This is a genomic window from Paraburkholderia sediminicola (assembly GCF_046027355.1).
Taxonomy (GTDB): domain Bacteria; phylum Pseudomonadota; class Gammaproteobacteria; order Burkholderiales; family Burkholderiaceae; genus Paraburkholderia; species Paraburkholderia sediminicola_B.
The window spans coordinates 1-230686 of sequence record NZ_JAQQEK010000006.1 but is presented as its reverse complement, the minus strand read 5'-3'; the positions used below and the strand labels follow the sequence as shown (position 1 = coordinate 230686).

Here is a 230686-nt window from a genome sequence, read left to right as displayed (position 1 = left end):
CGGTCATATTGACCGCGTGGTGACCGCGCAGCAGGCCGGCGCATACAAGCCCGCACGACGCTTGTTCGAGTACGCACACGAACTGCTCGATGTATCGAAGGACGATGTCGTGCATATCTGCGCCAGCCCGCATCTTGACCACGCCGCAGCACGAGACATTGGATTTCGGTGTGTCTGGATAGATCGCGGAACAGGTCGGAAGCTATTGCCGGATTACACGCCTGACGCCACGCTGAAGACGCTGGACGAAGTGCCAGCGCTTTTCGCGACGCTTGGCTGGTAATTGTTTCGCTGAATTCGTCTGCGGCGGCGCCCCGATCCAGGGGCCCGCCGGAGTCGGCATTTGCTCTTCGCAGTCGAGTGCGGGTTCTCCGCGAGCCGTTCACTCTTGCTCGTGATCTCCGGCAACACCTTCGACGTGCGCTCCCATTCCGCGACGATCCGCTCGAACACATGCTCGCGCAGTTTCTTGCCGGGTACGAGCGCAGCGTAACGCAAGGCCACCGCGAGGTTGGTCTTCGCGAGCACCCTGTCCATGTTCGACAGCACGTTCGAGAAGAACGGCCACGTCTTTCTTGTGCATTTTCTCCAGCAGCGCGAGACGGCGCCTAACGAGCCGCCTTAGTCAAGAGACCGTACCTCTTCGGCTCGCCTTGCTTCCTGCTCAACTGTTATGCGCAACATCGGTGGTTCGTGCGTCGCTACGAGGACTCACCCAAATAAGCCGCCCGCATCTTCGGATCATCCAGCATCTGCTTCGCGTCACCCGACATCGTGACCAGACCCGAGTCCATCACGTAGCCGCGATTCGCCGCCTGCAACGCCAGACGCGCGTTCTGCTCGACCAGCAGCACGGTCATGCCTTCGGCCGAAATCGCCCGCACCACTTCGAAGATCTTCTCGACCATGATCGGCGACAGACCCATCGACGGCTCGTCCAGCAGCAACAGCTTCGGACGCGAGATGATCGCGCGCGCCATCGCCAGCATCTGCTGTTCGCCGCCCGAGAGCGTGCCCGCGTATTGCGTCGCGCGCTCCTTCAGACGCGGGAAGAAGCCGAACATGCGATCGACATGCGCGCGAAGATGCCACGGCCTTCCGGCACCATCGCCAGACCACGCTTGAGCAACAGGTGCGGCGGCACGCCCTTGATCGACTCGCCCATCGTGTAGCCCAGTGCGATGATCGCGTACACGCTCCCAAGCACCAGACCATTCATGATTTGTTGGACGAGAATGTCCATGTCTCTCCCATGTATTGACTGCATCGACCTGTACACACGAAACGAGCGGCTTCTCGCCGCTCGTTCGCTGTTTTTGAGGTTTTTGCGCAGCTTTAGCGGATCGGATTGAGGGCGTCGCCTGACACCTTGTAGACCGTCACCGGCGCGTCGATCCACTCACCGGTCTTGTCGAAAGTCACTTTTCCGACCAGGGTCGAGAATTGCGTTTGTTTAAGCATCGGCACGAACTTCTCAGGGTCGGTTGAATTCGCGGCTTTAATGGCTTGTGCCACAACCATGGTTGCCGAGTAGAAAGCCGGTGAATAGATATCGTTCTTCGCGCCGAACTTCTCTTCATATCGGGTTGAAAAATCAGTACCGCCCTGCAATGTGGCCAGCGGCGCGCCACCCTGAGCGCAGTACCCCCGGCCATCCAGCGATCCTGCAGCGAGCTTCGGCATGTCGACGGAGCAGATGCCGTCGCCGCCGAGAATCGGAATCTCGAGGCCTAACTGTCTGGTCTGTCGTCCGATCGAAGCAGCCTGCGCGTAGTAGCCGCCATAGAAGATGACGTCCGGACGTTCGGCTTTGATGTGAGTCAGGATCGCGTTGAAATCGGTGGCCTTGTCGTTCGAATACTCTCGCCCGACAATCTCGACACCGTGCTTCTTCGCCGTGGCGACGAATACATCAGCGACTCCCGAGCCGTATGCGGTGCGATCGTCGATCACCGCCGCGCGCCTGGCGTGAAGCACGTTCGCGGCGTATTCGGCCATGCGTGCGCCCATCACATTGTCGCTGGCGGCAAGACGAAACACATACGGAAAGTTCTGCTGGGTAATGGCCGGGTTCGATGCCGCGCCTGTGATCATCGGGATGTGCGCATTGTTATAGATGCGCGACGCGGGAATCGTCACCCCGGAGTTGTAGTGGCCTATGACAGCTTTCACTCCCGAATCAACCAACTTCTGGGCGACGGATACGCCGGTCTTCGGATCCGCTGCGTCGTCCTCCGACACGACGGCGAACGTGACAGCTTGGCCGTTGATGATCATCGGCTTGCGGTTCAGGTCTTCGACCGCGAGTCGGACACCTCGCTCATCGTCCTTGCCGAAATTCGACTGCCCTCCCGTCAAGGGACCCGCAACGCCCACCTTGACGACTTCCGCTTGCGCAGTCACGCAGATAATGGATAGCAATGCAGCGAACAAGGCCGAAGTCTTAATACCGTCCATGAATCTTTCTCCTCGCAGTGATCGATTGGTTACCGGTTCTCGCATCATGTGATCCGATATCCGCCTTCAGTTCTCCGGAACGCATGGGCTCCCAGAAGTCTGCGTATTCTTTTTGTTCAAATTTCCACGCGACATGCACACTGCCCGACACGCCTCCCTACCTGTGCAGTCGGCAAGACCTGCACAGTTGCTCCGGTGTTTTACTGGAACAGGATTGCGCCGACGGGATAGAGGCGGTGGCGGGTTTCGCAGACGGGCAACATCGCCGCAACCGAAAACAGGAACGTGACGATGAGAAGGGTTCAGCCGAATTGGCCGGCGCGCGCATAGGGACACGTATGCGCTATCGAGATGATCTGGAGGGCAGGAGAAGCAAACACGGCAATGGCTGACAACCAATACCGTTCCGCAGGACGCGACTGTGAAGCGGAAACGTTAACGTGCAACGGATTCCGCTAAAAAAGAAAAAAGCCGGTCGAAGTTGCTATGTGCCACGTTGAATCGCAACCAGCCAGTCTTTACGTGTCCGCCGTAAAACAGATGTCCCGGGGCAAGCAGGATGCGCTTGTCCAAGGCACGCTCGGCCAGTTCCGCCGAATCCAGTTCGACGCCTGCCGCCCTCGCCCATACGAACATGCCGGCGCGAGGCTCGCAAAAGATCTCAAACCCGATTGCTTCGAGCCGGCGACAGACCCGCTCCTGAGCGGTTGCGAGACGCTCTCTCAACTGTTCCGTCTGCTTGCGAAAATGCCCTTCTGCCAGTATCGCGCTCACTAACCGTTCAGTGACGGTTGGCGTCGACATACCCGACACCAGCTTCTGATAGAGCAGACCCTCGAGTATTCCAGCCTCTGCGACCACGAAACCGACGCGCAAACCCGCACCTATTGTTTTGGAGAAGCTGCCGATGTAGATGACGTGTTTCAGTTGATCCATCGATGCCAGCGTCACGTGCGAACCCTGGACCAGCCCGGCGGAGACATCGTCCTCCACGATCAGGCAGTTGTGGCGTTCCGCGGCTTTCAGCAATTTGAAGGCCGCCGCGGAGCTGTAACTCGCGCCAGTGGGATTATGAAGCCGGCTATTCGTGAAGTAGACTTTTGGACGGTGCGTTTCGAGAACCGTCTCCGTGACGGCAATATCGGGTCCGGTAGGTGTCATCGGTATCCCGATGCTTTCGACCTCACGCAACCGCAAGGCAACGAGCAGATCGCTATAGCACGGCTCATCGACCATGACCGTGTCGCCCGGTTGAGTGAATTGGCGTATGACAAGGTCTAGCGATTGATTCGCGCCAAGGGTCGTCATCACCCCGCCGGCATCCACCTCTATTTCATAGTCCGACAACTGTCGGGCTATCTGTTCTCGCAATGGTTCGTAACCCCTTGCGTGTCCATAACCCAGCAGACTTTCCGGCTGCAATGCGAGTTGTCTGAGCGCCCGCGCGAGACCATCGCTGTCGAACCATGGCTCCGGAAGCCAACCGGCTCCTGCGTAAATCGCTCCTTCATTCGCGCCGAGAAAGTTTCGCAATAGCCAGCCATTGGTCACGCTCTCATCGAGCTTTTCGGCGATCTTCCGCGGTGCGTTATGGCTCCGGTCGGAGACGTAAAAGCCCGAGCCACGCCGCGCTTCCAGTACGCCCTGCGCTACCAGCCGATCGTAGGCCTCGACAACCGTGAAGGTCGACACGCCGTGCGCTCCGGCGAATGCGCGGATGCTCGGCACGCGCGCGCCAGGCCTCCAGCGCTTTTCAGCAACTTCATTCATCACCCCGGCCACGATCTGTACGGTAAGCGGCGTATCCGATTGGGAATCCAGCGTCAAAACGGGTTTCATCGTGATCACACAAGGCGGAAGAACTCGGACGGACAACTGAAAAGGTGTAGCGGTGCCAAGCCCTCTACAGCTATCTCGCGATCCCGCCAAGTGTACATGTATCTGTGCAGGTCGTTTGCCTAAATTGATAGCCATCCCGCCCGACTCTCCCTGTGGCGATAACGCTCACCGTCCTTCCTCAGCATGAACAAGATACGAAATGCAAACGCGATCCTCTCGCAAGGTGACTCGTCCTCCAGACGAGTCGTGCTCGAGATTGCCGACCGGACACTCGAGAGATTGGACAGCTACCGGCGGATCAGAAACATCATGCGCATGGAGGGCAACGTGTTGCATGTTGGAACCCGCTCATGGGATCTATCGCTGAAGCGCAATGTGTACCTGATCGGCGCCGGCAAGGCCTGCAATCACATGGCCATGGCGGTGGATCATGTGTTGGGAGACTTCCTGACGCAAGGGATCGCCATCGTAAAGATCCTGGAGGAAACGGATCGATTCAACAGGACCGAAGTCTTCGTTGGCGGACACCCGCTACCCAACGAAGAAGGCTACCGCGCATCCAGGAAAATTATCGAACTCGTCGATCAGGCTGGACCCGAAGACCTCTTCATTGCGGTGATCAGCGGCGGCAGTTCAGCGCTCATGTCATGTCCGATCGAGGGTATTACCTTGCAGGATGAGATCGCTACCACCGACGTGCTGTTGAAATCCGGTGCGGGCATTTACGAAATCAACGCCGTGCGTCGTCACATTTCGGCCTTGAACGGCGGGATGCTGGCGAAGCGCATTCAGGATGCAGGCGCCGAACTGATTGGTCTCGGTATCAGTGACGCGGTCGGCTCACCCGCCACGGGCGATATCGCCGTGCCCTATTCGGCCTACAAAAGTACGCCAATCGGCCCCGACATGACGACGCTGGACGATGCACGCGCGACGATCATCAATCGTAATGTCGCCGACCGGCTGCCTGAAAGCGTTGTCGATTATCTGATGAGCGCAGGCCCTGAAGCGGAAACGCCCAAGGCGTTTCCCGACAACACCTACTTCCTGCTCAACACGCTGCCGGATTCCTGCATCTACGCCAAGGAAATCTGCGAGGAGATGGGTCTTCCGGCCATGATCGTGTCGTCCTTTCTCGAAGGCGAAAGCCGCGACGCCGGTACTTTCCTCGCTTCGATGGCGCGCGAAATCCAGACATATGGCAACCCGGTCAAGCCTCCTTGTGTGCTTCTCAGCTCCGGCGAAGTAACGACGCTGATCGACGACAACAGCGTGATCAAGGGCCACGGTGGCCCAGGCCAGGAAATGGCCGTGAGTTTTGCCATCACGGCCGCGAGGACAAAGGGCGCCTGCTTGCTATCGATCGATAGCGAAGGCACGGATGGCACAGCGAACGTCGCCGGCGGCATTACCGATTCCACCAGTTTCAACGCCGCGGCCGACAAAGGAATCAGTCTGTATCAGGCACTTCGTGAGCACAGTTGCTTCGAGGCACTCGACTCGATTAGCTCGACTGTTTTTACCGGTAACACGGGCACCAACCTGTGCGACCTGAACATCCTTTACATTCCTGAGCCGAAAGGGGGCGAATAACATGAAAGACAGGATCGCATCCGTCCGGGCACAGCAGATCATCGACTGCAAATGCCGCCCCGCCGTCGAAGTCGAGATACGCACCGAAAGTGGTGCCATCGGTCTGGGCGCCGCGCCCACTGGCACCTCGGTTGGCATGCACGAGTCATTTGTCCTGCGGGACAACGACCCGTCGACCTACAAGGGCCTCAGCGTTCATCAAGCCGTCGACAATGCGGCGAACGTCATCGGCCCGGCGCTCTTCGGCATGAACGTGTTCGACCAACGCGCCATCGACGAAAAAATGATCTCCCTCGATGGCACGCCTAACAAAAGGCGTTTGGGCGGCAATACGATCTACTCGGTTTCCGTTGCGGCTTTCCGCGCCGCGGCCGCCGCGCTCTCGACGCCTCTTTACAAGCACATCGCGGGTGGCGACATCCGGACCGTGCCCGTTCCCTGCTTCAACGTGATCAACGGCGGGCGATACGATGGACTCACGCAGGCTTTCAACGAGTTCCTGATTGTTCCCTACGGCACTGATCGCGTCGATTCTTCCATCGAGATGGCAGTAGCCGTGTTCCAGAAACTCGCCGACGTGCTCACGGACTACCTGGGACATAAGCCACTGGTTGCCAGTTCCTACGGTTACGCCGCGCCGTCGGATGACCCCGAAACGATCCTGGCACTGATGCAAAAAGCCGTTGACGAGTGCGGCTATACAGGCCGAATCGCCTTCGCGCTCGATTGCGCCTCGAGCGAGATGTACGACAAGGAGACCAATACCTATCTGCTGAAAGGCAAATGGGTATCGTCCGACGAACTCATCGCCTATGCCAGGTTCCTGACCGAAATGTTCCCTCTGGTTTTTATCGAAGATCTGCTCGACGAGAACGATTGGACTGGATACATCAAAGCGGCTCGCGAACTCGACCGCACGATCGTTCTTGGCGACGACCTGACGGTGACCAACCCGGCCTTGCTCAAGAAAGCTTACGAACTCCGCGCCGTGGGTGGTTTCGTACTCAAGCCCAATCAGGTCGGCACGATCACTGAGGCGCTGGATGCTTATCGATTTGCAGAAGAACACGGAATGATCGCGGTGCCATCAGGCCGCTCCGGTGGCGTCGTGGATGACGTCGTGATGGACTTCTCGGTCGGTCTCCAGGTTCCATTTCAGAAGAACGGCGCGCCGCGCTCCGGAGAACGAATCGAAAAGCTGAACTTCCTGATGCGTGCCAATGCACGCAGCCCTGGTTGCCGCCTCTATGACATCTCGCCACTTCTTCGGTTTTGACGCGCGTGTCTGATGTTTGAAACCCGCCGATATGCCACCCAACTCACTTCAAAAAGGTGAACTCAAATGTATCCGAACATCGACTTTCTCTATCTCTCAGAGCCGGACATGATCACAGCCGGCGTACTGGATGCAGCGCATTGTGTTTCCGTCTGCGAGGAGACTTTCAGCCTTCTTGGTAAGGGCGATTACCTCATGGGTGGCGCCAATCACAACAATCACGGTATGAACATCGTCTTCCCGAAAGAGACGAAGTTTCCCAACATGCCGGTGGCGGGACCGGACCGGCGATTCGCTGCGATGCCCGGCTACCTGGGTGGACGCTTCGATGTCTGTGGCAATAAATGGTATGGGTCGAACCATGCCAATGCGGAGAAGGGATTGCCGCGCTCGATTCTGACCATGATGCTCAATGACAAGGACACAGGGGCGCCACTGGCCCTTATGTCGGCGAACCTTCTGAGTGCGGCACGAACCGGGGCCGTGCCGGGCGTCGCTGCCAGGCATCTGACCAATAAGGATTCGAAGACTGTATCGGTTATCGGTTGTGGCCCGATCAACAAGGCCTGCTTCACCGCAATCATGACGCAACTCGACGGGATCGAGAAGGTCATCTGCTTTGATGTCTTCCTCGACAAGGCGAACGAGTTTGCCGGCTGGGTGGAGGAAAAATATCGTATCGGCGCCATCGGCGTCGACCAGGCTGAACAAGGCTTCCGTGATGCCGATGTCATCACGGTCGCGGCCTCGCGCCTGAAGCCGCTCTACTTCAAGGATGAGTGGATCAAGGAAGGGGCAACCATCCTGGTGTCGGGGCCATTCAATACGGACGACTCTTTCCTGACCAATTGCAAGATCGTCTTCGATCACACGCCCCTGCAAGAGGCGTATGTCGAGGATGCGATCGCGTCGGGGAACAAGGACGCCTACTACAGCGGTGTGATCGGCGGCCCGTTCTATCGATTGATCGATGCCGGAATACTGCCCGCGTTGGCGGATTCGACAGGTCTGGGTGACGTCGTCAATGGCAATAAGCCCGGCCGGGAAACCGCTAAGGAACGGGTGATTTTCATTGCCTGCGGCATGGCTGTTTTCGACATCAGCTGGGGCTTTGAAATGTACAAGAATGCACTGCGCGAGGGAATTGGCCAATCGCTGAATCTTTGGGAGAAGCCCAGCGCATTGTGATTTAGTCAAAAAACGTAAGCGCAGCTTCAAAGGGGGCTACCAGCCCCCTGCGGAATGCGCTGTGACACCGCGCCGGCACCTGCAGAAACCGATCATCACAATGGCGGCGCCAAATAGTGTGCCGTTGAACCGCCATAGCGTGCGCGACAAAAGATTGAATGAGAGAGCGCTTTCTCGTAACGCCCTCCTTCTTCAGGAAGCGAGGAAACTTCCGTTGAAGAGAACCTTGCGTCGTTAATTGTCGCCTTGACAGATTTCTGGCCGTCTCGTGAAAGTCTTCAAAGAACTGCCTGACGAGTCGGCCGCAACGGCACTTTGGATGAGCCGGCATTCATCGCCCGATATACGGTTGAAAGTCCGCGGAGCAAAGAGTGACGCCCGTTTAGACCAGTCGCTTTTCAAACCAGTGATGGGCATAGGGTTCCGCGCTGAACGCATCGACTTCGACGTATCCAGATTGCCGGTATAGCGAAATCGCCTCGCCCAGAGTTCGATTTGTCTCCAGGCGAATAATGCGCACTTTGGCCTGCCGAGCACGTTTCTCCGCCTCGACAATCAACCGGCGGCCTACACCCATACCGCGAGCGGCAGGGCTCACCCACATTCTTTTGAGCTCGGCCGGTGACCTCTTATGAAACTTCAGCGCGACGCAGCCGATCGGGCTTCCATGGAGTCTCGCGACGATCAACGCGCCCTCCGGTGCCTTCAGTTCATGCGCATCCGCCGACAGGCTCATGGACGGGTCGAATCCTGCGTCAAAGCGCTCATCGAGTTCGCCGAAATACTGTTCGAAGCACCACCGCGCGTCATCGCTATCCGGCTCCTCAAGCGCGAAATTCACAAGAGATGCCTGCAGCAAGCGCTCAACTTCAGCCATTGCCGCGACCAGTCTGCGACGCTGCTCATCGCCTAAAGGTTCGAGCGCGCGTAAAGCGACCTCGTTAGAGAGCCGTTCGAGTTCGGCCCTTTCCATGAGGCCCTCCTGAGTCAGGCAAGCCCGACGTACCCGGCGGTCGCCCGAATGCGTTAGGACAGCGACAAGTTTTTGCCGTTCAAGAGACGCCAACGTACGGCTGACATAGCCTGAATCAAGATTCAGCCGCGCGCGAAGAGTACGAATATCCGCACCTTCGACACCGATCTCCCATAGCAGGCGTGATTCACCCATCGGGCGGCCCCGTCCGAGAAAATGATCATCGATAGCGCCAATGCTTTCGGCGACTATGCGGTTAAAGCTACGGATCTGGAGAATGTCGGATTCCATATCTCTGACTTTAGTCAGAGATATGGAATCCGTCAACATGAAGTCGAGGAATGCTTTGCCTTCCCTTACTGCGAATCATCACCCTGGTAGAAACGCCGGCCCGACCCGGAGCTTGTCGAACCCGTGGCGAAGCCACCGTAGGCACCATTCGTCTTGAGCGTATCGAGACGCATCTGCGCGGCCTGGATGTTCTCGGGATACGCGGTCGAATCCGACGTCGACGGGTTATAGCCCGCATTTTCCATGTCTATGACTTGCTGCCGGACCTGTGCGCGTGTGAGCGGCGCACTCGATTGCGCAAAGGCGGCAAACGGTAGCAACAAAGCTGCTGAAAGCGCCGCGGCATTCGTGATAAGTCTCATGGTGGTCTCCGATAGGGTTTAAGCGTAAACCCTATCTTACCCCCAGAAACCGGCACGCGACGACACCGGCGTCGCAACCGCGAAACTCCGCTCGTTACAGTCGATGACAGCGACCTGCCGCGTCTCACGCTCCGTTCATGCTCGCTTCTCCGTGACGCTCCTTTCAGAGGACATGCAGAAAAACAGGTTCACCTGTCAGGGCGCAATCTCTTCCAGGCTTCGCTCGCGCGTCTCGGTCATTTTCATCGCACAGAGCGCACCGAACACGGCCACCATGGCGAACATCACGAACACGGACCCGATGCCGCGCTTGTGCAACAGCAAGCCCGCAAGCGACGGCCCGACGGCGGACGCCAGGCGCAGCCACGACGTCGCGAGCCCTGTGCTGGTCGCGCGCATTCGCGTCGGATAGACCTCAGGGGTGTACAGATACAGCACGGCCGCAACCGAGCCGACCAGCCCGTAGCCGAGCGTTCCGAGCACCATCGCGCTCCACACGTCATGCGCGCCGAAGAGGCCAAGGCATGCGAACAAAACTGCGGCGAGACAGAATGCGGACACGGTCCAGTTCCGGCGCCCGACGCGATCGATGACATACGCGCAGACGAGCAGCAACGCGACCTGCGCGACATTCGTCATCGACGCGGCACGGAGCGCCGTCTGCAACGGCAGGTGATAGAGGGACCGGTACAGCGTGGGCAACCAGTTGTTGAGGCTATTCGCGATGAAAAACGCGCTCGCCCACAGCGCCCACACGACGAGCGTGCGGCCGCGATAGAACGGCGACAGCAGTTCACGCCAGCCCGCGCGTGCATTGACCATGACATTGTTCTGCTGTTTCCTTTGAGTGGGCGCGATGCGGCGGTCGGTACTCGCCTCCATGTCCCTGACCACGACTTCCGCTTCGGCGAGGCGTCCTTTTGAAATCAGCCACCGCGGCGATTCCGGCAACCGGCAGACAAGCAGCGCGACAAGCAGGCCCGGCACCGCGCCGATCCAGAACATGATCTTCCATCCGACGACGGGTACGAGCCACGCGCCGAGTTGGCCCGTCGCCATCAATCCGACGGGGAAAATCAGTTCATACAGCAGAAAGTACTTGCCGCGGCCGTGCGCGTTCGACAATTCGCTGATATAGGTCGCGGCGACGGGCATCTCGCCACCTACACCGATTCCCTGAATGAACCGGCACGCCAGCAGCATCGCGAAACTGCCGCTCATCGCGCAGCCCATGCTCATCACCGACATGATCGAGATCGCAATGGCCGCACTGCGAATGCGCCCCCGGCGTTCGGCATACCAACCGAATATCAAGGCGCCGACGAACTGCCCGATATAGCTTGCGCCGATCAGCACACCTATCTCGAGCGGCTCGATATGCCACAGGCCGATCAGCACGGGAAGCACGAACGCGATCGACAGCGCGTCGAATGCGTCGAAGAACGTCGCGCTGCCGATGATGATGCGCGCCTTCGTATGCCATCGTGAGAACGGTACGCTCTCGATACGCCGGATCAATGCCGCGCTCGCTTCGTCCGCTGCATTCACGGTGGCCTGCACGGCCGCGGTCTGCGTGGCCTCCTGACTCACTGCGCCATGCAGCGCATTGCTGTCGTGCATCGTCGTCTCCCGTCCCCGTCGTTGTTGTTGTGGTTAGTGCAATGCATACACGGCGATCGATGCAACGACGATCACGAGGCCCGCGGCCCAGGTCCAGGCCCGGATCTTGAAACCGGCGTCAGTCGGCGTTTGCGCGGACGAATGCTGTTGCACGTGAGCGGCTGATTGCGTCGAGGCCGCACCGGCTGTGGCATTCGCGGACATCGGCTCGTCGTCGCCCGCAGTCTGCTCGTGCGGTCCGACAACGGCCACCGTGAAGCGACCGAAGAAGTCTTCAGCCATTTTTCGCGCCACGCCGTCGATCAGGCGCGCGCCGACCTGTGCCAGACGTCCGCCCACCTGCGCATGTGAGCGGTACACGAGGCGCGTGCCGCCGGCACTGTCGGCCAGAAGATCGACATGCGCTCCGCCCTTCCCGAAACCGGCCGCGCCACCCGATCCTTCAAAGGTCATCGAATACGACTGCGGTGGCTGCAAATCGGTCAGCACCATCTTGCCCTTGAAGCGTGCCTTGATCGGGCCGACGGTCGTGGCCATCACCATCTGAAACTGATTGTCGTCGACGCGTTCGAACGACTCGCATCCCGGCACCGATGCCTTGAGAATTTCCGGGTCGTTCAATGCCGCCCATACGCGTTCGCGCGGCAGCGGCAGAATCTGTTCGCCTGTCAGTTCCATGTGTAATTCTCCTTGTCGGCCGCTGTCACTGACGCGCTTTCCTGCGCGCGAGAAAACTTCGCAGCTTGCATGATGTGTATGGGGTCGGGCGCCGGGTCGCGTCGTGGCGTGTCAGCCGAGAATGTGTTCCCACTTTGCACGGGTCTTCTCCTGCAATTCCTTGCTGGCTTCCGCGACTTGCGGAAACTCGTGAAGAAAATCGAAGGGACGGCATGCGTCGATGATCGCTTTCGAGTTGAACGGCGCCTTGTAGGGATTCGCAATCGACATCGGGTCATTCTTCGAACCCATTCCGCGTTTGACGATGTCGATATCGATGTCGGGATCGGTGCGCGTGGCGACCGCCCACATCACTTCCTGCAGATTGGCGGGATCGATATCGTCGTCGACCACGATCGAATAACGCGACATGTAAGCGCCGACGCCGCACTGACTCAGAATGTGGCCCGCCTGCCGCGCGTGGCCCGCGTAGCGCTGACGGATCGCCACGACGTTGAACATGCGCGCACCGCCGATTTCATGCGCCCACACGCCGGCGACATCCGGCACGCCCGCCGCCTGCAGCGCATCGACCAGCAGCGCCGAGCGCATCACGGCCTTCGAATACGAATAGTCGTTGGGCGGTTTCGCGGGCGGGCTGCCCATGATGATCGGGTTGTTACGGTAATAGATGCGTTCGATCGTCACGACTGGCGCGGTTTCCGCTTTGCCCGGATAGTAGCCGTGAAACTCGCCGAACGGTCCCTCGATCCTGACGTCGCCGGGATGCGCATAACCCTCGATCACGATCTCCGCTGCGGCCGGAAACGGCAACTCCGTCAACTGCCCTTTCACCACCGAAACGGGCGTCTTCAATATCGCGCCGATATAGTTGTACTCGCACATTCCGAACGGCACTTCGATACCCGAAATCAGATAGCCGAGCGGGTCGCAGCCAATCACGATCGCAACCGGGAACGGCTTGCCCGCTTTCATGTGCTTGTCGTACTGGATTGCGCCGTGCTTGCCCGGAATCATGTCGAGGCCAACGTGATTCCGGTCATGGATCATCACACGGTAGGTCCCAACGTTTATCCAGTCCGAGTCGAGGTCTTTCGTGACGACCATGCATCCCGTTCCGATATAGCGCCCACCGTCCTTCTCGTGCCACAGCGGCGCGGGAAACGAGAACAGGTCCACGTCGTCGCCGGACTGGATGTGGTCGAACACAGGGCCGCTTGCGACTGTCACGGGCTCGTATTCGGGCGCCTGTGCCTGCCATTGCTTCGGCTTGCCGCGCAGCGTCTCCACGAGCTCGCGATGCGTGCCCTGATGCCCGACACGCAAGATCGAAGAGAGTCGCGCCGGGCTTGCAGTGCTGCACGTCAACACGCGATGTCCGTTCGGATACCCGGGAATGTCGTCGAAGAGCAGCGCGGCAGGCCGCGCCTTCTTCACGTTCAGCTCGCTGATCGCGCCCAGCTCCAGGTTCCAGTCGGCGCCCGAAACGTCGGTCAGCTCGCCGAGCGCGCGCGCCTCGTCGAGCCATGCACGCAGATCCAGCGAATGAGTGGTCGAACTCTCTGTCACGTAGTGTGTCTCCTGTGGCTTTTGCTATTCGCGTACGGTGGCGCGGGCGTATAGGGTGACGCACGAGCGCTGCTTTACCGAAACATTGAAGCAACGCGATACGCCGCGCAAACGACCATCGTTCATGTCAGGGATGAGAACGATTCATGCGATGTCGCGTCTCAGTCGAGTTCGCTGCCAGACGGACCCGACTGCTCGCGCCGGCCGTAACCGCCTGCGTATTTGAAGGTGCCTTGCGCCGTGGCGATCAGCGTCTTCGAATCGATCCACGCTTCGCCGCGCGCAAAGAAAATCGACCGGCCCTTGCGTTCGAGAAAGCCTTTGCCGATCAAGGTCTCGCCGACACCCTTGTCGAGGAAGTTCAGCGTCAGCGACAACGTGACGCCGTGGATCGGCCGTTGCGGATCGGCGCTATACAGGCCCGCGTACCCACACGCGGCATCGAGCAGCGTGGCCACCACGCCGCCCTGCAGTACGCGCTGGCGATTCAGCAATTCCGGCTGCAGATGCAGCCGAAACTCCGCGTAGCCTTCGCGCCAACCGGTGCGCGTCATGCCGAGGCTGGCGAGAAACGGATTTTCCAGCACATCGATGTCCATCTTTTTTCTCCCCTTCCGCGAGTGAGCGGCGCGTCCCGCTCATCGCTTCTTGTTGTCCTTGCGCCGCGCACGTCGCAAGCGCCCTACGTGCCGCATCTCGCCTTGCATTGCCGCCACAAGGGAACGTTCAACCGACGCACCCGCGCATCGCACGCGCGGCCCGCCGCACGAATTCCTCCGCGCTGACATAGGGTTGGTGCGGGCCGATCAACCGCGCAAGGTCACGCGTCATCATGCCGGCTTCGATCAGGTCGATACAGGTTCGCTCGAGCCGCGCCGCGAATTGCTGGATATCGGGCGTTCCGTCGAACCGGCCGCGTTGTCCCAATGCGCGGCTCCACGCGGCGATCGTCGCAAGGGGATTGCTCGATGTGGGCTCGCCCTTGCGAAACTGCCGGTAGTGCCGCACGGCTGTGCCATGTGCGGTTTCTGTCAGAACACAACGGCCGTCCGGTGACATCAGCACCGACGTCATCAGTCCCGGCGACCCGTATCCCTGCGCGAGATAGTCCGATTGCACGTCGCCGTCGTAGTTTTTGCAGGCCCACAGGTAACCGCCAGTCGATTTCAGGCTGAATGCAACCATGTCGTCGATCAGCCGTGCTTCGTAGACGAGCCCCGCCGCGCGATACGCGTCGTCGAACGCTTCGAACTCTTCGGCGAAGATCTCCCTGAAGCGCCCGTCATATTGCTTGAGCACCGTCGCCTTGTGCGAGAAGTAGACGGGGTATCCGCGTTGCAGGCCGAAATTCAGACACGCGCGGGCGAAGCCCCGGATCGAATCATCGGTGTTGAAAATGCCGAGCGCGACCCCGTTGCCCGAGAACGCGTGGACGGTCTGCACGATGGGTTCGCTGCCGTCTTCAGGCTCGAAGACGAGCTTCACGGTGCCCGGCGCATTCACGACGATCTCCTTCGCGCGATACTGCTCGCCGAATGCGTGACGCGCAATCACCACCGGCCGGTCCCAATGCGCGACGGCCCTCGGCACGTTGGCGCAGATGAGCGGCTCGCGGAACAGCGTGCCGTCGAGCGCATTGCGGATGGTCCCGTTCGGCGACGGATAGAGGCGCGTCAGATCGAATTCCTGCTGGCGCGCGCGGTCGGGCGTGATGGTCGAGCACTTCAGCGCGACGCCATACGCTTTGGCGGCTTCTGCTGCCTGCTGCGTGACCTGATCGTCGGTGCGCTCGCGGTTCACGATGCCAAGATCGAACTGCACGAGTTGCACATCGACAAATGGCAGGATCAGTTGATCACGCACCCACTCCCACATGACCTGGGCCATCTCGTCGCCCTGGATTTCCACGAGCGGAGTGCTGACCTTTATCTTGCCGTTGGACATTGGATGTTCCGGGTTTATAACAATTGATTCATCGGCGCCGATAGAGGACGCTTCGTTTGACTGGACCAAGAGTGCATGAGCGGTTTCGCCCCGCGCAAACTAACTTTTCTCATATCGGACATGAAAAAGTTTCATTTCCGCGGGGACTACAAGGAGCCGATCATCCGAGCATCCGTGCAGCTATCGGCCTGGGCCGCGACGGACCCCGCATGGCCGCGCAGAGCATGGGAACGCGTCGATGAAACCCGCTACAATCCGTTACCAAGTGACCTTGCGTTGCGCCGATATCTAGATGAGACCCTACATACCCTCTCTGCAGAGCTTGCTAGCGTTCGAGGCGGCTTCGCGGCACCTGAGCTTCACCCGCGCGGCACAGGAACTCGAACTGACGCAGACTGCGATTAGTCATCAGATCAAGACGCTCGAAGAACGGCTCGAAATCAAGCTGTTCGTGCGGCGCCGCAATGTCCTGACGCTGACCCCCGCCGCACGCGAGTATCTGGATTCCGTGCACGAGGCGATCAATCTGCTGTCCATCGCAACCGCTCATGCGCGCAAGAAGAAGCCGAGCACGGTGCTCACGGTCACGTGCCTGCCAACTTACGCGGTCAAGTGCCTGATTCCCGCGCTGCCCGAATTCCAGCGCGCCCACCCCGAGATTACCGTGCACGTCGCGACCAGTTCGACGTTCAATGAGTTCGATCGCAACAGCTACGACGTGGCGATCCGTTACGGTTCGGGTCGATGGGCGTCGGCGCGTTCCGACCGGCTGCATGGCGAGGAGTTCTTTCCCGTGTGTTCGCCCGGCGTCCTGGAAGAAGCGGGCAAGTTCGGCTCCGTGGCGCAAGGCCTCGCGCGCATGCGCCAGATTCGCACCTACTTCTATTCGATGTATCAGGACGACTGGCCCGCGTGGCTGGAAGCGGCTGTGCGCGAGCCCGTGGAATTCGCGAGCGAGTCCGTGTTCCACCTGCAATTGACGTCTCTCGCAGCAGCCGTCGATGGTGTCGGCATCGCGATCGGCCGCACGCCGCTCGTGGACGGCGATCTGGCAAGCGGCAAGCTGGTTGCGCCGTTCGACGTCCGCGTGCCGTCCAGCTCCGCGTATTTCGTGTCGTCGCCCAACGACAAGGCACGCACGAAGAAGGTCGAGTTGTTCCGCGAATGGGCGCTCGCGCGGCTGGGCGAAAACCGTGATCAGGACAACGGCGTCACGCGGCGCCACGCGACGGCGCCATCGGTGCCGGAGCCTTGCTGAGTTCATGTCGAGCGCCCGTCAACCTGTAGCCGACCCGGCCTGGCGCACCGCTTCGGCTCTGCTCGAACAGCACCGGCGGGAAACACCCGACAAGCCTGCGATCGTGGACGTCGATCGACAGGTCAGCATGACATTCGAACAACTTGCGCAAGCCGTCGACGCAATCGCCCGCCAGTTCCTGCGGCACGGCGTGACCCGCGGGACGCGCGTCGTGCTCGCCAACTGTGAAGCGCCCGACAAGCTGTTGCTGTGGCTCGGCGCATGGCGTATCGGCGCAATCGTGTGCCCGCTCGATGTGCCCTTCGTTGGCCACGAAACGGCGCGCAAGCTGCTCGACACGATCCGCCCAAAGCTCGTCGTGCTTCCGGCCGATGCGTCCACCACAGTCGCGGCGGACGCGAATGTCCCCGTCGTGCGCTTTGCTTCATGGACCTCGCCGGATCACGCGCCCGCCAATCCGGGCGACGATACCATCACCCTCGCCGGACATTCTCACGATACCCAGCCGCACGACATGCCGCCGTTGCCCGACGGCGCAACCATATCCGAGGCCGGCGATATGGCGTCGATGTGCTGCACGTCGGGCACGACAGGCATTCCGAAGATCGTCGTCTACGACCACGCGTGCTACTGGCTCAACGGGCTCGACAGTATCGACCTGCTCGGCCTCAGGCGCGACGATCGCATGCTCGAATACCGTTCGTTCGACTGGTACTCGGCGCAGATACTCAGCTTCATCCCCTTCCTGCAACTCGGCTCGACACTCTGCGTCGCCCGGCGGTTCTCGCGCAGCCGGTTTGCCGGCTGGATTCGCGACCAGCGCATCACGGTGTGCGCGGGCGTGCCGACGGTGCTCAACATGCTGATCGAAGCCCCCCTCGACGCGCCTGCCGATTCCTTCGCGTCGTTGCGCGCGATGACCTGCAGCACGGCGCCGCTCTCGCCCGTTCAATGGCGGCGATTCGAAAAACTGTACGGCATCCGTATCCTGAATCTGTATGGATCGTCGGAGGCAGGATGGATGTGCGGCAACCGGCTACAGCGGCGCAAGATAGGCACGGTCGGCTATCCGGCCGCGCACGTCGCGTTCGACATCGTCGATTCCGAAGGCGTGCCGTGCGGCCCCGATGTCGAAGGCCAGGTCGTGGTCGACGGCGCGAAGCTCGCGCTGGGCGTGCTGCAACGGGACGGCTCGCTGCTGCCGATTCGCGGCAAGCCTCTGTTCACCCGCGATATCGCCGCGCGCGACGCGGAAGGCTTCGTGCGCATGGCAGCCCGCATGGACGACCTGATCATTCGCGGCGGCGTCAAGATCGTGCCGCAAGAAATCGAGGACGTCATGCGCGCGCACCCACAGGTCCAGGATGTCGCGGCGCTGGGCGTGCCGGACCCCTTGTACGGGCAGGAAACGGTATGCTTCGTGGTCGCGCAAGCGGGCACCGCGCCGGATAGAAAAGCCTTGCGCGCGCATTGCCGCGAGCATCTGCCGCGCGAGAAAACACCCAGGGAAGTCTATGTGATCGCCGCACTGCCGCGCAGCGCGCGCGGCAAGATCTTGCGCGACGCGCTGCGTCAACAGTGGTGGCAAATCGTCAATGCGCGGCCCGATCTGTCCGAGCCCGAGTGCGACTAGGCGTTCGCTGTCCGCGGTTTCAACCCGCTTCGGCGAACGCAGGGCACGTCTCGTCTTTAACCGGCGCGTTTATGCGGCCCGGTAAGCCACCATCTGCAACTCGACGAGAAAACCGTGATGCAGTTCAGGAACGGGCACGACCGCGCGTGCCGGTTTGTGCGCGCCGAAATGCTCTGCATAGAGACGGTTGAATTCCGGCCAGTTCTTCACACCGACGATATACGCGGTGCATTGCACGACGTCCGTCAACTCGCAGCCCGCTTGCGCGAGCACGTTTTCGCAGTGCGCGAGTGTCGCGCGCACCTGGCGCTCGAAGTTATCGGGACCGTCGGTGGCGACGCCCGGTCCGGGCAGCATGCCGGAGACGAACGTGAAGCCGTTTGTCTGCACAGCCTGTGAATAGTGGCCGCCCGGAGCGGGCGCTTTCTCGGTGAAAATGAAGTTCATCAATCGTGACCTATTCAGGTAGGGATTGGCCGCGCGTTTCCGGCAGCCATGGCGCGAGTACGAGACCCACGAGATAAATAAAGCCGACTATGACGGCTGCGTGACCGTAACCGCCAAAGCGGGTGATCAACGTGCCCGCGACGAGCGGCCCCGTCCACGCAAGAAAACGCGGAACGTTGAAACACAGTGCGATCGCGGTGCCGCGCACACGGGTCGGATACAGCTCCGGCAACCAGGTCGGCATCCACGTGTACTGTCCAAGGCTGAAGAAGCCGGACACGCAGGCAACCGCAAGCAGCAAGACGATATCGTGCGTCCACATGAAGAGCACGGGCGTCAGGATGAACGCCATCGCGAAGAACAGAAAGGTGACGCGCTTGCGCCCATATGCATCGGCGAGAAAACCGAGACCGATGTAGCCCGTGATCGCGCCAACGTTGTACGCCATGCCCGCGAAGCTGGCCCACGCGGCCGCGGACAGCCCGGCGCGCGCCGCCACCGCGCCGATGTAGGGCGGCACCCAGGTCGAGATGCCCCACCAGCCGAGCGTGGTGCTGAGCGACATCAGCACCGCGATCCACGTGCGGCGGCGCAGCTTCGGGTCCGCGAGCAGGTCGAATAGCGTAAAGCGCGCGAGCGCCTGCTCGCGGCTGTCGAGTGCCGCGCCCACCCGCTTGCGCTCGAGCGTAGCCTTGCGCTGCGCATTGATGCGCTGCCACTGCTCCGATTCTGGAATGCCGGCGCGCATCCACAGCGTCGCGAGACCCGGCAGTACGCCGATCAGATACATGTAGCGCCACGCATGCTCACCCATGCCGCTCATGAAAAGCCAGATCAGCGACGCGACGAAAAATCCCATGCCGAGACCGCATTGCATGAGTCCCGCCCCTTTGCCGCGATGACGGTCGGGCCAGATCTCGGCCGTCATCGCCGTGCCCGTCGCCCACTCGGAACCCATCGCCAGACCGACGACGAAGCGCAGCGCCGCAAACGATGTCCAGTCCCACGATAACGCGCTCAGGCCCGTCGTGAGCGAGTACGCGAGAATCGCGAGCATCATCATCCGCTTGCGGCCGATGTAGTCGGTCAGGATGCCGCCTATCAATCCGCCGATGCCCCAGCCAAGCAGCGTCAGCGCGATCACGAGCCCCGCATAGAAAGGAATCTGCGCATGGGCTGACGGTTCGAGCAACTGACCGAGCGCGACGCCTACGGTGAGCACCAGTGCATACGTCTCATAGCCGTCAAAAAACCAGCCGAGATTGGACGCGGCGAGTGCACTCCATTGTTGCCGGTTGATCGAGCGATACCAGGCGACTTTCCCATCGGCGCAATCCGTTTCGCTCTCGCCGCGAGCCTGCACGCGCATGCGGCCAGCAGAGCTCTCATCCACAGGTTGATGCATCGACTGTCTCCATGTCGTCGTTGCGCGCGACCTGCCATCTGTTGTCGTTGCGATGCGCGCATGTTGTAGTAGAGACTTTACGCGAGAACGCTCCTGGCCGAATTGCGCATCCGCGCGGCAAGCTTCACGGCCTCGATGATCTCGGGGTACGCCGCGCAACGGCAGAGATTGCCCGCAAGGAAGTGTTTGATCTCCGCTTCCGTCGGGTCTGGATTGCGATCGAGCAGCTGCCGGCTCATCAGAATGAAGCCGGACGTGCAAAAGCCGCACTGAAACGCGCCGCACTCGATAAAGGCCTGCTGCACAATGTCGAGTTCGCCGTCGGCGTCGAGATTTTCGATCGTGCTGACTTCGCCGCCGTCGGCCATCGCCGCGAGGAAGAGACAGCCCGACACGCTTTCGCCGTTGACGATCACCGTGCAGCATCCGCACAGCCCCTGTCCGCAGCTTTCGCGCGCGCCGTATAAGGCGAACTGCTGGCGCAGCACATCGAGAATCGTGTGATGCGGCTCGATCTCCGCGCTCACGCGTTCGCCGTTCAGCGTGAAATGAATCGTGATGGATGTGGCACTCATGAGTTAGTCCTCGGATAGCGGTTCGTTGCGCGCGGCGCACAGCGCGCGATAGACGCGCTCAGGCGTCAACGGCAGAGACATGAGCCGCACGCCGACGGCATCTTCGATCGCCTCGGCAATCGCCGACGCAACGCCGAACGTCGCGCTTTCACCGACGCCCTTCGCGCCGAACGGGCCGTTGTTCTGCACCGAATCGACGGTTTCGCGGCCGATCTTCGACGGAATGTCGTGGATGCCCGGAATCTTGTACTCGGCAAACGACGCGTTGCGCAGTTGCCCGACTTCGTCGAACTCCATGCGCTCGAACAGCGAGATGCCGAGCTGCATGATGGCCGCGCCCGAAATCTGCGTATCGACGACCTTTGGATTGATCGGCGTGCCGCAATCGACAACGTTCTCGAAACGCAGCAGCCTGAAGTGGCCCGTCTCCGTATCGACTTCGACTTCGACGCCGCAGCCGCCCACCATCCAGTTCGGCGTGATGTTTTCCGACTGGCCCGTCTCGTATGCCGGCGACTTATAACTGGGAATGAAGCTGCCGATGCCGACGATATTGCCGGCCTGCATCCCATACTTGCGACGCAGCAACTCGCCGGCGCGAATCGCGGGCACGGGCGGCAAACCCAGTTCGTCCGCGAGTTCGGCGAGCTTGCGGTTGGCGTCCTCGGCCGCGAGGCGCACGGCGTGGCCCATATGGAACGTCGAGCGCGAGCCGAGGGTCGCCATATCGTACGGCGTCACGTCCGTGTCGGGGCGCATCACCTTGATACGTTCGGCGGGAATGCCCAGCACGTCGCCCGCCATCAGCGCAATCGCGGTTTCCGATGCCTGGCCCATGTCGACCGTGCTCGAATACACCGTGCAACTGCCGTCGCCCGCGAGGCTCACCATCGCGACCGATGTGGTGGGCGCAACCAGCGCCTTGAAGCCGATGCCGATGCCGCGCCCACGCCGCAGCGTGCCGGTGCCGCGCTCGAACGGCGCCGTCCAGTTCATCCGCTGCGCGACGCGTTCGAGCACGAGGTCGATGGCGGCGTCGTGCATCGGCGTGCCGGTCGCGTGCGGGCGGCCCTCGCGAAGAATATTGCGGCGGCGGAACTCGAGAGGATCGATGCCGAGCGCCCGCGAAATCATGTCGGCATGGCTTTCGTACGCCCACACCATCTGCGGAATGCCGAAGCCGCGAAACGCGCCCGCCGGCGGCAGATTCGTGTACACCTGATACGAATCGATCCACACGTTCTCGATGTCGTAAGGACCGGAGGCCGTGAAGCCGGACTTCTGCGTGACGCGCGGCCCGATATCCGCATAGGCGCCACCGTTCCACCACACCTCGCACTTGCGCGCGCTGATGCGGCCTTCGTCGTTCACGGCCGTCTTCATGCGGAATGTCGTGGCGTGCTTGGTGATCGTAAAGAACTGTTCTTCCATCGTCAGCGACACTTTGACGGCGCGCCGCGACAGCAATGCGAGCGCGACGACGAGCGCTTCGAGTTTGATGTACAGCTTCGCGCCGAAGCCGCCGCCCAGCAGCGCCGACTTCACCCGCACGCGGTTTTCGTCCCAGCCGAGCAGGCGCGCGATCTCGATGCGCACGAACGACGGACTTTGCGAGGCCGTATGCACCGTCAGCATTCCCGTGCCCAGATCGGGTTCCGCCAGCGACACCATCGGTTCGAGCGGCGTGTGCATGACCTGCTGCGTCGTGAACGTGTCCTCGAACACATGCGCCGCGCTCGCGAAGGCCGCGTCGACGTCGCCGCGCCGCAGCTGGAAATCGAGCGCGACGTTCGTGCCCTTGCGTCCGGCCAGATGTTTGAGGTCGGGAAACGTGCCGGCGGGACGCAGGAACTCATGCACCAGCACATCCGATTGCGCCGCCTCGACCTCGTTGAATACCGCGGGCAGTTCCTCGTACTCGGTAATGATCAGATGCGTCGCCTCTTCGGCGATGTGCGGGTCCGAAGCCAGCACGACCGCGACGGGTTCGCCGATATAGCGCACCTTTTCCAGCGCGAGAATCGGCTGGTCGTGAAACGCCGGGCCGTAATACGGCTCGGGAATCACCTTCCTGACGTCTTCGCCCGTGTAAACGGCAAATACGCCCTCCAGCTCGCGAGCGGCACTCGTGTCGATGCTGACGATCTTCCCGTGCGCAACCGTGCTGCGAAAGATCTTGCCGTAGAGCATGCGCGGCAGCACGAGATTGTGGATGTACTCCGCGCGTCCCGTGACTTTCGAGCGCGCTTCGAGCCGGTTCAATGCGCGGCCCACCTGCTTTTGTGCTGGCTGTTCTTCCAGCGTCGTTTCGACCTTCATTACGCATGACCCTCGAATGGCGCGGCACTGCCGTTCGCTGCGGCGAGCGCCGTACGTACCGCGCGGCCCAGATAGACCTTCAGAAGTTGTTTCTTGTAGCTGGCCGAACCGTGAGGGTCGCCGACGATATCGAGCTGCGCCGCGCCCGCTTCTCCTGCATCGCGCAGCATCGCGGCGTCGTCGGGCGATGCGCCGCGTAGCAGCGCTTCGGCTTGCGTGAGCCGCGTCGGACGGTCCGTTGCCGCGCCGACGATCACGCTCGCACGGTCGATTCGCGGCCCCTTCATGTCGAGCACGACGGCGACGCCGAGCGCGGGCCAGTCGTGCGCCGCGCGCGTCGTTACCTTCATGTACGCAGCGGGACGTCCTGCCTGCGGCGGCACGATCACCTCGGAAATCAGTTCGTCCCGGGCCAGCACCGTTTCGTAGTAGCCCGTGCACAAGTCTTCGACGGGCACGGTCCGCTCGCCGCAGGGTCCCGAAATCGTCACGCTCGCACCGAGCGACGTCAGCACGGGCGGCATGTCCATGTGCGGATCGGCGTGGCCGAGATTGCCGCCAATCGTCGCGACGTTGCGCACGCGCACATTCGACAGCGTGCGCAACGTGCGCGCGAGCAGTGGCCAGCCTTCCTTCACTAGCGGCGAGTGTTCGAGCGTCGCGAGACGCGTCAGCCCGCCGATGCGCAGTTCGCCATTTGAGCCGACGCGAATCTGCGCATACCGCGGTTCGATATCACGCAGGCTCACGAGGCGCGTCGGCCGCAGCACGCCCGCCTTCATCATCAACATCACCGCCGTGCCGCCGCCCAGCGGGCGGATATCCGGGTCTTCCGGATCCAGCAGCGCGATCGCTTCCCTGAGCGAGCGGGGCCTGGCGAGCTCAAACGGAATCATCTAATGCACTCCTTGTTTCTGAATGGGGCTAGCGTGCGCAGCCGGCGCGATCGAGCAGCGTGTGCAGTTCGCGCGCCACGATATCCGGCGTCTCGAGCGGCGTGAGATGTCGCGCCTGAGGAATCTCTGTGAAGGTCGAACCGTCGATGCCCGCATGCAGCGCCCGCGCCATCGCCGGCGTCGCCGCGTAGTCTTCCTCGCCGACGATCACGCACGCCGGCACCTTGACGCCGCGCATCAGCGCGCGTCCATCGAACGAACCGAGCATGCGGCCCGTCGCGGCAAAGGCGGCGACCTCATTGCGCAGGAACGTATCCACGCAGCGCTGCACGACGTCCGGCCGTTCCGCGCGGAACGCATCGCTAAACCAGCGTGTCGTCTGAAACTCGACGAGCGGCGCCAGGCCGCCCGTCTCCGCCTTTTCGGCGCGTGCGTTCCAGTCCTGCGGTGCCGTCTCGCCGTACCACGCGGTGGTATCGATCAGGCCGGCCGCGATCGCATCGGGATATGCCGCCGCGAACTCCAGCGCGACGCAGCCGCCCATCGACGCTCCTGCGATCAACACGTTGCGAAAGTCCGTCGCGCGCATCACGTCGTACACGTCCTGCGCGAACAGCGACACCGTGTACGGACCGGCCGGCTTGTCCGATGCGCCGTGGCCGCGCGCATCGATGGCGAGCACGGCAGCGCGCGGCATCAGCCGTTCGATAACGGGCGCCCAGAAGTGACGGTCCATCGCGAGCGAATGCACGAGGACGACGCGCACCGTGTTCTCTTTTCCGCCGTAGAGGTTGTAGCCGATGCGCGTGCCGTCCCGTACGGTGACGTGGGACGAAACGACATCGGGACTGATCGGTTGATTCATTGCGTGCTCCGCTGCTGTCGGATGGGTTCGAGTTCGGGTCTTTCGAGCCCGCAGCCGGATAGTGCTGGCAAGCCGGAGTCGCGGCAAACGACGATCTTTCATGTAACGCATGAAAACTATTCATTGGCTGCGAACGGGCGTTCCAAGTCTTACGTGACTGTCTGCGCGCGTGCCTCGCCTGCGGCTGCGGATGAATTTCTCTCATATGCGGCATGAACAATTAGCGTTTGCCCGTCGCCGGGCTCACCTTCACTCTTGCTGCCAGAGCGTGCCGGTCCATGTCCACGCGATACGGGTACCGCGCCGCCACCCTTCCCGCTTGCACGAGCTGCCGCGGCATGCGAGGCCCCTCGCCGAACGAGCAGTCCCGCGGTCCCGCGGTCCTTATGCCGCTTCTCAACCAGAAAGGTCGAATGCCGTGAAATTCACCAGGAAAGTCCTGAACTCGCAGTGGGTCCGTCCGCTGCTGCTCATCGTGGTCATGCTCGCCGCGTGGGATCTCGTGATCCGCATCTTCAAGATTCCGCCCTACCTCGTGCCGACGCCCGAAGCAATCATGCGGCAGATCGCGGCACAGTGGCCGATGCTGTTGCAGGAGTCGCTGCCCACGCTGTACGCGACGCTGGGCGGCTTCGCGTTGTCGGTGCTGATCGGTGTGCCGATCGCGATGCTGGTCGCCGCATCGCCGCTGATCGAAAGCTATCTGTATCCGCTCGTGGTGTTCTCGCAGAGCATTCCGAAAGTGGCGATTGCGCCACTATTCGTCGTCTGGTTTGGCTTCGGCCTGTTTCCGCGCATGCTCGTCGCGTTCCTGCTCGGCTTCTTTCCCGTCGTCGTATCGACGGTGATGGGGTTCAAGTCGGTCGAGAAAGACCTGATCGATCTCGCGAAGTCGATGGGCAGCTCACCCGTCAAGACGTTCTTCAAGATCAGCCTGCCGCATGCGCTGCCGTCGATCTTTTCGAGCATGAAGGTGTCGATCACGCTGGCCGTGGTCGGCGCGGTGGTCGGCGAATTCGTCGGCGCGAATTCAGGGCTCGGCTTCGTGCTGCAGCGCGCGAACGGCAACTTCGACCAGCCGCTGATCTTTTCAGCGCTCGTGGTTCTGTCGGTGATCGGCGCGCTGCTGTTCGTCGCGATCGACATGCTGGAACGCATCGCCATTCCGTGGCATGCGTCGCACCGTTCACGTGCGCTCGGCCGCGCGTGAAATGCCCGTTGAACCGCCGCGCCGCGCGCCGCACGCTTCGAATACCCACATCAAAGATCAGACAGGAGACGACATGAAGTCCAGAAGGCTATCGCGCATCGCAGCCGCGGTGAGCATCGCCGCGATCGGTTGCGCCGCCACCGCGGCGTACGCGAAAGATTCGCTGACGATGATGCTCAACTACACGGTCAACGGCGCCGTGGCTCCGTTCTACCTCGGCAAGGTGAAGGGCTACTACGACGCCGAAGGCATCGATCTGAAGCTGCTGGAAGGACACGGTTCGGGGCCAACCGTGCAGGCCGTGGCGACGCATAACGTCGACATCGGCTACGCCGATTTCAGCACGATGGTGAAGGTGGCCGCGATGGGCGCGCCCGTCAAGGCGATCGGCGTGCTGATGCAGGAGAATCCGACTTCCGTGGTCGGCCTTGCGGAGAAGAACATCAAGACCCCGCAGGACATCAAGGGCAAGACCGTGGCCGTCGCGCCGGGCGATGCCTCGTCGCAGTTGTGGACCATGTTCATGAACAAGGTCGGCCTCAAGGACTCCGACTTCAAGACCATCGCGGGCAACCCGCAAACTACCATCAACGCCGTCATCACCGGGCAGGCCGATCTGCTCGTCGGCTTTGCAACGATCCCGCTCATTTCCGTCGAGCAGGCCACGAAGAAGCCCGCGCGCGCGATTCTGTTCGCCGATTACAACGTGAACGTCGCGACCCTCAGCATCATTGCCCGCGACGACATGATCAAGGACAACGCCGATCTGCTCAAGCGGTTCATGCGCGCGACATCGAAAGCAGTGGACGATAGCGAAAAAGACCCGGCCGCCGCCGTCGATGCCCTGCTCAAGACGCTGCCCGCAGCCGGTTCCCGCGACACGATGATCCGCACGCTCAAGGCCACGATTCCCTTCTACCGCACGCCCGAAACCGAACACGCGCCGATCTTTCACGTCAGCACGAAGAACATCAACGATTCCGTCGCCGCCATCGTGCAGTACAGCAAGCTCGATCCGTCCGCCAACGTGCCGACGAAGTACTACACGGGTGCTTTCGTTCCATGAGCCGCGCTGCACACGCTGCGTCCCTTTCAATCGTTCATCTGATACTGGCCCTGCTATGACCACCGTACTGAAGCTCGACGAGAAACATTACCGATCGCCCGCACGCACGGCATCGAAACCGCTGATCGAACTGCGCGGCGTCACCAAGAGCTATCGCAGCGCACAGGGCGCGATGCAGGCGCTCATGCCGCTCGACTTCGAGATCCGTGAACAGGAGTTCGTCTCGATCGTGGGACCGTCAGGTTGCGGCAAGAGCACACTTCTGAAAATGGTCGCGGGCCTCGAAGCGATATCGGCGGGAACGATGACCCTGTCGGGCCAGCCGATTCGCGGGCCGCAGAAGAATGTCGGCATCGTGTTTCAGAGCGCGGTCCTGCTCGCGTGGCGCAATGTGCTCGGCAACATCCTGCTGCAGGCCGAGATGCGGCGTATGCCGAAGCATGAGGCGCGCGAGAAGGCGATGCAGCTGATCGAGATGGCCGGGCTCAAGGGTTTCGAGGAGAAGTATCCCTGGCAGCTTTCGGGCGGCATGCAGCAGCGGGTTTCGATCTGCCGTGCGCTGTTGCACGAACCGTCCGTACTGTTGATGGACGAGCCATTCGGCGCGCTCGACGCGATGACCCGTGAAAGCATGAACATGGAATTGCAGCGCATCTGGCTCGAATCGAAGAAGACCGTGCTGCTGATTACCCATAGCATTCCCGAAGCCGTGTTTCTGTCGGACAGGGTACTCGTGATGTCGGAGCGGCCGGGGTCGATTGCTGCGATCTACGATATCGACCTGCCGCGTCCCAGGCCGCTCGAGGTGATGGCGACGCCGGCTTTTCTGCATTACACGAAGACGATTCGCGCGCACTTCAATGCGCAGGGGTCGCTCGACGATCATTGAGCGCTGACGTCTGCGATGCAAAAACGCGTCGCGGACATTCAAAACTCAAGCCGATTGGAATGCTCAAGGGCTCCAATCGGCTTTATTTCGTGCCAGCGCAAATCCTAGAACCAGTGATTGATACCAAACGAGATACCTGTCTGCTTCTCATGCCCTGACGCATTCAGCGTTGCATTCGTCACATAGACGCCCGTGAAATGCGTGTAGTCGACGTCCGCATAGAGTTCCGTCCGCTTGGACAGCAGATAAACGACGCCAAGAATCGCCACGTCCTTTCTTCCGTCCAGGCCGTTCGTCTTGTTCTTGTTGTCATAGTACGCAGCCGTTACGTTGAAGAAGGACGTCACCTGATACCGCACACCGCCCCACAGGTACTGATTGCGCGTCATGCTGTGCACGGAGGCCGGCACGTCCTGCAGATCGAGCGAATATCCCGCCATCACGTCGACGGGGCCCACCGTCACCGTGCCGCCCGCCGTGTACTGATCGTTGCTGAAGTACTGGCTCGATGTGGCCGACAGCGGGTTGGATCTGTGCGTGTAGCCCGCGCCGAGCTTGATCGTCTCGCTGCGATAGTTCACACCGCCCGCCAGCGTCGAGCCATTCGCGACACTGCCCGCCACGCCGCCGGGGGCATACGTGCCGCGAATCACCCAAGGCCCGAAAATGCCGCGGTAGTTGATGCCATTGCTGTCGCGTCCCGTGTCGCCGCCTGAGACTGCCGTAGACTCCGTGATGCTCAGGTAATGAAAGTCGAACGGCTCGAAGTCCTTGATCAGGTAGTGCTGCAACGTGAACTGACGGCCCATGTCGATTCGGCCGAACGGCCCGCCGAATCCGACCGTCGACGTACGCTGGAAGATCTGATTATTCGTATTGTTGTTCGCGCCCGTCGAGAGCACGTAGCCGGCTTCCAGATTGAAGCGCACATAATATCCGCCGCCGATGTCCTCCTTGCCTTCAAAACCCCAGCGGTTCGAGTTGTAGACGCCGTTCGATGCCATCGACAGCGCCGCGCCGCCCGCCTTGGTTCCGTTCACCAGATTGCGCAAACCACCATCGAGAGAACCATACAACGTGACGCTGCTCTGCGCGTGAACTGCGCCGCCGGAAAGGCCCAGCAGAGTCAATGCCGCCAGCGAGCGCGTCAGACGCCTTGTGCTCACGGCGGGAACTGCTCCTCCTTTTTCGTCCATATCTCCTCCATCAATGTCGTTCTATTCGTGTGGCGGGATGTGCGGGATGTGACGCTCCCCCGCGCCATCCACCATGGATATGCATGAACGTCCCGCTTGAAAATCCGTTCGACTTCTGCCGGTTCCAGACGGCAATCCATCGACACTCGCGCGAGACGCTCCGCTACTGCTGCGTTGGCAGGGCCGCTTTCAATACGCGGTCACATGTCCTTCTTCTCGGCGAAGTACCAGTCCGAGTCCTTGTTGATCCATTCGGGACCGACACGTTGACGCGTCTGTTCTTCGCCCGTCTTGAAGTACTCGCTCCTCACCGCGCGCTGCGCCATCGCTTCGTTGCGTTCGTCCCAGTCGCCCATCGAGACGCCGTACCACGGCCATTCGGGGCGCAGCGCCGGCAGGCCCAGTTCTTCCCAGATCGCCTTTGCGTTTTCCATGTACTGCCGGGTCGGCAGCGACAGCGGCGGCAGTTTTTCCTTGCGCGTCGCGTTCATCAGGATCACGCCGTCCACCGCGTCGTCGCCGCGCTGTGCGCCCGACGTGCGCGGACCATGTCCCGTATCGCGGCCGTGCAAAATTTGCACGTCCTTGATCGCATTCATCCGGTAGCTCATCGACCAGAAGATGGCATCGCTGTTCTCCGGGTTGATGTCGTTGCTGACGGCCACGACCAGCTTGCCGACGGCCGGCTGCAGCGATGCCGCGCCCATCAGCGCGCGCCAGATTTCCGTCTCAGTTGCCTTCTCGCTGAAGACGACAATCACGAGCTTGCGCAGATTCGTGAGCGGCTCGTGCATCACGACCTTTTCCACGCTGGAGATACGCAGCGAATTCCTCAGGTGATCGAGGAACAGCGGCTCGAATGCAACCTTCTTGACCAGCGAGCTCTCGCTCGGTGTGACCTGGCTGATGATCGACACGAGGTGTGCATTCTTGCGGCGCGTGATCGCCGTGACGTTCATGTACGGATTGAATTCCTGCAGGTTCACGTGACCGTGCGATTCGCCGAATGGGCCTTCCGGCTCGAGCGTATCGGTCGGCACGAAGCCTTCGATCACGATCTCCGCGTCGGCGGGCACGAGCAGATCGTTCGTCCTGCACTTCACCACGCGCAGCGGCTCGCCCAGAATCGCGCCGGCGACACCGAGTTCGTCGACGTCGATCGGCAGCTTCTGCACCGAACAGAACGACACCGCCGGATGTCCGCCAATCACGAGCGCGGCGGGCATCGGCTTGCCCATGGCCTTGTACTTTAGCCAATGCTGATAAATGCCCTGCCCCATTTCGATTGACGGATTGCAGCCGACGCGGCGTTTGCCCTTGATCTGCCCGCGATACGTGCCCATGTTCTGAACGCCATTTTCCGGATCGACGGAAATGTACTGCGAACAGGTCGTGTACGGCGCGTTGTCGAAGCCCGGCGTCGAGATGGGAATCGGCAGATGTTCGAGACCCTGGCCATCGACGTCGAGATCGTCGCCTATGAAACACACCTCCTGGCACGGCGCGTCATCCACGACGACGGGATCGATCGGGTGACCCTTCGCGTGCTGCCACTTCTTGCCGATCTCATCGACAGGTACGCCCATGCCGATCGAGTACACCTCCCGGTTGATCGACAGCGCGCCGACGACGACGGGCAATTCATAACGGCGCCCTTTGCTGTCGACGACGTTATGAAACACGAACGCCTTACGGTCCGATTCGGGAATGCCGCCGCGCAACTGCCAGCGCACCAGCGGATGCAACTCGGTGTCCTTGTTGATTTCTCGGTGTACGTGGACGACGAGGCCTCTATCTTCCAAGGCCTGCAAGTGTGTCTGGAAAGAAGGGAAATTTTTCATGGTTGTCCGGTTAATGATCAGGGGGAATGCATCGCAAACCGGCCAGCCGCACGGATTCGCCTGTCGGATTGCATGAGTGCGAGTCGAGCAGCGGTCGCCGTGCCATGACGTGCCGGGGAAGCACGGCGGCAGACAAGTGCCGTGCGTCGACAGATGCTGCTTGACGAGTCACGCAGCTTTAGTTGCGGGACTGTGACCGCAGACTGAGGCAGAACACATCCCCTCGCAAACGGTGATTTCTCATGTACGCCATGAACGGATTTCATCTTTGTCACGACGCCGTGGCGTGCGCGACACGCCTACACCGACGATGAAAAGGCTTCATGCCACGCATGAACAGATTTCGTTTGAAGCGAACACTCCACGTCATGCAACCTTCATGTGGCGGCATGCCGCCTGCGCGGACGAGGCCTTTTGCAGACGGACGCACGGCATATGAATCATCGCGGCGCGGCACTTGAATGCCCGGCGCCGCGGGTCAACGAGAGACGACGGACATGGAACGACGCAAACGTATCGTGGTGGGAATCAGCGGCGCTTCGGGCGTCATCTATGGCATCCGGCTGCTGGAAATGCTCCGCGAGCTGAACGTCGAATCGCATCTGGTCATGAGCCGGTCGGCCCAGGTGACGCTGGCCTATGAAACGGATTTACGCACAGCGGATGTGCAGGCACTTGCACACGAACACTATCCGAACGCCGATATCGGCGCAGCCATTTCGAGCGGCTCATTTCGTGTGGACGGCATGATCGTCGCGCCGTGTTCGATGAAAACCCTTGCGGAGATCGCGACGGGCAACACAGGCTCATTGTTGTCGCGCGCCGCGGACGTGATGCTCAAAGAGCGCAAGCGAGTCGTTCTGATGGTCCGCGAAACGCCGCTGCATCTTGGGCATTTGCGCAACATGACGGCTGCAACGGAGACGGGCGCGATCATCTATCCTCCCGTGCCTGCGTTTTACGCGCGGCCCGACAACCTCGAATCGATGATCGATCACACGCTCGGACGTGTGCTCGATCTGTTCGATATCGATACGGGCACGGTCAAGCGCTGGGGCGGCGAATCGGGCCGGCGACTGGTCAGCGTTGCCAATAGCTGAGGCGCGTCGCCGCGTGGCCGACGAAACCGGGTGGGAGTCGGCCAGCGGCAAACACGAGTTCAGGGCGCGCTTTCGTATGTGTCAGAAGAAGTGATGCAGACCGATCCGGAACGCTGTCTGATTGGGACTGTCCGGCGGCGCGAGCAACGGCATCGCTGCATTGCCGACACCATCGGCGTGCTGGCAGGTCACCTGCGCATACACCACGGTCCGCTTGGACAGCACGTAAACATCGCCAACCCCCAGCTCGGCATCGCGCGTGCCCGATAGCCACGAAAGATAGCCGCCCAGCGTTACGGTATTGGCCGCAGTCACGTGATAGTCCGCGCCGAGTTCTGCCGTCCGCATCGTCGCCGACTGTGTCTGCGTCGAAAGAATCACTTGCGTCAGCACGCCGTGCAGGTCGAGATGCGGTGTCGCCCTGTAAAGCGCCGACAGGCCGAAGATGTCCTGCGTTCGCGCGACGAAGGTCTGGCCGCCCGCCAGCGATTGCCCGAGAAACGGGCTCAGGCCGAGCCCTGACACGAGCGCAATCGCGTGATTGCGCCAACTGCTGTACACGAACGATGCCCGCAATGGTCCTTGCGAGTACACGATATCCGCACTCACGACCCGTCCCGGTTGCGTATTCGAATGCTAAACCTAATGGTTGGCGCTCTCCTCTAAGTGAACATCAATCGGCATGATCACCCATCTCGTGACGGCGCCGCCCGCGAGATAGATCACGTAACTGGCGATCAACATTGCCATGCCGACTAGCCATGCAGGAGTCGCCGTCGTACCGTTGATCAGTAGAAACACCGCCCTGTTGACCGCCTCAAGTGTATTCATCGCCACGACGTCATTGATAGGAATCCATCAGGCACGGGGTATCGCTGGCCGGGGCGCAAAACAGCACAGCAGCAGCGGCAAGATGACCAGCGCTGCGCCCGCGAGAAAAGTTGCCGGAGCGCCATAGCGATCCCATAGCCAGCCGGCCAGCGCGCTCGCGAGTAACATACATACGCCGCAGGCCAGGTTGAAAACGCCGAAGGCAGTGCCGCGCAGCGTCGAGGGCGCGGTTTCGGACACCATTGCAGCGAGGATGCCCTGCGTAAAACCCATGTGCAGGCCCCACACAGCGACGCCGACGAATACCAGCACAACCGACTGTCCCATGCCGAGCAGCAGGTCAGCCGCGATCAGCAGCGCCATGCCTAGCGCCAGCAGAAGTCTGCGATCCAGCCGGTCCGACAGCACCCCGACCGGATACGCCGACAGCGAATACGCCAGACTCATCACGACCATCACGCCGGGGATCCACGCGAGATCCAGTCCAGTCTGCTGTGCGCGCAACACAAGGAATGCTTCGCTGAAGCGCGCGAGCGTGAATGTCGCACCGATGATGACGATATACCAGTAGTGCGCTGAGAACTCGCGCAGCACGCCCCATTGCAATGGCGAGCGGAAGTCATGCCGTACCGGCGCATGGCCCGATTCGTCGATACCGAACGCGATGAGGCCGATCGCAATGAAGGCAGGCACGACGGCAAACCACAACACGGTACGAATGTGGTCGGCAAACCAGAACATCAGCGCAATGGCGAGTGCGGGGCCGAGGAACGCTCCAATCGTATCCATCGACTGACGCAATCCAAAACACGCACCGCGGATCTCCGGCGGTGCCACGTCGGCGACCAACGCATCGCGTGGAGCGCCTCGAATGCCCTTACCGACGCGATCAAGCAGCCGGGCAGTGATGACCCATGCGGGTGAAGTCGCGAGCGGGAACAGCGGCTTTGTGAGCGCCGCCAGTCCGTAGCCAAGCAGCAGCAGGCCCTTGCGCCGCCCGAGCCAGTCGCTGAGCGGGCCGGAGAATACCTTCACGATGAGGGCGGTTGCTTCGGCTGCGCCCTCAAGCACACCGATTGCGGTCACGCTCATGCCCATGGTGGTCACGAGGAACACCGGCAGCAGTGCATGCACCAGTTCTGACGACAGGTCCATGAAGAGGCTGACGAAGCCGAGCGCCCAGACCGTGCCAGGAATAGAGGTTCTGGGGGAGGAAGGCACGTCAGGGGTCATGGCGCGAAATGGGTAAAAAGAGTTCGCTCGGCACACTACATTGCCGGGCTCCTTGTAGGTGCCTCAGTACCTCTTGTTGATCGGTCCGCGCGGTGTGGTTTTAGCCGTCCCATGGATCCGGTTTCTTTCAGCGCCGGCGCCATCTAACCATCATTTTCTTAAGACAATCTTACGGCGTCGAGGAGCGTAAAACTCGATTGAAACGAACCGCTCTGTCGATGTTCTGATTGAAGATCCAGGAAGCGGTGGCTGTTGATCGGTCAATGGCCGCTTTTGCAAAAATCGGTGGACGAGCCGCCGATATGAACACTGAGCCATCCTGCAGTCGGGCACGACGGTTGCTGCAGTATCTCTTTTTGCAGCCAGACCATACCGGCACGTCCACAGACTCGGCGCATAACAATGAACCATCGATACATCGAAGGCGAACTTTCACACCTCGAGCAGGTGTTCCCTTACATTGCGAACGGCCCCCTTCCCATTTCCTACTGGATCGCCCGACTTGAGGTGCTTACGCTACTCCCAGCGATGCGCGATCAGCGTCGGAGATTGGCGCTGCTGCAAGATCGGTTGGAAACCATTGCAAGATTTGCTACAGCTGCACAAGCGCCCCAGTCGCACGGCACTCTCTAACGGTCAAATGCAGCTGCATTGGACGCCCGCCTTTTTCCCGTCGAAAGCGATGCACTCCTGGCGGGTTTCAACGCGGCAAGGGCTAGTCGATGACACGGTGGTGCGGTGGACAGGCACGAAGGATTCTCGGCCGAAGTTCGATTGGGTCACCCAAGGACTGCGGGCGACATGTCCGCCGCGGCTATCGACGCGCGATTGACGGGTATCGAGCAGGTGTCGCCGGCGACCCGAGATTTTCCGACGAACTTGGCCAACGCGGTGTTCCTTGGCATACGCCATCCGAAGAGGACACTCGCGCAATAAACCGCCAGTGAAAGTAAGCGCCAAAAAATGCGGCGCGTTCAGTCGGCTATGCTAACCTCGGACGATTAGCTCAAATTTATTACAAAATGATGAATAGCTTTGATTTGTCTATCGAAACATATCTGTCCAACGTACACTTCGGTCATTTCGCGACCCGATCCATTGAAGATATCGCCGACCTCTACACGTTCAAAGGCCTCGTACTCATTCCCGTGCTCTGGTGGATGTGGTTTCAGCAAGACGAGCGCCGCGAATGGCGGCGAGAAATGGTTCTCGCAACGCTTCTCAGTGGCCTCGTGGCGCTCTTCGTCGGAAGACTGCTGACTCACTGGTTGCCGTTCAGGGTGCGCCCCGTCTATAGCGCCGAACTGCATCTGCACTTTGCAGGTAGCGATATCAAGGACGCACTGCTGACAAATTGGAGTTCCTTCCCAAGCGATCACGCGATGCTATGGATGGCGGTCGCCACCGGCATCTACCTCGTGAGGCGTAGCATCGGCGTGCTGGCGATTCTCTATACGGTGCTGTTCATTTGCATTCCGCGCGCCTATCTCGGCTTTCACTACCCAACCGATTTGCTGGTGGGCGCCGCTGTGGGAATCGGAATTACCTATGTCATGACGCGAGATGCCATCCGCGTGCGCTACGCGACTCCCGCGCTGCGATGGATCGAACGCTATCCGGGGCCGTCAGGGATGCTGGCCTTTCTTCTGTGCCTCGAACTCGTTACGCAGTTCGACGAACTGCGCACGCTGGCGAGCAGTGTGCTCAGAAATTTATGAACCACGCGTGGCGATGTGGCGCTGGAAGCGTGTCAGTGGTGGCGCCGCCCGAGCGAGTCATTTTGTCGAAGCCAGGTTCCTCGACGCGACACGCGTCTTTGTGATTGAAACGGCCGCTCAGAAGGTGAACGGACATCATCGATCTCTCTATGTCGATGAAAACCGCATAGTTACAACAGTCCAAGCCCACTGAGCTCAAGTTGCAGGTGATTCAGTCGTCGCGTAGGTGACAGTCCTGTCCTTGCAAGTTGGCGAAAGCGCCGACTGTCTCACGCGAATTTTGGCTCTGCCTGTACGAGTTCTCCGCGGCTAGTGCTGAATGATCTTGCTCAGAAAATCCTTTGTGCGCGGCTGCCGGGCCGTCGGATTGCCGAAGAACTCGTCGCGCGTGCAGTCCTCGAGAATGCGCCCGCCGACATCCATGAAGACGATGCGACTGCCGACGCGTGAAGCAAATCCCATCTCATGCGTCACACACATCATGGTCATGCCGTCCTCCGCGAGCGCGGTCATCACGTCGAGCACTTCGCCGACCATTTCCGGATCGAGCGCAGATGTAGGTTCGTCGAACAACATGACGACGGGATCCATCGATAACGCACGCGCAATCGCAACGCGCTGTTGCTGCCCGCCCGACAACGTGCCCGGATATTTGTCCTTGTGCGCCAGGAGGCCGACGCGAGCGAGCATTTTGAGGCCACGTGTTCGTGCCTCGTCGAAGCTGCGTCCGAGCACCTTCGTCTGCGCGAGCGTGAGGTTGTCGGTGACGCTCAGATGCGGGAACAGCTCGAAATGCTGAAAGACCATACCGACACGGCTACGCAGCTTCGGCAGGTCCGTGCGTGGCGAATTGACGTGCGTGCCATCGATATGGATAGCACCTTTCTGGATTGCCTCGAGCGCATTGATGGTCTTGATCAGCGTCGATTTGCCTGACCCCGAAGGCCCGCATACGACAACAACTTCGCCCTTCGCGATCGACAAGGAGCATCCGTCCAGCACCTGGACCGTGCCGTACCACTTCGAGACATCGCGCAGTTCGATCATGGGCTTCATCTGGCTCATGGATATCCTTCAACGAATAATCTGGACTCGCTTCTGCACGAGCCGCACGGTTGCGGACAAAGTCATGCAAACGAGGAAATACACCACCGCCGCAAGCAGGTAGGCTTCCACCGGCCGGCCGACATTCTTTCCAGCGGTTTCGAATCCCTTTAGCAGGTCGTACGCGCCGATGGCATAGACGAGCGAGGTGTCCTGAAACAAAATGACGACTTGCGTCAGAAACACCGGCAGCATGTTGCGGAACGCCTGCGGCAGCACGACGAATCGCATGTTTTGCCCGTACGTCATCCCGAGCGCAAAGCCCGCATTGAACTGCCCTCGTGCAATAGCCTGAATCCCCGCGCGAACGATCTCAGAGAAGTACGCCGCTTCGAAGGCGACGAACGTCACGATCGCCGACATTTCCGCGCCGACGGGTCTGCCCGTCGCGAACGGAATGATGAGGAAGAACCACAGCAGCACCATGACCAGCGGAACGGAGCGCATGATGTTTACGTAAATGGCGACCGGCCGTTCGAGAGCCGGTTTGCCGAGCAACCGCACAAGTGCCAGTACCGTACCGAAGCAGATTCCGCCGAGCGTCGCGACGATGGTCAGCCACACGCTGTAGCCCAGACCTTTCACGACGAATGGCGCGACGACATCCCTGCGGAAGAAATCGAGGTCGAGAGTGCCTGGCATCGCTTCGACTCCTCAATGAACGGCGGCGGCGCCAACGGACCCGAATCCAGGAATCCGCGCCCTGCGCTCGATGACATGCATCAGGCGGTTCACGCCGAAGGCCGTCAATCCATACAAGACAGTGGCCGCGAGATACATCTGAATGGGTGCGGCGGTTTCCTCTCCCGCCTGCCGGGCGAAGAACGTCAACTCGGTGATAGAGACGGCAAAGGCGACAGACGAATTCTTCACGACGTTCATCGCCTCCGACGTGAGCGGCGGAATGATGATGCGCAAGGCGATCGGCAAAAGCACATGGCGATAGGTTTGCGCTGTGGTCAGCCCGAGCGCGAGTGCCGCATTACGCTGACCACGCGAAAGCGAGCGGATGCCAGCGCGTACCTGCTCCGCGATGCGTGCCGACGTGAACAACCCGATCGCAACGATGACGAGCAACGCGGGCGAGCACTTCTTGAGCGGCGGAAAGGCATCGGGAATGACGAAGTACCAAAGAAAGATCTGAACGAGCAACGGAATGTCGCGGAACAGTTCGACCCATGCCGCGCCGAGCGACGCGAGCCACGGCCTGTCGGGCAAGGTACGCAACGTTCCCACAGCCACGCCGACGATCAACGCGACCAGCAGCGCGCCGAGCGAGACCGTCAACGTCCAGCTCCATGCCGAAAGAATCCAGTTCAGATAGGTCTGGTCGCCATGGCTGCCGAAGCAGCTTGCGATTACATCGCCCGTCGTCGTTTCCTTGCAGAACACGCTCCAGTCCAGCGCCATCTTCTCTCTCCGTGTGTCGATACCACTTCGTTACCGCGCCGCGTAGCTTTCCATCGGCAGATCGTTTGGCTGCGCCCATAGCTTGACCAGGGCTTCGGGCGGCTCCATGTTCATCCGGATTCCGCGTGGGGGAATCGGCTGAACAAACCATTTGCTCCACAGCGTTTTCATCTCGCCGCTGGCGTCCATCTTTCGGATCGTGCCGTCAACGACCTTCTTGAAGTCGGGATCGTCCTTGCGGAACATGACGGCAATCGGTTCCGTGTTGAACGGCTCGCCCGTGACCGTATAAGCGGCCGGGTTACGCGAGATCGCGATGGTCGCGCGCAGCACGCCCTGATCGAGGACCCACGCATCGGCGCGGCCCGATTCAAGCATCAGGAAGCTATCGGCGTGATCCTTGCCGTAGAGGTCCGTCCAGTTCAGGCCCGCCGCGCGTTCATGCTGGCGCAGGTGCTGGATCGCGGTCGTTCCCGTCGTCGCCACCACCGTTTTGCCGGAGAGGTCGCGCAGGTTGCGAATGCCTGAATCCGCCCGTACGGCCATGCGATCTTCTTCGATATAGGTCGTGACCGAGAACGCGACGTCCCGCGCACGCGCCTGGTTGTTCGTCGTCGAACCGCATTCGAGATCCACCGTACCGTTCTGCACGAGCACGACACGATTCTGCGAATTGACGGTCTGATACTTCACATCGAGCTTAGGCAAGCCGAGCCGCGCTTGAATGGCGGAGACAATCTGTTTGCAGATGTCCATCTGAAAGCCGATGGGCTGGCCGTCGCCGCCCGTGTACGACAGCGGAATCGAACTGTCCCGCACACCAAGCGTGATCGACTGCGACGCCTTGATTTTCGCGAGCGTGGATTCTTCCGCTGCGGCGATCTGGGTCGTTACGCAGCAGGCCATTGCGACAAGCATCCTTGTTTTCATCGTCATCCTCCGATTCTTGCTAGTCCGCGAATTGCAGTTTGTGGACACATGCTCGGATGCGCAAAAAACCACGTCTATTCCGATTTCAGGAAGAGTTCGATACGCCGAGCCTATTGAAACGGCGATAAAAAAACGGCGATGCCAATCGACATCGCCGCCAGGTGTTACGGGAGGGAAGTTTCGAAAAATCGATGCCGATGTGCTATTCGCTCAGCCCATGCGCTGCCAGCACCTTATGAAGCCATGCCTGATCGCGAGCGCCCGTCGCGATCTCATCCTTGATGCGAGACTCGTTCGCAGCAATCTTCGCGACTGCATCGAGGATTCTTCGTGCGTCGCTCGCCGGAAAGGACACGACGCCGTCTTCGTCTCCGACAACCAGATCGCCCGGCGCAACGACTTGTCCGCCGACAGAAACGGGCACATTGATCGCGCCTGGTCCGACTTTATAAGGCCCACGATGACTCGAACCACGCGCATAGCAAGGGAAATCGGCCTCGAAAAACGCGGCGCTGTCCCGGATAGCGGCGTCCAGCACGAAGCCTGCGCATCCGCGCTGTTGCGCGTAAAGCATGATGAGTTCGCCGACCAGTGCGTTGGTCGTGTCCGCGCCGCCGTCCACGACGAGGACGTGACCGGGCGACATATCCATCAACGCCTTGTAGATCAGAAGATTGTCGCCAGGGCGCGTCTTGACGGTAAACGCGGTGCCGACCAGCTTCCGACTGCGGTGATATCGCGTCAGGCCGACCACACCTGAAACGCGCTGAAGGCTGTCGCTGATATGCGGCGTCACGATCCGCCGTAGCGCCTCGACGACCGCGGACGGCGCCAGCGCGGGCGGCGGATGAATATTGAACTCGGAACTCGACACGGCAACGCTCCTCTTCGGTGGCGGATCAACTTCCCGCAAACGCGCGGGAGAGCGCGGCCAATATCGGGTATCGTGTCTATTCTGTAAATTCCGAAGATCGGAACGAATCGTTCTGCCGGGCGTATCGAATATGCTGGGTTCTAAGCTCGATCCGTCCGCCTCTTGCGCGCCGCAGGTGCCTTCCCGACCTGAACCATTCTGCTCTGGGATAGCGCCTCAACGGCTGTGTCGACGATCGGATTCGCCCTCTCGGTGGACCATGCGACGGCCGTAGTGACGACAGTGACCGCCTCTTTCAGCGGCCGGAATACAACGTTATCCGCCGCCATCTTTTTCAGCGAATCGGGCACGAGCGCGATGCCCTGTCCACATCCGACGAAAGCAATTTGCGACGCCACAGAGCGCACTTCGTGCAACACGCGTGGCGAAAACCCTGCGCCGCGGCACGTCGCGATGATGCTGTCGTAGTAATTCGGACTGAAGTGCCGCGAGAACATGACGAACGCTTCGTCCGCAAGCGATGCAAGCCGCACACGCGGCAATTCTGCAAAGCGGTGCGTCTTCGGCAAGGCCACAGCAAGGCGGTCCTGCTTGAGCGCCAACGATTGAATCGACGGCCCCTGCTCTCCCTCGAGACGCGCGAATGCAAGATCGATTCGCCGCGCTCGAGTGCTGGCACCGCCTCGACACTGTCGATCTCTTTGACCGAGACGGTTAGCTGGGGAAACTGCGCCTTCAGATGCTCGATGAAAGGCGGGAGCGTATCGATCATCGCGGACGCGATGGCGCCGATCGTCAATACACCGCTATTTCCCTGCGTCGCTTCCTGTACTGCCAGTTCCAGACGTTCGAGTTGCTCGGCGAATTTTCGAACTGCCGGCAGGATTGCAGCGCCGACCTGCGTCAGCTTCGCGCCATGCCGTCCGCGCTCGAACAACTTGACCTTCAGCGCCTGTTCAAGCACCTGGATCTGTTCGGTCAAAGGCGGCTGGGACATCCCGAGCCGCTGGGCGGCACGGCCGAAATGCTTTTCTTCGGCGACGGCGAGGAACAACCATAAATGGCGAACGAGTCGAAAGTTGATCATGGCATTGATAGCTTCGGCGTATGAAAGGGTTCCGTTCTTCGGAATTTACATATGCGACTCTAACGCCGAGACTACAAGCTCTGCAATGCATCTAGCCAAAAACCATGACGCCCCCTTCCCTGCTCGACCGGCTTGCCTCGCTGGATTCCAACACGGTTTCCGATGCGCTCGATTTTCTTGGTCTTCCCGGCGCCACCTTCGGCATCCGGCCGCTTTGGGACTGCCCGCGCGTCGTCGGACGCACGAGCACGATTCAGCTCGGACCCAAGACGGATGCGACGCCTACTGTTCATCTCATCACCCCCGTGATCGACGAAATTCGCACGGACGACCGCGTTCTCGTCATTGCGGGCGGCCTCGAAGGCATTTCGTGCTGGGGCGACATCATCGCCAACGCGGCGACGGCAAAAAAGATTCGCGGCTCGGTAATCGACGGATGTAGCCGCGATATCGAAGGCAGCGAGTCAATCGGCTATCCCGTGTTCGGGCGCGGCATCACGATGATAAGCGCACGCAATCGCGTCGCGCAGATCAGTTCCGGCAAGCCCGTGACGTTCGCGGGCGCCGTCGTGCATGAAGACGATTATGTCGTCGCGGATCGCTGCGGCACGGTGTTCGTGCCCGCCGCACGTATCGAAGAAGTCGTCGATCTTGGTGAACGCATAGCAAAACGTCAGGACGGCATGGTGAAGGCCGTTCGCGCGGGCCGCTCCGTTGCGGAAGTCATGCACGACAAGGAATTCGAAGCCATCTACGTCAAGGAAGCCAAATGAGCGCTGAAGACAAGGAACTCGTCGCCCTTTTTGAAGGACTGGACACGCCCGGCGTCTCTGATGCGATGGACAAGCTCGGCCTGCCGGGCCAATGTCTCGGGATCGCTGCACTGGAGGACTATCGGAAAACCGTTGTCGGTCCGGCCTTCACGGTCAAGTATGTGAGCGCGAGCACGCCGCCGGGCAGCGTCGGCGATTTCATCGACGATGTCGCAGAAGGCGATGTAATCGTCATCGACAACGATGCCCGAACGGACTGCACTGTCTGGGGCGACATCATGACCCAGTATGCAGGCGCACGCAAAATCGCGGCGACCGTGATCGACGGCGTATGCCGCGATGTGGCCAAAGCGCTCGACGACGGCTACCCCATGTTCAGTCGCGGACGCTTCATGCGAACCGGCAAGGATCGCGTGCAAGTGGAGTCGATCAATGCGCCAGTTTCGATCGGCACGGCGCGCGTGACCTCGCGCGACATCGTCGTCGCGGATGCGAACGGCGTCGTCGTCGTGCCGCGCAAGCGCGCACGCGAAGTTGCCGCGCTCGCGCGCAAGATCGAGGAAACGGAATCGCAGATCCGCGCGCGTATTGCGGATGGCATGACGCTAGGCGAAGCGCGTGCGGCGCTCGGCTATCACATGTTGCAGAGGAAGTCGTGATGGATCAATCTGCTCATCGGCTCAATGTGAATCTCGCGCGTGCGCAGCCTTCGGCAACCTATCGGATGATGGATCGCGCCGCAGCGCGGCGCGCGAGCGGTGCAAGCGTCATCTCGTTGAGCGCAGGCGAACCGGACTTCGATACGCCCGAGCACGTTCGGGAAGCTGCAATCGAAGCAATCCGCGCCGGGCATACGCGCTACACGCAAGTCGTCGGCATGCGCAGCCTGCGCGAAGCTGTTGCTGCGAAGTTCCAGCGCGAGAATGGATTAGACGTCGGCTGGCAGGACACCATCGTGTGCAGCGGCGGCAAACAGGTCATCTACAACGCGCTGGCCGCAACGCTCAACAAGGGCGACGAAGTCATCGTGCCGGCGCCGTACTGGGTGAGTTATCCGGAGATGGTCGCTCTTTGCGGCGCACGCGCTGTCGTCGTGCCGTGCGGCATCGAAAGCGGATTCAAACTGACACCGCACGCGCTTTTGAAAGTGATCGGCCCACGCACGCGATGGGTCATCCTCAATTCGCCCTCGAATCCGACCGGCGCCGTCTATACGCGCGACGAACTGGCCGCCCTGGCAGATGTATTACTCGCGCATCCGAATGTCCTCGTGCTTTCGGACGATATCTATGAACATCTGATTTTCGATGGCGCGCCTTTCTTCACGATCGCTCAAGTCGAGCCTCGGCTAGCGGCGCGCACGCTGACGATGAACGGCGTCTCCAAAGCCTACGCGATGACAGGCTGGCGCATCGGCTACGGAACAGGTCCGCGCTGGCTGCTCGATGCGATGGAAAAGCTGCAGGGTCAGCAGACCTCGGGCGCGAGTTCGATCTCACAATACGCCGCGCTTGCTGCGCTGACCGGTCCGCAGGACTTCATCACCGAATCGTGCATGGCGTTCGAACGCCGACGCAACCTCGTGGTCGACCTGATCAATGCCGCGCCAGGATTGACGTGCACTATACCAGGCGGCGCTTTCTACGCATTTGCGTCATGTTCAGCCCTGATCGGCCTGAGCACTGCAGGCGGCACGACGCTTCGCAGCGATGAGGATGTTGCGGCAGCCCTACTCGACGAAGTAGGCGTAGCGACGGTTCATGGCAGCGCGTTCGGGCTCGGTCCGTACATCCGGATCGCGTATGCGCTCGACGACGTGGCGCTGACGGGTGCATGTCGCGCTATCGAAACGTTCTGCTCATCGCTTTCAGGGGGAGGCCTCGTCGGACATGGCTGAACTCGACAAGGAAAACGTAACGCTCGTGGTGGAAGGCGTTACGCTCGATCTTGCAGTCATGCGGCGCGCGGGGAACCGCGCGCCAATACTCTTTCTGCATGGATTCGGGTCGACGAAGGAAGACTACGCCGATATCGTGCGTTATCCAGCGTTCGACGGCCATCCTGTCATCGCTTATGATGCGCCCGGCTGTGGCGCAACACACTGCGCTGATCTGTCGAAGATATCGGTGCCCTTTCTTGTTTCGACCGCAAAGGCCGTACTCGTGCACTACGGAGTTGAGCACTTCCATCTGGTAGGCCATTCGATGGGCGGTCTGACCGCCCTCATGCTTGCCGACGAAATACTCTCGCGCGTACTCAGCTTCGTCGATATCGAAGGCAATGTCGCTCCGGAAGACTGCTTCCTGAGCCGGCAGGTGAACGACTATCCTGCGGCAGACTCGCAATCCTTCTTCGACCAGTTCATAGAACGCACATGGCATTCGCCATTTTTCTCGTGTCCGCTCTATGCCGCGAGTTTGCGACATAAGGTGCGTGCTGACGCGGTGCGACACATTTTCCGCTCGATGGTGGAACTCTCGGATAATGCGTGCCTCATGGACCGCTTCCTCGAGCTGCCATTTCCCCGGATGTTCATGTATGGTGAGCAGAACGCATCGCTTTCCTATTTGCCAACGCTTCGCGAGCACGGAGTGCAACTGGCTGAAGTGAGTCACAGCGGACACTTTCCGATGTACTCGAATCCAGTAGAGATGTGGCAACGGATCGCGCAGATCATCGGACCGGTGCCACGCTGACGGGAGAGCGGCGCCGCACGAACGATCGTGGAGGTCTATATCGATCGCATATAGCGGTCCGATTCGTCGCAGGCATGTTGTCTTGTGGCGCATGCGCAAATCGACCGGCTACGCTCAAGCCCCGACATTACGAGACCCTCGTCAGCGGGGTAGCGCCGCAACGAGATTCGCCCACAGACAAGCTTTTGTACGCAGTCACCCAAGTGTATCTATTCTGTCGCTCGTACGATGTGTCATCGGTCGCGTTGCACCGATCGCACACTCTTACGGAGCTTTAGAAAGCATGCTTCACGACCTGCCAGCTATCCAGAAAAATGTTCACTGGGGATATTTTGACGCGGCGCTAGCGCCCGCACTGATCGTCGAGAGCGGTGACTTTGTTCGTACCGAAGCGATCACGCATCATGCAGGCGACGCCCCCGAGCTCATGATGGATGACAAGGTGCGCGCGCTCTACGACACGATTCCCGAATCCGATCGCCAACCCGGCGTGCATCTGATGACGGGACCGATCTTCGTGAAGGACGCGAAGCCCGGCGACCTGCTTGAGGTACGTTATCTGCAAATGATTCCGCGCTTCAACTACGGCTCGAATCTCGCGGCGCATTGGGGTCATCTGTTCACCGACTTCGAGAAGGAACGCGTCACTATCTACGAACTCGATCACGCATCGAACACCGCTCATGCGCTGTATGGGTACGACTATCCCGGCAAATATCTCGTGCCGGGCAAGCGCTCGGAGGTTCGCGACTGCTGCCGCGAACCCGCGCTCGAAGGCATTCGCGTGCCGGTGCGCCCTCATCTGGGCACGGCCGGCGTCGCGCCCGATGTGGAGGGCCGCGTGAGCACCGTGCCGCCGGGCGCGCATGGCGGCAATATCGATAACTGGCGCATCGGCGCGGGCGCCACCATGTACTACCCGGTCGCCGTGGACGGCGGATTGTTCTCGATCGGCGACCCGCATGTGTCGCAAGGAGATGGCGAAATCAGCGGCACCGCGATTGAGGCGTCGCTCAATGTGATGTTCCAGATCGTGCTGCGGCGCGACTTCAGATTTCCCTCGCCGTTGCTGGAAACGCCGGACTATTGGATCGTCCATGGCTTCGATGAAGACCTCGACATCGCGACAAAAAACGCTTCACGCGATATGTTGTTGCTGCTCACCGAACAGCAAGGCCTGTCGCGCGACGACGCATATTCGCTAATGAGCGTCGCGGCGGATTTCTCCGTGACCCAGGTCGTCGATGGCCGTCAGGGCATTCACTGCAAGATCCCCCGCAGCATTTTTCCTCCGAAGAAAAAGCCTCGCGCGTGAGTTGTGCGCATGCGCTACAACGGTGCGTTCGCGCACGGTTGTAGCGCAGCGCGCTAGCGGTGCGCCTACGCACCGTCGTGGCGCAGCGCCACAGCGCTAACAGCGTTGCTGTCGATGGCACGGACATTGCCTTTGAATGACTCAACTGACGTTCGTCAGGGTCCGGGAGCCTGGGTTGGACTTACTGCGTTTCACCACCGAGTCGTACGCCGAAGTAGATCGCCTGCGAGCATGGAACGAGGCGCTCGACGGGCTTGGCCTGCGCTGCGGCACGCCTCAGGCAGCCGCGCGCCACTTGCATGGAACCATCAAGTCGCGCAAGTCGAGCAATGGCTTTGAACTGATCGCGCTGGCTGCGTTCGCGCAAACCATCGAGCTCAAGGTCGACGGCGCCGACAGTCTCGTGATCGTGCTGCATCTCGACGGCGTAGTGACGCTCGTCGCCGACGGCGTGCGCGCGCGAGTTGCTACCGGCGATATTGTTTATGCGTCGTCGCGCGAGGAAGCGTTCCTGTCGTTCACCTCCGACTTCCGTGCGTTCGTGATCCGCGTGCCCCGTGCTGCCATCAACGCACGCCTTCTTACACCGTTCTCACTGCGTGCCGGGCGTTTGCCCGCAGACGCGGGTATCGGTCACGTCTTCTCCGGCTTTCTGCGCTCGATTGCTGAAAGCGTGGAGACATTGTCACTCGAAGAGCTGCGTCCCCTCGAACTCGCGCTTGCGGAGTTCCTGGTCGCAAGTCTCGTCGGTCACGATAAGGAAGGCAGCTTCAGTGGCCTCACGCCGTCTCAGGCCGCGCTGTTTTCCCGCATATGTCGAACCATCGAAAGCAATCTCGCCGACCCCGATCTCGCGCTGACATCGATCGCGAAAGAAGAGCGCGTCTCGCCGCGTTATCTGCAGAAGCTGTTTGAAGCGGTTGGACAGAATTTTTCGACCTACTTGCGCTCACGCAGGCTGGAGCGCTGCCGCGCGGATCTGGTCAATCCCCTGTATGAAAAGCTCTCGATTGCCGATGTCTGCTTCCGCTGGGGTTTCAACGATCCCGCGTATTTCAGCCGTACGTTTCGCGAGCAATATGGCGCGTCGCCGCGCACTTTCCGGCATGAAGCGGGTCTTGAATTAGCGCGCCATCTCGTGCGGCGAATCTCGCGCGGTTTGCCTGTCAATGCCGGGAGTCTGCTCGTGCATGCACAGCTCGCCGAGCACGGCGCGATCCATGAAGTTGCGGACGAGACCGGCTCTGTAGAGCAGCCTGAAGCGCCTTCGGCATCACCGTCCCGCGAGTCCGGCAAGCCGCGTCATCATCTGTTGCGCGCGACGGCCAACACGATTCACTGGGGTTACTTCAGTCACGATCTCAAGCCCGTGCTCGAACTGAACAGCGGCGACACGGTGACTATCGAAACACTCACGCAACACGCGGCGGATGACTGGGAGCGCATGGTGCAAGGCGATCCCGGCGCCGAAAGCGTGTTCCACTGGACCGCCGGGCGCAAGAACGTCAACCGCCGCGGCGCGGGCCCCATGGACGCGTCCATCTATGGACGTGGCGCGGGAGAAGGCTTCGGCGTGCATATCTGTACCGGACCGATTGCCGTGCGCGGCGCGGAACCCGGCGATGTGCTGGAAGTGCGCATCCTCGACATTCACCCGCGCCGTTGCGCCAATCCGAAATTTACCGGCCGCGCGTTCGGCAGCAACGCCGCTGCGTGGTGGGGCTTCCACTATCGCGAGTTATTGACCGAACCGAAACCGCGCGAGGTCGTCACCATCTATGAACTCGATGCCGACGCCACCGCGGGCGAAACCGCCTGCGCGCGCGCCGTCTATAACTTCCGCTGGACGCCTCAGCGCGATCCCTTTGGGGTGATGCATCCGACGATCGACTATCCTGGCGTGCCAGTCGATCATTCGACGGTAGTCGAGAATCACGACATCCTGAAAAATGTCCAGATCCCGGTGCGTCCGCACTTCGGCGTGATCACCGTCGCGCCGCAGCAGGACGGTCTGATCGATTCGATTCCGCCGTCCACCTTCGGCGGAAATCTCGACAACTGGCGCGTCACGCGCGGAGCGAGCGTGTTCTTGCCAGTCGGGGTGCCCGGCGCTCTGCTCTCCGTCGGCGACCCGCATGCATCGCAAGGAGACTCGGAACTGTGCGGCACCGCGATCGAGTGTTCGCTCACCGGCGACTTCCAGCTGGTGCTTCACAAGAAAGAGACGCTCGGCAGGCAGGTGTTCGCGGACCTCACCTACCCGCTAGTCGAAACCGCCGACGAATGGGTTCTTCACGGCTTCAGCTATCCGAACTATCTGGCCGAGTTCGGCACGAGCGCGCAAAGCGCTGTGTACGAAAAATCCACCCTCGATCTCGCGATGCGCGACGCGTTCATCAAAACACGGCGTTTCCTCATGACGACCAAGGGACTTTCCGAAGATGAGGCGATCTCGCTGATCTCAGTCGCAGTCGACTTCGGCGTGACGCAGGTGGTAGACGGTAACTGGGGGGTGCACGCGATCATCCGGAAGTCGCTTTTCACCGCGTGAAGTAGCGAGTAGTGAGCTTCAATACGCGTGCGTACAAGAGTTTGTTCGCAGCAAGCTCGATGCCGCGATTTTGGCTTCCCTACCATGGGTTCTGACTTGAACACAGGCGTACGCGCCGTTCGACAGGACTCACTGGAATATGGATTCTCCCGCACATCGCACCCTGCCCGGCCACGGGCGCTTTCAATATTTGCCGATCAACGGCCGCCCTGTTTATCGCTGGCCCGACGGTTCCCGGTTAGCGGTCTATATCGGCTTCAACATCGAGCATTTCACGTTCGGTGAAGGACTGGGGCCGACTATCGGTCTGGTGATGCCCGAACCCGATGTGCTGAATCACGCGTGGCGTGAGTACGCATTGCGGGTGGGCGCATGGCGCTGCCTCGATCTCTTCGATGAACTTGCACTGCCGGCCGCTGCCATCATCAACACGGCGCTCTACGATCACTGCCCTGAACTGGTCGCCGCATTCGCTCAGCGTGGCGATGAACTCGTCGCGCACGGCCATACGAATTCGGAACGACAAGGAACGCTGACTGAAGACAACGAACGCGCGCTGATCGTGGCATGTCGCGAGCGAATCGCGGTGGAGAGCGCGCAACAGCCAGCCGGCTGGTTATCGCCGTGGCTCTCGGAGAGTCATGTCACCAGCGATCTGGTGGCCGAAGCGGGTTACCAGTACACGCTCAACTGGTGTCACGACGATCAGCCCACGCGCCTGCTTACGCGCAACGGTCACCCGCTGTGGGCGATTCCGTATCCGGAAGAAGTCAACGATATCCCGATGATCCTTGCGCGCCAGATGGACGCGAAATCGTTCGCCGATCTAGTGATTGATCACTTCGAGGAAATGCTGCGGCAATCCGCGCGAGAGCCGCTGGTGATGGGCATTGCGTTGCATGCGTACCTGATGGGGCAGCCGCATCGTTTGTGTCACTTGCGGCGGGCGCTCGAACATATTGCCCGCGCGCGCGACGAAGGCCGGATCTGCATCACCACGCCTGGTTCGATTGCAAACCACATGGACTTCCTCGCGCATTAGATCACTTCATTCTCGCTTCGCTATGCCGCCTCTTCCGCCCATATTTCCTTCAACCCCAATAGGATTCGCCATGTTCATGTCAAAGGCAATCAAGCTGCTGCTATGCGCTCTCACCGGTCTTCTCCTCGCACAAGGCGCATCAGCGCAATCGTGCGAACCGTCCAAGGTGGCCCAGAAATATCCATCGCTTGCGGGCAAGACCATCAAGATCGGCGTGGACCCCGAGTCGCCGCCGTATGCGTTTCGTGACAGCAAGGATTTCAACAAGATCATCGGTGCCGATGCCGACATGGCCCGGACCGTGTTCGACTGCGCTGGCGTGAAGACGGAATTCTTCACTGCCGGCTGGCCGGGGCTGCTGCCCGCACTGCGTGCCGGACAGATCGATGTGATGTGGGACTTGCTGTACTACACGCCGGAACGCGCGAAGGAAACGACCTTCGTCACGTATATGCAGGCCGGCACGGGCGGTCTGGTGGCGGCTGGCAACCCCAGGAAGATCGATGACATCTCCAAGCTCTGCGGCCTCACGGTCACGGCAGGCATTGGCACCGTCGAACTGACGATGGCGCAAGCGCAAGCCGCCAAATGCAAAGCCGAAGGCAAGCCTGATGTGACCATCATGACGTCCGCCGATATCGCGTCGGGCGCGCGCCTCGTGGCAAGCCATCGCGCCGACGTCATGATGTACGACCTGGCGCTCGTCGACGGTCTCGCGAAACAGAACCCCCAGCTCTACATGCGCGGCTTCATGGTGACGAGCGGCATGAAGATCGGCGTGGGCGTGAAGAAAGGCAACGCCGATATGATCGCCGCCGTGTCCGATGGACTCAAGATCATGCAGGCCAATCAGACGCAGAAGAAGACCTTTCAGCAGTACGGCGTAGATCCGTCGCTGGAAACGCCGACCACACTGCTTACTCAATAAAGGCTGCCTGCGCGGCACACCGTGTCGTGTGCCGGCAGCGTCATGGATCAGGTTCGGAAATGAAGGCACTGCGTATCAAACACAATATAGTCGGCGCTCTCGGCATGGTTGCCATGTTCGTATTGCAGCCGGCGATGGCCGCCGGTCTCGATGGCGCTCAGGTGTTCGACGGCTTCAAGGAACTGGCCGGTTATGTCGGCTCGCCGTTCCTGCTCGGCGGCGCGTGGATCGCGGTGAAGATTACGCTGATAGCGATGTCAATCGGGCTGCTGCTCGGGCTCGGTCTCGCGCTGATGCGGCTGTCGCGGTTCAAGGCCTTGAACTCAGCGGCGTGGGGTTATATCTGGTTCGTGCGCGGCACACCGCAATTGCTGCAACTCGTGTTCATCTTCGACGCGCTGCCGCTGATCGGTTTGCGTTTCGATGAAGTCACGACCGCGGTTATCGGCTTTGCATTGAACGAGGCGGCGTTCAGCGCTGAACTGTTTCGTGCCGGCATCCTGTCAGTGAACCGTTCGCAATCGACCGCCGCCGCCGCACTCGGCATGGGACCGTTGCTGACGTTACGCCGCATTATCCTGCCGCAATCGATGCGCGCGGTGATCCCGGGTCTCGCCAACGACACCATCGGCATGTTGAAGCTTACGTCGATCGCGTCGGTGATCTTCGTCAACGAGCTAACGTTTCGCTCGCAACAGGTCGTCGGCCAGAACTTCAAGTTCTTTACCGTGTTCGGTGCGGCGGCGGTGATTTATCTGGTCCTGACGAGCGGGATCTCCTTGCTTCAGGTGTGGCTCGAACGCATCTTCGATCACGAGCGCGACCGAAAGGTCACGTTATCGTGGTTCGGACTGCGCCCTTCGACGCGTGACGTGAAACCGCTCGACGCACCGATTGTCTTTCCGGTCGCCGCGAAGGAGTTGGAGGCGAACGATCACGCATGGATCGGGACGCTGCTGCCCGCCGAAAGTCGCACGCCGCGGCATCGCGATGAGCCGTTCGTCGCGTGCAGGAACGTCTGGAAATCGTATGACAAGCGCGAGATTTTGCGCGGCGTCGACCTGTCGATCGGGCATGGCGAAGTGGTCGTCATCCTCGGCCCGAGCGGTTCCGGCAAAAGCACACTGCTCAAGCTCATTAACCATCTCGAACCGCTTGACTGGGGAACGATCAAGGTCGATTCGCAGTATGTGGGTTACCGGGAAGTACCGGGTGGCGGCGGCACGGTGCGGCCCCTGCACAACCTCGCACGTGCACGCGCCGAAGCGCGCGTGGGCATGGTGTTCCAGCATTTCAATCTCTTCAGTCATTTGAGTGCGCTGGACAATATCGTTGAAGCACAGCGGCAGGTCTATGACGTGCCGCTCGCCGAAGCGCAAGCACTCGGCCGGGACCTGTTGAAGAGCGTAGGCCTCGCCGCGCATGCGGATTATCTGCCGCATCGGCTATCGGGCGGGCAGCAGCAGCGGGTGGCGATCGCGCGTGCGCTCGCGATCAAGCCCAAGTTGATGCTCTTCGACGAACCGACTTCGGCGCTCGATCCAGAACTCGTCGGTGAAGTGCTCGGCGTGATGCGCGGGCTGGCTGATGCCGGCATGACGATGGTTGTGGTCACGCACGAAATCCGCTTTGCTCGCGATGTCGCCGACCGCGTTGTCTTCATGGACGGCGGCGAAGTTATCGAGCAAGGGACACCGCAGCAGGTCATCGACAATCCGGCTCACGAGCGCACCCAAAAATTCCTTAACGTCGTCGCCAATTGAATATGAGGCTCACATGACGGACTTCGAAACTTTCAACCTTGGCCGCGTCGTCCTGCAGTCCGGCGCGACGCTCCCTGACATGCTGCTCAGCTACAAGACGTATGGCCGGCTGAATGCAGCGCGCGACAACGCGATTGTCTATCCGACGTTTTATAGCGGCAGCCATGTCGACAATGAGTGGCTGATTGGAGAGCACATGGGGCTCGATCCGCGGGAGTATTTCATCATTGTGCCGAATATGTTTGGCAACGGCGTATCGAGTTCGCCGAGCAACAATCCGCCCCCTTATGATCGCGGCCGCTTTCCGCATGTGACGCTCTACGACAACGTTGCGATGCAGTATCGCCTTGTGACCGAGAAGTTTGGCATCGAGTCGCTCAGGCTCGTCACCGGCTGGTCGATGGGCGCGATGCAGGCGTTCCACTGGGCCGCGATGTATCCGCAGATGGTGGAGCGCATTCTGCCGTTCTGCGGGGCGGCGCGGTGCTCGCGGCACAATTTTGTGTTTATCGAAGGGCTTAAGGCGCCATTACTGTTGGACCCGGAATTCAAGGACGGTTTCTACGACGCACCGCCAACACGTGGAATGCGCGCTGCTGCGCGGGTGTTTGCCGGGTGGGGATTTTCGCAGGCGTTTCTGCGTCAACGACTCGACATGGAAGCGATGGGCTATGGCTCTCTTGAGGACTTTATTACCCAGTTCTGGGAGGGCGACTTCTTGAAGAAGGACGCGAACAATATCTTGTCGATGATGTGGAGTTGGCAGTACGGCGATATTTCCGCGAATTCTCTATATAAGGGAGATTTTGATCGAGCGTTGGCCAGTATCACTGCAAAGGCTATTGTGATGCCCGGGCGCACGGATCTGTATTTCCCCCCGGAAGATAGCGAGTATGAGGTTTCGAAGATGCCCAATGCGCAGTTGCGGCCTATCGAATCGGTTTGGGGGCATTTTGCGGGCGGTCCAGCAGCGAATGCTGTCGATGTCAAATTCATCGATAGTGCGGTGAAGGAAATTCTGGCTGCGTAGTGTTCGGTTTTTTTGCGCTCGGTCCAAACCGCGCTCGCCGGCGAGGCCCTGATCGGTCAGGTATTTGCATGCTACGATTCCTTGGGAAGTCGAAGGGAGATCGCCGTGGAAGATGAGATCTACGCAACTCACACGCATGTGGCCCGGGTTCGCGTGATGCAGGCTGTGACAGGCTCTTATCGGGGAATCGTGCATCTGCGGCGAGTGGGAGCTGAACCCGAGTCGGACGATCCGCACGAAACTGAACAGGAATTCGCGCGCGAGGATCAGGCGCGAGACGCAGCGCGCGCTCTTGCCAGCAAGTTGCTTAAAGAGCACGAGTTCTGAATCACCGCGTCGCCTGTGCGAACCTGGACAACCGGCGAAGCGTCAAAACGGCGATGGAGACAGCTATGTGGACTTGCCGAAATTGCAATGCGCGGTTCGCCTTCGATGAGGTCGAGCCGCAAATCGACGAGGAAGGATTTTTTTTCATCTGTCTTGGCTGCGACTACCGGAACAAGCTGGCGGACATAGGTCGAGACCCAGCAGGGCGCCCGCAGTTGGTCCAGCGCGACGACGAGTAGAGCGCCCTTGCGGGGACGCCCATGAAGTTCGACTACAGAGAGCTCCGCAACGACGCGTCGCCCCCGATGCGCGCATCTAAGAGCACCGCACTTGCGGGCGCTGCTACGGCTAATTTGCGCGCATTCTAACCCGGTCCGCCGGCACGGCGGATCTGGATGCTTCCTGAACGCGGGGCAGCGCGGATTCACCTGCGCCGAAGCGCCGACTTACGGATAGCTCCTTCATGCTAGGATTCCTCAAAAACCGCGAGAGAAACCTTCATGGCCAGCCACAATTTCTCGTACAACGAGGTCAACTACAGCGTTTACGTGACCCAACAAAAGGACGGCAGGTGGGACTGGGCATACACGTTGACCAAACCGCCCATCTACTGGAAAAACCCGGAGACACCTGCGGGAACTCCGGAGCAGGCAATCGAACAGGCTCGTTTCGACGCGGAGCGCCGCATCGACGCGATGAAATAGTCAGTCGAAAATGGCCCGTACCATCGGGCATGGCTTCAATCCGGCCCTTCTGGATATCCCTTCGCCGTACGGCACGAACTACGAAGATTTGAAGTTCCGCGGATGGAGCGGCCAGCCGGTCCGGCTACGGTGGTCACTCCATCGACGGCGGTTCCATCGGTCCTGCAAACAATGCGCGGTCGAAGAACGAATCGTCCAGTTCCAATATTTCATCGTCACCCAGAAGGATCACGACTAACTGCCGTGAACCGTTCCCAGGCACTTCCGCGACTTCCCCGATGGTCTGCTTCGGCGTCCGGTCGTCCGTAAATCGCACCCAGTAGTAGCCCGGCACTACGGGTCGCGCGTCCATCCACTCCATGACTAATACTCCCTTGATCTGGCGAAATCGATCGCCCTCCCCGTCTGTCCGACACCGATATTCGTGGTCCCCTTCACGACGTCGCCATAATCCCACAACGTTACGCAGTGCCGGAGTGCGTCGCAGCTGCGCCTGAGGTTGTGAAAGCCGAATGCCGTGCGCTTATCCGGGTCCGATCCGGTCGCAGTCGGGAACCCCCAGCGTACAGCTTTCGTGCACGCGCTCGATGGAAAACTGTCCGGACAGTTTTGTCATAGTTCCTGCCATCCTTCATGACCCGTCGCAATTTGCATCGGTGCGAGCCGATGCGAATGGACGGATCAATCCATGCGCAGACCGATAGTTGAGGCTCGCTGGCTACAACAGGGCTACACTCAAAACAGGATAAATTCCGGAGCAATACCATGACCGACGCTACCCCCCAAAGCACATTTCGCGGTCTTCCCCTGACGCCGGAGCAGGACGCAGAAGTCAGGCACTACATAAAGAAGAAAGAGCAGCATGGCGCGCCATGGAACACGCCGGAGTTGGCGGCCATGCTTCGAGACATGCTGGAGCCCCCGAGCGATGACGACGGAGGACTCGGTTCCGCCGTCGACGAAACGAAGGCGGCCACAGAACGCGCGACAGCTTCGATCGACGAGACCATGGAACCCATTGAAGCCTGCGAAGAGCGGAATGCCGCGATGGAAAACGAGGGTATGAGGGGACCGAAGCGTTGAATCCCAGGCAGCGTTCGCGACTGATGCTGAAATTCACCCTACCCGTTCGGACCGTGGCATGAGCCTGTTGGGAAGCCCACGGCCCGCGTCGTGCCACCCTTTTCGTGGAACTGTGCAAAAGCGCAAAGAGCCGTGCAGCACGCCACACCCGACATGATTACGCGGACCCTGTACCCGCGGCGCCGTTTCGAGGTATGTCCTATCTGCGACAGGAGGGATCGTGAAACGCGATATGAATCTGGCATTCGCAATACTGAAGACTCTCGAGGAAAACAAATCCCCGCACCTCAGCGAATTTGACATTGAAAGCGCGCTCAAGGATGCGTTCGATGTTTCAAACCGGGGTGTGTGGTATCAGTTGAACCTGCTGGCCGACGCAAATCTTGTTCGCTCGACGGGTAGCGACTGGCGGCTAAGCTGGGATGGTCACGAGTTTTTGAAGTCGGCGGTCCCGAAAACCTCCGAAGGCGCCTGAAAGGTGACCTAAGCACTCGAAACATTTCCCGGCTTTCGTGAAGATAACTTGATTGCAGGGGCATCGCACGGGAGGCGCCGAACGCAATAGCAGTTTGCCGAAGCGCGTTCGATTCCACGACTTGCTGACGACCGCGCCCGAACGTCCAGCCAGCCGGCTTTGTACAGCCGCATGTGCGGACATTCCTGGTCTGAGGGGAATATGGACCGGTTAAAGCATGCGATGCTTGAGTATCACGAGCGCAGCAAGCATCGCGTCAGCGGCTATGCCCCCGGCCCCGGGAAACTCGACTGGGCAACCCAACCGGATCCGTTCCGGGTGTTTGCCGGCGCACCGCGCATTGGTCTGCCGCTAGCCGCGGATAGCCTGACTACACGCTACAACGAACTGCGCTGCGGCGCTTTGCCGCCCGCGCGCAGATTCGATCTTTCCAGTCTGGCAATCCTGTTCGAACTTTCCCTCGGCCTGTCGGCGTGGAAATCCTACGGCACCCAGCGGTGGGCACTGCGCTGTAACCCTTCGAGCGGAAATCTGCATCCGACCGAGGGCTATCTTCTGTGTCCGGCTCTGCCCGGCTTGTCCGCTGGGGTCTACCATTACCTGAGCCGGGACCATTCCCTTGAATGTCGCGCTGCCGTGGATGACGAACGATGGAGCGAGGCGTTCCCGCCAGGCGGCGTCCTGGTCGGCATAAGCTCGATCCCCTGGCGCGAGTCGTGGAAATACGGCATGCGCGCCTGGCGCTACTGCCAGCACGATTGCGGCCATGTCATCGCCGCGGTGAGTTACGCAGCGGCAGCGCTTGGCTGGCAGACGCGGCTGATGGAGGCGGCTGCGGACGACGCAGTGGCCAACCTGCTCGGACTGAACCGCGGAGAAGATTTCGGGAAGGCAGAAGCAGAGGCGCCGGATGTCTTGCTCTGGATCGGCACCCCCGAATTGCGGCCTGATCTTGAGCGCATGCTCATCGCCCTGGATAGCGCACAGTGGCACGGACGCGCGAATCAGCTGAGTCCGGGACATGTGAAGTGGCCGGATATCGATTCGATCCATCGCGCCACGCATAAGGCCTCTACTCGCGAACCGACCTTGCCGAATCTGGAGGAGCACCCGTCGCCCGCATCGCCCGCCCTTGATCTCAGCTTTGCCCGGATCGCGCGGCAGCGCCGCAGCGCGGTGAATTTCGACGGTACGACGTGCCTCGCCAAGGCGGCATTTTTCAGCATGCTGGCGTGCCTGTTGCCACGTCATGTCACGCCGCCGTGGAATGCGCTGATGTCTCCTGCAGCAGTGCATGCAGCGCTCATGGTGCACCGCGTGGGCGACCTGGAGCCGGGCCTGTATATGTTCGTGAGAGATCCGGGCGCGCTGCCGGATCTCAAGCGGTCTCTACGTCCAGAATGGCTGTGGCAAAAGACCGGCCCCGATCATCTGCCGCTCTATCTCCTGTTGCCTTACGATTTGCGCGCCACGGCAAAGTTGATCTGCTGTCACCAGGACATCGGCGCCGATTCCTGCTTTGCGTTGGGGATGATCGCGGGATTCGGAATCGCGTTGAAGCAGCCATGGCGTTATCGCCATCTGTTCTGGGAATGCGGCATGCTTGGCCACGCGCTCTATCTCGAAGCCGAAGCCGCCGGCGTGCGCGCGACAGGGATTGGCTGCTTTTTCGATGATGAAATGCACGCACTGCTCGGCGTGGAGGATCACACCTGGCAAAGCCTGTATCACTTCACCGTCGGCGGTGCGGTAGACGATCAGCGCCTGTCCACATGTCCACCGTATGAGGTTCAGCCTTGAACCGTTTGAACTCCTGGAATGTCATGGCTGTCTCCCAGCGGATGCACAGCCCTCGGCAGGAAAAGTGCCTAGAGCTCGTCGGATACTTCCTCGCCGAATTTGTCTGCGACGTAGGCACGCATGGCTGCGATCAGCGGAGTGTTTCCGTAGAAGCAAAAGCCGGCCGGCGTGGATGCTGCGTAACCGCCATGGTGTAGCGCGCCAGCATTCGTGTTGACCCGGGGCAGACAGTAGTCTTCGCGTTCGATGATCGGCCCGGCCTGAGCCCAGTCCGTCGACGGCGAAAAGGCGGCGTCAATCTCGGCGGACTTCCCGTGTTGGTTGTCGCAATCAACATACGCCACCCGGCACAGGCCATCCTCCACCCTTGGGTTTGATAGGCCTTCCGCTCTGGCAACCCAGTAATCGAGTTGCGCACCTTCCAGGTCACTTGTCTTCACAGGCGCTCTCCATCGGGCACTTCCTCGCCGAACTTGCTGGCGACATAACAACGCATAGCCGCTGCCAGATCATCATCTCCGAGCCACCAACCACTCCCCGACCGTGCCTGGGCGGCGATCCCCGCCGGTCGTCCGACCTGCAATCGACTGTTCTTCGAGAACCTAATCCACGATGGAACTGATCTCGTTTTGCTCGTGCTCGATGATCGGTCACGCCTGCTCTGGGTCGGTCTCCCTGGCAAACGTGGGCTGATCGTCGGGCCTAGCGAATTTCCCTGGCCACGGTCTGCAACTGCCTGAAGGCGCGAAACCGCGCCTCGTGCAGTGCCGCAATGTCACCCGTGTCCGACTCGTAGATCCTACAGATCCGCGACATTCTGGCCATCGCCGAGCGCACGTCGTCGAACAGGCCGCCAGCCACGCCGCCCAGGATCGCCGCACCCAGCAACACGGGCTCTTCCGCCTGCGTCGCAAGCACGGGCTTGCCCGTCGCATCGGCGAGCAGTTGCCGAACGAGATCGAGTCGCCCCGCGCCGCCGCTGATCACCACCCGCTCGATCGGTGCACCGGCCATCGCCTGCGCTTCGATGATCTGGCGAAGGCCGTAACCGATACTGCAAATGCCGGCAATGTAGAGGGCGACCAGACTGTTCAGATCATCCTCCATTCCAAGGCCCGCAATCACGGCTCTTGCGTGGGGGTCGGCCAGCGGGGCCCGGTTACCCAGGAACTCCGGAACGACATGCAGGCCGTTGGCCAGCAACGCCGCCCCCGACAGGCTGTCCGCAGCCTGCACCGCGAGACCGGCGAGCATCACCGGCAGCGGGTGGCCCTCGTGCTCTGCGCGACGTCGGGCGTCTGGGGCTGCGGGGTGCATCGAAAGCAGTCGTTCGATCGCCGCGCCCGCTACCGATTGACCGCCCTCGTTGAGCCATGCATCGGGCACCATCGCCGAAAAATAAGGCCCCCACACGCCGGGCACGAAGACCGGACTGCGGGTCGTGGTCATCGTGCACGATGAGGTGCCGAAGACGTAGGCGAGGCAGGACTCGGGCTCGCCGTCGGCGCCGACCGTGCCGATCCCCCCGGCATGGGCATCGATCACGCCTGTGGCGACCGGCGTTCCGGTTCGCAGGCCGAGCTGCGCGGCGGCGTCCGCGGTCAATCCGCTGCCCAACGGCGTTCCCGGGTCGACGACGGTCTGGCCGATGCGCGCAAAGGCCTCGTCCGCCAGCACGCCGAGGCCGACGCTCCGAAAGTAACTCTCGTCCCAGCGCCGCTCGTGCGCCAGATAAGTCCATTTGCAGGTGACCGTGCAGGTGGATCTCGACAGATCCCCGGTCGCGCGCCAGGTCAGGAAGTCGGTCAGGTCGAAAAACTGCCACGCCGCCTCGAACACGTCCGGCCTGTTCTCGAGGAGCCACAGCAGCTTGGGTGTTTCCATTTCCGGCGAGATCTTGCCGCCGACAAACTTCAGCACCTCGTGGCCCGTCGAATTGATGCGCTCCGCCTGTGCCACGGCGCGGTGGTCCATCCAGACGATGATGTCGCGCTCTGCTTGCTCGGAAGGGCCCACGGGCAGCGGCTGGCCGCCCTCGCCCAGCACGACGAGCGAGCAGGTGGCGTCGAAGCCGATGCCGGCGACCTGATCGGGCGAAACGGCGGCCTGCGACAGCGCATCCTTCACGGAATCGCAGACGGCGTTCCAGATTTCGCCGCTCGACTGTTCGACGATGGAGCCGCTTGCGTGGAACAGCGTGATGTCACGCCTGGCCGAGGCCACCATGCGACCGGCAAGGTCGAAGATTCCGGCCCGGGCGCTGCCCGTGCCCACGTCCACGCCGATGACATGGCGCGCATCGCGCGTGCTGTCTGTCGAGCCGGCGGTCGGGTTTTCTGAGGTCATGACTCGCTGCCTGTTCACTGTCTGCTCATTGCCTTTCCGGGGAGGCGTTTCATGTCGACGGCGACCCACACCACCGCGCCCGTGTCTGGCACACGTTTCAGAGATCGACGTTGTTTGGAAGAATGACGAGATCGCGAATGGTCACGTTGCGCGGCCGCGTCAGCATGAAGAGCACCGCATCGGCGACCTCCCTGGCCTGCATCAGGCTGCCCGAAGCGAGCGCTTCGTCCATCTTCGCCTTTGGCCAGTCGTCGAGCAGCGCCGTGACGACCGGGCCCGGAGCCACCGCGCCGACCCGCACACCATGCTTGGCGAGCTGGCGCCGGGTCGTGTGGACAAAGGCCTGCACCGCGAATTTGGATGCGGTGTAGATCGGCTCCCACACGACCGGGACGATGCCCGCGATGGAACTGGTGAAGATGATGTCACCCGATTTCTGCGCGACCATGTGCGGCAGCACGGCGTGGACCGATCGGAACGCGGCATTGACGTTCAGGTTCAGTACGCGATCCCACTCGTCCGGATTGCCGTCCACCACATCGCCGCCGACGTAGGCGCCGGCGTTGGCATGGAAGATGTCGAGGCCACCGGCCAGCTCGAGGATTCTCGGCAGCATCGCGGATACCTCCGACGGCTGCAACAGATCCACGGCCAGCGGCAGTGCGTTCGGCCCCAGTTCCGCGCACAGTTGCGCGAGCCGGTCTTTCGCACGGTCGATCAGAACGACCTTTGCGCCTTCCGCGATCAGGGTGCGCGCGCACTCCAGGCCGATGCCCGACGCCGCGCCCGTGATGGCGGCAACTTTTCCCTTCATGGATTCACTCATTAACGGCTCTCCTGTCCCATGCAACTGCGATCCCACACAAGATGATTGCTGGATTGCTCGAATTACGCGCGACCGTGCGAGACGCGGGACTGCCGGGCGAGCGAGTCGACGATCACCGCGATCGCCAGCACCGCGCCGGTGATCATGAAGCGCAGCGAGGACGACAGGTTCAGCAGCGTCAGACCGCTGGCAATAGACTGGATCACGATAATGCCCAGCACCGCCGAATACGCACTGCCTCGGCCGCCGAACAGGCTGGTGCCGCCGATCACGGCCGCTGCAATGGCGTTCAGGTTCACGTCGCCGGTGCCGGCCTGCTGACTGGCCGAGGCGAGCCGTGCCGCGGTCAGCACGCCGCCGAGTGCGGCGAGACTGGCGCACAGTACGAAGGCGCTGGTGTAGATGGCGCCGACATTGATACCTGCCCGTCTCGCGGCCTCGTGATTGCCGCCGACCGCGTTCATCGACCGGCCCCAGCGCGTCCTTGTTAGTGCATAGTCCATCGCGACCGAGAGGCCGAGGAAGATACCGAACATCAGTGGAACGCCACGTCCCTGGTTGAGGTAGGCGACCACAGCCTCCAAAAGTACGGTGATGGCCAGGGCGCGCGCACAAAGACTGCCCACCGAGGGCGCAGAGAGATTGGATGCACGGCGGCGCTCACGCGTGCGCAACCCGATCACCAGCATCACGACACCGGGCACCAGCGCAACGAGGTACGAAACGACAGCCGGGATGATGATGAGTTGGCCGAGGTTCACCATCGTCGAATCATAGGGAAGGTTGATCGACCCAGTGGCGCCAAGCACATACAGCTGCATCCCGAGGATCGCGAGCAACCCGGCCAGCGTCGCGACGAAGCTCGGCATGCCGAGCCGGTTGAGCAGAAACGCGTACAGGGCGCCGACCACCGCACCGACGACGACCGCGGCGACGATGGCCAGCAGCACCGGCCAGCCGTGGTTGACCCAGAGCATCCCGACGAGGGCCGAAGCAAAGCCGCTCATCGAACCCACCGACAGGTCGATCTGCCCCACCATCAGCACGCAGACGATCCCCAGCGAGATCACGCCGACCGTCGAGCAGTCGAACAGCAGGTTGACCAGGTTGTCGGCCGAGAGGAACACCGGGTTCAGGCTGGTGAACACGGTCCAGATGATGATCAGGCCCGCGACGACCGGCAGCGATCCCAGATCGCCCGAGCGCACCCGCTCGACGAAGGCGGCCACGGTCCCGCCGACTCCGGTGGCATGTTTGACGCGGACATCGCTGCGGTCGAGCAGCGTGGACGGCTGTGGCGCACCCTGCGGTTCAGGCTGCGAGCCGCCTTGAATATCGTTGCTCATGACGGTTCCTTAGTCTAGGTACCCTGTTCGGCCTGGCGTCGGCCGGCGCGACGCGACACGGCGTTCTCGGTGGCGCCGGTGATCGCGGCCACCAGTTCCTGATTCGAGGAGTCGGGATAGAAGACGCCATTGTTGCGGCCCAGCCGCAGCACCACGATCCGGTCCGCCACGGCGCGAACGTCCTCCATGTTGTGGCTGATCATGATCACCGCGTGACCGCGGTCGCGCACCCGCTCGATCAGATTCAGCACCTCGGCGGTCTGGGCCACGCCCAGCGCCGCTGTCGGCTCATCGAGCATGATCAGCTTCGGGTCCAGCAGCAGCGAGCGCGCAATTGCGACGGTCTGGCGCTGGCCGCCCGAGAGCGACGCGACCACATCGCGCACGCTCGGAATGCGCGCCGACAGCTCGTTCAGCAGCGTCCAGGCCCTCACTTCCATCGCGACCTCGTCGAGGCGCAGCGGATTCAGCTCACGCCCGAGGTAGATGTTCGCGACGACGTCAAGGTTTTCGCACAACGCCAGGTCCTGGAACACCGTGGCGATGCCGAGATCGAGCGCCGCGCCCGGATTGGACAGCGTGACCTCCTTGCCGCCGAAGGTAATGGTACCGGTGCTGGGTTGATGGACCCCGGCTAGAACTTTCACCAGCGTCGATTTGCCGGCCCCGTTGTCGCCCACCAGTGCGACCACTTCGCCGGCATGCACGTCGAGCTCGATGTCCGTCAAAGCCGAGACCGCTCCGAAGTGCTTCGAGACGCCGCGCAGGCTCAGCACCAGGTCGCCGCGCCTGGATCGTGTCGTGGAGTTGTCAGTCATGGGACGGATACCTCATTGAGAGTAGAGGACCCGGCACGAGTCGGGTCCGCCCGGCGTTTGGGTCGCAATTGCGTCGGGTATGCGACGGATCAGTAAGTGATTCCCAGCTTCTTGCACCCTTCGGCATACCGGTCGGTACACAGATCCTTGCCGCTCGCGAACCCCTTGTCGACAACTTCCGCCTTGAGGTTCTTCGCCGTGATGACTGCCGGCTTGAAGAGCTGGGACGGCGTATTGAAGAGCGTCGTTTCAGCCTTCGGCGTCTGGCCGGACAGGAAGCCGACTGCCACCTTCGCCGCTGCGGCGGCGACGATCTCGCTCGGCTTCAGGATCGTGTTGTACTCGTCGCCCGCGATGATCAACTGCAATCCCGCGAGCGTCGCGTCGTTGCCGGTCACGGGGGGCACTGGGTTGACGCCGGCTGCCTTGAAGGCCGCGACGGCCCCGCCGCCCGTGCCGTCGTTAGCGGCCACGACACCGACAATCTGCGAGCCGAAGCGCGTGATCTGCCCGCTGACCCACTGCTGGGCCTTCGGCGGCGCCCAGTCCGGCGTGTCGTACTCGGCCAGCGTCTTGTAGCCGCTCCCCTCCAGTCCGGCGTGGATACCCTTCTTGATCAGTCCCGCGGCCGCGTCGGTCGGCGACCCGTTGACCTCGAGCACGCCACCCTTGGTGGTCGGCACGCCCGTTTCCTTCAGGTGCTGGACGAGTGACTGCGCGATGGCCTTGCCGATGCCTTCGTTGTCGAACGAGACGTAGTAGTTGGCCGGCGTCGAGGGCACGGGCCGGTCATAGGCGATAACCTTGATACCCTTGCCCTGTGCCATGTGGACCAACGACGCGGCGGCCGTCGAGTCGACCGGGTCGAGGACGATCACCTTGGCGCCTTGCGCGATCACCGAGTTGAACTGCTGCTGCTGCGTCGAGACATCGGCATTGGCATTCTGGTAGAGAACCTTGCAGTCGGGGCAGAGCTTGCTCATTTCGGTTTTGAAGCCGGGGAAGTCATGCTGTTCGTAGCGGGTCGACGCCTGGTCGGGCATCAGAAAGGCGACCGTGCCACTGGGGGCGGCCAGTGCCGCCGTGTTGCTCAACAAGCTCAGGCTCAGGGCGCTGGCGCCGATTAGTTGGTTCGAAAGTCGGGTCATCGAATGTCTCCATTATTAGAAAAATTCCGGCGTAGCTGCTGTCGTGTCTGTGTCGCGAGTGAGCTCCTTTGTAGTTTTTCGTCTTTGCTAGCGGCTTCCGGATTAATGCCCATTTCTTGCCTCACTTGCGTTGGCCCGAATAGGGGAAAGTTGCCGCGTCGTGTTTCATATCCTACGTACTGCGTGTTATCTCCATTCCACGTGCTGAAAGTGTTGCGCCTTTATTTATCGCGTACTCATCGCCAGTCTTGCACAACGTCTCCAGAGTAGGCGCTAGCCGGACACTTCCGAGGCACGCGCGGCATCAGGCGGTTCAGTAGCACTGGCCGCGTTGAGTTGTTGGTATGCGCGCCATCGCGAAGGCGACATGTCCTTCAGGGAAAGGAACTGGCGGTTAAAATTCGAGAGGTTATTAAAGCCGACCTGATAGCAGATATCGGTGATGTTCAGTTCACCCGACATCAGTAATTGACACGCGAGATTAATGCGCAGCCGGTTTACATACTGCACGAAAGGCACGCCGGTGTGCCGACGGAAGTATCGCGAGAAGGCACTGACGCTCTGTCCCACGAGTTCGGCCAACTCCGTTTCGCGCAACTCTTGCGACAGGTTCTTGCCAATGTAGGAAAGCACGTGATTGATGCGCGTCTGCGCATAGCGCGCCGGGTCCGCACAATAAGCAGCACTCGCCAGTTTCACCGGCGCGACGCTTTGCACGAGCAAGTCAAGCAAAGCAAGAAACAACGTGATGCGCCGCATGCCTTTCGCGCCCAGCATCTCGCGCATGATCGGTTCAGCCGCCGCGCCCGTTTCCGGTGTGAACAGTACACCCCAACGCGATGCATCGAGTAACAACTCGACGCGCTTTAACTCCGGGAAGAGCTTGATTGCGCGCGTGACGAACTCTGCATCGAATTGCAGAATAAGACAGCGTTCATCCACACGGTCGCCCTGCGGCACATTGCTGACCCAGTTGTGCGGCAGATTCGATCCCACCATCACGAGATTGCCAGGCGCGAAATTGCCGATGTAATCGCCTACGAAGTATTTGCCCGTCGTCGACGTAATCAGCTGAATTTCGTATTCAGGATGGAAATGCCAGCGCACCGTGCGATAGGGATACCCATGGGACCAGATCTTGAACGACTCGTCGCGCGGCACGGCGACCAGCTCCAGATCCGGCTGGGCGATTTTGGCGTGGCCGGCATCGGTACCCGCCGTGACACCCAGCGTGGTGTGCATCTGTCTTCCTCCTGAGCCCATTCTGCTTTTGACAGTCGCATACGTCTTATTGCGTCTGCTATAAGAGAAAGTTAGCCCTGCCGCGGACATCTCGCCACTGAAAATAAGACCGCGAACTGATACTTTATTGCATTCGGGTAAGTCCGTACGGCATCAAGGCGCATTTTTTGTGGAATGAGCACTTCGCGCGTTTGACAGCGGCGATAGCTCACACAGCCACCGTAAAGCGAACGCTCCCGTAGCCGGTTGGATTATTCGATATTTAGACAGCGCGTGGTCCAATAAGCCCAACGCAATTCAGATGCCTGGCTAGGGCTGCGGTTTGCAATTGATAAGTTGGGAGACGATTGAGACAACCTTAAAATGGTGCGAATTTACGATAATTTAACTTCAACAGCCGGACTTTAGATTGTGAAGTTGGCGCGAACCCGCGGCTTCATCCCTTGCCCGGTTCGGAGACGGTTAGAGGGCGGCGAGTTACACTCTCTCCGTCCGCTGGTTGAGGCAATGCGAAGGTATGAGGTACACGGCGTTAAGCGGCCTGCCTTGTGTCATGCCACCTTTCGCGCGGCTGCCAATCCGGCTCCGGCAATCGTCTGGCATCGATCTCAGCCATCCCGTGAGCAATCGCAAACCTGCACGCCTCCAAAGCACTAGAGAACCGCCCTAATTCCTTCGTTGCGCGCTGGGTGCCATCAGGCTTCCGAACTATGAGGAGAGCCGCGTACATGCCCTCGTCGTATGCCGCTAGCGGCGTCAGGATGAAAGTCTTATGGGTTACCTCGGCGTTTTGCATCAACTTCCTCCGTGCAAAGAATCGACGCGCGGGGCAGCGGACGATCTAACAGTTCAATTATTACTGATTGTAAGGATAACCGTTAGGCCCGTCTCTCGGTAATAGTCCGGATTCTTCAGAAGTATGCGTGCGCAACACGCGGAATCGGCCAGCGCGCTGCATTCATAATGATTATCGCCAAGCGCCGCGGCAATTCATCCCTGGAGGTTTAGCGAATACAGCCTGAGCAATCCATGCTTTGTCTGTTCGGATCGCGCTTTCCACATAGCTGTCTTTTAACGCTGCGACAATTTTTGGCAGTAGCGAGCGTAAATAGCCGTCCGACGATTCTTTTGCCGTGAACTCCAGACCTATCGACTAAACCTGCTCGTTGATGGCAGCCAGGAACTCGATCGCCTTCGTCCATACCTAGATGAACTGTTGAGACCGGGTCGAAAATGTTTGAGGCCTGATACAGGCAAACCTAATCCGAGTGCTCGGGGTGCAGCGGATTGAGTTCGAACAACAAGTTGGCGTTGTACATGCGGCAACAGTAACGTTGCGAGCGAAAGGAACGACGGCCGAGCGGGCGCAGCCGCGTCGGCCCGTGGACAATCCGTAGCCCTTCGTATGCCTTGACTGTCTCTTCGAGTTGCGTACTTTCGCAGAAATGGATGTCAAAGTGGCGCCGGAAGGAGAACCGACTATAGCACCGCGTTCGGCGACGTATAGCGAGTCAGTAGTCGAAGAAAAGACCCGCATGGCGTCGAGCTAAATCCATATCGAAAGGAGACATGGGGAGACAGGACTCGATATAAACCCTTAGGCCTGCGATGTAAGGTGATGGACACGCATCGCCTAATTCAGGTGTTTCAACCAAAATTCACCACAATTACATTAACAACTCCTACCACACCGCCGATAGTATTGTGGAAATCACTACTCGTAGCCGGATATAGCACCTACGTCACGCTCGATTTCCGCATGCATCCCGCTCCGATGCTACCCGTCACAAGCTGATACTGGCCAAGCGCCCGGCGATGGCGTCGCCAACAGGTGAAATCGGCTAGACCGTGGCGATGGTTTCTTGCGATCCTGCCGCCTGCGTGCGTTAGCGTCGTCGACGCCTCCCTCGTCAACGCTCGCCGCTCGTGCTGGGCGTTTGAGGAATCAGATCATTTCGCGGCAGACCGGCAGTCCCATACAGGAGGCAATATGCACATAGGCGTTCCGAAGGAGATCAAGAACCACGAGTATCGTGTCGGTCTCACGCCGTCTTCCGTGCGCGAGATCGTCGCGCATGGACACAGCGTGGACGTCGAGACAGGCGCCGGCGCAGGCATCGGCGCAACGGACGACGCGTACCGGGCCGCGGGCGCGCAGGTTGCGCCCAGCGCAGAAGCGGTGTTTGCCGCTGCCGACATGATCGTCAAGGTGAAAGAGCCTCAGGCGCCCGAGCGTGCGATGCTGCGCCGAGGACAGATTCTTTTCACCTACTTGCACCTCGCGCCGGACCCCGAGCAGTGCGCCGATCTCGTCCGAAGCAACGCGGTTTGCATCGCCTATGAGACCGTCACGCAACGCGGCGGCGGACTGCCTCTGCTCGCGCCCATGTCCGAGGTTGCGGGCCGCATGTCGATTCAGGCGGGCGCGTTCAGCCTGGAACGCGCGCACGGTGGCAAGGGCATCCTGCTTGGCGGCGTGGCGGGCGTGCCCTCCGCGAAGATTGCGATCCTCGGCGCTGGCGTGGTCGGCACCAATGCCGCGCAGATGGCTGTCGGCACGGGTGCGCAGGTCGTCGTAATCGATCGCAATGTCGATGCGCTGCGACGCATGGACCGGCTGCTGGGCGCACGCGTGATCACCGTGTATTCGAATCAGGACAACATCGAACGACACGTGCTCGATGCCGACCTCGTGATCGGCGGCGTGCTCGTGCCCGGCGCCGCTGCGCCCAAACTCGTCACGCGCAAGATGGTTGATGCGATGAGCCCCGGCTCCGTCATCGTCGATGTCGCGATCGACCAGGGAGGATGCTGCGAAACCGCGAGGCCTACGACTCACGCGGACCCCACGTACAAAGTTGGCGAAGTCGTACACTACTGTGTCGCAAACATGCCTGGCGGTGTGCCGCGCACGTCCACTTATGCGTTGAATAACGCGACGCTTCCCTTTGTCCTGCAAATCGCCGACCAGGGCTGGCGCAAGGCGCTTACCGATGACGAACATCTGCGTCGTGGCCTGAATGTCGCGTTCGGCAAAGTGACCTGTCCCGAGGTCGCCGAAGCACTGGGCTACCCCTGCGAGGATGCAGGTGCCATCGCGGCTGAATAGCAGAAACATCGAGACGAAACGCGGGCGGCTTATCCGGTCGCGCTCTCGAGCCAACGTGGTGGTGAGATTCGCCCCCTGTCAGACTTGGTCAAGTTCCCACTGCGAACAGCTGTATTCCACGAAATTCCGTTCTGCCGAACTGTATTTGGCTGATCGGCGGATTCAACCGGTGGATGCAACACACTAAAGACTGCGCAAGCAGTGGGAGTGTTGCAGATGAAACAGCGACGCCGGATTTATTACAGCGAGAAGCAGAAAGCGCTGATGTGGGAACGTTGGCGGAAGGGAGAATCTCTCCAGAAGATCGCCCAGCTTTTTGATCGGAACCACTCGTCGGTACAAGGGATTCTGGCTGAGACCGGCGGAATCCAGCCACCGCAAAGGCATCGATCGAGATTGGCGTTGACGCTGGCTGAGCGCGAGGAGATATCACGGGGGCTCGTTGCTGGCGATTCAATCGAGCAGTTCGTCATGGAGCCGGGCGAGTGCGTATGCCGATGGCTTGGCGCGATTTCTCCGGGCAGGATCAATTGACCTCCTGAAGCGGCAGCCGCTACGTTTGCCACGCTCAAGAGAATTTTTTCGTTTCTTTTTTGAATGTTTTCGCAGGCTTCGAATCCTTCTTCATTGGTGCGATCACTGGATTCACTTCCGCATTTGCTTCACATATTGATTCGACATCCTATGCAATCTTCGCCTAGAGGAAACGAACCAGCGAGATGGCGCCATCGATGCCTTGGCGCGCAGAGATGCTCGCGGTCCAGTCGGACTTCGATACGGCCGGGTCCCGCGTCCGACGGGTCATTCACGCCGTCGAGGGCGGCCCTGCTCCGCGTGGAGGCGTCTCGATATTAACGTTGTGAATGGCGATAGTGGGAATCAGCTGGGGACGAGCTGTGTTGCGAACGGCGTAAGGAGAAGCAAATCATGGAGATTTGGCTTGTTGCCGTCATATCCGGACTGTAAGCTTTCAGCAACGCGGACATATCCCCGCGTTTTGTGTGCTAAGTAGCCGTAGGCAAGTCCTGCGGCTTCTTTTTATGCGAACGCCGGAAAGAATCCGCAGAACCTAAATCAAGAAATGTTCTCGCGCGGCGTTCGATGTCGTCGAGATTTCAAGCGACGCGGACAAGTGCTTCCTGCTGGCGTCGGTCGGCCCCTGGCCTCAAAGTCGTCCAGTTGAAGCAGCAAACTATCCAGCGCGCAGAGTTGGACGCGCGTCAGGTGAGTGCCATCCAGAAGCTCGTGGAGCCGTTTGCGCCAGTATTCAGCCGGCAGAATTGGCCCGCCGGGATCTCCTATCAACGATGGCACCATCACGCGTGCAATATGCGCGATGTCCTGGTCAAAGAACATACCCATGTGCGCCCCCTTATGTGGTTTGGCCTGCGCCCTATTGTTTTACGTCTGATAAATACTGTAGGCCAGTTTTCGCAGCATGCCAAATATTGGGATCTATGGCGGTACTTCTCAGACAACCGTCTCGCGAGCCTTATTGGCAGTCTGGGAGCGTTGGTCGCCCCTTCAGCGGCCGGGATATTCGCCGTCCACGCTCATTGCCATCACCTAACATATAGATATGATCGCGACGAGCAAGGAGACGACCATGGTCGAGTCAATTTCGGTAATGTTGCTTGGGGTAATCGTCCTGATCATGGCTGCCATCCTGGTTGCGGAGCGCTACAGACGCGAACGTCACAGGAATCGGCAACTTCGCTGGCTGGACACGCACCCTATGCGCGACTGGTTACACCGTAGGCCGTGACGCAGGCAGGAACGAAAAGCCCCGCGCAAAGCGGGGCAGATCAGGCGAAACCGGTTATTGGCAGCGATTTTGCCAGTGGCCGTGTACCTTCACTTTGTGGCAAACGCGATGATGTTGGTGATCGTCGGCGTGTGCAGGTGCGACTGCGCTGAGGGTTACAACTACTGCTGCGAGCGCGGAAATCCGTTCTTCATCGTGCAACCTTCGAGTGGAACGGCGGATGGGCATCCTATCAAGGCCGCATTACGATGTACTGAAAGGACGGTTTCGCAGCTTGCCGCAATCCGTCACGTGAAGTCGTGATGAAGATCGTCGCGGTCACCACCCAGTGCCCGTAGCACGTCGCGCGCGAAGTCTTCGTCCACCTCCAGCCAATGAGAGGGTCGTGGCGCCGTTGCTTATGTTGGCGAATGAGGCAAGCCGAGATGATTGCCGGTGTAGCGCGAGCGTTGGATGGTTCGACGTTTGCGCTCGCTGCAAAGGCGCGCGCTGACTCGCATCACACAAATCATGCGACTACAGGGAACACGCCGGACATTCGTGTCCGTTCATATTGCGTGCCAATCAGTTCTTGTCCGGTGTTTTCAGCTCGATCAGCATCCGCTCACAACCGCCTTGATCCGGCACCATGCAGCCGAGCAAATGTTCACTGTTCGGCATCAGTATCTCGCCGCCCGTCTGAATCGCCAAAGTCATGCCGGGATTCTTCTGCCATACGACGAGGCCGAAACATGCAAGCGCCAACAGCACGACGAGGGAGAACGCGATCCTCTCCAGCTTCCAATAGATTCTCGGCATACCGACACCTTCAGCATGGCACAGGGTTTGTGATGAGCGCTCGCGCGCGGCCCACGAGTAACGGCTGAGGTATTGTCAACTTAAGCAAATCGACCTGACTAATAGCCCACTTCAATAGCATTTTTGGCTTACTGACGCCGGCCACCGATTCCGTTAAGTTGACAGTGCCGGAGTGACTGCAAGCGGAATTCGCCCGATGATAAATCCATGAGGCGACGAAGACTTCGATGCTGTCGATTGCTTGCCGACTCCCGCTTCGCCCACTACGCCCGTATGTGTCGACTGCCGGACCACCAGAACAGGGATAGCGCTATGAGTCAGTACCTTCTGTGTCTCGCTGCCGATCAACAGGCCACGCACACCGCTGCGACCGTGGGACGCCATGACAATCAGATCACAATTTCGCTCGATGGCGGTGCTGATGATCGCTTCATAAGGATGAGCGCGGGTGGTGGCAACCGTGTCGCATGTCACGCCCGCTCGGCTTGCGGCCTTCGTGACAGCCACGAGAAACGCCTCTGCACGCTCCTTGTTGACCTGAACGAATTTCTCCTCGGTATCCATGAGCATTTCGGTTCCATATGCCAAAACATGGAACTCCGGCATGACATGAAGTCCCGTAACCGAGGCGTCATTTTCGGCGGCGAGTGTCACCGCCATCTGGACTGCGACTTCGGAAAGTGCCGAGCCGTCGGTCGGCACCAGCAGATGCTTGAACATGACACCTCCCCTCGCTCGACGTGCGGGCTGTATCCGACGCGCACGTAGCCACTCGCGACATCGATGCCGTGATAAATTACACTTTACTTTCAGTATAGACACTGCCGTCATTTGCGAAATATTTTCTGCTCGCTGTTCGCTGTTCGTTTATCAAACCTTCCCACGAAAACCTGTCGTGACGCCCTTCAAGTTTGTTCTCCGTTACACGACCGTGCCGCGGCACCGTCAACCTAACGGAACCCACGAGATTTTTTTCGTTTAATGTGGGTGCGATTGCCAATCTGAGCGATCTATCGCACTGCGGATCGGCGTCAGTGACGCCAAAAATGCTCTCGAAGTGGGACTTTAGTCAGGTTGATTTGCTTAAGTTGACAGTGCCGTCCGCTTTCTTGAACTGAGTCGCTCGCACTTACGAGCAATCGCATCATCACGCAGACAACGCATCGTCCAGCAACGCGGGGCTTCCAGCCCTCATCTAGACAATCCCCCTCGATAATCTTCTTTAGAAACACCCGCCTGCACGTCAACCACTTAAACCGGCCCGGCTTGGGCAGGCTCACTCCGCAAGCAGTCGTTAACGTACCTCGTGCATCACAACTGCCCGTGCCTTCGATGTCCCAGGGAAAATCCCTTGCCCGCCGGTAGCACAGATGCGTTGTTGCCTGGCGTTTCTCTTGAAGACCACCCTAGGCATGTCGCTCGCACCGCAGTGGCAAATCTAGAACCGGTGCGATATGGCGATGGCGCATGCAAACTGGCTGCGACTCGACGACGGCGCCGCGTTGAAGCCGTCGCCGATCGTCGCGGTCGCATTGATGACGTTGCCGGCGCCGGCGGTGCCCAGTGTCTGGCCATACGCACGCTGGAAGCCCTGCAGCGCATACAGCATCGTGCGCGCCGACAGGTTGTACGACTCCGCCAGATTGAACTGCTCGTACCGTGCTGCGCTGGCGATGCTGTTCGCTTTGGTCGCGCGCGTGATGCTATAGCCCGCCGCCAGGTTGGCTGCCACGGTCGCGCGAAAATGCAGCACGGCGCCGACCGTGTTGAAGATCGCCTCATCCCCGAACGCCGAGCCCACGCCAGGAATGTATTGAACGTTCGAATAGGATACCGACACATCCCACGCCGCCGATAACGCGTAGGAGCCTGCGACCGCGACGCGCTGCTGGGCGGCCGCCGTCTGATAGCCATTGGTGAGGGCCGACACGCCAGGCTGGCCGCCCGAGTTCAAGGTCGAGTTTGCCCCCCACGCACCGCCTCCCAGCGTCGAGTTGTTGAATCGCTCGACGCCTGCGGCGACGCCTAGCGGTCCACTCGAATACCGCAGCGCCGCGCTCCAGCTCGAACCCCGGCTGAAACTGCCCGGCACCGCGCCGGGTGAGTAGGAGCCGCTGACGGTGATGCCGTAAAACGCAGGCGACTTGTAGACGAGCGAGTTATTGACGCGGTATATGACGTCCAGATTGTCGATGTCACCGGCGTGCGCTCCGAAATAACCGGTCACCCAGGTCGTGGGGCCATACGGACCCACCAGGGAGTAGTACGAGGAGTACTGACGGCCTGCGGTAAGCGTACCGTAGCTCGCATTGGTCAGGCCCACGAACGCCTGTCTGCTGAACCCGGCATTCGCGAACTGCTGGGTGCCGCTAAGGAGGTTAAAGCCGGACTCAAGCGTGAACACGGCCAGTGTGCCGCCCCCCAGATCCTCCTGCCCCTTGAATCCAAGGCGATTGCCATTCCAGATATTCTGACCAAGCTTGACGTTGGAATGACCGTTGACCGTCGAGCCGAGCGACGTCTGGCTGCTCTGGTAAACGAGCCCGGCATCGACAATCCCGTACATCGTGACACTGCTCTGCGCGAACGCGGGTGCGGCGACGCATGCGGTGCCGACGATAAAAAGCGCGCTGGCGTAGGGACCGTTGCTTTTCATTCAGATCCTGTTCTGGCAGAGGCATGCGTCTACGCGCGCTACTGCAGGTCTGCGTCAGACCAGGAAGGGCGCACTGCATGATAGGCAAGTTATGCAACGGGTGCTACCCGCGAAACAGGCGAATGTCACCAAATTGGGGTATGAAACGAGCTGCACGAGGCGCGCCAGTTGCCAGGGCGACATTCCAACATGCGCTGCGCTGCCGATCACCCCTTTAGCCTGGCCGCAGTCAGTTTGGAGAAGTGGATCGAACAATCGCGCGGCTCAACCGCCAAGTCGCCGAATTATGGAGCGGCCGTTAACTCAACGATCGCCAGCCGTTCGCGAAAACCAATTGACTGTCTCTTCGTGGCCGGACGCAGCCAGATGATGAGCGCCGCAGGTCGCCCCCCCAGCGGCCGTTTGATTTTCCCCAACGTAGCCGTTCACCCGTAAATATGCTCTGCAGAGCGGAAACGGTCATAACAAGCCTCTCTCACGAACGAAGCGCGCAATCAGGGCGTCCAGCGATAAACGGTAATGCTGGAACCTTTGACGTTGTTCTTCGTGACCACGTACTCGCCCGTCGATCGACGGTATGCCCTGACGCCGTACATCGAATCGATGGCGCTGCTGGCGTCCACGGTACCGGTACTGGTGTTGACCAGCGTGGTGTCGAGGTTGCCTGTAGCGAGATTGATGGCGTCGATGTTCGGCAGAGCTTGCCCGCTGCCGAACCAGTAGCCGACAAATAGATAGCTGCCGGCCGCGTCAATCGACTTGGCGCCAGCGTGGGTAAGGTTGATCACCGGATTGGGTGTCGTGGTGTTCCCCGCGCTCCAGCCGTGATACACCTCGATCCGCGTACCTATCGACGTCCAGTCCGTACTCCCAACAATGCCCTGCCCGAGAATCATCGTGTCGCTGTCCGCGAGGTAGACGATGCGCGTCAACGGCTTGATGCTCTCGGGAATGCGAATGGGGACACCGGGCCCCCATGCTGGCTTGCCGCTGGCGTCGAAGCCGATCAGCGGATAGTGGTAGATGTAACCGGTCTTGTCCAGGCCGGCCCACACGCCTCCTTTGCTGTCGATGCAAAATCCGTCCCTGACCGCTGCGGTCGTCTTGAACGCCCCACCGGGAAGCGTGGCGTCCGGTATTGCGATGTAGCCATTCGCAGCATTGAAGTGAAAGAAGTAGTAGGTATCGGGATTCTGGCCGGATGCCACGAGGATGCGGTTTGCGCCGATGGTGGCAAGCTGACCGAAATGCTCGTCCCGTGAGCGATCGTTGATGTTGATGCGTGGATCGGATGGATAGTCGAACGGATCGACAGTGTTCGCTACGAAGGTTCCCCCTGCGGTGCCGGTGTAGATGTTGGTGCCTCCATAGAAGTAGACGCCGTCGGTACCCGGGTCCGCAGCGGCGATCCCCTCAAAGTTGAGAGACTGAAGCTTCCATTGCAGCCGACCAGAACTGTTGTAAGAGTGAATGTCGGTGCCGCCGTCGCGGCCGAGATCCCAGCTTCCGCCCCACGGATTGTTGAGCACATAAAGGTTGCCTGCGGTGTCCTTGCCGATGCCAGTGACGCGGGTGAAACGCTTGTCGCCAACCTGCCCTTTGATTCCCGTCGTGGTATCGAGATAACCGCCCTGAATGCCGAATGTACTGGCCAGCACCGGCGTGCCCGAGAGCTTGTAGCGCTTGATGTTCATGTCGGGGCCTTCGTCCCCAACCATGAGCTGCCCCGATGACGCATCGAAATAGAGCGCCGATGGCCGCGCCCCACCCGGCATCTGGATGGTGTTCAACAGGGCGCCGGTTGGACTGAACTCGACGACAGAGCCCTCACCCTTCTGTGCGACCCAGACGTTGCCCGCGCCATCCACTGCGAGGGCACCCGGGCCCGTGACGTTGATGTCCCGCTTCCAGATACCGTCGGTGGTGAATATCCGGACGCGGTTGCCATAGAAGTCGCTCGCATACAGTAGCGAGGCCGCCGTGGCCAGTCCAGTGACGACGTCGACTCGGGGCAGGTTGTTAAATGCACTGACCTGAATCAAAAGATCGCGAGTCCTGGTGGTGCGGTTGTATCGGCCCACTGCACCACTTCCGTATGTCCCGCCGGGCTGCAGTGCCACGAAGATCGACGTCGCGCTGCCCGTGATCGCGCCGCCCTGAAACTCTCCGTGCGCCCCAATCGAGCCGAGGCTCTTGCCGGCCTGGTAGACAGCGACACCACCCTCGTACTCGTCCCACATTGAGGCCGTGTAGATGACGCCTTCGGGCGCGACCCACATGGAACGCGCGGTGTTACCCACGTGGGCGGCGAGGGTGCCATAGGTGTTCGCCAGCCAGTCGGTGGTATTTTCCGCCTGACACGTCGGCGCGATCGTGGCGATCACCGCGGCGAGGATCGCAGCATGAATCCGCTTTTGCTCGACCATGACCGATGCTCTCCAGATGTAGTGATCATTCACGTGAAAGGTCGGCCCGCGAGATTCCAAATTCGTGATCGGAGGCTTACGTATGAACATATGCAACTCCTTGCGCCTTTGCAAGCAGCAACGCGACTTTGCATATGGACACGAATTGCGATCTTGAACGAAGCTTGACCTCCTCCTGTTGGCCGCTTGCTGTCTCATGCATGGGGCATTCTTTCTTGTTGGGCGTGAGGCGGCGATCGGCAGCAAGCGCCCCTTCTCCGTCATACGAGGTCAATCAAGATCTCCGGCCGCTTTTCGAATTGCAACGGCCGTTAATCAATACAGTTGAATCGTGCTGGAGGTTCAATCTCCCGAAGTGGGTTGCCGCGATAGCCCGCCCGCGGCCTCGACTCACATCATTTCGGGGCTGCTCAGTTTCGTTCCGTCGGAAAAGCGGGCCAGTCTGTAGGGTTTAATGTCGAACTGCGGTGCCTCGTCCATTACCAGCCGGCTCACGAGAACGCCTGCGCCTGGCCCTAGTCCAAAGCCGTGTCCGCTGAAGCCGGATGCGATCACGAGACCGGGTTTCGCATTAACCTTCGAGATGACGGGAACGAGGTCCGGCGTCGTGTCGATCGCGCCCGCCCATGCGTGAGCGATCCGCAGGCCCGCCAGCTCGGGAAACACGCTGGACACATTTTGCAGGGCACGTTCGAGCCATTCGGTATCAGGCCGGGGATCCAGCACCCGCGTTTCTTCGAACGGCGAGACGTCATCGTCGCGCCAGGTTGCGCTTGCCTCCGGTCCGTGGAAGAAGCTGGCACCGACGCGAATCTTCAGTTTTTTCTTCAGCTTGCTGCGGAACATGGTGCGGAACTTCACCGAATGCCGCAGGTTTTGCGGCGCGAGTTCCACGCGTCCGTAGCCGGGAACAGCGATGGTGTAGCCGCCGTCCAACCGCCTCCTCAGCGCGAAGTTAGGCCCGGAGAAACAGCCTTCGATGACCCCCGGCGCCTCAGCGGTTCGCAACGCCGTTCCCATCACGTTGATGGAGGGCAGATCGATGCCGTGATGCTGGCAGAACAACGCGCTCCATGCGCCTCCCGCGAGAACGACGGTGTCGGCTGCGAGCCGGCCGCGCTCCGTCCAGATGCCAGAGACACGCCCAGCACTCGTGTCGAGACTTCGTACCGCGCAGTTCTGATACACCATCGCGCCGAGACCTTGCGCGCCGCGAGCAATCGCAGGTGCGGCTTTCGACGGCTCGGCGCGGCCGTCCGTGACAGACCACAGCCCTCCAGCCCACTTCGCACGTCCGGACGGAATGCGCGCTGCCAGTTCGCGCGCACTGAGGATCTCGCTGTGAAAGCCGACTTCCCGGGCGCGGGCAAGCCACGATTCCCACTGCGCGATGTCCGATTGATGCTCCGTGCCGTAAAGGATGCCCGCCTTACGAAACCCAATGTCCTCGCCCAGTTCTTCGCTTAGTTCGCTCCAGCGCTTGAGGCTCTGCATCGCGAGCGGCAACTCATAGAGGTCGCGGTTCTGCTGACGCACCCAGCCCCAATTGCGCCCCGACTGCTCGCAGCCGATGACGCCCTTTTCGAGCAGAGCCACCTGGACGCCGCGTCGCGCCAGTTCATACGCGGTGCTGACGCCAATAATGCCGCCGCCAATTACCGCGACATCGCATCGCTCGGGGAAACCTTCGCTATCCGTGACTTCGTCGATCCTTAGCATTTCATAGCCGTTGGTTGCCGCTTCTTAGTAAGTTACTGCAGTCAAGACCGTCGGAAATGCGCACCTAAAGCGCGATTTCGCCATCCGCAGATAGTGGCTACGATTTTGGTATGTTCCACCGCTTCGCTGATAGGACGATCCTGTTGTATCCGAAAGGGATACAACGATGATCCACCAAGCGCTGAGGCAAATCTTGAATTGCTATCTTGCAGACTGTTGCCGAGACTAGGTTTCTGCTTAGCCACATTCTCACACTCTTGCTTCCTGGTTAGCAGACGTGCAAGCCAGGATGTGCGAACGGCGGCAAAGACCGATCATGGGGCGCTCGTCGTTAACAAGCGGATGGCTGGTTATGGGGCGAAGCCGACGCCCGAACGTCCGACCGGCGACGCATGTGAACGACGGGTTGTGGCCGCCGGCAAGCGTCCGTTCACTTGCCGGCGCTGGCCTGCACTTCAGTCTGCTCAGCCATTTCAAGCGCGTCGTCAACCTCAATGCCTAGGTAACGGACTGTGCATTCCAGCTTGGTGTGGCCGAGAAGCAATTGCACTGCCCTGAGATTCTTAGTGCGTCGGTAGATAAGCGATACCTTCGTGCGACGCATGGTGTGCGTTCCGTATGCTGCATCGTCAAGACCGATTGATGCAATCCAGCGATGCACGACACGTGCATATTGCAGTGTTGAAATATGCGGTGACCCGTGAATCCGGCTGGGGAAAAGAAAATCCGAGCCCGTAAGCTTAGCTGCCTTGATCCAGGCGTCTACGCTTTCGCGCGTTTGCTCCGTGATCTCGAACTGGACTGGTCGCTGCGTTTTCTGCTGAATAACTATAGCCCGCGGCGAAACATGTTGACCATGGCACACATCTAACACGCGCAGCTTGGTCATGTCGCAAGCTCTCAACTTGCTATCGATCGCCAAATTAAACATCGCAAGGTCACGAGAGCGCCCGGACGATTGACGCCGAACACGGATCGCCCAGATTTCCGGCAGCTTGAGTGGCGGCTTCTGTGCTGTCAGTTTGCCCTTGTTCCACGGGACCCGCGCGGGATGAGTGGGTTTTGCGGTTTCCATGACCCTCTCCTTTCAACTGAAGGGGTATCAGTCTGCGCTTGTCGCCAACGGTCGCTGCCCGACCCTGACCGGTCATTCGAGCGAATGTTTCAAATGCCGCCTTCGTCCTGGATAGCGGTCGTCCGGCCATTGCCGCACGGTCGCGCCTAACCGAAGCCCACCGATCCGTTCAAAAGATGACTGCTGCCATCTCGCTCACTTTTCTGCCTGCAGGACGGATTTCATTCGACGTCAAACTGCCGCAGCAATGACGCGCTCAGGCACGCCGCACGAAGGCCCCCCTCACGGGTTCAAGAGTGAGGAGCGTGCAGGATTGCGTGAGTCAAGTGCAGAGGAAAACTGATTGGGCGCTTCGTGCGCTGTCGCCGTGGTTGCCGACGGGCTCTGTGAACGTGCAGCGACGACGATGGATGCACTCCGCGATGGCCCAAAATCCAGCGTGATTTTCACTTGCTGGAACGGCCACGGGAATTGGCTACCGCCTGACCAGCGTCATGAAGTTAGCCCTTATCCCGGGTTTCGATCAGTACCGCACAGGGCGACCGTTCGATGACTTCTCCGCTGGTCGAAGGGTTGGCCCAGCGGCGTAGCCGTGACAAATGGTGATGTCCCATCACAATGACCTCCGCAGCCAGCAGTCGGGCTTGTTCGATGACGACGTCGGCCGGACGATTTCCCGCGCACAGGTGCTGTTCCACCCTGAGATTCCGGTCGGCAAGCTGTGCGCCTGCGGCAGTCAGGACGGATTGTGCGAAAGATGTCTGCGCGTATGCGGGCGGATAGACCAGGCCATCGGGCGCGACACCGCTTTTGCTACCGGGAGGCAACAAATAGGATGGGTCGACAACGCACAGAAGGTGTACGGTTGCGGTACCTGGCGCCGCGACGCGGCTGACCAGGTCGATGACGTGGACACTCTGGGGCGAGCCGTCCAGCGGAACGAGGAGGATATTGAACATGGCTGGAGATAAAGTCAGAAATGGTGATGCGACACGTGTCGCCGTCAGCCGCGCGCATAGCCTACCTAACAGTAGTCGAAAAGCCTCAAACTTTGAATGGATAAGTGACGATTAAGCGAATACGTAGCTCGATGCTCGGCGTCGGCCCCCTCCAAATTTCGCAGGGCCTGGCTCGTATATGAAGCGGTCGTTCGAGATGACCTGGCGGATGACTCTTGATGGCCGATTTGCCGCCACCGTCCGTGACATAGGGGCCCTGCGTGTACTATTCGTGTTGAACACAGCGGACGACTGCTACGGATGTAGCATCATCAGCTGTGTCATTGCAGCTCGCTTCGAAAGCGGTCCTGGGAGACGATGAGATGCGCGTACTGATCGTCGATGATCACGAGCTGTTCAGAGCCGGATTGGCGCTGCTGCTGAGAGAGTTCCTTCCGAACATCGAGTTGCTGCACGCGAGTACGTTGTCTCAAGGCGTGAAGCATGCGCTTGGCGAGCTCCTGAACATCGTATTTCTCGATCTCGATCTTCCCGACGGCCACGGTTGCGGCGCGCTTGCCAAACTGAAGGAGTCGCGCCCGTCGTTACCGGTGATCGTGATATCGGCCGATGAGAGCGTGGAAACCATCAGTCGGTGCATCGAACTTCGCGCGATGGGATACGTCCCCAAGTCGTCACCCCCTGAAGCACTTCATGCGGCGATAAGCGCGGTGCTTGCCGGGGGCGTGTTCCTGCCCGCCGCCAGCATCGCGAGGCTCAGGCGTGACATGGGCACGGACGAGGCTCCGGTAAGTGGGCCTGGGAACGCACCGCCGAGCGGCAATTCGGAAATGAGCAGCGCATCCGGGCTGGGACTCACTCCGAGAGAGTTCGAAACGTTGGCGTGGCTGGTGCGCGGGCTTCCGTCCAAGGCGATTGCGCTGAGAATGGGGCTCGAAGACATTACGGTACGAAAATACGTCAGTCATTTGCTCGCGCATTTCAATCTGCGGCGCCGTACGGAACTCATCGTCATGCTGGCGGATAAAGGCATCAAACTCGGCGTCCCGCCAGTCACGGATCCCGCCCATGATCGAAGCCCGTCGGCCGTTGGGCAGCAACGAACCGACTGACTTCAGCGAGCGTGCTTTCCGGCGCGGAAGACTTCCGCAACAGCACGAACGGCTCGGTGAAATCGCGAAGCGCGTGCGGAGACACCAGTTCACCAGTGATGAATGCGACGGGAAGCACGCCCGCCCAGGCGAAATGCTGCCTGATCCGTTCGGCAACCTCAATGCCAGTCGGCCCGTCGCGCAGCCGGATATCGGTGACAATGATGTCGGGTACGCGGCCATCGTCGGCGAGAATCGCTTCGAATCCCGCCATTGACCCGGCGGTATCCACCAGCGCGCCAGCACTGACGAATAATCGGCGCAGACCCTCGAGAACAGTCGGTTCGTCGTCGCAAAGCAGGATATATCTGCCGTTAAGGACGGACGTGCATGCGGCGTTCGCTTGATCTTCCGTCACGACGACGGGTGCTAGTTGCGATATCGGAGCGTACAGGGAGAAGCGTGACCCGCGCCCTTCGACCGACCAGAAACGCATGCTGTGCTTCGGCAGAATTCCGACAACCCGATTGACGATGGACAACCCAAGTCCAAGGCCTTTCGACCGGTCGCGGCCAGGGTTGTTAATCTGATAGTACTCGGCGAATATCGCATCCCGATGCGCGGGCGAGATGCCGATACCCGTGTCCCATACGTCAATGCGAAGCCGTTCCCCAATCAGCACCCAGCCGATTACGACTCCCCCCGCGGAGGTGTTCTTGATCGCATTCGATACAAGATTGGACAATGCTCGTTTGAACAGGGAGCGGTCGCTTTCAATGGGCGGAGGGCGGCGCCGACGCTCGCTGATTCTGAATTCGATCTCTCGCGATCTCGCCGGTTCAAGGTATTGCTCGAAGACCTCCATAAGCACGGTCTGCGTATCCAGTGGCGCCAGGTGCGGAACGTATGAACCCAGTTCGCTATAGTCCTGAATGTCCTTGAACATATCGAGAAGGTCGCACGCGGTCTCCTCGATGACATCCAGTTCGCGACCCACCGCGTATCCGTCCCTGGTCCTCGTCCGGGCGCTTCGAATAAAGAGGTTGATTGCGGCGAGAGGTTGCTGGATGTCGTGATACGCAGATGAGAAGAACCGCTCTTTCTCCCTGACGAGGTCCTGCATGCGTAGGTTCTGTTCGTTGACTGCGCGTGACGCCGCTTCGACGCGCGCCTTGGCCGCGCGCAAGGTGCGCCGATACATGAATTCGCGCCTCGCGGCACGTTCCAGCGGAATGCTGACTAGCAAACCGACGATATACATCATCGGCACCATCGTGGCATGCGCAATCACCGACTCCACCCGCGCGTCGACGCTCTGGCCACTGGGCTTGAGATAGAGCATGACAAGGTAACTGACGATGCATAGCCCGATCAGCCACGCCGCCGTGATTACTCGAAGCCGGAAGGCCATGAATATCATGAAAAGGGCAAACGTCAGGATCGGATAAGCTTCCCGCCAGGCCAGGTCGCCCGGATAGATCTGTACCATTCTCAGGACCGCGAACCAGCAACCGATCGTCCAGACACTGAGCAGCCCGACGGCCCAGCGCTCGTCGAGTGCGCGTGGGCTCCACAACAGCACGGGCACCGTCATGCCGATCGTCCCGGCGATTCTCAGGAAAATGAGTTCCTTGTGGTGCAGATGGGAGGGATCGAGTACGCCTAACCGCCCGAAGTCGTGGATGGAAAACACGACCCACAACGCGGTGAAGATCGTGATGGCGAGCCTCCGCTGTCCGAAGAAGCGCCGCGCGTAGTCCATCCGGAACGCGTGTTCCTGAGCCGCCGATCTGAACCTGCGTACTACGAAGCCTGACAATCTCATAAGGCCGCTTGATCAGGAAAGCCGCCGCGGGCGGATAGTGCGCGACGTCGAGAGGCTGTATCGGCGCACCACGGGTTAGACAGGTTCCCACCGAACGTGTCTAACGATGGGCGCACAACACCATCGTGCGTAACCACATAAAAACAGAATAACAGGTCGCCATTTCTACCATCAGCCACAAATGTATCAACTACGGGATGTGTCCTTGCCTGCACTGGAAGGTTCAGCAAGGCGCTCCACCATCATTGAAGGCGACTAGCTGATACGTCACCGGGATGGGCCAGCGGGAGTGCATACATCTTTCGTCTGCGTTGCGGGTCCGTCGCCTACGCATGTGCGTTGTGACGGCGTTTCGCCTGACCAACAATAAATACGACAGCAACGCTGGAAAGGCATTCGTCGAGTGCATCCAGATCGGTTGATCGTTGCAACGAGCCGAACCTGTCTCTGTTCGTGCGAAAACTGCTGTCGGTCGGCGAAAGATGCACAGGCTGATCTCTTAAACTCCGAGGGAGTACTCCCATGAAACTTTATCAATCGATCACCGTCTGTCTAGCCCTGATAGCTGGAGTCACAGCAGACGGATGCTTCGCCCAAACGGCGATCAACCAGCAGGGGGCGGTAACGGATGGCAACGCCCCGCAGGTTTCAGAGGTCGCGGTTCCGGCCGTCACACCGCCACCGGCCGTGCCCGTTGGAAAAACACGCGCGCAAGTGATGCGTGAGCTGGAAGATTTTCAGAAAAATGGCGGCCCGGCACTGATGCTTGATATTTACCGAGGCGGCGGCTAATGAAGCGTCGTGAGCCGGCTAATGACCGGCGCAGACCGCCCCATACTCGCCCTTCGGGTCAACGCGCCTTCGCCCGGCAAGTTCTGATGCACAACGGCCATTCGAGTCAGTTTGATGGGCGACAGGCACATCGGTCATTGCCCGGCACACCCGTCACTTCGGTGTCAACGTGAGGCAAGCTCCTCACTAACCGCGGAATCAGTTCCATGACGGGCAGCCGCAACCATGCTGCCAGTTCGTCGATCGTTATCGTCTGGTCGCCGTCCTGTCCCAGCAACGTCACGACACTTCCGGTCCGGGCCTGCGCAATCTCCGTGATGTCGATCACGGTATGCTGAAAAGAGCGGCGTCCAAGAATGCGCCCCGCCTGTCCGTGCACCAGCACGCGGCCCAGCGGCGGCACGTGATTCAGACCGTCCCAGAAACCGATCGGCACGACGCCGATGCGCACAGCGCGTTCGAGCCGGATCGGTTCCGCATAGCCGATCCCGAGCATCGACCCGGCCGGATGCTCCTGCACGTGGATAATGCGCCCGCGCACGGCCCGCAGCATCGGCCGCAGCGGTGCGCGGGCCATCCAGTCCGCGTCGAGCGCACCGTATAGAAGCCGCCCGGGGTCAACCGCCTGATACGCCAGATGCGGATGCGCGAGCATCACCCGCGAACTCGCCAGCATCGTCGTCACGTTATCGAATCCCGCGGCGCGTGCGTCGGCCAGCGCGGCATCGAACACGCCGGCCTGAGTGCGCGTCACGTCATCGCTCTCCGGCGAACTCAGATGCGTGTACACGCCTTTGAGCCGCACGGTCGACTGGTCGCGCAGTGCCTCGAACGCGGCTTGCCATTGCGACGGCAGAAAGCCGAAGCGCCCGAAGCCCGGATCGATCTCGAGGAACGCATCGACCGCCACGCCGGCATCGATAAACGCACGCAGACTTTCCTGACTCTGGATCGTCACCGTCAGTCCCAACGCGGCGACCTGCGCCGCATCCTCCGGCAAGGTCGAGGCAAACAGCAGAATGTCGCGATCGATGCCCGCGTTGCGAATCGCGACGCCCTCTTCCGGACTGCCGACGCAAAAGCCATCGACACCCGCTTGCACCGCCAGCCGCGCAACCTTCGCGGCACCGAACCCGAATCCGTCGCCCTTGCAAACGAAGTAGATTTTCGTGGCTCGTCCCACCTGTTCACGCGCGACCGCCAGATTCGCCGCGATGGCGCCATAGTCGAGTTCCGCCCAACTGGGACGCAGCAAGCGCACACGTTGAGTATCAGGGACTGGCTCGAGGATTGAAACGGACATAGTCAAAGCACCCTGTCGTTGTCAGAGTTTGCCGATAGCCGCAGCATCGGCGCCGGTCGATTCCAGAAACAGCGCCTCCTGCCTCGCGACGCGCTCCTGCCCGGAAAGCGTCTGGAGAAGCCGACGCATCTCGGCGGTGCGCTGCGCGTCGATGTCGCGCCCCGCGCCTTCGAGCGCGACGCCATAAACTTCACACGCCATCTGCTCGGTGATGCGGTCGTCCAGCACGTCCTCGCGTACGGCTTCCGGCGAGCGCGTCAACGGATCGCCATGGCCTGCGCCGCCCGCCGCGATATGGCAGAAGCGATCGCCCTTGCGAAGCGCGGTCACGGTGCTCGGCATGGTCGGCAGCAACGTGCTTTGACCGTCGCGGGTCAGCAGATTGAGCGACGGCGATCCGCTCAGCCCGCCATGCGAGCCCGACGGCCGATGCGCGCGCCGGTCCGAGCGCAGTCCGAGCAACGCGTGGTCGCTGCGCAATTCATAAGCGCGGCGCATCGCGAGACCGCCGCGATGCCGGCCCGCGCCGCCGGAGTTGGTGACGAATCCGTACTCGGTGATCTTGAGCGGCAGACGTGCCTCGATCAGTTCGACCGGTTGGTTCGACAGATTGCCGAGCGGATTCGCAATGCCCTCGCAGCCGTCGTGGCGACCACCGCCCCAACTGCCGAGCACGCCGTCGGTAATCAGCCAGTTGCCGCCAGGCGCGCCGCCCTCGCCATCCGGGCTACGCCCGGAAATCGACACGACCGACGGACCGCCTTCGCCTAGCGCCGGAATCGTATCCGGCACGATCTGCGCGAATGCGCCTTGCAACACGTCGAACATCCGGTAAGCGATGATCCCGCGCGCCGCGCAGGCCGCCGGTTCGACCGGATTCACAATCGAGCCGCTTGCCGCGTAGACCTGCACGGGTCGCGAAAAACCTTCGCAATTCGGCACATCGACGCCAATCGCGCAGCGCACCGCCGCATACGCGACCGATTGCGTGGTCGCGAATGGACCGTTGATCGCGCCCTGCACCTGCGCATCGGTCCCGGTCCAGTCGATGCTGACCATGTCGTCCGCCACCGTCACCTTGACGCGAAACGCGATCGGCACGGGTGTATCGCCCAAGCCGTCGATGAAATCCTCGTAACGATATTCACCATTCGGCATCGTGCTGATGGCCTGGCGCGTCAGGCGCTCCGCGTAATCGTGCAACGCTTCGACCAACCTTTCGAAACCATCCGCGCCGTATTTGTCGAGCAACTGCACGAGCCCCCGCTCACCCGCTTTGCACGACGCCACTTGCGCGCGCAGATCGCCACGCAACTGGCCCGGCATGCGCGAGTTTGTCTCCAGCAGCGTGACGAGCGCGTCGTTGAAATCGCCGGCATCGCACAGCTTCATCAACGGAATCCGCAGACCTTCCTGATAGATTTCCGTCGCGCCGATCGCCATGCTGCCCGGCGCCATGCCGCCAATATCGGCGTGGTGGACGATGGTCGCAACATAGCCTTCGATACGTGACTCGTAAAACACCGGCTGAATCAGATACACGTCCGGCAGATGCATGCCACCTGACGTGTAGGGGTCGTTCATGATGTAGATATCGCCGGACTTGCCGGCCGTGCCGAAACGGCGCACCACGTTATCCATCGCGGCTGGAAACGCGCCGAGGTGAATCGGCAAGGTCAGGCCCTGCGCGATCACACGGCCGGCGCGGTCGAACACCGCGGTGGAGAAGTCCATCGAATCGCGCACGATCGGCGAATACGCGGTGCGCAGCACGACAAGCGCCATTTCGTCGGCGATCGAGCCGAGCGCGTTCTTGACGATTTCAAGCGTGATGGCGTCGGTGCCCGCCGAAGCGGCCTGCTGGGTAGTCATACGGATTGCTCCAGAAACGTGATGACAATGTTTTCGTGGGCATCGACGCGCGCGCCGGCATTCGGCGGCACGACGCAGGTCGAGTCGTACTCTTCGACGATCAACGGGCCGCTCATCGGCGCGGCGCGCAGATCGGCACGCGAGATCACCGGAGTATCGATAAAGCCGTGGGTCTTGCCGAAATACGCCCGGCGCCGCACCGGCACGCGCGCACCCGACGAACTCGCCCGGCTGCCGCCGGCGCGTTGCGCGTCGTAGGCGCGGTCTTTCTGCGAGCACAGCGAACCGACCGCGCGCAGATTGACGAGCTCGATCACCTCGTCCGCGGATGCATGCCCGTAGGTGCGTTCGTGTTCCGCATGAAACGCGGCAGCGATCGGCGTAATATCGAACGGCTGACCGGCACGCCATTCGATCGGCACAGTCAACTCGTAGGCCTGACCCGTGTAGCGCAAATCCAGCGCGCAAGTCACGGCGATATCGTCGAACGCGTTACCCTCGGCCGTCATATCCGCAGTGGCCCGCGCCACCAGATCTTCGAGCGTGTTGCCCAATTCCACTGCGGCCAGGTGATCGAGGCGGCAGAACATCGTTTGCATGAACTCGTGTTGTGTCGACGAGAACAGCAGGCCGAGCGCGCTGAACACACCGGGGCTCGGCGGCACGATGACCGTCTTCATGTCGAGCAATTCGGCGATCGCATGAACGATGACCGGCCCATTGCCGCCGAAAGCGAACAACGCAAATTCGCGCGGATCACGGCCGCGATATGTCGACACGGCTTTCACCGCGCGCGTCATCGTGGAGGCCGCGATCGAGAAAACGCCATAGGCGGCTTCGTACAGATCCGTGTGCGTAGGCTCGGCGATCTGCGTGCGCATTGCCTCGAGCGACTTCTGCTGGTTGATGCGCAACTCGCCGCCGGCAAGGAACGCCGGATTCAGATAGCCGAGCGTCAGCACGGCGTCGGTGAGCGTCGGAATCGTGCCGCCCGCGTCGTAGCACACGGGCCCGGGCACCGAGCCCGCCGAATCCGGGCCGACCTTGACCAGCCCGCCCGCGTCGATACGCACCAGACTGCCGCCGCCCGCGCCGATCTCCGAGACGTCGATGAACGGCAGCTTGACCGCGTGGCCGCCGCCCTTGACCAGCTTGCTGCTGACGTTGATGCCCGCACCGACCTCGTATTCGGTCGTGCGCGCCGGCTCGCCCTTCTCGATGATGGCCGCCTTCGCCGTGGTTCCCCCCATGTCCACCGTAATGCAATCGGCGTAACCCGACGCGGCGGCGACCGAGGCGCCCGCGATCACACCGGCCGCGGGCCCGGACTCGATTATCGTGGCCGGTTTCTGCATGACCATGGCCGCGCTCATCACGCCGCCGTTCGAATGCATGATCTGCACAGGACCGGTCATGCCGATGCCACGCAGCTTGTCGATCAGCGAATGCAGATAGCTGACCACCACCGGCCCGAGATACGCGTTGACGACGGTCGTGCTGGTGCGTTCGTATTCGCGGATCTCCGGCAGGATTTCGTGCGAGCAGGTCAGATAGACGGTGTCACCCAACACGCCGCGCAGCAGATCGCGAATGCGGATCTCGTGCTCGGGATTCGCATACGCATGAATCAGGCTGATCGCTACCGCTTCGATTTTTTCGTCGGCAATGCGTTGCGCGATGTCCAGCACCTGCGCATCGTCGAGCGGCGTGTCGACCGAACCGTCGGCGAGCAGCCGTTCGTCGACCTCGTAGCGGTGCCGGCGTTTCGCGAGCGGCTCCGGCTTCTGATACGCGAGGTTGTAGAGCATCGGCACACGCAGGCGGCCAATTTCGACCACGTCGCGAAAACCGCGCGTGGTGATCAGCGCCGTGCGCGCGCCTTTGCCTTCGAGCACGGTATTCGTGGCGATGGTGGTTGCATGAACCAGCTCGGTTATCTGGCGCGGTTGCGCGTCGAGCGAGGCCAGCAATGCCTGCAAGCCCGCGACGATCGCAATGCCATAGTCCTGGGGCGTGGACGAAACCTTTCTGGTATGAATCACGCCGTCATCGCCGATCACGACGATATCGGTGAAGGTCCCGCCGATATCAACACCGGCCCGGTAAAGTCTTTCAGTCATTACACACCTTGCTTGTTAGTCGATGCGGCGCAAACGCGTTGCCGGTTTGCGCCGGTCAATGCAGCGCTGCTAGAACTTGTGCACGAGTCCGACACTGACCACGGCCTGGTTCTGTTCCGAAGACGGCAACATGGTCTGAATCTGCGAGGCCAGCAAGCCGTTCGACGTCGCCGGCAACGGTCCGCCCGTAGGTCGCGGAAAGCCGCCACCGGCTGCGCGCAGATAGATCACCTCGGTATAGATGGAGGTTCGCTTGGAGAGGAACTTGTCGACCAGCAGGTTGACCTGATGCCAGTGCACCTGCGTGGGTCCGCCCGGACCGCCGGTGATGTTGTCGCTCGTGTAGGTGTAGGCCATGCCGAAGAACAGCGTCGGATCGAGCGTGAAGCGCGCATTCGCTTCATAGTTGTTGAAGCGGTAGTTGATGCCGCTCGCGAGCGTCGTGCCCACGTTGTTGTAGATCGCGTTGCTGTACATCAGGCTCAGCTTGGCCGGTCCGATCACATACGACGCACCGATGCCCGCAATCTGTTCGCGTTTGGACGTGATCGGCGCATCGCAGCAGGTGATCGCACCGTTGGTGTTCACGTTCGCCGTGGTGTTCACGCCCGGTTCGTCATAGAGCGAATACGCCGCCGCAATCGAAAAGGCGCCCTGCGAATAGATGCCGCCTACCGACCACATGCGATTGTTCGCAAACGCGCCGGGCGCGTTGCTGAACGCGTACATCGCCGTGCCGGTGAAGCCCTTCAGATTCGGCGAGACATATTTGATCGAGTTATTGACGCGCAAATAGTCGTCAGTGTTGTCGTTGTCGTACGGATGCGAAAACATCACACCGCCCCACGCACCGTTGGACGTCATCGTCTGCAAGGTGCCGACAATCGCGTCGTACTGGCGGCCGAACGTCAGCGTGCCGTAGTCCGGATTCGAAAAACCCACGAACGCCTGGCGGCCGAACATGCGGTTGTTCTGACCAAGCGCGCCGTTGACCGGGTTGAAGCCGTTCTCGAGCGTGAAGATCGCCTTGGTGCCGCCGCCAAGGTCCTCGGCGCCTCGCAGTCCCCAACGGCTGCCGTACTCGCCGTTGCCGGTCAACTGCACCGCGCTGTGGCCGCCCTGGTTCGACGAGTAGGTGATGGCCTCGTTGATGATCCCGTACAGCGTGACTGAACTTTGCGCATGAACGAGACCGCTCCCGCCCAGCAGAGCCGCCATGATGAATAACTTTTCCTTCACCGCTCTTCTCCAAACAAGGAATCGCGACACCCCGGTCGGCTAGCGATCGATTGATGATAGCAAATGAATCGATTCACCAAAGGTTTAAAAAAATATCCCAAGGTGGGCCGGCTCACTGCTTGACCCGGATCTTCTTCTCTACTGCTCGGACCGCCTCTCCTGTGTCGACCAGAGTTAGTGCTTTAGCACTTACTCTGGTCCCACCCCTATGGGGTGCCGGCCGATGCCTTTCGGGATCGCCGCCAGCAACTCCATCGTGTAGCGCTCGCGTGGTTCGAACAGCACCTGATCCACAGCGCCCGCTTCCACGAGACGCCCTTCGCGCATGACCACCACCCGCTGGCACAACTCACCGACCAGCGCCAGATCGTGGCTGATCACGACCAGCGAGACACCGGCGCTTTGGTGGAGATCGCGCAGTAGTCGGATGATCTCCGCCTGGATCGATACGTCGAGCGCGGAAGTCGGTTCATCGGCAACGACCAGTTCGGGACGGCGCGCGAGCGCCCGTGCGATACCCACGCGTTGCCGCTGACCGCCCGACAGCTGATGCGGATAGCGCGCCAGCACGAATGCCGGCAGCCGCACCATGTCGAGCAATTGACGCACCGGCACGCCGTCGTTGCCGATCGCTTCCGCAAGCGTCGTGGCAATCGTCTTGCGCGGATTCAGCGAATTCGTCGTGCTCTGGAACACCATCTGTACACGCTGACGAAACGTCGCGTTCTGCGCGCGCGTCATCGTGTTCAACGCGTCGCCTCTGAAACAGATCGAGCCGGTGGTCGGCGCAGTGAGGCCGACCATCATGCGCGCGACAGTCGATTTGCCGCTGCCGCTTTCGCCGACGATAGCGAGCGCGTCGCCCTTCGCCACCTCGAGACTCACGCCCGACACGGCATGAAAGCGGCGCCGGTTGAACATGCGCTCGAGTGGGGAACGCGCCAGCGCGTAGGACTTGCCGACCTCCTGCAGCGCGAAGATCGGCTGCGTGGCCACGGCGGCGTTCGGCATGTTAGCGGACATTGCGCGGCTCCTCAGGTTGATGTCGGCCCGCAGCACGCGTAACCGGCAAACGCGGAATGCTCGCGATCAGATGCCGCGTATAGTCGTGCGAAGGCCGCAGGAAGATATCCTCCACCGGACCGGCCTCGACCACGTATCCCTGTTTCAGCACGACGGCGCGCGAACACAGTTCCGCCATCAGGTCGAGGTTGTGCGTGATGAATACGAGGCCGAGATCCATCTCGTCCACCAGCGTTCGCAGCAGCTCGACGATCTGCGCCTGCACGGTCACGTCGAGCGCGGTGGTGGGCTCGTCCGCGAGCAGCAGCGCCGGTTCACAGACAATCGCGGCGGCAATCATCGCGCGTTGCTTCATGCCGCCGCTCAGTTCGTGCGGATATGCGCGCGCCGTGATGCGCGGGTCTTTGAAGCCGACGCGCTCGAGCACGGCATGCACTTCGCCGCGTATCGCGCGGCCGCGCAGCGGACGGTGGGCGCGGATCACGTCGGCAAGTTGCGCGCCGATAGTGAAGGCGGGGTTGAGCGCCGTTGCCGGATCCTGAAAGATCATGGAGATGCGCCGTCCGCGCAATGCCCGCATGCGCGCCTCGCACGCACGGCCCAGATCTTCGCCATCGAGCACGATCCGGCCGCCGCTGATGCGCCCCGCGTTGCCAAGCAATCCGAGTACCGCCAGCGAGGCGACGCTCTTGCCCGAACCCGATTCGCCCACGAGACCGACCGCCTCGCCGCGTCTCACTTGCAAATCGAGCCCATGCAAGACTTCGGTCTGCGTCTTGCCCGAACCGAAGGTGACGCGCAGGTTTTCAATCGACAGCAGCGCTTCGTTCATAGCGACGCTCCCGGCACATTGGCCGCCTGCGCATTGCGCCGCCGCGGGTCGAGAATCGTGCGCATCGAGTCGCCGAACAGATTGAAGGCGAGCACGCTGACGAACACCGCCGCGCCCGGGAACACCGATACCCACCAGTTGTCGGTGAAAATCAGTGCGCGCGCGTCGGAGAGCATCGCGCCCCAACTCGGTGTAGGCGGTTGCACGCCGAGTCCGATGAAACTGAGCGACGCTTCCACGATGATCGTCACGCCGAGCAGTAGCGACGCCTGGATCAACACCGGTGAGATGATGTTGGGCAGAACGTCGGAGAACATGATGCGCGCCCCGCTCGCGCCTTGCAGAACCCGTGCGGCGACATACTCCGCCTGCGACTCGGCCTTCGCGAGACTATGGGTGAGCCGCGCAAGACCCGGCGCGTACAGCACGCCGATCAGCAGCACGAGCTTGGTTTCATTCGAAATGGCGAGCATGCCGACATGCAGCGTATCAGTGCCTGTAATACCGACGAGTGCGATCGCCCAGATCAACAGCGGAATCGACGCGAGCACTTCCATCACTTTCATCAGCGTTTCGTCGAGCCACGAGCCGGCCTTGTAGCCTGCCACGAGGCCAATGCCCGTACCGAGCACGAGGCCGATCGCGACCGCGCACAGTCCGATGGACAGCGACGCGCGAGCGCCCCAGATCGTGCGGCTCAGAATGTCACGGCCCACCTGATCGGTACCGAGCCAGAACGCCGCGCTCGGCGCTTCCAGGCGATGTTCGATGTAGAGCTGCAGCGGATCTTTCAAAGGCAGCCACGGTGCGCACAATGCAATCACGCCCAGCAGCAACATCGTTACGAGACCGATCGCACCGGCCGGTTCGTGCATCAGCGCGCGCAGCAACCGGCCGGCCGATGCGAGCCACGTGCCGAGCACATGCGGCTTGCGTTGCACGTTGGGTAGAGATGAATCAGCCATCATGTTCTGTTCGCCTTCGGGTCGAGATAGCCATGCAGTACGTCGGCGCACGTGTTCGACGCGATGAAGATCGTCGTGATCACGAGCACGATGGCCTGCACCGTTGGATAGTCGCGCTGGAAAATCGCCGTGAGCAACGCACGCGAGACGCCCGGCAAATTGAAAATCTGCTCCACGATCAACGCCCAGCCGAACATGTAGCCGTAACTCATCGCGGCCGTGCTCACGAGCGACGGCAACGCGTTCTTCAGTGCATAAAGGCGAACACGCGACGGCGACAAACCGAGCGCTCGGGCGGTTCGCACATAGTCCTGCGAAAGTGCGTCGACCATGTTCGCCCGCACCAGACGGCTCAGCACGGAGACGTAGTACACCGACATCGTCAGCACGGGCAACACTAGCGCGAGCAGATGCGACGCCGAGCCGTCCGACCAGGGCGTGAGGCCACCCACCGGAAACCACCCTGTCTTGAGCGCAACATAGCGGATCAACAGCAACCCCAGCCAGAACGACGGCACGGATAAGCCGACGATCGCCACGGCTCGCAGCAGATGGTCCGTGCCGCTGTTCTCTTTCAGTGCCGCCACGGTGCCGAGCACGATCGACACGACGATCGTAAACACGAACGATAGCGTGACGAGCTCGACGGTATTCGGCAACGTATCGGCGATCTGCGGGCCGATTGGGTTGCCGGTCGCGTATGACTTGCCGAAGTCGAGCGCGAGCGCACCACTCAGCCACCTGCCGTATTGCGCGGCGACAGGCCGGTCGAGTCCGTATTGGTGATTGAATGCGGCAATCTGTTCGACGCTTGCGTCGCTGCCCAACGTCAGACGCGCGGGCGACACGGGCGTCGCACGGCACATCGCGAACAGCAGGGCGCTCACCACCAGTAGCACGAGCACAGACGAAAACAGCCTCGAAACGGCTTTCATATCGACCTCATGCCTTCGCGAGATAAACGCTGTCGAGCTTCAGCGAGAAGCCGGTGTTCACCTGGAAATCCTTGACGTTGCTGCGCCACAGGTTCTGCACCTCCAGCGCGCCGATCCAGACGGCCGGACAGTCGCGCGCCAGCACCTGCTGAATTTTCGCGAGGATCGGCTTGAGCGCAGCCGGATCGTCGACCAGATAACTGTCGTCGATCAGCTTCAGCAGTTCAGCACTCTCGTAGCCGCTCGCTTTCCAGAGACTTTCGCTTGGCCGGAACAGCGCGTTGAGCAGATACGTCGGCTCCGGCGGCGCAATGAAGCCGGTCAACGCCGCAGCGTGGTTTCCGACCAGCACCTGCGAAATCATCTGCCCGAAATCGAGCGGACGCAAATTGACGCGCACGCCCAGCGAAGCCAGTTGCGCCTGAATGAAAAGCGCCGTCGACGATGTATCGATCAGATACGCAGGCTGCACATACAGCAGATCGAACGATGCGCCGCTCGCGTACTTCGAGCTTTTCAACGCCGCTCGCGCATGGTCCAGATTGAACGCCAGGCTTCCGGCCGAGCCCGTGTCGTACCACGAGGACTCCGGCGCAAACGGCATGCTGCTCGCTTTGACCGCGCCGTAGCACAGATCGCGACAGATCTTGGCCCGATCCAGCACGAGCGATACCGCGCGGCGAAACGCCGGATCGTCGAACGGCGCCTTGCGATTGTTCAGACACATCATCAGCGGGCTGGTCGGCGATGGACGGCTGTCGCCCGCGAGGCCCGCCGACGTACGGATCTGCGCGAACGTCTGGGCCGGGGGCGCACTGATGATCTGCGTCTGGTCCGACATCAGCGAGGCAAGCCGCGACGACTCCTCAGGGATGATGCGGAACACGATTTTGTCCCAATGCGGCTCGCCCTTGCCCCAGTAAGCCGGATTGCGTTTCAGCTCGACAAAGTCGTTCGCCTTCGACTGCACGAAAATCGCCGGACCGGTGCCGACACCGATCGGCGTCTGCTTGAAGTAGTCGGCCGGGTGCTGCTCGCGGCTGCCTACCGGAAAAATACCCATGTACTTCGACATGTAGTCGAGCAACGGCCGGTAAGGACGCTTGAGGCGGATCACGGCGGTGTGCGCATCCGGTGCGCTGACCGACTCGATCACCGTCCAGAACGGCCGGCGGAACGCCTTGTTCGCGGGATTCAGCACGTAATCGAAGCTGTATTTCACGTCGGCGGAGGTGAACGGCTGCCCGTTCTGAAAGTTCACGCCGCGCTGCAGATCGAACGTGTACGTCAGTTTGTCCGGCGAAATCGTCCACGCGCGCGCCAGTTGCGGCACCCGCTGGCCGCGCGCGTCGATGCCGACCAGATTCTCGAAGATCAACTGGTTGATCGCCATCACGTCGTGATTCGGCTGATTGATCGGATCGAGCGTTTGCGGATTGCTCGGAATGGCGACCGCTAGCACCCCTGCGTCCGCGGCGAAGACGCGGCCTTCGAATGCGAACGGCAGGGAAAGCCCCGCGATGCCCGCGGCGCCCGCGCGGAGCAGTTGTCGTCGCCTGCTGCTGAAAGTCATGAAATCCTCTGCTTTTTTCAATGCCGCACAGTTCAATATCTTTTGGTGAATCGATTCACAAACAATAGTGAGGTTGGCGCATCGAGTCAACTCTTCAAAAATATCGGAAACCCTGGCTGGCGGGTTAAGCGCGCTTTGCGGCGGCTCTAGGCGAGCAGCAACGAGGCATCGGCGAGCGACAGCACCGTAGTGCGCGAATCGAATGCCGTGGAAAAAAGATGATCATGCACGACCTGGTCCGGGTCGTAACAGCAATCCTTGACGGTGTACAAGCGGAAGTCCGCGTCGCTCGCATAGGCTACCGACGACAGCACGACACCCGTCGACGCAATGCCGGCCATGATCAGCGTATCGATACCCTGCGCGGAAAGCCGCGCCTGCAGATCGGTGCCGAAAAATACGCTCACACGATGCCCGATGATGAGCGGTTCGTTGGCCCGCTGGCCGAGTTCCGGCGCGACTTTGTCGTTGATGAAAAGGCCGAGTTGCTTGAGTCCTTGCCCGTTCTTGTTCAACGGGCTGACTTCCGGATAACCCGGACTGAACTGGATCTTGGCGAAATAGAGGCTGACGCCTTTGGCCCGCGCGGCATCGCACAACTTGCGCGTGTTGGCGAGCAGAGTAGGCGCGACAGCGGGAAAGAGTCCCAGAATGTCGGTCTGATAATGCATGACCACAAGCGCTGTTTGCGCCGGCACGATCGCCGGAACCTGCGCACCCGCGCTCTGCGCGGACGCGGCGCTGATCCCGCCCTCTCCGCAGCCATCAAGACCGAGCCCGCTCGCCACCGCGCCGGCCAGCGCGCCGGCCGTTTTCATAAACCGCCGACGGCCTGCATGGGCGCCTTCCTCGTTGTTGTCTTGCCTCGCCTGTAAGCCGTTTTTCCCGTCGCTCATATCGCTCCTTGAATTTTGGTGAATCGATTCATTCACGGCATGTGCGCAATGTCGGTGGCGAAAAATCCGCTGTCAAGAACTTCGCGATCGGACAAACCCTGGGAATCGAACCCGGCTAGCGCTTTTTGCGGCGTGCCAGGCTGGGGGGCGCGCCGCACGACTCGCGCACGATCATCCGCATGGGATGTTTCGAGCGGCGGATGCCGGACGGCGCGGTGCCGTCGATCAGTTGCAACATCATGTCCGCTGCTTCACGGCCGACGTCGCGCGGGTTTTGCGTCACCACGGTCAATGCCGGCGACGCGATTCCCGAATATTCGTGCTCGCCGATGGAAATCACCGACAGGTCGGCCGGAATCGACAGCCCGGTTTCCCGCACGACTTCGAGCACGATAGCCACGTCGTTCAGCGTGGCGATGATGGCGGAAGGCGGCTGCGCAGCGCTGAGCAGCGCGCGGCAGACGTCCTTGTTAAACGCGCTGGTACGCAGCACGAGCGCCGGATCGAGCGCGATGCCGGCGGCCTCGCACGCGGCCTGATAGCCACGCACCATCTCGCGGCCCACCCAGGTGTTTTCGTGACCAGCCACGAGCGCAATGGAGCGATGACCGAGCGACGCGAGATAGCGCACGGCCTGACGGCAGCCGTCTGCGTGATCGGTCAGCACCGAATTGAATTCGCCTTGGGCATCGCGCTCCCACAGCACGACCGGCATATTCAGGGTGTGCAGGAAGTTGAAATACGAAGGCGTCTCGTCGTCGGAAATCGCGCCGATGAATCCGTCGATGCGGCGCTGCTTGAGGCTCGACAAAATGGCTCGTTCGCGCTCGAGATCGTAGTGGGAATTGGCGATCAGAATCTCGAAACCCTTGGCCCGCAGGCGTTCTTCGGCCGCGCTCACCATCTGTGCGGCAGTGTGCTGGGTGATGTCGGAAATCAGACAGCCAATCGCGCTGGAGCTGCCTTTGCGCATGCTTCGCGCCACCACGTTCGGCACGAAATTCAACTCGGCCACCGCGGCGCGCACCGCCTCCTGAATGGCCGGCGCCACATTCTCGCGGCCGTTCAGCACACGCGACACCGAGCCGACTGACACCTTCGCGAGACGCGCGACGTCCTGCACGGTGGGCGAGCCCTGCGGGGATTTGCGGCTGCGCAACGCAGGCTGAACGGGTTTGCTGGCTCTCTGTTTAGGCATGACGGAAGGCGGAAGGGTCGTCGACCGATTCTCGATGAATCGATGCATCGAGCCGATTATAGTGCGTCCCGGCTCTGACCCATGTCAGCGCGGCTTTGCAGCGCGAGCCGGCCGCCGTCCGTGCAGAGGAAAAACAATCGCGTGGGTATGCGAAAAACAGATACGGGAGGATCGCCATAATCAGTTCGGGTAATGCACCGCAATTTTCATCAGGCAGATCACGCCACCGCCTTCAACTCCCGCATGCATGAATGAGGAACTGCTGAAACGCCACTGCCGGCGTATCCAGTGTTGCGCCTTTGCGCCATAACATGCCCGCATCCATCTGCGGAATCGCGTTGAGAATCGGCCGCGCGTCGATCCGCTTGCCTTCCAGCGACCACGGGCGAAACACCATGTCGGACAGAATCGTCACGCCGAAACCATGCGCGACCAGACCACGCAGCGCTTCCATTGAACTCGTGCGAAACGCGATATTCGGCTCGACATCGTTCTGCTTCCAGTAACGCAGCGTGGACTGCTCGCCTTCGTCTACCGTAATCAGAATATATGGATAATCGACGATGTCCGCGAGCGAAGGCGCATTGAGTTGCGCAAGCGGATGGGTGGGCGAAGTCCACAACTGCCGACGCGAGCGGATCAGCACATGGTGGTGGAAACGCCTGATATTTTCGACATTCGATAGCAGCACTATCCCGAGATCGACGTCGCCGGCGAGCACGGCCTGTTCGATCGACTCGCGGTCCAGATCGTGCAGATCGATCACGACGTCGGGGTACGTCGCGCGAAACCGCGCCATCAACTCGGGCAGGAAATAGCCCAGCACCGTATACGAAGCCGCAATGCGCACGACTCCTTTCAGATCGTGCGAGCGGAACGGCGCCTTATAGACCGCGTCGCGCACCGAATCGAGGATGTGTCTCGCGTGGTTCAGAAAATCGTGCCCGTCCGGCGTCAACGTGACGCCTTGGGGCAGGCGTTCGAAGAGCCGCGTACCCAGGGTTTCCTCCAATGCGAGCACGGCATTGGTAATCGCCGATTGCGACACATGCTCGGCCGTCGCGGCCATCGAAAACTGCCCGCTCTGGGCTGCCGCCACGAAGTAACGCATCTGCCGCAAGGTAACGTCTTTTGACATGTGTTTTTCGAATAGCAGGATTCGGTATTCGTGATTTTACGTTGGAAATTCCGCTTCCTATACTCCGCTTCCAATAAAGCCGCCGGAGACTGCACCATGAATGCCCCGCTAACGCCCCCGCTACGTGACGCGCTTGCCGACGTATCGCTCGACGACAAATACACGCTCGAAAAGGGCCGCGTCTATATGAGCGGTACGCAGGCGCTGGTGCGGCTGCCTATGCTGCAGAAGGCGCGCGACCGCCGCGCCGGCCTCAACACCGCGGGTTATGTGTCCGGCTATCGCGGCTCGCCGCTCGGCGCACTCGATCAGGGTTTATGGAAGGCGAAGAAGCATTTGAAGGAACACGACGTCGTGTTTCAGCCGGGGGTGAATGAGGACCTCGCGGCGACCGCCGTGTGGGGCGCGCAGCAGATCAACCTCTGGCCGGGCGCGAAGGTCGACGGTGTATTCGGCATGTGGTACGGCAAGGGGCCGGGTGTGGATCGCACCGGCGACGTCTTCAAGCACGCGAATGCGGCCGGCACCGATCCGCACGGCGGCGTGCTGGTACTGGCGGGCGACGACCATGCGGCGAAGTCGTCGTCGGTCGCGCATCAATCCGAGCACATGTTCGTGGCAAGCGGCATTCCGGTGCTGTATCCGGCAAGCGTGCAGGAGTATCTCGACTACGGTCTGCACGGCTGGGCCATGAGCCGCTACGCGGGTCTGTGGGTCGCGATGAAGTGCGTGACGGACGTGGTCGAATCGAGCGCGTCGATCGACATCGATCCGGACCGATTGCAGATCGTCCTGCCCGACGACTTCGACATGCCCGAAGGTGGCCTGAATATCCGCTGGCCCGACCCGCCGCTGACACAGGAGGCGCGTCTGCTCAACTACAAGTGGTACGCGGCGCTCGCCTACATTCGCGCGAACAAGCTGAACCGCGTGGTGATCGACAGCCCCACTCCGCGCCTTGGCATCATGACCGCAGGCAAGGCGTATCTCGACGTGCGGCAGGCGCTCGCCGATCTGTCGCTCGACGACGAAACCTGCGCGCGCATCGGCATACGCGTGCTGAAAGTGGGTTGCGTATGGCCGCTCGATGCACAGAACGCGCGCGACTTCGCAACCGGGCTCGACGAGATTCTGGTGGTTGAGGAAAAACGCCAGATTCTCGAATATGCGCTCAAAGAGGAACTCTATAACTGGCGCGACGACGTGCGCCCAAAGGTGTTCGGCAAGTTCGATCAGCGCGACGACGAAGGCGGCGAATGGTCCGTGCCGCGCGGACAGACTCTACTGCCCGCGCACTACGAGCTGTCACCCGCCTTGATCGCGAAAGCGATCGCCCGGCGCCTCGCCAAAGCCGATCTGCCCGCCGATCTGCGGGCGCGGATCGATGCCCGCGTTGCCGTGATCGAAGCCAAGGAGCGCGAGGCGGCCACGCCGCGTTCCGTGACGGAGCGGCAACCGTGGTTCTGTTCGGGCTGCCCGCACAACACGTCGACACGCGTGCCGGAAGGCTCGCGCGCACTGGCCGGCATTGGCTGCCATTACATGTCGATGTGGATGGATCGCAAGACGGAGACCTTCAGCCAGATGGGCGGCGAAGGCGTCGCGTGGACCGGCCAGATGCATTTCACGAACGAGCGGCACGTGTTCGTCAATCTGGGCGATGGCACCTATTTCCATTCGGGTCTGCTCGCGATTCGCGCTTCCATTGCGGCTGGCGCGAACGTCACCTATAAGGTGCTCTACAACGACGCGGTCGCGATGACCGGCGGCCAACCGGTGGACGGTGTGCTCACCGTCCCGCAGATCGCGTTTCAGGTCGTTGCCGAAGGCGCGAAGCACGTGCTGATCGTGACCGACGAGCCGGAGAAATACGACGCGAACATTCGCCTCCCCGATGGGGTGAAGGTCTATCACCGCGACGAACTCGACCGCTTGCAGCGCGAGTTGCGCGAGATGGCCGGTACCTCGATTCTGATCTACGACCAGACCTGTGCGACCGAAAAACGCCGGCGCCGCAAACGCGGCGCGTATCCCGATCCGGCGAAGCGCGCCTTTATCAACGACGCAGTGTGCGAAGGTTGCGGCGACTGCTCGGTGCAGTCGAACTGCCTGTCGGTCGAGCCGCTGCAAACGTCGCTCGGCACCAAGAGAAAGATCAACCAGTCCTCGTGCAATAAAGATTTTTCGTGCGTGAAAGGCTTTTGCCCGAGTTTCGTCACGGCGGAAGGCGCACAGGTGAAAAAGCCCGCCAAACAAGCATCCGCACCTGCGTTGCCCGATTTCGCGGCGCTGCCCCGCCCCGCGATTGCTTCACTAACCAAGCCGTACGGCGTGCTGGTGACCGGTGTCGGTGGAACCGGCGTCGTAACGATCGGCGGCTTGCTGGGCATGGCGGCTCACCTCGAAAACAAGGGCGTCACCGTGCTCGATATGGCCGGGCTCGCACAGAAAGGCGGCGCCGTGCTCAGTCATGTGCAGATCGCCGCGGCACCCGACCAATTGCACGCCACGCGGATTGCGGCCGGTGAAGCGCGCCTGATTCTCGGCTGCGATGCGATCGTCTCCGCTTCCGCTGAAGTGCTGGCACGCACGCAACGCGACGTGACGAAAGCGGCGATCAACAGCGGCGCCACGCCGACCGCGCAGTTCGTGCGGGACCCGCACTGGAGCTTTCCGGCCGAGCAGACGCGACAGGATCTGCGCGCGAGCATCGGCGACGACTGCGACTTCATCGACGCCAATCGTCTCGCGCTCGCGCTATTAGGCGACACGCTCTATGCCAATCCCCTGTTGCTCGGCTTCGCCTGGCAACGCGGCTGGCTGCCGCTCGGCTACGAAAGTCTCGATCGTGCAATCGAATTGAATGGCGTAGCCGTCGAAAAGAATCGTCTGGCGTTCGAATGGGGCCGCTACGTCGCGCAGCACGGTGAAGCCGCCGCGGATGCTTTTACGCCGCTCGCCGGCAAGCAGCAGGCCATCGTCGTGCAGATGCCCGAATCGCTGGACCAGCTGATCGAGCGCAACGTCGAGCGGCTGAGCGTCTATCAGAACCCGCGTTATGCGGCGCGCTATGTTGCAGCCGTCGAACGGCTACGCGAGAAGGAAGCGGCTGTTGTGCCCCGGTCGAAGCCTCGCCTCACGCCGGTGGTCGCGCGCAATCTCGCGAAACTGATGACCTATAAGGACGAGTACGAAGTGGCCCGCCTCTATGCGGACCCGACCTACATGGACAAGCTGCGCGCTCAGTTCGAAGGCGAGCCGGGTCGCGATTACAAGCTCGCTTTCCATCTCGCGCCGCCATTGCTCGCCAAACGCGACGAACACGGCCACCTGAAAAAGCAACGATTCGGGCAATGGACGCTCACGCTGTTCCGCGTGCTCGAAAAATTCCGGTTCTTGCGCGGCACAGCGTTCGACGTATTCGGCAAGACGGAAGAACGGCGCAATGAACGTGAACTGATCGAGCAGTACTTCGCGCTGGTCGACGAATTCTGCGCAACGCTCCACACCGCCCGATTCGATGCGGCGATGAAACTCGCCAATCTGCCGGACGAGATTCGCGGCTTCGGTCACGTCAAGGAGCGCAACGTGCTCGCCGCGGCAACGAAGCGCGAACGCTGGCTTGCCGAATACCGGGCCGATGCGGCCGGCACGCCGCCCGTTTCATCTCCTCAATCTTTCGAAAAAGCGTTATGAAAACGACAATGCATGACCGTGATGGCGTGATCTGGCTAGATGGCGAACTGGTGCAGTGGCGCGATGCGCAACTCCACTTTCTGACTCATTCGCTCCACTATGGCATGGCGGTATTCGAAGGCGTCAGGGCATACGAGACCGCTGCGGGTCCGGCGATCTTCCGGCTCGACGACCACACGAAAAGACTCTTCAATTCCGCGAAGATCTTCGAAATGGCTGTGCCCTTCAGCGCGGAGACGATTCGCGAGGCGCAACTGGAAGTGGTGCGCCGCAATCAGCTGACCGCGTGCTATCTGCGGCCTCTCGTATGGCTCGGCAGCGAACAGATGGGCCTCGGTGCGCGCGGCAACAAGGTTCACGTCGGGATCGCCGCGTGGCCTTGGGGCAGCTATCTCGGCGAGGAGGGACTCGCGCGCGGTATTCGCGTCAAGACATCGTCGCTATCGCGTCACCATGTGAATGTGTCGCTGGTTCGCGCCAAGGCAAGCGGCTACTACATCAACTCGATTCTGGCCAATCGCGAAGTCACCCGTAACGGTTACGACGAGGCCTTGCTGCTTGACACGGAAGGCTATGTGTCCGAGGGTGCGGGCGAAAACGTTTTCATCGTGCGAAATGGTGTGGTGTATACGCCGGACCTTGCCTCGTGCCTCGACGGCATCACACGCGCGTCGGTCATTGAAATCGCGCGGGATCAGGGCCTTCAGGTCGTCGAAAAACGCATTACGCGCGACGAAATGTACTGCGCCGACGAAGCCTTTTTTACGGGCACGGCAGCCGAGGTCACGCCCATTCGTGAACTCGACGATCGCGTGATCGGCAACGGAGAGCGTGGACCGGTCACCGCATCGTTGCAGGAAACGTTCTTCGCCGCAGTCGCCGGCAAATCGGAACGCTACGCGCACTGGCTGACGCGCGTGGTCCGCTGAACTCGATATTTGCCGGGAGCCGGGCACGATCGTGCCGCTCCCGCCTTACCTACGACACGAGACCGCCATGCCCGCCGCCTCATCTTCAGAGCGCCTTCCCGCCAACACGATGCCCGTGCTGCGCGTCGTGCCTCAACCGTCAAGCGCCAACGTGCACGGCGATGTCTTCGGCGGCTGGATCATGTCACATGTCGACATCGCCGGATCGATTCCCGCCAGCGAGCGCGCGAACGGCCGTGTCGTCACCATCGCCGTCAATTCGTTCACGTTCAGACAGCCCGTTTTTATCGGTGACCTGTTGAGCTTCTACGCAGATATCGTCCGCGAGGGACGTACGTCGATCACCGTCAACGTGGAAGTCTTCGCTCAACGCATGGGCATGGCGGCCGACGTCGTCAAGGTGACGGAAGCCACCCTTACCTTTGTAGCCACCGACTCAGCGCGAATGCCACGCCCTTTGCCACCCATCGACACCGTTTCCATATCAACGCTGAACTACTCGTAACGGACATTTTCCTGGCGGATCTGCCCTTGCTCGGTCAGACAGATTTCAGCTCTTTCTCGACGTTTTCGCGACAAATGGCGTGGGTATGTGCTGAACCTTTTCGCTTCCGCACTTCGGACAAGCCGGATGAGCGGCTTCATGTTCAGCAAGATGCTCGGCATGTTCGAACATTTCACCGCACTTCTCGCACCTGTACTTGTAAGTCGGCATGGTTCCTCCAACGAGAATCCCGCACGTCGTGCTGGTCAGATACGGCCAGCGACGCCCGGCAATGTAGTAATAATCCATTCTAGTGCAGGACAGTGCAGGAAACACCCGCGTATGTGTCTAGCGCAGCGCTCATCGTTTGCGCCACAGACAACACCGGTATGCCCGTCCACGGCCAGGTGATTGCACGTACCAGCCGCCCCACATTGGTCGGGGGCTGCTCGTCGTGACGGGCCGCACCCTTTCAGGGTTGTTCGGGCGAGCCCGACCCACAAGGCGCAGTCAGCCGTCCTGGTAACGGACAGTCGCACGTGTTGACGAGAAACGGTTCATAGTCTTAATTCGTCGTAAGACTGATTTCAGCGGAAGTAGGCTCATACTTTTGCGGTCTGGGATGCCTCTGATTTCGTTTGCCATCGTTTCTCTCCAGTCGGGCCACCACGTCCTTATGTCGAGAATGACCACACATGCGATGAGCCGCCGGCACCTGCTGACGCTGATCGGCAAGAACCTCGGCGCGGCCGCCATGATGCAAGGCATGGGCACGCTTGGGTTCGCCGCTACCTCGACCTATGCCAGACCGATCGGACTCGATGGCGCGCCCAAAGGAACGCGAATTCTCGTGGTCGGCGCGGGCATGGCCGGCCTCGTCGCGGCCTTTGAGTTGAGGAACGCGGGGTACCGCGTGCAGGTGCTCGAGTACAACGACCGCGCGGGTGGTCGGGCCTGGACTGTCAGGGGCGGTGATCGCTATACAGAACTCGGCGGTGCCACCCAGGACTGTGATTTCGCTGACGGGCTTTATCTGAACCCAGGGCCGTGGCGCATTCCGTATCACCACCAGGGCGTACTCGACTATGCAAAACGCCTGAAAGTGCCGCTCGAGCCTTTCATCCAGGTCAATTACAACGCATACCTGCATTCGACGGAGGCGTTCGATGGCAAGCCGCAACGATTCCGGGCGGTGCAGACCGACTATCAAGGCTATATCGCCGAACTGCTTTCCAAAGCAATCCGCAAGGACGCGCTTGATGATGCGTTGTCAGTCGAAGATGCGCATCTGCTACTCGAATCCCTGCGCCAATGGGGTGCGCTCGGTCCGGATGGTGCCTATCAGGCGGGGCGGCGAAGCAGTGAGCGCCGCGGATTCGCGACCCCGCATGGCGGTGGGCTGATGCCCAAGGCCGTGCCGTCAGATCTGCTCCCGCGCGACCCCTTGCTTGCATCGAGTTTGTGGCAATGGCTCTCGTCTGGAAACGAGCAGGACTATCAGAGCACCATTTTCCAGCCCGTCGGCGGCATGGACAGGATTGCCCATGCGCTTTATTCGCAGGTCGCAAGCGCTGTAGTGTTCAACGCCAGAGTCACGGCCATCTTGCAGGACGAGCAAGGCGTCACAGTGCGCTATACCGATACGACCACCCGGACCGAACGGAACGCGCACGCGGATTGGCTGGTGTGCACCATCCCGCTCTCGATTCTGAGTCAGATCGACATTGCGGTCGGCCCGGCCATGCGCGCCGCGATCGATGCGGTGCCCTACGAGACATCAGTGAAAATCGGCTTGCAATTCGGCCGGCGATTCTGGGAAGAAGACGAGCAGATCTACGGCGGCATCACGCATACTGACCTGCCGATCTCGACGATCGGCTATCCGGCAACAGGTTACGGATCGATCGGTCCCGCGGTGCTGCTCGGCGCCTACATGTGGGGGCCAGCCAGCTATGAGATGGGTGCGCTGCCCCCTGCCGAACGGATCGCGGTGGCATTGAGCCAGGGCAGCCAGATTCATCCGCAGTACGCGCGTGAGTACCAGAACGGCTTCGCGATGAGCTGGAGCCGATCACCGTTCACGAATGGCTGCTTCGCCGCATGGACGGATGCGTTGAGAGAAGCGCATTACGCGAACCTCTGTCAGATCGACGGACGGGTCGTCCTTGCCGGAGAGCACGCTTCGCATATCCCGGCATGGCAGGAAGGCGCCGTGCTGTCGTCACTGGATGCGATCACCCGGTTGCATCGGAGGATCGTCAATGGATAGGCCGACGCTGATTCTCGGCGTGATGCTGATGGCCTTGCTGATAGGAGGCGCGACGGTGTCGGCTCAGGCCGTGGCACAGGACGCACCACGAACCTTCACGATTTCGCCGGGCTACGGCTTCACCGAAAAAAGCGGCGAAGCGCTTTACAACGCCACCTGCGCGGGATGCCATATGCCGGATGGAAAAGGCGCACAGGGCGCGGGTCACTACCCGGCGCTCGCGGACAACCCGGCAGTCGAGGCAGCACCCTACGTCATCCTCAACGTACTTCACGGCCGAAAGGCGATGCCATCGTTTGGCGACGCGATGGATGACGATCAGGTCGCTGCTGTCGTCAATTACACGAGAACCCATTTCGGCAATCGATTTGCCGGAAGTGTCACGCCGAGCCAGGTTAGAAGTTTGCGCTGAGTTTAGGTGGAGCGGCTTATCGATGCGAGCTTCAACGTCGATACTCTGACGCTGCTTTCGTGACGTGAGTATGGCGCTTTCAACCGGTTGTTAGGCGTCATTCTGCCCCTGGCGCCGGAGTACAACATGGGTGGCTTTCTCCGACGCAACGAACTGAACACATTCGTATCCCAGAGCGCGTACGTCAATCCCCTCGAACAGTCGCTCTCCCCCGCCCAGCAGGACCGGCGAGATAGCGACGTGCAGCTCGTCGATGAGGCCCGTACGAAGATATTGCCGGATAGTGTCAGGTCCGCCGCCAATGCGCACATCCATTCCGTTGGCTGCGTCGCGCGCCCGGTCAAGCGCCTCGTGAATACCGCCCGTGACGAAGTAGAAAGTCGTTCCGCCTTCCATCTGGATGGGCGGGCGCGCGTGATGAGTCAAGATGAAAGTTGGAACGTGATAGGGTGGGTTGTCCCCCCACCAGCCTTTCCAGTTCATGTCGGGCCAGGGACCGCGAATCGGTCCGAACATGTTTCTTCCGAGAATCCAGGCGCCAACATTCTTGAAGCCCCGCGCAGCGAAGTCGTCATCGATCCCCGTTGTGCCACCGTCGGCGCCAAATAGGGTCCGTTGGAACGTGCGTGTCGGGATTAACCACTGGTGCAAATCTGTCCCGCCCACGCCGAGCGGATTCCCGATGTCCTGATTCGGACCAGCTCCGTATCCGTCAAGCGAGATGGTAAAGCCCTCAACTCGGACGCGTGTCATTTTCATGCCTTCCTTTCGATTGACGCCTAACGTAATCTCAACCACAAGACCTGCGGCTTATATCGGTCAGCGCGGTATACATTGGCCATAAGAATCTTAAAAAAATGCCTTACCAGCTTGTTCTTGAGCGCTCACCGAAAAAATTCAGCTAAATAAAACGCCCGTGAACCCCGCACGCAACAACGCGCAATCCGGCAGTAGTATTGCAATGAAATATACCGCCTGCCAATCAAAAGTTGCGATACGGCATCGAATAGGTCCGACGCGGGAATGTCGCAAAATGGCCGTGCAAACAGATCTTGAGAACGTGCCGGAAATGGCGCGCGGAATGGCGGGCACTACTTCTAGAATCGATTGTCAACAGCGTTGACGGAGAACGTGGATACGTGCCGGACCTGTAAGTTCGAGGGAGGACCGAGTCTGTTAAGCGTTGTTCGATGCCTGCCCTTGTCCGCTGCCCCATGAATGCACGGCGACGCGTGCGGGCAGGCGTTGGACAACGCTTAACAGGTCCCGACCGTCGCAAATGGATCCGGTGTGGACTGTCACCGCCACAAAAAAGCGGACGCATGACGCGCGTGATCAAATGGAAGCGGCTCCATTGCCGCTATCCGCGTGCGGATTCAAGTACCTGCACCATGATTGCACGCTCGGCCTGTTAGCGTACCGGGTTCGCTCGCCTGGCGGCGTGGCGAAGCTTCAACCGCGGATCGTCGCAGTAACCACAATGAGAGCCGAAAAGACCAGCGCCGGGACGAGATGCCGGAACGGTTCCCGGTTTCGTAGCAATGTGAAGAGCGCGGCGATCATGATCGCACCGGCCAGCGCTAGACCAAAGACCCTGGTTTGTTGTCCAAAAAGAAGTGCCGCACTGAACAGCTCGAGCGTGCCACAGAACAAATGAAACCATGCCGGGTAACGCCAGCGTGCGAAGTCGCGCTTCACCGCGTCGCGCCCCGCAAGGTTGATCACCCCACCAACCGCGAACAAGACCGCGAGGACAGTCGCGAGAATCGATTCGAGAGATACACTGTTCCACTCCATCGTCATGCTCCGTTGATTTGTTGAAAGCGCCCTTGTGCAGAAAGGTCTGCGATCAGGCCGGAGCCATGAGGTTTCCAGGCGAGAACCCGTCGGGCATGCTGGCCGCTTACTGCCTGGTCGAGCGCCAACGCGTCGGCAAACGATCCAAGCGATTGGCGGGCGTCATCGAGCGGCCAAGGTACGACCCGATCGGCGCCGACCGACGCCCGTGTCGCTTCGCCTATTTCGGCAACGGCAACGGCTTCTTCCGCTACCACATTGAAGATCTGTCCCGCGACTCGACTGTCCCCGCCGGCCGCCCGCTCCACCGCGCTCAGGTAGGCCGTGGCGAGATCATCGACGTGCACGGCAGGCCAGTGATTGCGACCGTCGCCGACGATCCGCACACTGCCGCTCTGACGGGCCATGCCGGCTAGCATGCCGAAGATGCCACCTGCGTAGCCGTGCACCATCGCCGGCCTGAGGATCACTGCGCCAATCGAGCGCCGTGCGGCAAGCGCCAGTACATGTTGCTCTACCGCGGGTCGCCATGCGATGAGTGGTGTCGGGTTGAGCGCCGACGTTTCAGTCACGGGCAGCCCCTCCGTGTTGCCATAGACCCAGGCGCCCGACGTATAGACAAAGGCCGCGCCCGGCTGCAATTGGGTAAGCATCGCTACAACCGCGGCCTCATCGACAGCAGCGGCGGAGGCGTCGTTGGTCGACGCGGTGTGCATCACGCCATCGGCGGCCGCGGCAACCGCCGCGAAAGACTGTGGCTCACGCAGGTCGCCCGAATGCAGGTTCACACCGAGGTGTGCCAGCGCACTGGCGGACGCCGATCCGCCTGGGCGCACCAGCGCCGTCACCCGATGGCCCAGGCTGATTGCCTTGCGCGCCACCGCTTGCCCGATGAAGCCAGTACCACCTGTAAGAAATAGCCTCAAAGCGTTCTCCCAAATGATTGCCTGCGAATTTGATCAACCCCACAAACGAGACTCATCAGTCTCGTTTCGTCAAAGTTAAACGAGACCGCCCAGTCTTGTCAAGCGCGTAGCGATCTGCTATTTAACTCGTATGAATGCCTCCTCTCTTCCCGACCTGAGCCCGCTGCAACGCCGCAAGCGGTCTGCCATCCTCGACGGCGCTAGAACCGTTTTTTTACGCCAGGGTTTCGGTCTGGCAACAATGGACGATGTCGCCTCGGTCGCCGGCGTCGGCAAACAGACGGTCTACCGTCATTTCAAGTCGAAGGAGGCGCTCTTTATTGGTCTGGTGATCTCCATGTGCGCCGAGGTGGGCGCGCTTGCCAGCGCTCAGGCCGAGCAAACCGGTGGCTCGCCCGAAGTCGAGTTACGCGAGTTGGGATGGTTGCTGGCGCAAAACCTTATCGCGCCGGATAGTCTTCGGCTTTACCGGACCATCGTTGCCGAGGCCGAACGTCTTCCGGAACTCGGTCACGTGTTTTACGAAAATGGTCCAAAGCTCGCGCGTGCCTTCGCCGCAAACATTCTGCGAAAGCGATTTGACGAACCGACTGCTACATTGCGGGCAGCGACATTCGTTCAGCTGGTGCTAGGGGACGCGCATCTGGAACTGACACTTGGCTACACGGTGCCCAATGTTGAAGCGCGCTTTGGACAGCAGATTGGCGAAGCAGTAGCGGCTGCACTCCGCTAAGGGCAGCCATGGCAGCGATGTGAGCTTCCGTATTGTTCGGATACCTACCGACGAAATTCGCGAACCACATTTCGCTGCGCTTTGACCGGTTCAGGTGGGATGCGAATGGAGACCAGGGGCGCTTCGACCGCTGTACCGTCTTGCTGCCTGATGTATGGGTGCCGGATGGCGCAGGCAGAGCGTCTGGAGGTGTATAGGGCGGCGCTGTTATTCAGCGGTGGCATAAGAAAGATACCGGTTACGATTGGCAAATCAACGAAAAGAGGCCAGAAAAAAGGCCTGTTCGTGACGCAGACTCCCACGCATGACCGATAGAATTTCGTCCTATACCCACGTGACGCACTGTCGCGGATTCGATATCTGTCGGATCGCTTTCTCACATCGGATTTCCGGTTAATTCAGCATGACACGGCTTGCACGGCACTACGTCCCAGACCAACCGCAGCACGTTATCTTGCAGGGGCTCACGGGGCCCGCATTCCTGGACGAAGGAGACTACCTGTACTTCCTCGCCTGTCTGGCAGACGCAGCGCGCGTCGCCGATCTGGCAGTCCACGCGTGGGTACTTATGCCTGACGCGATACAGTTCCTCGTCACGCCTTCATACGAGTCGAGCGTGGCCATGGCGATGCAGGGGGTCGGCCGTCGCTATGTCGAGACCTTCAACCGCCGCCATGGACGGCGCGGTACGATGTGGCGTGGCGAGTACCGGGCAACGGTGATCGAGCCCGACCGGTATTTCCTGCTCGCGAGCCAGGTCATCGAACATGCGCCGGTGCGCAACCGCCTTGTCGCCGAGCCGGGAAACTACCAGTGGTCGAGCTACACGCACCACATCGGGCTGCGTGTCGATAGCTTCATCAAGGACCATCCACTCTACCGGGCGCTCGGCAACACGCCGTTCGAGCGCCACCAGGCTTACCGCGATTTGGGCACACAGCCTCTTGACGAACGCGAGGTCGATAACCTGATGCAGTCGACGCTCAACGGCTGGGTGCTCGGCAGCGCCGCATATTGCGAGTGGGCGGCGCAGACAGCCAGCCGGCGTTTGATGCCCGTACTGCTGCGCGACCGGCCGCCCAAGGTTCGCGCGACACGCGCCCTCGAACACGTGTGCTAATGCACCGGTGCATATCCCACGCCGACACGCTTTTATCTACTATTCAACACATCTAGCCGCAGACATTAGCATTAGTCGAGGCATGCTCAGAGAACTTCTCCATTCCAATCGAGCGAAGCGGAAAAGCCAAAAAACGACGCCGCTATCGGCATGGCGTGATTCATCATGTTCCTTCCATGATGAACCCTGAGTCCGCGCGCGTGCGCCGATTCGAGCAGCGCGGTCGTGCGCGATTCCATGATCACGTCGGCGACGACTGCATGGGACGGCAGTGCATCGACGGGAAATGGCAGAGCGTCGCTGGCGCTCAGTCCGACCGGTGATGCGTTGATGGCGATATCGATGTCCCTCATCGACGGCATGCCCGTTGCGAGACGGGCACTGGATACCGTAGCAATCGAGCGCGCCAACTCACGTGCACGCCCTTCATCAGCGTCATGGACGGTAAGGCTTCCGATCCTCTCCATTCCGAGCGTCCATCCTATGCATCGGCCCACACCGCCACACCCGTGCAAGATAGGCTATCGCCGGCTTTGGGCGCCATGTGCTCGTACGTCGACAAGATATGATCGCGGCATCAGTAGCCTTGCGCTCGTCAACAAGCCATCTCCCACCCCAACCGAAATTCAGTTGCGGATTTCAGCCATGTGATAGATGAGGTCACCCTGGACATCGAGAAGCGTATTCTTCGCCTTCGAATAGCGCTCCGTCTATCTCGACGTTCACGGGATGAGCGCGCTCTACATTCGGTGGAATGTCAACACATCGAGACCTGCGCGCAGTCAAGCACGGTCAGGATCGGGCGCCTACGAAAACGGCGCCCTCACATCACCATTACATACCGTTTTCCGAACCCGAACGAGACGTTCCGTTGGCGGCACCGCCATATCCCGAAACGCCTGCTTGTGCTGTGGCGTTCTGTGCCGTCACTTTTGCTTCAGCGGCCTGGATATTTTCCGGGTAGTGAATCGTGTCGCGCGGGTTATAGCCAGCTTTCTCGACCTGCGCCAGTTCGGCACGCACTTGCTCACGGCTTAGCATCTGATTTGATTGAGCGAACGACGCAACGGGGGCTGCGATAAGGGCAGCAACAAGGACCATCCGGGTGAACGACTTCATCACGAGTACCTCAATGATTTCTGTTAGTGGCGCTACGAAGAACCTGCTCGGCCACGACTGCGCTCAGTCTAAAGGGCAAAAATCATTAGGGTAAGTACTGCTTTTTTAACTCTCCGTTGCTGTGGCGACAACAATCGATCAACACAGGCTCGACAGTCTTCGCTCGAGGATCTATCCGGCCAAAGTCAGTTTGGGCGCAGCTATGCAGTGGTGCTGCGGATCCACTTGATCGCTTCGACGAGCCGTTCCGCCGAAGCGCCTTTCCATGTTAGAGACCGTACTTGTACGACGGATCGTCGCGGTCGCGCCGCCCATAGTTCCAGTCGCCCAATGGGGCAGCATCGAAACTCACCGGTATCGTACGCTCCGAGTCGTATACGACAATGCGGTCCGCAATACGCCATTCGCCGCTACGTTTCTCCAGACGATCAACGTATCGAACGTTCACGATCCAGTCCGCAGCAGGTTTGCCATCTAACGGTTTCGTGCGGTGAAAGGCCTGCGCGTAATGCTCGGCGAAAGCCACATTGCCGTCCACCTTGACGTATTGGTTGCCAGTGAAATGCATTGTGGTCTCGAAGAGGGGAAGCACCTGCCCGGCCCATTCGATAAATCCTTCGACTCCGCCTTCGTAAGCACCATGTCGGTCAATCGCGTCTGGGTGATAACACGAACGCACCAGATCGAAGTCCATACGATCGATGCCTCGGCAGTAGCGCATGTGGACTTCGCGAATCTCCGCCTTGTCTTGCTGTTCCTGACTCTTCGAATCCAATTCTTGTCTCCCAGGGAGTTGTTGCTGCCGCGTACCGCGTCGAATTTCAAATGACGCCCTTCAGGCACTCTTCCGCACGCCAGCCGTGCAGCCATTGCAGTGCGTCGTAAAACTGTTCTTGCGTGCGGCCGATCCAAAGAGAATTGCGAACTTGTCGCTCAACGCCCTTAGCGTGATAGATGCGGCCCATCTCACGTGCCGAATACAGCACGCGCGCCGTGCGCGGAATACGTGCTGTCTCGTACAGTTTGAACGCAGCTTCGAAATCGCCATCCGTCGCAGCGACGGCGGCACCCAGCGTAACGGCATCTTCGAGCGCCTGGCAGGCGCCTTGCGCCAGGTATTGCGTCATTGGATGCGCGGCGTCGCCAAGGACCGTCGCGCGGCCATAGCTCCAGCGCTCGACAGGGTCCCGGTCCGCCGTGGCCCAGCGCTTCCACGAAGTCGGCCGGTCGAGCATCTGATGCGGCAATGGATGAATGCCTTCAAAGTAGGACAGCACTTCCTCCTTGCTGCCTTCGCGCACCCCCCATTCTTCTTTCTCGCGACTGTGGAACGTGACGACGAGGTTGTATTGCTTGCCGCCGCGTAACGGGTAGTGCACGAGGTGGCAATGCGGGCCCGCCCACACCACCGGCGCATTGATCTGCAAATCCTTCGGCATGTTTTCCACTTCAACGACAGCGCGATAAACAACATGCCCTGTCACGCGATGCTCATCACCGATCAATGCCTTGCGAATTGCCGACTTCACGCCATCGCAACCGATCACGGCATTTGCGTGGTACCGCGCGCCGTTCTGATCGATGACAGTCACACCGTCGGCGTTCTGGTCGAGCTCGCAGACCCGCGTATTGGTGCGGAACTGGATCAACGGATGATCCTTCACAGCTTCGAGAATCGACAGGTGAATGTCGGCACGATGAATCACCGCATACGGATTGCCAAAGCGCGTGCGATACGGGGCGCCGACGTCGATCCGCACCACTTCTTTTGCGTCAAGCGCATCCATCAGTTTCAGGTAGTCCGTAAAGACGGCGCGGTTGCGCGCCGTCTCACCGACGCCCAGAGCATCGAGCGCGTTGAACGCGTTTGCTGCCAACTGGATTCCTGCGCCGATTTCCTGAATCTCAGGAGCCTGCTCCAGCAGTTGTATGTGAATGCCCTGACGTGCGAGCGCCAGCGCGGCGGCGAGGCCGCCAATACCGCCGCCGATCACGAGCACGCGCCGCCCTTTGCGGTCTGTCTCAATCATGTTTTGTCTCCTATGTCGATCGGAGTTAGCGCTTTAGCGCTTACTCCGATCCCATGCAAAGCGGTCGATCGGAGTTGGCGCTTTAGCGCTTACTCCGATCCCAGGCTCACTCCAGTCCCATGTAATCAGGCAATGTAATCGGGCTGACGCTGCGGCTGCGCGGCGTCGAATGCCGGGTGTTTCGACGCGTGCGCAAAGACGGCGAGACTGCGCGGATACGGACTCAGGTCGCAGTCCATGCGCAGCGCGTTGGCGACTTGTGGCACGAGGCACAGGTCGGCGAGCGTCGGCTGCACGCCAAGGCACCACGGACCTGTGTTGCCACGCTCGAGCATGCGTTCGGCACCCGCCATGCCTTGCGCGATCCAATGCCGGTACCACGCGCTCTTCTGCTGCGGCGTGACCCCCAGTTCCGTTTCCAGATATCGCAACACCCGCAGGTTATTGAGGGGATGAATGTCGCACGAGATTAGCGCGGCGAACTCGAGTACACGTGCACGCAGGACCGGTTCGAGCGGAATCAGGCGCGGCTCTGGGTATTTCTGGTCGAGGTAGTCGATGATCGCGAGCGACTGGCCGAGTCTGAAATCGCCATCGATCAGCGCGGGCACTGATGCGGACGGATTCACGTTCGCCACATAGTCCGTTGCGCAATGTTCGCCCACGCGGATATTGACGGGCAGCGTCTCGTACGCGATCCCCTTGAGTGCAAGCGCGATGCGTACGCGGTACGACGTCGAACTGTTGAAGAAGCTATGGAGTTGCACGGGTAGACCTCCGATAAATGCAGATTACGTATCTCAGGCCACGCGCACCGTTACTTCGCCAAGACGCTCGACACCGACTTTCATCGTATCGCCCTTCTGCACCGCGCCGACGCCTTCAGGCGTGCCCGTGAAGATCACATCACCCGGTTCGAGGCGGAAGAACTTCGACAGATACGCCACCGTCTCCGCGACCGACCAGATCAGATGCGACACGTCGCTCTTCTGTTTGGTCTCGCCGTTGACCGTCAGCCACAGGCCAGCGTTTTCGAAGTGACCGACCTCGCTCGTCGGATGAATCGGTCCGATCGGCGCCGAGCGGTCAAACGCCTTGCCAATCTCCCACGGACGGCCCATTTCGCGCATTTTCATCTGCAGATCGCGCCGCGTCATGTCGAGGCCGACCGCGTAGCCCCAAACGTGATCGAGCGCCTGTTCGAGCGGGATATCCGAGCCGCCTTTGCCAATCACGGCGACGAGTTCGGCTTCGTAATGGTAGTTCTGCGTCTGCGAAGGGTAAGCCAGTTCTAGCGTTTCGCCGTAAGCGACCGGCACGACGGCATCGGCCGGTTTGCAGAAGAAGAACGGCGGTTCGCGATCGGGATCAAAGCCCATTTCGCGCGCATGCGCGGCGTAGTTGCGGCCAACGCAATAGACGCGGCGCACCGCGAATTGAACGTCGCTACCGGCGACGGGTACAGCAACGGGCGCTTCGGGCGGGAAAACAAAAGTCATGATCGGACTCGGCAAACAGGATGGGTAGCGCACCGCCAATGCGGCGCCTGGAAAGGAAAGTAACGCGGCTAGCCGCGCTCTTCGCGCAGCAGATTCAGCGCGGCGAGCACGGGACGATCCGAATAACTGAACAACACGCTCTCCGCCGCTGCCGCCAGTTGCACAGGCGCCCACGACGGCGCGACGAACACGTCGTGCGGCTCGAAGGTGAATTCGTCGCTGCCGATTTTGACCGTGCCGTTGCCCTCGACGACGCAATACACCGTCGCATCGGTGCTGCGATATGTGCGGCCCTTGAAGCCGGCAGGCAGGTATTGCATGAAGGTCGCAATGGTCGGCATCGGCCAGCCGCCCGTGGCCGGATTCACGTAGCGCAGCTTCACGCCGTCCCACTCGTCGAGGTCGCCGTTGCGGTACAGCGCGTCGAGCGCTTCGCGGCTGCGCGCGTACGGGTAGCTGAAAACCGGTGAAGTGGGATCGGACACGCGATGCCGCACGGGCACCATGTTGTGACCGAAGCGCGCGAAGCTGTCGCCTTCAGGGCGTGAGACCGGCTGGGTCGCTTCGGGGTAGTTCTCGGCGAATCCGGCGTCCATCTGCGCGACGAGTGGTATATCGAGGCCATCGAGCCACACGACAGGCTCGCCGCCCTCCTCCACTGAAGGATTACCGTGGTCGTGCCATGTCCACGACGGTGTAATGATGAAGTCGCCCGGATGCATCGTCGTGCGTTCGCCGTTGACAGCCGTCCACGCGCCCTTGCCTTCAACGATGAAGCGAAGCGCCGACTGCGTATGCCGGTGGCTCGGCGCGATCTCGCCGGGCAGGATCAACTGGAGCCCGGCGTACAGGTTCGGCGTCATGCTCGACTTGCCCGGCAGGCCCGGGTTTTCGAGCACCAGCACGCGGCGCACGGCTTCTTCCGCGCTGATCACGGCACCCGCCTGCATCACCAGTTCGCGCACTTGCGCGTACTTCCAGATCGCAGGCAGCGCTTTCGGCTGCGGCGCCTTGGGCACGAGGTTGTGCAGCGATTCCCAAAGCGGCGCCATACCCTGCTGGGCGATCCGCTCGTAGTAGGCCGCGCGCGATCCGCCCGGATTGTTACTCGTCATTCGCGTCTCCTTTATGGGTCTCGTGGGTTCCGACTCACCAGCCGGCCGCGTCGGCTCAATCGAGCCCGCACAATGATTTATATGCGACACCGCCATGCCCAGTAAAATGGTGAAATCATCTAATCCATACAGTTTTGGATATACCTGCGACGCAGGACTGGTGAAAATCGTGACGAAGGAGCTGCGCAATGGACTGGACCTACCGCCTGCGACTGAGGCATCTGCAGGTACTGTTGAGCCTCGCGAGCACGGGCAATCTCAGCCAGTCGGCCGCGGCACTCAGCACGACGCAGCCGGCGCTGTCGAAATGGCTGAAGGAACTCGAGGAAGACGTCGGCCTGCCACTCTTCGAGAGGCACGCGCGCGGCCTGCGACCCACGTCGTACGGCGAGGCGCTGATCGAGCACGCGCGCCGGATCGAAGCGCATCTCGACATTGCGCGCGACGACATGCAGGCGCTACGTGCGGGCGGCAGTGGCCTCGTGAGTATTGGGACCTCGGGTGTATCGGCGGCGGACACGGTGCCGCTCGCCGTGTCGCGGCTTCTCGAGCGCATGCCGCGAGCGCAGGTTCGGCTCGTCGAAAGCACGATGAACCAGTTGATGCCGCAGCTTGCGCGCGGGGAACTCGATATCGTCGTCGGCCGCTCGGGACAGCAGTACGACGACCCGCAGTTGCAGACCGAAACGCTGTATACGGAGCCGATCAACTTCGTCGCACGGCCAGATCATGCGCTCACGGAAAAAGCGCAACTCGGCTGGGACGACGTACTCGCGTTTTCGTGGATCGTCTGGCCGCAGGGCACGCCCGTGCGCAACGCGCTTGAGACGGCGCTCGCGGCCGCGGGGCGCACACTGCCCAATCACTGCGTCGAATCGAATTCGTCGATTCTCAATCTCACGCTGCTGAACAACACCGATCTGGTGGGCGTCGCCTCGCATCGGGCCGCGCTTCGCTTCGAGCAGCTGAACGCGCTTCGTATTCTGCCGGTTCAACTCGAAGGCTTCGGCTCGGTATCGGTCTACTGGCACGCCGAGAACGTCAATCGCGCCGCGGTGGCCATGGCATTGGAGAGTCTTCGCAATTTTGCGGACCCGCACATGAAAGAATGGCACACCGCCTGAGGCGCCTTTTCCAAACGGATCCACTGCCCCAGCCGGAATCAACCCGGTTGTTGCGGCCCAGGCGCTCTTTCTCTTTCTCTTCGCACGGCGTCAGCCGGTATGAACGAACGCGTCGCTGAAGAAGTCGTCTTCGGGCAAGCCGGTCTTCACGAAGGTGTCGCGCGCGGCGCTCGTCATCGATGGGTTGCCGCATGCGTACACCTCATATCCCGCGAGCGAGTCGAAGTCTTCGAGCACAGCCTCGTGCACGAAACCGCGCCGACCCGTCCATGCCTCGTCAGCCTCGGACAGCACCGGCACGAACTTCACGCGGCCACTGTCGTGCCATTTGTGCGCGAGTGCCGCGAGATAGAGGTCTTCGGCGCGGCGCGCGCCCCAGTACAGGTGCAACGGCCGTTCGAGCTTGCGCTTGATGGCGTCCTCGACGATCGACTTCACCGGTGCGAACCCCGTGCCTGTCGCGAGTAGCACGGCGGGCCTGTCCGACCCTTCGCGTAGCGTGAACTCTCCGAACGGCAGCTCGATGCGCAGCCTGTCGCCCTTCGCGAGGCGGCCCAGAACGGCTTCGGAAAACCGGCCGCCAGGCACGTGGCGCACGTGCAGCTGCACGGTGTCGTTTTCGTGCGGCGCATTCGCCATCGAATAGTTGCGCCGCGTGCCGTCCTCCAGCTCGATCTGCAGATACTGACCGGCGCCGAACTTCGCGCGCACACCCGCGGGCAGCCGCAACTGCAGGATGCTGACGTCGGCGGCCGGCTGAATGATGCGGTACACGGAGACCTCGAGCGTCTTGCGCGCGACGGGGTCGCGCTTCTCGATGCGACGCGGCGCGATCGTCAGGTCCGTGTCGGGGCTTAGGCAGCAGAGCAGCGCGCGCTCGACCGGCGCCGCCACTGCGCCCTGCACCGTCGAACACCCTTCGCCCGCCACGAGGCGTCCTTCGCAGGACGCGCAGACGCCCTTGCGGCATGAGTACGGCACCGCATAGCCGGCGCGTTCGGCCGCGTCGAGCACGGTTTCACCGGCCGCGCACGGAAACGTTATGTCGCTGTCAGCGACGGAAATTAGAAAGTCCAAGATGTCACCTCGATGCATTGTCAGCAGGTGTCGGTCGAAGTTCGGGGCGGATCAGCCGGCGCGGCCACCATCGCATGCGCCTCCCAGGCAGGTTCGCGGGCGTCATAGCGGCAACGCAAGCAGCGTGTCGATACGCGAGCTGTCGCACACGACGACGCGCTCGCGCAACCGCACACCCGCCTCGTCGCGCACGTACACGTCGCAATAGCGGCCCGTCGCAAACAGGTCGGTGGTTCCGTCGCGCATGATGCGCGCGACCATGAACGAGGTTTCGCTGTGCGCCTCGGTGCCGTCGTCGCTGATCACGTACGGCTGCCCGAGCAGATGACGATAAGCGTGCCGTTCATAGACATTGGCGTCGCGCAGCGACGCAACCCTGTCGACCAGCATGCCGTGGGAGGCCGCGTAGATCATGCTGCCCACGAGACCGCGGCGATGGTTGTCCGCGGTCGTGACCCTGTACACGCATGACGTTGTGAAGAAATCGGGCCACTGCCCGAGGTCGCCGTCGTCGATGCAGCGCACGTATTCGGCCTGCGCACGGGCGAGCAGCTGGTGGATGTCCTGCGTCATCGTCAATATCCCATTGCGTTACGGTAGGCCTTCCAGAAGCCTCGAATCGAGGCTTCCGTCACGCGGCTCGCGCTGCTGGTCGTGCCATCGCCGCCCATCTCGATCACCGAGCGTGCGTCGCTTGCCCCGTCGATTCCGCGCTGCACGAACCCGCCCACGCAGCCGTCTTCCATCGAGACATACCCGGCCGGGCCCACGAGGTTCGCCTGGCGCAGACGCATTTCCCGCAACTCGGGCGTATCGTCCTCGAAGCCGAGATAGATCCAGTTCAGTTCGGTCTGGCGCGCGCCGCGCGGCAGGATCTGGCGCACCGCAATGGCGTTCTGGATCTGCTGGAGCACGAAGCCCGGAAAGACTGAAAGAATCTGCAGCGTGATGCCGTCGCCGAACTCGTCGGTGCCCGCAAGCACCGAGGTATCTTCGAGGCGGTGGCCGCTCTCCGAGCGGATGTTCTGAGCTGCGTAGTCCTTCGTGGTTGCCTGCTTTGCCGCTTCAGCCGCGTGATCGACTGCTGAATAGCTGACGTGATGCCCGCCGCTCGGGTCGACGATGATGCCACCGCGCTGCGACAGCTTGTTCAACTGGAAGGTCGTGAAGAATAGATGCAGGATGCTTGCATGATAGGAATCCTTGACGTTCTCGAAATAGAGTTTCCAGTTATTCGGCAACATCTGCGTGAAGCGGCCGAGCACAACAGGCGTGCGGTTTTCAAGCACACGTGCAATGCGTTCGACGATCTCGTCGCCAAGGTATTCGTCGAGGGGTGGCACGTCGTCGGAGAAGCTGCCGAACACGAGACCGTGGAGCGTCGCCACGCGCAGCTTGCGCAGGCCGTGATCGCCGAGGCAGAAGTCTTCCTTCATGCCGCCCTGGCCGTTGATACCGTCCCGGAACGCGACGCCGAGCAGATCGCCCTGCAGGCTGTAGGTCCAGGCATGGTAGACGCAGCTGAAATCCTTCGCGTTGCCCGCGTCTTCCAGGCAAACCATCGCGCCGCGATGCGCGCAGCGGTTTTCGAATGCATAGAGCTCGCCGTCCGTGTCGCGAGTAACCACCACGGGAGCATCGCCGATGAACGTACTGCGAAAGTCACCTGGATTTGGTAGCTCGGCTTCGAGGCACAGATAACTCCAGTTCGGACCACGAAAGATCGCTTCCTGCTCGTCCGCATAGACATCGTCACTCTGGAACAGCGCATAAGGCACGCGTGTGACGCCCTCGACGGGCCACTCGATGCTGGCGCGGCGCGCCGGCTGGATGGGGATGATGTTCAAGTTGCTGACTCCGTAGAGGGCGTTTGCCGAACGCCGATTACCGGGGACCTCGGCGGGACCATTATTGACAGTCCCTCCCAGATGTGTTCGAATATCGTACATCGTTCGATATACGACCCAATATGACATCCATCAAAAGCCCTGTCAATACAGAGGAGCGCGCAATGTCGCCCATCGAAGACGAGTCCGGAACAACCAAGTCCCACGCGAAGGAAGGTATGGGGGGCCTGGCCAAAGGGCTGGCCATCATCGAGGCGTTCGGCCCAAACACCACGCGCATGACCGTTTCGGATGCGGCAAATCTGGCTGACCTGAGCCGCCCCGCGGCGCGGCGTTGCCTGCTGACGCTCGTCGAGCACGGCTATCTCGCCCACGACGGCAAGTTCTTCACGCCGCTGCCGCGCATGCTGAGGCTGGGTAGCGCCTACCTCAGCACGTCGTCGTTACCGCAGATTGCGCAGCCGCTTCTGGCGAGCACGCGCGACAAGCTGCAGGAGTCCGTCTCGCTGGCCGTGCTGGACGAAGGTTATGCGGTGTTCATCGCACGTGCCGAGGCGGTCCGTATCGTGTCGACGGGCGTGAAGCTCGGCGGCCGCCTGCCCGCCTATTGCTCAGCCACGGGACGCGTGCTGCTCGCCGGCCTGCCTGAAGAGCAGGTGCGCGCGCACCTCGAAAGCGTGCCCATGAAGCGGCTCACCGATCGCACAGTGGCAAATCTCAACGGGGTGCTGAAGGCCATCCGGCGCGCGGCGGAGGACGGCTACGCGATCAGCGACGAGGAGATCGAAATCGGCATGTCGGCGATGGCGGTTCCGGTGAAGAACAGCGCCGGGCAGATCGAGGCGGCGGTGAGCGTAAGCGTCTATTCAGGGCGCGTGAATATCGAAACGTTGCGGGAAACCTTCCTGCCGGCGCTGCGTGAAACGGCCGCGCGCCTGCAACGTTCGCTTTAGGCCGGCTGGCGAGGCGTGTTCCGTACTACGAATGTTTCCTGGCGTATGCTGCTCGCCGCGCAGGCTCGCTGACTTTGCCTGGCACGAGAGGCGGAGCGCTACAACAGGGCGGCAAGGTGGCGGCGCGCGCTTTCAAGTTCTGGCAGCAGGTGTTCCACTACGCCTTCGCGCGTCATGCGGCTTGTGGACACCGAAAGGCTCATGGCAGCAACCATCTCACCACGTGCGTTGCGGATCGGAACGGCGATTGAGCGAATACCGATCTCCAGTTCTTCATCGATGATGGCGTACCCGTGTCTGCCCACAAATTCGATCTCTTTCATGATGCTGGTGATCGTAGTGAGGGTGTGAGGCGTCAGAGCGGGACGTGCCATTCTGTTGAGCATGAATCTCACCTCGGCTGGCGGTCGTCCTGACAGCAAAACGCGCCCTGTGGCACTACAGTAAGCAGGCAAGCGCGAGCCAACACCCAAACCGCTGGACAGGCTGCGCCGATGCGTTGAGCGCGCGACGAAGACTGCATCCTGCAAATCCAGCACAGCGATCGAGGCAGACTCCTGCGTGCGTTCGCTGGTGATCTCCAAGATGGGTTGCGCGACCTTGGTCAACGGATCTGAAACGACATAGGCGTAGCCCAGCCTCAGAGCGCGGGGTGCCAGGACAAAACTGTAACCATCCTGCGTGGCATAGCCCAGCCTGCAAAGCGTGAGCAAACTGCGTCGTACCGAACCCTTGGTATGGCCGGTTATCTCGGCCGCCTGTGTCACGGTCAACGGTCCTTTTTTCATACCGAATGCTTCGATGATGGACAGCCCTTTTTCGAGCCCCATCACGTATTCCGGTTCGTTTTCGCGTGATTCTTTCCCGCCCGCATGAGACGCCATAGACCCTCGCGAAATTCGAATTCCGTATAAAAGTCCGGTATGCGGACATTCTAGCCAGGTTCGTTGACACCTAATCAGCCTTTGCTGATATTTCGCTACATACCACAGGGCAAGCGCCCCCCAGGAACATAGATCACTCATTCCCACCTGAAGTCTTCCGACGTGCGAAGGAAACCATGAAACCTGAATTACCCAAGCGCATTATTGTCACTGGCGGTGCCAGCGGCATTGGCTACGCTTTCAGCGAACACCTTGCACAGCTGGGGCATCGTGTCGTCATCGCCGACCTGCGTGGCGCGGACGAAGCTGCGGCACGGCTTCGCGAGTCCGGACATCAAGTCATCGGCACGCGCACGGACGTTGTCAGCGAGGCAGATGTCGCTGACATGGCGGCCGCAGCAGTCTCGGAGTTCGGCGGAATCGATGGCCTCGTCAATAACGCCGCACTGTTTACCACCCTGACGCTCAAGCCGTTTGAGCAGATCACCAATCAGGAATGGATGCGAGTGATGGAAGTCAACACGATGGGCCCATTCAACTGTGCCAAAGCAGTGTTGCCGCATCTGCGCCAGAGCGGTCGGGGGCGCCTGGTGAACATCGCTTCCACTGTGCCAATCAAGGGGCCGGTGAATATGGCGCACTACGTGGCCAGCAAGGGAGCCGTCATTGCCTTCACGCGCGCACTTGCGCGGGAACTGGCGAATGACAGCATTACGGTCAATGCGATTGCCCCGGGCTTCACGCTAAGCGACGGTGTGTTGCAGACCGATCTGCAAGACCGCATTGGCGAAAACGCCCGTACTGCCGGCCGCTGTATTCAGCGCGATCAGGTGCCGGGTGACCTCGTGGCAGCGCTCGCGTACCTAGTCAGTGATGGTGCAGGCTTTGTCACCGGCCAGACCCTCGCCGTGGACGGCGGTAGTGTATTTCTTTGAGTCAGGCTGCCATGGACACCACAACCGCACAATACGAAACACTCTCCCTCTACATCGGTGGCCGTTTCCTGAGCGCCCGTGGGCGACCCGAACAGGATGTGATCAATCCTGCAACTGGCGAGGCGTTCGCCCGATTGCCGCACGCTACGCCCCAGGACCTGGATGATGCCGTGAACGCAGCGGCGGATGCATTCCAGGTCTGGCGGCACACGCCGGCAATCGAACGCTCAGCATTGCTGCGCCGTGTTGCCTCGTTGATCCGGGAGCGAGCTCCGCAGATCGCCCGTAACATTACACTCGATCAGGGCAAGCCTTTGGCCGAAGCCATTCTGGAAGTACAAAGCTGCGCTGAGCACGCGGAATGGCATGCAGAGGAATGCCGGCGTATTTATGGGCGCGTGATTCCGGCGCGCACGGCGGGCGTACGGCAGACGGTCTCCCGTGAGCCCATCGGTGTTTGCGCTGCGTTCACACCGTGGAACTTCCCCTTCAACCTGGCACTACGCAAGGTGGTCGCCGCCTTGGGTGCGGGCTGCACGATAGTACTCAAGGGTCCTGAGGATTCGCCAAGCGCAGTGGTCGCGCTGGCGCGTATATTTCACGATGCAGGTTTGCCGGCGGGATGCCTCAACGTCGTCTGGGGCGTGCCGTCCGAGGTTTCCACCCATCTCATCAACGCTCCGGCGGTGCGAAAGATTTCGTTCACTGGCTCCGCCACTGTCGGCAAACAGCTGGCGTCGATGGCCGGCGCGCAGATGAAGCGCATGACGATGGAACTAGGGGGGCACTCGCCGGTGCTGGTGTTCGACGATTCTGACGTAGAACAGGCAGCGCGTTTTCTGGCGCGCACCAAGACACGCAATGCCGGTCAGGTCTGCATGGCACCGAGCCGCTTCTTCGTGCACGAAAAAGCCTATGAGCAGTTCGTGAATGCCTTCGCTGCCGAATACGCGCCGCTTCGGGTCGGAGACGGCCTCGATCCCCAGACCCAGATGGGGCCGCTGGCCCACGAACGACGCATCGACGCAATGCAGGCCCTGGTGACGGACGCGCGGGAGCGCGGCGCATCGCTGGTGTGTGGTGGCAGCCGTCTGGCTGAAACAGGTTACTTCTTCCCCCCGACCATCCTCACCGGCGTGCCCGACGACGCGCTCCTGATGGCCGAGGAACCATTCGGACCCGTTGTGCCGATAACGACATTCAGTAGCACTGAAGAGGCGTTGTCACGTGCCAATGCGCTGCCATACGGCCTGGCTTCCTACGTGTTCACCAATTCGATCGCGACCGCCGAATACGTTGCTGGCCGTATCGAGGCTGGAATGGTTGGCATCAACCATTTCGGCCTGGCACTGGCCGAAACGCCATTAGGCGGCGTGAAGGAGAGCGGCATGGGCAGTGAAGGAGGCATCGAGACGTTCGATGGCTACCTCGTTACCAAGTTTGTGTCGCAGGCCAGTCGGGTGCCCTGACAACGACGCGACTGGACCTCTTCGTTAGTGCCCCCGTACGAGCAAACTTTCGTGCATTTCTGAGAACGCGTTCGTACCGTGTCCTCCGCCGCTGCGTCGGTACTGGCCGCAGCGCGGCAGTGCCGATGCAGCGGCACATTTCTCCGACGGGATTCCGATCATTCCGCTGACGGATGTGGCAGATCAGACTATCCGAAATCCCGCCTCCTCTGTCCTCTCTCATTTTCAACCTGCGGGCGGGTGCGCAGCACTCGCCCCTTCCCCACCACTGCACGCGAAGCGCATTCGGCCGCACCCGTCACGTTCACGTGCGCCCTTGCCAGGGACTTTCCCCAGGGTGCTTGACTTCACTCATCCCTAGACACATTATTCGATATAAATCGATCCTACAACACACTGTTTCATTTAGCATCACATATCAATGCCGCCACAGGAAGTTCCATTTTCCTGATCAATCCATTTCCATTGCTCATCCATCACCTACGGCGAGGATCACCATGTTCTTCAAGCTTCGCGCATCGCAAGCTGCAGTGCAAAAACCGCAAAGTCCGCTCGTTGCGCAAAAGACTATGCCCGCTCATCAGTGCGGCCTCAAGAATCGGCGCGATCTTCAATTCTGGCGAGGGAAGATGCTCGTCTCGATTACGCAAATAAGCGCCCGCCTGCTTCTTGCCACGGGTTTGATCTGTAGCGCTGCCCACGCGGCGGGAGATTCCATCACGAACCATCAAGGCGACATCACGCCGATGTGCGGCACGAAGCCGATGATCGTCGGCGTGTCGGACGGCTACGGCGGCAATACGTGGCGCAAGACCGGCCTCGCGGAAGTCAAGGACGAGCTCAGTCGGTGCAAGAACGTCACGCGGGTCATCTACAGCAATGCCAACGGCGATCCGCAGAAGGCGAATTCCGACATCAACAGCATGGTCGCGCAGGGCATCAACGTCCTCATTCTGCTTCCTGACTTCGGCGCGGTGCAGCTTCCCGCAATGCGGGCGGCCATGAAGGCGGGCGTCGCGGTCGTCCCGTACTCGGCTCAGATGACGGGCACACCTGGCCGTGACTACGTCGTCAACGTGGTGGGCGATACGCAGCAGATCGGTGTCCTGTGGGCCGACTGGCTCGGAACCACGCTGAAGAAGGGGAATGTCGTGTTCATGGGCGGATCGCCCGGAGCGACCACCTCCCAAAACTTCATGGACGGTCTGAGAGGCGGACTCAAGAAATACCCGGATCTGAAACTGCTCAACGAGCAGTACATCGTGACGAACTGGAATCCCGTCGACGCCCAGAAGGCCACCGTCGGTCTCATCGCGCAGTATCCGAAGATTGACGCCATCGTGACAGATGGCGGCGAAACTGCGCTGGCCGCAGTAAAGGCATTCGAGCAGGCTCACCTGCCTGTCCCCGCCATCGCGACGATTGCAAGCGACAACCAGGTGAATTGCCACTATATGTCGGCGAAGCAGTCGGGCAAGCCCTATCCGTATTACACGCTCGACGGCACGACGACTTACGTCCGCTTTGCCGTGCGGCAGGGTGTAGCGGCCTATCAGGGGACGGTAAACAAGGAGTCGCCGTCGATTCTGCCCTATGCCTACGCAGATAGTGCCAAGGGCCTCGATCCGAAGTGCGATCCGACCGCCCCGCCGGATGCCGACCTCACCTCAGCGCTCCCGCCGCAGAAGCTGAAGGCCGTGTTCGAGCGTTGATCGCTTAAAACGAGTCATAAACGAACAGCATTCACTGCTGCAGTTCGATAAGACCACGAACGATGGCCTTGTCCAGCGCGAAGTCCGCCACGAGCCGCGTGGGCTTCGCGCTTTCTTCCTCGACCTGCCTCTTGCGCCTTGCCTCCAACGGCAACAGGCCTGCGAATTTCTCCCCGAGCATGATCTCCTGGTCGCAGTAGGGCCGGTGCACACGCGCCGCTCACCAGGGCATTCCCCAGGTTCCTTGACTTATTTTATCCCACGACTCATCATTCGATATAAATCGATTGCTCATGGAATCATCTTGATGCAAACGATCTGATTGCGGGAGGGGTCTACATTTCCGGCGCGACCCGCCAGAACCTCTCCGGTTTGGTTGCCGTGGGCTCGGAAGCTTAGCGAGCCTGAATTCACTACCTGTGTCGAGGATCATCATGGTCGAAAAACTGTCTCTCTGGGAAGCCGCCAAACGCGAAATGGAGGAGTACCAGTTCATTGCCGGAGCCGAGCTGCAACCCAAATGGGACGTGTCGGACAAGATTGCGATCAATGCAGCCGTATCGGGGCGCTTCGAGAGCACCACGTCGCTCGCGGAGTATGTGGATGCCGCGTCGAGCGTCATCGAAGCCGGCGCCTGCGGCGTGCACATCGACTTTTCGTTCATGACCGACGAGAAGGGGCGGCGCCTCGACCGTGACATCCCGCCAGTCGAGGCCTATTCCGCCGTTCTCGAGCCGCTGCGCTCGCGCTTTGGCAACGACTTCGTGCCGAATCTGAACGTCCTCAACGGCTCGACATTCGATGAGTGTGTGAGCCCCGCGCGCGCAGGTCTGACCGAAGTCGCACCGTGCGCGCCGGGTCATCCGGAAGCGTTCATGGTGCCCGCCATCGCGGAGCTCGAGGCAACCGGCGTCAAGCCGGAACTGGCCATCCACAGCTCCGGCGAGATCGAGCTCGCGAAGCGCAAACTGATCGATACCGGCATTCTCAAGAAGCCCTACAACTGGCTGATTCTCTATGGCCTGCCGTTCAACGTCGGTCGCACGCTGGTGTCCGGCACGTGGGTAAGCGATGCCCAGGACATGACGCGCCACATGTTCCTCATGGTCGACCAGATCCGCAAGATCGATCCGACGTCGGTCATCAGCGTCTGTGCGGCCGGTCGCGCGACACTCTATATGACGACCCTTGCCACGATGATGGGCCTGCATATCCGGATTGGCACCGAAGACACGCCGTGGAAGTACCCGAACAGCGACGAGCGCCTAAAAGACAATCTGGAGATGTTCAACATGGCGCGCGACATCGCCGGCCTGCTCGGACGCAAGCCGGCCTCGGCCAATGAATACCGGGCGCTGGTCGGCAAGCCGGCCCGGAATTAAAAGGATAGCGCGGCCATGACCGCGCAAGCGGACAACGGTGCAGGCACGACGGGAGTGGGCGATCGTGCTCTGCACGCGAGTTCAGCCGCGACGATCCAATCAAGGAGACCGAAATTGGAAGCGAAACTTCAGCAGCTACTGGATGAAGCCGAGATTTGCCGCGTTCATATCCGCTATTGCCGCGGCATCGATCGGATGGACTGGGATCTCGTGCGGTCGTGTTATCACCCGGATGCGATCGACAGGCACGGTGCGTACAACGGAGGTGTCGAAGGTTTCATCGACTGGGCAGCCGAGTTGTTGCCGAACTTCGAATCGACGCAGCACTTCACCGGCAACCAGTACGTCGAAGTCCACGGCGATGTGGCGTTCGCCGAACACTATGCGCAGGCGAGCCACCGCACGAAACCCGATGGCGACAAGCCTGCGATGGATTGGGTGGTGAACATTCGCTACGTGGACCGAATGGAGCGGCGCAGCGGTGAATGGCGCATTGCCGATCGGGTGGTCGTGCTCGACTCCCAGCGATCGGACCCGATTCCCGGAGATCTGGCACCGCTCGAAAATTTCACTGTCGGGCGCCGCGACAAGGAAGATCCGTCGTACAAGTACCAGATCGTATGACGGCTCCGCCAGTGTCCCTGGCTGGCTCCAGAGGGCCGACCTTTGAGATCAGGCGCTCAACGTTACTGCAGTTACCTAAAGGGTAGAGGAAGCAATGGAAGGAAAATATCGTGTCGGTATCGTCGGCCTGAGCCCAGGACGCGGCTGGGCGGCGACAGCCCATATTCCGGCCTTGCGGGCCTTGTCCGACGTCTTTGAGCTCGCCGGCGTGGCGAATACGAGCCTCGCGAGCTCGCAAGCTGCGGCAGCTGCTTTCGACATCCCGCGAGCGTTCGAAAGTGCCGCTGCGCTGGCCGCATCGCCGGACATCGACATCGTCGTCGTCACCGTCAAGGTTCAGCACCATAAGGAGGTCGTCACGGCGGCCCTGCAGGCAGGCAAGAGCGTGTACAGCGAATGGCCGCTCGGCAACGGGCTCGAAGAAACCATCGCGCTTGCCGAACTCGCGCGTGAGAAAAAGGCATTGGCCGTGGTTGGCGCGCAGGCGATCGCCTCCCCCGAAGTGCAGTTCGTGCGCAAGCTCGTCGCGGACGGCAGGATCGGCAATGTTCTGTCTTCGACGTACATCGGCTCGGGTTTCAGCTGGGGCGACGACATCCTGCAGGGAGACGCCTACGCCATGGACAACCGGAACGGCGCCACACTGCTTTCCGTGATCGGGGGGCATGCGATTTCGGCGATTGATGCCGTCCTCGGCGATATCGAACAGATCGGCGCGGTGCTCTCGCAACGCAGGCAAACCGTGCGCATCATCGAGACGGGCGAAACCGTCGAGATGAAAACGCCCGACCACCTGATGGCGAACGCGATTCTGCGCTCCGGAGCGCCGCTGTCGTTTCAACTCCGCGGCGGCGTGCCGCGCGGGACGAAGCTGCTTTGGGAAATCAACGGCAGCGAGGGCGATCTGCGTGTCACCGCGAGGAATGAATACGTCCCGGCGGTCAACATCTCGCCCTTGCGCGTCGAGTTCGGACGCAAAGGCGAGGACGGCTACGAGGAACTCGACGCCCCGGATCCCTTCCCGATCGATGCAGGCGATGCCGTTGCAGCGCGCAATGTCGCCGGCGTTTACCGGTTGCTCGCCGATGACCTGCGCCAGGGCACCCGTACGGCGCCCAGCTTCGACCACGCACGTGCACTACACGAAGTGCTCGATGCAATCGAGCAGTCAAGTGAAACGGGCAAACGGATCAAGGTGGGCAAGTAACAAGCGTGTGCGGCTCTCGTATGCGCCGCACACGCACATGAAACGCGTAGACAGGAGTGTGCGCCCATCCTGCCCATGGTCGGCCGGGGCTGGGCGCGGAGCGATGCAGGCAGGTTGCGGGTGTTGTTCCTGACTGACCTCGCGGCGGACGTGAACGTCCATTTGGTGAGCGAGGCCGGTCAGTTGGTTGTAGTCACGCGATCAAGGCGAGCGTGATAAGGAGAAGATCATGGCTAGCGCAGGAAAGTCGTTGCACTCGATGGTGGAACACTGGCTTGCTCCCACCTCGATGGACACGGTGCATGTGGTCGAATTCAGGAACCAGCGTGCGAGGCGGCAATGTTACGTGTGCGTCGAAGCACGCAGGGCCGCCGGAACCGCGGCCATGTTCTTCTTTCGCCACAAGGACGGACTCTGGTGTATTTTCCCGCCCTGCCGGGAGCGCCCGACCATGCGCGTGGCGTGAGCGCCCGCCGCCGTTCGCCGCACAACGATCAGCAATGCTCCCAACGACATCGTCGTCGTGCCAACGACCGCCCGGCGGCTAGTCGATCACCGAGTCGCCCTGAGACATCTGGGTCAGGTTGTCTTCGATCTGGTGCATGACTTTCCAGAAAACCCGGAGATCTTTTGCCGAGATGCCTTCGAGCGAAGCCGAAATCATCTCGGTGAGCTCAGGCAGCATTTCGTCGACAAGGCGTCGTCCTTCATCCTGCAGGCTGACGTAGTATTTTCTTCTGTCCTTGGGGTCGCGTGTGCGTCGCACGAGATTGCGCTTTTCCATGCTATCGAGCGCCGGTACGGCCGTGGTCGATGCAATGCCTACCCGCTTGCTGAGTTCGAGCTGGTTCATCTCGCCACGTTCGGCCAGAACCCGAAGATAGAACCAGTGCGCAACCGAAACGCCCTCCTTGTCCAGTAGCTTCTGGCCTTGGGCGTCGTAGAGACGGTATATCGTGCGTGCCATCCATGGCACGGTTCGGCCGCGGTCGTCAAAAACGTCTGAACGCTGACCACCCGGCGCTTCCAGCCCCTCGAGCGCATCGCGCATTGCATTCGAACTCAATTTTGACATTGGCTATTCCTCAACTGGGGCCACCCGGCCGTATCGCACGGACCGGTGTGCGCCGCAAGCGTCATGCTCCCTATACAGGGAATTCCCTGGAACCCTTGACTTTACTCATCCCAAACAACATCATTCGATATAAATTGATACTTTAAAGCATCATTTCTACAGAGATAATCCTCTTTGCTAGGATTATACAGCGCGCGCAAAATGGATGTGCCCGCGAGACCTCCGGAACCTCTCAAACAGGACAAGCGCTATGAGTACTGATATGACGGCAAGCTGGGATTTCGAGGTCGACGTCATTGTTCTGGGAGCGGGTGCAGGCGGCATGTCGGCGGCCATTGTGTCGAAGAACGAAGGGCTCAAGCCGCTCCTGCTCGAGAAGACGGACCAGGTTGGCGGTACCTCCGCCTGGTCCGTCGGCATGATGTGGTTCGTAGACAGCGCGCCGATGCAGGAGGCGGGCTTTCAGGATTCCTTCGATAAAGCACGTCGTTACTTTGCTGCGACCGTCGGCACCACCGTGGGTAGTCCGCTTCAGGAAAGCTACATCACCCAGGGCCGGGTCGCACTGGACTATCTGGTCGGCCATTCCGAACTCAAGGTGATGGCGGTCCATTATCCAGACTACTATCCGGAGTCCGATGGCGGCATGTTCGGACGGGCTCACGCCCCGCTCGAGTTCGACGGGCGCGTGCTCGGTCCGCACTTCAAGGACCTGCGGGCACCGCTGCCGGCATTCGCTCCATTTGGCGGCATGATGCTCGACCTTCTGGATTTGAACCACTTTTTGTCCTTCACGCGCTCGTTCAAGTCGTTCTCGCATGTCGTGAAGCGCTTCCTGCGCTACGGCAAGGACCGCCTGAGCTACCATCGCGGCACCCGCCTCGTGGGCGGCAATGCGCTCATTGCGCGCCTGTACAAGACGATCCTGGACGAGCAGATTCCGGTTTGGCTAGGCGCGCATGCAACGCGGCTCATCACCGAGAATGGCGCCGTGATCGGTGCCGAAGTGACGCGAGATGGCCGCACGTCTCGCGTCCGCGCACACCGCGGCGTCATTATTGCGACCGGCGGCTACAGCGGTAACCTCGAAATGCGCCGCGAGCATTCCCGTCAGCCGACGGTCGAACTCGGCCTCGGCTTGCCAAGCAATGTCGGCGAAGGCATTCGACTTGGACTTTCAGTCGGCGGCCGACTCGATCACAACGCGCGCGACACGGGTTACTACGTGCCGATTTCGCAATACCGGAACGAAAAAGGCAATACGCTGTGGGGTCACTTCATGCTCGATCGGCCCAAGCCTGGTTTCATTGCAGTGAACAAGGACGGTAATCGTTTCACCAATGAAGCCGCGTCGTATCACGCCTTCACCCAGGGAATGTTCGACGCCGACGCGATCCCGGCGTTCCTGGTTGCCGACGCAGCAGCCGTGAAGAAGTATGGCATTGGCATCATCCTGCCGGGCATGTCGCTGCGTCGCTATAAGGAGTCGGGTTATCTCTATAGCGGCGAGACACTCGAGGAGCTCGCCGCCAAGGCAGGGATCAATGCCGCCGGGCTCGCACGCAGCGTCGCACGCAACAACCGCTTCGCGGAGACCGGGGTTGACGAGGACTTCCGCAAGGGCGCGTCAGCCTACAACACCTACAAGGGCGACCCCACTCACACCCCGAACCCGTGTATCGGCCCGATCACGAAGGGCCCCTTCCATGCAGTCAAGCTGATGCCGGGCGACTTCGGCACCAGCCGCGGTCTTGTGACGGGCCCCAACGGTGAGATCCTGGACAGCAACGACCGTCCGATTCCCGGCATCTTTGCGTGCGGCAACGACATGAACTCGCCTGTTGGCGGTCACTACATTGGCGCGGGCATTACACTGGGACCGGCGATCACTTTTGGTTACCTGGCGGCAATGGCGCTGGCAAAGCCTGGTCAGTCAGAGGCCGGCCCTGCTTCCATGGCTGCTTCTTTGCCGGCCCAGAATATCGTACAAACCTGACAGCACCGCTGACGCTTGCTATCAGTCAGTCGACGATCGTGTCGCCTTGGGCCATCTGAAACAGGTTTGCCTCGATCTGATGCATGACCTTCCAGAAAACGCGCATGTCCCTCTGCGAGATTCCCTCGAGCGACACCGAAATCATGTCGGTCAGATCGGGTAGCATTTTGTCGACGAGACGCTTGCCTTCGTCCTGCAGCTTGACGAAATACTTTCGCCTGTCGTTTGGATCGCGCTCCCTTTTCACGAGGCCGCGTTTTTCCAGATAGTCGAGGGCGGGTACCGCGGTCGTCGACGCGATGCCCACACGCTTACTGAGCTCGAGTTGATTGACCTCGCCGCGTTCGGCCAGTACGCGAAGGTAGTACCAGTACGCTATGGGAAGAGTTTCCGTGTCGAGAAGCTTCTGCGCTTGAGCATCGTAAAGCCGGTGTACCGTTCGCGCGATCCACGGAACGGTTCTGCCGCGATCATCAAATACATCTGATGATCTCTGCACTGTTGCCTCAACTAACTTCGGAGCGGTGGTGGCTGCTTTAGCCGCAGACGTATTGGATTTGGGCATTCACTCATTCCTCAGCATGGCATCGAGCCATCGATCGGTACTAGCTGTTCAAATTGGATTCATCAAAGAGAAATCATACAACAGGTTTGCGCACGGCCCTTATGGGCGGCGGAAGGAGAAACGGCCGAGACCCGCGAATACAGGTTCGGCCGTATCAGGCGCACAACAGCATCAAATGGCGAGGAATCCTCCATCGACCGCCAACTCGGCTCCCGTCACGAAGGACGCCCTATCCGAAAGAAGCCAAACGGCGGCAGCAGCAATCTCCTCCGGTGCGCCGATTCTTCCCAGTGGATGACTGGCTCGAAGCTTCTCGATCAAATCGGCAAATTGCGGATCGGACACCAGCGCCTGAACCATTGGCGTGTCCACCGCCCCCGGGAGTATGGCGTTGACGCGGATATGTGCGCCACCGTAGTCGACCGCAGCGCCTTTTGTCACCCCCAGTACTCCGCCCTTGGAGCCACAGTAGTCCGCCGCACTGCGCACTGCCACGCGGCCCAGCGTGGACGAAGTATTGACGATGGAGCCGCCACCCATCCGCAGCATGGCCCGTATCTCATGCTTCATGCAAAAGAACACACCGTCGAAGTTGACTGACTGAGTTCGGCGCCATTGCTCGGCAGTCAGTTCGTGTAGCAGTACGTTCGCCTGGGAAAGACCGGCATTGTTGAATGCGCCATCGAGCCGCCCATACTTGCTCAACGTCTTAGCCACGAGCGCTTCGACCTGCTCTTCGTCGGCTACGTTCGTTACTACAGCGATTGCATCGCCGCCTGCCCGTCGAATCGTCGAGACCGTCTCCTCTCCTGCCGCACGATCAATATCGGCGACAACAACGTGCCCCCCCGCCACAGCGCATGCCAGCGCTGCCGCGCGCCCAATACCCGAGCCGCCACCGGTGACGATGATAGTCTTCCCTTCAAGGTCGCGATTCATTTCCTTGCCCCCGTAGATCAACGCTCGAACAGCGGAGAAATATCGAGGTAGATGCGGCACTCATCAATCAACCTGCCCTGCACCTTCCAGATCGTCACGGCCGGAATCGTTAGTGTCGATCCATCCTTGCGTGTGTAAGTCACACATATTTGCGAAACAATGACATCCTCAAACGTCCATACGTTGAGGAGGTGATGCTTGATGCCCGCAAGTTGATTCAGGAAATTCTGTGAAGCCGCAGCAGCATTGGCTCGACCGATGACAGGATCGCCATTCGCAAAGACGAAGGTGCAGTTCTCAGTCAAACAGTTCGCGAATCCCTGCTCGTCCATCGAATCGATCGCTTCGTAGACCCTTGAAACAAACTCGATCGCTGCCGTGGGTGATTGCGTAATCAACATCGTGAATCGCCTCCTTGTTGATGATAGGGTTCGGGACGCTGAAGGCATCGACACGGGCTCTCGACGCCATCAGTCAATTGCGCTCAGAAGAAGTGCATGATGCCGAAGTAGCCACCTTGCTGGTTGTGGCCCGGCAGCGGGAGAGAGTCGGTCGTTTCAACCGGGAACGCGGACTGCTTGCCGTTAAACATTGCTCCGAGGGTCAAGTAGAGGAATGTCCGTTTCGACAGGTTGTAGGTGGTGCCGATGGCACCGAGATTGCCCGTCCCACCGCCATGATTCACGTTACCGTGATACCAGCCAGCCTGGAGCGAGAGCGCGGGGGTAGCCTGATACGAGGCGCCGACCCACTCCTGCTGGGAGCGTGTGGCGGCGTACGGGTTAAACGTAGTGGCAACCGTGTCCTGGCCGGATGAGACAAGTTGCTGATAGCCCGTGTAGAACTTGACCTGGCCCAACGTGTAGGTGACACCGGCCATGTATACCCGGGACGCGGCGTACAGGTCCGAAAATTTCCCGTTGGCATCGCGGAGTTCTTCATATACGCCGTACGCAGCGAAGCTGGCGCCCGTGTATTGTGCGCTTGCACTGAATTGGCGACCGCCGCGGAAGTTGCCAGCCTGATTGCCGAAACCATCCTGAAGGCGGAAGGAGAAACCGCCCCAGTTAGGTGAATTGTAGGTGACCACGTTTGATCGCGGTCCCCATGCTCTTCCGAACGCGAAGTTGGCAATACCGGTCCCAACCTGCTCTCCCAGCGGGTCAATGTACCAGCCGGTTTCGTCGGCCAGGCTCATGGCCTCGCCGAACCAGATACTTCCGTATTTCTCGTGGGCCAGGCCCACATAGGCATCGCGGATAAAGAGCTCGTTAGTAAAAATCTGGCCGTTTCCGGACGAAAACAGGCTTTCGAGTTTAAAGACCGCATGCACGCCGCCGCCGAGGTCTTCATCGCCTTTCAGGCCAAACCAGCTGTACCCGTACTGATTACTGCCGAATCGGAAATTGTTCTTTGACTGGCCGTTCGTCGCCACATTTGTCACGAAGTCGAGGCCAGACGCAACGCGCCCATACAGGGTCACAGAGCTCTGTGCGTTTGCATTGCAGATCCCGATGACTGTCAAAGCCGTGAATAACGCCAGTTTTTTCATTTTGCAATCCTGAACGAAAAATGATCTCCATGGATAAAACCGAGGCCTCTTTCCGGGCCACACCGTACGGAATCAGCGGCCTTGCCACTGATTAGCACAGATAGACCGTAGGGCCTTTCAATCGCCCAGCTCGACCGCTGGTGCAAGCCAGAAGCGAACAGAGCAAATAATCGCACTACTAATTACAAACCGACAATTTTCAGATCTGGTCAATACGCGTCCGCCACCAGCATGGAGGACGTGGCGCAAAACGACTACCCCCTAGACTTGCGAATCGTACGCAAAAGTTCTGGAAGATGACGTACCGTTGTCGCCAGAAGAATCGCGCAAGCCTGAACGAGGAGCTGAACAGCGGGGCCTGCGCCAAGCGCCAGCACGAGTTGACCGAGTTGCGCCATGAACAATGCGGCAACGGCACTCGCAACGACACTGCCTCTGCCACCCGTGAACGGCGTGCCCCCGACCACCACGGCCGCGATCGCCGGCAGGAGATAGTCATTACCGGAAGTCTGCGACGCGCTTCCGATGAATCCGGCGAGCAGCATGCCCGCCGCGCAAAAACAAACGGCGGACGCGAGGTACGCCCCAATCCTGTACTTCAGCACGGCAACGCCTGCGGCCTCGGCCGCGCGCGGGTTCACCCCGACGGCGACGAACCTGCGCCCGACCGTGGTCTTGCGCGTAATGATCCACGCAGTCGTTACGAACGCGAGGGCGAACCAGACGTTGGCCGGAAGCCCAAGGAACTGGGCGTGCGAAATGGTTTGCATGACGGTCGGAACGTCCACCGGCACGTTACCGGTCAACGAGCGTGCGCAGCCAATCAGCAGCGCGTTGACAGCAAGCGTCGCCACCAGCGGCGTAATCGCGACCCTCGAGATGAGCGCACCGTTGATGATCCCGACGATCCCGCCGATGCAGACCGTAAAAATGACGGCGAGGACGATGGAATTGAACGCGAAGCCCGTTCTGGCCATGACAATGCCCGCAAGCGAAACCATACCGATTGCCGACATGTCCAGCCCGCGCTGCTGGATAACCAGCGTTTGGCCCGTCGCGACAATTGCAAGAATGCCGGCGAACGGAAGCATGGCCAGGATCGAGCCTCGCGTCATCGTGCCCGGCGCGACGATGGAACTGCAAACGAAAAGCAGGATCAGCCCGACCCAGATCCATGAGAATTCATCAACCGCGGGTAGCCGTGCCGGCTTTGCTTTTGATTTCGACGTAGAGGGCTCAAGGAATTCCGACATAACTTCCGCCTGATTGTGCGTTGCGTTTCTCATTTCGCCACCACCATTTCTCTGCTCTTGGAATAGAGCGCGACTGACGTGAGGATCATCCCGCCCAGGAGGTACGACTGCCACGAGTCCCCGATATCGAGGAACGAGGTGACGACGTTCACCTGAATGATGAGGAGCGCACCCAGCAGTGAACCGACAAAGGAGCCGCGTCCGCCAAACAGGCTCGCGCCGCCGATCACTACCGCTGCGACGCTTCCGAGCGTGTAGTTGATACCGGCGCTGGGGTCGCCAGTACCGACCTGCGCCATCATGGGCACGGCAGCGACGCCCGCAAGGAACGAGCACCCCATGTACGCGGCGAGCGACGTCAGTTGCGGGCGAGCACCGGACATACGAGCCGCTTCGACGCGGGAGCCCACGCCGCGCAGCGTGAGACCGGCCCTTGACTTGAACAACGCGATTTCGAGCACCACGGCAAGCACGATTGCCACGATCGCGATAATCGGCATCGCGCCGATCTGCGCACTGATCGACTCCGCGATGGAATCCGCGATCAGGCCACCCGGAACCGGGCGCAGGAGCAGCGACACCGCCTGAAGCGCCATGTACGTCGCGAGTGTCGCCACCATCGGATGCAACCGGAACGGACCGACCAGCATCCAGTTCACGAGTCCGACGGCAAGGGCGACGAGCAACACGATCCCCCATCCCGAGAGCTGATGGGCCAGCGAGGCGCCATCATTCAGAAAGAACGACTGTATGACGACGATGAGCCCCATGAGCGGTCCAACCGAAAGATCGATCCCGCCAACCAGCATGAGCATCTGTTGCCCGTATGCGACGATGGCCAGTGTCGCCACGAGCGCCAGCATGCCGCTCAAGTTTCGCGCAGAAAGGTAGGCCGGATTGACGTGCGCCGCATACAAACCGAGCGCACAGACCGCGACGGCAAGCATCGCGAGCGGCGCCCAATCCCCGGCAGCCCACTTCCAGAGCCCGGAGGTCCGGGAAGCGCCCTTCTCCCGCTCAGTCGTTGAGGTCAGGACCGCAGACGTGATGTTGTTCTCACTGACGGCGTTCTCGCCCAGTTCCTTGACGACATGTCCGCGCGAGAAGATCAGCACGCGGTCACAGAGTCCCGCCACCTCGTGCGCATCCGACGAAACGACGATCACGGCGGCGCCTGCAGTTGCTGCCTCGCGAAGCACCTTGTAAATCTCCATCCGCGCGCCAATGTCCACGCCTTGGGTCGGCTCGTCGACCAGCAGCACCTTGGGATGACTGGCGAGCACACTCGCCAGCACAAGCTTCTGCTGATTACCGCCCGATAGCGTACGAATAGGTGTGTCGATGGACGGCGTCTTGACAGCGAATCGCGTCACGGCATCTCTCGCGCGCTTTGCTTCGCTTCGCTGACTCACCCATCCCTTGATGGAATCGAATGGGAGACTGCGGATCGAAAAGTTCTCGCGCACCGACAATTCGCCGAAAATGCCCTCACGATGACGGTCGCCCGGCAGATAACGGATGCCCGAACCGGCGGCAGCTTGCGAGTTGTGAAGCTTCGCGGGAACGCCGGCCACGGTGACGCTGCCGCGGCTTCGCGTTTGTCCCGCGAGAGCCCGCATGAACTCTCGCTGGCCATTGCCGTCGATCCCCGCGAGGCCGACAATCTCGCCTTTCCTGACCCGAACCGATATGTCGGTAAAGCCGGCGCCACGCAGCTTCGTCACGTCGAGAGTGACGCTTGCACCGCTGTTGTCACCCTTGGCCGGGAAGTCGCGGTCGAGCGCGCCGCCGACGATCAATTCGACGATTTCCTGTTCGCTGAGGCCTGCGGCCTCATAGGTGCCCTGGCCCTGACCGTCGCGAAGAACCGTCAGGCGATGCGCAATTCTCTGCACCTCGCGGATCCGGTGCGAGATATAAACGACCGAACAACCCGAAGCCGTTATCTTGCGGATGCGCTCGAACAGGCGGTCGACGTCTTCCGTCAACAGATGTTCGGTCGGTTCGTCGAGAACCAGAACCTTGGGCTTTGCAGCAAGCGCTTTGACGATTTCGACGATGAACCTCTGCTCGGGGCCCAAGCTGACCACGCGCTCGTTCGCGTCGATCGCAACATCGTCGCTCCATTGCTTCAGGAGCCCTCGAGCCCATTGCGCAACCTCCATCAAGGACGGGCGCTGCTCGGCAGGCACGCCGAGATAGAGGTTCTCTGCTACGGTCAGGTCGGGCATAAGCGCCGGTTCCTGCCGTACGATAGCCAACCCCAACCGGCGTGCGTGCTCCGTGTCGCCTCGCGTTTCCGTGCCGTCGATCACGACGCGCCCTTGCTCCGGAACGAGGGCACCGGACGCGACGGCCATCAGCGTGGACTTGCCTGCCCCGTTCTCGCCGACGAGACCGTGTACCTCGCCCTCGACCACCGAGAACGTCACGTTGTCGAGCGCCCGGACTCCGGGGAAGATCTTGGTGACACCATCGACCTGCAGCAGCGTTTTCTGGTCATTCATGATTCGTCTCGAACAATTACTGCGCCAATACTTCCATGAGCTTGTCGGCAGGAAGCGCGGAGGAGAGTCAGCATCAGGCAGAGCGGTTTAAATGTTTCACAACTCGCCTATCGTTTACATTGATATGTTGTACGAAATATTTACAAGTGAATTTGCACCTGGTTTCTTCTTCTTTTTTATCTATCTGCGCCCAAAGTTATTACGAAAAATCTTAATTCCGAAAGTGGATGCGGATCGATAGCCTCGACAGCGGAATGCAATAGTTCGAAAATAAACAGAGGAATACGGGCAGCGTACTCTCGCGCACATCAATCCGAATACGATGATTCCATGCGCGATTGATTTATATCGAATGATGTGTTTTAGAACGACTAAAGTCAAGAACCCTAGGGAATCTCCCTACCCATGCTGCATGGGCCGGGAATGTCACAAGGGGGTCGTCTGAACGGCGATGCCGCAACTGAGTGTGCGGCACTTGTTCGCTGCAATCCGTGCTGGCCTGATTTTTCGCGAGCGTGGTGCAACGCAAAGACAGACGAACCCGCCAGCAGTGCTACTGGCGGGTCGACGCGCAGATCGGTGTCGCTGGGAGTCAACGTTGCGATGTATGGTTGCCGCTCGCAACACGATAGACGGCGATTGGCGTGTCAATGGACCCGGTCGCAGACCTCAACAGATCAGTCGATTCGCACCCGCTTGCGGGTCTGATCTGACCTCTCGATGGCATCAATCACCTTGTGAAGGGCTACCGCGTCGTTGAAATCAGGAGCAGTGCTGGTCCCGTGAACCAGGTCCTCCGCCATCTGCCGATAGATGGCCGCCACATTTCGCGCAATGACCGTATCCACGAAATCGGATTTCGCTGACTCGACCTCGCGATACCCCTGCTCGCCCTTGCGGCCCGCCTCCACGCGCAATGGCGCGATATTGATGACAGGATAGTGGTCATGCGCAGCGGTGATGCGCAGATCACCCAGCGTTCCGTTGATCTCCCACAGCAGCTGCGTGCCGCGCGGCAGGCCGCCGCGAAGCTCCAGCGACAACGGTGCGCCCGACTTCAAAACGGCATTAACCATCACATGATCGTGTGTTCGCATCGGGATCGTGTCGCCCGTCTCGACGATGCGCGCGGTCTTGCGGCGCTGCGACACCACACCCTCCACCTCGTCGACGGGGCCGAGCACACTTTGCACGGCAGCAAGTGCATGCCCGCCAATGATCCTCAGCAAGGTTGCGCCGTTGGCCGCATCCATCGCGTACGAGTCACCGCGCGTGACTTCGTCACCCCAGGTAGGACCGCAGCCAAGGTAGGTCGACGACAACACCTCGCCCACGTATCCGTCAGCCACGAGCTTGCGCACGAGTTCGACTTCGGGCGACGCGGTGGCCTGGGTGCCCACCACTGCCCGTGCCTGGCTCTCCCTGGCGAGATCTGCAAGCTCGATCGCTTCTGCAAGACCGTTGCCGAGCGGCCACTCACAGTAGACGTGCTTGCCCGCCGCCAAAGCCGCGGCGACAACTTCACGATGGTGAGGAACTTTGACTGTGACGGCCACGACGTCGATATCCGGGGAGGCCACGAGCTCCGCCACGTTCTCGAACGCGCGCGGAATGCCAAAGGCAGCAGCGGCCGCCTTTGCGCTCGCGAGACTCGTGTTTGCCACACCGGCGGTCTCGAATACGTCGGACAACGCGCGCAACGCAGGAATATGCGCTGCGGTGCCCCAGCCGCGCTGCGCGCTCACTCCCACGATTCCCACTCGAAAACGTTTTTTCATTGCATCCTCGAAATACGCGTAGCGTCACGCCGGTCCCACACTCGGGTGCGGCCGGTATTGGCCCGTCTCCATCAACTCCGAAGCGGCAAGGGCCTTTGGAGTCCAACGCAGCGTCGCGCGTGTTTCCAGCAACCAGGCCTGATAGCCCTCCGGAACGTCCTCCGACGGCCCGTGGTGGATGACCCCCTTTGGCACGCAGGTCAAGGTGCCCGGTTCCGTACACCCGCCCCAGGCGCCGGGTCCCCGCACGTAACAAATCACTTCGTCGAAATCGGCGTTGATGTGAACCGGTGGCCGCCCCCCGGGACGCGCGCTGAGGTTGAACATCAGAATGTCGCCCGTGCTCGACGACAGAAACTGGCTGGGCGGACCACCCTCAGGCAGGTAGGCGTGAACCTGGATATTGGCCAGATTCAGCTTCCACACCGGGACGGACTCCGACAAGCACACGCCGAGCGCAAGCGGATCATGCGGCATCGTGAAGACCGTGTTCTCGGAGTCGAGGGTTTTCAGCACCAGCCGTGTTGGGCCGCCGGCGGGCATGGCGGAGTCGATCTCGGCATATTTGAGATCCCGCGCAACGTTGAGCAGGCCACTTGGCGCGGGCGGCGCGAGTTTCAGGGCCGCAGGACTCTCGACGATGATGCTTCGCATGGCATCGCCCGTCGGCGCATATCGATACGCGACGGATCGGGGAATGCAGACGAAGTCCCCTTCCGTCGCCGTGAGACAGCCCACGTCCGTTTCGAACCTGACCGTGCCGGATTGGATGAAGTGAATCTCGTCCGCTTCGACATTGCGCACCACGTACGGCATGGGCTTGCGCCGCCCCGACACATGCAGTTTGACGCCGAGCCTGGAAATTGCCACAGTGGTAGGAAGAGCCTCAGGGTCGTCCTGATCGTCAGGCGTCAAGCGCTCAAGGACGGCTCGCCGCGGTGCGTGCGGCCCCTGCACGGAAAGATAGTCAGGCGCATAGGTCGGCCGGGTCACAACTGATAGCGCCCCCTGAAATCCGTCACGGCTCCAGAGTTGCACCAGGGGAGGGCCTGCATCATGCGTTTTGCCACTCATTTGTCCACCTCCTTCGTTCTCTAACACCGCTTCCGCCGCCTCTCACGTCCACTGGCCGACGTCCGCAAGTAACGTCCATGGCACATCCTTTTCGCGATGATCGCACAAAGGATAGATTTATATCGAATGATGTGTGACAGAACAAATCAAGTCAAGTCAGGAACACCAGGGAATTCCCCAAGCAGATCTCGGGCGACAACGCACATTGCAAACGTAGCTATCTGTTCGAAGCCGTCAGTCCAAGGCCGCATCGTCCTTGGACATCTGAATCAGATTCTGCTCAATCTGGTGCGCGACCTTCCAGAACACGCGCATGTCCCGCGAGGAGATTCCGTCGAGCGAGGCCGAGTGTATGTCCGTGAACTCCGGCAGTATGTCGTCGACCAGGCGCCTACCCTCTTCCTTAAGACTGACGTAATATTTTCTTCGATCCTTAGGATCCCGGATCCTTTGCACCAGCCCGCGCTTTTCGAGGTTGTCGAGTGCCGGCACCGCGGTCGTCGAGGCTATCCCTACTCGCTTGCTTAATTCGAGCTGATTCAACTCGCCGCGCTCGGCCAGTACGCGGAGGTAGTACCAATACGAAATGGCAAGGTTTTCCTTATCGAGAATCTTCTGGCCCTGTGCATCATAGAGCCGGTGCACCGTCCTGGCCATCCACGGGACAGTTCGGCCACGCTCATCAAATAGTTCGGGCGACAACTTCGCGGCGGCCTCGCCTGACGGCTCGCGATCCAAAGTTGCCTTGGCGGCGCTGGGATTTGACTTGGACATTCCCTGATTCCTTTATAGATGGGCCAAGCGGGCAAATTTCCGGGCCACGAACAAACGGTAGTCAGGGCATACCCCACCACAGGAACCCTTGACTTTATTTATACCAAACAGCATCATTCGATATAGGTTTATTTTTTTAGGTATCGTCGCCCTACAAATGATCCGTTGCAGTTATGATCATACAACGTGACCGACCGCTGCGTCGCGCTGCTCCGCAAAATTCGCTCATCAGCGGCAATTCGGAACAACGTGGACCGATGCCTGACGGGCAGTCGTTGCGACCAATCAAAGCGCAGTTCTGCTCAGGGATGACATTCTCATGCAGCGAAAAATCCTTGTACTTATCCTCTGGCTCATGCCGACCGTCCTGCGTATTGCGGCACGCAGGTTTCCGTCCATGCGCGCGCATCTCGCCACAGGAAGTGGAGTCATCCAGCTGCGGCTCAGAGACAACACCCTCTCGAGGCAGCTCCATTTCCGAAACGGTACCGTGTCGGGGAGCTGGGGCGTGAATCCCAAACCCGACGCCGAGCTTGTCTTCATGGATGTGGCAACAGCCCGCCAGATGCTCGCGCCGAACACCGATCATGCGTTCCTGATCGATGCGCTCAAGAACTTCAAGATTACGCAAGGCGGAAGCGACCAGAAGCTCGTGTGGTTCGGCCAACTCGTCAACACGATGAAGACGGCAGCGTGGCGCAAGGGCATGCTGATGAAAGACGGAACCACGCGTTACGTCACACTCACCAATGGTGGACCCGTGTTCGTCTTCGTCAAGGACGACAAGATCGTCCGCACCACGCCGATCGATCTCGAAGAGGACGATGGACCGAGCTGGAGTATCACGGCGAGAGGCCGCCGGTTTTCGCCGGCACGGCGCGCGACGGTCAGCCCGCACGCGCTCTCCCTCAAATCGCTCGTGTACTCCGAAAAGCGCCTCTTATACCCAATGAAGCGCGTCGACTTTGATCCCAACGGCGAGCGCAATCTCCAGAATCGCGGGGTCTCGGGCTACGAACGCATCAGCTGGGACAAAGCGCTCGATATCGTCGTTGGAGAAATCCGCCGCATGAAGAAAGATTACGGCCCCGGGGCCATCGCCATGGTCACGGGCGCACACCACCAGTGGGGGAACATCAACTATTACCTGAGCGCGATGCTGCGGTTCGGCAACCTGATCGGCTTTACCCGCGTCGAACCGAGCCCGATCAGTTGGGAAGGCTGGTACTGGGGGGCCATGCATCACTATGGCAACAGCCTGCGCCTCGGTACGCCGAGCTTTTACGGCACGACCGAGGACTGCCTTCAGCATGCCGAGGTCATCGTGTTCTGGTCGAGCGATCCCGAATCGACCAGTGGTGTCTATGGCGGATTCGAAGGCACCGAGCGCCGGCTGTGGGCCAAGCAGCTCGGCATTGAGTTCGTGCATATCGATCCCTATCTGACCCACTCCGCTCAGTTCCTTGGCGGGAAATGGCTGCCGATCAAGCCTGGTACCGACTCGGCGCTCGCGATCGCGATCATGCACGAATGGATGATCAGCGGCAGCTACGATAAGGAATACGTGGAATCGAAAACGACAGGCTTCGATGAATGGCGTGCCTACGTTCTCGGCGAAGAGGACGGCACGGCGAAGACGCCGGAGTGGCAAGAGGCCGAAACCGGTGTGTCCGCCAAGGATGTCCGAAGTCTGGCGCAGTTGTGGGCGTCAAAGAAGACTTATCTCGCGGCTGGCGGCCTGGGCGCGGGCTTTGGTGGCGCATGCCGCACCGAGACGGGTGCTCAATGGGCGCGAAGCGTCGTCATGATGATGGCGATGCAGGGTTGGGGGAAACCGGGCATCAACTTCGGCAATTTGCAAATCGGTGCACCGCAGGACCTCAATTTTTACTTTCCTGGGTACGCCGAGGGCGGAATCTCGGGCGATCTGAACAACACCGCGAGCGCGGCCAACAACTACTGCCGCATGCCTCACATCATCACGATCAACCCGGTGAAGCAGTCCGTCCCCCGGCAACGGCTTGCCGAAGCCATCGTGCAGGGAAACTCGCAAGGCTACGCGTGGGACGGCTTCTCGATCGAGGGACAATTTGCCGAATACTCGTATCCGAGGCCGGGCCATTCCCGTATCCACATGCTGTACCGCTACGGCTCGTCATCGTTCGGCACAACTCCGGGATCGAACAGGCTTGTTGAAGCGTATCGTCACCCTTCCCTCGAGTTCATCGTCAACCAGTCGATCTGGATGGAGAACGAAGCCCAGTTCGCAGACATCATTCTGCCTGCGTGCACCGCGCTCGAACGTGATGACATCTCCGAATGGGCCAACTGCGGCGGCTACATCCAGCATGCACAGAGCCAGCTCAATCACCGTGTGGTGACCATGCAGCACAAATGCATCGAGCCCCTCGGCGAATCGAAGTCGGACTATCAGATCTTTCTGGACATCCTGACAAGGCTTGGATACGGCGGGATGTTCTCGGAAGGCGGTTGCTCCGAATTGGCCTGGTGCGAGCGGATGTTCAAGTCGACGGACTTGCCCAAGCAGACCACCTGGAAGAAGTTCCTGCAAAAGGGCTATCACGTCGTGCCGCCGCCGAAGGACGACGACCAGCCGCCTGTCGACATGCGTTGGTTTGCGGAAGGCCGTCCGAAGGATTTGCCGGAAGCGAATCCACTACCTGGCACGTATTCGGTCGGCTTCGGCGACGGACTGGCGACTCAGTCAGGCAAGTTCGAGTTCGTGCCGTCGAGCCTGCGTCGCATCGAACAGATTGATCCCGCAAGGCCGGCCGTCAACCGATACATGAATCGCGCCAGTGGCGTGAAACAACCGTTTCCGCTGCAGCTCGTGACCAACCATCCGGTCTACAGCTTCCATACGCATGCGGACGGGAAGAACAGTCACGTCAGCATGATCGACGAACACCGGATGGAGATCGGCGGATATCGATATTGGGTCTTGCGAATGAGTCCCCGGGATGCGGAGACTCGAGGCATACAGCGTGGTGATCTGGTTCGGGTCCACAACGCGCAGGCATCAGTCATCTGTGCCGTGGACGTTTCTCAGCTCGTCAAGGCGGGGGTGACGCGCGGCAACGAGTCGTGTGCCGTGCTCGACCTGATCGAGACTTCAGTGGGCCTGGTCGATCGCGGAGGCTGTCTCAATCTCCTGACACCAGGTGGAAAAATGAGTCCGACCGCGGACGGGATCATGCCCAATACTTGCTGGGTGGAGGTGGAAAAATGGGATTCAAAACTCGAGAAAGCAGCGTGAGCGGCTGGGCGCTGGTCGTTGACGTTTCACTCTGCATCAATTGCAGAAATTGCGTCCTCTCGACCAAGGACGAGTACACCGGCAACGCCTTTCCGGGTTATTCCGCGCCCCATCCGCCGGAAGGTCTGGAAACGATCCGGATCGAACGTCACATTCGCGGAGAGGGCTCGCTTGTCGACGTTACCTATATCCCGAAGACCTGTAATCACTGCGATAACGCACCCTGCGTCAAAGCGGCATCGGACGGCACGATCTACAAGCGTCCGGACGGCATAGTCGTGATCGACCCGGTCAAATCGCATGGCCGGCGCGATCTGGTCGACACATGCCCTTACGGCATGATCGAATGGAATGAACAGGAACAGGTGCCGCAGAACTGGAACTTCGACGCTCACCTGCTCGACGCCGGCTGGAAAGAGCCACGCTGTGCGCAAGCCTGCCCCACCAAGGCGATCCGCGCGTTGAATGTAGCGGACGACCAATTGGCGGAAATGGTCGAGAAAGAGCACCTGTCAGTCATTCGCCCCGAGCTCGGCACCAAGCCGCGCGTCTTCTACAAGAATCTGGACGATGCGCTCAGCCATCTGGTGGCAGGCAACGTCTGCGAAGACATGGGTGGCGGTCAACTGCGCAATCTGGAGGGTGTTGAAGTTGTCCTGCGCGACTCTTCGGATGGAAGCGAACGCACAACCAGAACCGATCATTTCGGCGATTTCCGATTCTCAGGGCTGATTGCACCGTCTTCGCGTATCGAGTTGCGGGTGAGAAAGGACGGTACGGAAAAGGTCCTCGCTACAAGAGAGCGCACTGGGAGCGTCAACCTCGGCACGCTCCTCTGTTGAAACCAGGTCTCTTGCGTGAGCGGGAAACGGAGGACATACACGGTTGAATCTTGAATCATGTTCGCGTGTCCGCCTGTTCGCTGGCGGACACGCGACATTCGGGACGATCGATTTACCAGTAGGGGCCCGCCCCCCGGCTCCGACGCGTCACGCCGGACCCGGACAAGGCTCGACGCAGGAATCAGATCTTGAAGCTTTCGAGGCTCGCGGGATGGAACAACTCACGCGCCTGAAGCCGACGGCTGGACAAGCCCTCGGCATAATGTCGAGCAAGGAAGCGGTCGATAGTGTGTTCGTTTTCCGCAAAGCCGTACGGCCAGAAATCGAAGCCCATCAGCTTGCGCGCCGCCCGCAACTGGTCTTCGACGAATGGCAAAGTCACTTTGGTCGCACCGGTCTCGCTCAGCCGCTCGAGCGCGAGGGCCTTCGACTTCTCGAATGCCTTGACGAGTGCACCCGGCAGCCACGGATGCTGATCGGCGAGCGTCTTTCTGACACCGAGCGTGTGCATGATCGGAAACAGCTTTGTGCGCGCATACCAATCGGCCGCAGTCTTGTGTGGATCGTCGAAGAGATACCGAACCTGCGGATGGCCCTGGTCAAAGCAGGATGGCGCGCGCGGACCGATGACGGCGTCGATCTCCCCCGCCGCCAGAAGCCTGGAGATGGTTTCGCCTTCGGGGGCGTCTTCCAGCTTGATGTCGTCAGGCAGGTTCAGCGAGATCTTCTCGACGCGGGCTGGATCTTCGTAGCCGCCGCGCACCCAGGTCACATCGGACGCTTTTACCCCATACTCTTCCTCGAGAAAGAGTCGGACCCAGACATTAGCGGTGAGCTGGTACTCGGGTACCCCAATGCGCTTGCCCTTCAGGTCTTCAGGCTTGTTGATTCCCCGGTCCGCTCGCACGTAGATCGCAGTATGCCGGAACGCCCTCGACGGAAAAACTGGCACGGCGATATAGGGCGACGTGCCCGCAGCCACCTTGACAGAATAGCTGCTGAGCGACAGTTCGCAGATGTCATAGTCGGCGTGCCGAAACGCGCGAAAGAAGATCTCCTCAGGTTCCTGCAGCATGAAGACCGGATCTACGCCGTCGATCTGAACATCCCCATCGACGAGCGGACGCATACGGTCATAGTTGCCAACGGCGATAGACAGCCGGAGCTTGTGATTTCCCATTACCTCTTCTCCTTGTTGCGGAACGATAGAAACGAAAGCGTCAACACCGGCCAGCCAGGCGGGCTGGGAGACTGGTTAAATCGCAATCAATTTATTCTATATCGCATGATCCTACGAAGGATTACATGTGTCAAGGATCATGGAGGACCGTTGATCGGCGTGCCTCGTTGACGGCAGCACAATCACGTGTCGTCGAACGGCACTGTCACGTTGAAGCGCATGCGGCGCGTTAGCGAACTTGGCACGCAATTGCCCAGAGACCGGATGGATTTTGAGGTGATTTCAGTGAAACTGATGCCAAGTGGCGAAGCGTGCGGCGAGCCGATGTACCCACGAGAATTTTTGATGTACACCGAAATTTTATTTTTTGCCGCCCAGCCTCAAACATGGCGAACGGGGTGCAAACGAGTACGTTCTTGAGCACATAAAAAGTTCGGGTTCAAGAAATGTACTCACGAGTCTCGGCTAGTTGTGCCGACACTATGACGCTCACCTTTGGATTCGTAGCAATCCAGCTGTCCAGCATATCTGCCCACGCCTGGAGCATCGCTTTCCTCTGCTCTGCATACTCCGCCTTGTTGTAGACCGCGCGCACGCCACGCTGTTCGTGAGCGAGGAATTTCTCGATCCAGTCGGTGTTGAACCCTCCTTCGTGCAACAGCGTGCTGGCCGTCCGACGCAGATCGTGCACCGTGAAAGGATTAAAATCTGTCCCGTCGTCGCGTATCAGCTTGACCGTGCTGTCAATGACCCGGTCAGGGTCGCCGCACTTATTGGGGAGGCTGTCTCATAGCGGCCGAGATGCACGTACGAACTCGCTCCGAAGCACGTCTTGAATGCGACCAGAATGTCCAGAGCCTGTTGGTTCAGATAGACAATGTGGGGGCGACCGGCCTTCATCCGTTCCTTCGGAATTGTCCAGACTGCGGTGTCGAAATCTATCTCACCCCACATCGCCAGAATGAACTCGGACTTGCGCACCAGCGTGAGCAGCATGAATCTGATAGCAAGACGCAGCGTAGGCATCGTCGGCGTCTGTTCCAATGCACTGAAAAACACGTGGATTTCGGCAGGCGACAGTGCCCGATCGCGCGGCTTGAAGCTGGCGATGACAGACGGGCGGATGGCCTCCGCAGGATTGTCCACCTTTAGGCCGCGCCTGCACGAAACGGTAGACCTGCAGAACGATGTCGCGCGCCTGCACGGCAGGGGCCGCGGCGCCCCTCTCCTTGATCTTCTCGCAGCGCGTCATCAGTCGTGCGGGCGTGATCTCTTCCAACTTCAGCCGGCCAGATTCCGACGCGAGATTCCGCTCGTATATCGATTTGCGCATCGCTCGTGTGGAGTCCGCAAGAGCAGTCTCCACAAAGTATTTCTCCGCCCACTTACCAAAAGTTAGCGCCTCGGTCGCCTCGACCCGTTTCTCGACTTTCGCACGTGAAGGACTCTCTGCGTTGGATTGCTCCGTAGGCCGGGCTTCCGCGAGGCTAATAGCCATTCCGAATCCGAGTTCGTCTGGCTTGCGTGGCTTCCGTGCGGAAAGTGATGGATCGTACCGGCCGATAACCAGGGTTTCCCGGCGACTGTTCACCCGGTAGTCGTACCGGAAGCTCACCGCGCCTGACGGCGTCACTGCCGCATATAGCCCCCGCTGATCCGCAACCTTGTAGATCTTCTTGGCCGGCTTCAGCGCTCGCAACTGCATGTCTGTGAGCAGAACTCCTCGAACGTATACCGTCAGACTGATTTGACGGTATCGGACAAGGCCGTCCGAGGAAGAAATGTCGGTACCGTCACCGATACCGACATTTCCACCAGGCATTGCCCGGATCACAGCAGACCACACCGGACAATAACCCAATGTTTTTAAACGGAAAAACATGGAAAACCGGACCTCCCGGAGCGACTTGGGAGCAGCCTAATTCATTCCCACTCGATCGTCGCCGGCGGCTTGCCCGAAATGTCGTACACCACCCGGTTGATACCGCGCACTTCATTGATGATCCGATTCGACACATGCCCCAGCAGCTCATGCGGCAGATGCGCCCAATGCGCGGTCATGAAGTCCAGCGTCTGCACCGCACGCAACGCGACCACGTACTCATAAGTCCGCCCATCGCCCATCACCCCAACACTCTTCACCGGCAGAAACACCGCGAACGCCTGGCTCGTCAGATCGTACCAGGACTTGCCGCTTTCCTTATCGATGAAGGTACGCAGCGTCTCGATGAAAATCGCGTCCGCGCGGCGCAGCAGGTCCGCGAAATCACGCTTCACTTCGCCGAGAATCCGCACGCCCAGACCCGGACCGGGGAACGGGTGGCGGTACACCATGGCCGGAGGCAAACCGAGCTTGACGCCGAGTTCGCGCACTTCGTCCTTGAACAGTTCGCGCAGCGGTTCGAGCAGCTTCAGATTCAGCGTCTCAGGCAGGCCGCCCACGTTGTGGTGGCTCTTGATGGTCTGCGTCGCCTTCTTGCCCTTGCCGGCCGATTCGATCACGTCCGGATAGATCGTGCCTTGCGCCAGCCACTTCGCATCGGTCAGCTTGCCGGCTTCGGTCTGGAACACTTCGACGAATTCCGCGCCGATGATCTTGCGCTTCGCTTCCGGATCGGTCACACCGGCCAGCTTGCGCAGGAACACTTCGCTTGCGTCCACGTGAATCACCTTCACGCCGAGGTGGTCGGCGAAGGTCGCCATGACCTGCTCGGCTTCGTTCAGGCGCAACAGGCCATGATCGACGAACACGCAGGTCAGTTGATCGCCGATCGCGCGATGCAGGAGTGCTGCCGCCACCGACGAATCCACGCCGCCCGACAGGCCCAGAATCACGTGCTCTTTACCAACTTGCTCGCGAATCTTCGCGACGGCTTCGTCGATATAGTGGCCCATTTCCCAGTCGGGCTGCGCGCGGCAAATCTGCAGCACGAAGCGTTCGAGCATGGCGCGGCCCTGCACGGTGTGCGTAACTTCCGGGTGCCATTGCAGGCCGTAGAAATGGCGCTTTTCGTCGGCCATCGCCGCGATCGGGCACGATTCCGTCGACGCCATCAGCGCGAAGCCCGGCGGCATTTCCAGCACCTTGTCGCCGTGGCTCATCCACACCTTCAGCATGCCGTGACCTTCGGGCGTGGTGAAGTCGCTGATGCCTTCGAGCAGACTCGTGTGATTGCGCGCGCGCACTTCGGCATAACCGAACTCACGCAGGTGGCCGATATCGACCTTGCCGCCGAGTTGCTCGGCCATGGCTTGCATGCCGTAGCAGATGCCGAGCACCGGCACGCCGAGTTCGAACACGGCTTGCGGCACGCGCGGCGTATCTGTTTCGGTGACCGAGCTCGGGCCGCCGGAGAGGATCACGCCCTTGGGCGCGAAGTCGCGAATGAACGACGCATCGACGTCGTACGGATGAATTTCCGAATACACGTTGGCTTCGCGAACGCGACGTGCAATCAGTTGGGTGACTTGCGAACCGAAGTCGAGGATCAGGATCTTGTCATGCATGGCAGCGGACGGAGTCAAAAGTGAGCGGATACGGAATGCCGCGCGCGGGGCGCGGCGTTGAATTCAAAGCGGTCCACGTGGGGACGATCGAGCATGAAACGTAACGATGCAGCGGGTTGGCGCGGGCCGCGCCGCAAGCGGTTGCCCGCGGCGCACGCAAACCAGATCCGAATGTTTCGGCGGACGGCGTGGCGCGCAACGCGTCAGCCATGAAACGGCGGCCGGGGCGCGCCAGGCGCGTCGGCGGCGCCGTTGCGGGCTTCGTCTCGCGCGGCGGCGGCTTCTGCCCGCGCTGCGCGTTCGGACGGCGTCAGACTGGCTTCGTCGACCACCGGGTGAAGCGGCGCCCCTGCAACAGGACTAACGGAACTGACAGGCCGCGTAACCGGCACGACGGGCTCGACGACCGGCTCGGCGTGATAGACCGGAAAGCCCGCTGTGACACGGCCCGGCTCGCGCCGATTGGCCGCGTCTTTCGCGGCGTCTTTGGCAGCCTGCTTTTCGGCGCGCTCGGCAGCGGCGGCTTCAGCGAGCCGCACTCTTTCTCGCCGCCGCACCGCGCCCGACAAACGCACGCCGCCCAGACCGATCACCAGCAGCACGACACCAGTGAGCACCGCGACGATCTGACCGAACCCGGTCAGCGCCGGCGTATGCAGACCGAGCAGCCAGATCAGCATCAGCACGCCGGTCAGCCAGTTCACATGGCCGACCACCTTGGCGACGGTGGACGTGAGCGCGCCATCGACCGACGCATGAAAGGCCAGCCACGCCAGCCCGATCAGCGCCACGCCAAACCCCTGGCCGACCAGAGCCGGCTGGGTTTGCACCAGAAGCAGCGCGTTGTACAACGAAGTCCACGGCGTCAGCAGGAACAGCAGGCCGAACGCAAGCAACAGCAAGGCATCGAGGATGAGTACAGCGCGCAGCAATGGCTTCATTGGCGTTTAGTCCACGTGGTAGTTGGGCGCTTCCTTGGTGATTTGCACGTCATGCACATGCGACTCGCGCAAGCCCGCGCCCGTGATCTGCACGAACTCAGCCTTGTCGTTCATCTCGGCGATGGTGCGGCAGCCGCAGTAGCCCATGCTGGCGCGCACGCCGCCGATCAGCTGGAACAGGATTGCGTTGACCGAGCCCTTGTAGGCGACGCGGCCTTCGATACCTTCCGGCACCAGCTTGTCGATGTTCGCGGAGTTGTCCTGGAAGTAGCGGTCCGCGGCGCCGTCCTTCATCGCGCCGACCGAGCCCATGCCACGGTAAGACTTGTACTGGCGGCCCTGATACAGGAACACGTCGCCCGGCGATTCTTCAGTGCCGGCGAACATGCTGCCCATCATCACGGCATTCGCGCCGGCTGCCAGCGCCTTGCTGACGTCGCCCGAGAAGCGCACGCCGCCGTCGGCGATCACCGGAACTCCCGTGCCCTTCAGCGCTTCGGACACGTTGGAGATCGCGGTGACTTGCGGCACGCCCACGCCGGCGACGATCCGCGTCGTGCAGATCGAGCCCGGTCCGATACCGACCTTCACGCCGTCCGCGCCGTATTCGACAAGCGCCTTGGCGGCCGCCGCGGTGGCGATGTTGCCGCCGATCACTTCGACGTGCGGGAAGTTCTGCTTGACCCACTTGACGCGCTCGAGCACGCCCTGGCTGTGGCCGTGCGCGGTATCGACGACGATCACGTCGACGCCCGCCTGCACCAGCAGTTCGACGCGCTCTTCGTTATCCGCGCCGACGCCGACCGCCGCGCCCGCGCGCAGCTTGCCGTGTTCGTCTTTACATGCGTCCGGGTGTTCGGTCTGCTTGGTGATGTCCTTGACAGTCATCAGGCCGCGCAGTTCGAATGCGTCGTTGATGACCAGCACGCGCTCGAGGCGATGGCTGTGCATCAGCGCCTTGGCCTCGGCGAGCGGCGTGCCTTCCTTGACGGTGACGAGGCGCTCGCGCGGCGTCATGATGTTGCGCACCGGCTCATCCAGACGCTCTTCGAAGCGCAGATCGCGGTTCGTGACGATACCGATCAGTTGCGCGCCTTCGACGACCGGGAAGCCCGAAATGCCATGCTGCTGCGACAGCGCGATCACGTCGCGCACCTTCATCTGCGGCGGCACCGTGATCGGATCACGCACGACGCCCGATTCGAAGCGCTTGACCTTGGCCACTTCACGCGCCTGTTCGGCTGCGGTGAGATTCTTGTGGATGATGCCGACGCCACCCATTTGCGCCATCGCAATGGCGAGGCGTGCTTCGGTGACAGTGTCCATCGCGGCGGACACAAGCGGCATATTCAGGGAGATGTTGCGGGTCAGCCGGGTCTTGAGGCTGGTGTCGCGCGGCAGAACATCGGAGAAAGCCGGGACGAGGAGCACGTCATCGAACGTGAGTGCTGTTTGGATCAGACGCATGGCAAATCCTATAGGCGCAAAAGCGAATTATACGCGATACCTCCCTGGTTTTCACTGCACGAACAGCAGCTTAGCGAATTTCGGGCGGTTTTTTTCGCGCCATCGGGCCCCTGGATTTCGCTTGGCTGTTCACCTCGGGTTCGATCGGGTTTCGTTTGCGCGTTCGGGCGCAGCGGGGCGTCGGCGGGCTCGAATGCGCTTGTTCGCGTCGGCGCGCGGTTAGCGCAGGCCGAGCCCGCGCGGCTATGAAAACGCGTGCTCAAACCACACAAAATCCACCGGAATGCAGAATCGAACAAGACGCCCGGCCCGCCAACCGGCTATTCTGCCGACCATTCCAGTAATTTTGCAGGGGCAGTCGATGCAGCGCGGTGTGGCATATGGAGTAATGGCCGGGGCCTTATGGGGCATGGTTTTTCTGGTGCCGCGCGTGCTGCCGGACTTTTCGCCGCTGCTTCTGAGCGCCGGCCGCTATACGATGTACGGCATCGTCTCGCTGGCGGCCGCGCTGCCGATGGGGCGCTCGCTCGTCAAACGCCTGACCCGCGAGGATCTCGGCGCGCTGGTGAAACTGGCTTTGGCCGGCAACCTCCTCTATTACCTCCTGTTGACGGCGGCCGTGCACCTGATCGGCATCGCGCCGGCGTCGCTGATCGTCGGCGTGCTGCCCGTCACGGTGACGCTGCTGGGCCGGCGCGATCACGGCGCGGTGCCCCTCGCCCGCCTCGCCTGGCCGCTGACGATGGTGATGGCGGGCATCGTCTGCATCAACGTCGATGTGTTTACAGTGGCGGACAGCACGCCGGTCAGCGTCGTCACCAAGCTGATCGGACTGGCCTGCGCGGTCGGTGCGTTGGGATGCTGGACGTGGTTCGCCGTCGAAAACGCCCGCTATCTGCAGCGTCAGACGCATTTCAGCGGCAATGAGTGGTCGGTTCTGTGGGGCGTCGTGACGGGCGCGCTCGGCGCGGCGCTGTGGCTCGTGATCGCCGTGCTGCCGGCGGGCGGCCCGCAGGGCGAGCTGGCCGACGGGCGCTGGCACACCTTCTGGATGCTCAATCTTGGGCTCGCGATCGGCGCATCGTGGCTCGGCAACGGGCTGTGGAATGCCGCATCGAAACGGCTGCCGCTGACGCTCTCCGGCCAGATGATCGTGTTCGAGACGCTTTTCGCGCTGCTTTACGCGTTCATTTATGACCAGCGACTGCCGCGCCCGCTGGAACTGGCGGCGATTCTGCTGCTGGTGGCCGGGGTGTGCTGGTCGGTGCGCCAGCATGCGGACGACGATACGTCCGGAGTTGCGCGGATCAAGGACAAAGCGCAGGTGTCGGCGCCTTGAGGCGGGGCCAAATCCGCCTACCGCGAATCCTTATTCTGCCAGCGACGCCCTTCTATCGAACCCGCCTTGCGGGTTTTCTCGACGCGCCGCTGACGCGACACCTTGGGATCGACCAGCAGCGGCCGGTAAATCTCCACCCGATCATGGTCGGCCAGCACCGCGTCGAGCGGCTTGAGCTTGCCGAACACGCCCACTTTCTGTGTGTCCAGATCGATCTGCGGGAACCGCCGCAAGATGCCGCTCGCGTCCAGCGCCTGCTGCAGCGTGGCGCCTTCGGGCAGCTCCACGGCAATCAACGCCTGCTCGCCGGCCGACGCGTAGCAGACTTCAATCGACAAGCGCGCGCTCATGCCTTACCGTAGCGCTGGTCAGCACGCTTCACGAACGACTCGACGAAGGTATTGGCGATGTGATTGAACACCGGCCCAATGATCTTCTCGAGGATGATGTTGGTGAATTCGTAGTGCAGCGCGAATTCGATCTTGCAGGCGTCGGCGCGCAATGGCGTAAAACGCCAGAAGCCGGTGAACTTGCGAAACGGGCCGTCCGCGAACTCCATATCGATGCGCGTGGGCCGCTCCATGCTGTTACGCGTGGCGAAGTGCTGCTTGATGCCCTTGAAGTTGATATCGATCTTCGCCTCCATGCCGGTTTCGTCCCGGCGGCGGATTTCGACTCCCCCGCACCAAGGCAGGAAGTTGGGGTAATCGGCGACGTCGGTGACGAGGTCGAACATCTGTTCCGCCGAATGGCGGATCAACACGGTTTTCTGGACATCTGCCATAAATTGAACAGCGCGTGGCAAGGGTGGACGAGCGCAGCGGGCTTTCCTTGCCCCGCTTTGCTAAAATCGTGATTTTAAACGAGTTGGGCACTTTCCATTCATGAGCATCATCGACAACAGAAAAGCCTTCTACGACTACTCGGTCGAAGAACGCTATGAAGCAGGGCTCGTGCTCGAAGGATGGGAGGTCAAGGCGCTGCGCGCCGGGCGCGGCCAGATCAAGGAAGGTTACGTCGTTATCAAGAATAACGAACTGTTCCTGATCGGCACGCACATCAGCCCGCTGCCCGAAGCCTCGACCCATATCAATCCCGACCCGGTGCGCACGCGCAAGCTGCTGTTGCATAGCGAAGAGATCAGCAAACTGATCGGCAAGGTCGAGCAGCGCGGCTATACGCTCGTGCCGCTGAACTTCCACTACAAGGGCGGCCGCGTCAAATGCGAGATCGGTCTTGCCAAGGGTAAGAAGCAGCACGACAAGCGCGAGACCGAGAAGAAGCGCGATTGGGAACGTGAGAAGGCGCGTTTGATGCGCTCGCCGAGTTGATCGGCGGATTCGTCTGATTTGGCGATGGCCGGTGTGCGGATATGCCGCGCTTCGGTTGCCGCTGACGCGCCGCAAGCGGCCAGCAAGCGGCGCGCAACCAGACCCCCGCAAGCGCTCAAATGAAAATGGCCCGCACTGTCCGCGGGCCATTTCTTTTTTCAGCAGGCAAAAGCGCAGTCGGCGCAACCGGCGCGTTCAGCGGATTCAGGCCAGTCAGGACAGCCGGCGCATTCAGCGCCGTCGCAGCACTCAGCGCTTTCACCGCACCTCGGTCGCGCCCTTCCCTTTGTTCACGATAGTCAGCGCCGAAGCGATCATCGAACTCATGTCCGCGAGGTTGCCCGGCACGATCAGCGTGGTGCCCTGCTTCGCCAGATTGCCGAACGCGTTCACGTATTGTTCGGCCACCTTGAGGTTCACCGCTTCCATCCCGCCGTTCGACTGAATCGCCGCCGCGATCTTCTGAATCGCCTGCGAGTTGGCCTCAGCCACGGCCAGAATCGCCGACGCCTGACCTTGCGCCTGATTGATCGCCGCCTGCCGCTCGCCCTCGGACTTCTGAATCGCCGCCTCTCGGCCGCCGGACGCGATATTGATCTGCTCCTGCTTGCGCCCTTCCGACGCGGCAATCAGCGCGCGCTTTTCCCGCTCAGCGGTAATCTGCGCCTGCATGGCGTGGAGGATTTCCTTGGGCGGCGTCAGATCCTTGATCTCGTAGCGCAGCACCTTCACACCCCAGTTCGTCGCAGCTTGATCGAGCGACGACACGATGCTGTGGTTAATGAAGTCGCGCTCCTCGAAAGTCTTGTCGAGTTCGAGCTTGCCGATCACCGAGCGCAGCGTGGTTTGCGACAACTGCGTGATCGCGAACACGAAGTTGCTCGACCCGTACGACGCCTTCATGGGATCGGTGACCTGAAAGTACAGCACGCCGTCCACCTGCAATTGCGTGTTGTCGCGCGTGATACAGACCTGACTCGGCACCTCGAGCGGAATTTCCTTGAGGATGTGCTTATAAGCGATCCGGTCGACGAACGGAAACGCGAAGCTCAAGCCCGGTGTCAGCGTACGGTGATAGCGCCCGAGCCGCTCCAGCACCCACGCATGCTGCTGCGGCACGATCTTGATGATCTGCGCCGCCAATACGATCACGATGATCAGAAGCACCGCCCCGACGATGGTCGAATCCATTACTACCCTCCGGTCCGTAGTTCGAATAGTTGTGTGTGATACGGATGTGACGCCCGAACGCTCAGGCCGTGGTGGCTCGAGTGTTTGAATGACGAGCCGCCACCACGACGAGGCAGCTGCCGCGCAATTCCGTGATTTCATAGAGCGGCGCGTCTTCCGGTTCGCCCGCGGCCAGTTCGATATCCCATGCCGCGCCGCGATAGTTGGCGCGCGCCCGGCGCTCGTGCCACGCCGGCACGATGAGCGTTTGACCAATGTCGAGATTGACGTCCGGGTTGCGCGACGCCTCCTTGCGCGTTCTGCGGCCAAACCGCGAACGCCTGAGCAGCAGGACCGCCGCCAGCGCCACCACGGCCGCGACCGCGAACTGCACGTCGGCTGCGGCGCCCGCGAGGTGCGCAATGGCCGCCGCCACGCAGCCCAACGCGATCATCAGCAGATAGAAGGTGCCGCTGAGCAACTCCAGCACGACCAGCACACCCGCCCCGATCCACCAGAACAATCCACCTGGCGCCACGTCGACCTCCACAAAGCAAAACACCCCGGATCTACCGGGGTGTTTATAGCACGAAGCGAGCGCATTTCAACGGGCGATGCAGCACGGTTTCACGTGCATTCGACGCGCGCTTGACATGCCGCATCGCCCGTTATGCATGCCGCTTAAGACGCGGCATGCCGTTCGCTTTACTTCGCCGCCGACTTCGCCAGTTGCTGCCACGTCTCGATGATCGTATCCGGGTTCAGCGAGATCGACTTGATGCCTTCATCGGTCAGCCATTGCGCAAAGTCCGGATGATCCGACGGGCCCTGGCCGCAGATACCGACGTACTTGTCCAGTCGCAGACACGTGTCGATCGCCCGCTTCAACAGGAACTTGACCGCCGGATCGCGTTCGTCGAAATCCACCGCCAGCAGTTCCATGCCGGAGTCGCGGTCGAGGCCGAGCGTGAGCTGCGTCAGGTCGTTCGAGCCGATCGAGAAACCGTCGAAGAATTGCAGGAATTCCTCGGCCAGAATCGCGTTCGACGGCACTTCGCACATCATGATCAGGCGCAGGCCATTCTCGCCGCGCTTCAGGCCGTACTTCGCCAGCAGCCCGACCACGCGCTCCGCCTGCTTCAGTGTGCGCACGAACGGCACCATGATCTCGACGTTGTCGAGGCCCATCTCTTCACGCACCTTCTTCAGCGCGATGCATTCCATCTGAAACGCTTCGGCGAAGTCGTCGGCGATGTAGCGCGACGCGCCACGGAAACCCAGCATGGGGTTTTCTTCGTCCGGCTCGTAGCGCGAACCGCCGATCAGCTTCTTGTACTCGTTCGACTTGAAGTCCGACAGACGCACGATCACCGGCTTCGGATAGAACGCCGCCGCGATCGTGGCGATACCTTCGGTCAGCTTGTCGACGTAGAACGCGCGCGGCGATGCGTGACCACGTGCGACGCTTTCCACGGCCTTCTTCAGGTCCTGATCGATGTTCGGGTACTCGAGAATCGCCTTCGGGTGAACGCCGATGTTGTTGTTGATGATGAACTCGAGCCGCGCCAGACCCACGCCTGCGTTCGGCAGTTGCGAGAAGTCGAAGGCCAGTTGCGGGTTGCCGACGTTCATCATGATCTTCACCGAAATCGGCGGCAGTTCGCCGCGCTGCACTTCGGTGATTTCGGTTTCGAGCAGGCCGTCGTAGATCTTGCCTTCGTCGCCTTCCGCGCACGACACCGTGACCAGCGCGCCTTCCTTCAGCACGTCGGTCGCGTCGCCGCAGCCGACCACTGCCGGCACGCCCAGTTCACGCGCGATGATCGCCGCGTGGCAGGTACGCCCGCCGCGGTTCGTGACGATCGCCGAGGCGCGCTTCATGACCGGTTCCCAGTTCGGGTCGGTCATGTCGGCGACCAGCACGTCGCCCGGCTGCACACGGTCCATTTCCGACGGATCGTGAATCACGCGCACCGGACCCGCGCCGATCTTCTGACCGATTGCGCGGCCGGTGGCCAGCACGTTCGATTGACCCTTCAGCTTGAAACGCTGCTCGGCCTTGCCCGCCGCCTGGCTCTTCACCGTTTCCGGACGCGCCTGCAGAATGAAGATCTTGCCGTCGCGGCCGTCCTTGCCCCACTCGATGTCCATCGGACGCTCGTAGTGCTTTTCGATGATGACGGCGTATTTGGCCAGCTCGATCACGTCTTCGTCGGTGATCGAGAAGCGGTTGCGCTGCTCGTGCGCAACGTCGACGGTCTTCACGCGGCCTTCTTCGCCCGCCTTGGTGAATTCCATCTTGATCAGCTTCGAGCCGATCGAGCGGCGGATGATCGGGTACTTGCCTTGCGCGAGCGTGGTCTTGTAGACGTAGAACTCGTCCGGATTCACCGCACCTTGCACCACGGTTTCGCCGAGGCCATAGCTCGACGTGATGAAGACGGCGTCCTTGAAGCCCGATTCCGTGTCCAGCGTGAACATCACGCCGGCCGCGCCGACGTCCGAGCGCACCATGCGCTGCACGCCCGCCGACAACGCGACTTCAGCGTGAGTGAAGCCCTTGTGGACGCGATAGGAGATAGCGCGGTCGTTGTACAGCGACGCGAACACGTGCTTCATGCGATCGAGCACGTCTTCGACGCCGACCACGTTGAGGTAGCTTTCCTGCTGACCCGCGAACGATGCGTCGGGCAAGTCTTCCGCCGTTGCCGACGAACGCACGGCGAACGACAGTTCTTCAGGCGAGCTGTTTTGCAGGGTGTCGAAGCCCGCGCGGATATCCGCCTCGAGTTGCGACTGGAACGGCGCCTCGACGATCCATTGACGGATCTCCTTGCCCGCTTCGGCGAGCGACTTCACGTCGTCGACGTCGAGCGTCTCGAGACGTTTGGCGATGCGTTCGGTCAGGTCGTTGTGATGCAGGAAGTCACGGAAAGCCAGCGCCGTGGTGGCGAAACCGGTCGGCACGCGCACGCCGGCTTCGGCGAGCTGACTGATCATCTCGCCAAGCGACGCGTTCTTGCCACCGACGATTTCCACGTCGGTCATCCGCAACTGCTCAAACGGAACTACATACGCCTTATCCTTTGCGACGGTAACTGCGTTAGTCATACAAGCCCCTAAGTGTGAAAGAAATTCACGGCTGTGCAAGTGGGCTCGAACGCGAGACGCCCATTGGAAGCGTGACCTCGCGTCTTGCACAACCTGTTGGAGAAGCAATCGCTGCAAATTGCCCGAAGCGCCGGATGCGCGACGAAGAAGGCGAATGGACGAATTTACCGATCAATCCACCACGTTCGCCACAAGTTACTGGCCAAAAGCGCGGCGTTGACCGACCGTTCACGGTGAGTTAGACGCCGATCGCCTGCAATTGCTTATCCAACAGGTTGCCGCTATTCTACCGTGCCGACTTTGAAAATGTGACAGTCGGACGAGAATTGCGCCTCGAATCGCGCCCCGGACCGGCCAGCGGGCTTTTGCGAGGCCCCGCCGCCGTCCGGGCGCAGTTGCGGTGCCCACGGCGCGCTGGTCGAGCGCCGCTGCAGTCTCCGGTTAGCCACCGGGCAGCGTCGTCGACATAGCGATGTTTCTTTCGAGCGCTTTTTTCCGCTCACGTTCCCAGCCCCACTGATGCCGCCCACCGTATTCATCGTCTCCGACGGTACCGGGATCACTGCCGAAACCTTCGCGCATTCGATCCTCTCCCAGTTCGACCAGAAATTCCGCCTGGTTCGCGTGCCCTTCGTCGACTCGACGGAAAAGGCCTACGCCACGCTAGAAAAGATCAACGAAGCGATCGTGCAGGACGGCCGCCGTCCGATCGTCTTCACGACGCTGGTGGACAGCGCGTCGAATCAGATCGTCAAAGGCTCGAATGCACTCGTGCTGGACATGTTTCAGACCTTCGTCGAGCCGCTCGAACAGGAACTGGAACTGAAGTCGAGCCACGCGATGGGCCGCGGCCACCAGAACGCGGACACGGAGGAGTACAAGAACCGGATCGAGGCGATCAACTTCTCGCTTGCCCACGACGACGGTCAATCGAACCGCAATCTGGCCGACGCCGATGTGATTCTGGTCGGCGTGTCGCGCAGCGGCAAGACGCCGACGAGCCTCTATCTGGCCATGCAGTATGGCGTGAAAGCGGCCAACTATCCGCTGATTCCGGAAGATTTCGAGCGCGGCAAATTGCCTACGCCGCTACTGGCGCATCGGCAGAAGATGTTTGGTTTGTCGATCGATCCGCAGCGGCTTTCGGAGATTCGCAACGAGCGGCGGCCCGGCAGCAAGTACGCCGCGCCGGAGAATTGCCGTTATGAGATCAACGAAGCCGAAGCGATGATGCGGCGTGAAGGGATCAAGTGGTTGTCGTCGACGCACAAGTCGATCGAAGAGATCGCGACGACGATCCTGCAGGAAATCAAGCTGGACCGGCCTTCTTATTGAGCTCGCGCGTGAGGCTTGAGGTGAGCCCGGCGGCCTAAAGCAGAGACACGCGCGGCAACGCGCGTGTCTTTCACGTCAACTGCGCCCGCGCTGCTGGCGGCACTGTTCGAACATGCACACGGCCGCCGCGGCCGCCACGTTTAACGACTCCATGCCGCCCGGCTGGGGAATCGTCACCCGCAACGAGACCGCGTCGCGCCAGATCTGCGAAACGCCCGCCCCTTCGTTGCCGAATACCCACGCGAGCGGTCCGCTCAGATCGCAATCGTAGATCGCCTCGGCGCCGTGCGAATCCGTGATCACGATCGGCACCGCGAGACGCTCGATCAACGCCTGCGCTTCCACATCCTCGTGAATCTGCAGCAGGAAGTGCGCGCCCATGCCCGAACGCAAGACTTTCGACGACCACGCGTACGCCGTACCCGGCGCGCAGAACACCTGCTGAATGCCTGCGGCGGCCGCGCTGCGCAGAATCGAGCCGACGTTGCCGGCGTCCTGCACGCCGTCGAGCACGAGGCAGGTTTGCGCGACCCTGTCGGGCAGCGGCGTATCGAGCTTCTCGACCAGCAGCAGAATGCCCACACCATGCACGACATTCGACAGCTGCCCGAACAACGCGTCCGGCAGCGTCACGAGACGATGATCCTCGATGCGCGAGACGATCGCTTGCGCTTCATCGTGGCGCAGCGCGCCGTCAGTGACGATGCACATTTCCGGTTGCCCGGCGACGTCGAGATACGCGCTCGCGAGATGAAATCCTTCGAGCAGCGCGTGGCCGCTCTTGCGCTGTTGATGCGTCGAGCCGGCCAATGCCTTCAGGCGCTTGTAGAGCGGATTGTCCCGCGAGGTGATGGCTTTCACAGGCAGCGAAGACAGTGAGAATGAGGAAAGGGTGGGTGACACGCGGCGCTCACGGAGCGCTCGTGTAACGTTCAGAAGGCGTTGCGTTCGCCAAAAGCGTCGTCGTCGAATATCACTTCGGACACGACGATCACTTCACCCGCCGGCAGCGGCACACCCGTGCCCAGGCGCAGATGCGCTTCACGCACCGGCGCGAACGAGCGCCGATGATGCTCGCAAGGCCCATGTTCGCGCAGCGCCGCGAGATGCTGCGGCGTGCCGTAACCGGCATGCGCGTTGAAGCCGTAGACGGGATACGTCTGATGCAATTCGAGCAGCATCCGGTCACGCGTGACCTTGGCCAGAATCGACGCCGCCGAGATGCTTTTGACGAGCGCGTCGCCACCGATCACGGCTTCGCTGCGCACGCTCAGCGTCGGACAGCGATTGCCGTCGATTTTCACGAGCGTCGGTACGACGGACAGGCCTTCCACGGCGCGTTTCATGGCCAGCATGGTGGCGTGCAGGATATTCAGCGAATCGATTTCTTCGACGGTCGCCGAAGCGATGCAGTAAGCCAGCGCCCGGTCGACGATCTTGTCGTACAGTTCGTCGCGCTTTTTCGCGGTCAACACTTTGGAGTCGTCGAGGCCGCGAATCATCGGCTTGGACGGGTCGAAAATCACCGCCGCGGCCACGACCGGGCCAGCCAACGGTCCGCGCCCTGCTTCGTCGACGCCGCAGACGATGTCGTCCGGCGTCTCGAAGTTCAGGCCGACCTGTTGCGCCGCCGCTCCCGCAACGGTTTTACGGCGAGGTGCGCGTGCGGTGGTCACGGCCGCGCCTTCCGCTTTTCGATGACGCTCGCCACGACTTCCGCCGCGCGCTGCGCGGTATTCTGCTTCAGCACGTGATGCATCTCCGTGAAGATTTCCGTCAGCGTGCGCCGGTTGGTCTCGTCGCGCAACTGTTTCAGCGTGGCTTCCGCCAGCGCCTGCGGCGTGGCGAAGTGCTGCAGGATCTCCGGCACCACGAAGCGTCCCGCCAGGATGTTCGGCAGGCCGACATACGGCAGATAGCCCTGGCGGCGCATGATCTGGCCGGTCAGCCAAGGCACCTTGTACGAGATCACCATCGGCTTTTTCAGCAGCGCCGCTTCGAGCGTCACGGTGCCGCTCTTCACGAGGATTGCGTCCGCCGCGGTCATGGCGAGCTGCGCCTGACCGTCGGTGATCGTCAGCGCGAGACCGGGGTGCGAATCGACCAACGGCCGCAGCATCTCGCGCAAAGCCGGCGTGGCTGCCGGCATCACGAACTGCAGACTCGGCTCCTGGTGCTGCATCATTTCCATCGCGGCGAAGAACGTCGGGCCGATCAGGTCGATCTCCGAGCGCCGGCTGCCCGGCAGCACCGCGATGATCGGGCCGTCTTCCGCGAGACCCAGCGTCCGGCGCGCGCCGAGCGTGTCCGGTACGAGCGGAATTTCGTCGGCGAGCGGATGGCCCACGTACGATGCCGCGACGCCCGCCTTCTCCAGCAGCGCCGTCTCGAACGGGAATACGCACAGCATGTGGTCGACCGCCTTGGCGATCTTCTTGATGCGGCCGCCGCGCCACGCCCAGATGGACGGGCACACGAAGTGAACGGTCGGAATCCCCGCGTCGCGGAGCGGATGCTCGAGCCCGAAGTTGAAATCGGGCGCATCCACGCCGACGAACACCGACGGCGGCTCGGCCAGCAACTGCCGCTTCAGCTCGTTGCGAATGCCGAGGATGCCGGGAATGTGCTTTAGTGCCTCGACATAGCCGCGCACCGACAGCTTTTCCATCGGAAAGTGGGCGTCGAAGCCCGTGGCGATCATGCGTGGGCCGCCGATCCCATAGTACTGGGTGCCGGCAGGCAGACGGCTCGCGAGGCCGTCGAGCAGCGAGGCCGCCAGCAGGTCGCCGGACGGCTCGCCGGCCACCATCGCGACGCGCAATGGACTGGGTTGCAATGCCATCGGTTAGCGGATGATGCCGCGTTGCGACGCTTCGACGAACGCGAGCAGCGTCTGCACCGGCGCATCGCCATCGCCACCCGCGGACGCGAGTTCGCGCAACTGCACCTTCGCGTCTTCAAGCGACAGTCCGTTCTTGTACAGCACGCGATACGCCGCGCGCAGCGCCGAGATCGCGTCCGGCGAGAAACCGCGGCGGCGCAGGCCTTCGACGTTGATGCCGTGTGGCTCGGCCTTGTTGCCGGCGGCGATCACGAACGGCGGAATGTCCTGCACCAGCGCCGATGCGCCGCCCAGCATGGAATGCGCGCCGATGCGCACGAACTGATGCACGCCCGACATGCCGCCGACGATCGCGTGGTCGCCGATCGTGACGTGCCCGGCCATCTGTGCGTTGCTCGACAGAATGACGTTGTTGCCGACGTGGCAATCGTGCCCGATATGCACGTAGGCCATGATCCAGTTGTCGTCGCCGAGTGTGGTGACGCCCGCGTCCTGCACCGTGCCGGTGTGGATCGTGGTGAACTCGCGGATCGTGTTGCGGTTGCCGATCACGAGCCGGGTCGGCTCGTCCTTGTACTTCATGTCCTGCGGACGGCCGCCAACCGATGCGTAGTGGCCGATCCGGTTGTCTTCGCCGAGCGTGGTGTAACCTTCGATCACGCTGTGCGAACCGACCGTGGTCCGCGCACCGATCGTCACATGCGCGCCGATCACGGCATACGGTCCGACTTCGACGGATTCGTCGAGTTGTGCGCCCGGTTCGATGATCGCAGTGGGATGAATCCTGCTCATGCGTCCTCGCTTCTGATTCTGTTGCGTTGTCTGGATGGGCATCTGGCGGGAGGCCGGCACGCACATGACGCCGTCGGCCGCCCGGACGCTGATTTAAGCGCCAAGCGCGTTAAGCGTCCTTGTCCGTGTGCCGCACCGCGCACATCAGGTCGGCTTCCGCCGCGACCACGCCATCCACTTCGGCGCGCGCCTTGAACTTCCAGATGCCGCGCATGTGACGCTCGAACGTGCAGTTCAGGATCAGCTGATCGCCCGGTTCCACCACGCGCTTGAAGCGCGCGTTGTCGATGCCGACGAACAGATACAGCGTGTTCGACGGGTCGCTCGGCTCTTCCGAAAACGTCAGCAGGGCCGCCGTTTGCGCGAGCGCTTCGAGAATCAACACGCCCGGCATCACCGGACGGGTCGGGAAATGACCCTGGAAATACGGTTCGTTGATCGACACGTTCTTCAACGCTTTGATGCTCTTGTGCGGCTCGAGTTCGAGCACCCGGTCGACCAGCAGGATCGGGTAACGATGTGGCAGCAGCGTGAGAATCTTATGAATGTCGAGATTGATTTTTTCGGTGCTCATGGTGTTTCTGCTCACGCATTGACTGCGCGGTGATGACTGCGGATGCTGGTGCAGGTGGGTTGGTAACGCGTGCTGCCGGCGCTCGCCGTGACCCGGCGGCCGCGCCACCCGGTCACGGCAACCGACTTTGCTTCCTGATGCTTGCCCGCCATTTTACGCGGAGCCGGCAGGTTGCCCGGCGATTTGCTTAGCCAGTTGCCTTGATGCTTCAGACTTTATCGCCTGCGGCCTTGCTTGCCGCGTTGGCCGCCGGGCTGTCTTGCTTCTCAGCCGCGCCGTTTTCAAGCGCCTTGATACGATCGCGGAGTTTGTCGATATTGCGCAGCAACGCCGCGCTCTTGTTCCAGTCTGCATGGTTCACGGCCGGGAAGGCACTGGTGTACATACCAGGCTTCAACAGCGACTTCGAGACGCCCGACTTCGCCGTGACGATCACATAGTCGGCCAGCGTGACGTGCCCGGCAATCCCGACGGCGCCGCCGATCATGCAATGGCGCCCGATCGTCGTGCTGCCCGCGATGCCCGCGCAGCCGGCGATCACCGTATAAGCGCCGACCTTGCAGTTGTGGCCGATCTGCACGAGGTTGTCGATCTTCACGCACTCTTCGATGATCGTGTCGGCCATTGCGCCACGGTCGATGGTGGTGTTCGCGCCGATTTCGACGTCGGCCGCGATCGACACGCCGCCCACCTGCGGAATCTTCACCCAGCTGCCGGTACGCGCCTCACCCTCGCCGACGAAATCCGGCGCGAAGCCGAAACCGTCCGAGCCGATTACCGCGCCCGCGTGCACGATCACGCGCTCGCCGAGCTTGCAACCGTGGTACACCGCGACATTGGGATAAAGATGCGAGCCCGCGCCGATGCGCGTGCCACGGCCGATCACGACATTGGCGTCGAGCCGCACGTTCTCGCCGATCACCGCACCCGCTTCCACCGTGACGTGCGGGCCGATCACCGCGCTCGCGGCGATCTGCGCCGACGGGTCGATGGTCGCGCTCGGATGCACGCCGGGCGCCGCCTTGGGTGCTGCGAGGTCGATGAAGGTTTGCGCGACACGCGCGAAGTAAGCGTACGGATTCGGCGTGACGATGAAGTTACGATTCTCGCGCGAAGCGAGCTTGGCGAGGTCGTCGGCGTTGATCAACACCGCGCCCGCACGGGTCGTTTCGACCTGCGACAGGTACTTCGGATTGGCGAGGAACGCCAGCTGGTCCGGGCCTGCCTGGTCGAGCGGCGCGAGACTGCCGACGCGCTGCGAACCGTCTCCGACTATTTCACCGCCGAACCGTTGGACGATGTCCTCAAGCGTAAATGCCATGCCTATCCTGTCTCCTAGTATTCGGTCCGAGTTGTCGGATCTGCTGCCGGGCCATCCAGTCCGGCGGCCACGGTCAGTTACCCGACGCCGCCAGCGCCTTGAGCACCTGATCGGTGATGTCGATGCGTGGACTCACATACACCGCTTCCTGAACGATCAGATCGTAATGCTGCGCCTCGGCGATCTGCTTGATCACCTTGTTGGCGCGGTCGAGCACCGCCGCCAGTTCTTCGTTGCGGCGCTGGTTCAGATCTTCACGAAACTCGCGTTGCTTGCGCTGGAAGTCCGTGTCCAGTTGCGACAGATCACGCTGCTTCTGCGCGCGATCGGCGGGCGACATGGACGCGCCGTTCTTGTCGAGTGAATCGGACATCGACTTCAGCTTCTGCGCCATGTCGGCAAGGTCCTTGTCACGCTTGGCGAACTCGGCCTCGAGCTTGACCTGGGCAGCCTTCGCGGCAGCGGATTCGCGCAGGATACGGTCGGAGTTCACCGCCGCGATCCTGGCCTCCTGCCCATGCGCTACCCCGACACCCAAGGTCATCGCTAGCGCCAGCGCGCACGCCACACGTTTCGAAAACATACCGGTTAGCAAAGTCATCCTCTCGATACTGTAGTTTGGCCGGGCCGCCTGCAGCCCGATCAGAATGCCGTCCCGATCTGGAACTGGAACTTCTGATACTGGTCGCCGTCGTGCTTGACCAGCGGGAAGCCCAGGCTAAGCTTGAGCGGGCCGATCGGCGAGATCCACGCGAGACCGACACCGTAGCCGTAACGCAGGCCGTTGGCGCCGATGCTGTTGCCTTCCGTGCCCCAGACGTTACCGGCGTCGAGGAACGTGAAGACGCGCAGCGTGCGGTCGTAGCCCGTGCCCGGCAGCGGGAACGTCAACTCGATGTTACCCACCAGCAGCTTCGAGCCGCCGATCGGGTCGTTCGTCTTGGCGTCGCGCGGACCCAGCGAGCTCGGCTCGTAGCCCCGCACCGAGCCGATACCGCCCGCATAGTAGTTCTTGAAAATCGGATAAGGCTTGCCGCCGAGGCCGTTACCGTAACCGCCCTGGAAGTTGAAGCCCAGCACGAACCCTCGCGCAAACGAGTAATAGTACTGCGCGTTGATGTCGGCCTTGTAGTACTGGGTGCCGCCGATCGGCGTGCCGTACTCGGCGTTCGCCTGCGTGAAGTAACCACGGCTCGGCACCAGTGCGCTGTCACGCGCGTCGCGCGACCAGCCCACGGTGATCGGCACGTTGTTCGACACACGGCCGAATTCGTTCACGTAGTCGATGTAGCTCTGCGGCGTGTTCGCGTCGACGTCCAGCTGGTTCTGCTCGAGGCCGGCGCCGAAGTACACCGTGTCGACTTCCGAGAACGGAATACCGAACTTCAGGTCGCCACCGACCGTGACGATCTTGAAGCTCGAATCCGTCGAGTAGTACAGCGGCTGGTACGTACGGTAATAGACGTCGGTAATGCGCTTGATGCCGTCGACCGTGAAGTACGGGTCGACCTGCGTGACCGTCAGCGTACGGTACGTCTTCGCGGTATTCACGTTCACCGCGAGACTCGTACCCGAACCGAACACGTTGTCCTGCGACACGCCTGCCGAGAGCACCACCTTGTCGGTCGACGAGAAGCCCGCACCCAGCGTGATCGCGCCGGTCGGCTTTTCGGCCACCTTGACGTCGACATCGACCTGGTCCGGCGTGCCTTCGACAGGCACCGTGGTCACGTCCACATCCGTGAAGTAGCCGAGACGGTTGATCCGGTCTTTCGACAGCGCGAGGCGGTTCGAATCGAACCACGAGCTTTCGAGCTGGCGCATTTCACGGCGCACCACTTCGTCACGCGTACGCGTGTTGCCGACCACGTTGATGCGGCGCACGTAGACGCGACGGCTCGGGTCCACCTGCAGCGTCAGGTCGACCTTGTGGTTGGCCTGATCGATCTGCGGCTGCGCGTTGACGGTGGCGAACGCATAGCCGTACTCGCCCAGCTTGTCGACGATAGCCTTGGTGGTGGCTTGCAGCTTTTCAGCCGAGAAGCGGTCGCCCGGTTTGATCTTGATGAGCTTGGCCAGCTCCGGCTCGCGATCGAGCAGATTGCCCGCCAGCTTGATATTCGAAATCGTGTACGGCTCGCCTTCGTGCAGCGTGACCGTCAGATACATGTCCTTCTTGTCCGGCGTGATCGACACCTGGGTCGACTCGATGTTGAACTCGAGATAGCCGCGATTCAGGTAATACGAGCGGACGTTTTCGAGGTCGCCGGTGAGCTTGTCTTTCGCGTACAGGTCGTTCTTCGTGTACCACGAGAACCAGTTCGGCGTGGACAGCTGCATTTCGTCGCGCAGCGTGCCCGTGCTGAACGCCTTGTTGCCGATGAAGTTGATCTGGCGGATCTTCGCGCTCGGACCTTCGGCCACCGAGAACAGCACCGACACGCGGTTGCGGTCGATCGGCGTGATCGTGGTGGTGACTTCAGCGGCGTAGTAGCCGCGCGTCAGATACTGACGCTTCAGTTCCTGCTCGGCCTTGTCGACGAGCGCCTTGTCGTAGTAACGGCCTTGCGACAAGCCAACGGCGCGCAGCGCCTTGGTCAGGTTTTCCTTGTCGAACTCATGAATGCCCGCGAAGTCGATCGTGCCGATGGCCGGACGCTCCAGCACCTGCACGATGACGACGTTGCCTTCGGTCGCGATCTTGACGTCGTTGAAGAAACCCGTGGCATACAGGGCGCGAATGGCCTCCGATGCCTTGTCGTCGCTGAAGGTGTCGCCTTGCTTGATGGGCAGGTAGGCGAACACGGTACCAGGTTCGACGCGTTGCAATCCCTCGATCCGGATGTCTTGCACCACGAAGGGCGTCGTTGCGTGAGCAACCAGCCCATGCGCGGCGAATGCCGCGGCTATAACCGTCTTTGGAACAAAGCGATGAGGTTTAAACAACGTGCTTCCCCAGTGTGTATAGCTGCATCAGGTCGGGCGGTCGCCATCGTGAACGCCGCCGAACACTTTAAAAATGGATTAAACGAGCCAGATCGTTGAACAGCGCGATCGCCGACAATGCGACGATGCAGGCGAGACCCGCCCTCTGAAAAACGAGTTGCCAGCGATCGGAGACAACTTTACCGGTCACAGCTTCAACCAAATAATATAACAGATGACCCCCGTCCAATACCGGAATTGGTAACAGGTTCAGTACACCAAGGCTAATACTGACAAGGGCCAGGAACGACAGGAATGCAGAAGGACCTAGACGTGCGCTCTTTCCTGCGTAATCGGCGATCGTCACCGGACCGGAAAGATTTTTCAGCGACGCTTCGCCGACCACCATCCTGCCGAACATGCGCACCGAGTACACCGCGAGATCCCACGTGCGGCGCGCACCCAACTGCAGGCTTTCAATCGGACCGTAATGCACGTCGATCGACGGCACTTGCGTGGCCAGTTCCGCGCCGATGCGGCCGATCTGCTGACCTGTCGTTTCATCACGCTGTGCCTGCGGCACGATGCTCACATCTTCGAGCTTGCCCGCCGCCTTGCCGCCACGCTCGACCTGCAGCGTCACCGCTTTGCCGGCGTGCGATTTTACATAAGCGATGAAGGCCGTGGCGTTGTCGGTCGGAATGCCGTCGACGGCACGCAGACGATCGCCCGCAACCAGCCCGGCCTTTTGCGCCGCGCTACCCGGCTGCACACCCGCGACCGTCAGCTTGCCACCACCCGGCTCGAAACCGAGATGCGACATGAAGTCGTCGTCGACGTCCTTCTCGCTGAGGCCGCGCAGATCGAGCTGGAAATCCGACGTGCCGTGCGCATCTTTCGCGCTCAGCACGACGCGCTTGTGATCGAATGCCGCACCCAACAACTTCCAGCGCAGGTCCGACCAGGAGCGCACCGGCTCGGACTCGCCGGCGTTCTCGGCACGCACGGCCACGATCGTTTCGCCGCCGTCGAAACCGGCAACGGCCGCGGGCGTATTCGGCGCCGGCGCCGCGACCACCGCCGCCGGCTCCGTCACGCCGGTGGCGAAGACGAGCGCGAACAACACGATGGCCAGCAGGAAGTTCGCGACCGGACCGGCCGCGACAATCGCAAAACGACGCCACACGGACTGCCGGTTGAACGCATGCGGCAATGCTTCAGCGGGGATCGGCTCAGCGCCGGTCTCGCGCTCGTCGAGCATCTTCACGTAGCCGCCCAGCGGCAGCGCGGCAATGGTCCACTCGGTGCCCGTCTTCGGACTCACCCACTGGAACAGCGGCTTGCCGAAGCCGATCGAAAAACGCAGCACCTTGACGCCGCACAGGCGCGCCACGCTGTAATGCCCGTATTCGTGGACGACCACGAGTACGCCAATCGCGACCGCGAAGGCGAGCAGTTCGATCAGCAGGTTCATGTGCGCCTCACTGGACGGCGCGTTCCGTGCGACGAGCGCCGTCGGGCAGACGCGCGATGAATTCGGCAGCGGCGCGACGCGCGGCGGCATCCGCTTCGATCACGTCTTCGAGCGCGTGCGCGCTGCGGTTCGGCAACGCGTTGAGTACCGCGTCGACCACCTGGGCAATCGCCATGAAACCGATCTGGCGCGCGAGGAACGCTTCAACCGCGATTTCGTTCGCGGCGTTCAGTGCCGCGCTTGCCACACCACCCTCGGCCAGCGCTTTCACTGCCAGTGCGAGACACGGAAAGCGCGTGTAATCCGGCTTTTCAAACGAGAGCGAAGCGACCTGCAGCAGATCGAGTTGCGCCACGCCCGAATCGACGCGATCCGGAAACGCCAGCGCATGTGCGATCGGCGTACGCATGTCGGGATTGCCGAGCTGCGCGAGCACCGAGCCGTCTGCGTACGACACCATTGAGTGAATCACGCTCTGCGGATGAATCAGCACCTCGATGCGCTCGCCCGGCAGACCGAACAGCCAATGCGCCTCGATCACTTCGAGGCCTTTGTTCATCATCGTGGCCGAGTCGACCGAAATCTTGCGGCCCATCACCCAGTTCGGATGCTTACAGGCTTCTTCCGGCGTGACGTCGACGAGCGTGGCCGGTTCGCGCGTGCGGAACGGGCCGCCCGACGCGGTCAGGATGATCTTGGAGACGCCGCCGTGCAGCGCGGCTTCGCGCGGCAGGCATTGGAAAATCGCGTTGTGTTCGCTGTCGACAGGCAGCAGCACGGCGCCGTTGTCGCGCACCGCGTCCATGAAGATCGCGCCGGACATGACCAGCGCTTCCTTGTTGGCGAGCAGGATGCGTTTGCCGGCGCGCGCGGCGGCGAGACTCGGCGCAAGGCCGGCCGCGCCGACGATCGCCGCCACCACCGTATCGCAGCCGTCGCTCTTCGACACGTCGACGAGCGCCTGCGGCCCATACGTGACCTCGGTCTTGCAACCCGCTGCGCGCAGTTTCGCCGCGACGCTCGCGGCCGTGTCGGCGTCGCCGACTACCGCGACTTCGGGCTGAAAGCGCAAGCATTGCTCGACGAGCTTGTCGCCGTTGCGATGCGCGCTCAGCGCATAAACCGAAAAACGCTCGGGATGACGCGCGACGACGTCGAGCGTGCTGTCTCCAATCGAGCCCGTGGAACCGAGCAATGTCAGACGTTTTTGCATATCTCTTTCTCTAGCCGAGCAGCAGCATGGCAAGCGGCAGCACCGGCAACAAGGCATCGATGCGGTCAAGCACGCCGCCGTGCCCCGGCAACAGGCCGCTTGAATCTTTCACACCGGCCTGGCGTTTCATCATCGATTCGAACAGGTCGCCCACCACGCTGAATGCGACCAGCAGGGTCAGCGCGAGCAGCGTGCGCACGGCGCCCCAATGCGCCAGCAGCGCAGAATACAGGGTCGGCTCGAACGCATGCAAAAAGACCGCCGCCGCCGCGACGATCATCACCACCAGCCAGCCGCCGATCGCGCCCTCCCAAGTCTTACCCGGGCTGATGGCAGGCGCCAGCTTGTGTTTTCCGAACGCTTTTCCGGAGAAGTATGCGCCGATATCGGCCAGCCATACCAATAGCAGCAGCGACAGCACGAACGGCACGCCCTGCATGCGCGCGGCGACGAGAGCATGCCAGCACGCGACGAATACCACAATGCCGGCAAGAAACAGAAAGGGACGCCAGGCGCCCTGCGCGAGCGTGGGCTTGCGCAGCAGCACGAACGGACCGCCGATCACCCAGAATATAGCGGCTGCCTGGAAGAGCGGCCGCGCCTGCTCGATCCCCGCGCCGAGGCGCGTGCTGGCGACCAGCGCCACCGCGGCCACCAGCGCGTAAATGACCGGGCCCGCGCCGCCCAGCTTAAGCAGGCGCGCCCACTCCCATGCGGCGAACACGACGACGAAGGCGATCAGCGCGCCAAACGCGCCCACCGGCGCGAACAACGTGACCGGCAAGAATATCGCCAGCAGGATGATCGCCGTGATGACACGGGTTTTTAGCATGGAAGCGAATCGACGTTTTGCGATTGCGGCTCGAGTTGAGCACTGGTGCGGCCGAAGCGGCGTTCACGCTCCGCGTACGAAGCGATGGCGTGGCCAAGCGCGTCGGCGTCGAAATCCGGCCAGAACGTGTCGGTGAAGTAGAACTCGGTGTAGGCGAGCTGCCACAGCAGGAAGTTGCTGACGCGGCGCTCGCCGCCGGTGCGGATGAACAGATCCGGCTCCGGCGCATAAGCCATGGAGAGGTGCTCGGCGAACGATTCCTCGGTCACCTCGACCACCTTGCCCGCCAGCGCCGACTGTTCGGCGAGCTTGCGGGTGGCCTGCATGATGTCCCAGCGGCCGCCGTAATTCGCGGCGATCGTGAGCGTGAGACGGGTATTGCGCGCGGTCTTGGTCTCCGCGCGCTTGATCAGATCGCGGATGCGCGTATCGAAGCGCGACAGATCGCCCACCACGCGCAACCGGATGCCGTTCGCATGCAGCTTGCCGATCTCGCGCTCCAGCGCGGTCACGAACAGGCGCATCAGGAACGACACTTCGTCGTTCGGACGGCGCCAGTTTTCCGAGCTGAAAGCGAACAGCGTCAGATATTCGACACCCTGACGGGCGCACGCCTCGACGGCCGCACGCACCGCGTCGACGCCGCGCGTATGGCCCGCCACGCGCGGCAAGCGCCGCTGGGTGGCCCAACGGCCGTTGCCGTCCATGATGATCGCGATATGTCGCGGCACCGCGGCGACATCAGGCACGCGCACGGTTGAGCTGGTATAGGTCATGGCCGTCGGGACAGTGACTGCAAATAAAAGAAGTGGAAAACCTGAACGTGCTGAAGCGACCGGCCTCAGACCGTCATGATCTCGGCTTCTTTCGTCACGACGAGCTTGTCGATTTCGGCGACGAACTTGTCCGTCAGCTTCTGAACGTCGTCACCGGCACGACGCTCGTCGTCTTCCGAAATTTCCTTGTCTTTCACGAGCTTTTTCAGCTGCTCGTTGGCGTCGCGACGCAGGTTGCGCACTGCCACCTTGGCGGTTTCCGCTTCGCTCTTGACCACTTTGGTCAGTTCGCGACGGCGTTCCTCGGTCAGCGCGGGCATCGGCACGCGGATCACGTCGCCTTGCGTGGCCGGGTTCAGACCGAGGTCCGACTCGCGGATCGCCTTTTCGACGACCTGCACCATCTTCTTTTCCCACGGCTGCACGCCGATCGTGCGTGCGTCGATCAGCGTCAGGTTCGCGACTTGCGAAATGGGTACCGGCGAACCGTAGTAGTCGCACTGGATGTGATCGAGCAGGCCCGTGTGCGCACGGCCCGTACGGATCTTCGACAGGTCGTTCTTGAACGCGTCGATGGAGCGCTGCATCTTTTGTTCAGCGCCCTTCCTGATATCAGCCACAGACATTTTTAAACCTCCGAACCTTCAAAACGGTGCGAGCCGGCCAGCGCGCGCAAGATGCGGCGGCCCGGGCTCGCGCTAAAGCCCACGTTATGTGAACGAGAGTTTACACGTGGACGAGGGTACCCTCGTCCTCGCCTTGTACGATGCGCTTGAGCGCGCCCGGCTTGACGATCGAAAACACCCGGATCGGCAGCTTCTGGTCGCGGCACAACGCGAACGCCGTGGCGTCCATCACCTGCAGATTGCGGCCAATCGCCTCGTCGAAGCTGATCGTGGTGTAACGGGTCGCGCTCGGGTCTTTCTTCGGGTCGGCGGAATAGACGCCGTCCACCTTGGTTGCTTTCAGCACGACTTCCGCGCCGATTTCCGAGCCGCGCAATGCGGCGGCCGTGTCGGTCGTGAAGAACGGGTTGCCGGTGCCGGCCGCGAAAATCACGACTTTGCCTTCCTCGAGCTGGCGAATCGCGCGGGGCCGGATGTACGGCTCGACCACCTGGTCCATGCGCAGCGCCGATTGCACGCGCGCCTCGATGCCGGCGTGGCGCATGGCGTCCTGCAGCGCCAGCGCGTTCATCATGGTGGCCAGCATGCCCATGTAGTCGGCCGTGGCGCGGTCCATACCCGCCGCGCCGCCCGCAACGCCGCGGAAAATATTGCCGCCGCCGATCACCACGGCCAACTGCGTTCCGAGACGGACCACTTCGGCCACGTCCGCCACCATTCGTTCGATGGTCGCGCGATTGATGCCAAAGGCATCGTCGCCCATCAGAGCTTCACCGGAGAGTTTGAGCAGGACGCGTTTATAGGCAGTGGGCATAGGGGTATCCAGATCGCGCAGAACAGGGCAACAACAAGGGACTAATGTAGGGGTGAAATGCTGATTCGGGCAAGCGTCGCCAAATTGACGAACCCTGGGGTTCGCCAGCGGCGGCTGCGCGGCGAGGGTCAACTCGCGCGCAGCCTTGCGGCGCTGCCGACCGCGGCAAAGTCTTGCTCCGCCGCGGGTCCAACGATATTGCAGTGAAGCTTACGTGATACTTATTGTTGCTTTGCAGCAGCGACTTGAGCGGCCACTTCAGCGGCGAAGTCGTCCTGCTTCTTCTCAATGCCTTCGCCAACCACGAACAGCGCGAACTTCTGCACGCTCGCGTTGCCAGCCTTCAGCATCTGTTCGATCGTCTGCTTGTCGTTCTTAACGAACGTCTGGTTCAGCAGCGATACTTCCTTCAGGTACTTCTGCACGCTGCCGTCGACCATCTTGGCGACGATTTCAGCCGGCTTGCCCGATTCGGCGGCCTTCTGCTCAGCAATGCTGCGTTCCTTGGCGATCAGATCCGCCGGCACGTCGTCCGACGACAGCGAAACCGGCTTCATCGCGGCGATGTGCATCGCGACGTCCTTGCCGACCTGCTCGTCCGCGCCGGTGTACTCGACCAGCACGCCGATACGCGTGCCGTGCAGGTACGCTGCCAGCTTGTTGGCCGTGTCGAAACGCACGAAACGGCGGATCGACAGGTTTTCACCGATCTTGCCGACCAGCGCCAGACGCACTGCGTCGACCGTCGAGCCGTCCAGCGGCAGGGCCGCCAGCGCCGCGACGTCAGCCGGGTTTTGCGTAGCGACCAGCTCAGCGACCTTCTTCGAGAAAGCCAGGAAGTCGTCGTTCTTCGAGACGAAGTCGGTTTCGCAGTTCAGCTCGACCAGCGAACCCGCGTTGCCGCCGATGAACGATGCGACCACGCCTTCAGCCGTCACGCGCGACGCTGCCTTGCTGGCCTTGTTGCCCAGCTTCACGCGCAGCAGCTCTTCAGCGCGCGCCATGTCGCCGTCAGCTTCCGTCAGCGCCTTCTTGCATTCCATCATCGGCGCGTCGGTCTTTGCGCGCAGTTCTGCAACCATGCTTGCGGTAATTGCCGCCATCATTTGCTCCTTGAGTTCCGTCTGTCACACGCCGCCCGGACTTCGATGCCGGCGGCAAGAATTCGTTTCAGCGTTGACCGTACTTTTTTACGGACCACGCCTCGAGCACTGCTTCGGACACCGCCGGCAGCGCCCCACTACAATGTCGCGGCTTAAAAAAAGGGGGCCTGTAGAAAGCCCCCTTTTTTGCCGGACACGGGGCAGCTTTACGCTTCCGAGTTGACCTCGACGAACTCGTCGCCGTCGCCACCACGTGCAGCTTGCACCACTTCGTTGACCGCGTTCGCACGGCCTTCGACGATCGCGTCAGCCACGCCAGCCGTGTACAGAGCGACAGCCTTCGAGGCGTCGTCGTTACCCGGGATCACGTAGTCGATGCCTTCCGGCGAGTGGTTCGTGTCGACCACGGCGATGACCGGAATGCCGAGCTTGTTCGCTTCGGTCACGGCAATCTTGTGGTAGCCGACGTCGACCACGAAGATCGCGTCCGGAATGCCGCCCATGTCCTTCACGCCGCCGATCGACTTTTGCAGCTTGGCCATTTCGCGTTCGAACAGCAGCGCTTCCTTCTTGCTCATGCGTTCGGTTTCGCCTGCTTCCAGCGCCGCTTCCATGTCCTTCAGGCGCTTGATCGAGACCTTCAGCGTCTTGAAGTTGGTCAGCATGCCGCCGAGCCAGCGTGCGTTGACGAACGGCATGCCAGCGCGTTGTGCTTCTTCAGCGATCGTGTCGCGCGATTGACGCTTCGTGCCGACGAACAGGATCGTGCCGCGATTGGCTGCCAGTTGACGCGCGTACTTCAGCGCGTCGTTGTACATCGGCAGCGTCTTTTCGAGGTTGATGATGTGAATCTTGTTGCGATGACCGAAAATGAAGGGGGCCATCTTCGGGTTCCAGAAGCGCGTTTGGTGACCGAAGTGGACACCGGCTTCCAGCATTTGACGCATGGTAACTGCCATGAAAATCTCCGCGAGGGTTGGGTCTTAAGCCGGCTGCCGTATCGGCCGCGCTGCCATCACTCTGGCTGAACGCGGCGGACACCCTGGGTGCGCCGGCTTGCGAGTCTGCTGCCTTGTTGCTTCCGCTTTCGCTTCCGCATTACCTCATAGCGCAGGCAACCAGCGTTATGAGAAGCCATTCTTGCCGCTTTTTTGCCCATATGGACGAATAAAGCAAGACAGAGATCGACTTAGCCAAAGATTATAGCACGCGACTATTGCACGACTCAACCTGCCCGGTAGTCCTGTTCACGGCCGCCGGGTTGCACCCGCGCGAGCGTAGGGCGTTTCGAACGAGGCCGCCCGGAGGCCCGCAAAAGGCGCCCGCCCCGTCGCAAAAGGCTGCGGCAGCCGGAATATGGTGCGATAATCCCGCAATAAATCGCATTTCAGGCCCGACTCATGGCTATTACGCTCAAAAACGAACACGATATCGCGCGGATGCGCGTCGCCTGCAAACTGGCAAGCGAAGTGCTCGATTACATCACCCCGTTCGTCACGGCCGGCATCACGACCGGTGAACTCGACCGTCTGTGCCACGAATACATGCTGAAGGTACAGGGCACGGTTCCGGCGCCGCTGAATTATCAGCCGCCCGGCTACCCGCCCTATCCGAAAGCCACCTGCATTTCGGTCAACGACGTGATCTGCCACGGCATTCCCGGCGACAAGACGCTGAAGAACGGCGACGCGCTGAACATCGACGTCACCGTCATCAAGGAAGGCTATTTCGGCGACACCAGCCGCATGTTCATCGTCGGCGAGGGCTCGATTCTGGCCAAGCGCCTCGTCCAGACCACCTTCGAATGCATGTGGCTCGGCATCGACCAGGTGCGCCCGGGCGCGCATCTCGGCGACATCGGCTACGCGATCCAGAAACATGCGGAAGGCCAGGGCTACAGCGTGGTGCGCGAATACTGCGGCCACGGCATCGGCACGGTATTTCACGAAGATCCGCAGATCCTCCACTACGGTCGTCCCGGTACCGGGCTCGAGTTGCAGACCGGCATGATCTTCACGATCGAGCCGATGATCAACGCCGGCCGCCGCGACATCCGCACCATGCCGGACCAGTGGACCGTCAAGACCAAGGACCGCAGCCTGTCGGCGCAGTGGGAACATACCATCCTCGTCACCGAAACCGGCTACGACGTGCTGACCGTGTCCGCCGGCACGCCCGCGCGCCCGCCGGTCGTCGCGGCCACGGCCTGACCGACTTCCGACCTCACCGCCTCCCTGCCAATGAGTAGTGTTCCAGCCGTCGCCCAATCCCCTGCCACGTCGCTCAAGGCGGAGTACAAAGTGGCCAAAGCCCAACTGCTGGAACGCTTCAAGACGGCCACCAACGTCGACGCGTTGATGGCCTCATTGGCGCGCGCCACGGACGACTCCCTGCGCGCCGCCTGGAACACCTGCGAGCTGCCGCCCGAACTGACGCTGGTGGCGGTGGGCGGCTACGGGCGCGGCGAATTGGCGCCGCATTCCGACATCGACATTCTGGTCCTGCTGCCCGACGCGCCGATCGAGCATCTCGAGGCGCGCATCGAACGCTTTATCAGCCTTGCCTGGGACTTGGGGCTGGAGCTCGGCAGCAGCGTGCGCAGCGTGTCGCAATGTCTCGAAGAAGCCGCCAACGACGTCACCGTGCGCACCTCGCTGCTCGAGGCGAGGCGCATTACCGGCAGCGCCGCGCTGTTCGACGACTTCACGAAGCGTTACCGCGAAGCGCTCGACCCGAAAGCCTTCTTCCAGGCCAAAGTGCTGGAAATGCGTCAGCGCCACGCCAAGTTCCAGGACACGCCGTACTCGCTCGAACCGAACATCAAGGAAAGCCCGGGCGGCTTGCGCGATCTCCAACTGATCCTGTGGATCACCCAGGCGGCCGGTTTCGGCAGCAGCTGGCGCGAACTCGAAGCGCGGGGCCTGATCACCGAGCGCGAGGCGCGCGAACTGCGCCGTAACGAGAGTTTCCTGAAAGCGCTGCGCGCCCGGCTGCATGTGATTGCCGGCCGTCGTCAGGACATCATGGTGTTCGACCTGCAAACGGCGGTGGCCGAGAGCTTCGGCTACAAGCCGACCGCGACCAAGCGCGCGAGCGAACAGCTGATGCGCCGCTATTACTGGTCCGCCAAGGCTGTCACGCAGCTCGCCACGATCCTGATCCAGAACATCGAAGCGCAGCTTTTCCCCAGCACGAGCGGCATCACGCGCGTGCTGTCGGACCGCTTCGTCGAAAAGCAGGGCATGCTGGAAATCGCCAGCGACGACGTGTTCCAGCGCGAGCCGAATGCGATCCTCGAGGCCTTCCTGCTGTACGAGCAGACGCCCGGCGTGAAGGGCCTGTCGGCGCGCACGTTGCGCGCGATCTACAACGCCCGCGACGTGATGGACCAGCACTGGCGGCGCGATCCGGAAAACGGGCGCCTCTTCATGGACATCCTGAAGCAGCCGGCCGGCATCACTCACGCGCTGCGTCTGATGAACCAGACCAGTGTGCTGGGACGCTATCTGCTGAACTTCCGGCGCATCGTCGGACAGATGCAGCACGATCTGTATCACGTCTACACCGTCGACCAGCACATTCTGATGGTGCTGCGCAATCTGCGCCGCTTCGCGGTGGCCGAGCACGCGCACGAATATCCGTTCTGCAGCCAGTTGATCGCCAACTTCGACCGGCCGTGGGTGCTGTACGTGGCGGCGCTGTTTCACGACATCGCCAAAGGCCGCGGCGGCGACCATTCCACGCTCGGCATGGCCGACGCGCGGCGTTTCTGCCGCAATCACGGCATTACGGGCGAGGACGGCGAACTGGTCGTGTGGTTGGTCCAGCAACATCTGACGATGAGCCAAGTCGCGCAAAAGCAGGACACGAGCGACCCGGAAGTCATCAAGCGTTTCGCCGAACTGGTCGGCAACGAGCGGCGCCTCACGGCGCTCTATCTGCTGACCGTGGCCGACATTCGCGGCACCAGCCCGAAAGTCTGGAACACGTGGAAAGGCAAGCTGCTGGAAGACCTGTACCGCGCCACGCTTGCCGTACTCGGCGGCGCGCGGCCGGATGCGCATTCGGAGCTGAAGTCGCGCCAGGAAGAAGCGCTCGCGCTGCTGCGCCTCGAAACCGTGCCGGAAGGCGCGCAGAAGGCGCTATGGGACAAGCTCGACATCGGCTATTTCCTGCGCCACGACGCGGCGGATATCGCGTGGCAAACGCGCGTGCTGTACCGCCACGTGGAAACGCCGACGCCGATCGTGCGGGCCCGTCCGTCGCCGATCGGCGAGGCGCTCCAGGTGCTGGTGTACGTGAAGGACCAGCCGGACCTGTTCGCCGGCATTTGCGCGTATTTCGACCGCAACGGCCTGTCGGTGCTCGATGCGCGGGTCAGCACGACCCGTCACGGGTACGCGCTCGATAATTTCCTCGTCGCGCATACCGAAGAAGACGTGCATTATCGCGATATTGCCAATCTGGTCGAACAGGAACTGACCGCCCGCCTCACCGGTGACGGCACCCTGCTTCCGGGACCGTCGAAAGGCCGTTTGTCGCGGCTGTCGCGGACCTTCCCTGTTACCCCGCGCGTCGATCTTCGGGCCGACGAGCGCGGCCAATATTACATCCTGTCCGTGTCGGCGAACGACCGGCCAGGCCTTCTTTATTCGATCGCGCGTGTGCTGGCCGAGCATCGGGTCGGCGTCGCTTCGGCGCGGATCAATACGCTCGGCGAACGCGTCGAAGACGTGTTCCTGCTGGATGGACACGGTCTGTCGGACAACCGCCTGCAAATTCAGGTCGAGACCGAACTGCTGCGCGCGATCGCAGTGTGAGATTTCATGCGAGTCAAATTAACAGCCAAGCACCCGCGGCCGGCTTCGTCCGAACGCGCCCCTGTCCGTACCGGCAGCACATCGGCGCGTAAGCCGACGCCGCGCCCGGCGGGACCCAGGCCGGCGACGCCCGGATCGAGCGGGGCGCGGGGTGAAGGCGCAGGCGCGGCAGGCGGCAAGCGGCCAAGCGCCGGCAAGCCGGCTGGTGCCGGTGCGCGCCCTGCAAGGGCCGAAGGGTCGTTTTCGCGCGAGCGGGACGCCGGTGGCGCGCATCGCGCCGGGTCGGATCGGCCGCCGCGTCGCGAGGGCGCGGGTGGTGCGCCGCGCCGGTTCGAAGGCGGTGGTGATCGTGCGCCGCGTCGGGATGATGGCGATCGCGCGCCGCGTCGATTTGAAGGCGGCGGTGATCGTAGCGAACGCGCGCCGCGTAGGGCTGAGGGTGAACGGGCCCCGCGTCGGTTTGAAGGTAGTGGCGACCGCGCCCCGCGTCGGGACGCCGCAGAGCGCGCACCGCGTCGATTTGAAGGCGGCGCGGATCGCAGCGAACGCGCGCCACGCAGAGCAGATGGCGAACGCAGTCAAGGCGCGCCGCGTCGGTTTGAGAGTGGCGGTGACCGTACCGGTAGCGCGCCGCGCCGTTTTGAAGGCGCAGGCGATCGCGGTGAACGGGCTCCGCGCCGCTTCGAAGGTGCTGGTGAGCGTGGCGAACGCGCTCCTCGTCGGTTTGAGGGCGGTGGTGATCGCACCGATCGCGCGCCGCGCCGTTTTGAAGGCGCAGCCGATCGAGGTGAACGTGCGCCGCGTCGCTTTGAAGGCAGTTCAGATCGCGGCGAGCGCGCCCCGCGCCGGTTCGAAGGCGGCGCCGACCGCGGTGATCGCGCGCCGCGTCGTGAAGCTGGTGACCGAGCCGAAGGCGCGCCCCGCCGCTTCGAAGGCAACACGGATCGCAGCGAACGCGCTCCGCGCAGCTTTGGCGATCGCGCTCCGCGCCGCGACGACGGCGAACGCCGCCCGTTCAGCGGTGCGCGTCCAGGCGCGGGCCGTCCGCCGGAAGGCGGTCCGCGTGGCGAGCGCCCGGAACGCCGCGAACGCGATGCCTCCGACCGACCGCGCTTCGGCAGCGACCGTGGCGCACCGCAAGACCGCCGCGGCGGCGAGCGCGGGCCGCGCAGCGACAGCGCGCCACGCCGTTTCGAAGGCGAGCGCGGTGCCTCCGAACGTGGCGAACGCAGCTTCGCGAAGCCCATCAAAAGCGGCTACGGCGACCGCTCGGACCGTCCGGCACGCGCTCCGCGCGGCGAACGCGCCCCGGCCAAACGCGAATTCGGCGACCGTCCGGCGCGCAGCGCTGAACGCACCGAGCGCACCGACCGTGGCGAGCGCCCGGCCCGCAGTTTCGACAAGACGCTGCCGGCCGCCGGCCGCCGCTTCGGCGACGACCGTCCCGCGCGCGCCGACAAGCCGCGCGGCGCAGCCCGAGCCGAACAACGCGACAGCGAAACCGATGCCGCTCCGCGCACGCCGCGTCGCGACTACGAAGATGCGCCGGGCACGCTGCGTCTGTCCAAGCTGATGTCCGAACTCGGCCTGTGCTCACGCCGCGAAGCCGACGAGTGGATTGAAAAAGGCTGGGTACTGGTGGACGGCGAGCGCATCGACACGCTCGGCACCAAGGTTCGTCCGGACCAGCGCATCGAAATCGACCCCGCCGCCGAAGCCGCGCAAGCGAGCCAGGTGACGGTGCTGATCCACAAGACGGTGGGTTTCGTCTCGGGTCAGGCGGAAGACGGCTATCAGCCGGCCATCACGCTGGTCACGCCGGAGAATCGCTGGGAAGGCGATCAGTCGGACATCCGCTTCTCCGTCGCGCATTTGCGCCAGCTCGCGCCGGCCGGCCGTCTGGACATCGATTCGACGGGTCTGCTGGTGCTGACGCAGGACGGCCGCATCGCCAAGCAACTAATCGGCGGTCATTCGGAAATCGACAAGGAGTATCTGGTGCGCGTGGCGTTCGGCGACCACACCACCGACGTCGAAAGTCACTTCCCGCCGGAAAGCCTCGCGCTGCTGTGCCACGGCCTGTCGCTCGACGACGTGCCGCTCAAGCCGGCGCAAGTGAGCTGGCAGAACGGCGAGCAGTTGCGCTTCGTGCTGCGTGAAGGCAAGAAGCGGCAGATTCGCCGCATGTGCGAACTGGTCGGACTGGAAGTGATCGGGCTGAAACGCGTGCGGATGGGGCGTGTGATGCTGGGCGCGCTGCCGCCGGGACAATGGCGCTATCTGGCGCCGGACGAGTCGTTCTAAAGCCGGGCGTCTGAAGACGTTCCCCAAAAAAACCCACGCAATCGCGTGGGTTTTTTTATCCCTGCGCCGAGCCGAGGATGCCAGCGCAGTGACCAGAAGCAGCGCAAGCCGCCTCAATCGTCGCTATTCGGATCCATATCTGGAAACAGCACTTCCGTGAAACCAAACTTCGCGAAGTCATTGATCCGCATCGGATACAGCTTGCCGATCAGGTGATCGCATTCATGCTGCACGACGCGCGCGTGAAAGCCCTCGGCGACGCGGTCGATCGGCTTGCCGAATTGATCGAAGCCGTGATACTTGATCATCGAAAACCGGCTCACCGCGCCGCGCAGACCCGGCACCGACAGGCAGCCCTCCCAGCCCTCTTCCATATCCAGCGAGACCGGCGTGATGGTCGGGTTGATCAGCACCGTTTCCGGCACCGGCGGCGCGTCCGGATAGCGCTCGTTGTGCCCGAAACCGAAGATCACCACCTGCAGATTGACGCCGATCTGCGGCGCGGCAAGACCCGCGCCATTTGCGTCGTGCATGGTCTCGAACATGTCTTTGACGAGTTCATGCAACTCGGGCGTGTCGAAGTGATCGACCGGATCGGCAATGCGCAAAAGGCGCGGATCGCCCATCTTGAGAATTTCGCGGATCATAACTGCCCCTCCAGGAGCTTTCGCATACCATCTTCGTCGAGTACCGGGACGCCGAGTTCCTCAGCCTTCGCCAATTTGCTGCCCGCGTCGGCCCCCGCCACCACATAGTCGGTTTTCTTCGATACAGATCCGGCCACTTTCGCGCCGGCCGCTTCCAGCATTTCCTTCGCCTCTTCGCGAGCGAGGCTCGGCAACGTGCCGGTCAATACGACCGTCTTGCCGGCCAGCACGCCTTGCGGCGCTCTGGGCGCGGGCGGCCCTTCCGGCCACGTGACCTTGCCTGGCGCGCGCAACTGCTCGATCACCGTGCGGTTATGTTCCTCGGCGAAGAACTGATGAATCGACTCGGCGACCACCGGCCCCACGTCGTTGACTTCCAGCAAGGCTTCGACCGAGGCGTCCATGATCGGATTCAGCGAGCCGAAGTGCTTGGCCAGATCCTTCGCCGTCGATTCGCCCACGTGCCGGATGCCGAGCGCGTAGATGAAACGCGCCAACGTGGTGTGTTTGCCCTTTTCGAGCGAGTCGAGCAGATTCTGCGCGGATTTTTCGGCAAAGCGGTCGAGCTCGGCGAGCGTCGCAAAACCGAGGTTGAACAGATCGGCCGGCGTACGCACCAGATTCTGCTCGACCAATTGGTCGATGATCTTTTCGCCGAGGCCGTCGATATCCAGCGCGCGCCGCTGCGCGAAATGCCACAGCGCCTGCTTGCGCTGCGCGGGACAGAACAGGCCGCCGGTACAACGCGCGATCGCCTCATCCGGCAGCCGCTCGATATTCGAACCGCACACCGGACATTGCGTGGGCATGACGAATTCGCGGGCGTCGTCCGGGCGACGGTCGAGCAGCGCGCTCACCACTTCGGGAATCACGTCGCCGGCGCGCCGCACGACCACCGTGTCGCCGATGCGGATATCCTTGCGGCGCACTTCGTCTTCGTTGTGCAGCGTGGCATTCGTGACCGTGGCGCCGCCGACGAACACCGGCTCGAGCCGCGCCACCGGCGTGATCGCGCCGGTCCGGCCGACCTGCACGTCGATCGCGACGAGTTTGGTGAGCGCTTCCTGCGCGGGGAATTTGTGCGCCAGCGCGAAACGCGGCGCGCGCGACACGAAGCCGAGCGCGTCCTGCTCATCGCGCCGGTTGACCTTGTAGACCACACCGTCGATGTCATACGGCAGCTTCTCGCGTTTCTCGCCAACGGCGTGAAAAAAGCCCAGCAAGCCCTGCGCGCCCTGCACCACCGCCCGCTCACCGTTCACCGGCAAGCCGAGTTCCTTGTACCAGTCGAGCAGTTCGCTGTGCGTGGCCGGCATCTCCATGCCTTCGAGCACGCCGATTCCATAAGCGAAAAACGACAGCGGCCGATGCGCGGTGATCTTCGAATCGAGCTGCCGCAAACTACCCGCCGCGGCGTTGCGCGGATTGGCGAATTCCCGCTGCTCCGCGGCCCGCTGGCGTTCGTTCAGACGCTCGAAATCGCGCTTGAACATCAGCACTTCGCCGCGCACGTCGAGCACGTGCGGCACGCGTTTGCCCTTGAGCTTGAGCGGAATGGAGCGAATCGTGCGGACGTTCTCAGTGACGTTCTCGCCGGTCGTGCCGTCGCCGCGCGTGGAGGCTTGCACGAACGCGCCGTCGACGTAACGCAGCGAGATGGCAAGGCCGTCGAATTTCAGCTCGGCCGCGTAGTCGACCGGCACCGGCGGCTCGCTCGCGTTCTTGCCGAGCGCGTCGCCGACGCGCTTGTCGAACGCGACGATGTCTTCATCGGCGAAACCGTTGTTCAGCGACAGCATGGGCTGGTCGTGCACGACCGGCTCGAAGCCGCTCGCCGCCTCGCCGCCCACGCGCTGGGTGGGCGAATCCGGCACGATCAGGTCCGGATGCTCCGTCTCGATGCTCTCCAGTTCCTTGAACAGCTTGTCGTATTCCGCGTCAGGCAGGTCCGGCTGGTCGAGCACGTAGTACGCGTAGTTGGCGCGTTCAAGTTCCGCGCGCAGCCACGCGGCACGCTCGGCCGGGGCGCTGGTAGCGGGATGTGAGACGGAGGTTCGGGCCATGCTGTCGGAAGGTTCTTAAGTGGAATTCAGACATTGGATTATCGCAGGAAGCGTGCCCCTTTACATCGGCCGAATGGCCAGTTTCGGCGCGTTGCAGGTCCAGTCGAAAGCGAGGCATGAAGCCGCCGCCTGAAACGACAACGGCCGCACATCGTGCGGCCGTTGGAGACACCGGAAAAACGTAAAAAATTTACTGGCTGAACAAACGCCGTGTGGCCGGCGAGCCCGCCGGAATGCCCGCCTGTTCGAGCTTCGCGTAGAGCGTCATCAACTGCTTTTCGATGGCGAGCAACGCGGTTTCCGGCAACGGACGACGGCCGTCGTCGACCACCCGTCCGCCGATGCGCTCGGCCAACGATTTCGCGTAGTCGCACATCAGGCGGAACGGCAAGATGTCTTCATCGGCCACCGGCACGTCGAGCACCAGCGTGATCATCTGGCCGCCCTTGTAGGTGAGGTCGTCGCGCAGGAAGTTGGTGTCGCCGAATTGCAGCATGAACACCGGGCTCTGCTTCGCGTCGAGTTTGACGAAACGCGTGCCGTCGCGCGAGAGCAGCAAGCCGTCTTGCGACGCCACCGCCTGCACGTAGTTGGCCGACCACGGCGCGCCGTCGGAGAGCACGTTGATCGATAACTGCGCGTCGCACTGCGCGGCAAAGCCGTCGAGTTCGCGCGCCATCGCGACTGTTTCGAGCATGTCGGGAAATTCCGGCGAGGCATCCAGCGCGTCGGCAAACTGCTGCACGCCGGTCACGAACTCGGAGAACTCCAGTTCGTTGAGCGCGCCGCTGCGGTTGGCCAGTTGCGCGGCCGCGCGCAACTCTTCGTAGCGCGCGCCGTTTTGCAGCAGTTCCCACGCACCGCCTTCGAGCTTGCCCTCGATATGCACCGGCTTGCTGCCCGCGCGGCGCAGACGCTGCGCAAGCGGAATCACCTTGTCGCCGGCAACTGGGCCGTTCAAACGAATCGGCACGATACAGTCGATGCGCCGATCGACGATAGCCGGCGGCGCGGACGAGATCGTCGTAGCGGCGGGCAGAATCGGTTCAACCGGTTCGCCGGCCTGGCGAGCGGCTTGCGCGGCCTTGCCGGCCTCGGCGCCTTCGGCTTCAGCCACGGCCTCGGCTTCCGGATAACCATTCGGCGTGGTCGTCTCGGCCTGAATATCGGCCGCGGTGTCGAGCGGCGCCGTTCCAGCCGCCTGGCCGCCGAACGTCGGTTCGACGCGCGCCGCCGTGGTTTGCTCCGCCGCTTCGGCGCCCCCCACCGGCTCGCGGCGCGTGGTCGGCCGGGCCGGTTCGATGAACGGGCTCTGTTCCTCCTGATCGTCCCGCGCGAGGTTTTCGGCGGTATCGGCCGGCATCGGCCGCGGCATCTTGCGGCGCACCTTCGCGCTCTGCCACGCGTTGTACACGACCACGCCCCCGACCACCACGGCACCCGCGCCGATCAAACCGAGTGTCAACTCGTCCATGCATGCTCCATCAGCAATTCTTTTATCTGCGCGGCTTAGCGCCCGCCCCACGTGTCGCGCGGCCACCGGCCGCTGCGCTGAACGCGGACACCCGCGATTTTCGACTCAAACGCAACTCAAACGAAACCCAAATGAAACTTAAACGATATTCTGGGCGAAACCCGCAGCCGATTCCATGTCGACGGCAACGATCCGCGACACGCCCTGCTCCTGCATGGTCACGCCGATCAACTGCTGCGCCATTTCCATCGCGATCTTGTTGTGCGAGATGAACAGGAACTGGGTTTTGTCCGACATCGCCCGCACAAGGTTCGCGAAACGTTCCGTGTTGGCGTCGTCGAGCGGCGCGTCCACTTCGTCCAGCAGACAGAACGGCGCGGGATTCAACTGGAACATCGCGAACACCAGTGCGGTCGCGGTCAGCGCTTTTTCGCCGCCCGACAGCAGGTGAATCGTCGAATTCTTCTTACCCGGCGGCTGCGCCATCACCTGCACGCCGGCGTCGAGAATTTCGTCGCCGGTCATGATCAGCTTCGCCTGGCCGCCGCCGAAGAGACGTGGGAACAGTTCGCCGAAGTGCTGGTTCACCTGATCGAAGGTGCCTTGCAGCAACGTGCGCGTTTCGGCGTCGATCTTGCGGATCGCGTCTTCGAGCGTTTCGATCGCGCTGTTCAGATCGGTCGATTGCGCGTCGAGGAACGACTTGCGCTCGGTCGCCGCCTTCAGTTCGTCGAGCGCGGCCATGTTGACCGGACCGAGCGCGGTAATGGCGTTGTTGATGCGCGTGACTTCGCCCTGCAGGTACGACGGCTTCATATCCGGCGTGAGCTTGGCCTGCAACTCGGCCTCGTCGACGCCGGCCGCGGCCAGTTGCTCGATGAACTGCTCGCCGTTCAGGCGCGCCGCCTGTTCCTTCAACTGCAATTCGTTGATGCGGTCGCGCAGCGGCTGCAGCGCGCGCTCGGCGGTCAGACGCGTCTCGTCGGCGGCACGCAGCTTGGCGGTGAGATCGTCCAGTTCGAGGCGCGCGGCGTGCAGCGCCTCTTCCTTGATGGCGCGGATGTCGAGCGCGTCCTGCAGGCCGGTGTGCGCGGTCTGCTCGTTGATGGTTTCCAGCTCGGCGCGCGCATCTTCCAGCGACGCCGCGACACGCTCGCTCTGCTCGTGCGCGACCTGAATGCTGCGCTTCAGTTCGTCGATGCGGTTCGCCATGTTGCGCGCGGCAAAGCGCGCGTCGGTGGCGGCACGGTCGAGATCGCGCGCCTGGCCGCGCGCGGCGGTGAGTTGTTCGTCGAGCGCCTCGAAAGCGAGTTGATGGTCTTCGAAACGCGCCTGCAATTCGGCGAGCTCACCATCGTGACGCTCGAAGTTCGCTTCCGACTCCGCGCGCATGGCGCGCTGCTCTTCGATCTGCGCGGTGATCTCTCCGAGTTCCTCGCGAATCTGCGTGCTGCGCTGGGTGTAACGCTCGTGCGCCTGGGTGAGCTTGAGCACGTCCATTTGCAACGCGTGCACACGCTGCGTGGCGCGCTCCGCCTGCTGACGCACATCGGTCAACGCCTGGGCGGCTTGCGTGTGAGCGGCTTCGGCGCGGATCGCGGCGGCCTTCGCTTCGTCGGCGAGCAAGGCTTGCGCGCGAACCTGGCGCGCCAGATTTTCGATTTCCTGCTGACGGGCCAGCATGCCGGCCTGCTCGGAGTCGGCGGCATACAGTTGCACGCCGACGCGCGTCACCACATGCCCCGCCTTGACGACGAACGCGCCGCCTTCCGGCAATTGCGAGCGCATGGCGAGCGCCTGCTGCAGATCGTCGGCGACGAACGAGAGGCCGAGCCAGTCGTTCAGCACCGCGCGGATGCCCGCGTCGTCGATCCGCACCAGCGACAGCAACGGCCGCAATGCAGGCGGCGTGGCGGCCGGCTGGCCTGCTACCGGCGGCGCGTAGAAGGCGAGCTTGGCGGGCGGCGCGTCGGTGGCGAACGCCTTGACCCAGTCGAGGTTCGACACTTCCAGCGCGGCGAGCCGCTCGCGCAGCACGGCCTCGAGCGCGGCTTCCCAACCGGCTTCGACATGCAGCTTCTTCCACAGACGCGGCAGACTGCCCAGTTCGTGCTTCTCGAGCCACGGCTGGATCTTGCCTTCGGTCTGGACGTTTTCCTGCAACTGCTTGAGCGCGGCGAGGCGCGCGTCGAGCTGATGAATCTGGGCGCTTTCCGTTTGCACACGCTCCTGCGCGGCGCGGCGTTCGCCGTCGAGGCGCGGCAGCGTTTCCTGCGCGTCGACGAGCCGCGTCTGCGCGTCGTGCAGGATTTCTTCATGCTCGGCGAGCTGCATGCGCAGGTCTTCGAGTTGCGCTTCGTCCGGAGCGTCGAGACCACCTGCTTCCGACTTCAGGCGCTCATGACGCGCCTGCAGTTGCTGCAATTGCTGATCGGCATTGCGCTGATGCGCGGCTTCGAGCTTGAGCGCCTGTTCGGTCTGCGCGATACCACCGCGCTCGGCGTTCAACTCCGTTTGCGCATCGCGCCAGCGCGCTTCGAGCGCTGGCATTGCGTCGTGTTTGGCGGCGGCTTCGTCTTCGGCCAGCGCCGCTTTTTCCTCGGCGACGGAGAGTTGTTCCTCGGCGTCCGCCAGATCGTCTTGCGCTTTTTGCGCCTGCGACTGCCATTGCTCACGCTGCGCGTTCAGCGCGGCGATCTGCGCCTGCACGCGATTGCGCGATTCGACGATGAACTTGATCTCGGCTTCGAGCCGGCTGACTTCCGAATTCGCCTCGTAGAGCGCGCCTTGCGCGCCCTGCATCGCGTCGCTGGCGGAGTAATGCGCGACGCGCAGCGTTTCGAGTTGCGCCTCGACTTCGCGCAGCTTCGCGGTGTGCGCTTCGAGATCGATCTGGGCCTGTTCGATCGCGCGTTGCTGGCGCTCCTGCTCGCCGCCGGCTTCGTTCTTGCGCAACAGCCAGAGGAGCCGCTGCTTCTCTTCGCCGTCGGCCTGCAGTTCCTTGTAACGCGTGGCGACCACGGCCTGCGCTTCCAGCTTCTCGAGGTTCGCCCCCAGTTCGCGGACGATGTCCTCGACCCGCGTCAGATTCTCACGCGTATCGTGCAGACGGTTCTCGGTTTCGCGGCGGCGCTCCTTGTACTTCGACACGCCCGCGGCTTCTTCGAGAAACACGCGCAGCTCTTCCGGCTTCGCCTCGATCAGGCGCGCGATCATGCCCTGCCCAATGATCGCGTACGCGCGCGGCCCGAGACCGGTGCCGAGGAAGATGTCCTGAATGTCGCGGCGGCGCGCCGGCAGATTGTTGATGTAGTAGCTCGAGGTGCCGTCGCGCGTGAGCACGCGCTTCACGGCGATTTCGGCATACTGGCCCCACTGCCCGGCGGCTCGGCCGTCGGCGTTGTCGAACACCAGTTCGACGCTGGCGCGGCTACCCGGCTTGCGCGCGGTCGAGCCATTGAAGATCACGTCCTGCATCGACTCGCCGCGCAACTCGGAGGCGCGCGATTCGCCGAGCACCCAGCGCACGGCGTCGATGATGTTGGACTTGCCGCACCCGTTCGGTCCGACCACGCCGACTAGCTGGCCCGGGACCTGGAAATGCGTGGGATCGACGAATGACTTGAAGCCAGCGAGTTTGATCGAGGTCAGACGCACGGCGATTTCGCTGTTTGAAAAGGGAAAAAAATAGGTGGCTCGTGAAGGCCGCGCCAGCCGTTCGCCGATGGGGCGACACGGCCCGCGAACCCTCGGGCCTCGGGTGCCGGCTTCATGCGGTGAGGCATGCGCCGGCTAATGAGGGGCAATCATACCATCGCGCGTGGGCGGTTTTTGCCGTCCTTACGGTCGTCGAGCCCGGCATCGCGTCCGTCAGCGAGACTCTCCTCCTGAATGGCCGGATCGGGCGGCATGGCCTTGGTCCGATGCACCCAACTGGACAGCGCCGAAGCCAGCACGATGCACGCGCCGCCCGCCCATTCTCGCGGACCTGGCGTCTCGCCGGCAAAGAGCCACGCTGACAGCGCCGTGACCACGATCTCGAACAGCATGATGATCGACGCCCGGTTGGCCGGCACGCGCGAAAGTCCGTATTGCACCAGCATATTGTTCGACGCCAGCAGAAACCCGAGGCCGAGCACCAGCCAGGCGGCCGAGCCGAGATGCGCGCCGGTGGGCGGCGCGGGCATCGCCTCGAACAGCGAGGCACACGCACCGAACAGCGCCGCGCCACCGAAGATCGTCGCGGTGCGCATTTCCGGCTTCATGTCCGGCAACACGCGGCTCGTCTTGAGAATCAGCACATTGCTCATGGCGAAGCCCATGCCGCCCGCGAGGCCGGCCCACTCGGCGAGATTGCCGGGCACGGGAATGCCCAGTTGCGGCGACCACAGCATGGTCATCGCGCCGGCCAGCGACAGCGCGGCGAGGCCCGCGCCCGCCCACGTCAACCGTTCGTGCAGGATGAAGTGCGCGAAGAGCGCGGTCCACGCGGGGGTGAGATAGAACAGCAGCAGCACGCGCATCACCTGGCCGTGAATCGAGCCCCACACGAAGCCGAGGTTGGTGATACCCGCCGCCAGCGCGAGAGCCGGGAGCAGCCAGTGCCAGCGCACGGTTCTGAGCGCGCGATAGCGAACCAGCAGCACGAACAGGCAGCCGGCGCCGCTCGTCAGCGCGCTGGCTGCGGTGCCTGTCACGCCGAGCGCGGCCAGCATGCGCAGTGGATACCAGATCACGCCCCACACCGACGCGCCCAGCATGATTGCGAGCGTCGGCCAACCGTTGCGAAGCCAGTTGGTCATGGTGCGGGGCTCCTTGCGGAGGCGTTCGGGGTGTTTCCGTCGCGGACCGCGGTGCTCGTTGCGAAGACGCTGGTGACCTTTGAGCCGAGGACTGCGATGTTCCTCGCAAAGGCACCGGTGGCGTTCAGGCCGAGGACTGCGGCGGTCCTTGCAAAGGCGTTGGTGGCGTTCCTACCGAGGACCGCGGCGCTCCTGCGCCTGTTATGTTCGGATGTCTCCAAGACTGCTGCGTACATTGCTGCTCCTGCTTCTTTTTTGCGCGAACCGTCGGCGGTTCGCGTCGTTCCCGCTGCAGCGCATTGCCTGCGCCGCCTGGCGGGTTGCGCCGTTGCTCAACGGCGCGGTGCCCTTTACCTGCTCAACTGCTCAACTGCTCAACTCTTCAACTTGCCTTTGCGGCACGGCCGTGGATCGCCTGTGCGCGCCGCCGGCGCCATACCTGCCCGTGAGCGGCTGCGCGACGGTACGTCCGCCACGCCATGCGTGCCACGCTATAATCATCCGCTTGCCGCTCTGCCATGTGTTTCGCGCCTGTTGTGCGCTTTACCGCCGGCGCGCGTGCCCCGCTTCTTTCCGCATCCGTCTGTGCCCTTCTTCGATCAGGCTCGATCCGCCCAGTGAATCCGCTACTCGACTCCCTTCAGCCCTACCCGTTCGAAAAGCTGCGTGCGCTTTTCGCGGACGTCACGCCGACCGCCGGCCTCGCGCATATCAGCTTCGGCATCGGCGAGCCGAAACATCCCACGCCCGCGCTGATCCGCGACGCGGTGGTGGCCTCGCTCGGCGGTTTGTCCTCGTATCCGGCCACGATCGGGTCGCCGGCGCTGCGCGAGTCGATCGCGAAATGGGTCACGCGGCGCTACAACCTGCCGCCGGTCGACCCGGCCACCCAGGTGCTGCCGGTGTCGGGTTCGCGCGAGGCGTTGTTCGCGCTCGCCCAGACCGTGCTCGACCCGAAAAAGAATGCTGACGGCGAGCCTGCGATCGTACTCTGTCCCAACCCGTTCTACCAAATCTACGAAGGCGCGGCGATTCTGGCCGGCGCGCAGCCGTACTTCGTGAATAGCGATCCGGCGCGCAACTTCGCCTGCGACTACTCGGCGGTGCCGGCCGACATCTGGGCGCGCACGCAGCTGCTGTATGTCTGCTCGCCCGGCAATCCGACTGGCGCGGTACTGACGCTCGACGACTGGCGCGAACTGTTCGCGCTGTCGGACCGCTACGGCTTCGTGATCGCCTCGGACGAGTGCTACTCCGAAATCTATTTCGACGAAGCCAACCCGCCGCTCGGCGGCCTCGAAGCCGCCCACCGGCTCGGCCGCGGTTTCGAGCGGCTCGTCATGCTGTCGAGCCTGTCCAAGCGTTCGAACGTGCCGGGCATGCGCTCGGGTTTCGTCGCGGGCGACGCGGCGATTCTCAAGGACTTCCTGCTATACCGGACATACCACGGCGCTGCCTTGTCGACGGTGTTCCAGAGTGCCAGCATCGTGGCCTGGAACGACGAGACGCACGTGCGCGAGAACCGCGCGAAGTACGTGCAGAAGTTTTCCACGGTCACGCCGATGCTCGCCGAGGTGCTCGACGTGCGCCTGCCGGACGCCGCGTTCTACCTGTGGGCGGACGTCTCGCGCACGGGCCTCACCGACACCGAGTTCGCCCAGCGCCTCTACGCCGACTATAATGTGACGGTTCTGCCGGGCTCGTTCCTCGCGCGCACTGCGCACGGCGTGAACCCCGGCCGCAATTTCGTGCGCATGGCGCTCGTCGCCGACGTCGACGAATGCACGCAGGGCGCGCAGCGAATCGTCGATTTTTGCCGCGCGTTGGCGGGTTGAGTTTTCACTAACGGAAACCTCGGGCAAATCCGCGCACCGCATCCCTTCTTCAGACTTCAACTCTTCGATAAAGCACGCATATGTCGCAACAACTTCAGCAGATCATTGACACCGCCTGGGAAAACCGCGCCGAACTGTCGCCGAAGGCCGCTCCGGCCGACGTGCGCGAAGCCGTCGCCCACGCCATCGAGCAACTGGACAAGGGCGCGCTGCGCGTCGCGGAAAAGAAGGACGGCGACTGGGTCGTCAATCAGTGGCTGAAGAAAGCCGTGCTGCTGTCGTTCCGTCTGGAAGACAACGCGCCGATGCCGGCCGGTGGTTACTCGCAGTTCTACGACAAGGTGCCGTCGAAGTTCGCCAACTACACCGCTGAAGACTTCGCCGCCGGCGGCTTCCGCGTGGTGCCGCCCGCCATCGCGCGCCGCGGCTCGTTCATCGCGAAGAACGTCGTGCTGATGCCGTCGTACACCAACATTGGCGCCTACGTGGACGAAGGCTCGATGGTCGACACGTGGGCCACCGTCGGTTCGTGCGCGCAGATCGGCAAGAACGTGCACCTGTCGGGTGGCGTGGGCATCGGCGGCGTGCTGGAGCCGCTGCAGGCAAACCCGGTCATCATCGAGGACAACTGCTTCATCGGCGCGCGTTCGGAAGTGGTGGAAGGCGTGATCGTCGAGGAAAACTCGGTGATCTCGATGGGCGTATACCTCGGCCAGAGCACCAAGATTTACGACCGTGAAACCGGCGAAGTCACGTATGGCCGCATTCCGGCGGGCTCGGTGGTGGTGGCGGGCAACCTGCCGTCGAAAGACGGCACGCACAGCCTGTACTGCGCCGTGATCGTCAAGAAGGTGGACGCCAAGACGCGCGCGAAGGTCGGCCTGAACGAGCTGCTGCGAGGCGACTGATGGCGCGCGGCACCAAAACTGTCGTCTACGGCATCCCGAACTGCGACACCGTGAAGAAAGCCCGCGTGTGGCTGGAAGAGCACGGCGTCGAGTTCGAGTTCCACGACTTCAAGAAACACGGCGTGACCGAACCGCTCGTGCAGGACTGGCTGAAAGACGTGAAGCTCGACGCGTTGCTGAACCGTCGCGGCACCACATGGCGCGCTCTGTCCGACGACATGAAAGCGGCCGCGGACACGCAGTCGGGCGCGATCGCGTTGATGATTCACAAGCCGTCGGTGATCAAGCGGCCGGTGCTGGTGGTCAACGGGCGCGTCAAGTCGCTCGGCTTTTCCGCGGACGAGTACACCGCGCTGTTCGCGTGATCCTGCGCGTTCGGCCTGAAGCAGGATTTCGCGGAACTGAGCGCAACACGTAGTCGCGGTACGTAGTAATTCGCGGCCATGGCCGCGTGGCTCAAAAAGCTGTTGCCGGCTGCGGTGTTCAACCGCCAGCCGGCATTTTTTCATTTCAAAGTGGCTTGTATCGAATCCATGTCCGGCACCCTCGCCCTTACCGAACAACTGATCGCGCGCGCGTCCGTCACGCCCGACGACCAGCATTGCCAGCGCCTTTTGATCGAGCGCCTGTCCGCGCTCGGCTTCGAGCACGAGACGATCGAATCGAACGGCGTGACCAACCTGTGGGCCGTCAAACGCGGCGTCGACGGTACCGCGGGCAAGCTGCTCGCGTTCGCCGGCCATACCGACGTGGTGCCGACCGGCCCGCTCGAACAATGGCAATCGGCGCCGTTCGAGCCGACCCATCGCGACGGCAAGCTGTACGGCCGCGGCGCGGCGGACATGAAAGCGTCGATCGCGGGCTTCGTGGTGGCGAGCGAGGAGTTCGTCGCCGCGCACCCGGCGCACCGCGGCTCGATCGCCTTCCTGATCACGAGCGACGAAGAAGGCCCCGCCACCGACGGCACCGTCAAGGTCGTCGAAGCGTTGCAGGCGCGCGGCGAGCGCATGGACTACTGCATCGTCGGCGAACCGACATCGAGCGCGCAATTCGGCGACATGGTGAAGAACGGCCGGCGCGGTTCGATGTCGGGCAAGCTGATCGTCAAGGGCGTGCAAGGCCATATCGCCTATCCGCATCTGGCGAAGAATCCGGTGCATCTGCTCGCGCCCGCGCTGGCCGAACTGGTCGCCGAACGCTGGGACGACGGCAACGAATATTTCCCGCCCACCACGTGGCAAGTGTCGAACATTCACAGCGGCACCGGCGCGACCAACGTGATTCCGGGCCATGCTGACGTGATGTTCAACTTCCGCTTCTCGACGGCGAGCACGGTGGAGGGATTGCAGGCGCGCGTGCATGCGATTCTCGACAAGCACGAACTCGACTACGATCTGCAATGGACCGTGAGCGGCCTGCCGTTCCTCACGCCGCGCGGCGATCTGTCGACCGCGCTCGCCAAGGCGATCAAGGACGAAACCGGCGTGAACACGGAACTGTCGACCACCGGCGGCACCTCGGACGGCCGCTTCATCGCGCGCATCTGCAAGCAGGTGATCGAATTCGGCCCGCTGAACGCCAGCATCCACAAGATCGACGAACATATCGAAGTCGCACACATCGAGCCGCTGAAGAACGTGTATCGCCGCGTGCTCGAACAACTGATTGCGTGACCCAAGGACTATTTGCGATGACGCTCCCGTTTTCCACCGTTCGCGACCTGCTGCGTTTCGCGGTCTCGCGCTTCAACCAGGCCAATCTGTCGTTCGGCCATGGCTCGGCCAATGCCTACGACGAAGCCGTCTATCTGGTCCTGCATACGCTGCATCTGCCGCTCGATCTGCTGGACCCGTTTCTCGACGCGCGTTTGACCGCGGCTGAAATCGACGCCGTGCTGAACGTGATCGAACGCCGCGCCACCGAGCGCGTGCCGGCCGCCTACATCACGCAGGAAGCCTGGATGCACGGCTTCCGCTTCCACGTGGACGAGCGCGTGATCGTGCCGCGTTCGTTCATCGGCGAATTGCTGCAGGACGGTTTGCAGCCCTACGTGGAAGATCCCGAACAGGTGAGCGCCGTGCTGGAGTTATGCACCGGCTCCGGCTGCCTCGCGATTCTCGCCGCGCATGCGTTCCAGAACGCGGATATCGACGCGGTGGATCTGTCGGCGCCCGCGCTCGAAGTCGCCGCGCGCAACGTCTCGGACTACAAGCTCGACGACCGCGTCGCGCTGTTCGAAGGCGATCTGTACGCGCCGCTCGCCGAGCGCCGCTACGACGTGATCATCAGCAACCCGCCGTATGTGAACGCGGCGTCGATGCAGGAGCTGCCGGCCGAATACAAGCACGAGCCGGACATGGCGCTGGCGGGCGGCGTCGACGGTATGGACATCGTGCGCCGGATCATCGCCGAAGCGCGCAACTGGCTGACCGACGAAGGCGTGCTGGTCGTCGAGATCGGCAACGAACGGGCGCACGTGGAAGCGGCGTTTGGCGGGCTCGATCTGGTCTGGCTGTCGACCAGTGCCGGCGACGATAACGTGTTCCTGATCCAGGCGGCTGATTTGCCGGTTTGAGGTTTTAGCGCTTCTTCGGGATGCGGCGCGCGCGGCGGGGGTTGTCATGCTGTGCGCGTCGCGTCTGAGCGAAGCCGCTTTACCTTGCGCTCGCTTTGAGCCCAATCTCAACGCGTCGTATCCGAGCGAGGCCGCTCTCGCGAGCGCTCGCTTCGAGCCCAAATCTCGACCAGGTTCCCGAGGCCCGACTCGCGCGCTTCCGACCAGGCAAACGCAAAAATGTTTTGCCTGCGTCGACCACACCGCATTCAGGCACGCGCCCCTGAAACCTGACCGTGGCTTGACCATTCCCCGCCCTCAACGCACACACGTTCGGTAAGATGAGCGCGGTCAGCTACCCGGCGCCCATCGAACCGGCCCGGGCAGCGCTTCGCCAACCCAACGGCTGCCTATGGAATTCGACCTGCTTCACATCGGCACGCTGGTCGCCCTCTGCCACATTCTCGGCGTGGCCGCGGCATGCCACGCGATTCTCAACACGCGCACTTCGCAAGGTGCGATCGCGTGGGCCGTGTCGCTGGTCGCGATGCCTTATCTGACGCTGGTGCCGTACCTGTTCCTCGGCCGCAGCAAGTTTGCCGGCTACGCGGATGCGCGCCGCGTCGAAAACGAACTGCTGCGCACGCGCGCGCATCCACCGGAATGGGACACCAGTGCTTCGTCGGCGGGGCTACCCACGCTGGAGCTCGGCGGCCGGCTCGTGCATTCGCTCACGCGCCTCGGCGGCATGCCGTTTCTGCCCGGCAACACGGTACGCACGCTGGTGAACGGCGCGGCGACCTTCGAGGCCATCTTCGACGCGATCGAGAACGCGCGCCGCTACGTCATCGTGCAGTTCTTCATCGTGCGCGACGACGCGCTCGGCGAGATGCTCAAAGACGCGCTGATCGCCAAAGCGCAACAAGGCGTGCGCGTCTACTTCCTGTACGACAGCATCGGCAGCTTCGATCTGCCGCACCGCTATGTGGCGGCGTTGCGCGCGGGTGGCGTGGAGACGCATCCGTTCGCCACCAATCGCCGCTTCGTCAACCGTTTGCAACTGAACTTCCGCAATCACCGCAAGATCGTTTCGGTGGATGGCGAACGCGCGTTTGTCGGCGGACACAACGTGGGCGTGGAATATCTCGGCGGCAAGCCGCCGCTCTCGCCGTGGCGCGATACGCATATCGAGGTGCGCGGGCCGGCCGTCGCCAGCATCCAGTTCGTGTTCACGGAAGACTGGCACTGGGCCACGCAGCAGTTGCCCGAGTTCGACATGCCGCCCGCTCCGGCCGCCGACCCCGCGGCGGGCCAAGGCATGCACTGCCTCGTCGTGCCGAGCGGTCCGGCTGACAAGCAGGAAACCTGCTCGCTCTTTTTCGTCGAAGCGATCAACGCGGCGCGCGAGCGAGTCTGGATCACCTCGCCCTACCTGATCCCCGACGAGGCAGTGTTCTCGGCCTTGCGGCTCGCGGCGCTGCGCGGCGTGGACGTGCGCATTCTGATTCCGAGCCGGCGCGATCACCTCGTGGTGTTCGCCGCCTCGAAACTGTATGCGTACGACTCGCTACGCGCGGGGATCCGGATCTTCCGCTACCAGCCGGGCTTTCTGCATCAGAAGGTCGTGCTGATCGACAGCGCGGCCGCGGCAATCGGCAGCGCCAATCTCGACAACCGCTCGTTCCGGCTGAACTTCGAGATCATGGTGCTGACCGTGGATCGCGGCTTCGCCAAAGAGGTCGAAACGATGCTGCTGGCCGACTTCGCTGAATCGCGCGAAATCGACCGCAATGAGTACCGCAAGGCCACTGCGTTGAAACGCGTGCTGATGCATGTGGCGCGTCTCTTTTCGCCGATCCTGTAGCGGCCGCGGGCTTACAGCAGCTTTTCGATATCCTCGGTAATCGCGTCGGGCTTCGTCAGCGGCGCATAGCGCTTCACCACGTTGCCGTCGCGGCCGATCAGGAACTTGGTGAAATTCCACTTGATCGCTTCCAGCCCCAGCAAGCCCGGCGCCTCGCCCGTCAGATAGCGGAACAGCGGATGCGCGTTCGCACCGTTCACGTCGACCTTGTCGAACATCGGGAACGTCACGCCGTAGTTCTTTTCGCAGAAACTGCCGATCTGCGCGGCGTCGCCCGGCTCCTGCTTGCCGAACTGGTTGCAGGGAAACCCGAGCACCGCGAGCCCGCGCGCCGCATAGGTGTCGTACAGCTTTTGCAAGCCCGCGTACTGCGGCGTGAACCCGCATTCGCTCGCCGTGTTGACGATCAGCAAAACCTTGCCGTCGTACTGCCCGAGGCTCACTTCCTCGCCGCCCAACGTGCGTGCCGCAAACGAATAAATCGATGTCATGTGTTCCCCCCGTGAAAGCCGTCAGTCTATGCCAAAAGCTCCGCCGGTACAGTCGGCCGAATGGCCGATCCCGGTTGAGCGCCCGGTGTCGGGCCCGGCAGTCTAAAATAGCGGTTTTCCTCAGCCGGCCTCTTCGTGATCCGCTTTAACCAGTTCAGCCTCGCGCGCGGCACCAAGCCGCTCTTCGACAACACCACGTTCACCCTCAACCCCGGCGAAAAGGCCGGCCTGGTGGGGGCGAACGGCGCGGGCAAGTCGACGCTGTTCGCCGTGCTGCTCGGCGAACTGCATGCGGACGGCGGCGATTTTTCGATCCCGCCGAACTGGCAGATCGCCCACGTCGCGCAGGAAACGCCTGCCGCGGACAAGACCGCCCTCGCCTACACGCTGGACGGCGACGCCGCATTGCGCGCGATCGAAGCGGCGATTGCCGCCGCCTCCGCCGCGCATGACGGCGCGGCCGAAGGCGAAGCGCACGCCGCGTTCGCCGACGCCGACGGTTACACCGCACCCGCGCGCGCCGAAGCCCTGCTGCTCGGCCTCGGCTTCACGCTCGAACAGACCCGCGAACCGGTCAGCAGCTTCTCGGGTGGCTGGCGCATGCGGCTGAATCTCGCGCAGGCGCTGATGTGCCGCTCCGATCTGCTGCTGCTCGACGAACCGACCAACCACCTGGATCTCGACGCGATCGTCTGGCTGGAAGACTGGCTCGCCCGTTATCCCGGCACGCTGATCGTGATATCGCACGACCGCGAATTTCTCGATTCGGTCTGCAACGTCACGTTGCATCTGGAACAGCAGCAAATCAAGCGCTACGGCGGCAACTACTCGCAATTCGAAGTGCTGCGCGCGCAGCAGATCGCGTTGCAGCAAAGCGCGTACGAAAAGCAGCAGCGCACGGTCGAGCATTTGCAGAGCTACATCAACCGCTTCAAGGCGCAGGCCACCAAGGCGCGCCAGGCGCAGAGCCGCGTCAAGGCGTTGGAAAAGATGGAGCTGATCGCGCCGGCGCATGCATCCTCGCCGTTCACGTTTGAATTCCGCACGCCCGATTCCGCGCCGAATCCCATGATGGTGATGGAAGACGTGCGCTGCGGCTATCGCAGCGAGGGCGACCCCGCCGTCGAGATTCCGATCGTCGATCACGTCATGCTGTCGATCCAGAACGGTCAGCGCATCGGGCTGCTCGGCGCGAACGGCCAGGGCAAGTCCACGCTGATCAAGACGCTCGCCGGCACGCTCGAGGCGCTCGGCGGCCACGTGCGCGAAGGCAAGGGGCTGCGCATCGGCTACTTCGCGCAGCATCAGCTCGAAACGCTGCGCCCGGACGACACGCCGTTGCAGCACCTCGCGCGCCTCGCACCGGATACGCGCGAACAGGAGTTGCGCGACTTTCTCGGCAGCTTCAATTTTTCCGGCGAGATGGCGACCTCGAAGATCGCGCCCTTCTCCGGCGGCGAAAAAGCCCGCCTCGCGCTCGCGCTGATCATCTGGCAAAAGCCGAACCTGCTGCTGCTCGACGAACCGACCAACCACCTGGATCTCGAAACACGTCATGCGCTGACCATGGCGCTCGCGCAGTTCGAAGGCACGCTGATTCTGGTGTCGCACGACCGGCACTTGCTGCGCGCCACCACGGATCAATTCATGCTGGTCGCGAAACATCGCCTGCAGGAATTCGACGGCGATCTCGACGACTACCGCGACTGGCTGCTTCAACATGCCGCAGACCAGCGCGCGGCGCTCAAGGCGGGCGCGGCAACGAGCGGCGGCAATGGCGGCGACGGCGGCACGGACGGCGTGAACCGCAAGGAACAGCGGCGCCTCGAGGCGGAAACGCGTCAGAAGCTCGCGCACCTGAAAAAGCCGCTGCAAAGCCGCATCACGAAGATCGAAAAGGAAATGGACGCGCTCAACGCGGAGAAGGCAACGCTCGATGCGTTTGTCGTCGATCCGGCGAGTTACGAGCCCGAGCAGAAAAGCAAACTGACGGAGGCGATCCGCCGTCAGGCAGATGTGAACGCGCGCCTCGAAACGCTCGAAGCCGAATGGCTCGAGACTCATGAGGAACTCGAACAAATCGGCTAGCGGCACGCTGTTTCAGGTCCGCGCCGGCATCGACGGGAGGTTGGCTTTGTCATCCGCGACATCATCCGTCTCAACGCCTTGGGCGTCGGCTGGATCATCGGCCGCGGCTTCGGCCAAGTCTTCGGCTAACTCATCGGCGGCGAATTCGGCCGCATCTTCTGCCGCATCTTCTGCCGCTGCCTCGGCCAAGTCTTCGGCCAAGTCTTCGGCTACTTCACGGGCAGCGACTTCGGCCGCTTCGCCGGCTGCCTCCGCGCCGCCCCCGCTACAGGGCCTGCGCGTGCTTGACCTGACGCGCCTGCTACCGGGCCCGGTCGCAGCCCTGCGGCTCGCCGAGCTGGGCGCCGACGTGCTGAAGATCGAAGCACCCGGCGCCGGCGACCCCACCCGCACGATGATGCAGTCGTCGAGCGATCGTGTGGCCGGGCGGCCCGGCGCGTTTTACCGGCTGGTGAATCGCGGCAAGCGCGAAACGCGCCTCGACCTCAAGTCCGAAGCGGGACGCAACGTACTGTGCGCGCTCGCGGCCGAAGCGGACGTGCTGATCGAGAGTTTTCGGCCCGGCGTGATGGAACGGCTGGGCCTCGGCTACGAAACGCTGCGCGCGCTCAATCCCCGGCTGGTCTTCTGCGCGATCAGCGGATACGGTGCGAGCGGCCCGTTCGTCGACCATGCCGGACACGATCTGAATTACATCGGCTACGCGGGCGTGCTCGATCAACTGGCGGGCCGTGACGGCGCGCCGATCCTGCCGAATTTCCAGATTGCCGACCTGCTCGGCGGCGCCTTGAGCGCGGTCACGCAGATTCTCGCGGCGCTGTGGCATGTGTCGCGCGGCGGCGAAGGCCGCTTCGTCGATGTCTCCATGACGCATGCCACCTACGCGCACAACGTCGTGGCACAGGTCGCGCTCGCCAATGATGGCGCGGCGCCTGCCGTCGGCGCCGGTTTGCTGAATGGCGGCGTGCCCTGCTACAACCTGTACCGCACGCTCGACAACCGCTGGCTCGCGGTCGGCGCGCTCGAACTGAAGTTTTGGGAAACGCTCTGCATGGCGCTCGACCGGCCCGAATGGGCCACGCGTCACTGGAGTCTCGGCCAGGCCATCGGCGGCCCGGACGCCGCCGCGCTCACGCAAGAACTCGCCGACGTGATCGACAAGCGTCCGCTGGAAGAATGGGTTTTGCTGCTGGAGTCGCTCGACTGCTGTGTCTCGCCGGTGCTGACGGCGGCCGAAGCCGCAGGGCATCCGCTGTTCAATCCGCGGGCCTACGATGCAGCGAGCGCAGACGGTGCAGACGAGGAAGACAGGTTGATCAGATAGCGCGCGGGTGAATTTTATTCGGCGGGCCAGTCCAGGCTGGTCGGCAAAACGGCGCGTGATACGGAGCGCGTTCGCTCCCGTCGGCTGCATTGTCAGCGTTGACCTCGTCGCACCGTTTGCGGCATTGGCCTCAAGTGACATGAGCGGCAACTGGGGCACAAAACCGATCATTAACCCTGCACGCCCAGGTCCGCGCCGCGCCCCAGAAGCCCTCAGCGCCGAGCCACCGTCTGCCGCGGCAAAGTCTGACGCGGCGTCTTTTCGTCGTCGTACAGCACGTGCTTGCGGCCTTCCACATGACGATTGATCGTCGCGCGGACTTCGGCGGCCGTGGCATCTTCGGCGACCACCCGCCGCGAAATCTGCCCTGCCGTGTCGATCCATTCGACGATCCGGCAAGCGCCGCCCCAAGGCTGGCGAATAGGCGCGGAGACGCGGCAGCCGCGCACCTGGATCGGCTGCTCGGCTACGGTTTCATATGACTGTTTCAAGGCGCGATCCTTTTTCGGGCATCAGAAGGGATGCATACCCTTGCAGCTTAGGAAAAAGGAATGTCGGGTAGGTTACAGCCAATATGGAGATATTTACCGGCCATTACGGAACGTCGGGCGCCCCAAGGCGCCCGAACCCCCGTCTATTCGAGCGTGCGGACCCGGTCGATGGCCTGTTCGATCCGCTCGACCGCAACGACCTGTAAGCCTTCTATCGGCTGCTTCGGCGCATTGGCCTTGGGAATCACCGCGACCGAAAAGCCCAGTTTGGCGGCTTCCTTCAGACGCTCCTGACCGCGCGGCGACGGCCGGATCTCCCCGGCGAGGCCCACTTCCCCGAACACCACCAGCCCCTTGGGCAGCGGCTTGTTGCGCATGGACGAATGAATCGCGAGCAGCACGGCCAGATCGGCGGCCGGCTCGGTGATCTTCACGCCGCCCACGGCGTTCAGGAACACGTCCTGATCGAAACACGCGATGCCGGCATGCCGGTGCAGCACCGCCAGCAGCATCGCGAGCCGGTTCTGCTCCAGGCCGACCGCGAGGCGCCGCGGATTCGGCGCGTTGGCGGAGTCCACGAGGGCCTGCACTTCGACCAGCAGCGGCCGCGTGCCCTCCTGCGTCACCAGCACGCAGGAACCCGGCACCGACTGCTCGTGCTGCGACAGAAACAGTGCCGACGGATTGGCCACACCACGCAAGCCGCGCTCGGTCATGGCGAACACGCCGAGCTCGTTGACCGCGCCGAAACGGTTCTTGATCGCGCGCACCAGACGAAACGAGGAATGCGTATCGCCCTCGAAGTACAACACCGTGTCGACGATGTGCTCGAGCACACGCGGCCCGGCCAGCGCGCCCTCTTTGGTCACATGGCCGACCATGATGATGGTGGTGCCCGACTGCTTGGCGATGCGCGTCAATTGCGCCGCGCACTCGCGCACCTGGGCGACCGAGCCCGGCGCGGAAGTCAGCGCGTCGGAATAGACCGTCTGGATCGAGTCGATCACCGCGACATCGGGCCGCTGCTCGGCGATCGTCGCCTGGATTTTTTCGAGCTGGATTTCGGCCAGCAATTGCAGCTCGCTTGCCTTCGAACCCGGCTCCAGCAACGAAAGCCGTTGCGCGCGCAACGCAATCTGCGCGGCCGATTCCTCGCCGCTGATATAGAGCGCGCGTTTGTCCGCGGCGATCTCCGCGAGCGATTGCAGCAGCAGCGTCGATTTGCCGATGCCCGGATCGCCGCCGATCAGCACCACGCCGCCCGGCACCAGACCGCCGCCGAGCACGCGGTCGAACTCGCTCACGCCGGTGGAAAAGCGTGGCACGTCGGACGCATCGATATCGGCGAGACGGCGCACCGGCGCGCTCTTCGCTAGCGACTGGAAGCGGTGCGTGGAAGGCGCTTCCGCCACCGACTCGACCAGCGTGTTCCACGCATTGCATGAGGGGCACTGGCCGGCCCATTTCGGCGATTGCCCGCCGCATTCACTGCAGATGTACAACGTTTTGGGTTTTGCCACGCGTTATTGCCTGTGTTGCTGTTCTTTGGATTGAAACGCTTGCTGCGAGGCCAGGCGCGCGCCCGGGTTGCGGGCCTTTATTCCGCCCGCACCGGCACGCGCGGCGCCACGGCACACATCAGCTCATAGCCGATGGTGCCGCACGCCTGCGCGACGTCGTCGATCGGCAGCGAGGTGCCCCACAGTTCGACGCGCGAGCCGACGTTGGCGGTCGGAACCGGCGTCAGGTCGACGGTGAGCATGTCCATCGAGACGCGCCCGACGACCCGCGTGCGCACGCCGTCGACGATCACCGGTGTGCCTTCCGGCGCGACGCGCGGATAGCCGTCGGCGTACCCGCACGCCACCACGCCGATGCGCATCGAGCCGCGCGCCTTGAACGACGAACCGTAGCCCACCGTATGGCCTTCGACGAGCGTCTGCACGGCGATCAATTCTGAGGCGAGCGTCATGGCCGGTTGCAGGCCGGTGCCTTCGATCGCGGCCGTGACGCCGGACGGCGACGCGCCGTACATGATGATGCCCGGGCGCACCCAGTCGAAGTGCGTGGCGGGATGCCACAGCGTGGCCGCCGAATTGGCGAGGCTGCGGGCGCCGGCGATGCCCTGCGCGCCGCGCTCGAACGCTTCCACCTGATAGTCGACGCCGCGATCGCCGTCGGCGTCCGAGAAATGGGTCATCAATGTGATCTGGCCGACGCCCTGGCAGGCGCGCGCGCGCTCCCATGCGGCGCGGAACTTCTCCGGCGTGTAACCGAGACGGTTCATGCCGGTATTCATCTTCAACTGGATGTTGACCGGTTTGGACAGGCGCGCCATTTCGAGCATGCGCAACTGTTCGTCCGAATGCAGCGCGGTGGTCAGGCTGTAGCGGTCGATCACATCGATATCGGTCGGACGAAAGAAGCCTTCGAGCAAAAGAATCGGGCCGGCCCAGCCCAATTCACGCAACTTCACGGCTTCTTCGAGGTCCAGCAACCCAAAGCCGTCGGTTGCGCGCAGGCCGGGAAAAACGCGCGCGAGGCCGTGCCCGTAGGCGTTTGCCTTGACGACGGCCCAGATTTTGGATTTTGGCGCGTAGCGCCGGGCAACGGCGAGATTATTGGCGAGAGCGGAGGTATGAATCGTGGCTGAAAGGGGGCGCGGCATGGGATATTTTCGTAAAGACGCTTGCGAATCAGCGGCTTACAAGGCGTTTTCAACGCTCGGCAGCCCGCTGGGCGGTGCGATCAAGGATTCTGCTAGTCCGAATCCATCTATTTTCATGATATAAAGCCGTGCGCACAACCCATTTCGAACGGCATAAGCCCGGACGCTCAGCCAGCGGCCGGGGCGGACAGACCGCAGCGAGGACAGCATCGCATCAGATGAAAAAAGGTTTTTACACCATCATGGCCGCGCAGTTTTTTTCGTCGCTGGCCGACAATGCGCTTCTGATCGCTGCTATCGCACTGCTGAAAGATCTTCACGCCCCGAACTGGATGACACCGCTGCTCAAGTTGTTCTTTGTGCTGTCGTACGTCGTTCTCGCTGCCTTCGTAGGCGCCTTCGCCGACTCCCGTCCGAAAGGACGCGTGATGTTCATCACCAATACCATCAAGGTTGTCGGTTGCATCACGATGCTGGTCGGCGCGCATCCGCTGCTCGCGTATGGGATCGTCGGCTTCGGCGCGGCGGCCTACTCGCCCGCCAAGTACGGCATTCTCACCGAACTGCTGCCGCCTGACCGGCTGGTCGCCGCGAACGGCTGGATCGAAGGCACGACCGTCGGCTCGATCATTCTCGGCACCGTGCTCGGCGGCGCGCTCATCAGCCCGCACATTGCCGCGCCGATCCTGCGGCACCACATTCCCTCGGTCAACACGCCCGCCGAGGCGGCAATGCTGGTCATCATGGCGATCTATGTCATTGCCGCGCTGTTCAATCTGCGCATTCCCGACACCGGCGCGCGCTATCCGAAACAGGAACGCGGCCCGATCAAACTCGTCACCGATTTCGCCGACTGTTTCCTCGTGCTGTGGCGCGACAAGCTCGGCCAGATTTCGCTTGCTGTGACCACGCTGTTCTGGGGCGCGGGCGCGACGCTGCAATTCATCGTGCTGAAGTGGGCCGAGGTATCGCTGAACATGTCGCTCTCCGAAGCGGCCATTCTGCAGGCGGTGGTGGCTGTGGGCGTGGCGGCCGGCGCGATCTTCGCGGCTTCGCGGGTGCCGTTGAAGAAGTCGCTGTCGGTGTTGCCGGTCGGCATCATGATGGGCATCGCCGTGATGCTGATGGCGTTCTACACGCGCGATCTGTTCCCTGCCCATTGGGGTCTTTATTTCGGCCGCGTGCATGTGCCAGGCTATCTGATCGTCGCGTACATTTTCCTGATGATCGTCGGCGGCCTGTCGGGCTTTTTCGTCGTGCCGATGAACGCGCTGCTCCAGCATCGCGGGCACGTGCTACTGTCGGCGGGTCACTCCATCGCCGTGCAGAACTTCAACGAAAATCTTTCCGTGCTCGTGATGCTGTGCCTCTACGCCGTGCTGGTGTGGCTCGACGTGCCGGTCACGGCAGTGATCGTGCTGTTCGGCACCTTCGTCTGCGTGATGATGTGGTTCGTGATGCGGCGCCACCAGGCCAACCAGCGCGCGTTCGACTCGGTCGCGCTGATCGGCGAAGTCAAGCACTGATCCGCTGCGGGTCGTCCGCTCACGTCGCGACCCGCGCCTTCCTCCTTCCTCGCTTTGCCATGACTCAACCGATTCCCAATGTGCTGACGATCGCCGGTTCCGATTCCGGCGGCGGCGCCGGTATCCAGGCCGATCTGAAGGCTTTCTCGGCGCTCGGCGCGTATGGCGCGAGCGTGATCACCGCGCTCACCGCGCAGAACACGCGCGGGGTCACCGCGATTCATGCGCCGGATCCCGGCTTCATTACCGCGCAACTCGACGCGGTGTTCGACGACATCCGCATCGACGCCGTGAAGATCGGCATGCTGGCGAACGCGCCGATCGCGCGCGCGGTCGCCGACGCGCTGCGCCGGTATAAGCCGAAGCACGTCGTGCTCGACACGGTGATGATTTCGAAGAGCAACCACGCGTTGCTGCTGCCGGACGCGGTCGCGGCGGTGCGCGACGAATTGCTGCCGCTTGCCGATCTGCTGACGCCCAATCTGCCGGAAGCCGCCGCGTTGCTCGGCGTGCAAGCCGCGACCGATGAAGCCGGCATGGTTGAGCAAGGCGAAGCGCTGCGCGCGCTCGGCGCACGCGCGGTGCTGATGAAGGGTGGCCATTTGAGCGCCACCGATAGTCCGGACTGGCTGGTGCAGGAGAGCGGCACGCTGCGTCTCGGCGGCCCGCGTGTGCCGGTGAAGAATACGCATGGGACGGGCTGCACGCTGTCGTCGGCGATTGCGGCGCTGATTCCGCAGCGTGGGGATCTGGCGAGCGCTGTCGCCGACGCGAAGGAGTATCTGACCGGCGCGCTGCAAGCGAGCGATCGGCTTGACGTCGGCAGCGGCGTCGGGCCGGTGCATCATTTTTATCGGTGGTGGTGAGGGCGGCTGGGCGTCACGGCGGTCTGGCTGCATTCGGCCGTTCTACGCCTTAGTCTTTCCGGCGCCTCCTGGTCTTTCCCGTTCACCCACTGCTACTGCCGCGCGTAGCTTTGCGCCAGTTCGGGCCACTCGTCGGGCACGATAAAGCCACGCGAGCGTTCTATCAGATTGCCCGCGCTGTCCTCGACGAATGAAGCGACCATCGCCGGTCCGTGCTGATGCAACGTTTGTCCGGCGAGCGTTTGCGCATCGACGAAAGCAAGGCCTGCGGACTGCACCTCAAGAGGCGTATGCCGCCGCGACGCAAGCCACTCCAGCCGCGGCAATGCGCGCCACTTCTCCGAATGAGCCGCTCCAAACGCCGGCCAATCACCGCGCGTCACCCACCACCCACGACCATGCGCCGGATCGAGCTCGACAGGATCGAGCGGCGTCTCGCCGTGCCGGTAAAACAGCCAGCCTTTGATGAACATCTGCGGCGTCCAGGGACCCGCATAGCCGACCGAGGCGAACTCCTCCCGCGCGCTCAACGGCAACTGGTGATTCAGCACATGCGAGAGCTTGAGGTCGAAGCGGTCTTTCAGATTCGGGCCGACGTAGTCGGATAACTGAGCGCGCCCGTCGCCGGCATGCAGATAACACTTCACGGCCAGTTCCCAATGCAGCCGCGCACCCTGCCGCGTCTGGACCAGAAAATCGCATTCGCCGAGCGTGACGCCCGCGCGCCGCAAGGGCACGCCGGCAGCCACCAGCCGCGCCGCCGGTCCATGTTGCAGGAACCAGCCGAGCAGCCGTTCGGCGTACCGGCCGACACGTGTGATGCGCGTCGCCGCCAGTTCGTGATGCAAGGGTTCGGGCGTGGCGTCGAGCGCGCGCAGCCAGTCGATGGTCGCCTGCGCTTCCTGCAGCGTGTCGAAGGAGTTCGCCAGCGCGCCCACCGGTGGTTGCGGGCGCAACAGATCTGCGCTCAGCAACAACCACGCAAGATCGCGCACGGCGGCATCGTGCAAGGTGTCGAGCAGCGTATCGCGGCTTGCCGCATCAATGCGCAGCGCGGCCGTGGAGCCGGCCGCCGGCCCCTCGGCGGCCGTCACTTCGACGCGTTCGACGGCGCGCCGCCCGCCGCCCGCCACGTGTCGCGCGCGAGGCACAGATCAGCCCAGGCTTTGGCCTTGTCGGGCAGGCTGCGCAGCAGATACGCCGGATGATAGGTGACGATCACGGGCACGCCTTCGTATTCATGCACGCGGCCACGCAGCGACGAAATGCTCGCCTCGGTTTTCAGCAGACTTTGCGCCGCGAAGCGGCCGAGCGCGACGATCAGCTTCGGCTTGACCAGCGCGACCTGACGTTGCAGATACGGCTCGCAACGCGCGACTTCGTCCGGTTCGGGATTACGGTTGCCGGGCGGCCGGCATTTGATCACGTTCGCGATATAGACGTTGGTGTCGCGCGCGAGCGTCAGCGAACGCAGCATATTGTCGAGCAGCTTGCCGGCCTGGCCGACGAACGGCTCGCCCAGACGGTCCTCGTTCTCACCTGGCGCCTCGCCGATCAGCATCCAGTCGGCGCCGCGATCGCCGACGCCGAATACTGTGTTCGTGCGTTTCTCGCACAGACGGCAAAGTCGGCAGGCGGCGACGCGCTCGCTCAGTGCGTCCCAGTCGAGCGTGTGGATTGCCGGCGCTGCAGGGGCTTCGTCGCGTGCGTCCGCGGGAGCTTGGGTCGGCAGGTCGTCGAACCACGCGAAATCGTCGTCGGGTGGTGCGTCGAACGTCGGCGGCTCGGGGCTGCGGGGTGGCTGCGACTGTTGCCGCGGTTGCGATGACTGCGATGACTGCGATGGTTGCGGCTGGCGTGGCTCCGCCGACGCTTGCGCCCGCCCTTGCGCCGGATCCTGTGCAGGCTGCCTTTGACGTTCAGCTTGCTCGCCGTTCTGCATGGAACGCGGCGACTGGCCTGCGCGCGTTTCAGCCGTCGCCTGGCGATCGTCGTACCGATCGCGCGCCCCGGCCGAAGGCGATGCCTGCTCCAGACGACCAGCCGTGCCGCGTTCGCCTTGCGCTGGCGCGGCGTTGGCTTGTTGAACGTCGGCGGCGCGCATCGCGGGCTGCGAGGTTTCCTGCGCGCGAGCAACGGGCGGCAATCCTGGCGCCGCGCCACGCGCATCATCGCGACGCGCACCTGGCCCGGCCAGCGCACCAGCGCCCTGCCCGACCACGGCCTCGGCTTGCGCTTGCGGCTCAACAGCCGGCTCCTGCGTCACAGCCATCCCCCGACGCACCCACAGCGGCGCGAGTCCGAACTCTTCCAGTACCGATTCATGCAGCGCCATCTGCGCCCTCCGTGGCAAACGAGAAACGCATCACGATGGCGTCCTCCCGGCTGCGATGCCGCGCCGGATAATAATTTTTGCGCCGGCCGATCGAAGCAAAGCCGAAGCGCTCATACAAGTGGATCGCCCGATGATTCGACGGCCGCACTTCCAGCAACAGGCCTTCGAGTTTTTCAGCGCGGGTAATGCGCACCGCTTCGCGCAGCAGCGCGAGTCCGGCGCCGGCGCCTTGCGCCGCCGGCGTCACACACAGATTGAGCAGATGCATTTCGTCGACGACCGGCATCAGCACGCAATAGCCGATCAGCGTGCCCGTGACATGGCGCAGACAGACGCCGAAGTAACCGTTGCGCAGCGAGTCGCCGAAATTACCCCGGCTCCATGGAAACTCATAAGCGATTTTTTCGATGGCGGCGACTTCGTCCAGATCGCCTTCGGTCATCGGCGACATGTAGCGGTCCGCGAGCAGCACACCGCTCATTGCCGGCCCTCGCCTTGCGCTGCGTTGTTTGCGAGTCTCGCGGCCTGCTCGGCCTTGGCGGCCCTTTCAGCTTTGTCTGCGACCCGCTCGGCGGTGGTCTGGGCGACCTTGTCGCGCACATATTCCGGCGCGGCCTGGTCGGCGGGCACCGTGCGGCCGGCGCGCAATGCGCGCAGCGCGGCGTGAGCGAGCGGCACGGCGTGCGGTAGAGCCTCGCCGTCGACGCTGCGCGCCGCGGCGAGTGCCGGCAACCGCGCGCCGAAGGCCGCGGCGGCATTGCCTGCCAGCGTGAAGGGGACCTCGGGCAAAACGAGCCGGTCCGGCGCATCGAGCGAAGCCGCCTGCAGCGTGCGCCATTCACCTTGCGCGTCGTCCCAGGCGTAGTCGGCCCAATAGATTTCGTCCATGCGGGCGTCGAGCGCGGCAAGCACGCGCGTCACCGACGGATCGCGCAGGCGCGCGCTCTCGGCACAGGCGAGCAGCGTGCTGACCGGCACGACCGGCAGATTCAGGCCGAACGCGAGGCCTTGGGCGACGCCGGTCGCGGTACGCAGGCCGGTAAACGAGCCCGGACCGGAACCGAAGGCGATGGCGTCGCAGTCCGCCAGTTTCAGGCCGGCTTCGTCGAAAAGTTCGCGGATGGCGGGCAAAAGACGCGTGCTGGAGACCGCGCCAGTTTGCTCGTGGCGCACCCAGAGACGCGGTTCGGCGCGTGCCTCTTCAGGTGTGGCGCCAACCGGATTGCCGGCGGCGGACAGAAGCGCTACCGAGCAGAATTCGGTCGAGGTATCGAGGGCGAGGAGCACAGTTTGAGTCATGGACCGTATTGTAATCGGCACGGCGCGCGCAAATGTGGTTTGGCATGCGAGCGGCATGCTTCGGCTTTGCGCCCGCGTGCCGGCCGATGTTTGGAATAAGCCCTCGGCCCCGCGGCGGCATGCAATTGCTATGATCATCAGCCGATCTCAAATCCGATCCCGCCCGGCGGGCAACACGACAATGACCGACATCGACACCCAGTTCACCCAGGCCCACGAAGACGTCCAGCAATTGCCGGAGCGTCCCGGCAATCTCACCCTGCTGCGCCTCTACGCGCTCTACAAGCAGGCCACCCGCGGCGACGTTCACGGCGACAAGCCCGGCTTTACCGACATCGTCGGCAAATACAAGTACGACGCGTGGGCGGCACTCAAGGGCACGGCGCAGGACGCCGCGAAGCAGCAATACGTCGAACTGGTCGAAGCGCTCAAGAGCGGCGAGGCGGCCTGAAGCGGCTCTGACGCGATCCCCGGCGGCCCGCCCGCTAATCCGGCCGGCCGCCCGAACAGCAGCCGGCACAAACTTTTCCACCAGGAAAACTCCTAACAGTGGCGCAGTGCAGCAAAAGCCTATACAATGCTGCCTGCGCTTCACTGCTTTGCCCGGCTTTCCTCTAGCGGCCTTTGCGGCGCAGCGCCTCGTAGCGTTTAGCTCCAATCCAGTTTAGAACCTGTCCCCTCCTGCCTAGCCCCCTACGGGCGATCATGTCCCAGGCTGGCGGCACGCCGTGTTGGCATGTCGCATCCGATACAGCTTCTAACGAAAAGCTCGCCTTCATTGTCGCGAGCTGCCCCCGTTTTTCGATTTGCTCGCTGCTTCTTTGCTCGCTGAATCCGACGACTTGGGTATGCCGATTGGCGCCGACGTTTTAATTCCCTGTGTACCAAGGATTCTCATGACTTCGAGCAATACCCCCAGCAGCCCGTTGAACGCCATCGCCGACCAAGCCCTCGGTCTCGCCGACGCACCCGCACAAGCCGCAGCCGTTGCTGCCGCTCCGGAAGCCGTCGCCGCTGAAGCCGCAGCACCGGCCGGCCCGTCGTTCGCGTCGCTCGGTCTGTCCGCGGATGTCGTCTCCGCGCTGACCGCCGCTGGCTATCAGAACCCCACGCCGGTTCAGCAACGCGCCATCCCCGCCGGTATTGCCGGCCGCGACCTGATGGTCTCGAGCCCGACTGGTTCGGGCAAGACCGCCGCGTTCATGCTGCCCGCCATCGAGCGTTTTTCGCAACTGCAAAAGGCGCAAGCCAGCCAGCCGCGTGAACCGCGTCCGGCCGACGGCGCCCGCACGCGCCGTCCGCAACCGGTTGCCCGTCCGACCATGCTGGTTCTGACGCCGACCCGCGAACTCGCGATGCAGGTCACCACCGCCGCCGCCACGTACGGCAAGCATCTGAAGCGCCTGCGCACCGTCAGCATTCTGGGCGGCGTCGCTTACGGCCAGCAATTGATGCTGCTCGCGAAGAACCCGGAAATCCTGGTTGCCACGCCGGGCCGTCTGATCGACCACCTGGAACGCGGCCGTATCGATCTGTCGCAACTGCAGATCCTCGTGCTCGACGAAGCTGACCGCATGCTCGACATGGGCTTCATCGAAGACATCGAAACGATCGTTGCCGCTACGCCGGCTTCGCGTCAAACCATGTTGTTCTCGGCCACGCTCGACGGCAAGATCAGTTCGCTGACCGGCCGCCTGCTGAAGGATCCGGAGCGTATCGAGATCGTTCAGCGTCTGGAACAGCGCACCAACATCGCGCAAACCGTCCATTACGTCGACGACCGCGATCACAAGGATCGTCTGCTCGACCATCTGCTGCGTGATTCGGGCCTCGACCAGGCTATCGTCTTCACCGCAACCAAGATGGACGCCGACCAGCTGGCCGGCCGTCTGGCCGACGCCGGTTTCGAATCGGCCGCCCTGCATGGCGATCTGCCGCAAGGCGCGCGTAACCGCACGATCCGCGCACTGCGCGAGCGCCGTGTGCGCGTGCTGGTGGCCACGGACGTCGCCGCTCGCGGTATCGACATCCCCGGCATCACGCACGTGTTCAACTACGACCTGCCGAAGTTCGCCGAAGACTACGTGCACCGCATCGGCCGTACCGGCCGTGCCGGCCGCTCGGGTATCGCGGTGAGCCTCGTGCATCACGCGGAACAAGGCGCGTTGAAGCGCATCGAGCGTTTCGTGCGCACCCCGCTGCCGGTCAATGTCGTCGAAGGCTTCGAGCCGCGTAAGTCGGCTCCGTCGGGTAACGGCCGTCCTGGCTTTGGCGGCCGCGGCCGTCCGGGCGGTGGCAACGGCGGTGGCCGTCGCTTCGGTAGCGGTTCGGGCAAGCCGGCCGGTAACGGCGGCGGTTCGCGCAGCGGCAGCGGCAATGGCGGCGGCTGGGCCGGCAAGTCGGCTGGCGGCGGCTCGCGTGAAGGCGGCTTCGGCGGCGGTTCGCGTGAAGGCTACGGCGGTTCGCGCGACGGCGGCTACGGCGCACGCCGCAGCGACGGCCCGCGTACGGCGCGTCGCGGCAGCTAAGTACTGACCGGGCGCATTCTGCTTCAGGGCTTCGGCCCGTTGCAGCGCCCAGGCGGTACTGCGCAGTCAGCTTGAAAAAAGACCCGAACGGCTTCTCGCCGTTCATCAGTCGAAAGAAACCGGTGCTCATGCGCCGGTTTTTTTTCGTCCGTACTTCGGCGCGCCCCAAATTTCACGATGTGGAAAATTTTTTTGCGTCGTAAAAAATCGTGCTGCACGGCACAAGACAGCCTATTGCAAGATGGGAAAAGTCGTTTCTTAATGCGAAACGAGTGACGTAATTCATTGATTTTAAACACAAACAAATAATCCAAAAAGGCTCCTAGGCGACTATTGCGCGACCATCGATTTGCCTAGACTCTTATATAAGACTTCACGAAACGAAACGCCCCAACCGGCCGGCCGCTTCGACGAAGAAAAGAGTCACCCATCCATACAGGCAACCAAGGAGCACACCATGTCCCGTCAAGAACAAGCCAAGCAACTCCAACAGCAATGGGAAACCGATCCGCGCTGGAAAGGCGTGAAGCGCAGCTACACGGCGGAAGACGTGATCCGCCTGCGCGGCTCGGTGCAAGTCGAGCACACGCTCGCCAAGCGCGGCGCGGAAAAGCTGTGGGAAAGCGTGAACAACGAGCCGTTCGTCAACTCGCTCGGCGCGCTGACCGGCAATCAGGCCATGCAACAGGTCAAGGCCGGCCTGAAGGCGATCTATCTGTCGGGCTGGCAAGTGGCGGGCGACGCGAACGTCGCCGGCGAAATGTACCCGGACCAGTCGCTGTATCCGGCGAACTCGGTGCCGCTCGTCGTGAAGCGCATCAACAACACGCTGACGCGCGCTGACCAGATCCAATGGTCGGAAGGCAAGAATCCGGGCGACGAAGGCTACGTGGACTACTTCCAGCCGATCGTGGCGGACGCGGAAGCCGGCTTCGGCGGCGTGCTGAACGCGTTCGAACTGATGAAGGCGATGATCGAAGCGGGCGCCGCGGGCGTGCACTTCGAAGATCAGCTCGCGTCCGTCAAGAAGTGCGGCCACATGGGCGGCAAGGTGCTCGTGCCGACCCGTGAAAACATCGCCAAACTGACAGCCGCGCGTCTGGCCGCCGACGTCTCCGGCACGCCGACCGTGCTGCTGGCGCGTACCGATGCGGAAGCCGCTGATCTGATCACGTCGGATATCGACGAAAACGACAAGCCGTTCCTGACCGGCGAGCGCACGGTGGAAGGTTTCTACCGCACGAAGCCGGGTCTCGAGCAGGCGATCTCGCGTGGCCTCGCCTACGCGCCGTACGCCGACATGATCTGGTGCGAAACCGGCAAGCCGGACCTCGAGTTCGCGAAGAAATTCGCCGACGCGATCCACAAGGAGTACCCGGATCAACTGCTGTCGTACAACTGCTCGCCGTCGTTCAACTGGAAGAAGAACCTGGACGACGCGACGATCGCCAAGTTCCAGCGCGAACTCGGCGCGATGGGCTACAAGTTCCAGTTCATCACGCTGGCCGGCTTCCACGCGCTGAACTACTCGATGTTCAACCTCGCGCACGGCTATGCCCGCAACCAGATGACGGCCTTCGTCGAAATGCAGCAGGCCGAATTCGCTGCGGCCGAAAAGGGCTTCACCGCTGTCAAGCATCAGCGCGAAGTCGGCACCGGCTACTTCGACGCCGTGACGCAAACGGTCGAACGCGATGCTTCGACGACCGCGCTGCACGGCTCGACGGAAGACGAACAGTTCTTCGACAAGAAGGTCGCGTAAGCAACCCCGCGGTCTGATCGCAGGAACAGGGCGGACAGACGAAAAGCGGCTCCGTCAGGGAGCCGCCGTCACAGGGAGGAGCAAGGCCGTAGGAGCTTGAACCGAGCAGCGCCGACGGCCGGCAGCTTGAAGTGGAACTTGGGAGAGATCGCAGCAGCAAGAAAGCCAGCACAACGCATTGTGCGGCGAACACAGCGCGCGCCGGCCTCACCGCCGGCGCGTTTTTTTTAGACTTGATTCAGCGATACACGATCACCGGAATCTTCGTATGCGTGAGCACCCGCTGCGTTTCGCTGCCGATCAGCAGGCTGCCCAGACCGCGGCGGCCATGCGAGGCCATGAAGATCACGTCGCAGCCGCCCTGCTCCGCCGCTTCGATGATGCCGAGATATGGCGCCGGATGCACGCTGGTCCGGCTGTCGACCGTGACGCCGACACGGCGCGCCGCCATTTCCACCTCGCGCAGATGCACGCGCGCTTCGCGCTCGCTGCGCTGCAGGAATTCGGAGGGCGGTTCGACCACCACGTCGGAGAACGGCGAGTACGGGTATTGCGGCAGGCACGCGTAGGCGGTCACGCGCGCATTGACGGCTTGCGCGAGATCAATGGCGCCGTCGATTGCCTTGCGAGACAGGTCAGAACCGTCGGTCGGAACCAGGATGTGCCTGAACATGATGCCCTCCGTCGCCGGCTGCGCGCAGCGCGGCCTCAGCGTCCAACGAGGCTCGGCGTGCAAGCCGCCTCCATCGATTGTAGGTCGCGGAATTGAGCGTATGAATCTGTTGAGGGTCTGTCCGCATATCGGAAACCCCTTGTTCGCGGCGGCGGGGCAACCGCCGGGCAAGCGCGCGCGGCGCCGGTCGCCGTCGGCCGCCGCAGTTAGCCCCGGCAGTTAGCCCCAGTAATCAGGGTGCCCATACGTATGCTTGAGAAAGTCCAGAAACAGCCTCACCCGCAGCGGCAAATGACGGCGCTGTGGAAACACCGCGTGAATCCCAATGGGCGGCGCGGCGAATTCGTCGAGCACGCTGACGAGCCGCCCGGCCGCGATGTCCGTGCCGACCTCCCACCACGAGCGCCACGCGAGACCGTAGCCTTCGAGACACCACTCGTGCAGCACCGCGCCATCCGAGCATTCCATCGTGCCGGACACCTTGATCGAGACGACCTTGTCGCCCTGCTGGAACATCCAGCCGCGTTGCTGGTTGGCGCTCGCGCCGAGCGCGAGACAGTTGTGATGCGCGAGATCGGCAAGGCTGTGCGGCGCGCCGCGCCGGCTCAGATACGACGGCGACGCCACGCACACACGGCGGTTCTCGCCGAGCTTGAGCGACACCAACGACGAATCCGGCAACTCGCCAAGACGCACCGCGCAATCGAAACCTTCGTTAACCAGATCGACGAGGCGGTCGGACAGGTCGAGCGTGATCGACACGTCCGGATGCGCGACCGTGAAGGCCGGCACCAGCGGCGCGACGTGCCGGCGTCCGAAGCCGGCCGGCGCGGAGAGCCGCAAATGGCCGCTCGCCTTGACGCCGCCCGCCGACACGCTGGCTTCGGCGTTTTGCATGTCGTGAATGATGCGCTGGCAGTCTTCGAGAAAGGCCGAGCCTTCGAAGGTCAGCGTGATCTTGCGCGTGGTGCGCACCAGCAATTTGACGCCGAGGCGCTCTTCGAGTGCGTCGATGCGGCGGCCGATGATGGCCGGCGCGACGCCTTCGGCCGAAGCTGCGGCAGACAGGCTGCCTTTGGCCGCGACGGTCACGAAAGTCTCGATCTGCTTGAAACGGTCCATAGGCGGTTGGCGCCGCGCCTTCGCGGGAAAGTGGTCGGTGCGCGTCAGATTAGGTGGATGAAAGTAAAAGATCAAGTGATGTTTAGCCTCTTTTTTAGCGCATAGCATCACTAATACAATCCGTCCTGACCTCTGATAGGAGCGCACGGCAATGTCGGCCACAACGACACTCTCCCCTAAAGCAGTGATTTTCGACGCGTACGGCACGCTTTTCGACGTGCATTCGGTGATCGCTGCCGCGGAGCAGATGTTCCCCGGCCACGGCGATGCGCTCTCGCAGTTGTGGCGCCAGAAACAGATCGAATACACGCAGTTGCGCACGCTCGCCGATGCGGCGGACGCACCCGGCGCGCATTACCGGCCGTTCTGGGACATCACGCTCGACGCGTTGCGCTTCGCCACGAAAAAACTTCAGCTCACGCTGGGCCGCACGGCCGAGAAGCGTCTGATGGACGAATACGCTTGTCTGTCCGCCTTCCCCGATGCCGTGCCCGCGCTGCGTCAGTTGCGCGACGTATCGCCGAATTCAGCGGCGCTTACGGGCGGCGAATCCGCCTCGCGTCCGCTTCTCGCGATTCTCTCGAACGGCAACCCGCAAATGCTCGACATCGCCGTGAAGAGCGCCGGCATGACGCGCCTGTTCGATCACGTTCTATCCGTCGACGCCGTGCGCGCCTACAAACCCTCGCCCGCCGCCTACGCGCTCGGCACGCAAGCCTTCGACGCGCTGCCGCGCGAGATCGTCTTCGTGTCGTCGAACGGTTGGGACGTGGCGGGCGCGACGTGGTTCGGCTTCACCACTTTCTGGCTCAACCGGCAAAACGCCCCGGTCGAAGAACTGGGCGTCACGCCGCATGGCGCGGGCGGAGGCATGGCCGATCTGCTCGCTTTTCTGAAGACCCCCGCGTCGCCCGGCCGCAGCAGCGGCGCCGGCGGCAGCCGCACGCGCCACAGCCTTGGCGCGTGACGGCTACCACTGGATAACGCGACGTACATCAACCGCATTTTCAACATTTGCATCGTTGCAATCTGACCGACCAAGGAGAAGAAAACATGGCGAACCCGCAGTCATCGCACGCATCATTGCAGTTGCCGCAGGGCATGGAAATCACGGCTGAGATCAAGCCGGGCTATGACGCGATTCTGACGCGCGAAGCGCTTGAACTCGTCGCCGCGCTGCATCGCACGTTCGAGCCGCGCCGTCAGCAGTTGTTGCAGGCGCGTGTGGAACGCACCAAACGTTTGGATGCCGGTGAGCGCCCCGACTTCCTCGCCGAAACAAAAAGCGTGCGTGAAGGCGACTGGACCATCGCGCCGCTGCCGCAGGATCTGCAATGCCGCCGCGTGGAAATCACCGGCCCGGTCGAGCGCAAGATGATCATCAACGCGCTGAATTCGGGCGCGGATTCGTACATGACCGACTTCGAAGATTCGAATGCGCCGAGCTGGGACAACCAGATCACCGGCCATATCAATCTGAAGGACGCGGTGCGCCGCACGATTTCGCTGGAACAGAACGGCAAGTCGTACACGCTGAACGACAAGGTCGCCACGCTGATCGTGCGTCCGCGCGGCTGGCATCTGGATGAGAAGCACGTGAAGGTGGACGGCAAGCGCGTGTCGGGCGGGATCTTCGACTTCGCGCTCTTCATGGTGCACAACGCGAAGGAACTGGTCGCGCGCGGCTCGGGCCCGTACTTCTATCTGCCGAAGATGGAGAGCCATCTCGAAGCGCGTCTGTGGAACGACATTTTCGTCGCCGCGCAGGAAGCGGTCGGCGTGCCGCGCGGCACGATTCGCGCGACAGTGCTGATCGAAACGATCGTCGCCGCCTTCGAAATGGACGAGATCCTGTACGAGCTGCGCGAACATAGCTCGGGCCTGAACGCCGGGCGTTGGGACTACATCTTCTCGGCGATCAAGAAGTTCAAGGCCGACCGTGACTTCTGTCTGGCCGACCGCTCGCAGATCACCATGACGGCGCCGTTCATGCGCGCCTACGCGCTGCTGTTGCTGAAGACCTGCCATCGCCGCAATGCGCCGGCGATCGGCGGCATGAGCGCGCTGATCCCGATCAAGAACGATCCGGCCGCGAACGAGAAGGCGATGGGCGGCGTGCGCTCGGACAAGGCGCGCGATGCCGGCGACGGCTACGACGGCGGCTGGGTCGCGCATCCGGGCCTCGTGCCGATCGCGATGGAAGAGTTCGTCAAGGTGCTCGGCGACAAGCCGAACCAGATCGGCAAGCAACGCGACGACGTGCTCGTCACGGCCACCGACCTGACGGACTTCCGTCCGGAAGCGCCGATCACCGAAGGCGGTCTGCGCAACAACATCAACGTCGGCATTCACTACCTGGGCGCGTGGCTCGCGGGCAATGGCTGCGTGCCGATTCACAACCTGATGGAAGACGCCGCCACCGCGGAAATCTCGCGCTCGCAGGTGTGGCAATGGATTCGCTCGCCGAAGGGCAAGCTCGAAGACGGCCGCAAGGTGACGGCCGAGCTGGTGCGCGAGTTGTCGGCGCAGGAGCTCGGCAAGGTGAAGGCGGCCGTGGGCGGCGACACCAAGCCGTATGAGCGCGCCGCGCAGATCTTCGAAGAGATGTCGACGTCGGAGCAGTTCACCGACTTCCTCACGCTGCCGCTGTACGAGGAAATCTGAGGCCAGCGTCGGGCCTCATGGATGCATCGGGCGCGCTCCGGTGCGTTGACAAAGGACGACGCAGTAGCAAGCCCGCTTTCGCGTGTCACATGCAGCGCGAAAGTGGCTTGAGTCGCAAGGCTGACCGACCGGACGGCCCGACAGGCTTATGCTTGCCGGGCCGTTTTTTTTGCGCGCGTGCCGTGGCGAACTCAGTCAGCGCGTGCTGCGGTACTCGATCCAGTCGCCCGATCTGATTTCCGGCAAGCCCTTCACCGCATTCGGCGCAACCGGATAAAAGCGGCAGTTCACGACGTTGCCGTCGACTTTCACCATCACTTCACGCGCGAGGAAACGATCCTCGACGCCTGGATAGACAGCCTCGATTTCGTCGAGCACCGCGACGAGTTCGTCGTCGATCTCATAGACGTCGCCGATTACGTCGACGCCGGCTTCGTCGACCACGAGGCCCGGATACGAGCCGAAATCGAACAGATGGCCACGGACCGTGGCCGTGCCGAGCAGATTGGGCGCGGCGATCTCGTTGCGCGCCGCGGCGTGGCGGATGTCGTTCACTTCACCGGCGCGCAATGTGCCGTATACAAAGACGGTCTGCATCGTCGTTTGCTCTCCTTGAATTAGGGTTTGGGTGGCTTCTATTCTGGCTCTGTTCGAGCTTAGGTCGCGGCTGCGGTTCAGTTGAGCGCCGCGCTCGCCACGAGCACGCCGTCGATATCCGCGTAGATCCATTCACCAGGACGCACCAGCGCGCCGGGCAATTGCACCGTTACGTCGCGCTCGCCGGTGCCGAGTTTCTGGCCGCGCCGCGGAGAGGTTGTCAAAGCCGCAATGCCGACGTTGACCTCGTTGAGTTCCAGCGCATCGCGCACGCAGCCGTTCAGGACAATGCCCGCCCAACCGTTCTGTTCCGCGATCTGCGCGAGGTTGCCGCCCACCAGCGCGCAGCGCAGGCTGCCGCCGCCGTCGACCACCAGCACACGGCCCGCGCCCTTCTCCTCCAGCGTGGCCCGCACGAGTGCGTTGTCCTCGAAGACCTTCAGCGTCACCGCTTCGCCGCTGAAACACTCGGCACGGCTGAACAGGTGAAACACCGGCTCAAGCACGCGCAACGTGCCGAGCGCCAGTTGATCCTCGTGCGCGTCGCACAAGTCCGCGGTAGCAAAACTCATGGCGTTCTCCTTCGGTCCGGGCAATCGGGACATTATGCAACGCCGGCTCTTGCGCAACACCTACAATGAGAATCCCGCGGCGGTTTGCCGTAGCGGGCTTTGCGTTGCGGTGCTTTCGGATGACTTTCGAGGTCCGCGCTTGCCGCGGTCCGTTACCGGGATCGATCTTCACACCATGACTTCATCCGCCGACTCCAACCTGTCGAGCCTCGTACGCTTCGCCGATATTCCGCCCGAGTTCCAGCCGAACGAAACGCATCCGATCCGCGTGCGCTCGCGGCAGATGCCCTCGGGCTGGCGCATCGCGCGTCACACGCATGCGTGGGCGCAGGTGGCCTACGCGTCGCGCGGCGTGCTGCGGGTCGCGACGACCGGCACGACGTGGATGGTGCCGCCATCGCGGGCAATCTGGGTGCCACCGCATGTGACGCACGAAGTGGTCGCCGTCGAAGACGCGTTTCTGCGCACGCTCTACATCACCGAAAGTACCGTGCCGGCCGGGCTCGATACGCCGCGCGTGGTCGAAGTCTCGGATCTGCTGCGCGAAGTGATTGCCGCGCTCGACACGCCGGGCATCTCGGCCACGCGTGAGCAGTTGCTGGGTGCCCTCGCACTCGACGAACTGACTCGCTCGGAGCCGCTGCCGCTCTCCGTGCCGATGCCCAATGAAAAGCGTCTGCGCGCGTTGTGCGAGGCGGTGATCGCGGACCCGACGCATGGCGAGTCGCTCGAACAATGGGCGTCCAGCGTGGGCGCGAGCACGCGCACCATCGCGCGGCTGTTTCGTCAGGAACTGGGGGTGAGTTTTTCGCAATGGCGCCAGCAGGCGATTCTGGCGCGCGCGATTCCGCTATTGAGCCAGGGACGGCCGCTTTCACATGTCGCGTTGGAACTGGGCTATCAAAGTCAGAGCGCGTTTTCCGCGATGTTCCGCCGTGCGTTCGGCGAAAGTCCGCGCGCGTTTATCGAGCGTGGCTCGGAACATCGGGCGGGGCATGGGGAGCATGGCGACACGGAGATGGACGACGAGACGGCGCGAGATCGCGCGGATGCAGAGAGCGATGCCGGACGCTGAGTCTGCGCCTGAAATTTCGGTGTCAAACGCGCGCTTTAGACGCGGTGCGCCTAACTCGGCGCGCTAATCCCTGCGTGCCAATCACTCGCGCTTCAGATCGCACGCGTCAAACCCGACGCTTCAAAGCCAGCGTGCCAAACACCAGCGCCGCAGACCTTGCTTGTCAAACACAGCCGCATCAAACCCGTCGCGCCAGATGACGGATCGCGCCGAGCTGCGCAAGACGCGGCCCGGCGAGCTTATAGCCTTTGCGCTGATAGAGCCGGGCGGCGGGATTGTCGACGAACACCCGCAGTTGCAACTCGCGCAGGCCGCGCTCGCGCGCCCATTGATGCGAAACATCGAGCAGATACGTGCCGGCGCCGAGCCGGCGATGGCCTTCGGCAATCTGCACGTCGCGGATATGCAGCGAATCGCCCTCTTGCGTGATGCGCAACACGCCGATCGGTGTGCCGTCCATTTCGAGAATGAAATTCTCCGACTCGCGCCAGCTACCGAGAAACAGATCGCCGCGCCAGACGAGATGGTGGCGACGGTAGTAACCGCCCATATTGTTGCGAGTCAGCGCCTCGGCGAACTCGAAATCGTCCATGCTGGCCTTGCGCAGATGAAACGGTAACGGAGCTTCGGTTGGATCGAACATGGCGAGGCGACAAGGGAGAGTCGGGTCAACGGTAAAACAGGCCGCGCGCGCTGGCAATGGCTGTTTGTCCCGAGCATACCCAGGCGCGCTGGACAGCGGAATAAAAAACGGAATAAAAAAAGCCCACTTCTTTCGAAGTGGGCTTTCTCAAATCTGGCGGAGCGGACGGGACTCGAACCCGCGACCCCCGGCGTGACAGGCCGGTATTCTAACCAACTGAACTACCGCTCCAGATTTTTGCATCGCGTTCATGAGCCAGGCTCATTCACTGCTGCACCATTCAATTTCCAACCGAACGACGCCGATGTGCTGGCGTCCCCTAGGGGATTCGAACCCCTGTACTCACCGTGAAAGGGTGATGTCCTAGGCCTCTAGACGAAGGGGACAACGTACTGCTTACACCTTTAATGAAAAAGCCCGTTCAAGTTCGTATGAACGGGCTTTGTCTGGCGGAGCGGACGGGACTCGAACCCGCGACCCCCGGCGTGACAGGCCGGTATTCTAACCAACTGAACTACCGCTCCAGTTTGCCTATCAATGACTTGCGAGCGTTGGCTTTCTCTCTGCAAGCTGCGCTGCTTACTACTCGAATAAATCGAACACTAAAGCGACGCTGATGTTTGGCGTCCCCTAGGGGATTCGAACCCCTGTACTCACCGTGAAAGGGTGATGTCCTAGGCCTCTAGACGAAGGGGACATAATCTTTTCAGATCTGTCTTTATCTTGCTGCTAACTCACGCTAACTTTTGTTTCGTCAGCAGCAAAGACCGATATTCTAGCTACGTTACAACTGTTTGTGAAGTCTTTTTTGCTACAAGTTCCAGACTTCGGAACAACTTCACTCTGCTCTGATGGTGGAGGTAAGCGGGATCGAACCGCTGACCTCTTGCATGCCATGCAAGCGCTCTCCCAGCTGAGCTATACCCCCCTTGCAGAACAGAAACGAGATTCTAGAGGCCAATTTGCGCTTTGTAAATACCCTTTGAGCAATTGCATGCGACTTTTTTCACAAGTCGCATGCAAACCCTCTCAAGGCTCGCGCGAACGCGCTCAAGCCAGCGCTTTTTCGATACGTCCCACGACAACGTCACGCCCGAACAGCATCAACACGCTGTCGATAGACGGCGTATGCGTGGTGCCCGCCACCAGCAGACGCACCGGCATCGCCAGTTGCGGCATCTTCAGTTTGTGTGCGCCGAGCGTCGCCTTCAATGCGGCGGCGATCGCTTCCTTGGTCCACTCCACCGTCTTGAGCGCGGCGGCCAGATCGGCGAGCGCCGGACGCACTACGTCGGTCACGTGCTGCGCGAGGGACTCGGCATCCGGCGCCGGCGTGCGATAGAACATCGCGGCGTTCTCGGCGATTTCCTTCAGCGTCGATGCACGGTCCTTCAGCAAGCCCACCACGGCCGCCAGATCCGCGCCCTGCGCGAGTGCGGCCTCGTCGATACCCAGTTCGGTGAAGAACGGCTTGGCCAGCCCGGCGAGGCGCTCGTTATCCGTTTCCTTGATGTAGTGCGCATTCAGCCAGTTCAGCTTGTCGTGGTCGTACTGCGCCGGGGACTTGCCCAGATGCTCCAGATCGAACCACTCGACGAACTGCTCGCGCGAGAAGATTTCCGCGTCGCCATGCGACCAGCCGAGGCGCGCCAGATAGTTGACCACCGCTTCCGGCAGGAAACCGGCGTCGCGATAACCCATCACGCTCATCGCGCCGTGGCGTTTGCTCATCTTCTCGCCCTGCTCGTTCAGCACGGTCGGCAAGTGCGCGTAGACCGGCGGCTCGCCGCCGAGCGCGCGCAGGATGTTGATCTGCCGCGGCGTGTTGTTGACGTGATCGTCGCCGCGAATCACGTGCGTGATACGCATGTCCAGATCGTCCACCACCACGCAGAAGTTGTAGGTCGGCGTGCCGTCCGGACGCGCGATCACGAGGTCGTCGAGCTCTTCGTTCGAGATCTCGATGCGGCCTTTCACGGCGTCGTCCCATGCCACCACGCCGGTCAGCGGGTTACGGAAGCGCAGCACCGGCTGCACGCCGGCCGGCGGCTCCGGCAGAACCTTGCCCGGCTCCGGACGCCACGTGCCGTCATAGCGCGGCTTTTCACCGGCTTCGCGTTGACGCTCGCGCAGCGCGTCGAGTTCTTCCGTCGACATGTAGCAGGGGTACACCAGCCCCGCGTCCTGCATCTGCTTGAGCACTTCGCGGTAACGGTCCATGCGCTGCATCTGGTAGAACGGGCCTTCGTCGAAATCGAGGCCGAGCCACGCCATGCCTTCGATAATGGCGTCGACGGATTCGCTGGTGGAACGCTCGACGTCGGTGTCCTCGATCCGCAGCACGAAGGTCCCTTTCATCTTGCGCGCGAACGCCCACGGATAAAGCGCGGAGCGAATGTTGCCGAGGTGGATGAAGCCGGTGGGACTCGGTGCGAAACGGGTACGAACGGAGGTGGTCATTAGCGGTTACTCGGAAGACAGGCGCCGGCGCCCGGGCGGACATCGCCCGTGAAGCGCGGCAGCGGAGCGCGCCCATTCGGCAAAACAGTGCCGTGCATGGGCACGAAGGAATTAAATGCGAGAGGCGAATTATACCTTCGAGAAGCGTATTGCCTGCCCTCGTCCGAACGGCCAGGTGCGGCGTGCATGCCGCGCCGCACGGCGCCCGAGGGCTTCCTCTGCAACGTTTCATTACCACGCCGCCGCGCGCGTGAGGCTTTGCTTTATGATGTGCGCGCGCTGCGGCCGGAGATAGATCCGCAGCGCATGGCATCGCCGCCGGCGATACCGCCCGTCTGACTATCCGCCTGATCGCGGCCACCGCCGACGCCAACTGCGTTGCCCGCGCCGTTGCTGGAGAACTCGTTGAAGCCCTCATCGCCTAGCCTCGCCCGCCGCAACTTTTCATTGGCCGCCGCCTCCGCGGTGCTGGCCGCCTGCACCACGACCGGCGGCAAAACCGACAGCACGCCCGTCGCCATCACGCCTGTTACGACCACGCCGCCGCTCGACAAACCGCAGCGGCCGCTGCGCGTTGCGCTCGCGCTAGGCGGCGGCGCCGCGCGCGGCTTCGCGCACATTGGCGTAATCAAGGGACTTGAGGCGCGCAATATCCAGGTCGATCTGGTGGCCGGCACCAGCGCCGGCTCGGTGGTGGGCGCGCTGTACGCGTCGGGCATGAATGGCTTTGCGCTGAACAAGCTCGCCCTGACCATGGACGAAGCGTCGATCAGCGACTGGGCCATGCCGTTTCGCACCCGCGGCTTCCTGCAAGGCGTCGCCCTGCAGAACTACCTGAATACGACGCTCAATAACCGTCCGATCGAGAAGATGGCCAAGCCGCTCGGCGTGGTCGCCACCGACCTCAGAACCGGCCAGCCGATCCTGTTCCAGCGCGGCAACACCGGCATCGCGGTGCGCGCATCGTGCAGCGTGCCGTCGATTTTCGAGCCGGTGAAGATTGGCGGCCATGAGTATGTGGACGGCGGCCTGGTGAGCCCGGTGCCGGCGTCGTTCGCGCGCAAGATGGGCGCGGATTTCGTGATCGCCGTGGATATCTCGCAGCGTCCGGAAAGCGGCTTGACGGCCAGTTCATTCGACGTGCTGATGCAGACCTTCACGATCATGGGCCAGACGATCAAGGCCTATGAACTCGACAAATACGCCGACGTCGTGATCCGGCCGAATCTGGCCGCCATGAGCGGCAGTGATTTCTCGCAACGCAACGCCGCGATTCTGGCCGGCGAGGAAGCGGTGGCGAAGATGATGCCGGAGTTGCAACGCAAGCTGGCGGCGAGCCGCGCTGCGGCGTAAGCGGTCCTTGAAGCGGCCTCATCGGCCGGTC

197 protein-coding genes, 5 tRNA genes and 5 pseudogenes (1 of these 207 cut by a window edge) are annotated in these 230686 nt (G+C 61.8%); 73 read left to right on the top strand and 134 right to left on the bottom strand.

What is annotated here, in order from left to right; genetic code table 11:
* Positions 1 to 283 carry the end of a haloacid dehalogenase type II gene (locus PQR42_RS13140; RefSeq protein WP_408384625.1) on the top strand. Its footprint begins 422 nt before the window's first position, so 283 of the gene's 705 nt are visible here — the last part of the coding sequence; its start codon lies off the left edge, out of view; its stop codon occupies positions 281 to 283.
* Between the two features lie 80 nt (positions 284 to 363).
* On the opposite strand, the pseudogene PQR42_RS13135 reads toward PQR42_RS13140, so the two are convergent.
* The 4 genes and pseudogenes from PQR42_RS13135 to PQR42_RS13120 form a co-directional block, all read right to left on the bottom strand.
* A pseudogene (locus PQR42_RS13135) lies at positions 364 to 607 on the bottom strand (phosphoenolpyruvate carboxylase); the annotation flags it as partial.
* Positions 608 to 701: 94 nt separating this feature from the next.
* A pseudogene (locus PQR42_RS13130) lies at positions 702 to 1267 on the bottom strand (ABC transporter ATP-binding protein).
* Between the two features lie 68 nt (positions 1268 to 1335).
* Positions 1336 to 2505 carry a branched-chain amino acid ABC transporter substrate-binding protein gene (locus PQR42_RS13125; protein ID WP_408204184.1) on the bottom strand — a complete coding sequence of 390 codons (1170 nt, stop codon included), beginning with the start codon at positions 2503 to 2505 and terminating at the stop codon, positions 1336 to 1338.
* 387 nt (positions 2506 to 2892) lie between these two features.
* Complete coding sequence (locus PQR42_RS13120) at positions 2893 to 4296, bottom strand: aminotransferase-like domain-containing protein (protein ID WP_408384388.1); 1404 nt, start codon at positions 4294 to 4296, stop codon at positions 2893 to 2895.
* A 246-nt stretch (positions 4297 to 4542) separates the two neighbouring features.
* Here PQR42_RS13120 and PQR42_RS13115 point away from each other — a divergent pair, with 246 nt between their 5' ends.
* From PQR42_RS13115 to PQR42_RS13105, 3 genes are all read left to right on the top strand, one after another.
* The gene (locus PQR42_RS13115; RefSeq protein ID WP_408204180.1) at positions 4543 to 5889 is read left to right on the top strand and encodes a glycerate kinase type-2 family protein; all 1347 of its coding nucleotides are present in this window, start codon (positions 4543 to 4545) and stop codon (positions 5887 to 5889) included.
* A 1-nt stretch (position 5890) separates the two neighbouring features.
* On the top strand, positions 5891 to 7165 hold the full coding sequence (gene eno / locus PQR42_RS13110; protein ID WP_408204178.1) for a phosphopyruvate hydratase: 1275 nt from the start codon (positions 5891 to 5893) through the stop codon (positions 7163 to 7165).
* A gap of 66 nt (positions 7166 to 7231) precedes the next feature.
* Complete coding sequence (locus PQR42_RS13105) at positions 7232 to 8353, top strand: tyramine oxidase subunit B (protein WP_408384390.1); 1122 nt, start codon at positions 7232 to 7234, stop codon at positions 8351 to 8353.
* A 382-nt stretch (positions 8354 to 8735) separates the two neighbouring features.
* Here PQR42_RS13105 and PQR42_RS13100 read toward each other — a convergent pair whose 3' ends face one another.
* The 7 genes from PQR42_RS13100 to PQR42_RS13070 form a co-directional block, all read right to left on the bottom strand.
* Entirely contained in the window at positions 8736 to 9617 is an 882-nt protein-coding gene (locus PQR42_RS13100) for a bifunctional helix-turn-helix transcriptional regulator/GNAT family N-acetyltransferase (protein ID WP_408384392.1), read from the bottom strand.
* Between the two features lie 65 nt (positions 9618 to 9682).
* On the bottom strand, positions 9683 to 9979 hold the full coding sequence (locus PQR42_RS13095; protein ID WP_408384394.1) for a DUF4148 domain-containing protein: 297 nt from the start codon (positions 9977 to 9979) through the stop codon (positions 9683 to 9685).
* Positions 9980 to 10174: 195 nt separating this feature from the next.
* On the bottom strand, positions 10175 to 11599 hold the full coding sequence (locus tag PQR42_RS13090) for an MFS transporter (protein ID WP_408204170.1): 1425 nt from the start codon (positions 11597 to 11599) through the stop codon (positions 10175 to 10177).
* Positions 11600 to 11632: 33 nt separating this feature from the next.
* Positions 11633 to 12277, bottom strand: a complete 645-nt coding sequence (locus tag PQR42_RS13085) for an SRPBCC family protein (protein ID WP_408384397.1) — start codon at positions 12275 to 12277, stop codon at positions 11633 to 11635.
* Between the two features lie 111 nt (positions 12278 to 12388).
* Positions 12389 to 13846, bottom strand: a complete 1458-nt coding sequence (locus PQR42_RS13080; protein WP_408384399.1) for a UbiD family decarboxylase — start codon at positions 13844 to 13846, stop codon at positions 12389 to 12391.
* Positions 13847 to 14007: 161 nt separating this feature from the next.
* Positions 14008 to 14445, bottom strand: coding sequence for a PaaI family thioesterase (locus tag PQR42_RS13075; protein ID WP_408384401.1), 438 nt, complete (start codon positions 14443 to 14445; stop codon positions 14008 to 14010).
* Between the two features lie 127 nt (positions 14446 to 14572).
* Positions 14573 to 15790 carry an NADP-dependent isocitrate dehydrogenase gene (locus PQR42_RS13070; RefSeq protein ID WP_408384403.1) on the bottom strand — a complete coding sequence of 406 codons (1218 nt, stop codon included), beginning with the start codon at positions 15788 to 15790 and terminating at the stop codon, positions 14573 to 14575.
* A gap of 292 nt (positions 15791 to 16082) precedes the next feature.
* Between PQR42_RS13070 and PQR42_RS13065 the strand changes: the two genes are divergently transcribed.
* Positions 16083 to 17048, top strand: coding sequence for a LysR substrate-binding domain-containing protein (locus PQR42_RS13065; protein WP_408384405.1), 966 nt, complete (start codon positions 16083 to 16085; stop codon positions 17046 to 17048).
* A 4-nt stretch (positions 17049 to 17052) separates the two neighbouring features.
* On the top strand, positions 17053 to 18681 hold the full coding sequence (locus tag PQR42_RS13060; protein WP_408384407.1) for a class I adenylate-forming enzyme family protein: 1629 nt from the start codon (positions 17053 to 17055) through the stop codon (positions 18679 to 18681).
* Between the two features lie 69 nt (positions 18682 to 18750).
* Here PQR42_RS13060 and PQR42_RS13055 read toward each other — a convergent pair whose 3' ends face one another.
* From PQR42_RS13055 to PQR42_RS13030, 6 genes are all read right to left on the bottom strand, one after another.
* Positions 18751 to 19128, bottom strand: coding sequence for a RidA family protein (locus PQR42_RS13055; RefSeq protein ID WP_408204156.1), 378 nt, complete (start codon positions 19126 to 19128; stop codon positions 18751 to 18753).
* A gap of 10 nt (positions 19129 to 19138) precedes the next feature.
* Positions 19139 to 20533, bottom strand: a complete 1395-nt coding sequence (locus PQR42_RS13050) for an MFS transporter (protein ID WP_408384409.1) — start codon at positions 20531 to 20533, stop codon at positions 19139 to 19141.
* A gap of 77 nt (positions 20534 to 20610) precedes the next feature.
* Positions 20611 to 21108, bottom strand: coding sequence for a (2Fe-2S)-binding protein (locus PQR42_RS13045; RefSeq protein ID WP_408204152.1), 498 nt, complete (start codon positions 21106 to 21108; stop codon positions 20611 to 20613).
* 3 nt (positions 21109 to 21111) lie between these two features.
* Positions 21112 to 23427, bottom strand: a complete 2316-nt coding sequence (locus PQR42_RS13040; protein WP_408384411.1) for a xanthine dehydrogenase family protein molybdopterin-binding subunit — start codon at positions 23425 to 23427, stop codon at positions 21112 to 21114.
* Positions 23427 to 24323 (bottom strand): FAD binding domain-containing protein, encoded by an 897-nt coding sequence (locus PQR42_RS13035; protein ID WP_408384413.1) that lies wholly within the window; start codon positions 24321 to 24323, stop codon positions 23427 to 23429. The genes PQR42_RS13040 and PQR42_RS13035 overlap by 1 nt, the downstream gene beginning before the upstream one ends.
* Before the next feature lie 28 nt (positions 24324 to 24351).
* Complete coding sequence (locus PQR42_RS13030) at positions 24352 to 25188, bottom strand: alpha/beta fold hydrolase (protein WP_408204146.1); 837 nt, start codon at positions 25186 to 25188, stop codon at positions 24352 to 24354.
* A gap of 418 nt (positions 25189 to 25606) precedes the next feature.
* Here PQR42_RS13030 and PQR42_RS13025 point away from each other — a divergent pair, with 418 nt between their 5' ends.
* The 3 genes from PQR42_RS13025 to PQR42_RS13015 all read left to right on the top strand — a co-directional run bounded on the left by PQR42_RS13025 (position 25607) and on the right by PQR42_RS13015 (position 28353).
* On the top strand, positions 25607 to 26398 hold the full coding sequence (locus PQR42_RS13025; protein WP_408384415.1) for an ABC transporter permease: 792 nt from the start codon (positions 25607 to 25609) through the stop codon (positions 26396 to 26398).
* Between the two features lie 73 nt (positions 26399 to 26471).
* A complete protein-coding gene (locus tag PQR42_RS13020; protein ID WP_408384417.1) occupies positions 26472 to 27464 on the top strand; it encodes an ABC transporter substrate-binding protein in 993 nt (330 codons plus the stop codon).
* A gap of 55 nt (positions 27465 to 27519) precedes the next feature.
* Entirely contained in the window at positions 27520 to 28353 is an 834-nt protein-coding gene (locus tag PQR42_RS13015) for an ABC transporter ATP-binding protein (protein ID WP_408204140.1), read from the top strand.
* Positions 28354 to 28457: 104 nt separating this feature from the next.
* On the opposite strand, the gene PQR42_RS13010 is transcribed toward PQR42_RS13015, so the two are convergent.
* Together PQR42_RS13010 and PQR42_RS13005 are read right to left on the bottom strand one after the other, a co-directional pair.
* Positions 28458 to 29519 carry a porin gene (locus tag PQR42_RS13010; protein WP_408384419.1) on the bottom strand — a complete coding sequence of 354 codons (1062 nt, stop codon included), beginning with the start codon at positions 29517 to 29519 and terminating at the stop codon, positions 28458 to 28460.
* 230 nt (positions 29520 to 29749) lie between these two features.
* On the bottom strand, positions 29750 to 31390 hold the full coding sequence (locus tag PQR42_RS13005; RefSeq protein ID WP_408384421.1) for a UbiD family decarboxylase: 1641 nt from the start codon (positions 31388 to 31390) through the stop codon (positions 29750 to 29752).
* Between the two features lie 497 nt (positions 31391 to 31887).
* Here PQR42_RS13005 and PQR42_RS13000 point away from each other — a divergent pair, with 497 nt between their 5' ends.
* A complete protein-coding gene (locus PQR42_RS13000) occupies positions 31888 to 32490 on the top strand; it encodes a UbiX family flavin prenyltransferase (RefSeq protein WP_408384423.1) in 603 nt (200 codons plus the stop codon).
* An 81-nt stretch (positions 32491 to 32571) separates the two neighbouring features.
* On the opposite strand, the gene PQR42_RS12995 is transcribed toward PQR42_RS13000, so the two are convergent.
* From PQR42_RS12995 to PQR42_RS12985, 3 genes are read right to left on the bottom strand one after another with little or no spacing between them, the layout of a single operon-like run.
* Complete coding sequence (locus PQR42_RS12995) at positions 32572 to 33099, bottom strand: porin (protein WP_408384425.1); 528 nt, start codon at positions 33097 to 33099, stop codon at positions 32572 to 32574.
* A gap of 33 nt (positions 33100 to 33132) precedes the next feature.
* Positions 33133 to 33321, bottom strand: coding sequence for a hypothetical protein (locus PQR42_RS12990; protein ID WP_408384426.1), 189 nt, complete (start codon positions 33319 to 33321; stop codon positions 33133 to 33135).
* 27 nt (positions 33322 to 33348) lie between these two features.
* Positions 33349 to 34554, bottom strand: coding sequence for an MFS transporter (locus PQR42_RS12985; RefSeq protein WP_408384428.1), 1206 nt, complete (start codon positions 34552 to 34554; stop codon positions 33349 to 33351).
* A 1025-nt stretch (positions 34555 to 35579) separates the two neighbouring features.
* Here PQR42_RS12985 and PQR42_RS12980 point away from each other — a divergent pair.
* A complete protein-coding gene (locus PQR42_RS12980; RefSeq protein WP_408384627.1) occupies positions 35580 to 36272 on the top strand; it encodes a phosphatase PAP2 family protein in 693 nt (230 codons plus the stop codon).
* Positions 36273 to 36581: 309 nt separating this feature from the next.
* Here the strand turns inward: PQR42_RS12980 and PQR42_RS12975 are convergent, their stop codons facing one another.
* From PQR42_RS12975 to PQR42_RS12950, 6 genes and pseudogenes are all read right to left on the bottom strand, one after another.
* Positions 36582 to 37319, bottom strand: a complete 738-nt coding sequence (locus PQR42_RS12975; RefSeq protein WP_408204325.1) for an amino acid ABC transporter ATP-binding protein — start codon at positions 37317 to 37319, stop codon at positions 36582 to 36584.
* 27 nt (positions 37320 to 37346) lie between these two features.
* Entirely contained in the window at positions 37347 to 38018 is a 672-nt protein-coding gene (locus PQR42_RS12970) for an amino acid ABC transporter permease (protein WP_408493644.1), read from the bottom strand.
* Positions 38019 to 38030: 12 nt separating this feature from the next.
* The gene (locus PQR42_RS12965; protein WP_408384430.1) at positions 38031 to 38786 is read right to left on the bottom strand and encodes an amino acid ABC transporter permease; all 756 of its coding nucleotides are present in this window, start codon (positions 38784 to 38786) and stop codon (positions 38031 to 38033) included.
* A 30-nt stretch (positions 38787 to 38816) separates the two neighbouring features.
* Positions 38817 to 39716 carry an amino acid ABC transporter substrate-binding protein gene (locus PQR42_RS12960; RefSeq protein WP_408204122.1) on the bottom strand — a complete coding sequence of 300 codons (900 nt, stop codon included), beginning with the start codon at positions 39714 to 39716 and terminating at the stop codon, positions 38817 to 38819.
* 202 nt (positions 39717 to 39918) lie between these two features.
* Positions 39919 to 40590: an RraA family protein gene (locus PQR42_RS12955; RefSeq protein WP_408204120.1), complete on the bottom strand. Its 672-nt coding sequence runs from the start codon at positions 40588 to 40590 to the stop codon at positions 39919 to 39921.
* Positions 40591 to 40730: 140 nt separating this feature from the next.
* Positions 40731 to 41677 (bottom strand): annotated as a pseudogene (locus PQR42_RS12950) (LysR substrate-binding domain-containing protein).
* A gap of 104 nt (positions 41678 to 41781) precedes the next feature.
* Between PQR42_RS12950 and PQR42_RS12945 the strand changes: the two are divergent.
* From PQR42_RS12945 to PQR42_RS12890, 12 genes are all read left to right on the top strand, one after another.
* Entirely contained in the window at positions 41782 to 42450 is a 669-nt protein-coding gene (locus tag PQR42_RS12945; RefSeq protein WP_408384434.1) for an RraA family protein, read from the top strand.
* Positions 42447 to 43109 (top strand): RraA family protein, encoded by a 663-nt coding sequence (locus PQR42_RS12940; protein WP_408384436.1) that lies wholly within the window; start codon positions 42447 to 42449, stop codon positions 43107 to 43109. Before PQR42_RS12945 ends, PQR42_RS12940 begins: the two co-directional genes overlap by 4 nt.
* A complete protein-coding gene (locus PQR42_RS12935) occupies positions 43109 to 44347 on the top strand; it encodes a pyridoxal phosphate-dependent aminotransferase (RefSeq protein ID WP_408384438.1) in 1239 nt (412 codons plus the stop codon). Before PQR42_RS12940 ends, PQR42_RS12935 begins: the two co-directional genes overlap by 1 nt.
* Positions 44340 to 45146: an alpha/beta fold hydrolase gene (locus PQR42_RS12930; protein WP_408384440.1), complete on the top strand. Its 807-nt coding sequence runs from the start codon at positions 44340 to 44342 to the stop codon at positions 45144 to 45146. The genes PQR42_RS12935 and PQR42_RS12930 overlap by 8 nt, the downstream gene beginning before the upstream one ends.
* A gap of 283 nt (positions 45147 to 45429) precedes the next feature.
* The gene (locus tag PQR42_RS12925) at positions 45430 to 46461 is read left to right on the top strand and encodes an acetamidase/formamidase family protein (RefSeq protein WP_408384441.1); all 1032 of its coding nucleotides are present in this window, start codon (positions 45430 to 45432) and stop codon (positions 46459 to 46461) included.
* Positions 46462 to 46636: 175 nt separating this feature from the next.
* The gene (locus PQR42_RS12920; protein ID WP_408204107.1) at positions 46637 to 49012 is read left to right on the top strand and encodes an acetamidase/formamidase family protein; all 2376 of its coding nucleotides are present in this window, start codon (positions 46637 to 46639) and stop codon (positions 49010 to 49012) included.
* A gap of 139 nt (positions 49013 to 49151) precedes the next feature.
* Positions 49152 to 50054 carry a polysaccharide deacetylase family protein gene (locus PQR42_RS12915; protein WP_408493643.1) on the top strand — a complete coding sequence of 301 codons (903 nt, stop codon included), beginning with the start codon at positions 49152 to 49154 and terminating at the stop codon, positions 50052 to 50054.
* A gap of 76 nt (positions 50055 to 50130) precedes the next feature.
* Entirely contained in the window at positions 50131 to 50982 is an 852-nt protein-coding gene (locus PQR42_RS12910) for an ABC transporter substrate-binding protein (RefSeq protein ID WP_408384444.1), read from the top strand.
* 59 nt (positions 50983 to 51041) lie between these two features.
* Positions 51042 to 52745, top strand: a complete 1704-nt coding sequence (locus PQR42_RS12905) for an amino acid ABC transporter permease/ATP-binding protein (RefSeq protein WP_408384446.1) — start codon at positions 51042 to 51044, stop codon at positions 52743 to 52745.
* A gap of 13 nt (positions 52746 to 52758) precedes the next feature.
* A complete protein-coding gene (locus PQR42_RS12900) occupies positions 52759 to 53775 on the top strand; it encodes an alpha/beta fold hydrolase (protein WP_408384448.1) in 1017 nt (338 codons plus the stop codon).
* Between the two features lie 105 nt (positions 53776 to 53880).
* Positions 53881 to 54102, top strand: a complete 222-nt coding sequence (locus PQR42_RS12895) for a hypothetical protein (RefSeq protein ID WP_408204097.1) — start codon at positions 53881 to 53883, stop codon at positions 54100 to 54102.
* A 500-nt stretch (positions 54103 to 54602) separates the two neighbouring features.
* Positions 54603 to 54806: a hypothetical protein gene (locus PQR42_RS12890; protein WP_408204095.1), complete on the top strand. Its 204-nt coding sequence runs from the start codon at positions 54603 to 54605 to the stop codon at positions 54804 to 54806.
* Between the two features lie 133 nt (positions 54807 to 54939).
* On the opposite strand, the gene PQR42_RS12885 is transcribed toward PQR42_RS12890, so the two are convergent.
* Positions 54940 to 55167 carry a hypothetical protein gene (locus tag PQR42_RS12885; protein ID WP_168788566.1) on the bottom strand — a complete coding sequence of 76 codons (228 nt, stop codon included), beginning with the start codon at positions 55165 to 55167 and terminating at the stop codon, positions 54940 to 54942.
* 404 nt (positions 55168 to 55571) lie between these two features.
* Between PQR42_RS12885 and PQR42_RS12880 the strand changes: the two genes are divergently transcribed.
* From PQR42_RS12880 to PQR42_RS12870, 3 genes are all read left to right on the top strand, one after another.
* Positions 55572 to 55889, top strand: coding sequence for a hypothetical protein (locus tag PQR42_RS12880; RefSeq protein ID WP_408204093.1), 318 nt, complete (start codon positions 55572 to 55574; stop codon positions 55887 to 55889).
* Positions 55890 to 56109: 220 nt separating this feature from the next.
* The gene (locus PQR42_RS12875; RefSeq protein WP_408204092.1) at positions 56110 to 56364 is read left to right on the top strand and encodes a hypothetical protein; all 255 of its coding nucleotides are present in this window, start codon (positions 56110 to 56112) and stop codon (positions 56362 to 56364) included.
* Positions 56365 to 56523: 159 nt separating this feature from the next.
* Entirely contained in the window at positions 56524 to 58164 is a 1641-nt protein-coding gene (locus PQR42_RS12870) for a nitroreductase family protein (protein ID WP_408384451.1), read from the top strand.
* A 68-nt stretch (positions 58165 to 58232) separates the two neighbouring features.
* Here PQR42_RS12870 and PQR42_RS12865 read toward each other — a convergent pair whose 3' ends face one another.
* The 7 genes from PQR42_RS12865 to PQR42_RS12835 all read right to left on the bottom strand — a co-directional run bounded on the left by PQR42_RS12865 (position 58233) and on the right by PQR42_RS12835 (position 65890).
* Positions 58233 to 58604 (bottom strand): phage protein NinX family protein, encoded by a 372-nt coding sequence (locus tag PQR42_RS12865; protein WP_408204088.1) that lies wholly within the window; start codon positions 58602 to 58604, stop codon positions 58233 to 58235.
* Positions 58605 to 58866: 262 nt separating this feature from the next.
* Positions 58867 to 60510 (bottom strand): FGGY-family carbohydrate kinase, encoded by a 1644-nt coding sequence (locus PQR42_RS12860; protein WP_408204086.1) that lies wholly within the window; start codon positions 60508 to 60510, stop codon positions 58867 to 58869.
* Between the two features lie 97 nt (positions 60511 to 60607).
* Entirely contained in the window at positions 60608 to 61336 is a 729-nt protein-coding gene (locus PQR42_RS12855) for an SDR family oxidoreductase (protein ID WP_408384452.1), read from the bottom strand.
* A gap of 62 nt (positions 61337 to 61398) precedes the next feature.
* Positions 61399 to 62682, bottom strand: a complete 1284-nt coding sequence (locus tag PQR42_RS12850; protein WP_408204082.1) for a sugar ABC transporter permease — start codon at positions 62680 to 62682, stop codon at positions 61399 to 61401.
* A 14-nt stretch (positions 62683 to 62696) separates the two neighbouring features.
* Positions 62697 to 63500, bottom strand: coding sequence for an ATP-binding cassette domain-containing protein (locus tag PQR42_RS12845; RefSeq protein ID WP_408384454.1), 804 nt, complete (start codon positions 63498 to 63500; stop codon positions 62697 to 62699).
* Positions 63501 to 63589: 89 nt separating this feature from the next.
* On the bottom strand, positions 63590 to 64648 hold the full coding sequence (locus PQR42_RS12840; protein WP_408384457.1) for an ABC transporter substrate-binding protein: 1059 nt from the start codon (positions 64646 to 64648) through the stop codon (positions 63590 to 63592).
* Between the two features lie 273 nt (positions 64649 to 64921).
* Positions 64922 to 65890: a helix-turn-helix domain-containing protein gene (locus tag PQR42_RS12835; protein ID WP_408204077.1), complete on the bottom strand. Its 969-nt coding sequence runs from the start codon at positions 65888 to 65890 to the stop codon at positions 64922 to 64924.
* A gap of 1990 nt (positions 65891 to 67880) precedes the next feature.
* On the opposite strand from PQR42_RS12835, the gene ald reads away from it, so the two are divergent.
* A complete protein-coding gene (ald, locus tag PQR42_RS12830) occupies positions 67881 to 68999 on the top strand; it encodes an alanine dehydrogenase (RefSeq protein WP_408204075.1) in 1119 nt (372 codons plus the stop codon).
* Between the two features lie 216 nt (positions 69000 to 69215).
* A pseudogene (locus tag PQR42_RS12825) lies at positions 69216 to 69458 on the top strand (IS30 family transposase); the annotation flags it as partial.
* A 1870-nt stretch (positions 69459 to 71328) separates the two neighbouring features.
* On the opposite strand, the gene PQR42_RS12820 reads toward PQR42_RS12825, so the two are convergent.
* The 7 genes from PQR42_RS12820 to PQR42_RS12790 form a co-directional block, all read right to left on the bottom strand.
* Positions 71329 to 71562 carry a hypothetical protein gene (locus PQR42_RS12820; protein ID WP_408384459.1) on the bottom strand — a complete coding sequence of 78 codons (234 nt, stop codon included), beginning with the start codon at positions 71560 to 71562 and terminating at the stop codon, positions 71329 to 71331.
* Between the two features lie 153 nt (positions 71563 to 71715).
* On the bottom strand, positions 71716 to 72282 hold the full coding sequence (locus PQR42_RS12815; RefSeq protein WP_408384462.1) for a universal stress protein: 567 nt from the start codon (positions 72280 to 72282) through the stop codon (positions 71716 to 71718).
* A gap of 718 nt (positions 72283 to 73000) precedes the next feature.
* Positions 73001 to 74218 carry a porin gene (locus PQR42_RS12810; RefSeq protein WP_408384464.1) on the bottom strand — a complete coding sequence of 406 codons (1218 nt, stop codon included), beginning with the start codon at positions 74216 to 74218 and terminating at the stop codon, positions 73001 to 73003.
* A gap of 494 nt (positions 74219 to 74712) precedes the next feature.
* Entirely contained in the window at positions 74713 to 76644 is a 1932-nt protein-coding gene (locus tag PQR42_RS12805) for an SMP-30/gluconolactonase/LRE family protein (protein ID WP_408384467.1), read from the bottom strand.
* 390 nt (positions 76645 to 77034) lie between these two features.
* Positions 77035 to 78363: an NAD(P)/FAD-dependent oxidoreductase gene (locus PQR42_RS12800; protein ID WP_408204065.1), complete on the bottom strand. Its 1329-nt coding sequence runs from the start codon at positions 78361 to 78363 to the stop codon at positions 77035 to 77037.
* Between the two features lie 430 nt (positions 78364 to 78793).
* Positions 78794 to 79438, bottom strand: a complete 645-nt coding sequence (locus PQR42_RS12795) for a tyrosine-type recombinase/integrase (RefSeq protein WP_408384468.1) — start codon at positions 79436 to 79438, stop codon at positions 78794 to 78796.
* A gap of 500 nt (positions 79439 to 79938) precedes the next feature.
* Entirely contained in the window at positions 79939 to 80397 is a 459-nt protein-coding gene (locus PQR42_RS12790) for a universal stress protein (protein WP_408384471.1), read from the bottom strand.
* Positions 80398 to 80759: 362 nt separating this feature from the next.
* On the opposite strand from PQR42_RS12790, the gene PQR42_RS12785 reads away from it, so the two are divergent.
* Positions 80760 to 81509 (top strand): response regulator transcription factor, encoded by a 750-nt coding sequence (locus PQR42_RS12785; protein WP_408204059.1) that lies wholly within the window; start codon positions 80760 to 80762, stop codon positions 81507 to 81509.
* Here PQR42_RS12785 and PQR42_RS12780 read toward each other — a convergent pair.
* Positions 81451 to 83250, bottom strand: coding sequence for a hybrid sensor histidine kinase/response regulator (locus tag PQR42_RS12780; protein ID WP_408384473.1), 1800 nt, complete (start codon positions 83248 to 83250; stop codon positions 81451 to 81453). The two genes, PQR42_RS12785 and PQR42_RS12780, sit on opposite strands and share 59 nt — an antisense overlap.
* A 585-nt stretch (positions 83251 to 83835) precedes the next feature.
* Between PQR42_RS12780 and PQR42_RS12775 the strand changes: the two genes are divergently transcribed.
* Positions 83836 to 84105 (top strand): hypothetical protein, encoded by a 270-nt coding sequence (locus PQR42_RS12775; protein WP_408204055.1) that lies wholly within the window; start codon positions 83836 to 83838, stop codon positions 84103 to 84105.
* A gap of 106 nt (positions 84106 to 84211) precedes the next feature.
* Here the strand turns inward: PQR42_RS12775 and alr (PQR42_RS12770) are convergent, their stop codons facing one another.
* From alr (PQR42_RS12770) to PQR42_RS12715, 12 genes are all read right to left on the bottom strand, one after another.
* Positions 84212 to 85408, bottom strand: a complete 1197-nt coding sequence (gene alr, locus PQR42_RS12770; RefSeq protein WP_408204053.1) for an alanine racemase — start codon at positions 85406 to 85408, stop codon at positions 84212 to 84214.
* A 21-nt stretch (positions 85409 to 85429) separates the two neighbouring features.
* Positions 85430 to 87280 carry a hydantoinase B/oxoprolinase family protein gene (locus PQR42_RS12765; protein WP_408384475.1) on the bottom strand — a complete coding sequence of 617 codons (1851 nt, stop codon included), beginning with the start codon at positions 87278 to 87280 and terminating at the stop codon, positions 85430 to 85432.
* Positions 87277 to 89400: a hydantoinase/oxoprolinase family protein gene (locus PQR42_RS12760; protein WP_408493642.1), complete on the bottom strand. Its 2124-nt coding sequence runs from the start codon at positions 89398 to 89400 to the stop codon at positions 87277 to 87279. Before PQR42_RS12760 ends, PQR42_RS12765 begins: the two co-directional genes overlap by 4 nt.
* A gap of 69 nt (positions 89401 to 89469) precedes the next feature.
* Positions 89470 to 90639: a porin gene (locus PQR42_RS12755; protein WP_408384478.1), complete on the bottom strand. Its 1170-nt coding sequence runs from the start codon at positions 90637 to 90639 to the stop codon at positions 89470 to 89472.
* A 189-nt stretch (positions 90640 to 90828) separates the two neighbouring features.
* Positions 90829 to 91662, bottom strand: a complete 834-nt coding sequence (locus tag PQR42_RS12750; RefSeq protein WP_408384480.1) for an ABC transporter ATP-binding protein — start codon at positions 91660 to 91662, stop codon at positions 90829 to 90831.
* Complete coding sequence (locus tag PQR42_RS12745) at positions 91652 to 92494, bottom strand: ATP-binding cassette domain-containing protein (RefSeq protein WP_408384482.1); 843 nt, start codon at positions 92492 to 92494, stop codon at positions 91652 to 91654. The genes PQR42_RS12750 and PQR42_RS12745 overlap by 11 nt, the downstream gene beginning before the upstream one ends.
* Positions 92491 to 93462 carry an ABC transporter permease gene (locus PQR42_RS12740; RefSeq protein WP_408384484.1) on the bottom strand — a complete coding sequence of 324 codons (972 nt, stop codon included), beginning with the start codon at positions 93460 to 93462 and terminating at the stop codon, positions 92491 to 92493. Before PQR42_RS12740 ends, PQR42_RS12745 begins: the two co-directional genes overlap by 4 nt.
* Positions 93459 to 94394, bottom strand: coding sequence for an ABC transporter permease (locus tag PQR42_RS12735; protein ID WP_408384485.1), 936 nt, complete (start codon positions 94392 to 94394; stop codon positions 93459 to 93461). Before PQR42_RS12735 ends, PQR42_RS12740 begins: the two co-directional genes overlap by 4 nt.
* A 7-nt stretch (positions 94395 to 94401) precedes the next feature.
* Positions 94402 to 95967, bottom strand: coding sequence for an ABC transporter substrate-binding protein (locus PQR42_RS12730; RefSeq protein WP_408384487.1), 1566 nt, complete (start codon positions 95965 to 95967; stop codon positions 94402 to 94404).
* A gap of 146 nt (positions 95968 to 96113) precedes the next feature.
* Entirely contained in the window at positions 96114 to 96785 is a 672-nt protein-coding gene (locus PQR42_RS12725) for a cysteine hydrolase family protein (RefSeq protein WP_408384629.1), read from the bottom strand.
* Between the two features lie 193 nt (positions 96786 to 96978).
* Positions 96979 to 98061: a LacI family DNA-binding transcriptional regulator gene (locus PQR42_RS12720; RefSeq protein ID WP_408384490.1), complete on the bottom strand. Its 1083-nt coding sequence runs from the start codon at positions 98059 to 98061 to the stop codon at positions 96979 to 96981.
* Positions 98062 to 98293: 232 nt separating this feature from the next.
* Positions 98294 to 99199, bottom strand: coding sequence for a LysR family transcriptional regulator (locus tag PQR42_RS12715; RefSeq protein WP_408384492.1), 906 nt, complete (start codon positions 99197 to 99199; stop codon positions 98294 to 98296).
* A gap of 96 nt (positions 99200 to 99295) precedes the next feature.
* On the opposite strand from PQR42_RS12715, the gene PQR42_RS12710 reads away from it, so the two are divergent.
* The 3 genes from PQR42_RS12710 (at position 99296) to PQR42_RS12700 (ending at position 104329) form a co-directional block, all read left to right on the top strand.
* Positions 99296 to 102895 (top strand): indolepyruvate ferredoxin oxidoreductase family protein, encoded by a 3600-nt coding sequence (locus PQR42_RS12710; protein ID WP_408384494.1) that lies wholly within the window; start codon positions 99296 to 99298, stop codon positions 102893 to 102895.
* Positions 102892 to 103824: a branched-chain amino acid transaminase gene (locus PQR42_RS12705; RefSeq protein WP_408384496.1), complete on the top strand. Its 933-nt coding sequence runs from the start codon at positions 102892 to 102894 to the stop codon at positions 103822 to 103824. The genes PQR42_RS12710 and PQR42_RS12705 overlap by 4 nt, the downstream gene beginning before the upstream one ends.
* A 67-nt stretch (positions 103825 to 103891) precedes the next feature.
* A complete protein-coding gene (locus tag PQR42_RS12700) occupies positions 103892 to 104329 on the top strand; it encodes an acyl-CoA thioesterase (protein WP_408384498.1) in 438 nt (145 codons plus the stop codon).
* 45 nt (positions 104330 to 104374) lie between these two features.
* Here the strand turns inward: PQR42_RS12700 and PQR42_RS12695 are convergent, their stop codons facing one another.
* Entirely contained in the window at positions 104375 to 104539 is a 165-nt protein-coding gene (locus PQR42_RS12695; protein WP_408204027.1) for an FmdB family zinc ribbon protein, read from the bottom strand.
* A gap of 445 nt (positions 104540 to 104984) precedes the next feature.
* Here PQR42_RS12695 and PQR42_RS12690 point away from each other — a divergent pair, with 445 nt between their 5' ends.
* Complete coding sequence (locus PQR42_RS12690; protein ID WP_408384503.1) at positions 104985 to 106577, top strand: flavin monoamine oxidase family protein; 1593 nt, start codon at positions 104985 to 104987, stop codon at positions 106575 to 106577.
* The gene (locus PQR42_RS12685) at positions 106570 to 106989 is read left to right on the top strand and encodes a c-type cytochrome (RefSeq protein ID WP_408384505.1); all 420 of its coding nucleotides are present in this window, start codon (positions 106570 to 106572) and stop codon (positions 106987 to 106989) included. The genes PQR42_RS12690 and PQR42_RS12685 overlap by 8 nt, the downstream gene beginning before the upstream one ends.
* A 90-nt stretch (positions 106990 to 107079) precedes the next feature.
* Here the strand turns inward: PQR42_RS12685 and PQR42_RS12680 are convergent, their stop codons facing one another.
* The 3 genes from PQR42_RS12680 to PQR42_RS12670 all read right to left on the bottom strand — a co-directional run bounded on the left by PQR42_RS12680 (position 107080) and on the right by PQR42_RS12670 (position 109712).
* Positions 107080 to 107742 (bottom strand): dihydrofolate reductase family protein, encoded by a 663-nt coding sequence (locus tag PQR42_RS12680; protein WP_408384631.1) that lies wholly within the window; start codon positions 107740 to 107742, stop codon positions 107080 to 107082.
* Positions 107743 to 108441: 699 nt separating this feature from the next.
* On the bottom strand, positions 108442 to 108786 hold the full coding sequence (locus PQR42_RS12675; protein WP_408384507.1) for a DoxX family protein: 345 nt from the start codon (positions 108784 to 108786) through the stop codon (positions 108442 to 108444).
* A 2-nt stretch (positions 108787 to 108788) separates the two neighbouring features.
* The gene (locus PQR42_RS12670) at positions 108789 to 109712 is read right to left on the bottom strand and encodes an NAD-dependent epimerase/dehydratase family protein (protein ID WP_408384509.1); all 924 of its coding nucleotides are present in this window, start codon (positions 109710 to 109712) and stop codon (positions 108789 to 108791) included.
* Positions 109713 to 109842: 130 nt separating this feature from the next.
* Here PQR42_RS12670 and PQR42_RS12665 point away from each other — a divergent pair, with 130 nt between their 5' ends.
* Together PQR42_RS12665 and PQR42_RS12660 are read left to right on the top strand one after the other, a co-directional pair.
* Positions 109843 to 110445, top strand: coding sequence for a TetR/AcrR family transcriptional regulator (locus PQR42_RS12665; protein WP_408204017.1), 603 nt, complete (start codon positions 109843 to 109845; stop codon positions 110443 to 110445).
* Positions 110446 to 110848: 403 nt separating this feature from the next.
* Positions 110849 to 111565, top strand: coding sequence for a transposase (locus PQR42_RS12660; RefSeq protein ID WP_408384511.1), 717 nt, complete (start codon positions 110849 to 110851; stop codon positions 111563 to 111565).
* Positions 111566 to 111651: 86 nt separating this feature from the next.
* Here the strand turns inward: PQR42_RS12660 and PQR42_RS12655 are convergent, their stop codons facing one another.
* The 7 genes from PQR42_RS12655 to gtdA form a co-directional block, all read right to left on the bottom strand.
* Positions 111652 to 112032 carry a hypothetical protein gene (locus PQR42_RS12655; RefSeq protein WP_408384513.1) on the bottom strand — a complete coding sequence of 127 codons (381 nt, stop codon included), beginning with the start codon at positions 112030 to 112032 and terminating at the stop codon, positions 111652 to 111654.
* A 367-nt stretch (positions 112033 to 112399) separates the two neighbouring features.
* On the bottom strand, positions 112400 to 112684 hold the full coding sequence (locus PQR42_RS12650; RefSeq protein ID WP_408384514.1) for a DUF4148 domain-containing protein: 285 nt from the start codon (positions 112682 to 112684) through the stop codon (positions 112400 to 112402).
* A gap of 268 nt (positions 112685 to 112952) precedes the next feature.
* Positions 112953 to 113459, bottom strand: a complete 507-nt coding sequence (locus tag PQR42_RS12645; protein ID WP_408204009.1) for a nuclear transport factor 2 family protein — start codon at positions 113457 to 113459, stop codon at positions 112953 to 112955.
* A 46-nt stretch (positions 113460 to 113505) separates the two neighbouring features.
* A complete protein-coding gene (locus PQR42_RS12640; protein ID WP_408384516.1) occupies positions 113506 to 114714 on the bottom strand; it encodes a 3-hydroxybenzoate 6-monooxygenase in 1209 nt (402 codons plus the stop codon).
* Between the two features lie 125 nt (positions 114715 to 114839).
* Entirely contained in the window at positions 114840 to 115481 is a 642-nt protein-coding gene (gene maiA, locus PQR42_RS12635; RefSeq protein ID WP_408384518.1) for a maleylacetoacetate isomerase, read from the bottom strand.
* A gap of 33 nt (positions 115482 to 115514) precedes the next feature.
* Positions 115515 to 116213 carry a fumarylacetoacetate hydrolase family protein gene (locus tag PQR42_RS12630; protein ID WP_408384520.1) on the bottom strand — a complete coding sequence of 233 codons (699 nt, stop codon included), beginning with the start codon at positions 116211 to 116213 and terminating at the stop codon, positions 115515 to 115517.
* 68 nt (positions 116214 to 116281) lie between these two features.
* Entirely contained in the window at positions 116282 to 117328 is a 1047-nt protein-coding gene (gtdA, locus tag PQR42_RS12625) for a gentisate 1,2-dioxygenase (RefSeq protein WP_408204001.1), read from the bottom strand.
* Positions 117329 to 117516: 188 nt separating this feature from the next.
* Here gtdA and PQR42_RS12620 point away from each other — a divergent pair, with 188 nt between their 5' ends.
* Positions 117517 to 118452, top strand: coding sequence for a LysR substrate-binding domain-containing protein (locus tag PQR42_RS12620; protein WP_408384522.1), 936 nt, complete (start codon positions 117517 to 117519; stop codon positions 118450 to 118452).
* A gap of 90 nt (positions 118453 to 118542) precedes the next feature.
* Here PQR42_RS12620 and PQR42_RS12615 read toward each other — a convergent pair whose 3' ends face one another.
* The 3 genes from PQR42_RS12615 to PQR42_RS12605 form a co-directional block, all read right to left on the bottom strand.
* Complete coding sequence (locus PQR42_RS12615; protein ID WP_408384524.1) at positions 118543 to 119529, bottom strand: 2Fe-2S iron-sulfur cluster-binding protein; 987 nt, start codon at positions 119527 to 119529, stop codon at positions 118543 to 118545.
* 102 nt (positions 119530 to 119631) lie between these two features.
* Entirely contained in the window at positions 119632 to 120102 is a 471-nt protein-coding gene (locus tag PQR42_RS12610; RefSeq protein ID WP_408384526.1) for an aromatic-ring-hydroxylating dioxygenase subunit beta, read from the bottom strand.
* A gap of 2 nt (positions 120103 to 120104) precedes the next feature.
* Entirely contained in the window at positions 120105 to 121376 is a 1272-nt protein-coding gene (locus PQR42_RS12605; protein WP_408203993.1) for an aromatic ring-hydroxylating dioxygenase subunit alpha, read from the bottom strand.
* 164 nt (positions 121377 to 121540) lie between these two features.
* On the opposite strand from PQR42_RS12605, the gene PQR42_RS12600 reads away from it, so the two are divergent.
* Positions 121541 to 122329: an IclR family transcriptional regulator domain-containing protein gene (locus PQR42_RS12600; protein ID WP_408203991.1), complete on the top strand. Its 789-nt coding sequence runs from the start codon at positions 121541 to 121543 to the stop codon at positions 122327 to 122329.
* Between the two features lie 98 nt (positions 122330 to 122427).
* Here PQR42_RS12600 and PQR42_RS12595 read toward each other — a convergent pair whose 3' ends face one another.
* Complete coding sequence (locus tag PQR42_RS12595; RefSeq protein WP_408384528.1) at positions 122428 to 123213, bottom strand: IclR family transcriptional regulator domain-containing protein; 786 nt, start codon at positions 123211 to 123213, stop codon at positions 122428 to 122430.
* Positions 123214 to 123389: 176 nt separating this feature from the next.
* Here PQR42_RS12595 and PQR42_RS12590 point away from each other — a divergent pair, with 176 nt between their 5' ends.
* From PQR42_RS12590 to PQR42_RS12580, 3 genes are all read left to right on the top strand, one after another.
* Entirely contained in the window at positions 123390 to 124148 is a 759-nt protein-coding gene (locus tag PQR42_RS12590) for an SDR family NAD(P)-dependent oxidoreductase (RefSeq protein ID WP_408384530.1), read from the top strand.
* An 11-nt stretch (positions 124149 to 124159) separates the two neighbouring features.
* Positions 124160 to 125617: an NAD-dependent succinate-semialdehyde dehydrogenase gene (locus PQR42_RS12585; protein WP_408493641.1), complete on the top strand. Its 1458-nt coding sequence runs from the start codon at positions 124160 to 124162 to the stop codon at positions 125615 to 125617.
* 341 nt (positions 125618 to 125958) lie between these two features.
* The gene (locus tag PQR42_RS12580) at positions 125959 to 127329 is read left to right on the top strand and encodes a substrate-binding domain-containing protein (protein WP_408384534.1); all 1371 of its coding nucleotides are present in this window, start codon (positions 125959 to 125961) and stop codon (positions 127327 to 127329) included.
* Positions 127330 to 127360: 31 nt separating this feature from the next.
* Here PQR42_RS12580 and PQR42_RS12575 read toward each other — a convergent pair whose 3' ends face one another.
* Positions 127361 to 127510 carry a hypothetical protein gene (locus tag PQR42_RS12575; protein ID WP_408384536.1) on the bottom strand — a complete coding sequence of 50 codons (150 nt, stop codon included), beginning with the start codon at positions 127508 to 127510 and terminating at the stop codon, positions 127361 to 127363.
* Positions 127511 to 127763: 253 nt separating this feature from the next.
* Here PQR42_RS12575 and PQR42_RS12570 point away from each other — a divergent pair, with 253 nt between their 5' ends.
* From PQR42_RS12570 to PQR42_RS12555, 4 genes are all read left to right on the top strand, one after another.
* Positions 127764 to 128711, top strand: a complete 948-nt coding sequence (locus PQR42_RS12570; RefSeq protein ID WP_408203979.1) for a 3-keto-5-aminohexanoate cleavage protein — start codon at positions 127764 to 127766, stop codon at positions 128709 to 128711.
* Between the two features lie 114 nt (positions 128712 to 128825).
* The gene (locus tag PQR42_RS12565) at positions 128826 to 129335 is read left to right on the top strand and encodes a nuclear transport factor 2 family protein (RefSeq protein ID WP_408384538.1); all 510 of its coding nucleotides are present in this window, start codon (positions 128826 to 128828) and stop codon (positions 129333 to 129335) included.
* A gap of 94 nt (positions 129336 to 129429) precedes the next feature.
* Positions 129430 to 130542: a Gfo/Idh/MocA family protein gene (locus PQR42_RS12560; RefSeq protein WP_408384540.1), complete on the top strand. Its 1113-nt coding sequence runs from the start codon at positions 129430 to 129432 to the stop codon at positions 130540 to 130542.
* A 229-nt stretch (positions 130543 to 130771) separates the two neighbouring features.
* Complete coding sequence (locus tag PQR42_RS12555) at positions 130772 to 131008, top strand: hypothetical protein (protein ID WP_175147569.1); 237 nt, start codon at positions 130772 to 130774, stop codon at positions 131006 to 131008.
* 78 nt (positions 131009 to 131086) lie between these two features.
* Here PQR42_RS12555 and PQR42_RS12550 read toward each other — a convergent pair whose 3' ends face one another.
* Complete coding sequence (locus PQR42_RS12550; protein ID WP_408384542.1) at positions 131087 to 131617, bottom strand: MarR family winged helix-turn-helix transcriptional regulator; 531 nt, start codon at positions 131615 to 131617, stop codon at positions 131087 to 131089.
* Between the two features lie 262 nt (positions 131618 to 131879).
* Here PQR42_RS12550 and PQR42_RS12545 point away from each other — a divergent pair, with 262 nt between their 5' ends.
* Positions 131880 to 133613: an FAD-binding protein gene (locus tag PQR42_RS12545; RefSeq protein ID WP_408384544.1), complete on the top strand. Its 1734-nt coding sequence runs from the start codon at positions 131880 to 131882 to the stop codon at positions 133611 to 133613.
* A 25-nt stretch (positions 133614 to 133638) separates the two neighbouring features.
* Here the strand turns inward: PQR42_RS12545 and PQR42_RS12540 are convergent, their stop codons facing one another.
* The 9 genes from PQR42_RS12540 to PQR42_RS12500 all read right to left on the bottom strand — a co-directional run bounded on the left by PQR42_RS12540 (position 133639) and on the right by PQR42_RS12500 (position 144055).
* Positions 133639 to 134178, bottom strand: coding sequence for a MarR family winged helix-turn-helix transcriptional regulator (locus PQR42_RS12540; protein WP_408203966.1), 540 nt, complete (start codon positions 134176 to 134178; stop codon positions 133639 to 133641).
* Positions 134179 to 134349: 171 nt separating this feature from the next.
* Positions 134350 to 135117, bottom strand: coding sequence for an SDR family NAD(P)-dependent oxidoreductase (locus tag PQR42_RS12535; protein ID WP_408384546.1), 768 nt, complete (start codon positions 135115 to 135117; stop codon positions 134350 to 134352).
* A gap of 17 nt (positions 135118 to 135134) precedes the next feature.
* Positions 135135 to 135518, bottom strand: a complete 384-nt coding sequence (locus tag PQR42_RS12530) for a nuclear transport factor 2 family protein (protein WP_408384548.1) — start codon at positions 135516 to 135518, stop codon at positions 135135 to 135137.
* Between the two features lie 83 nt (positions 135519 to 135601).
* Positions 135602 to 136669 carry a porin gene (locus tag PQR42_RS12525; RefSeq protein ID WP_408203960.1) on the bottom strand — a complete coding sequence of 356 codons (1068 nt, stop codon included), beginning with the start codon at positions 136667 to 136669 and terminating at the stop codon, positions 135602 to 135604.
* A gap of 254 nt (positions 136670 to 136923) precedes the next feature.
* Entirely contained in the window at positions 136924 to 138036 is a 1113-nt protein-coding gene (locus PQR42_RS12520) for an ABC transporter permease (protein ID WP_408384549.1), read from the bottom strand.
* Positions 137952 to 140429 (bottom strand): ATP-binding cassette domain-containing protein, encoded by a 2478-nt coding sequence (locus PQR42_RS12515; RefSeq protein ID WP_408384550.1) that lies wholly within the window; start codon positions 140427 to 140429, stop codon positions 137952 to 137954. Before PQR42_RS12515 ends, PQR42_RS12520 begins: the two co-directional genes overlap by 85 nt.
* A gap of 677 nt (positions 140430 to 141106) precedes the next feature.
* Positions 141107 to 142207 (bottom strand): Gfo/Idh/MocA family protein, encoded by a 1101-nt coding sequence (locus PQR42_RS12510; RefSeq protein ID WP_408384552.1) that lies wholly within the window; start codon positions 142205 to 142207, stop codon positions 141107 to 141109.
* A gap of 24 nt (positions 142208 to 142231) precedes the next feature.
* Complete coding sequence (locus PQR42_RS12505) at positions 142232 to 143281, bottom strand: cupin domain-containing protein (RefSeq protein ID WP_408203952.1); 1050 nt, start codon at positions 143279 to 143281, stop codon at positions 142232 to 142234.
* Positions 143282 to 143515: 234 nt separating this feature from the next.
* A complete protein-coding gene (locus PQR42_RS12500; RefSeq protein ID WP_408201756.1) occupies positions 143516 to 144055 on the bottom strand; it encodes a MarR family winged helix-turn-helix transcriptional regulator in 540 nt (179 codons plus the stop codon).
* A 319-nt stretch (positions 144056 to 144374) separates the two neighbouring features.
* On the opposite strand from PQR42_RS12500, the gene PQR42_RS12495 reads away from it, so the two are divergent.
* Together PQR42_RS12495 and PQR42_RS12490 are read left to right on the top strand one after the other, a co-directional pair.
* Positions 144375 to 147332: a molybdopterin-dependent oxidoreductase gene (locus PQR42_RS12495; RefSeq protein ID WP_408384554.1), complete on the top strand. Its 2958-nt coding sequence runs from the start codon at positions 144375 to 144377 to the stop codon at positions 147330 to 147332.
* Positions 147329 to 148174: a 4Fe-4S dicluster domain-containing protein gene (locus tag PQR42_RS12490; RefSeq protein ID WP_408384556.1), complete on the top strand. Its 846-nt coding sequence runs from the start codon at positions 147329 to 147331 to the stop codon at positions 148172 to 148174. Before PQR42_RS12495 ends, PQR42_RS12490 begins: the two co-directional genes overlap by 4 nt.
* 181 nt (positions 148175 to 148355) lie before the next feature.
* Here PQR42_RS12490 and PQR42_RS12485 read toward each other — a convergent pair whose 3' ends face one another.
* From PQR42_RS12485 to guaB, 5 genes and pseudogenes are all read right to left on the bottom strand, one after another.
* A complete protein-coding gene (locus PQR42_RS12485) occupies positions 148356 to 149354 on the bottom strand; it encodes an ABC transporter substrate-binding protein (RefSeq protein ID WP_408384558.1) in 999 nt (332 codons plus the stop codon).
* 439 nt (positions 149355 to 149793) lie between these two features.
* A pseudogene (locus PQR42_RS12480) lies at positions 149794 to 151071 on the bottom strand (tyrosine-type recombinase/integrase).
* 206 nt (positions 151072 to 151277) lie between these two features.
* Positions 151278 to 152861, bottom strand: a complete 1584-nt coding sequence (gene guaA / locus PQR42_RS12475) for a glutamine-hydrolyzing GMP synthase (protein ID WP_408203943.1) — start codon at positions 152859 to 152861, stop codon at positions 151278 to 151280.
* A 203-nt stretch (positions 152862 to 153064) separates the two neighbouring features.
* A complete protein-coding gene (locus PQR42_RS12470) occupies positions 153065 to 153802 on the bottom strand; it encodes a hypothetical protein (RefSeq protein WP_408384560.1) in 738 nt (245 codons plus the stop codon).
* 6 nt (positions 153803 to 153808) lie between these two features.
* The gene (gene guaB / locus PQR42_RS12465) at positions 153809 to 155269 is read right to left on the bottom strand and encodes an IMP dehydrogenase (RefSeq protein WP_408203939.1); all 1461 of its coding nucleotides are present in this window, start codon (positions 155267 to 155269) and stop codon (positions 153809 to 153811) included.
* A gap of 361 nt (positions 155270 to 155630) precedes the next feature.
* Between guaB and PQR42_RS12460 the strand changes: the two genes are divergently transcribed.
* Positions 155631 to 156608: a DMT family transporter gene (locus tag PQR42_RS12460; RefSeq protein ID WP_408384562.1), complete on the top strand. Its 978-nt coding sequence runs from the start codon at positions 155631 to 155633 to the stop codon at positions 156606 to 156608.
* A 17-nt stretch (positions 156609 to 156625) separates the two neighbouring features.
* Here the strand turns inward: PQR42_RS12460 and PQR42_RS12455 are convergent, their stop codons facing one another.
* Both PQR42_RS12455 and PQR42_RS12450 read right to left on the bottom strand, forming a co-directional pair.
* Positions 156626 to 156958, bottom strand: a complete 333-nt coding sequence (locus tag PQR42_RS12455; RefSeq protein ID WP_408203935.1) for an RnfH family protein — start codon at positions 156956 to 156958, stop codon at positions 156626 to 156628.
* On the bottom strand, positions 156955 to 157392 hold the full coding sequence (locus PQR42_RS12450) for a type II toxin-antitoxin system RatA family toxin (protein ID WP_012433427.1): 438 nt from the start codon (positions 157390 to 157392) through the stop codon (positions 156955 to 156957). The genes PQR42_RS12455 and PQR42_RS12450 overlap by 4 nt, the downstream gene beginning before the upstream one ends.
* Before the next feature lie 100 nt (positions 157393 to 157492).
* Between PQR42_RS12450 and smpB the strand changes: the two genes are divergently transcribed.
* A complete protein-coding gene (gene smpB / locus PQR42_RS12445; RefSeq protein ID WP_042323149.1) occupies positions 157493 to 157939 on the top strand; it encodes an SsrA-binding protein SmpB in 447 nt (148 codons plus the stop codon).
* 258 nt (positions 157940 to 158197) lie between these two features.
* On the opposite strand, the gene PQR42_RS12440 is transcribed toward smpB, so the two are convergent.
* The 3 genes from PQR42_RS12440 to ppsA form a co-directional block, all read right to left on the bottom strand.
* A complete protein-coding gene (locus PQR42_RS12440; RefSeq protein WP_168794362.1) occupies positions 158198 to 159130 on the bottom strand; it encodes an SPFH domain-containing protein in 933 nt (310 codons plus the stop codon).
* Between the two features lie 61 nt (positions 159131 to 159191).
* Positions 159192 to 159647, bottom strand: a complete 456-nt coding sequence (locus PQR42_RS12435; protein ID WP_408203932.1) for an NfeD family protein — start codon at positions 159645 to 159647, stop codon at positions 159192 to 159194.
* A 167-nt stretch (positions 159648 to 159814) separates the two neighbouring features.
* Complete coding sequence (gene ppsA, locus PQR42_RS12430; RefSeq protein WP_408384564.1) at positions 159815 to 162220, bottom strand: phosphoenolpyruvate synthase; 2406 nt, start codon at positions 162218 to 162220, stop codon at positions 159815 to 159817.
* Between the two features lie 519 nt (positions 162221 to 162739).
* Here ppsA and ppsR point away from each other — a divergent pair.
* Positions 162740 to 163555 (top strand): posphoenolpyruvate synthetase regulatory kinase/phosphorylase PpsR, encoded by an 816-nt coding sequence (gene ppsR, locus PQR42_RS12425; RefSeq protein ID WP_012433432.1) that lies wholly within the window; start codon positions 162740 to 162742, stop codon positions 163553 to 163555.
* Between the two features lie 75 nt (positions 163556 to 163630).
* On the opposite strand, the gene PQR42_RS12420 is transcribed toward ppsR, so the two are convergent.
* The 16 genes from PQR42_RS12420 to rpsB all read right to left on the bottom strand — a co-directional run bounded on the left by PQR42_RS12420 (position 163631) and on the right by rpsB (position 179806).
* Entirely contained in the window at positions 163631 to 164416 is a 786-nt protein-coding gene (locus PQR42_RS12420) for a TrmH family RNA methyltransferase (RefSeq protein ID WP_408384633.1), read from the bottom strand.
* A gap of 71 nt (positions 164417 to 164487) precedes the next feature.
* A complete protein-coding gene (gene rnhB / locus PQR42_RS12415; RefSeq protein ID WP_408384566.1) occupies positions 164488 to 165231 on the bottom strand; it encodes a ribonuclease HII in 744 nt (247 codons plus the stop codon).
* A complete protein-coding gene (gene lpxB, locus PQR42_RS12410; protein WP_408384568.1) occupies positions 165228 to 166397 on the bottom strand; it encodes a lipid-A-disaccharide synthase in 1170 nt (389 codons plus the stop codon). The genes rnhB and lpxB overlap by 4 nt, the downstream gene beginning before the upstream one ends.
* 3 nt (positions 166398 to 166400) lie before the next feature.
* Positions 166401 to 167189, bottom strand: coding sequence for an acyl-ACP--UDP-N-acetylglucosamine O-acyltransferase (gene lpxA, locus PQR42_RS12405; RefSeq protein ID WP_408203924.1), 789 nt, complete (start codon positions 167187 to 167189; stop codon positions 166401 to 166403).
* Between the two features lie 109 nt (positions 167190 to 167298).
* Positions 167299 to 167763, bottom strand: a complete 465-nt coding sequence (gene fabZ / locus PQR42_RS12400; protein WP_006048683.1) for a 3-hydroxyacyl-ACP dehydratase FabZ — start codon at positions 167761 to 167763, stop codon at positions 167299 to 167301.
* Positions 167764 to 167971: 208 nt separating this feature from the next.
* Positions 167972 to 169084, bottom strand: coding sequence for a UDP-3-O-(3-hydroxymyristoyl)glucosamine N-acyltransferase (lpxD, locus tag PQR42_RS12395; protein ID WP_408384570.1), 1113 nt, complete (start codon positions 169082 to 169084; stop codon positions 167972 to 167974).
* A gap of 73 nt (positions 169085 to 169157) precedes the next feature.
* Positions 169158 to 169679 (bottom strand): OmpH/Skp family outer membrane protein, encoded by a 522-nt coding sequence (locus PQR42_RS12390; protein WP_181916899.1) that lies wholly within the window; start codon positions 169677 to 169679, stop codon positions 169158 to 169160.
* 47 nt (positions 169680 to 169726) lie between these two features.
* Positions 169727 to 172030, bottom strand: a complete 2304-nt coding sequence (bamA, locus tag PQR42_RS12385; RefSeq protein WP_408203920.1) for an outer membrane protein assembly factor BamA — start codon at positions 172028 to 172030, stop codon at positions 169727 to 169729.
* Between the two features lie 67 nt (positions 172031 to 172097).
* A complete protein-coding gene (gene rseP / locus PQR42_RS12380; RefSeq protein WP_408203918.1) occupies positions 172098 to 173483 on the bottom strand; it encodes an RIP metalloprotease RseP in 1386 nt (461 codons plus the stop codon).
* 7 nt (positions 173484 to 173490) lie between these two features.
* On the bottom strand, positions 173491 to 174696 hold the full coding sequence (locus tag PQR42_RS12375; protein WP_408384572.1) for a 1-deoxy-D-xylulose-5-phosphate reductoisomerase: 1206 nt from the start codon (positions 174694 to 174696) through the stop codon (positions 173491 to 173493).
* A gap of 10 nt (positions 174697 to 174706) precedes the next feature.
* Entirely contained in the window at positions 174707 to 175528 is an 822-nt protein-coding gene (locus PQR42_RS12370) for a phosphatidate cytidylyltransferase (RefSeq protein WP_408203914.1), read from the bottom strand.
* Positions 175522 to 176304, bottom strand: a complete 783-nt coding sequence (gene uppS / locus PQR42_RS12365) for a polyprenyl diphosphate synthase (protein ID WP_408203912.1) — start codon at positions 176302 to 176304, stop codon at positions 175522 to 175524. The genes PQR42_RS12370 and uppS overlap by 7 nt, the downstream gene beginning before the upstream one ends.
* 65 nt (positions 176305 to 176369) lie before the next feature.
* The gene (gene frr, locus PQR42_RS12360) at positions 176370 to 176930 is read right to left on the bottom strand and encodes a ribosome recycling factor (RefSeq protein WP_012433445.1); all 561 of its coding nucleotides are present in this window, start codon (positions 176928 to 176930) and stop codon (positions 176370 to 176372) included.
* A 100-nt stretch (positions 176931 to 177030) separates the two neighbouring features.
* Entirely contained in the window at positions 177031 to 177744 is a 714-nt protein-coding gene (gene pyrH / locus PQR42_RS12355; RefSeq protein ID WP_011488865.1) for a UMP kinase, read from the bottom strand.
* A gap of 221 nt (positions 177745 to 177965) precedes the next feature.
* Positions 177966 to 178847: a translation elongation factor Ts gene (gene tsf / locus PQR42_RS12350; RefSeq protein WP_310815194.1), complete on the bottom strand. Its 882-nt coding sequence runs from the start codon at positions 178845 to 178847 to the stop codon at positions 177966 to 177968.
* A 206-nt stretch (positions 178848 to 179053) separates the two neighbouring features.
* Positions 179054 to 179806: a 30S ribosomal protein S2 gene (rpsB, locus tag PQR42_RS12345; RefSeq protein WP_132373926.1), complete on the bottom strand. Its 753-nt coding sequence runs from the start codon at positions 179804 to 179806 to the stop codon at positions 179054 to 179056.
* A gap of 441 nt (positions 179807 to 180247) precedes the next feature.
* Between rpsB and map the strand changes: the two genes are divergently transcribed.
* From map to PQR42_RS45780, 4 genes are all read left to right on the top strand, one after another.
* Complete coding sequence (gene map, locus PQR42_RS12340; RefSeq protein ID WP_408384575.1) at positions 180248 to 181057, top strand: type I methionyl aminopeptidase; 810 nt, start codon at positions 180248 to 180250, stop codon at positions 181055 to 181057.
* Between the two features lie 30 nt (positions 181058 to 181087).
* Positions 181088 to 183667, top strand: coding sequence for a [protein-PII] uridylyltransferase (locus PQR42_RS12335; protein WP_408384577.1), 2580 nt, complete (start codon positions 181088 to 181090; stop codon positions 183665 to 183667).
* Positions 183668 to 183818: 151 nt separating this feature from the next.
* Positions 183819 to 185240: a hypothetical protein gene (locus tag PQR42_RS45785; protein WP_459252317.1), complete on the top strand. Its 1422-nt coding sequence runs from the start codon at positions 183819 to 183821 to the stop codon at positions 185238 to 185240.
* A complete protein-coding gene (locus PQR42_RS45780) occupies positions 185240 to 185971 on the top strand; it encodes a pseudouridine synthase (RefSeq protein WP_408203903.1) in 732 nt (243 codons plus the stop codon). The genes PQR42_RS45785 and PQR42_RS45780 overlap by 1 nt, the downstream gene beginning before the upstream one ends.
* Before the next feature lie 113 nt (positions 185972 to 186084).
* Here PQR42_RS45780 and def read toward each other — a convergent pair whose 3' ends face one another.
* The 6 genes from def to PQR42_RS12300 all read right to left on the bottom strand — a co-directional run bounded on the left by def (position 186085) and on the right by PQR42_RS12300 (position 195193).
* The gene (gene def / locus PQR42_RS12325; RefSeq protein ID WP_408236028.1) at positions 186085 to 186618 is read right to left on the bottom strand and encodes a peptide deformylase; all 534 of its coding nucleotides are present in this window, start codon (positions 186616 to 186618) and stop codon (positions 186085 to 186087) included.
* On the bottom strand, positions 186615 to 188681 hold the full coding sequence (gene ligA, locus PQR42_RS12320; protein WP_408384579.1) for an NAD-dependent DNA ligase LigA: 2067 nt from the start codon (positions 188679 to 188681) through the stop codon (positions 186615 to 186617). The genes def and ligA overlap by 4 nt, the downstream gene beginning before the upstream one ends.
* 190 nt (positions 188682 to 188871) lie before the next feature.
* Positions 188872 to 190155: a cell division protein ZipA C-terminal FtsZ-binding domain-containing protein gene (locus PQR42_RS12315; RefSeq protein ID WP_408384581.1), complete on the bottom strand. Its 1284-nt coding sequence runs from the start codon at positions 190153 to 190155 to the stop codon at positions 188872 to 188874.
* 138 nt (positions 190156 to 190293) lie between these two features.
* Positions 190294 to 193812, bottom strand: a complete 3519-nt coding sequence (gene smc / locus PQR42_RS12310) for a chromosome segregation protein SMC (protein ID WP_408384583.1) — start codon at positions 193810 to 193812, stop codon at positions 190294 to 190296.
* A gap of 149 nt (positions 193813 to 193961) precedes the next feature.
* On the bottom strand, positions 193962 to 194957 hold the full coding sequence (locus PQR42_RS12305) for a DMT family transporter (RefSeq protein WP_408384585.1): 996 nt from the start codon (positions 194955 to 194957) through the stop codon (positions 193962 to 193964).
* Positions 194954 to 195193 carry a hypothetical protein gene (locus PQR42_RS12300; protein ID WP_408384587.1) on the bottom strand — a complete coding sequence of 80 codons (240 nt, stop codon included), beginning with the start codon at positions 195191 to 195193 and terminating at the stop codon, positions 194954 to 194956. The genes PQR42_RS12305 and PQR42_RS12300 overlap by 4 nt, the downstream gene beginning before the upstream one ends.
* Before the next feature lie 381 nt (positions 195194 to 195574).
* Here PQR42_RS12300 and dapC point away from each other — a divergent pair, with 381 nt between their 5' ends.
* The 6 genes from dapC to cls all read left to right on the top strand — a co-directional run bounded on the left by dapC (position 195575) and on the right by cls (position 202118).
* Positions 195575 to 196792, top strand: a complete 1218-nt coding sequence (gene dapC, locus PQR42_RS12295; RefSeq protein WP_408384588.1) for a succinyldiaminopimelate transaminase — start codon at positions 195575 to 195577, stop codon at positions 196790 to 196792.
* Positions 196793 to 196872: 80 nt separating this feature from the next.
* On the top strand, positions 196873 to 197700 hold the full coding sequence (gene dapD, locus PQR42_RS12290) for a 2,3,4,5-tetrahydropyridine-2,6-dicarboxylate N-succinyltransferase (RefSeq protein ID WP_134455700.1): 828 nt from the start codon (positions 196873 to 196875) through the stop codon (positions 197698 to 197700).
* Positions 197700 to 198065, top strand: a complete 366-nt coding sequence (locus PQR42_RS12285; protein ID WP_012433461.1) for an ArsC family reductase — start codon at positions 197700 to 197702, stop codon at positions 198063 to 198065. Before dapD ends, PQR42_RS12285 begins: the two co-directional genes overlap by 1 nt.
* 168 nt (positions 198066 to 198233) lie before the next feature.
* The gene (gene dapE / locus PQR42_RS12280; RefSeq protein WP_408384590.1) at positions 198234 to 199373 is read left to right on the top strand and encodes a succinyl-diaminopimelate desuccinylase; all 1140 of its coding nucleotides are present in this window, start codon (positions 198234 to 198236) and stop codon (positions 199371 to 199373) included.
* A gap of 17 nt (positions 199374 to 199390) precedes the next feature.
* Complete coding sequence (gene prmB, locus PQR42_RS12275; RefSeq protein WP_408384592.1) at positions 199391 to 200275, top strand: 50S ribosomal protein L3 N(5)-glutamine methyltransferase; 885 nt, start codon at positions 199391 to 199393, stop codon at positions 200273 to 200275.
* Positions 200276 to 200666: 391 nt separating this feature from the next.
* Positions 200667 to 202118 (top strand): cardiolipin synthase, encoded by a 1452-nt coding sequence (gene cls, locus PQR42_RS12270; RefSeq protein ID WP_408493640.1) that lies wholly within the window; start codon positions 200667 to 200669, stop codon positions 202116 to 202118.
* 11 nt (positions 202119 to 202129) lie between these two features.
* Here the strand turns inward: cls and PQR42_RS12265 are convergent, their stop codons facing one another.
* Complete coding sequence (locus PQR42_RS12265) at positions 202130 to 202609, bottom strand: glutathione peroxidase (protein WP_408384596.1); 480 nt, start codon at positions 202607 to 202609, stop codon at positions 202130 to 202132.
* 135 nt (positions 202610 to 202744) lie between these two features.
* On the opposite strand from PQR42_RS12265, the gene PQR42_RS12260 reads away from it, so the two are divergent.
* The gene (locus PQR42_RS12260; protein ID WP_408203880.1) at positions 202745 to 204697 is read left to right on the top strand and encodes an ATP-binding cassette domain-containing protein; all 1953 of its coding nucleotides are present in this window, start codon (positions 202745 to 202747) and stop codon (positions 204695 to 204697) included.
* Positions 204698 to 204709: 12 nt separating this feature from the next.
* Here PQR42_RS12260 and PQR42_RS12255 read toward each other — a convergent pair whose 3' ends face one another.
* Positions 204710 to 204898 carry a hypothetical protein gene (locus PQR42_RS12255; protein WP_408384640.1) on the bottom strand — a complete coding sequence of 63 codons (189 nt, stop codon included), beginning with the start codon at positions 204896 to 204898 and terminating at the stop codon, positions 204710 to 204712.
* Between the two features lie 73 nt (positions 204899 to 204971).
* Between PQR42_RS12255 and PQR42_RS12250 the strand changes: the two genes are divergently transcribed.
* The gene (locus PQR42_RS12250; protein ID WP_408384635.1) at positions 204972 to 206021 is read left to right on the top strand and encodes a CaiB/BaiF CoA transferase family protein; all 1050 of its coding nucleotides are present in this window, start codon (positions 204972 to 204974) and stop codon (positions 206019 to 206021) included.
* A gap of 212 nt (positions 206022 to 206233) precedes the next feature.
* Here the strand turns inward: PQR42_RS12250 and PQR42_RS12245 are convergent, their stop codons facing one another.
* From PQR42_RS12245 to alr (PQR42_RS12235), 3 genes are all read right to left on the bottom strand, one after another.
* A complete protein-coding gene (locus tag PQR42_RS12245; protein WP_408203878.1) occupies positions 206234 to 206512 on the bottom strand; it encodes a DUF2866 domain-containing protein in 279 nt (92 codons plus the stop codon).
* A gap of 143 nt (positions 206513 to 206655) precedes the next feature.
* Positions 206656 to 208032 (bottom strand): DNA repair protein RadA, encoded by a 1377-nt coding sequence (radA, locus tag PQR42_RS12240; RefSeq protein WP_408203876.1) that lies wholly within the window; start codon positions 208030 to 208032, stop codon positions 206656 to 206658.
* A gap of 77 nt (positions 208033 to 208109) precedes the next feature.
* Positions 208110 to 209180: an alanine racemase gene (gene alr / locus PQR42_RS12235; RefSeq protein ID WP_408203874.1), complete on the bottom strand. Its 1071-nt coding sequence runs from the start codon at positions 209178 to 209180 to the stop codon at positions 208110 to 208112.
* A 218-nt stretch (positions 209181 to 209398) separates the two neighbouring features.
* Between alr (PQR42_RS12235) and lplT the strand changes: the two genes are divergently transcribed.
* Both lplT and thiD read left to right on the top strand, forming a co-directional pair.
* Positions 209399 to 210706, top strand: a complete 1308-nt coding sequence (lplT, locus tag PQR42_RS12230) for a lysophospholipid transporter LplT (RefSeq protein WP_106313391.1) — start codon at positions 209399 to 209401, stop codon at positions 210704 to 210706.
* A gap of 59 nt (positions 210707 to 210765) precedes the next feature.
* Positions 210766 to 211572, top strand: a complete 807-nt coding sequence (gene thiD / locus PQR42_RS12225; RefSeq protein WP_408203871.1) for a bifunctional hydroxymethylpyrimidine kinase/phosphomethylpyrimidine kinase — start codon at positions 210766 to 210768, stop codon at positions 211570 to 211572.
* Positions 211573 to 211664: 92 nt separating this feature from the next.
* Here thiD and PQR42_RS12220 read toward each other — a convergent pair whose 3' ends face one another.
* Genes PQR42_RS12220 through tsaB form a run of 4 tightly spaced genes read right to left on the bottom strand, consistent with a single transcriptional unit; the run spans position 211665 to position 215206 of the window.
* Entirely contained in the window at positions 211665 to 212666 is a 1002-nt protein-coding gene (locus PQR42_RS12220; protein ID WP_408384637.1) for a DUF1853 family protein, read from the bottom strand.
* On the bottom strand, positions 212663 to 213907 hold the full coding sequence (locus tag PQR42_RS12215; RefSeq protein WP_408384598.1) for a uracil-DNA glycosylase: 1245 nt from the start codon (positions 213905 to 213907) through the stop codon (positions 212663 to 212665). The genes PQR42_RS12220 and PQR42_RS12215 overlap by 4 nt, the downstream gene beginning before the upstream one ends.
* Positions 213894 to 214388, bottom strand: coding sequence for a ribosomal protein S18-alanine N-acetyltransferase (rimI, locus tag PQR42_RS12210; RefSeq protein ID WP_408203865.1), 495 nt, complete (start codon positions 214386 to 214388; stop codon positions 213894 to 213896). Before rimI ends, PQR42_RS12215 begins: the two co-directional genes overlap by 14 nt.
* Positions 214385 to 215206 carry a tRNA (adenosine(37)-N6)-threonylcarbamoyltransferase complex dimerization subunit type 1 TsaB gene (tsaB, locus tag PQR42_RS12205; protein ID WP_408384600.1) on the bottom strand — a complete coding sequence of 274 codons (822 nt, stop codon included), beginning with the start codon at positions 215204 to 215206 and terminating at the stop codon, positions 214385 to 214387. Before tsaB ends, rimI begins: the two co-directional genes overlap by 4 nt.
* Before the next feature lie 181 nt (positions 215207 to 215387).
* Between tsaB and PQR42_RS12200 the strand changes: the two genes are divergently transcribed.
* The 3 genes from PQR42_RS12200 (at position 215388) to aceA (ending at position 219496) form a co-directional block, all read left to right on the top strand.
* Complete coding sequence (locus PQR42_RS12200; RefSeq protein WP_132376843.1) at positions 215388 to 215657, top strand: acyl-CoA-binding protein; 270 nt, start codon at positions 215388 to 215390, stop codon at positions 215655 to 215657.
* 445 nt (positions 215658 to 216102) lie between these two features.
* Positions 216103 to 217734, top strand: a complete 1632-nt coding sequence (locus tag PQR42_RS12195; protein WP_408203858.1) for a DEAD/DEAH box helicase — start codon at positions 216103 to 216105, stop codon at positions 217732 to 217734.
* A 457-nt stretch (positions 217735 to 218191) separates the two neighbouring features.
* Positions 218192 to 219496 carry an isocitrate lyase gene (gene aceA / locus PQR42_RS12190; protein WP_132373901.1) on the top strand — a complete coding sequence of 435 codons (1305 nt, stop codon included), beginning with the start codon at positions 218192 to 218194 and terminating at the stop codon, positions 219494 to 219496.
* A gap of 238 nt (positions 219497 to 219734) precedes the next feature.
* Here the strand turns inward: aceA and PQR42_RS12185 are convergent, their stop codons facing one another.
* Complete coding sequence (locus PQR42_RS12185; RefSeq protein WP_091793288.1) at positions 219735 to 220169, bottom strand: universal stress protein; 435 nt, start codon at positions 220167 to 220169, stop codon at positions 219735 to 219737.
* Between the two features lie 219 nt (positions 220170 to 220388).
* Complete coding sequence (locus PQR42_RS12180; protein WP_012433481.1) at positions 220389 to 221291, bottom strand: LysR family transcriptional regulator; 903 nt, start codon at positions 221289 to 221291, stop codon at positions 220389 to 220391.
* A 151-nt stretch (positions 221292 to 221442) separates the two neighbouring features.
* Between PQR42_RS12180 and PQR42_RS12175 the strand changes: the two genes are divergently transcribed.
* Both PQR42_RS12175 and aceB read left to right on the top strand, forming a co-directional pair.
* Positions 221443 to 222258 (top strand): haloacid dehalogenase type II, encoded by an 816-nt coding sequence (locus PQR42_RS12175; RefSeq protein WP_408384602.1) that lies wholly within the window; start codon positions 221443 to 221445, stop codon positions 222256 to 222258.
* 86 nt (positions 222259 to 222344) lie between these two features.
* Entirely contained in the window at positions 222345 to 223955 is a 1611-nt protein-coding gene (gene aceB, locus PQR42_RS12170; protein WP_408384604.1) for a malate synthase A, read from the top strand.
* Positions 223956 to 224150: 195 nt separating this feature from the next.
* On the opposite strand, the gene PQR42_RS12165 is transcribed toward aceB, so the two are convergent.
* Both PQR42_RS12165 and rraA read right to left on the bottom strand, forming a co-directional pair.
* On the bottom strand, positions 224151 to 224552 hold the full coding sequence (locus PQR42_RS12165) for a gamma-glutamylcyclotransferase family protein (protein ID WP_408203853.1): 402 nt from the start codon (positions 224550 to 224552) through the stop codon (positions 224151 to 224153).
* A 77-nt stretch (positions 224553 to 224629) separates the two neighbouring features.
* On the bottom strand, positions 224630 to 225124 hold the full coding sequence (gene rraA, locus PQR42_RS12160; protein ID WP_408203851.1) for a ribonuclease E activity regulator RraA: 495 nt from the start codon (positions 225122 to 225124) through the stop codon (positions 224630 to 224632).
* A 175-nt stretch (positions 225125 to 225299) separates the two neighbouring features.
* Between rraA and PQR42_RS12155 the strand changes: the two genes are divergently transcribed.
* Entirely contained in the window at positions 225300 to 226199 is a 900-nt protein-coding gene (locus PQR42_RS12155) for an AraC family transcriptional regulator (RefSeq protein WP_408203849.1), read from the top strand.
* 178 nt (positions 226200 to 226377) lie between these two features.
* On the opposite strand, the gene PQR42_RS12150 is transcribed toward PQR42_RS12155, so the two are convergent.
* The 7 genes from PQR42_RS12150 to gltX all read right to left on the bottom strand — a co-directional run bounded on the left by PQR42_RS12150 (position 226378) and on the right by gltX (position 229302).
* Positions 226378 to 226842: a GNAT family N-acetyltransferase gene (locus tag PQR42_RS12150; protein ID WP_012433487.1), complete on the bottom strand. Its 465-nt coding sequence runs from the start codon at positions 226840 to 226842 to the stop codon at positions 226378 to 226380.
* Positions 226843 to 226996: 154 nt separating this feature from the next.
* Positions 226997 to 227073, bottom strand: a tRNA-Asp gene (locus PQR42_RS12145).
* A gap of 79 nt (positions 227074 to 227152) precedes the next feature.
* Positions 227153 to 227228, bottom strand: a tRNA-Glu gene (locus tag PQR42_RS12140).
* A gap of 61 nt (positions 227229 to 227289) precedes the next feature.
* Positions 227290 to 227366 (bottom strand) — tRNA-Asp (locus PQR42_RS12135).
* A gap of 97 nt (positions 227367 to 227463) precedes the next feature.
* Positions 227464 to 227539: transfer RNA gene (locus tag PQR42_RS12130), tRNA-Glu, on the bottom strand.
* A 155-nt stretch (positions 227540 to 227694) separates the two neighbouring features.
* Positions 227695 to 227770: transfer RNA gene (locus tag PQR42_RS12125), tRNA-Ala, on the bottom strand.
* 122 nt (positions 227771 to 227892) lie between these two features.
* Complete coding sequence (gene gltX / locus PQR42_RS12120; protein ID WP_408493639.1) at positions 227893 to 229302, bottom strand: glutamate--tRNA ligase; 1410 nt, start codon at positions 229300 to 229302, stop codon at positions 227893 to 227895.
* Between the two features lie 405 nt (positions 229303 to 229707).
* On the opposite strand from gltX, the gene PQR42_RS12115 reads away from it, so the two are divergent.
* Positions 229708 to 230655 carry a patatin-like phospholipase family protein gene (locus tag PQR42_RS12115; protein WP_408384611.1) on the top strand — a complete coding sequence of 316 codons (948 nt, stop codon included), beginning with the start codon at positions 229708 to 229710 and terminating at the stop codon, positions 230653 to 230655.
* Positions 230656 to 230686: the final 31 nt, after the last annotated feature.

What these genes read in the sequence shown, in the direction of transcription:
- alr (WP_408203874.1), bottom strand. Translation starts at nt 209,180, where the DNA reads ATGCCGCGCCCCCTTTCAGCCACGATTCATACCTCCGCTCTCGCCAAT.
- eno (WP_408204178.1), top strand. Translation starts at nt 5,891, where the DNA reads ATGAAAGACAGGATCGCATCCGTCCGGGCACAGCAGATCATCGACTGC.
- PQR42_RS13050 (WP_408384409.1), bottom strand. Translation starts at nt 20,533, where the DNA reads ATGCATCAACCTGTGGATGAGAGCTCTGCTGGCCGCATGCGCGTGCAG.
- PQR42_RS12760 (WP_408493642.1), bottom strand. Translation starts at nt 89,400, where the DNA reads ATGACTGAAAGACTTTACCGGGCCGGTGTTGATATCGGCGGGACCTTC.
- PQR42_RS12215 (WP_408384598.1), bottom strand. Translation starts at nt 213,907, where the DNA reads ATGGCGCTGCATGAATCGGTACTGGAAGAGTTCGGACTCGCGCCGCTG.
- PQR42_RS13045 (WP_408204152.1), bottom strand. Translation starts at nt 21,108, where the DNA reads ATGAGTGCCACATCCATCACGATTCATTTCACGCTGAACGGCGAACGC.
- PQR42_RS12515 (WP_408384550.1), bottom strand. Translation starts at nt 140,429, where the DNA reads ATGAATGACCAGAAAACGCTGCTGCAGGTCGATGGTGTCACCAAGATC.
- PQR42_RS12500 (WP_408201756.1), bottom strand. Translation starts at nt 144,055, where the DNA reads ATGTCCAAGTCAAATCCCAGCGCCGCCAAGGCAACTTTGGATCGCGAG.
- PQR42_RS13015 (WP_408204140.1), top strand. Translation starts at nt 27,520, where the DNA reads ATGACCACCGTACTGAAGCTCGACGAGAAACATTACCGATCGCCCGCA.
- PQR42_RS12815 (WP_408384462.1), bottom strand. Translation starts at nt 72,282, where the DNA reads ATGTTCAAGCATCTGCTGGTGCCGACCGACGGCTCGGCACTTTCCGAA.
- PQR42_RS12775 (WP_408204055.1), top strand. Translation starts at nt 83,836, where the DNA reads ATGAAACTTTATCAATCGATCACCGTCTGTCTAGCCCTGATAGCTGGA.
- PQR42_RS12640 (WP_408384516.1), bottom strand. Translation starts at nt 114,714, where the DNA reads ATGATTGAGACAGACCGCAAAGGGCGGCGCGTGCTCGTGATCGGCGGC.
- PQR42_RS12555 (WP_175147569.1), top strand. Translation starts at nt 130,772, where the DNA reads ATGGCTAGCGCAGGAAAGTCGTTGCACTCGATGGTGGAACACTGGCTT.
- PQR42_RS13055 (WP_408204156.1), bottom strand. Translation starts at nt 19,128, where the DNA reads ATGAACTTCATTTTCACCGAGAAAGCGCCCGCTCCGGGCGGCCACTAT.
- PQR42_RS12695 (WP_408204027.1), bottom strand. Translation starts at nt 104,539, where the DNA reads ATGCCGACTTACAAGTACAGGTGCGAGAAGTGCGGTGAAATGTTCGAA.
- PQR42_RS12845 (WP_408384454.1), bottom strand. Translation starts at nt 63,500, where the DNA reads ATGACTGACAACTCCACGACACGATCCAGGCGCGGCGACCTGGTGCTG.
- PQR42_RS12570 (WP_408203979.1), top strand. Translation starts at nt 127,764, where the DNA reads ATGGTCGAAAAACTGTCTCTCTGGGAAGCCGCCAAACGCGAAATGGAG.
- PQR42_RS12620 (WP_408384522.1), top strand. Translation starts at nt 117,517, where the DNA reads ATGGACTGGACCTACCGCCTGCGACTGAGGCATCTGCAGGTACTGTTG.
- PQR42_RS12460 (WP_408384562.1), top strand. Translation starts at nt 155,631, where the DNA reads ATGCAGCGCGGTGTGGCATATGGAGTAATGGCCGGGGCCTTATGGGGC.
- PQR42_RS12720 (WP_408384490.1), bottom strand. Translation starts at nt 98,061, where the DNA reads ATGCCTAAACAGAGAGCCAGCAAACCCGTTCAGCCTGCGTTGCGCAGC.
- PQR42_RS12665 (WP_408204017.1), top strand. Translation starts at nt 109,843, where the DNA reads ATGAATGCCTCCTCTCTTCCCGACCTGAGCCCGCTGCAACGCCGCAAG.
- rraA (WP_408203851.1), bottom strand. Translation starts at nt 225,124, where the DNA reads ATGAGTTTTGCTACCGCGGACTTGTGCGACGCGCACGAGGATCAACTG.
- PQR42_RS12600 (WP_408203991.1), top strand. Translation starts at nt 121,541, where the DNA reads ATGTCGCCCATCGAAGACGAGTCCGGAACAACCAAGTCCCACGCGAAG.
- PQR42_RS12200 (WP_132376843.1), top strand. Translation starts at nt 215,388, where the DNA reads ATGACCGACATCGACACCCAGTTCACCCAGGCCCACGAAGACGTCCAG.
- rseP (WP_408203918.1), bottom strand. Translation starts at nt 173,483, where the DNA reads ATGAACCTGCTGATCGAACTGCTCGCCTTCGCGGTCGCGATTGGCGTA.
- PQR42_RS12795 (WP_408384468.1), bottom strand. Translation starts at nt 79,438, where the DNA reads ATGGAAACCGCAAAACCCACTCATCCCGCGCGGGTCCCGTGGAACAAG.
- PQR42_RS12705 (WP_408384496.1), top strand. Translation starts at nt 102,892, where the DNA reads ATGAAAACGACAATGCATGACCGTGATGGCGTGATCTGGCTAGATGGC.
- PQR42_RS12835 (WP_408204077.1), bottom strand. Translation starts at nt 65,890, where the DNA reads ATGCACACCACGCTGGGTGTCACGGCGGGTACCGATGCCGGCCACGCC.
- PQR42_RS12915 (WP_408493643.1), top strand. Translation starts at nt 49,152, where the DNA reads ATGGATTCTCCCGCACATCGCACCCTGCCCGGCCACGGGCGCTTTCAA.
- PQR42_RS12700 (WP_408384498.1), top strand. Translation starts at nt 103,892, where the DNA reads ATGCCCGCCGCCTCATCTTCAGAGCGCCTTCCCGCCAACACGATGCCC.
- PQR42_RS12730 (WP_408384487.1), bottom strand. Translation starts at nt 95,967, where the DNA reads ATGACTTTCAGCAGCAGGCGACGACAACTGCTCCGCGCGGGCGCCGCG.
- PQR42_RS13035 (WP_408384413.1), bottom strand. Translation starts at nt 24,323, where the DNA reads ATGATTCCGTTTGAGCTCGCCAGGCCCCGCTCGCTCAGGGAAGCGATC.
- PQR42_RS12690 (WP_408384503.1), top strand. Translation starts at nt 104,985, where the DNA reads ATGTCGAGAATGACCACACATGCGATGAGCCGCCGGCACCTGCTGACG.
- gltX (WP_408493639.1), bottom strand. Translation starts at nt 229,302, where the DNA reads ATGACCACCTCCGTTCGTACCCGTTTCGCACCGAGTCCCACCGGCTTC.
- PQR42_RS12890 (WP_408204095.1), top strand. Translation starts at nt 54,603, where the DNA reads ATGGCCAGCCACAATTTCTCGTACAACGAGGTCAACTACAGCGTTTAC.
- lpxA (WP_408203924.1), bottom strand. Translation starts at nt 167,189, where the DNA reads ATGAGCAGGATTCATCCCACTGCGATCATCGAACCGGGCGCACAACTC.
- PQR42_RS12660 (WP_408384511.1), top strand. Translation starts at nt 110,849, where the DNA reads ATGACACGGCTTGCACGGCACTACGTCCCAGACCAACCGCAGCACGTT.
- PQR42_RS12505 (WP_408203952.1), bottom strand. Translation starts at nt 143,281, where the DNA reads ATGAGTGGCAAAACGCATGATGCAGGCCCTCCCCTGGTGCAACTCTGG.
- alr (WP_408204053.1), bottom strand. Translation starts at nt 85,408, where the DNA reads ATGTCCGTTTCAATCCTCGAGCCAGTCCCTGATACTCAACGTGTGCGC.
- PQR42_RS12575 (WP_408384536.1), bottom strand. Translation starts at nt 127,510, where the DNA reads ATGCTCGGGGAGAAATTCGCAGGCCTGTTGCCGTTGGAGGCAAGGCGC.
- PQR42_RS12540 (WP_408203966.1), bottom strand. Translation starts at nt 134,178, where the DNA reads ATGCCCAAATCCAATACGTCTGCGGCTAAAGCAGCCACCACCGCTCCG.
- PQR42_RS12900 (WP_408384448.1), top strand. Translation starts at nt 52,759, where the DNA reads ATGACGGACTTCGAAACTTTCAACCTTGGCCGCGTCGTCCTGCAGTCC.
- tsaB (WP_408384600.1), bottom strand. Translation starts at nt 215,206, where the DNA reads ATGACTCAAACTGTGCTCCTCGCCCTCGATACCTCGACCGAATTCTGC.
- PQR42_RS12265 (WP_408384596.1), bottom strand. Translation starts at nt 202,609, where the DNA reads ATGACATCGATTTATTCGTTTGCGGCACGCACGTTGGGCGGCGAGGAA.
- PQR42_RS12810 (WP_408384464.1), bottom strand. Translation starts at nt 74,218, where the DNA reads ATGAAAAGCAACGGTCCCTACGCCAGCGCGCTTTTTATCGTCGGCACC.
- lpxD (WP_408384570.1), bottom strand. Translation starts at nt 169,084, where the DNA reads ATGGCATTTACGCTTGAGGACATCGTCCAACGGTTCGGCGGTGAAATA.
- PQR42_RS12375 (WP_408384572.1), bottom strand. Translation starts at nt 174,696, where the DNA reads ATGCAAAAACGTCTGACATTGCTCGGTTCCACGGGCTCGATTGGAGAC.
- PQR42_RS12925 (WP_408384441.1), top strand. Translation starts at nt 45,430, where the DNA reads ATGCTTCACGACCTGCCAGCTATCCAGAAAAATGTTCACTGGGGATAT.
- PQR42_RS13070 (WP_408384403.1), bottom strand. Translation starts at nt 15,790, where the DNA reads ATGTCCAACGGCAAGATAAAGGTCAGCACTCCGCTCGTGGAAATCCAG.
- PQR42_RS13095 (WP_408384394.1), bottom strand. Translation starts at nt 9,979, where the DNA reads ATGAGACTTATCACGAATGCCGCGGCGCTTTCAGCAGCTTTGTTGCTA.
- PQR42_RS12745 (WP_408384482.1), bottom strand. Translation starts at nt 92,494, where the DNA reads ATGAACGAAGCGCTGCTGTCGATTGAAAACCTGCGCGTCACCTTCGGT.
- PQR42_RS12495 (WP_408384554.1), top strand. Translation starts at nt 144,375, where the DNA reads ATGCAGCGAAAAATCCTTGTACTTATCCTCTGGCTCATGCCGACCGTC.
- PQR42_RS13105 (WP_408384390.1), top strand. Translation starts at nt 7,232, where the DNA reads ATGTATCCGAACATCGACTTTCTCTATCTCTCAGAGCCGGACATGATC.
- ligA (WP_408384579.1), bottom strand. Translation starts at nt 188,681, where the DNA reads ATGGCCCGAACCTCCGTCTCACATCCCGCTACCAGCGCCCCGGCCGAG.
- PQR42_RS12850 (WP_408204082.1), bottom strand. Translation starts at nt 62,682, where the DNA reads ATGAGCAACGATATTCAAGGCGGCTCGCAGCCTGAACCGCAGGGTGCG.
- PQR42_RS12965 (WP_408384430.1), bottom strand. Translation starts at nt 38,786, where the DNA reads ATGGCGCTGGACTGGAGCGTGTTCTGCAAGGAAACGACGACGGGCGAT.
- PQR42_RS12880 (WP_408204093.1), top strand. Translation starts at nt 55,572, where the DNA reads ATGACCGACGCTACCCCCCAAAGCACATTTCGCGGTCTTCCCCTGACG.
- uppS (WP_408203912.1), bottom strand. Translation starts at nt 176,304, where the DNA reads ATGACCTATACCAGCTCAACCGTGCGCGTGCCTGATGTCGCCGCGGTG.
- PQR42_RS12885 (WP_168788566.1), bottom strand. Translation starts at nt 55,167, where the DNA reads ATGGAGTGGATGGACGCGCGACCCGTAGTGCCGGGCTACTACTGGGTG.
- PQR42_RS12685 (WP_408384505.1), top strand. Translation starts at nt 106,570, where the DNA reads ATGGATAGGCCGACGCTGATTCTCGGCGTGATGCTGATGGCCTTGCTG.
- PQR42_RS13000 (WP_408384423.1), top strand. Translation starts at nt 31,888, where the DNA reads ATGGAACGACGCAAACGTATCGTGGTGGGAATCAGCGGCGCTTCGGGC.
- PQR42_RS12715 (WP_408384492.1), bottom strand. Translation starts at nt 99,199, where the DNA reads ATGTCAAAAGACGTTACCTTGCGGCAGATGCGTTACTTCGTGGCGGCA.
- ppsA (WP_408384564.1), bottom strand. Translation starts at nt 162,220, where the DNA reads ATGACTAACGCAGTTACCGTCGCAAAGGATAAGGCGTATGTAGTTCCG.
- PQR42_RS12650 (WP_408384514.1), bottom strand. Translation starts at nt 112,684, where the DNA reads ATGAAGTCGTTCACCCGGATGGTCCTTGTTGCTGCCCTTATCGCAGCC.
- PQR42_RS12585 (WP_408493641.1), top strand. Translation starts at nt 124,160, where the DNA reads ATGGACACCACAACCGCACAATACGAAACACTCTCCCTCTACATCGGT.
- PQR42_RS13005 (WP_408384421.1), bottom strand. Translation starts at nt 31,390, where the DNA reads ATGAAAAATTTCCCTTCTTTCCAGACACACTTGCAGGCCTTGGAAGAT.
- PQR42_RS13065 (WP_408384405.1), top strand. Translation starts at nt 16,083, where the DNA reads ATGAGACCCTACATACCCTCTCTGCAGAGCTTGCTAGCGTTCGAGGCG.
- dapE (WP_408384590.1), top strand. Translation starts at nt 198,234, where the DNA reads ATGTCCGGCACCCTCGCCCTTACCGAACAACTGATCGCGCGCGCGTCC.
- PQR42_RS13060 (WP_408384407.1), top strand. Translation starts at nt 17,053, where the DNA reads ATGTCGAGCGCCCGTCAACCTGTAGCCGACCCGGCCTGGCGCACCGCT.
- tsf (WP_310815194.1), bottom strand. Translation starts at nt 178,847, where the DNA reads ATGGCGGCAATTACCGCAAGCATGGTTGCAGAACTGCGCGCAAAGACC.
- PQR42_RS12610 (WP_408384526.1), bottom strand. Translation starts at nt 120,102, where the DNA reads ATGACGCAGGACATCCACCAGCTGCTCGCCCGTGCGCAGGCCGAATAC.
- PQR42_RS12285 (WP_012433461.1), top strand. Translation starts at nt 197,700, where the DNA reads ATGGCGCGCGGCACCAAAACTGTCGTCTACGGCATCCCGAACTGCGAC.
- PQR42_RS12860 (WP_408204086.1), bottom strand. Translation starts at nt 60,510, where the DNA reads ATGACCTCAGAAAACCCGACCGCCGGCTCGACAGACAGCACGCGCGAT.
- PQR42_RS13120 (WP_408384388.1), bottom strand. Translation starts at nt 4,296, where the DNA reads ATGAAACCCGTTTTGACGCTGGATTCCCAATCGGATACGCCGCTTACC.
- cls (WP_408493640.1), top strand. Translation starts at nt 200,667, where the DNA reads ATGGAATTCGACCTGCTTCACATCGGCACGCTGGTCGCCCTCTGCCAC.
- PQR42_RS13020 (WP_408384417.1), top strand. Translation starts at nt 26,472, where the DNA reads ATGAAGTCCAGAAGGCTATCGCGCATCGCAGCCGCGGTGAGCATCGCC.
- PQR42_RS12840 (WP_408384457.1), bottom strand. Translation starts at nt 64,648, where the DNA reads ATGACCCGACTTTCGAACCAACTAATCGGCGCCAGCGCCCTGAGCCTG.
- PQR42_RS12910 (WP_408384444.1), top strand. Translation starts at nt 50,131, where the DNA reads ATGTCAAAGGCAATCAAGCTGCTGCTATGCGCTCTCACCGGTCTTCTC.
- def (WP_408236028.1), bottom strand. Translation starts at nt 186,618, where the DNA reads ATGATCCGCGAAATTCTCAAGATGGGCGATCCGCGCCTTTTGCGCATT.
- prmB (WP_408384592.1), top strand. Translation starts at nt 199,391, where the DNA reads ATGACGCTCCCGTTTTCCACCGTTCGCGACCTGCTGCGTTTCGCGGTC.
- PQR42_RS12905 (WP_408384446.1), top strand. Translation starts at nt 51,042, where the DNA reads ATGAAGGCACTGCGTATCAAACACAATATAGTCGGCGCTCTCGGCATG.
- PQR42_RS12985 (WP_408384428.1), bottom strand. Translation starts at nt 34,554, where the DNA reads ATGACCCCTGACGTGCCTTCCTCCCCCAGAACCTCTATTCCTGGCACG.
- PQR42_RS12735 (WP_408384485.1), bottom strand. Translation starts at nt 94,394, where the DNA reads ATGAAAGCCGTTTCGAGGCTGTTTTCGTCTGTGCTCGTGCTACTGGTG.
- PQR42_RS12975 (WP_408204325.1), bottom strand. Translation starts at nt 37,319, where the DNA reads ATGATCGAACTGCGCGATGTCTCGAAGTGGTACGGCACGGTCCAGGTG.
- PQR42_RS12990 (WP_408384426.1), bottom strand. Translation starts at nt 33,321, where the DNA reads ATGAATACACTTGAGGCGGTCAACAGGGCGGTGTTTCTACTGATCAAC.
- PQR42_RS12785 (WP_408204059.1), top strand. Translation starts at nt 80,760, where the DNA reads ATGCGCGTACTGATCGTCGATGATCACGAGCTGTTCAGAGCCGGATTG.
- ald (WP_408204075.1), top strand. Translation starts at nt 67,881, where the DNA reads ATGCACATAGGCGTTCCGAAGGAGATCAAGAACCACGAGTATCGTGTC.
- PQR42_RS45780 (WP_408203903.1), top strand. Translation starts at nt 185,240, where the DNA reads ATGTCCGAACTCGGCCTGTGCTCACGCCGCGAAGCCGACGAGTGGATT.
- PQR42_RS13090 (WP_408204170.1), bottom strand. Translation starts at nt 11,599, where the DNA reads ATGCACGACAGCAATGCGCTGCATGGCGCAGTGAGTCAGGAGGCCACG.
- PQR42_RS12485 (WP_408384558.1), bottom strand. Translation starts at nt 149,354, where the DNA reads ATGGGAAATCACAAGCTCCGGCTGTCTATCGCCGTTGGCAACTATGAC.
- PQR42_RS12595 (WP_408384528.1), bottom strand. Translation starts at nt 123,213, where the DNA reads ATGGCGTCTCATGCGGGCGGGAAAGAATCACGCGAAAACGAACCGGAA.
- PQR42_RS12510 (WP_408384552.1), bottom strand. Translation starts at nt 142,207, where the DNA reads ATGAAAAAACGTTTTCGAGTGGGAATCGTGGGAGTGAGCGCGCAGCGC.
- PQR42_RS12305 (WP_408384585.1), bottom strand. Translation starts at nt 194,957, where the DNA reads ATGACCAACTGGCTTCGCAACGGTTGGCCGACGCTCGCAATCATGCTG.
- PQR42_RS12805 (WP_408384467.1), bottom strand. Translation starts at nt 76,644, where the DNA reads ATGGTCGAGCAAAAGCGGATTCATGCTGCGATCCTCGCCGCGGTGATC.
- aceA (WP_132373901.1), top strand. Translation starts at nt 218,192, where the DNA reads ATGTCCCGTCAAGAACAAGCCAAGCAACTCCAACAGCAATGGGAAACC.
- PQR42_RS13085 (WP_408384397.1), bottom strand. Translation starts at nt 12,277, where the DNA reads ATGGAACTGACAGGCGAACAGATTCTGCCGCTGCCGCGCGAACGCGTA.
- PQR42_RS12545 (WP_408384544.1), top strand. Translation starts at nt 131,880, where the DNA reads ATGACGGCAAGCTGGGATTTCGAGGTCGACGTCATTGTTCTGGGAGCG.
- PQR42_RS12980 (WP_408384627.1), top strand. Translation starts at nt 35,580, where the DNA reads ATGAATAGCTTTGATTTGTCTATCGAAACATATCTGTCCAACGTACAC.
- PQR42_RS12440 (WP_168794362.1), bottom strand. Translation starts at nt 159,130, where the DNA reads ATGGATTCGACCATCGTCGGGGCGGTGCTTCTGATCATCGTGATCGTA.
- thiD (WP_408203871.1), top strand. Translation starts at nt 210,766, where the DNA reads ATGACTCAACCGATTCCCAATGTGCTGACGATCGCCGGTTCCGATTCC.
- PQR42_RS12155 (WP_408203849.1), top strand. Translation starts at nt 225,300, where the DNA reads ATGACTTCATCCGCCGACTCCAACCTGTCGAGCCTCGTACGCTTCGCC.
- PQR42_RS12150 (WP_012433487.1), bottom strand. Translation starts at nt 226,842, where the DNA reads ATGTTCGATCCAACCGAAGCTCCGTTACCGTTTCATCTGCGCAAGGCC.
- PQR42_RS12525 (WP_408203960.1), bottom strand. Translation starts at nt 136,669, where the DNA reads ATGAAAAAACTGGCGTTATTCACGGCTTTGACAGTCATCGGGATCTGC.
- PQR42_RS13040 (WP_408384411.1), bottom strand. Translation starts at nt 23,427, where the DNA reads ATGAAGGTCGAAACGACGCTGGAAGAACAGCCAGCACAAAAGCAGGTG.
- PQR42_RS12930 (WP_408384440.1), top strand. Translation starts at nt 44,340, where the DNA reads ATGGCTGAACTCGACAAGGAAAACGTAACGCTCGTGGTGGAAGGCGTT.
- PQR42_RS12590 (WP_408384530.1), top strand. Translation starts at nt 123,390, where the DNA reads ATGAAACCTGAATTACCCAAGCGCATTATTGTCACTGGCGGTGCCAGC.
- PQR42_RS12550 (WP_408384542.1), bottom strand. Translation starts at nt 131,617, where the DNA reads ATGTCAAAATTGAGTTCGAATGCAATGCGCGATGCGCTCGAGGGGCTG.
- PQR42_RS12195 (WP_408203858.1), top strand. Translation starts at nt 216,103, where the DNA reads ATGACTTCGAGCAATACCCCCAGCAGCCCGTTGAACGCCATCGCCGAC.
- PQR42_RS12725 (WP_408384629.1), bottom strand. Translation starts at nt 96,785, where the DNA reads ATGAAAACGGCCGGCGCGCTGGCCGGCGCGGTGGCGAGCGGGCTCGGT.
- PQR42_RS12370 (WP_408203914.1), bottom strand. Translation starts at nt 175,528, where the DNA reads ATGCTAAAAACCCGTGTCATCACGGCGATCATCCTGCTGGCGATATTC.
- PQR42_RS12180 (WP_012433481.1), bottom strand. Translation starts at nt 221,291, where the DNA reads ATGGACCGTTTCAAGCAGATCGAGACTTTCGTGACCGTCGCGGCCAAA.
- PQR42_RS12470 (WP_408384560.1), bottom strand. Translation starts at nt 153,802, where the DNA reads ATGAAGCCATTGCTGCGCGCTGTACTCATCCTCGATGCCTTGCTGTTG.
- PQR42_RS12945 (WP_408384434.1), top strand. Translation starts at nt 41,782, where the DNA reads ATGACGCCCCCTTCCCTGCTCGACCGGCTTGCCTCGCTGGATTCCAAC.
- PQR42_RS12935 (WP_408384438.1), top strand. Translation starts at nt 43,109, where the DNA reads ATGGATCAATCTGCTCATCGGCTCAATGTGAATCTCGCGCGTGCGCAG.
- PQR42_RS12630 (WP_408384520.1), bottom strand. Translation starts at nt 116,213, where the DNA reads ATGACTTTTGTTTTCCCGCCCGAAGCGCCCGTTGCTGTACCCGTCGCC.
- PQR42_RS12655 (WP_408384513.1), bottom strand. Translation starts at nt 112,032, where the DNA reads ATGGAGAGGATCGGAAGCCTTACCGTCCATGACGCTGATGAAGGGCGT.
- rimI (WP_408203865.1), bottom strand. Translation starts at nt 214,388, where the DNA reads ATGAGCGGTGTGCTGCTCGCGGACCGCTACATGTCGCCGATGACCGAA.
- rpsB (WP_132373926.1), bottom strand. Translation starts at nt 179,806, where the DNA reads ATGGCAGTTACCATGCGTCAAATGCTGGAAGCCGGTGTCCACTTCGGT.
- frr (WP_012433445.1), bottom strand. Translation starts at nt 176,930, where the DNA reads ATGTCTGTGGCTGATATCAGGAAGGGCGCTGAACAAAAGATGCAGCGC.
- PQR42_RS12300 (WP_408384587.1), bottom strand. Translation starts at nt 195,193, where the DNA reads ATGTACGCAGCAGTCTTGGAGACATCCGAACATAACAGGCGCAGGAGC.
- PQR42_RS12780 (WP_408384473.1), bottom strand. Translation starts at nt 83,250, where the DNA reads ATGGACTACGCGCGGCGCTTCTTCGGACAGCGGAGGCTCGCCATCACG.
- PQR42_RS12335 (WP_408384577.1), top strand. Translation starts at nt 181,088, where the DNA reads ATGAGTAGTGTTCCAGCCGTCGCCCAATCCCCTGCCACGTCGCTCAAG.
- PQR42_RS12765 (WP_408384475.1), bottom strand. Translation starts at nt 87,280, where the DNA reads ATGACTACCCAGCAGGCCGCTTCGGCGGGCACCGACGCCATCACGCTT.
- PQR42_RS12800 (WP_408204065.1), bottom strand. Translation starts at nt 78,363, where the DNA reads ATGCTAAGGATCGACGAAGTCACGGATAGCGAAGGTTTCCCCGAGCGA.
- PQR42_RS12455 (WP_408203935.1), bottom strand. Translation starts at nt 156,958, where the DNA reads ATGAGCGCGCGCTTGTCGATTGAAGTCTGCTACGCGTCGGCCGGCGAG.
- PQR42_RS12970 (WP_408493644.1), bottom strand. Translation starts at nt 38,018, where the DNA reads ATGCCAGGCACTCTCGACCTCGATTTCTTCCGCAGGGATGTCGTCGCG.
- PQR42_RS12960 (WP_408204122.1), bottom strand. Translation starts at nt 39,716, where the DNA reads ATGAAAACAAGGATGCTTGTCGCAATGGCCTGCTGCGTAACGACCCAG.
- PQR42_RS13075 (WP_408384401.1), bottom strand. Translation starts at nt 14,445, where the DNA reads ATGGACATCGATGTGCTGGAAAATCCGTTTCTCGCCAGCCTCGGCATG.
- aceB (WP_408384604.1), top strand. Translation starts at nt 222,345, where the DNA reads ATGGCGAACCCGCAGTCATCGCACGCATCATTGCAGTTGCCGCAGGGC.
- PQR42_RS12175 (WP_408384602.1), top strand. Translation starts at nt 221,443, where the DNA reads ATGTCGGCCACAACGACACTCTCCCCTAAAGCAGTGATTTTCGACGCG.
- PQR42_RS12940 (WP_408384436.1), top strand. Translation starts at nt 42,447, where the DNA reads ATGAGCGCTGAAGACAAGGAACTCGTCGCCCTTTTTGAAGGACTGGAC.
- PQR42_RS12740 (WP_408384484.1), bottom strand. Translation starts at nt 93,462, where the DNA reads ATGATGGCTGATTCATCTCTACCCAACGTGCAACGCAAGCCGCATGTG.
- PQR42_RS12750 (WP_408384480.1), bottom strand. Translation starts at nt 91,662, where the DNA reads ATGTCCGCTAACATGCCGAACGCCGCCGTGGCCACGCAGCCGATCTTC.
- smpB (WP_042323149.1), top strand. Translation starts at nt 157,493, where the DNA reads ATGAGCATCATCGACAACAGAAAAGCCTTCTACGACTACTCGGTCGAA.
- PQR42_RS13100 (WP_408384392.1), bottom strand. Translation starts at nt 9,617, where the DNA reads ATGGAATCCGACATTCTCCAGATCCGTAGCTTTAACCGCATAGTCGCC.
- PQR42_RS12165 (WP_408203853.1), bottom strand. Translation starts at nt 224,552, where the DNA reads ATGCAGACCGTCTTTGTATACGGCACATTGCGCGCCGGTGAAGTGAAC.
- lplT (WP_106313391.1), top strand. Translation starts at nt 209,399, where the DNA reads ATGAAAAAAGGTTTTTACACCATCATGGCCGCGCAGTTTTTTTCGTCG.
- fabZ (WP_006048683.1), bottom strand. Translation starts at nt 167,763, where the DNA reads ATGAGCACCGAAAAAATCAATCTCGACATTCATAAGATTCTCACGCTG.
- PQR42_RS12680 (WP_408384631.1), bottom strand. Translation starts at nt 107,742, where the DNA reads ATGACACGCGTCCGAGTTGAGGGCTTTACCATCTCGCTTGACGGATAC.
- PQR42_RS12820 (WP_408384459.1), bottom strand. Translation starts at nt 71,562, where the DNA reads ATGCCGAGAATCTATTGGAAGCTGGAGAGGATCGCGTTCTCCCTCGTC.
- PQR42_RS12790 (WP_408384471.1), bottom strand. Translation starts at nt 80,397, where the DNA reads ATGTTCAATATCCTCCTCGTTCCGCTGGACGGCTCGCCCCAGAGTGTC.
- map (WP_408384575.1), top strand. Translation starts at nt 180,248, where the DNA reads ATGGCTATTACGCTCAAAAACGAACACGATATCGCGCGGATGCGCGTC.
- gtdA (WP_408204001.1), bottom strand. Translation starts at nt 117,328, where the DNA reads ATGACGAGTAACAATCCGGGCGGATCGCGCGCGGCCTACTACGAGCGG.
- PQR42_RS12450 (WP_012433427.1), bottom strand. Translation starts at nt 157,392, where the DNA reads ATGGCAGATGTCCAGAAAACCGTGTTGATCCGCCATTCGGCGGAACAG.
- PQR42_RS12675 (WP_408384507.1), bottom strand. Translation starts at nt 108,786, where the DNA reads ATGGAGTGGAACAGTGTATCTCTCGAATCGATTCTCGCGACTGTCCTC.
- ppsR (WP_012433432.1), top strand. Translation starts at nt 162,740, where the DNA reads ATGCCGCCCACCGTATTCATCGTCTCCGACGGTACCGGGATCACTGCC.
- PQR42_RS12855 (WP_408384452.1), bottom strand. Translation starts at nt 61,336, where the DNA reads ATGAGTGAATCCATGAAGGGAAAAGTTGCCGCCATCACGGGCGCGGCG.
- PQR42_RS12560 (WP_408384540.1), top strand. Translation starts at nt 129,430, where the DNA reads ATGGAAGGAAAATATCGTGTCGGTATCGTCGGCCTGAGCCCAGGACGC.
- lpxB (WP_408384568.1), bottom strand. Translation starts at nt 166,397, where the DNA reads ATGGCATTGCAACCCAGTCCATTGCGCGTCGCGATGGTGGCCGGCGAG.
- guaA (WP_408203943.1), bottom strand. Translation starts at nt 152,861, where the DNA reads ATGCATGACAAGATCCTGATCCTCGACTTCGGTTCGCAAGTCACCCAA.
- PQR42_RS12185 (WP_091793288.1), bottom strand. Translation starts at nt 220,169, where the DNA reads ATGTTCAGGCACATCCTGGTTCCGACCGACGGTTCTGACCTGTCTCGC.
- PQR42_RS12530 (WP_408384548.1), bottom strand. Translation starts at nt 135,518, where the DNA reads ATGTTGATTACGCAATCACCCACGGCAGCGATCGAGTTTGTTTCAAGG.
- PQR42_RS12710 (WP_408384494.1), top strand. Translation starts at nt 99,296, where the DNA reads ATGAATGCCCCGCTAACGCCCCCGCTACGTGACGCGCTTGCCGACGTA.
- PQR42_RS12315 (WP_408384581.1), bottom strand. Translation starts at nt 190,155, where the DNA reads ATGGACGAGTTGACACTCGGTTTGATCGGCGCGGGTGCCGTGGTGGTC.
- dapD (WP_134455700.1), top strand. Translation starts at nt 196,873, where the DNA reads ATGTCGCAACAACTTCAGCAGATCATTGACACCGCCTGGGAAAACCGC.
- guaB (WP_408203939.1), bottom strand. Translation starts at nt 155,269, where the DNA reads ATGCGTCTGATCCAAACAGCACTCACGTTCGATGACGTGCTCCTCGTC.
- pyrH (WP_011488865.1), bottom strand. Translation starts at nt 177,744, where the DNA reads ATGCCCACTGCCTATAAACGCGTCCTGCTCAAACTCTCCGGTGAAGCT.
- PQR42_RS13125 (WP_408204184.1), bottom strand. Translation starts at nt 2,505, where the DNA reads ATGATGCGAGAACCGGTAACCAATCGATCACTGCGAGGAGAAAGATTC.
- PQR42_RS12535 (WP_408384546.1), bottom strand. Translation starts at nt 135,117, where the DNA reads ATGAATCGCGACCTTGAAGGGAAGACTATCATCGTCACCGGTGGCGGC.
- PQR42_RS13030 (WP_408204146.1), bottom strand. Translation starts at nt 25,188, where the DNA reads ATGAATCAACCGATCAGTCCCGATGTCGTTTCGTCCCACGTCACCGTA.